The organism is Phreatobacter sp. (assembly GCF_022843985.1).
Taxonomy (GTDB): domain Bacteria; phylum Pseudomonadota; class Alphaproteobacteria; order Rhizobiales; family Phreatobacteraceae; genus Phreatobacter.
Genome location: NZ_JALHMP010000002.1, coordinates 1 through 230686, shown reverse-complemented (window position 1 = coordinate 230686; position 230686 = coordinate 1). Strand labels below are relative to the sequence as shown.

Below are 230686 nucleotides of genomic sequence, written 5' to 3'. Positions count from 1 at the left end.
CCTCAGAGCCGATAGAGGATCTGGTCGGTCCAGAAGCGCTCAAGACGCAGCAGCGACTTGTTGAGCGTCTTGAAGTCGTCGAGGGCGATGCCGCCGACCTGCTCGACCGTGCGCACATGCTTGGCGTAGAGCGCCTTCACGATCTCCGCGATCTCATGGCCCTTGGTGGTCAGGCTGATGCGCACCGAGCGGCGGTCGATGCGGGAACGCTGGTGGGACAGATAGCCCATCTCGACCAGCTTCTTGAGATTGTAGGACACGTTGGAGCCGAGATAGTAGCCCTTGGTGCGCAGTTCGCCGGCGGTCAGTTCACGGTCGCCGATATTGAACAGCAGGAGCGCCTGGACGGCATTGATGTCCGACCGGTTGCGACGGTCGAACTCGTCCTTGATGACATCCAGCAGGCGGCGATGGAGGCGCTCGATCAGCGTCAGCGCTTCCATGTAGACCGGCGTGATGGCCTCGAAACGCTCGAGACGTTCGGGTGAAATCGGCGGCGACGCGATGTCGCGCGTCTTGGTCATCGTGCTCATGGGACGCCTCTTGTCCTGGTTGATGCCGGGGCGTTTTTTGACCCTCGGCCGAGCGGCCCTGTTCACCGCTCGTGTGCCAACAAACTAGACCGGCGAATTTTAAAAGCCCCCGAACAAACAGCGTGAAGGCAGCTTAACCATTACTTCCTCAACAAGAGATTGCATTGATATATCAGCAATATCTCATTGTCTTTTCATCAACCTGACGGGCCGGAGGCAAGGTTCGGTAAAGGATCGGAATCACCGAATTCCGCTCCTTTCCCGGCCGGTGTTTACACACTGTTCAAATCGGCGAAAGCGGTCGTCAACCATTGTCGTGACGCGGCCTCCTTCAACTGCTGGCAATCGGGGCAACGTCCTGTTCAGCATAGGCCGATGACGCCGGGTCAAAGATCCGCAAGGACCTTCCCCGGCGGGATCACCGCGGCAGTGCCTTCCCTAAGGGAAGCCTTCGGTGCTCACCTGCCCCGCAGGAAGTTCACGATGCCGGAAAAGTCCGTGCCGGCCTCACCCTGAGCCGCATAGAGCCCGTAGAGCGCGGCGGCCTCGGCGCCGAGCGGGGTCACCGCCCCGGCCGAACGGGCGGCATCCTGGGCGAGCTTGAGGTCCTTCAGCATCATGGCCGCGGTAAAGCCGGCGGCATAGTCGCGGTTGGCCGGCGAGGTCGGCACCGGCCCCGGAACCGGGCAATAGGTCGTCAGCGACCAGGACTGCCCGGAGGATTTTGAGGCGATGTCGAAGAGCTTCTGCGCGTCGAGACCGAGCTTCTCGGCCAGCACGAAGGCCTCGGAGGTGGCGATCATGGTGATGCCGAGGATCATGTTGTTGCAGATCTTGGCGGCCTGGCCGTTACCCGGCCCGCCGGCATGGACGATGGTCTTGCCCATGGCCTCGAGGAAGGGCTTGGCCGCGGCGAAGGCTGCATCCTCGCCGCCGCACATGAAGGTCAGCGTGCCGGCGCTGGCGCCGCCGACCCCGCCGGACACCGGCGCATCGATCATCTGAAGACCACGCGCCGCGGCCGCCTTCGCCACGATACGGGCGGTGTCGACGTCGATGGTGGAGGAATCGATCAGCAGGGCGCCGGCCCTGGCGCCGGCGATGATGCCGGCCTCGCCGCCATAGAGCGCGTTCACCTCGCGGCCCGAGGGCAGCATGGTGACAACGACGTCGGCCGCCGCGACCGCCTCCGCGATGGATCCGGCACCGACGCCGCCGGCCGCGACGTGCCGGTCGATGGCGATCGGGCTGACATCGGTGCCGACGACCCTATGGCCCGCCTTGACGAGGTTGGCGGCCATGGGGCCGCCCATATTGCCGAGGCCGATGAAGGCGATGGTGCTCATGAAATCCTCCCGCGTCGTGTTTTCGGGCCCGGACCGAAGCCGGGCTTCTTATTCCTCGAAGGCGTCGTCGGCCTGGCGGGCGGCCATCATCGCCGCCACCGTGTAGAACAGCAGCAGGACCGCATCGGCGATCGTCGCCGGAAGGGAGCGCGCCGCGATCTGGACCCAGCCCTGCATGCCCGCCAGCATGGCCAGGTCGATGCCGATGGCGACCGCCGTCGCCAGGATCCAGACAACGCCGCCCCAGGCCGAGGTGAGCCAGAGGCCGACCCCTGCCACCAGTTCGATGACCGCAAAGAAGATGATGGAGGCCTGCATGCCGGGGGGCATGTCCTCGAAGCCGATGCCGTCGGCGTTCGGGCCGCCGCAGATGACCATCCACTGCGTCAGGCCACGGCCGATGACGAGGATCGCAAGGGCGCGCATGAAGATTCGATAGATCCGGCTCCAGTCGATCCCATGCTCCTCGGCGTCGGCCTGGATCGGCGCATCGCTGGCGGGGCGGAACTTGGGGGCGCTCATCGCGGGGCCACGGGCGGAACGAGCTCGCCCCCGTCGAGGGGCGAGAAATGGGCGGCGACCATGGCGGGGGTGACCGCGGCGAGGGTCGCGGGCCGCCAGTGCGGCGCATTGTCCTTGTCGATGATGACGGCGCGGACACCCTCGTAGAAATCGTGGCCGTGGCAGATGCGCGAGACGATGCGAAACTCGGTCTTCATCGCCTCCTCGAACTCCATGGTCCGGCCGGCGCGGACCTGCGCGAGGGCGATCTTCATGGAGGTCGGCGATTTGGTCTGCATCGTCGCCAGAGTCTGGCCGCTCCAGTCGTCGCCGGCCGCAGCGGCCGCGGCGAGGGCGTCCATCACCGCCTCGACCGTGTCGAAGCGGAAACAGGCATCGATTGCGCTGCGGCGGGCAGTGACGCTCGCCGGCTGGGTCGCGACGTCGGCGAAGCCTTCGAGGACTTGGTCGACCGTCTCACGGCCGCAGAGCGCATCCTTGGCCTCGGTGAAGCGCTCCGAGGCCATGGCGTGGGTGGCAAGGCCTGTGGACAGCGCATCACCCTGTTTCATCCGTTCGCCGGTCAGGGCGAAGAAGGCGCCGATCTCACCGGGGATGCGCGGCAGGAAATAGGTGCCGCCGACATCGGGGAAGAAGCCGATGCCGACCTCGGGCATGGCGAAGACGAATTTCTCGCCGGCGACGACATGGCTGCCGTTGATGGAGACGCCGACCCCGCCCCCCATGACGATGCCGTCGATGAGGGACACATAGGGCTTTGGATAGCGCTTGATGAGGATGTTGAGCTCGTATTCCTCGCGCCAGAAGGCCAGCGCCTCCTCGTGCCGGCCGGCCTTGCCGAGATCGTGCAGCACGCGGATGTCGCCGCCGGCGCAGAAGGCGCGTCCGCCGGCGCCAGTCACCACCACCCGCGTCACGGCGGGATCGACGGCAAAGGCATCAAGCGCCCGCCGCATGTCGCGCACCATGGTCAGGGTCAGCGCATTCAGCGCCTTCGGCCGGTTCAGGGTCAGGAGCCCCGCCGAGCCGCGGCGCTCGATGAGGATTTCCGGCTCGGCATCGTCGTGAATCGGTGCGCTCATGACCTGTCTGTTATCACGCGCCGAGCAGGTCACGCGAGACGATGACGCGCATGATCTCGTTGGTGCCCTCGAGGATCTGATGGACGCGCACGTCGCGCAGCACCCGCTCGATCGGGTGGTCATTGAGATAGCCGTAGCCGCCATGCAGCTGCAGGCAGCCGTTGACCACCTCGAAGCCGACATCGGTGGCGAAGCGCTTGGCCATGGCGGCGAGCGTGGTGGCCCGCGGGTCCTTGTCGCCGACCGCGACGGCGGCGCGGCGCACCATGAGGCGCGCCGCCTCCAGTTCGGTCGCATAGTCGGCGATGCGGAAACGCAGCGCCTGGAAATCCTTGATCGCCTGCCCGAACTGCTTGCGGTCGCCCACATAGCCAATGGTTCGGTCGAGGCAGAACTGGGCGCCGCCGAGGGAGCACGCGGCGATGTTGAGGCGGCCGCCGTCGAGGCCGGCCATGGCGATGCGGAAGCCCTGGCCCTCCTCGCCCACCATGTTCTCGGCGGGAATGCGGACATTGTCGAAATCGACCACGGCGGTCGGCTGGCTCTTCCAGCCGAGCTTCTTCTCCTGGGCCCCGAAGCTGAGGCCGGGCGTGTCCTTGTCCACGACGAAGCAGGAAATGCCGCGGGCCCCCTCCCCGCCGGTGCGCGCCATGACGACATAGATGTCGGAGCGGCCGCCGCCTGAAATGAAGGCCTTGGCGCCGTTGATGACCCAGGAATTGCCGTTCCGGACGGCGCGGGTGCGCAGAGAGGCCGCATCCGATCCCGCGCCCGCCTCGGTGAGGCAATAGCTGGAAAAGGTCTTCATGGCGCAGAGATCGGGGACGTAGCGCCGCCTGAGATCGTCGTGGCCATAAGCGTCGATCATCCAGGCCGCCATGTTGTGGATCGAGATATAGGCGGTGGTCGAGACGCAGCCCTGGGCGAGTTCCTCGAAGATCAAAGCCGCGTCGAGGCGGGTCAAACCGGAACCGCCGACATCCTCGCGGACATAGATGCCGCCGAAGCCGAGCGCAGCGGCGGCCCGCAGGGTCTCTTCGGGAAACACGGAACCGGCGTCCCAGTCGCGCGCATGGGGCGCCATTTCGGCGCTCGCGAAATCGCGCGCCATCTGACGGAAAGCTTCCTGATCTTCGGAGAGGGAGAAATCCATCGGCGGGGGAACCCGGAGAGACCGCGACACCACGCGGTTATGGGGCATGGCGGCTCCGGGTCAATTCGGCCGCCCGGGGGAGCCTGACGGATCGCTCATTGCGTAAGGAGTAGCCCCCTCTGGAGGGCTGTTCCGAATAATTCCAGAGTGATATTCATATGTCTTCAGCGGTCGATCAACGCCGCGGAGAACGGCCATGACCCTTCGCGCCTTCCACAAGCCCGCCAGCGATGGCGCCCCATCGGCCGCGCAACGGCTCGACCTCACCACGCGGCTGCGGCGCAACCGCAAGACCGAATGGTCGCGGCGGCTGGTCCGCGAGAATGTCCTGACCACCAACGACCTCATCTGGCCGATCTTCCTCGTCGACGGCACCGAGCCCCGCACGCCCGTCGCCACCATGCCCGGCGTCGACCGTGTCTCGATCGACGAGGCGGTGCGCGAGGCCGAGAAGGCGGCCCGGCTCGGCATTCCGGCTCTCGCTCCATTCCCCTATGTCGACCCGGCCCTGCGCGATCCCGTGGGAACCGAGGCGGAAAACCATCGCAACCTGATGTGCCGCGCCATCCGCGCCATCAAGGCGGCGGTGCCCGAGATCGGCCTGATCACCGATGCGGCGCTCGATCCCTACACCTCGCACGGCCATGACGGCGTGCTGACCGAATGCGGCCGGGTCCTCAACGACGAGACGGTCTCCATCCTGTGCAAGCAGGCGGTCGCCCTCGCGGAAGCGGGCTCCGACTGTATCGCCCCCTCCGACATGATGGACGGCCGGATCGGGGCGATCCGCGCGGCGCTCGACGCGCGCGGGTTCACCGAAGTTCAGATCATGAGCTATGCGGCGAAATATGCATCGGCCTTCTACGGTCCGTTCCGCGACGCCATCGGCACCAAGAAGACGCTGATCGGCGACAAGCGTACCTATCAGATGGATCCGGCCAATTCGGACGAGGCACTGCGCGAGGTCGAGATCGATCTGGCGGAAGGCGCCGACATGGTCATGGTCAAGCCGGGCCTGCCCTATCTCGACATCTGCAGGCGCGTGAAGGACACGTTCGGCGTGCCGACCTTCGCCTATCAGGTGTCAGGCGAATACGCGATGATCGAGATGGCCGCCCGCGCCGGCGCCATCGATGGTGAGCGCGCCATGCTCGAAAGCCTCATCGCCTTCAAGCGTGCCGGCTGCGACGGCATCCTCACCTATTTCGCGCCGCGGGTGGCCGGGTTGCTCAGCGCGGCGGCGTGAGGAACGGCCTGGTCATCACGGCGGTCGTCCTGACGGCCGGTGCCTGCGCCCCCGTCGTGGCGCCCGACCAGCTGGCGCTCTGCCGCGAGGTCCTGCCAGCCCTGCATGATCCCGGTACGCTGATCCGCGAAAGCCGCCATGGCCCGGCCCCGGCAGGATCGGGGGTGCGCATCGACTATCTCGCGGAACGGCAGGGATTGCCGCGCTCGGCGCATTTTGCAACCTGCCGCTTCGAGGGGCTGGACCGGCGCGGCCGGCCCGATCTCGCGGAGCTCTCTACCGAGCGCGGCCCTTTTCCCGGGGCGCGCTTCGTCATCCTGAAGCGCTGGTGGCTGGATCAGGTGCCGTCGCCTCCCCGTTCCGCCGGCACAGTGCGGTCAGGCCTCGCGGAACGCGCCGCGGCAGGATAAGACCGTCGACATGACAGCTGCGCCGGACGCCCTTCCCCCGACCTTGACCTATGCCGACATCCTGGCAGCCCGCGCGGTGCTGGCCGGCCAGGTGATGCGGACACCGATGCTGCCGGCACCGCCGCTCTCGGCCATCACCGGCGCCGAGGTCTTCGTCAAATACGAGAACCTGCAGGTCACCAATTCCTTCAAGGAGCGAGGTGCGCTGGTGAAGCTCGCCTCGCTCGACGCCGATGAGCGCCGCCGTGGCGTCATCGCCATGTCGGCTGGCAACCATGCCCAGGCCGTGGCGCTCCACGCCAGCCGGCTCGGCATTCCCGCCACCATCGTCATGCCGGTGACGACCCCCTTCGTGAAGGTCGCCGCGACGCGCTCGCACGGCGCCACGGTGGTGCTCGACGGCGAGACCCTGGCGGAATCGCAGGTCCGCGCCGAGGCGATCCAGGCGGCGGAGAACCGCGTCTGGGTGCATCCCTATGACGACGCGGCCGTCATGGCGGGACAGGGGACGATCGCCTGCGAGATGCTGGAGGACGTGCCGGATCTCGACATGCTGGTCATTCCCATCGGCGGCGGCGGGCTGATCGGCGGCAATGCGGTGGCCGCCAAGGCGATCCGCCCCGGCATCTCGATCATCGGCGTCGAGGCCGGGCTCTACCCGTCGATGTGGAATGCGATCCGCGGCGAGAACCGACCGGTCGGCGGGCCGACCCTTGCCGAAGGCATCGCTGTGAAGATCGTCGGGCGCTCGACCCTGCCGGTGGTGCGCGACCTCGTCGACGACATCGTGCTCGCCAGCGAAAGCGAGCTGGAACGCGCCGTCAATCTCTACCTGACCCGGCAAAAGACCATCGCCGAGGGGGCCGGTGCGGCCGGGCTGGCCGCCATGCTGGCCGCGCCAGAGCGCTTCCGCGGCGCCCGGGTCGGCCTGATCCTGTGCGGCGGCAACATCGACCCGCGCATCCTCGCCTCGATCATGGTGCGCGAACTGGAACGCGAAGGCCGCATCGTCTCGGTCCGCATCACCATCCCCGACCGCCCCGGCGTCCTCGGCATGGTGGCGACGCGCCTCGGCAGCCTCGGTGCCAACATCCTCGGTGTCGAACATCGCCGCCTCTTCCTCGACACCCCGGCCAAGGGCACCAAGCTCGATGTGACGCTGGAGGTTCGCGACGGCGCACATCTCCACGAGATCCTCGCAGCCCTGGAGGCCGATGGCCTGCCGGCGGCCCGGATCGAGACGGGCGGCGGCCAGCTCGGCTGATCCGCCGGGCATGGCGAGCCTTGTCAGGCGGGCCCTCGATGCCCGGTCCCGGCGACGTGATGGGCCGGAGACTTGCCGTCGCTCCCGCGGTGCCTATCGTAGGAAGGACCGGCCACGAATCTGGAAAGAGCGTCGCTCCCTTGACGCAGCAACCGCGCGACACGCCCCAGTTCTACCTGACGGCCCCGACGCCGTGCCCCTATCTGCCCGGCCAGTCGGAGCGGAAGGTGTTCACCCATCTGGTCGGGCCCAAGGCGCCGCAGCTCAATGACATCCTGACCCAGGGCGGTTTCCGTCGCTCGCAGTCCATCGCCTACCGGCCGGCCTGCGAGACCTGCCGGGCCTGTATCTCGGTGCGCGTGCCGGTGGCCGATTTCCGCCCCGGCCGGTCGTTCCGGAAGGTCATGCTGCGCAACAGCGATCTCGTCGGCGAGATGCGGCCGGCCATCCCGACCTCGGAGCAATATTCGACCTTCCGCGCCTATCTCGACGCCCGCCACCGCGCCGGCGGGATGGCCGACATGACGGTGCTCGACTATGCGATGATGGTGGAGGACAGCCACGTGAAGACGCGGCTGGTGGAATATCGCAGGCGCGATGCCGACACCGCCATCAACGGGCGGTCGAAGGGCGACCTCGTGGCCTGCGTGCTGACCGACATTCTCGGTGACGGGTTGTCGCTGGTCTATTCGTTCTACGAGCCCGACCAGGCCGACCGTTCGCTCGGCACCCTGGTGATCCTGGACCATATCGCCCGGGCCAAGACCATGGGGCTGCCCTATGTCTATCTCGGCTATTGGGTCGAGGGCTCGCCGAAGATGGACTACAAGGCGCGGTTCCTGCCCCAGGAGCGGCTGCAGCCGGAGGGCTGGGTGCGGGTGGAGACGGCGGGCGGCTGACCCGGGCAGCCCCGGTCTCGTCATATGCGTGTCAGGCAAGGCGACTAGCCGGAGAGTCCTGATCTCTCTCGCCCGGTCTCAGCCATGCCCACCCGTCGCCTCGTCCTCGCCGGACTTGCCAGCCTTCCTTTCGCCTCTGTCGCCGCGGCCTTCCCGGAGCGGCCGCTGCGGCTGATCGTGCCTTTCGCGCCGGGCGGCTCGACGGATGTGGCGGCGCGGCTTCTCGCCGAGGCACTTGGCCCGCTGGTCGGCCAGTCCGTCATCGTCGAGAACCGCGCCGGCGCCAACGGTGCCGTGGCCTCGGAAGCGGTGATCCGCTCCGAACCGGACGGCCACGTGCTGCTGGTCGCCTCGGCCTCGACCCATGGCGTGAACCCGGCCGTCGCACGCCGGCTCGGCTTCGATCCCATCGCCGATTTCGCGCCGGTGACCATGATCGGCACCACGCCGCTGGTGCTGGTGACGGCGCCGGGCTTTGGCGCTACCACGCTGGCCGAGTTCATCGCACGGCTGCGCCGTGAGCCGGGCAAGCACAGCTACGCCTCGGCCGGCGCCGGATCGATCACCCACCTGGCCGGTGAGCTGTTCAAGCTGAAGGCCGAACTTTCCGACGTCGTCCACGTTCCCTATCGGGGCGGTGGTCCGGCCATGCAGGCGGTGCTCACCGGCGAGGTGGCCTTCACCATCGAAAGCCTCGCCTCGGCGGCCTCGCTGATCGAGGGCAAGCGGGTGCTGGCGCTCGCCGTCGGCTCCCCGGCGCGCCAGACGGTGCTGCCGGGCGTGCCGACCTTTGCGGAAGCGGGCCTGCCCGGCGTCGAACTTGCGACCTGGAACATGCTGCTGGCACCCAGGGCGACCCCGCCGGAGCGGGTCGCCCTGATCGGACGGGCAGCGCGGGAGGCTCTCGCCACCGAGGCGCTGCGGGCGCGGCTCGCCGCGGCCGGCACGACGGCCATCGCGGATGCCTCATCCGAGCAGACCGGTCGCTACCTCGCCGCACAGATCGAGAGTTTCCGCGCCGTGGTCAAGGCGGCGCAGATCGCCCTGGCGGACTGAGACCTCACCCGAACCTGTTGGTCTTTGGGAAGCCCTTGGGCGGCAGCTTGCCGGCCTCGGCGCGGTTGCCGATCCATTCGAAGAGGTCGGCCTGCGCCACGGTCCAGGTGCGGTCGGAGGAATCCTTCCAGGTCAGGCCTTCGGCGAGGGTGAAGGTCTTCAGGTCGACCATGCCGCCCTCCTTGTATTTCTGCAGGCGGACGCCCTTGCCACGGGCCATTTCCGGCACCTGGCTGAGCGGGAAGACGAGGAGCTTGCGGTTGAGCCCGACGATGGCGACGTGGTCGCCCTCGACGAAGCGCACGGCGGCGAGTTCGTCCGGCGTGTCGACGCCCATGACGCCCTTGCCCTTGCGGGTGTTGGCGACCAGCTCGTCCTCGGCGACGACGAAGCCGCGGCCATCGCGGGAGGCGAGCAGGACCTTGCGGCCGCCGCGATAGGGCACGACCTCGACGATGTCGTGCTCCTGTTCGAGGTCGAACATCAGCCGCATCGGCTCGCCGGCGCCACGGCCGCCGGGGAGCTTTGACCCCTCCAGCGTGAAGACCTTGCCGTTGGTGGCGAAGACCAGGAGCTTCGACGTCGTCTCGGCGAAGAAGGAGAGCTTCAGCCGGTCGTCGGTCTTGAAGGTGAGGGTCGCGAGATCCTGGACATGGCCTTTGAGGGCGCGGATCCAGCCCTTCTCGGAGACGACGACGGTGATCGGCTCGCGCTCGACCAGGGCTTCGGCGAAGGCGTCGACATCGACCTCGCCCGCTTCGCCGAAGGTGGTGCGGCGCTTGCCGAGCGGCGTTTCCTTGGAGAACTGCTTCCTGACATTGCCGATCTCCCAGGAGACCGTCTTCCACTGCAGCGCCTCGGAGGCGAGCAGCTTCTCGATGCCTTCCTTCTCCTTCGTCAGCTCCGCATGCTCGTTGCGCAGCTCGATCTCCTCGAGCTTGGCCAGCGAGCGCAGGCGCATGTTGAGGATGGCTTCGACCTGCACCTCGGTGAGGTCGAAGCGGGCGACCAGGGCCTTCTTCGGCTCATCCGCCGTGCGGATGATGTGGATGACCTCGTCGATGTTGAGATAGGCGATCAGGAGGCCGGCCAGCACCTCGAGGCGCTTGTCGATGGCGGCGAGGCGGTGCTGCGAGCGGCGGATCAGCACCTCGCGGCGGTGGTCGAGCCATTCGCGCAGCACCTCCTTGAGGCCGACGACCTTCGGCACCTTGCCCTTCATCAGGACGTTCATGTTGAGCGGGATGCGGCTTTCCAGCTCGGTCAGCTTGAACAGGCTCTCCATGAGGATGCCGGCGTCGACATTGCGCGATTTCGGCTCGAAGACGAGGCGGATGTCCTCGGCGCTCTCGTCGCGCATGTCGGCAACGAGGGGCAGTTTCCGCTCGTTGATGAGTTCGGCGATCTTCTCGATCAGGCGGCCCTTGGTGACGCCGAAGGGGATCTCGGTGACGACGACGAGATAGGTGCCGCGGCCGGTATCCTCCTGGTGCCAGCGGGCGCGCGTGCGGAAGGCACCGCGGCCGGTCTCATAGGCGTCCTCGATGGCGGCGCGGCCCTCGATGATGATGCCGCCGGTGGGGAAATCGGGGCCCGGCACATGGGCGATGAGGTCGCGCGTCGTGCAGTCGGGATGGGCGATGATGTGCAGCGCCGCATCGCAGATCTCGGCGGCATTGTGCGGCGGGATGGAGGTCGCCATGCCCACCGCGATGCCCTGGCTGCCGTTGGCGAGGAGATTGGGGAAGGCGCCGGGGAGGACGACGGGCTCCTCGTCCTCCTCGTTGTAGGTCTTGCGGAAGTCGACCGCGTCCTCGTCGATACCGTCGAGGAGGAGGCGCGCGACCTCGGTCATGCGCGCCTCGGTGTAGCGGTAGGCGGCGGCGTTGTCGCCGTCGATATTGCCGAAATTGCCCTGGCCGTCGACGAGCGGGTAGCGCTGCGAGAAGTCCTGGGCGAGGCGCACCAGCGCGTCATAGACCGACTGGTCGCCGTGCGGGTGGAACTTGCCGATGACGTCGCCGACGATGCGGGCGCATTTCTTGAAGGCCGTGCCGGGGTCGAGCTTCAGAAGCCGCATGGCGTGGAGGATGCGGCGGTGAACCGGCTTCAGCCCGTCGCGGGCGTCGGGCAGCGCCCGGCCCATGATGGTGGAGAGGGCATAGGCGAGATAGCGCTCCTCCAGCGCATCGCGCAGGTTGATCGTTTCGATACCGTCGTCGGAGCCTGACGGCGGATTTATGCGCTCGCCCATGGGTCAGGCCTCGCGAATCGGAATGAGGGACATGAACCCTCGATAAGCGGGGCGGAAGGTGCGAACAAGCGGGGAACGGCCGGACGGCTGTGGTCAGCGGGAAGCGCGTGTCAGAATGTCACCACAACCGACGCTGCGCTGGTGCTCGCCGTGGAACACCGCCTCGATGTTGTTGCCGTCCGGGTCGATGAGGAAGGCGGCGTAGTAGCCGGGGTGATAGGTGCGCAGGCCCGGCGGGCCATTGTCGCGCCCGCCGGCGGCAAGGCCCGCCCGATGGAAGGCCTCGACCATGGCGCGGTCCTTCGCCTGGAAGGCGAGGTGGTGGCGGCCGGTCAGCATCCCCTGCGCCGCCGGACTGTCACGGGAGGAGATGAAGAGTTCGTCGGCCCAGAAATAACTGGCTTCCTCGCCGCCAATCGGAATGTCGAGCACGCCGAAGACAGCGCCGTAGAAGCGGCGGGAGGCGGCGAGATCGGCGACGACCAGCTGGACGTGGTCGATGAGGCGGCCGCGGTGCAATGCGTTGGCTTCCATGGGATGTCTCCGTCAAACTGTCGCGAGGTGCAGGCAGATAGGGAACCGATACAACGCCCCGGCGTTGCCTGGCGCTGGCAGTCAACGCCATCGGCATGCCAAACCATGGCGGCAGGCTCCCTATGACCGCCTCACCGGAGCCGACACATGCGCCGCATCCTCGCCGCAACCCTCGTCGCCATCGTGGCCCTGCCCCTGGTCCTTCCCGTCCTGCCGGCCTTCGCCCAGTCACCGGATCTGATCTTCCGCCGCTCGACGGTGTTCCGCCTGCTCTCCCCCAACGACAAGCTTGCCACCTACGGCATCGACGACCCGCAGGTGGAGGGCGTCGCCTGTCATTTCACCGTGCCGGAAAAGGGCGGGTGGGCCGGCGCCTTCGGCCTCGCCGAGGAATTCTCCGAGGCCTCCCTCGCCTGCCGGCAGATCGGCCCGATCCGCATCACCGGCCGCTCCAGCCAGGGCGACGTGGTGTTCCGCGAGGGCCGGTCCTTCTTCTTCAAGCGCGTGCAGATCGTGCGCGGCTGCGACGCCCGCCGCAACGTGCTGGTCTACATGATCTATTCGGACAAGCTGATCGACGGCTCGCCGCAGAACTCGACCTCCACCGTGCCGATCATGCCCTGGGGCCAGCAGACCGAGGTGGTCCGCTGTGGCGACTTCATCAGTTAGACCGGACGCAGTGCGGTGCTTGACGTCGGCGCGCGCTTCTGCGCTATCTCTGCCGCATGAACGGTTCGATCATCCTCATCGGGATTATTTGCGGCTGAGCGTCTTCGCTGGCCGGTCGCCGTTTTTTGCCATCATCCCCAAGCGCAAAAGATCACTGACACGGCCAGCGGCGGACGCCGTCGTGCGGAGACGGCTATGGCGATCAGGCTCTACAACACGCTGACGCGGTCGAAGGACGAGTTCGTCCCGATCGATCGGACGAACGTCCGCATGTATGTCTGCGGCCCCACGGTCTATGACGACGCCCATATCGGCAATGCGCGGCCGGTGATCGTCTTCGACCTGCTGTTCCGCCTGCTCCGCCATGTCTATGGCGAGGGTGCGGTAACCTATGCCCGCAACATCACCGACCTCGACGACAAGATCAACAAGCGTGCCCACGAGCGCGGCATCACGATCCGCGAACTGACCGAGGGCACGGCCGCCCGCTTCCACGCCGCGATCGACGCGCTGGGCAACCTGCGGCCGACCGTCGAGCCGCGGGCGACCGAGCATATCGCGGAGATGAAGGCGCTCTGCGAGAAGCTGGTGGCGGCCGGCCACGCCTATGTCGCCGAAGATCATGTGCTGTTCTCGGTGCCCTCCATGCCGAACTACGGCGGGCTGTCGAAGCGGCCGCTGGACGACATGATCGCCGGCGCGCGCGTGGATGTGGCGCCCTACAAGCGCTCGGAAATGGACTTCGTGCTGTGGAAGCCCTCGCGCGAGGCGCACGAGCCGGGCTGGGAGAGCCCCTGCGGTATCGCGCAGCCCGGCCGTCCCGGCTGGCATATCGAGTGCTCGGCCATGAGCTGGAAGCACCTCGGCGAGACCTTTGACATCCATGGCGGCGGCATCGACCTCGTCTTCCCCCACCACGAGAACGAGGTGGCGCAGTCCACCTGCGCCTTCGGGCACGGGGTGATGGCCAATGTCTGGATGCACAACGGCTTCCTGCAGGTCGAGGGCGAGAAGATGTCCAAGAGCCTGGGGAATTTTGTGACGATCCAGGAATTGCTGGAGACCGACAAGTTTGGCGGGCGCAGTTGGGCTGGCGACGTGCTTCGTCTGACAATGCTGAAGACCCACTATCGGCAGCCTATCGACTGGACAGTCCGTAGCCTTGAGGAATCAAGCATCCGTCTTCAGCGCTGGCTGTCCGTTGTTTCGGAGACATTCGGCGCCGAGGCGAAAACCGAGGATTTCTGGTCAACGCTTCCGTTATGGCTGAAGAGCCTACCGGGGGAAAAGGACGTCCTAACCGAGGCTCTCTCAGATGATCTCAATACACCCATCACTATGTCGCTGATTGACGGTACCGTAGGTGACTGGCGATCGGCTCGGACCAGCGCTAGCAAGACCGTCCGGGCAAAATTTGTTGCCTACTATCTCTATTTTCTCGGCCTCGCGGGACCTCGATCATTTGACGTTTCCAATCAGGCATCGGTGGAAGACCTCATCGCCGCGCGCCTCGCCGCCCGCAAGGCGAAGAACTTCGCCGAGAGCGATCGCATCCGCGACGAGCTCGCCGACATGGGCATCCAGCTCAAGGACGGGAAGGACCCGGCCACCGGCGAGCCGGTGACGACCTGGGAGGTGATGCGATGATCGCCGCGAGCGAGATGGCTGCACCGGCGAAGTGCGTCCTTCGAGGCTCGGCTGTCGCCTCGCGCCTCAGGATGAGGGGCGTGTGTGACCTGCACAACGGTGGCCCGAATAGAGACCCGGCGCGGCGCCGACGTTGCCTTGCGTCGCGTGCCACACACCGCCCTCCTCATCCTGCGGAGCTAGCGGCAGCGAGCCTCGAAGGACGAACTTCATTCCTGCAGGTTTGCCAGAGGAGCCTGTCGCCATGACCACACCCTTCACCGGCGGCTGCCAGTGCGGCGCCGTGCGCTTTTCCTGCGAGAGCCTAGGGCGCGCCTCGATCTGCCATTGCCGCATGTGCCAGAAGGCCTTCGGCGGCTATTTCGGGCCGCTGGTGACCGGGCGCGGCGTTGTCTGGACACGCGGCGCACCGGCCTATTTCCAGAGTTCCAACAAGGTTCGGCGCGGCTTCTGCCGCGATTGTGGCACGCCGCTGACCTTCGAGCCGGCGGGCGGTGCGGTTGACCTCGCCATCGGCGCCTTCGACCATCCGAAGGAGCTGATCCCGGTGATCCAGCTTGCAAGCGACATGCAGCTGCCGTCCTTCGACAGCCTGCATGCGCTGCCGACCGTAACGGTCGCGGGGGACGCGGCCTTTGCCGCGCATTGTGCCGGCATCGTCTCCCACCAGCACCCCGATCACGATACCGACCACTGGCCGCCGTGAGCGACGACCGGCCCAACGCCAATGACGACACAGCCCGGGCGCTGAAACGCATCACCTTCTGGGTGGCCTTGAAATTCCTGGTTCTCATCGCGCTGACGCTCGGCGTCCTGCGGTGGAAGGGCCTGATCTAGAGACAGTGACATGACCGCCTCGACCGAACGCCTCTATCTCTTCGACACGACGCTGCGCGACGGCGCGCAGACCACTGGCGTCGACTTCACGCTCGACGACAAGCTGAAGATCGCCGCGATCCTCGACGATCTCGGCATCGACTACGTCGAGGGCGGCTATCCCGGCGCGAATGCCACTGACACCGCCCTGTTCGGCGAGGATCGGCGGCTGAAGGCGACGTTCACCGCCTTTGGCATGACCAAGCGGGCCGGCCGCTCGGCAGCCAACGATCCCGGCGTCGCGGCGCTGCTCGACGCCAAGGCCAAGGCCATCTGTTTCGTCGCCAAGGCCTGGGACTATCACGTCCATGTCGCGCTCGGCTGTACGCTGGAGGAGAACCTCGAGGGCATCCGGGATTCCGTTGCCGCCGCGAACGCCCGCGGCTTCGAGGTGCTGGTCGATTGCGAGCACTTTTTCGACGGCTACAAGGCCAATCCCGACTATGCTTTGGCCTGCGCCCGCGATGCCTATGCCTCGGGCGCGCGCTGGGTGGTGCTCTGCGACACCAATGGCGGCACCCTGCCGGAGGAGGTCGAGGCGATCGTGCAGGAGGTGGCGGCTGTGGTGCCGGGTGGCCATCTCGGAATCCATGCCCACAACGACACCGAACAGGCGGTGGCGAACACGCTGGCGGCGGTGCGCGCCGGCTGCCGGCAGATCCAGGGAACATTAAACGGCCTCGGCGAGCGTTGCGGCAATGCCAACCTCACCTCGCTCATTCCGACCCTGCTACTGAAGCCGGCCTATGCCGACCGCTTCGCCATCGGCGTCAGCCGGGAGAAGCTCACCCAACTCACCAAGGTCTCGCGCCAGCTGGACGAGCTCATCAACCGGCCGCCGAACCGCCATGCGCCTTATGTGGGCGCCTCGGCCTTCGCCACGAAAGCCGGCATCCACGCCTCGGCGGTGCTGAAGGAGCCGGAGACCTATGAGCACGTGCCGCCGGAAACGGTGGGCAACCGCCGGCAGGTCCTCGTGTCGGAACAGGCCGGCAAGTCCAACGTGCTGGCCGAGCTCGAGCGCGTCGGGCTGACCGTGGCCAAGGACGATCCGCGCGTCGCGCGCATCCTCGACGAGGTCAAGGAGCGCGAGAGCCTCGGCTATGCCTATGAGGGGGCGGATGCCTCCTTCTTCCTGCTCGCCAAGCGCGTCATGGGCGAGGTGCCGGCCTTCTTCACGGTGGAGCGCTTCAAGGTGAATGTCGAACGGCGCTACAACGCCGTCGGCGACCTCGTCACCTTCTCGGAGGCGACCGTGAAGGTGAAGGTGGGCGACGAGGTGATGATCTCGGCAGCCGAGGGCAACGGCCCGGTCAATGCGCTGGACGCGGCGCTGCGCAAGGATCTCGGCCGCTACCAGCGCTTCATCGAGGACCTGGAGCTGGTCGACTTCCGCGTCCGCATCCTCAACGGCGGCACAGGGGCCGTGACGCGCGTGCTCATCGAGAGCCGCGACGGCAGCGGCGACACCTGGACCACGGTGGGGGTCTCGGCCAACATCATCGACGCCAGCTTCCAGGCCCTGACGGATTCCATCACCTACAAGCTGGTGAAGGAGGGGGTGGGGGTGTGAGAGCCCTAGATGCTTCCGTCGATGTCCATGCGCTGATGCAGGATGCGGATCACCACGACCGTCTCCGGCAGCAGGCGGTAAATCACGATATGCGACCCCGCCGACAGGATCCGCAGCCCCGGCGCAACCGCCTCGGCTGACCGCCCCATTTCGGGGAAGCGCAGAAGCCGCTCGATGGCCGCCTGAAGCATCCGCAGATAGACCACCGCTCGGTCGGTGCCCCAGGTATCGGCCGAATAGTCGAAGATGTCGGACAGATCCTGCTCAGCCGCCGGGTTGAGCGCCAGCTTCATCCGTATCCGGCCAGCTTGCCAGCGAGAAACGTCTCGAAGTCGAACGCGCGCGCCTCTCCGCTGGCCTCGCCTTCGGCCACCGCCGCACGCAGCGCGGCAAGCTTCGCCTCATGATCCTCAAGCAGCCGAAGTCCCGCCCGGATGACCTCGCTGGCCGAGCCATAGCGCCCCTCAGCCACCCGCTGGTCGATGAAGCTGGTGAAGTGATCGCCGAGGCTGACCGAGGTGTTCTTGGGCATAAACTAACGATACCAAAAAATGGTATCGACCTCAACGCCTCACATCTTCTCGATGACCACCGTGTCGTGCTCGGCCGCCAGCGCTTCCTGCGGCAGGTCCGCCACCTGGTCGCGGATCGTCGGGATGATGTCCCGTATCTCGTCGATAATCGTGTACTTGACCGCGAGGCCGGGCCGGATGAAGCCCTCTGCCTTCATATGGTCGAGGAGGACGCGCAGAGGATCCCAGAAGCCGCCGACATTGGCGATGATGACCGGCTTGGCGTGGCGGCCGAGCTGCGCCCAGGTCAGTTGCTCGATCAGTTCCTCGAGGGTGCCGATGCCGCCGGGCAGCGCCACGAAGGCGTCGGCCTCGGTGAACATCCGCATCTTGCGGCTGTGCATGTCGGGTACGGTGACCAGGTCGATGACGGCGTCGAGGGGCATTTCCTTGCGCTTGAGGAAATCGGGGATGATGCCGAGTACATTGCCGCCGCCGTCGACCACGGATTTCGCCAGCGTGCCCATCAGGCCGATGCCGCCGCCGCCATAGACCAGGCGAATGCCGGCCTTGGCCATCGCGGCGCCAAGTTCGCGCGCCGCCTTCTCGTGGACGACGTCATGGCCGGAACCGGAACCGCAATAGACACAGATGGACTTGATCGTCGCCATGGTGGCCTCGTGAGCGGGATTTCGGCTGCGGGGGCGCAGACCGCGAGTCGCGGACGAGACCATAGCAGGGCGCGCGGGCCGAGGTCAGCCATGCGCATTCGCACGGCGCCGGGGCTTCACCGGAACGGAAAGGCGATTATATCGATTCCAGGGAGAATGCCCTCTCCCCTAGGACAAGATCATCGTGACTTCTCCCCACGCGCCGCACGCGCCCGCGGCCGGGCCAAGGCCCGTCTCCGCCGAGGGCGGCGCGCTGACCCGCACGATCCTGCATCTGTGGCCTTTCATCTGGCCGCATGAACGGGCCGACCTGAAGACACGCGTCGCCTGGGCCATGGCCCTTCTGGTCATCGCCAAGGTGGTGACCATGGTGGTGCCCTTCACCTTCAAATGGGCCACCGACGCCCTCGCCGCACCACAGGCGGCCGATGCCGGCTGGTGGGCGGCCGTGCTTGCCGCTCCGCTCGCCTTCACCCTGGCCTACGGCATCTCGCGCATCCTGATGGCCGTGGTCACGCAGATGCGCGACGGCCTGTTCGCCAAGGTATCCATGCATGCGGTGCGACGCCTCGCGCTGCTGACCTTCGAGCACATGCACAAGCTCTCGCTGCGCTTTCACCTGGAGCGCAAGACCGGCGGGCTCACGCGCGTGCTCGAGCGCGGCCGAAACGCGATCGAGACCATCGTCAGGATGATCATCCTGCAACTGATGCCGACCATCCTGGAGCTGGCGATGATCGTCGGGATCCTCCTGTGGATGTTCGACTGGCGCTATGTGGTGGTCATCCTGGTGACCGTCGCGGCCTATCTGGCCTTCACCTACTACGCCACGGAATGGCGCATCGCCATCCGCCGCGACATGAACGAGAGCGATACCAACGCCAACGTCAAGGCCATCGACTCGCTGCTGAATTTCGAGACGGTCAAGTATTTCTCGGCCGAGGCACGCGAAAAGGCCCGCTACGACGTCTCCATGGCGCAATATGAAACCGCCTCGACCAAGGCGCTGACCTCGCTCGCCGTGCTGAATGCAGGACAGGCGGCAATCTTCACCGCCGGCATGACGGTGGCCATGGTGCTCTGCGCGATCGACATCACCCGCGGGCGGAACACGGTCGGCGACTTCGTCATGATCAACGCCATGATGATTCAGCTCTATCAGCCGCTGAATTTCATGGGCATGGTCTATCGCGAGATCAAGCAGGCGGTGACCGACATCGAGGCGATGTTCGCCATCCTCGGCCGCAATCCGGAGATCATCGACCGTCCGGGCGCGCCGGACCTGAAGGTTGACGGCGGCACGATCCGCTTCGAGGACGTGACCTTCGCCTATGATCCGGCGCGACCCATCCTCAAGGGCGTGTCCTTCGAGGTGCCGGCGGGCAAATCCATTGCTATCGTCGGTCCGTCAGGGGCCGGCAAGTCGACCATCTCGCGCCTGCTGTTCCGCTTCTACGACATCAGCGGTGGGCGCATCACCGTCGACGGCCAGGACATCCGCGAGGTGACGCAGGCCTCGCTGCGCCAGGCCATCGGTATGGTTCCGCAGGACACGGTGCTGTTCAACGACACGATCCGCTACAATATCCGCTATGGCCGCTGGGAGGCAACCGACGCCGAGGTGGAGGAAGCGGCGGGCCTCGCCCAGATCCACGATTTCATCGCGCGCAGCCCGGACGGCTATGCGACCGAGGTCGGCGAACGCGGCCTGAAGCTCTCGGGCGGCGAGAAGCAGCGGGTCGCCATCGCCCGCGCCATCCTCAAATCGCCGCCCATCCTGGTCCTGGACGAAGCGACATCGGCGCTCGACAGTCATACCGAACGGGAGATCCAGGAAGCCCTCGACCGCATCGCCCGCGACCGCACCGCCATCGTCATCGCCCACCGGCTTTCGACCGTGGTCAATGCCGACGAGATCATCGTTCTCGACGACGGCAGGGTGGCCGAGCGCGGCACGCATGGAGAACTGCTTGCCAAGGGCGGCCTCTATGCCGGATTGTGGAACCGTCAGCGCGAAGCGGCCGAGGCCGAGGAAAAGATCGCAGGCCTCGATCGCGGCACGCCCGCCCGGTCCCAGGAAGCGGTCTCGGATTCGTCCGCCGAACGCGCCGCCACCTTCGTCAAGCCGCCAAAGGAGGCGGCGGAGTAACGGCACCATGGTCGAGACACGCGAGCGACCCCTGTCGTTGTCCTACCGCCGGCCTGCGGACCGTTCGGAGAAGAACGTGCTGCGGGGGGTGCTGGACGGCTTGCGCCACGATCCCCAGTCCGACCTTGCCGAAGTGGGTTCGGGGTTCGGGCTCGGGCTCATCTCGCTCCTGTTCATCGGCCCGGTGGCGCTACTCGCGGCCTGGGGCCTGCAATTCGTCACCGGCATGTCCTTCGGCACCGACCAGACCTGGCTGCTCGCGGCGCTCTTCTGGCTCGGTGGCTGGGGCGGCATGAGTGCTCTGCGGGTCGTCGCGCGCCGTGGCCGGACGACCGCGCTGCGGCGGGCCCTCCTCGCCGACATTGCCGAGGGTGACGTGCAGGAGGAGAGCTGGCGCTTCGTGGAGGCGATCGGCTTCCAGGAGGCCGAGACGATGCCGCTCGTCTATCTCGTCCTGGCCGATAACGGTTCGGTCGTCGCCTTCGAGGAAACGCGGCTCACGGGCCGCGAGCGCGGCCCTGGCGAGGGATTCGTCTCGGTGGCGCCGTCCGACGCGGTGCTGGTACGCGGCGCACGCTCGGGCGTCCTCATCAGCGAGAATTATTCCGGCCCCGCCCTGCCGCTGCTCGACGTGCATCCGCTGAAGCTCGCGCGCGAGGACAGGCCGGCCCACGGCAGCCTCGTCGACCGCCCGTGGCTGGCTGCGGCGGCATCGATGTCGGGTCGCCCGTCGATCGGCTAGCCAGTCGGGCGCGCCGTGCCGATCCATCGCATCAGCAAGCTCCGCGCACACACTTGAATCGTGATCACCGCGTCACTGGCCTGCGCCGATTGGCTCCGGATCTCCCGCGACGCCACGATCACGACGGCCGCGCTCGACAGCCTGGTCCGTCTACACGACATCGTCGAACCAGGCAGCAAAAGCTGGCACTTCAAGAACCGCGCCTGAACCAGCCAGCGACACCCTGCCACCTGGAAACGAGGCCACCCTGGCTGCGCAACCCCGGCCGGCGATGACAGGGCGGCCTTACACATCCTCCCCCTGCACAGGGTCGTGCATAGGAGGCGAATAAGGAGCGGCGACTGAGCGCGGCTTGCAGTCCACAGAAAGTTAATGTGTTTTTGCTCAGATCCATCTGACACTCTCCCCCGGGGATTCTCGCCGATGACCAACCTGTTCAGCACGAGCTGCCCCGGTGCCGGCGTCCGGCGGATCGCCGTTGCCGCCCGGCTTGCAAGCGCGGCTGCGCTGCTGGCAGCAGCGGCGTGGGTGGCGAACCCGGTAGCCGTTGAGGCCGCGCCGGAGCAGCATCGGCTGCGTGTCGTGGGTGGCCTTGCGGGCGTCACCCAGCATGTCCGCTTCGAGGTCCCGTTCTGGACGCGGGAACTGGAGCAATTGTCGGGCGGGCGGCTGACGGCAACCGTCCATCCCTTCGACCGCAGCGGTCTGCGCGGCCAGGACATGCTCCAGCTCATACGCCTCGGCGTGGTGCCGTTCGGCACCGCCTTGCTATCCCTTGTTTCGGGGGACGAGCCGGAACTCAATGCGGTGGACCTGCCAGGGCTCAACCCGGACCTTGCCACGCTCAAACGCACTGTCGACGCCTACCGGCCCCATCTCGCGCGCATACTGCACGAGCGCTACGATGTGGAATTGCTGGGGATATACACCTATCCGGCGCAGGTCATCTATTGCCGGAGGCCCTTTGCCGGCCTCGCTGACCTCGCCGGCCGGCGTGTGCGCACCTCGTCGGTCAGCCAATCGGAAATGTTCGAACGTCTCGGTGCGACCCCCGTGATCGTTCCCTTTCACGAGATGGTGGGGTCCATCTCCCGCGGCATGGTCGATTGCGCCGTGACGGGGACGCTCAGCGGCAATGAAATCGGGCTGTCGGAAGTCACCACCCACATGCATGCCATGGCGATCAGTTGGGGGCTGTCGTTTTTCGGGGCGAATTCAGCAGCCTGGGGCTCGATACCGCCGGACTTGCAGGACGTGATGCGCCGGGGCATCGCAGGGCTGGAGGAACGAATCTGGGCGGCTGCCAATCAAGACACGGACAACGGCATTGCATGCAATGCCGGCCGAATGGATTGTCCGTCGGGGCGCGCCGCCCGGCTGACCATCGTTCCCGTCACGCCCGAGGATGACGCGGTTCGCCAGCGGATCGTGAAGGAGGCGGTGCTGCCGCGCTGGATCGAGCGTTGCGGCCCGGATTGTGCCGATGTCTGGGACCGGACGCTGGCCCCGGTCCACGGCATTTTCCTTGGCAAGCGACCCATCACCGAGGGGGCGGGAAGCCCTGCCGTCCAGCCCGTGAGCCGGTGATACAACCATGACCGAGGTGGAGCGCTCCGTCGGCAAAGGTGGGCACACTCCTTGGTGGCGCTCGGTGGCGGTCATTCCCGTTGTCGGGGCGGCCACTCTCATCTGCGCGGCCGTATGGGGCGCAGTAGCCTTCTCCGAACAGCAGCGGACACGCTCGCTGCAAAGCGCCGATCGCGCAGTCGAGCAACTTGCCGCCACAGCCGAGGCCGTGGTCAATCGCCAATTGCTCCAGGTCGACGGCGCGCTGGCCTCCGTCCAGATGTTGCTCAACAGCCCTGCCGATGTCGGGGCGGCGGAATTTGACGAAAGGGGGGCCAAACGCAGCTTGCGGTTCTTCAGTTTCCAGGCCTTCGCCTTTCGTGACCTGTTCCTGATCGAGCAGCATGGACGGATTCGCGCAGCTGCCCGTCGCCTGCCGACGAACCGGCTCTTCCTGGCTAACCCGGAGGCGGTCCTGCGGCTGTCCGCAGCCGGCGCTGGCGCTGGAGCCCTTGTCGGCCCGCAGTTCAATCCCGCAACCGGCGACTGGGTCGTCTATGTGGTTCGGCGCTCCAAAGTGGCAGGCCTCCCCGAAGCCTATGTCGCGGCCGAAGTTCCGACAGCCCTGATCACGACGCCCCTGTCAACCTTCGCAGACCGCGCCGGGCTGGTGGTGAAGCTCGAGCGCGGCGACGGAACCGTTCTCGCCCAACTTCCACAGCGCGACGATGTCATTGGAAAGAATTCTGCCGAAGTGCTCGGTCTCGATCGCTCTGCGCGCGAGGCTGATAGCTCCATGGCGGGCCCTGATCCCGCGCCGATCACCGCAGTGAAAACCACGCTCTACTCCGATCTTTTGGTCCGGGTGTCTCTCGACCGCGACGCTGCGCTGGCCGACTGGAAGCGCGATCGCACCCATCTTGTCTGGATTGTTTTCAGCGGGTGTCTCGTCCTCTTGCTGCTTGCCGGCCTGGTATCCTTCGGCATGCACCGAGAGTTACGTCTTGGCTCTGAGAGCCGGCGGGCCAGGGCCATGCTTGAAGACGCGGTCGACGCCATGTCGGACGGCTTCGTGATGTGGGACGATCAGGATCGCCTCGTAACCTGCAATGCGACCTATCGCGACCTATATCGCTTGAGCTCTCCCTTCATCTTCCCGGGTGCGCTTTTCGCCGACGTCATGCGCGGCGGCGCACGCGCGGGCCAGTACCCGCAGGCCGGCGACGACACCGAGCGTTTCGTAGACGAAGTGATTGCCTGGCGTCGATCCGCCAGAGGCTCGTTCGAGCGCCTGCTGCCGGACGGCCGCTGGCTGCGGATCACCGAACGCAAGACCGCGAGCGGCGGATATGTCGGCATCAGGACCGACATTACGGCTTTCAAGAAAGCTCTCAACGACCTTGCCGACGCGAACCGGAGGATCGGCATCATGCTTGCCGAACGGGAGACACGGACGAAGCTGTTCGACGCCGCCCTCAACAACATGACGCAAGGTCTGCTGATGGTTGATGAAGGTGGCCGCATCATCGTCGCGAATGGCCGCTTCCGCGAACTGTTCGACATCGACCATGCGCTTGATCTGGAGACCATGACTCTCCACGACGTCTTTGTTCTCGTGAAGGCCACAAAAGGACCGTTCGCAGTCACGGCGGATTCCATCGTCGCCTGGCAATTGACCGTAGCGCGGGCTCATGGTGTCAGCGACCAGGTGATCGAAGGCGAAATGGACCGTGCCCTTACGGTCATGCAGCGGCCGATGCCTGCCGGTGGCTTTGTCGCAACCTACGAGGATGTCACAGACCGGCAACGTGCAGAAAAGCGGATACGGCATCTTGCGCACCATGATCCCCTCACGACGCTGCAAAACAGGACCGTCTTCAGACGCGAACTCGAAGCGGCCCTCCTGGCCGAGCGCCCGCCCGGAGTGGGTGTGGCGCTGCTCTATCTGGACCTCGACCGCTTCAAGGAGGTCAATGACACTCTCGGACACCCGGTCGGGGATGCCCTGCTGGTTGCGGTAGCCGCGCGGCTCAAGAACTGCCTCAGGCGAGGCGATGCTATCGCGCGCCTTGGCGGGGACGAATTTGCGGTTGTCCTGACCGCGCCTTCGGCGTTGCAGGTGGCGGAAACCCTGGGGGCCCGCTTCATCAGGGTCATCCGCGAGGAGTTCTCTGTCGAAGGACATCGGATTTCTGTCGGTGCCAGCGTTGGCATCGCCATCGCGGAGGTTCACGATGCCGATCCCGACCTGCTTCTGAAGCAAGCCGATCTGGCCCTCTACGAGGCCAAGGCACAGGGACGCAACCAGGTATGCGTGTTCCGATCCGAGATGTCGGAAAAGCTGGAGGAACGCCTGCGTCTTGAGGGAGACCTCAGACGTGGGCTGGAGCGTGGCGAGTTCGACATCGACTACCAGCCCATTTTCGAGCTCGGCTCGGGCCGCGTCACCGGCCATGAGGCGCTGATCCGCTGGAACCATCCGGAAAGGGGGCGCATCCCGCCGGCGACCTTCGTGCCGTTGGCGGAAGGCAACGGGCTGATCAACGACATCGGGGCCTGGTGCCTGGGGCGTGCCTGCGCCGACATGGCCGCGTTCCCGGACGAACCACGGATCGCTGTCAATGTCTCTCCCGTGCAACTCAAGAGCGAAACGCTCGCCGATGCCGTGCGCGAGGCATTGGCGCGCTCGGGCATGCCGCCGGGACGGCTGGAACTGGAGATCACCGAAACCGCCCTTCTCGACGAGGACCCCCGCATCGAACGCAACCTTTTTGCCCTGCGGGCGCTGGGCGTGAGGATCGCGCTCGACGATTTCGGCGTCGGCTTCTCTTCCCTCAACCACATCCGCCGTTTTCCGTTCGACAAGATCAAGATCGACAAGCTCTTTATCCGGGAAGCGACAGAGAAGCAGGACAGCCGCGCGATCGTCCGGTCCATCGTGAATCTGGCCCAGCAACTGTCGATGACGACGACGGCCGAGGGGATTGAAACCGAGGCGCAGTTGCGGCTCGTCGAGGAACTCGGCTGCACGGAAGGGCAGGGTTACCTTCTGGGCCGGCCCGCTTCCGTGACCGCAAACCTGCTGCGGACCATCGAGGGGCGCTCTCAGAGGACAAACGATTTGCGTCCCGGACACGAGGCGACAGCCTTGCGGGCATGAGAAGCCCGCCCATCTTCCGCTGCTTCAGTACCTCTCCTGCGATCAGCCGCCCGGACGTGATGATGTCTGGTCGCGAGCTCAACGCCGCGGTCGCGGCTTCTCAGGAAGCCTCGGGATCGAGGGCCCGGCGTGCCAGGGCCACGGCCTCTGCCAGCACGGCCTGATCCCCCACATGGTTGGCGAGGATCAGCACCAGCCGGGCGTTGAAGGCGACGCTGGCGCTCTCCGAAAGGGGCCTGTGGGCATCGGCCAGAATGCGCAGGGCGGCATCGGGGTCGGCGAAACGGTTGTCGGTCACCAGCGGCGTTGCGGATCGGCCCTCATGCTGAGATTCAGCCTGTTCAGACGCTGATTCCGATGCAGCGCGATCGGCCAAGTCCTTGTGAAGGAATCCCTTTGCGCGCCGTATCGCATCTTCGACCTTCGCGGCATCGGGGCTGCGCCAGCGTGCCGCCAGATGTCCGTCGGGGCGCAGCAGGAAGCCCGCACCCGGTGTGGCGTCGAAGCGCCGGGCGAAGAGTCCGTCGGCATCGTGCAGGTCCGGTCCGATCGTCAGGAGGTCACAGCCGGGAACCGCAATGCCGGGCCCTCCCATCGTGATCAGGGTAAAGCGGCCCGCGGCGAGCGCGGTGAGGTGGGTTTGCCGGCCGTCGGGACGCATGAGCGGCAGATCGGGAACGGGGGCGCCGAGGCGGGCCGTGCCGGCCCAGACATCCTCGTCCGGTGTCGAAAGCGCGCTGGCATAAGTCGTCGGGGTGGAGAGTCGACCGGAATTGACCAGGCGCCGCGCGAAAGCCGCCCGGGCAGCCAGCGCCAGTGCGGCATCGCGGATGGTCCGCTCGCCCGGCGACGGCGGCGCGATGAAATCGGTGGCGCGCGTCGAGTTCAGGATGTTCTCGTCAGCCGCGGCGCCGCGCTCGGCGTCATAGGTGGCCAGCAGGCCAGGTCCCGCCTCGCCGCGCAGAACCAGCGCCAGCTTCCACGCGAGGTTCTCGGCGTCCTGAATCCCGGAATTGGCACCCCGGGCTCCGAAGGGCGACACCTGGTGGGCCGCATCGCCGGCGAAGATCACCCGGCCATGGATGAAACGGGCGAGCCGGCGGCACTGGAAGGTGTAGACCGACACCCATTCGAGCGTGAAGGCATCGTGGCCGAGCATGCGGCGAATGCGCGGGATGACATTTTCCGGCCGCTTCTCCAGCTCGGCATCGGCATCGCGACCGAGTTGCAGGTCGATGCGCCAGACATCGTCCGGCTGCTTGTGCAGCAGGGCCGACTGTCCCGCATGAAAGGGCGGCTGGAACCAGAACCAGCGTTCCGTCGGAAAGTCCGCCGTCATCTTCACATCGGCGATGAGGAACCGGTCGTCGAAGACCTCGCCGGCAAAGTCGAGCCCCATCATGGAGCGGATCGGCGAGCGAGAACCGTCGCAGGCGATCACCCAGTCGGCGGCGATGCGGTAAGGGCCGTCCGGCGTCCCGACGGTCAGGATGGCGCCATCGCCCTGCGGGGCGATGGCGTCGACACGATTCAGCCAGCGCAGGTCGATGAGGTCGGCGAATTGCAGGGCGCGCGCCACCAGCGCTGCCTCGACATGGAATTGCTGGATATTGATGAAGGCAGGACGGCGATGGCCGGTCTCCGGCAGCAGGTCGAAATCGTAGAGTTCGCGCTCGCCCAGGAAGACGCGGCCGCGCTGCCACGTCACGCCCTTGGCAACCAGCGCCTCACCGATCCCCAGCCGGTCGAAGATCTCCAGCGTCCGCTTGGCAAAGCAGATGGCACGGCTGCCCTCGCCGATGCGGTCGGCATCATCGAGGACGACGCTGGCCCTGCCGGCGAGAGCGAGATCGATGGCCAGCGACAGGCCAACGGGTCCGGCGCCGACGATGACGACGGGATGGCGCGCGGGTATTGCGGCGGACTGATCCGGATGGCGCCGATAGGCGAAGCGAAGCGGCAAAGCGTCCGGTGCGGCAATCAGCATGGCGGGCCTCCCGAATGGTTTCTTCTGAAACCGTTTCCGCCTGTTCTGACCGAGGCAGGGGCCCCCGTCCACTCCGCCGCTCAGCCGCTCAGCTGCCGGTCCGCATGACGGCGCTTGCCGTCTTGAAGATGGCACTGGCGATGCGGAAGGCCGAGAAGAAGAAGATCACAGCAAGGACGAATTCCAGGATGCGGCTGCGGCGCCACAAATGCGCGTAGAAGGCGAGCGACACGAAGGGCCAGCGGCTCCGGTAGGGAGCAAGGCCCCGCATCCACGGCCGCAGGAGCATCTGGCGCGCCGGCACGCTGAGTTCGTCGGCCACCCAGCGCGGCCAGAAGGACAGGAGCCAGGCGGTCGCACCGATCAGCGCGAGCCAGACGAGACCGTTGAGAACGAGATCCATGAGGCACTTTCTCGGGTTCGGCGGCGATGCGGGTCGAGACGGCCCGGTGCGCGCCCGGGAGGTCAGCCGCCGCTGGGAGCGGCCGGCGTATCGGCGCGGGGGGCGTAGAGTGGGCCGATGACGCGGATGTTGCGGCGGTCCGGCTCAGGGTCGCCGGTCGACGGGGTCGGCAGCTGAAGGCCCTCCGGCGTCGTGCCGCGGATCTCCAGCGGTTCGGGCTCGGCGGGTGCGCGGATGGTGCCGTCGAGACCGATGGTGGGGCGGGGCGTACCGTCGCGGCCACGCGCCCGGTCGAGCCGCTCCAGCCGCTCGGCCTCGCGCCGGGCGCGCTGCTCCGAGGCGATCTCCTCGCGCACCGCCTGCCGCTGCTCGGCAGGCATGGAGAGAAGGCGCGCCTGCTCGGCGGAGATCACCTGGTCGCCGGAGCGCAGGGTCGGATCGGCGCGGTTGGAGAAGGCCTGCGCCCAGGAGCCGTTGCGCGGCCGGCAGGTGCAGGCGGCGTCGAAGCGCTGGCGGAAGCGCAGCGCATTGGGCAGCGCCGTGTAGGGAGCGCCGTCCATCGACACGGCATTCTCGATCTGGTCGTCGCGCATGCGGTAGAGCGCGACCTCGGCGCCGGGGCACTGCATCTGGCAGAGCTCCTCCTGACCGAGTTGCACCCCCGGCCGCGGCGAGGAGGTCATGGGGAAGAAGGCGCCGTCGCAGAGCCGGACGCAGACGGCGCGGTGGCCGACATTGCGCGGGCGGGCATCGCCGTCGCCGGGGCGCAACTGCTCTTCGGGCACGGGCGCGACATCGTCGAAGCGGGGGTCGCGCCGGGCACCGAAGAGGTGCTCGATGAAATTGCCGAAGCCGGGACGCTGCGGCTCCGCGCCTTCGCGATAGGCGGTCTGGGGACGCGAATCCGGCGTGCGGTACTCGCGATGGAAATCCCGGTCCGGCGTCCCACCGAAGCCGAAGAAGCCCGGACGCGGCGGGGCGGCGGCCTCACGCGTCAGGCCGCCGCCGCGGCAGCCATTGGCATCGAAGGCGGCGACGAGTTGGGCCCGCTGCTGGGCCCGCTGGGCGGTCTCCATCCCGCCTCCCCCCGCCTGGGCCTCAAGCTGGGCGAGATTGGCCTGCATCTGGCGGCGGCGGGCATCGAGAGCCGCGCACTGGGCGCCCTGGAAGAAACCACCGCAGCCGGCGGCCTGATAGGCGCGGGTGACATTGGCAATCTCCGCCCGCTGGCTGCGGGCCGCCGCGGCGAAACGGCGATTGACCGCGCCGCCGGCAGGGGCGCGGTCGAGCTGGGCGATCCGGGCGCGAATCTGGCCGCAAACCGCCTGGGCCTGTGCGAAGGCCGGCGATGGCTGCGCCATCTCGGCGGCGATGGCCAATGCCACCCCCGCCAAAGCCAGCCCTACCGCCCGCCTGGGCCCCCGACGAACCTGCACGTGTCCCCCTTCGGACTGTTCCAGCATCTCATGCGCCGGTGGGATGTAGCCGCAAAACTATTTCAATTTCGTGGTCTTCGCCAGAACGCGCGCCGCTGCAGTCCAGCGTCCCTGCCGCGCCATTGCCGAACGGCGAGCCCTGCGCCCAAATAGCTCCATGCCGCCATGGTTCCGAAAGGACCCGCCGATGACGTCGATCTTCCACCGCAGCCTCGCCCACGATTACCCCGTCGCCGTTTCAGGCGCGGGCCTCGTCATCCGCGATGCCGCGGGCCGTGCCTATCTCGACGCCTCGGGCGGGGCAGCGGTCTCCTGCCTGGGCCATTCCCATCCCGATGTGCTGGCCGCCATGCATGCCCAGCTCGACAGCCTCGCCTATGCCCATACGAGCTTCTTCACGACCGCGGTTGCCGAGGAACTGGCGGCCACCCTCGTCGCCGATGCACCGGCTGGCATGGGCCATGTCTATTTCCTCTCCGGCGGCTCGGAGGCGATCGAGACGGCGCTGAAGATGGCGCGGCAATATTTCGTCGAGATCGGCCAGCCGCAGCGCCGGCATTTCATCGGCCGGCGGCAGAGCTATCACGGCAACACGCTGGGGGCGCTCGCCATCGGCCACAATGCGGCGCGGCGGGTGCAATATGCGCCGCTGCTGATCGAGGCGCACCACGTCTCGCCAGCCTATGACTATCGCGGCCGGTCACCCGGCGAGACGCCGGAGGCCTATGGCGCCCGCCTCGCCGCCGAACTGGCGGGAGAGATCGACCGGCTCGGGCCGGACAGTGTCATCGCCTTCGTTGCCGAGACTGTGGGCGGGGCGACCTGCGGCGCCATCACCGCCCCGCCTGGCTATTTCTGCGCCGTCCGCGAAATCTGCGACCGGCACGGCATCCTCCTGATCCTCGACGAGGTCATGTGCGGCATGGGCCGCACCGGCACGCTGCATGCCTGCGAACAGGAAGGCGTCGCCCCCGATCTGATGACCATCGCCAAGGGGCTCGGCGGCGGCTTCGCCCCGATCGGCGCGGTGCTGGTGGCCGACCGGGTCTTCGCGGCCTTCGACCGCGGCTCGAAACTGTTCCAGCACGGCCACACCTATCTCGGCCACGCCCTCGCCTGCGCGGCGGGCCTGGCCGTGCAGAAGGTCATCAAGCGCGACGGGCTCCTCGCCAATGTGCAGGCGCAGGGCGCGCATCTGACGCGCCGCCTGGGCGAGCGCTTCGGCAACCACCACCATGTCGGCGACATCCGCGGCCGCGGTCTCTTTCAGGCCGTCGAACTGGTCGCTGACCGCGACAGCAAGGCAAGCTTCGATCCGGCCCTGAAGCTTCATGCGCGCATCAAGGCCGAGGCCATGGCGCGCGGGTTGATGGTCTATCCCTCCGGCGGGACGGCCGACGGGACGCGCGGCGACCACGTTCTGCTCGCCCCGCCCTTCATCGCCACCGCCGCCGACATCGACGCCATCGTCGAGCGCCTCGGCGAGGCGGTGGACGCGGCGATCGACGCCGCGGCGTGAGGCGCGGATGGCGCCGGGACATCGGCGCGGCGACGGTGGCAGGAGGCCCTCGGTGTCAGATGCGCCGGCGCGGTTTCAGCCATCTCGATTCTTGACACCGGTCGGGAGGAGCCGCTAGGAACGCGGCTCTTCGCCAGTCGATGGCGAGGTCGCGCAGCTCAGCGGGAGAGCACTCCCTTCACACGGGAGTTCCGATCCTTTAGAGATCAATGTGTTAGAAGTTTCTGCGTGGTTCAAGTGAACCATTCGGGCGATTAGCTCAGCGGGAGAGCGTCCCCTTCACACGGGGAAGGTCGCAGGTTCAATCCCTGCATCGCCCACCATTTTCCCCGCATTTATCTTCCTTCTGCGCGCTTGATCGGGACACAGTTCTCCTGGAGCCGGTTGAACCAGCCCTTCGCAACAAAACTGGTCCGCCTGATCAAGACCGACCGCCCATCATTTGGCGTTGAACGACTGCCGGAAGGGCAGCATCTGGGCCCCACGCGGACATTGAGAATGTCCGCTCTTGGCTCCGGCGGATTCGTCAGAAATCAAGACAACCGGCCGCCGGCAAAACGGGGGCGCTTCAACATGGCAAGGGGCGCTTGATCTCTTGACGATCAGAAGCTTCCGAAGACGGTCCCAAGGATGATCACCGCAATCAGAGCCACGGTTGGCACGATGACGGCGACCACGGCGATGTCGCCGTAGGCTTCCCGGTGCGTCAAACCGCAGATGGTCAGCAGGGTGACGACTGCACCATTGTGGGGAAGAGCATCGAGGCTCCCGGTGGCGAGGCTGGTGACCCTGTGCATCAGGTCAGGTGAAACACCTGCCGCAAGCCCCATTTCGCGGTAAGCGTGGCCAAGGCTTTCGAGCGCGATGCTCATGCCTCCCGATGCCGACCCCGTCAGGCCGGCGAGAAGGCTGGTTCCGAGGGCCAGCGACACCAGCGGGCTTCCTCCGCCCAGATCGAGCAGGCCATCGCGGACCCCGGAAAACGCCGCCAGGGAGGCGATGACGGCGCCGAACCCCACAAGGCTCGCCGTGTTGAAGATCGGTTTCAGCGAATCTGCCGCGCCGTTCTCCAGGGTCTCGGTGAGCGTCTCCGCCAGGTTGCGCCAATGGATGGCGACAAGCACCAGGCACGACAAGACGAGCGCCGCGATGATCGACCACAGCCCCCGCACGGCCGCGAGGTCGGTGGAGCCGTATTTCGGGAGGGCCAGGTAGGTGGCGTCGAGACCCGGGATCAGCCAGAAGGCAAAAGCTGCATTGAGCGCCAGGACGCTGGCCAGGGGCAAAAGGGAGACGAGCAGCGTGGGTCGGGCGACCGCGTCTTCCATATCAGGGCGCGGGGCCGGGGCATTCTCCGGCTCAGGCCCGAGACTGCGCGCCCGGCGCTCGAGCCACAACCAACCGAGGCTCAGCATGATCAGGCTGGCGACGATGCCGAGCCCGGGCGCGGCGAAGGCCGTTGTGTGGAAATAGGGCATCGGAATGGCGTTCTGGATGGCCGGCGTTCCCGGAAGCGCCGTCATGGTGAAGGTGAAGGCCCCCAGCGCGATGGTGGCGGGAATGAGAACCCGCGGCAGGCGCGCATCAGCGAAAAGGACTGAAGCGATGGGCCAGACCGCGAAGGCGACGACGAACAGGGAGACGCCGCCATAGGTCAACAGGGCACAGGACATCACCACGGCGAGAATGGCGTGCCGCGCGCCGAAGCGTGCCCGCAGGGACTCGGCCAGAACGTTCGCGCTGCCGCTCACCTCCATCAGTTTCCCGAAGACGGCCCCGAGAAGGAACAGCGGGAAATAGAGAATGATGAAACGACCGGCCGCGGGCATGAAGACCTGCGTGAAGGTTGCGAGGAGCGGACCGCCTTCCGCGACCAATACGGCGAGAACTGCCAGTGCGGGCGCAGTCAGGAGCAAGCTGGCGCCGCGATAGGTCAGGATGACCAGGGCCGCGAGGGCGGCGAGCACGACAAGGATGCCGGTCATGATCTCACGCCGCGTGAATGGGAGGCTGCGCCGATGTCTCTGGCCTTGGATTGGACGGGGACTACCGCCATGCCGATGACCTCAGGAGAATGACGACGATCGTGGCGGGCACCACAATCCTGAGAAGCCACAGCCAGATCCACCCCACTCCAGTCATGCCGAGATCGGCGTTCGTGAGCGCCACCACAGGTTTGAGACGCCATCCGACGAAGACGGCGCAGACAAGCCCAGCCAGCGGCAGCAGGATGTTGGACGTCGTCTGATCGACAAGGTCCAGAAGCGGCAGCCCGCCGATCGACCAGTGCCGCAGAAGACCATAGCTGAGCGCGGACGGGAGCCCTGCCAGGAAGACCGCCAGACTCACGATCGTGACCGCGCGGGCGCGCGAAAGCTGCCAGCGGTGAACCAGGACCGAGACGGGCACCTCCAGCAGAGACATCATGGAGGTCAGCGCCGCAGCCGCCAGCAGCAGGAAGAAGACGAGGCCGATCACGATGCCTCCCGTCATCTGGGCGAAGACCTGTGGCAGCGTGATGAAGGCGAGCTTGGGGCCTGCAGCCGGGTCACCACCGAAGGCGAAGACGGCCGGAAAGATGGCGAGCCCCGCCACGATGGCGAAGGCCGTGTCGCCGGCCGCAACGGCCAGAGCGGCGCGAGGAATGCTGGTACGCCGATCGAGATAGCCCGCATAGGTGATGAAGACGGCCATGCCGACGCCGAGCGAGAAGAAGGCCTGGCCCAGGGCATTGAGATAGACTGCCGGACGCGACAGGGCGCTCCAGTCCGGGGACAGGATGAAGGCGACGCCGCGCATTCCGCCCGGCAGCGTCACCGCAAAGGCCGCGAGCAGAACCACGATCACAGCCAAAAGGGGCATCAGCCAGCGGTTCAACCGCTCGATGCCGTCCTTGATACCACCGCTGACAACCAGCGCCGCTGCGGCCAGCATGGCCGCCTGCCAGAGGACCGGCTCCATCCCATGGCCGATGAACCCTTCGAAATAAGCGGCATAACCGGCGGCATCGGCTTGCCAAAGCCCCCCTGTTGCTGCGCCGAAGACATAGCGCAGCGCCCAGCCGGCGATCACGGCATAATAGCTCAGGATCAGTCCCGCCGCGACGACGCCGGCCCAACCGGCGTGGCGCCACAACGGGCCTGCGCCGGGCTGGAAGGCGGTGACGGCATCGGCGCTGGCCCTGCGCCCCAGCGCCAGTTCTGCAATCATCAACGGCAGGCCGATGAGCGCGACACATGCGAGGTAGACGAGCAGGAAAGCGGCGCCGCCATTCTCGCCAGTGACATAGGCGAAACGCCAGATGTTGCCGAGCCCGACAGCCGCGCCGATCGTGGCGACGATGAACCCGGCGGTGGATCCCCAATGCTCCCTCATAGGACTCCCGTGCTCCTGCCTGTGGAACTCGGAAAAGCGTCTGCCGGAGGTTCCCCGTCTCCTGACAAGGCTGTCATGGCGTATCATGCTCCCTGCGCAAGAGAGGCAGGCGGCCGAAGAGAATGAGCCCGAGCGCGATCCAGAAGAGCGTGATCAAGGCGGTGAACAAGAGGATGGGCCAGGGGCCGAAGGCCGCGATGAGCGGCATGGCGGCGGCCGTAAACAGCCCGCCGCCGACGATCGGCTCGAACAGCAATTGCTTGGCACCGAAACTGGCGAGAGCGGGGCTCCTGTTCTGGGGATCGCTCATCGACAGGAGCATGAGCCCCGTCGCCGTCATGCCGAGGCTCTGTCCGAGATCGGCAATGGCGCGCTCAAACCACCATTCGCGCATCAGGACGGGCGCCAGAAGCGCGAAGCAGGCAACGCACCAGACGATGCCGGCAACGGCCAGCAAGGCGAAGGGGACGAGATGTGTACCGATCGCCGCGAGCGAGAGGGTCGCTACGGCGCACAGGATCAGGAAGTCCAGGGCAAGCCCCTTCAATGCCCGCACCATCCGTCGGTCCACCAGATCCTGCCAACCACAGGCGGTCAAGCCTCGCTGAACGATGACACCGCCGATCATGGCGAAGGGAAAGAGCGGCATATGGCTCAGGATCCCCGGAGCGCCAGGCGGAATGACCAGTTGCTCCGTGGCCGTCAGGGCCGCGAGGATGATCCAGCCGACACCGATGGATGCGGCGACGACCACCGCCGCCAGCGATAGCGGCGCTATGACGTCATCCAGGGATCGCGCCGGCGGTGACGATGGTCCCTCGCCAGCGCCGGATTCCGGCAGGACAGCCCTTCCGGTCGGGTCGATGATCCCCCGCCGCGCCGCCCAGTTGACGAGGGCGACCCCGATCAAGACGGCGGCGATGACACCGACCGTGGCGAGACCAAGGGCGAGGTCCTTCCCCTCTGGAAAGCCGACCGCGTGGAAGGTCGCGGCCAGGCCCCCCGCCGTCCCGTGGCCGCCTTCGAAGCCGATCTCGATGAGCGCACCCGCGACCGGAGGCAGTCCATAGACCGGCGTGAGGATGGTGATAGCGAGGACAAGGCCGACCACATATTGCCCCCAGGCGAGTGTCTGGCCGAATGCAACCTGTGGCCCGGCAATGCGCCAGATCTCGGCCGGCCCGGGAATGCGCTCTCCGAGAAACAGGGCCGCGAAGACAACCGAGATGGCAAGCCCAGGAACCTGTTTCATCACGTCCCGGGCATCGTTCGGGATCAGGCCGGCCACCAGCACATGACCCTCGCCCCCTGCAGCCGACATAGCGGCGCCGAGCACTTCCGGTCCGAAAAGGAGACCGACCAGCCCCCCGACCAGCGACGCTGGCAGGAACAGCCGGGCCAGCCAGGACCAGGTGAGGCGCAGGGCGACACCAATCCCAAGCAGCAGCACGGCTATCGCCAAGGCGCTGATCATGGCGCTCATCGACGTCACTCCTTGCGGGACAGGACGAGCCGTCTGGAACCGGCTGTACGCCGGACCACCACGTCAGCCCTCATCGGCCTGATCCGGTGGCGGAACAACCAGCACGTCGATCGTGGCGGACCGCAGAACAGCCTCCGCGACGCTTCCGAGCAGAAGCCGCGCAAGACCGGACTGGCCGCGCGTACCGATGACAATCAGGTCGGCTTCGGCCTTGACCGACGCTTGCAGGATCGCCACTCCGGGCTTGCCCTCCGCCATGCGCGCGATGCAGTGCCGCGGGCTGAGCGGCAAGGCGCCGGCAAAGGCGTGCAGGTCCTCCGTTGCGGCGGCTTCCCGCTTCTCAATATGGAAATTGATTTCGTGAGGGGGCGTGGTCGCCCGCATCATGAGCGCCACCTCCGGGATATCGATCGCCTGGAACAAGGTCAGTTCGGCGCCCGATGCCATACCCAGCCTTTTCAGGGCAGCAGCAGCATCGACCGACGGCTGCGACAAGTCCGAAGCCGCAAGCACCCGGCGGTAGGGTCCCAGAGGACTGGCATTGGCCATCAGGACTGGCACCGCGCTATGGCGAATGACGCGATCCGCCGTCGTCCCCACGAAAGCGTCGCGCAGGATCTGGCGCCGATGAGGACCGATCACCAGCAAATCGGCCTTCTGGGACCTGGCAGTGGCCGCGATGCCCTCGAAGGGATCAGCCAAAACCAGACGATAGTCACAGGGAAGACCATCGACATGGCGGATGGTCTGGGACAGTTCTGCAAGCGCCTTTTCCGCGGCGGCCCGGTCGAGGGAGACGAGATATTCAGGCCGATCGCTGTCCACGACGTGCAGGATGGAGATCAGTGCGCCGGTTTGGCGCGCCAGCAGGGTGGCGCGGCGCAGCGCCCTGTCCGAACGGGTCGAGAAATCGGTCGCGACCATTATCTGTTTCATTACAATCACTCCTTCATCCCGACAGTCACAATCAAGTCTGCACCGCATTCAGTAAGCCCCTGCGAGCGACGCCCCGCACACCAGTGCAGAGGTTGCCGGCTCGTCGGTCGCGCCGGGACCTTGGCGCGTGGTCCGGCAGTCCGGGCATCGGTAGCGATCCGGCGGCAGGACGCTGTATTCATCCGGCGATCTCGCGACCCTCTGTGTCGATCGCCGGAATATCCGTCCTGGCCTCCTGCCGGCTTCCACACAGGAGTTCCACCGCCCGGTCCGCGGCGTCCTGGAACGGCTCAAGGACCATGTCGGCGCCGGCCGACAACAAGGCCTCAACTTCGGTCGACACGTGAGAAGCTACAGCGATGCGGCCACGATATCCGGCCGCGCGCGTCAGTTGCAGAATGGTCGTGCCGGTGTTTTCGTGACTGAGCCCGGTGACATGCTGTGGGACAGTCGAGACAATCCATCCCTTCGGCGGCAGGGGAAGCTCGGCCAAAAAATCCGCGTCCGTAGCATCACCGAAATGCGCCTCCAGTCCCAGGTCGCGCCAGCGGCGGACCGCCAGCGGATTGAAGTCCACACCCAAGACCCTGATGCCTCTCTTCTGGAGGCGAAGGCCGATGGCGGTGCCGAACCGCCCCAGCCCAAAGACGACGACATCAGGGGACGACTGGGCATCGGCGACGGGCGTCGCGCGCGTCTCGCGCGGAGATCCGGTCCGCTCGAACAGCCCCAGCAAAGGTTCGCAAATTGCGTAAAGCCGGTGCGAGTAAGTGATCATGTAGGTCGAGGCGGCAATCGTCACGAGGCCGACGAGGGTGACGAGGCCAAGAGCGTCCTTCGACACATGCCCGAGGCTCACGCCCATGGCGACGAAGATCAGGGAAAACTCGCTGATCTGGGCCACCGTCAGTCCGGCCAGAAAACCGGTCCGCTTGCGATAGCCCATGGCCCCCATGATGACGAGGACGACGAGCGGGTTGCCAATCAGCACGAACAGCGAGAACACGACTGCAGCGGTGACATGCGCTCCGAGGAGCGACAGATCGAGCGTAGCGCCGAGGGCGATGAAAAAGAACAGCAGAAGAAAATCGCGAAGCGGCGCCAGCCGTGCGGCGATGGTCTCCCGATAGGGCGTCGACGCAAGCGAGATCCCGGCCAACAGGCCGCCGACTTCCTTCCCCAGGCCGACGAGATCACCGAGAGCCGCGAACATTGTCGCCTGGGCAATCGCAAACACCACCAGGAGTTCCGGCGAACGGGCCAGCCGCTCAGTCAGTGGCGAGGCCACGTAACGGACGAAGGCGACGACGAGGCCCAACATGGCCAGTCCCGAGGCCAGCACCAGAGGGACCGAGCCGCCGCCATGTCCGTCGGACTGGGCACCGATGCCGATCGCTGAGAGGACAATCATCGCCAGCACGACGACGAGGTCCTGCACGATCAGGAAACCCAGCGCGATCTGACCGTGCAGGGAATCGATCTCGCGTTTGTCGGACAGCAGCTTGACGATGATGATCGTCGAGGAAAACGTCAGCGCGACGGCGACGTACAGGCTGGTCAGGTGGTCGAGCCCCAAGGCCAAGCCGATGAGATATCCGAAGATCGACGTGAACGCGACCTGCCCGAGCCCGGTCATCAGCGACACCGCGCCTAAGGAGCGGATAAGTTTCACGTCGAGTTTGATGCCAACGAGGAAGAGCAGAATGGCGATGCCAAGCTTAGCGAGCAGGTCGATCTGGGCGTTGGAGCGAACGACGTCCATGGCCGAGGGGCCGGCGAGGAGGCCGACCGCCAGGAAGCTCACGATGAGCGGTTGCCTGATCAGGATGCCGAGAAGCCCAATGGCGGCTGCCATTCCCAGCAGCAGTGCAACCTCGGCGAAGGGTGCCAGTGACGGCAAGGTCATTCGATCTCCTCAATGCGGCGTGCGCAGGGCACATCGTCGGTTCCGGCACGTGCCTGGGCGCACAAGCCTTCATGCACCCCCGATGTTTGCGGGACGATCGATCACGGCCGCATAAGGAAGACTGGCCGGCAATCCTCGTCCCAGGATTTCGGGCGTCATATCCGCCCCTTGCGACCACTAAACATTCGCCGGGCATGTCGAATTGACCTGAAACAACCGGGTTCTGCGACATTTCAACGCGAGCGGCAGACTCCATCCTGACCGGACGGGCTTGGGATGCGGCAAGCGATGCGTCCGCCGTCTTTGCGCGTTGCGCGGGCCGGGCGGCCTGCTCGGTAGCGGACCGGCAGGGGCGCGCGCGTTATAGTCAACCTGACGCCAGGGGCAGGTTGGGGCCGCCCGTTCCCTCTGGGATGGCCGGCTGGCGGCACGGCGAAAGCGCTCCGGCGCAGGAGGCAGGAATGAGTTGGTCCTTCACCATCGGACGGGTCTTCGGCACCGAGGTGCGCATTCACCTGACTTTCCTCCTGCTGGTCGCATGGTTCGCCCTGTCGGCCGGGATGCGGGACGGACAGGCGGGAGCGATCCAGGCCGCGGCCTTCGTGCTGGCGGTCTTCGCCTGCGTCCTCGCGCATGAGTTCGGCCACGTGCTGATGGCCCGCCGGTTCGGCATCGCCACGTCGGACGTCACGCTGCTGCCGATCGGCGGAGTGGCCAACATGGCACGGATGCCCGAAGACCCCGGCCAGGAACTGTGGATTGCCCTGGCGGGTCCCGCAGTCAATGTCGTGATCGCGTCGCTGCTCGTCGTCCTCGCGGGCGCTCAGTTCGATCCGGCCCAGGTCACGACCGCGGTCTCCGGGACGACTGCCGATTTCGCCACCCGCCTGGCGGCGGTCAATATCGTTCTCGTCGTCTTCAACCTCCTTCCCGCCTTCCCCATGGACGGCGGCCGCGTGTTGCGCGCCGTGCTGTCATGGTGGATGGGGCGACCGCAAGCGACCCGCATCGCAGCCGGCATCGGGCAGAGCCTCGCCTTCGTGCTCGGCTTCCTGGGCCTCTTCGGCAATCCGCTGCTCATCTTCATCGCCCTTTTCGTCTTCATGGCGGCGAGCCAGGAAGCCTATGCGGTGGAACTGGGAGACGCGACGAGCCGGGCCGGCGTCGGGCGCGCCACCATCACCTCCTTTTCCACGCTGAAGACAGACGCCCGGGTCGGCGACGCGGTCGATCTCCTCCTCTCCACCTCGCAGCGGGAATTTCCGGTGACCGACGGGGCCGGGCGGCTGCGCGGCGTTCTCACCCGGGACGGCATGATCCAGGCGCTGGCCACGTCCGGGCCGGACACCGCGGTCATCGATGTCATGGAGCGGGAGATCGCCACGGTTCACCAGCGCGCTCCCCTCTCCCAGGCGGTCACCGCGCTTGAGACATCCGGCCGATCGCTGGTCGGCGTCATCGACGACGATGAGCGTGTGGTCGGCCTCGTGACGATGGAAAACCTCGCCGAATACATGATGGTCGAGCGGGCGAGGCGCGAGCGGCCCGCGGCCTAGCCCTGCGGCTCACCGCTCCGATGCGCGGCGGCGGGTCATCCGGCCTGCCCTGGCCTTTGGCTTCGGCTGCGCCGCCGGCCTTTCTGTCAGGAAGGCGGCGATTTCCGGCCATGTGCGGGCGAGCACGTCTTTCCCCATGAACAGGCTGAGATGGCGCCCCGCGACCAGACGCACGGCAATCCGATCCGGCGGCGATGCGACCTGTGACGCCATGTCGAGAAGCTGCGGCGGACTGACGATCTCGTCGTCACGGGCCGCCACCAGCAGGAGCGGACAGGCGATGGCGCCGAGACCAATCTCCCGTCCCAAGGCCGGAAACGTGCCGCTCACCAGCCTGTTCTGGCGGAAGATCCAGTTCACCGTGTCGCGATAGAAGGCGCCGGGCAAATCGACGATCTCCGCATCCCATTCCTGGAATCGCGACCTGAGCCAGGCCGGAACGCGGCGCCGCTGCAAGACCGCCGCGAGCAGGCCGTCGTTGGTCATCGCACTCGGCCACAGATCCTGCATGATCCGGCCGCGCACCAGGCCGCCCCACTGATCGAGCATGAGGTCGACCGCCGCGGCCGGCGTGCGTTCCACCATATCGGTCAGAACACTGGGGGCTGCCGCCATGTCGATCGGCGCACCGACGAGCACGAGCCGCAAGATCTTCGCGGGAAAGCGTGCCGCGTAGATGGCGGCCAGCGTCCCGCCCTGGCAGAGGCCTGCCATGGCGACCGGGGCGCCACAATCATCGACGGCGACGTTGAGGTCGGCGAGTTGGGCGTCAATGGACTGGTGGCGGTGCGCCTCATCAGCGCTGCGCCATTCGGTGAGCCAGACCTGCCCGATGCCCGCGGCCAGCAGCGCCTTGATCACACTGTGGCCGGGCGCGAGGTCGGTGATGGTTGCGCCGTGCAGCGCATAGGGCGCCACGAGGATCATGCCGGGGCCGCCGGCTGTGCCGGCGAACTCCCGCAGGCGCATGGTCGGCAGTTCGCGGACGATGCTGCTGGTGGTCGACCACCGCCATGACGCCGGCGGCTTCGGTCTTTCGCCGAGGCCCGGCGTCAAGGAGGCCATGGAATCGAACGTCCGGTGCGCCGCCGCCAGCGAGGCATCGAAAAGCGCGAACCAGAACGGAAGCGGCATCACGCGTCTTGCCCCCTGACATAATCTCCCGGCGCAGCGGCGAGAATTGGGTAACCGGCAGCCGCATGGCCCATCGTCGGCGGCTGCTGCAGCACGGGCGAGGACCGGCGTTTCAGCCAGTCCTGCCAGGAGATCCACCAACTCCCCTCGCGAGGGTCATGCGCGGCGAGCCAGGCGTCAGGATCAAGATAGGAATGGCCGTCGTCGCGTGTGCCGATGCGGTGGACGCGGCCCGGAGTGTCCGGCGGCGACACGACACCCTGATTGTGCCCGCCACTGGTGAGGGCGAAGGTCACCTGCGTATCGAGGGACAGATGCAGCTTGTAGACCGCTCGCCATGGGGCGATGTGGTCCCATTCGGTACCGAGAACAAAGAGCGGCACGCGAATATCCTGGAGCGCAATCGTGCGGCCATCAACCTTGAAACGCCCTTCCGCGAGATCATTGGCGAGGTAGAGCGAACGGAGATACTGGGCGTGCATCCGGGCGGGCATCCGCGTGCCGTCGAGCGACCAGGCCATGATGTCGATCAGCCGCCGTCGTTCTCCCATCAAGTATTCGCGAACCATGCGGGACCAGATGAGATCATTGGCCCGCAGAAGGTTGAAGGTGCCCATCATGCGCGGGCCCTCCAGATAGCCGCGCTCATCCATCATGTCCTCGAGAAGGGCGAGTTGGCTGTCAGTGATGAAGAGCCGCAATTCACCGGCATCATGGAAGTCCGTCAGGGCGGCGAGCAGGGTCAGGCTGGCGAGGCGATGGTCGCCGTCCCGGGCCATGGCGGCCGCGGTGATGGCCATGAGGGTGCCGCCAAGGCAATAGCCGACGCCATGCACCCGGTCGGCACCGGTGATCGCTGTCGCAGCGTCGATGGCCGCCAGAGCCCCTTCGGTCCTGTACTGATCGAAGGCGACATCGCGGTCCGCCTCGGTCGGGTTCTTCCACGAGACGACGAAAACGGTGAAGCCCTGGTCGACCAGCGAACGGATCAGCGAATTCTCTGGCCGAAGGTCGAGGATGTAATACTTCATAATCCAGGCGGGCACGATCACCACCGGTTCTGCACGGACTTTCGGCGTCGTTGGTGCATACTGGATGATCTCGGCAAGCCGCGTACGGGCCACTACCTGGCCGGGCGTGACCGCGACCGTTTCCCCGACCCGGAAAGCTTCGACGCCGGTTGCGGGAGCGCCGGTCGCCGCGGTCTGCACGTCTTCCAGCCAGTGGCGAAAGCCTTCCACAAGCGATTGCCCGCCTGTCCTGATCGCCTTCTGCAGCACCTCCGGGTTGGTCGCCATGAAATTGGACGGCGACCAGAAATCGAGGATCTGGCGCGCGGCGAAGTCAACAATAGCCGCGTTCTGAGGGGAAACGCCGTGGACGCCGCTGGTCGCGGCATCCCACCAGGCCTCCGCAGCGAGGTGCGACCGGGCCAGTTGTCGGTAGGGCCACCCATGCCACGTGGCATCTCGGAAGCGCCGGTCGCTGTCACGGGCCGCCTGGCACAGCGGCCCGCAGGCGCCAAGGGGTCCGCCGTCCTCGGCCAGTTGCAGCACCTGTTCGAAGGCGAGCCCGGCAAGTTCCATCTGCCGGCCCGGCGAGGCCGCAAGATGAGAGAACCAGTCGCCCCAGGCGCCCATGAGCGCCAGCACCGACACGCCACCGGTCAACCGTCCGGCGAGGGCCCACAGTTTCCGGTCGAGAGGGTTGGTTGATGCCGCGCGCACCTCCGCCCCCGCTTCGTCGGCCGGCGCACCGGGGGATAAGCCGACCGATGGCCGGACTGCTGGCGTCCTTGCAGGCGATGCTGTCGATGCTTTCATCATCGCTCCCTTCAGGGGACCAAGACGCCTACCCCGTGGTCCGAACTGGGGTCACTTTGGCAGAGCGGGCGGGTTCGGGATTGACCTGGAACAAGGCCATACCGCGGCATTTCACCGCGATAGGCCTTTCCGTGCCGCGAGCGCGGGATTTTGACACGGAACAGCGACCTCATGGTCCGGACCCGGGAGCTTCGGCGGCGACAAGCTCCATGGCTGGCGTCCGCAGGCCAGGCAGTGGCCGTGAGGTCTTCGGACCCGGCGCACCAGGAGGAGAGACGGGCGACGATGTCCAGCCATGACGGCCTCAACAGGCTGAACAGTCCTCAAGCCCGCTGCGTCGGTGACTGCCTGGCCGCCCTCCAGGAAAGCCCCGGAGGCCTTGCCGCAGTCACGGCCGCACGGCGCCTCGCTCTTGTCGTCAGACTAGCGCTGTCCTCAGCGCCGAAAAAGCCGCAGCGAAATAGGTCAGGTTGCGAAGGGTCTGCCTTCGGGGTCCACTATTGCTTACGGTTTGGCGGCGCGAAGCTGACCTTGCCAACCGGTCGCTTTCTGGGGCCGCCAAACGGAAATCGGGAACGTCTGGCCCCGCGAGTCGAATGGAGCGGGCACGCCGGCAGGGAACCAATCGTCAGGCCCGACAGGTACCTTGGCTGACGATGCGACCTGCCTCCATCGACAAGATCCTGTCTGCGAATTCGGCGGCAAGTTCGGGTTGATGCAAGGTGCAGAGAATGCCGAGGCCGCGTGAACGGGCGAGGTCACGCATCAATCCGAGAACGAGGCGTGCCGCATCCGGATCGAGACTTGCGACAGGCTCATCGGCGAGCAGGATGCAGCTGTCCTGCATGAGCGCCCGTGCGATGGCCACCCGCTGCTGCTGGCCACCCGAGAGCGTATCGGCGCGCTGGTTCCGTTGAGCGGCAAGCCCCACCGATGCCAGCGCATCATCGGCCTTGGCCCTGAGGGCGGGCGGATAAAGTCCCAATGCAACCCGCCAGGCTGGAAGCGATGGCAGAGCCGCCGTCATGACGTTGGCACACGCCGATCGCCGCCTGACCAGGTTGAACTGTTGGAAGACGACACCGATCTGGCCGCGGGCTTGGCGCAGGGCGCGGCCCTTCAGTCCATCATAGGCGACCCGGTTGATCTGAATCGAACCCCTATCAGGTTCGGTCAGCCGGGCGATGCATCGAAAGAGCGTGGACTTGCCGGATCCGCTGGGGCCAAGTACGGCAACCACTTCTCCGGCAGCCACCTCCAGTGACGCATCGTCAAGCGCGACCAGGTGTCCGAAACGCTTGGAGAGCCCGGAGACTGCGAGAACCGTGGTCATGAAAGCCGCCGCCGGAGCCAAGCGCTCAACTGGTCGATGAGCGTGACCATCACGAGGATAACGAGAAGGATCGTCAAAACCCGATCGAAGAGAAGCAGGTCGACACTGTTCTTGAGCTCCTGGCCGATACCACCAGCGCCCACAATGCCCAGCACCGTCGAAGCGCGGACGTTGAACTCCCACATGTAGAGCAGGATCGAGGAGAGTTGCGGCAGCACATCCGGCAACTGCGCATGCAGGAACACGCTGAGCCGCCCTGCCCCGCTCATCCGAGCCGCCTCGACCGGGCCGATCTCGGTCGCCTCGATGGCTTCGGCCCAGAGCTTGGCGATCGATCCGGCTGTATGCAGCGCGATGCCGAGCACCCCGGCAAATGGCCCGAGCCCCACGGCGGCAACGAAGATGAGCGCGAAGACGAAGGAATCGATCCCGCGCAGAACATTCAGAAGCCATCGTGCCGGAAGGGCAACAAGCGGAGAGATGCCGGTATTGCGTGCCGCAAGCAGACAGACAGGGGCTGCGATGAGAGCGCCGAATGACACGCCGACCGTAGCCATCGCCACGGTCTCGAGGCCTCGGTAGACGAGAACGTCGAGTTCGCTCAGGTCGGGCGGCCAGGATCGGGCGATCCAGGTTCCAAGGCGGGGAAGGCCCTCCAGAAGCCGCGGGACGCTGACCTCGGCAACCGAAAGGCAAAGCGCATAGAAGGCGACCCCGCCGAGCAGGAGCAGGAAGAAGCCCAGCCGTCGCCCCGGTGCGGCCACCGGGGTCGATGGCTTGTCCGGCACCCCAGGATCCTTTGACGTCGGTTTCGTTCCGCCTCCCGGCGCGGCATGCGGGGAAAGCATCAGGTTTTCGGCTGCAGGCGGCCAACAGCAACACCCGCCGCTTCGATCAGCGCATAGGCCTTGTGATCCGCACTGACCCAGCCCGTGTAGCGAGGGGGCATGATACTGCGTGCATCACCTTCGGAGATCGCCGTGACAATCTCCCGGATCCGGTCCGTGATTGCCGGATCAAAGCCGGCGCGGACAACAAGCGGGTCGTTCGGCAAAGGCTCGGATGTCCAGACGATCTTCACCTCATCGCGCCTGACAAGGCCGCGATCGGCCATACCGTTGAAATTGCGATCGAAATCTGTGGCAAGATCGACATGGCCATTGGCAACCGCCGTTACATTGGCCGGATGGGAGGCGCCATCCCGGTACTGGAAGAAGGTCTTGGGATCGATCCCGCGCGTCCTGAAATAATGGGTCGGGATCAGCCAACCCGAGGTCGAGCCCACATCGGCGAAGGAGATCCGCAAGCCCTTGGCACCATCGGGCCAGGAGGAGATTGTGAGGCCCGGACGTGCGAGAATGATCGCATGATAGAAGGGATTGCCATCGTACTTGACGGTGGCGATGGCCTGCGCGCCGCCCTGATGATGGGCAAGGACGTAGCCCCAGGGCCCCATCCACGCAACATCTGCCTGCCCATTGGCCAGCGCGATCGCGATTCCCGCCCAGTCATTCGTGACGACGAGGTCATAAGGCCGACCGAGCCGCTCGGCCAGATGCCTGAAAAAGGGCTCAAAAGCCCTTCGCGTGTCCGAAGGCGTCGGCTGGAACGGACCGACGGCAAAGCGAAGCCGGGTGCCTTGAGCCCTGAGGTAGGCAGGCGATGCGACGATAGCGCCAGCAGTCGCAAATAGAGTACGGCGATTGAGCATGTCGGCGATCCATTGACTGTTTTGACGGGCCATCGATCGTCGAGCCAAGGCAACGACATCGAAGATCGCCGTCCGTCTTGGCAGACGTGAGATCCCATTCGGGAGTGCAGCTCGGATCGTTACGTCACGCGGGCTGGGTGGCTTATACTGAACCGCCCCCGGTTTGTCGGAGGCTCCAACTTCCAAGTAGGATGGAGCCCAATCGAATCTCCCTGACGCAACAACCAAGAGCAGAGCTGATGCGAGGGCACCGACCACCTTGGATTTTGTGGCTTTTTACTCCGTTTGCCTCATCTGCAAGACGATGGGCTATCGTGACCGTGCTCATTCTGGTTATTCTCGTAGTCGGTCTCAGTGGTAGACTTCCCTGACATACCAAAGGACGACTATCTTGGGTGAGGCTAACTTCGACCTCGATGCCCTCACGGGCTGGGCAATGACCGCGGTCCTGCTGATCGGGTTGGTTGTGATCGCGTGGTACCGTCGTTGGCGGCGTGATCCACCAGCCTTTCGCGAACAGATCGGACGGATGCCCCCTGGCAAAACCATTCCCGGATCTTCAACCCATCCGCGGCCCAATGGCAGGATATAGCTCCCAACCGTCCGATGACGCAGGGTCAGACGCCGGCATTCGCTAGTTTTGCCGCGGAACGGATGACAAGCCCGAGGAATGCCATTCCGACTGCAGTGTGAATCGCCAGCCAGAACCGGTATTCCAAAGGGGAGCCATGGCGTGACACGCGGATCGTCATCCAGACCTGCATCTCGGCATTCAGCACCGCGGTAACCACGACCCACGTGGATCGGCTCGCTCCGAAAATGCTGACGACCAGGACCAGAATTTGCGCAGTGACCGCTCGAACGCCGGCACTGGGGTCAAGAACATCGGCATTCATCAACGCATAGGTTGTACTGAATACCACCGCCATCAAGGCAGTCAGACCCAACAGCCTTGGCATCCGCCCTCCGCTGCAGCAGCCACTCAGCGTCCATACTCAATTCGGCCACAAACCGGATCGGCGTCGGACCTGCGCCGCGGCTGTCTACATGCTCTCCCCCATCGCCATACCCCCAGTTCAGGTTGGTCAGGACCGGTACGGATCTGACGCCAGTTGACGGGTCCTGCTCCTGTCACGTCGGTCTGGCCGCGTCGTCACCCCGTGATCACGGACCGCGACTCGCTGCGCAATCTCGCGCCACACCCGATCCCCCGCGCCACCTGCATTCTTCCCGAGCCCGTTGCCAAGCTGATATATCAGGTGTACCTCTCATATCAGGAGTGGATATGCTGACAGTGATCGGGGGAGTGCGGGACAGGGCGTCACGCGGCCGGACGGCGGCGACGACGGTCCATGGCCTGTTGCGCGACGATATCCTGTCGCTCCGTCTCGCACCGGGGTCTCAGCTCAACGAGAAGGATATCGCCGCCCAGCACGGCGTCAGCCGCACGCCGGTGCGCGAGGCCTTGCTGCGCCTGTCGGACGAGGGGCTGGTGGACATCGTCTCGAAGTCAGGGACCTATGTCTCGCGCATCCCGCTCGCCGACCTTCCCGAAGCGATCACCATCCGGCGGGTTCTGGAGCAGCATGCGGTACGCGCTGCCGTGGAGCGCGCGTCCCGAAGCCAGATCATCGAGCTCGGCGCCATCGTGGCCCGCACGGCGGAAGCAGCCGAAGCCGGCGATACCGAAGCCTTTCACCGGGCTGACGAGGCCTTTCACGAGGCGATTGCCGCTGCCGGCGGCCATCCCGGCGTCTGGTCGCTCGTCAGGCATGTGAAATTGCAGGTCGACCGGTTCCGACGCCTGACCCTGCCCCTCGCCGGACGGATGGCGCGGGTGGTCGCCGAGCACGACGCCGTGCTGAAGGCCATCGAACAACGCCGGCCGGACGCCGCCGCCGAAGCCATGGGCCGGCATCTCGACGGGCTCAAACTCGGCGCCGAGGATCTCGAGCGCTTCAATCCGGACTTTTTCCTGGAGGATACGGGGCGGCCCGACCTGAAGCGCGCCTGAGACATTCACACCGCGTGCACCCGCCAAGGGCGGCGCGGCAACAAGCGGCGGATCAACCGCCCAAACCATCACCACCACGGGTAGGGAGGACACCCCATGACCATCACACGCCGCAACGCCCTGATCGCGGGCGCCGGACTTGCAACGACAGCCATCGCCCCCTTCAGCGCCACGCCGCTGCGCGCCCAGCAGACGAAGCTGAAATGGGCCCATGTCTACGAGACCGCCGAGCCCTATCACACCGATGCGCTCTGGGCCGCCTCGGAGATCGCCAAGCGAACCAATGGCAAATACCAGATCGAGGTCTTCCCGGCTTCGCAGCTCGGCAACGAGAACCAGATCAACGAGGCGCTCGGCCTCGGAACGGTCGACATCATCTATACCGGCGTCGCCTTTGCCGGCTCAATCCACAGGCCGATCGCCATCACCAACGCGCCCTATGTGCTGCGCGACTTCAACCACTGGAGGGCCTACCGCGACTCGCCGCTGTTCCGGCAGATCGCCTCGGGCTACGAGGGCCGCACGCGACACAAGGTGACCGCCCTCACCTATTACGGCGAGCGCCATGTGACCGCCAACCGTGCGATCAACAAGCCCGAGGACATGCGCGGCATGAAGCTGCGCGTGCCGCCGGCGCCTCTCTTCCTGATGTTCACCAAGTCGGTGGGCGCCAACGCCACGCCGATCGCCTTCGCCGAAGTCTATCTGGCGCTGCAGCAGGGCACGGTCGACGGCCAGGAGAACCCGCTTCCCACGATCATGGCGAAGAAGTTCTACGAGGTGCAGAGCCACATCATGCTCACCGGCCACATCACGGAGTCGCTGCTGTCGATCGTCGGCAGCCACATCTGGGCCCGGCTGAACGACGCGGAGAAAAAGATCTTCTCGGACGTGTTGATGGAGGCCGCCTCGCGCGCGTCGAACCAGATCCGCGAGAGCGAGCAGAAGCTGGCGGAGGAATTCCGCAAGCTCGGCAAGACCGTCATCTCACCGGACCGCGCGGCGTTCCGGGCTGCGGCTGTGCCGCTGCACAACGATGCGGCCTCTGGCGCCGGCTGGTCGAAGGCCGAATACGACGCACTCCAGGGGCTCGCCTCCTCCAGCTGAGGCGGCCCCGCCGCCCGCTCCGCTCCGACACTGGGGACGGTGGTGCCTGCGCCGGCGCCACCGTCCCCTGCAGCGTCCCACACCGCCTGGCCGACAAGGTTCCCATGTCACCGCAGCCCCCGACCGCGCCCGGCGCCGATCATCTGATCGTCGTCGAAGACCCGGATGTGCAGATCGAGCACTATCCCGAGGACTGGATCGCCTTCGCCCTGTTCTGGTTGATGGCCTTCGTCGTCTTCCTCCAGTTCTTCTCCCGCTACATCCTCAACTCGTCCTTCGCATGGACGGAGGAGATCGCCCGCTACCTGCTGATGTGGGTGACCTTCGTCGGCTCGGCAGTGGCCATGCGCCGGCGCAGCCACATCGCCGTGGAGGTGCTGCATCAGTTCCTTCCGGCACCGGCCGTCCGCCTGCTCAACTTCCTGATCGACGTGATCGTGCTGGGCTTCGTCGCCCTGCTCGTCTGGTTCGCCTGGCAGGTGACCGAGCGCATGGAGATCCAGCGCATGACGGTCTTCGACCTGTCGATGAGCATCGTCTATGGCGGCATCCTCGTCGGCTGCCTGCTCATGCTCTGGCGTGCCGGCCAGATGTTCATCGCCAATGCCCGCCGTGGCTGGCGCCCGGACCCGGCCCGTCAGGGCCTCATCATCGATTGAGGGCTGAGCATGTTCTGGCTTTTCGGCATCTTCGTCATCCTTTTGCTCCTCGGTACGCCGATCTTCGTGGCACTCGCGGCGGGGTCACTCGCCTACATCAAGTTCGAGACGATGATCCCGGACTTCGTGGTGCTCCACCGCATGGCCGGCGGCGTCGATTCCTTCCCGCTGCTGGCCGTGCCCTTCTTCATCCTCGCCGGCAACCTGATGAACACCGCCGGCATCACCAACCGCATCTATGATTTCGCCGTCTCGGCGGTCGGCTGGATGAAAGGCGGCCTCGGCCACGTCAATGTCGTGGGCTCGGTGGTCTTCGCGGGCATGTCGGGAACGGCCGTGGCGGATGCCGGAGGCCTCGGCACGATCGAGATCAAGGCCATGCGCGACCATGGCTACAAGGACGAGTTCGCCGTCGGAATCACCGCGGCCTCCTCGACCATCGGGCCGATCATCCCCCCCTCGCTGCCGATGGTGATCTTCGGCGTCGTCGGCAATGTCTCCATCGGCCAGCTCTTCGCCGGCGGGCTCATTCCCGGAGTCCTCATGGCGGTGATCCTGATGTTCTACGTCACCTGGTATGCACGCCGGCACGGGATCGGCCGCGACCAGGTGTTCCGGATGAAGGCGCTGGGGCAGACCTTCGTCCGCGCGATCCCGGCGCTGTTCACACCGGCGCTGATCATCGGCGGGATGTCGCTGGGCATCTTCACGCCGACCGAGGCGGCGATCGCGGCCTGCGCCTGGGCGCTGCTGCTCGGGGCGCTGCTCTACCGGTCGCTGTCGCTCAAACAGTTCTACCGCATCACGGTGGAGACCATCGAGACCACGGCCAGCGTGCTCATCATCGTCGCCGCCGCGTCGCTGTTCGGTTGGGTGCTGACCACCACGCGCGTGACCGAGGCGATTGCCACAGGGTTGCTGTCGATCACCGACAACCCGCTGCTGATCATGCTGCTCATCAACCTCTTCCTGCTGGTGGTGGGCTGCTTCATGGAGACGATCGCGGTGATCTCCATTCTCGTGCCGATCTTGATGCCCATCATCCTGAAGGTCGGCATCGATCCCGTCCAGTTCGGCGTCGTGATGGTGCTGAATCTGATGATTGGCCTGATCACACCGCCCGTCGGGATGGTGCTCTTCGTCCTGTCGAAAGTGGCCAATATCTCCTTCGAACGCACCGTATCGGGCGTGACGCCCTTCCTGGTGCCGCTGCTGTTCGTGCTGGTGCTGATCTCGGTCTTCCCGTGGTTCACCACGGCGCTGCCGACGCTCTGGTACCGTTAAGCCGCGAGGCAACCGAAAGGAAAAGCCCGGCGCAGAGGCCGGGCGTCATGTCCGTGCGCGGGGAAGGGGCGCGAGCCCCTCACCCGTCGTTGGCGGCCGCAGGCCAGGTGGCGGGCGGGTCCTGCGGGCTGCGCCAGGACAGCATCAGACCATTGCCGACGGCCCAGGCGCGAAGGGCGGCGAGCAGCGCGTCGGGACGGCTCACGTCGGGCACCTCCTCCTCGATGAAGCGGTCGACCGCGGCCAGGAGGTCCGGCGGGATCTGCAGCTTGATGGTGGTCATGCGCGCATCCTCAAACGTGCTCTTGAGCGGCACGATGGCGACTTTCTCGTACAGGAATGGTTAACGGGCAAGCCCTGACGGCGATCAGGGTTGCCGGTTCCTTGTCCCTGTCGCAGCAAATGTCGCGATGTGGATCCCGGGGCCGCGTAGCGACGAGTCAGCTGCGGTCGCGGTCGAGCATCATCTCGGTGACATAGGCCGCCATGGCGCCATAGAGGGCATGGCCGATCGTGCTCATAATGGTGAGCTGGCCGCCCCAGGCAAGGAGCAGGAAGGGCAGGCCGGCGAGCGGGGCGAAGATGCCGAGCGCGATAAAGGTGGTGAAGGTGCCCCAGAGCCAGCCGTTCCAGCGCCGGCCCAGCGCAAGCCCGTTGCGGGTCAGGAGATAATAGCCGAGCGGATAGCCGACGACGCCAGTGATGTAGTGCAGCGCCTTGGCGGCGACGTCGGAGGGCTCGAAGCCGAGACGGGCCGCGAACAGCGCCTTGATCAGACCCGGCGGCTCCAGTGGCCCGCCGGCAACGATGGCGGTGGGGACATTGGCCCAGATATCCCACAGGCCGAGGCCGGCGAATCCGCCGACCATGAGGGCGAGCATTTCCCTGGGGCCCGGCAGGGCGATGCCGCCCAGACGGAACGGCTGGTTCGTGGTGGCATGAGCAGTGCCGGCGATCATGGCGGGGCCCCTCAGGTCATGATGCGGGGCGACCTCGCCCCCTGACTGACTCTTCGCCGGGCGCGCTGCGGCGTTACCTTTCGCTGGTCTCACCAGAGCGTGAAGGGGCCATGTCGCCGCGCTGGCGGCCGCGGTGTAACGCCCCGGTCGGTCACGGCGTAGTCCGCATTGCAGCAACCGACAGGCGAGCCCGACATGACCGCTCCGCTCAAGCGCCCGCGCGACGTGCGCCTTGATGCCTTCCGCGGCCTGTGCATGCTGATCATCTTCATCGCCCATATGCCGCAGAACCCCTGGCTCGCCTGGATCCCGGCGCGCTTCGGCTTTTCCTCGGCAACAGAGCTTTTCGTCTTCGGCTCCGGCTTCGCCAGCGCCATGGCCTTCGGGCGGACCTATGCCAGCGCCGGCTTCGTCCCGGCGACGCTGAAGATCATCCAGCGCATCTGGCAGCTCTACTGGGCCCATCTGGCGCTGTTCGTCGCGCTGGCCGGCGTCACCGTTCTTCTCGCTCCGGCCGACAGCCATGCCATGCGCGCCCTCGCCCATGTCTTCGCGGCGCCGGCCCAGGCGCTGGGCGGTCTCGTGACGCTGACCTATGTGCCGATGCTGCTCGACATCCTGCCGCTCTACATCGTCGTGCTGGCGCTGGTGCCGGTGATGATGGCGGCGCACCGGCTGCACCCCGTCGCCCCCGTCGCCCTCTCGGCGGCGCTCTACATCGCCGCCCTGGCCTTCGGCCTTGCCATGCCCGGACGCTCCGACAATGCCGGGACCTGGTTCTTCAACCCCTTCGCCTGGCAGGTGCTGTTCTTCGCCGGCTTCGCCATCGGCCTCGGCTGGTGGAAACCGCCAGCCCTGGCGCGGCCACCGCTGGTCGGACTGGCTGCGGCTATCGTCACGGTCTCGGTGCCGTTCAACTTCTGGATGATCACCGACGCCTTTCCCGTCTTTATCGACCTGCAGATGCTGGTGCTGCCAGCCAATAGCTGGACCAACATCCACCCGGTGCGCATCATCCACTTCCTGGCGCTGGCCTATCTCGTCCTGTCGCTGCTGGAAGGGGCGCGCTGGCTGCTGGAGACGCGCGCGGCGGCGGTCCTGACCCTCGTCGGCACCCAGTCGCTGCCGGCCTTCCTCGCCTGTACGGTGCTTGCCTGGATCGGTGGCATCGCGCTCGACATTGTGGGCGATGCGCCCGGACCGACGGCCCTGGTCAATCTCGCCGGCCTTGCAGGGATCGTCGCAGCAGCCTGGCTGGCGCGCCTGTTCAAGGCAGCACCATGGGCAAGTCCGGCAGCCGGGGCAAAGCCGGTGCCGCCCCTGTCCGCCCAGGACGCGTCCCGCGCCGCGTTGCAGGCCGAGGGAGCCTGAGCCGTCACAGTCGATAGGCCATCCTGAGGCCGCCCCAGTGGCGGCCGAAGATGCGGATCGGTGCGTCGATCTCCTTCATGTTGACCGTGACGCCGTTGCCCATGTCGCGAACATAGGACTGAACGAGGTAGGGGCGCGAGGAGCGGGCCGCCGACAGGCCAGCACGGTCGTCGAAGATGCGCTTGTTGCGGCAGTTGGCGGCGTTCCAGACCGGATCGCCGGGCTTCTGCGGATGGGCATAGATGCGGTTGTGGACCGGCAGATAGGCATTGCGGTCCACGGCAGCGCAGAAGGCCATCTGCCTGTCGACGGCAAGCCAGCGCTCCTGGATGGGCGGCAGGATCTCCTCGAAGACCTTGAGATAGCGGGTCGAGAACTGGATGGGATCGGTGCCGGGAATGCGCACATAGTTATTGTCGAAGGCATCGTCGCGCGACAGCCTTCCAGCCTCGATGGCCTGTTCCACCGCACGGGTGATCTCGGCAGCGGCCTTGACCACGTGATCGATGCGCAGGGCATCGGCCTCGCGCAGCGCGGCGATCGTCTTCGCCAGGGCGGCACGCCCGGCCTCGTCCGGCGCAATGAACTCGCAATGGGTGCCCAGCGCCGACCGGGCGACAACCCTGATGCGGAACGTGGAGATGTCGTTCACGGCGGCTGTCGCCATCGCGCCGACCGGCAGCCGGTCGACCTCGCCCGCCGCCAGCAGCATCCCGCCTTCGGAGAGGTCCATGGTCTTCGTGCGGATGGCGCCTGCGGGGCCATCGAGGCGGACGGCGCGTTCGACGGGAAGCCGGTCATGGCGACGCCGGTCGCCGACTTCCGACTGGCGCAGGAAGATGGTGAAGCGCGACCGCAGCTTCTCGGTCAGCAGCTTGGCCTGGCGGCCGGCCTCATCGGCTTCATCGGAGGTGGTCTCGGCCTGGACTGCTGCCTGATCGATGGCACCGGCGCCGGAAGCGACGTCGGCGATGAAGGCGGCGCTGTTGCCGGCCGAGCGCGAGAGTTCGCCGATGGTGGCGACCTGCTGTTCCACGGCCTCGGCGACAGAGGCGAAGACCGGGCGGATTGCATCGACGGCGCCGGCGATTTGCTGGACGGCGGTGATGGAGGCCTGTGAATCCGCCTGCAGCTTGGCGACGCGCCGCGAGATCTCGTCGATCGCCCGCTGCGTCTCGAGGCTGAGGCTCTTCACCTCGGTGGCAACCACCGCGAAACCCCTGCCGGCCTCGCCGGCGCGGGCCGCCTCGATCGTCGCATTGAGCGCGAGGAGGTTGGTCTGGCGGGCGATCTTGGCGATCAGGCCGACCACCTGATCAATCTCGCTTGATGAGGCTCTCAAGCCGTCGACGCTCGCCGAGGCGAGACCCGCCGCCTCGATGGCCTCCTGCGTGAAACGCGTCGCCTGACGCACGCGATCGCCGATCGCCGCGGCACTCTGCCCGAATTCCTCGGTGGCGGCAGCGAGTTGGCTCGAATTCTGCGAAGCGCCGGCGGCGAGTTGGTCAAGCGCGCGCGAGCGGTCACGAATGGCCGCCAGGGCCCGGCTCGCGGCAGCCGTGCCCTGATGGACATGGTCGGCGGAGTCCGAGACATCCGCGATCACCTTCAAGAGATCGGACTCGACAAGACCGATCGTGTCGCGAACCTGGATGATCTCGGCTTTCAGACGCGCGACTTCCGCGGCCGCCCCCTCTGGCTCGGCTGCAGGCCCCTGCGACAACGCCTCATCTGCCGGGTTGCGCGCCTTGCGCATGCGGCCAAAGTCCATCGGCGTTCCCTCTGGCTGCCCGTCAATTGGCGTCAATATGACGTAAATTGTCGCGCACGAGGGTAAACGGTCGCTTAAGCGTATCGATGAGCGGGACGCGGCCCGTTCTTAGACTTTCGTCGAATCCAGCAGGCGCGCGACGGTCGCTGGCAGACTGTCGTAATGGTCGATGATGACGTCGGGGCGGAGGCTTTCAAGCGGTACCGCGGTATAGCCGCCGGAATAGGCCACGACCGGTACGCCGGCGCCCTGGGCGGCGCGAATATCGGTGTCGGAATCGCCCACCATGATCGCGCGCGCAGGATCACCGCCGGCATCGCGGACGGTCAGCAGGATATGGCGGGGATCGGGCTTGCGGAGCGCATAGGTGTCGGCCCCGGCGACGAAGGCGAAGCGGCGCGTCATGTCCAGTTCGTAAAGGAGCTTCTTGGCCAGGCGTTCGATCTTGTTGGTGCAGACGGCAAGGATCATCCCCGCGTCGGCCAGCCGGTCGAGCGCATCGAGCATGCCGGGAAAGGGGCGGCTATCACGGGTGAGGCGCGTCTCGTAGACGGCGACGTAGCGGGCATAGACCGCCTCGATCTCGTCCTGGGTGCCGCCCCTGCCCTTCAGCTTCAGCGCCTTTTCCACCATCGGCTTCATGCCGTGGCCGATCAGCTTTTTCGCCGCCTCGAGATCGATGGGGTCGAGCCCCTCCTCCTCAAGCAGCCAGGAGAGCGTACCGATCAGGTCCGGATGGGTGTCGACGAGCGTGCCGTCGAGATCGAAGACGATGGTGGCAGCCGACATGCCTGTGCTCTCCATGAAGACCCGGCAGGTCATGCCGAATATCGGCGGGAATGTCACCAGACGTTTGGCTGCCGTGCCGCCCGTCGGGATGCGCCGCCTGCGGGCGGGTGCTAGAAAGCCCCCACGTCCCGCAACAAGCCCCGGAGGCTCCGATGAACGCGCCCCTGAAGACCACGCCCCTGCCGCTGAAGGACCCGACACTCCTGAAGTCGCAGTGCTACGTCAACGGCGAATGGGTCGGCACCCCCACGGACCCCGTCGTCAATCCGGCCACCGGCCAGACGATCGGCCACGTGCCGCGCTTCGGTGCGACGGAAGCCGCCGAGGCGGTCGCTCATGCTGACAAGGCTTTCAAGCTGTGGTCGAAAAGGACCGCCAAGGAGCGCTCGAATATCCTGCGCAAATGGTTCGACCTGATGATCGCCAACACGGACGATCTTGGCCTGATCATGACCGCCGAGCAGGGCAAGCCGCTGGCCGAGGCCAAGGGCGAGGTGGCCTATGCCGCCTCCTTCGTCGAGTTCTTCGCCGAGGAGGCGCGGCGCGTCTATGGCGACATCATTCCGCAACACCGGCCCGACCACCGCATCCTCGTGCACAAACAGGCCATCGGCGTCTGTGCCGCCATCACGCCCTGGAACTTCCCGGCGGCGATGATCACCCGTAAGTGCTCGCCGGCCATTGCGGTGGGCTGCACCATGGTGGTGAAGCCCGCCCCGGAAACGCCGCTTACGGCGCTGGCGTTGGCTGAGCTCGCCCATCGCGCCGGCATTCCGGCGGGAGTCATCAACATCATCACCGGCGACGCCGCTCCCATCGGCAAGGTCTGGTGCGAGCATCCGACGGTGCGCTTCATCGGCTTCACCGGTTCGACGCCGGTCGGCAAGCTGCTGATGGCGCAGGCCGCCTCCACCGTGAAGCGCGTCGGCCTCGAACTCGGCGGCAATGCGCCCTTCATCGTCTTCGACGATGCCGACGTTGATGCGGCCGTCGAGGGAGCGATGGTCTCGAAGTACCGGAACATGGGGCAGACCTGCGTCTGCGCCAACCGCATCTTCGTGCAGGAATCGGTGCATGACGAGTTCGTCGCCAAGTTCACTGCCAGGGTGAAGGCGCTCAAGGTCGGCAATGGCCTCGAAGCCGGCATCGACCAGGGCCCGCTGATCAAGCCAGCCGCCGTCGACAAGGTCGAGGCCCACGTCAAGGACGCGATCGCCAAGGGCGGCAAGGTCGAGACCGGCGGCAAGCGCTCTGCCCTCGGCCATACCTTCTACGAGCCGACGGTGATTTCCGGCGTCACCGTCGACATGCTCGTGACCAACGAGGAGACTTTCGGCCCACTCGCCCCGATCTACAAGTTCAAGACCGAGGACGAGGCGGTGGCATTGGCCAATGCCACGCAGTTCGGCCTGGCGAGCTATTTCTACGGCCGTGACATCGGCCGCATCTTCCGCGTCGCAGAGGCACTGGAATATGGCATGGTCGGCATCAATACCGGCCTTGTCGGCACCGATGTGGCGCCCTTCGGCGGCGTCAAGGAATCGGGCCTCGGCCGCGAGGGCTCGCATTACGGGCTCGACGAGTTCATCGAGATCAAGTTGATGATGCTCGGCGGCATCCAGTAAGCCTGTCAGGCGTTCCAGGGCGGCGCCGCGCCGTCCTGGTCATGCCGGTGCGCCTTCAGCGCGCCGCCACACTCACCGGCGCCAGCGATTTCAGGCCCCGCGCCGGCACGACGACAAGCTCGAGTTCGGCGCGCCCACCGCGGCCGATGGACAGGCGCTCGGGTTCCCCGATCACCGCGAACTGGCCCTGCAGCGTCGCCTGCTGGCGGGCCCATGTGCCGGCCAGCGCGACGATGAGGATATCGGCGCCCTGGTAGGCGCGGGGCACCTGCCGGAAGGCGAAGCCGCGGGGATCGGGCCCGATCACCATGACGTCGGCTCGGTCGCCGACCGCCAGGTCGACCTTGCCACCCTCGTTCCAGGTCAGGCCGATCACGACCGGCCCGGCGCCGCGCACCACGCCCTTGGCCGCAAGGGTGGACCGCAGCGCCGTCCAGTCGAAGGCGTCGATGGTCGGATCGGCCCTGACCGGTACGCCAAGGCGGGTCAGAAGGCCCGTGGCGCCCAGCCCGCCGACCACGAGAACAATGATCACGGCGAGACCGGCGCTCCATCCTGCCCAGGCCCTGGGAGAGGGACTGGCCGCGGGATTGGCGACCATCCAGGCCCCGAGCAGCGGGAAGATAAAGAACCAGCCCGGCATCGGCCAGTGTGGCAGGGCCCAGCCCGACCATAGCGACTGCAGCGTGAAGTAGAGGATGGTCGGGGCCGCCAGCGCCATCAGGAAGAGGCGGCGCGGATCCCGGAGGAGGCGCAGGTTCAGCGCGGCGATGGTGGCGAGCGGCACTGCGATCCAGGGAGCCAGCCAGACGAACTGGCCGGCGAGCATCTGCGCGAAGGCGGCGAGCGTCAGGCCCCGGCCGCCGCCCCGGCCGGCCTGGAAGCGCAGCGAAGCCCAGTCATTGGCGAGGTTCCAGACGATCACCGGCGAGATGGCGAGGGCCGCGAGAAGCGCGCCCACATAGGGGGCGGGATGGGCGAGCCAGCGACGGTGCTCGCTGGTGAGCAGGAAGAGCGCGAGCCCGCCGACGACGAAGAGTGCGGAATACTTGGATAGGCCGGCGAGGCCGAAGCAGAGCCCGGCCACGAGCCAGCACTTCCAGGCAGACGGGTTCTCGCCCGGGGCGGGAAAGAACAGTCGTGCCAGCGCCAGCACGCCGCCGGCCAGACAGAACAGCAGCGGCCCGTCCGGGACGATCCAGGTGCCGGGCGAGGCCAGGAAGAACAGCGAGGCGTTCAGCGCCAGCACGGCCCAGACACCCTCCCAACCGCCGAACAGGCGGCGCGTCAGGGCGAAGAGCAGGTAGGAGGTGCCGGCAAAGAGCAGGATGAATGGCAGGCGCACCGCCCATGTCGTCCCGAAGACGACCATGGACAGATTGGCGAGCCAGAGATGGAGCGGCGGATGATCGAAATAGGAGAGCGCCAGGCGCCGCGCCTGGCCCAGCGTGTAGCTCTCGTCGACGCCGAAGCCGAGCAGCCCGGCGAAGGCGATGCGCAGGACCGTGAAGCCGGCGATCACCACCAGCGCCGCCCGGGCGGGCTCCTCGGGCAGGAGGTGGAAGGGCTTGGCGCTCGTCGCGGCTGTCATGCCGGCGGATTAACCGATCAGGCGCGCTGGCGATAGCTCTGCACGGCATCGGCCACGGATTTCGCGCCGAAGAGCACGAAGGTCACCCCGACGAAGCGGGTGACGATCAACCCATGGGTCATGAAGAAGCGCCGCACCGCCGGCAGCCCGGCCACGGCGATCAGGATCACGTCGGCAAGGATGAAGCCGAGGAAAGCAACGAGCATGACCTGCGGCGCGAGGTCCCAGGTCAAAAGCCCGGAATAATGGCCGACCAGCACGGTGAACATCGCCACCGAGACGGGATAGGCCTTGGGATTGGTGACGCCGAAGACGAGGCCGGCAAGGAGTGGATGACGGCCGCCGACAACAGCCGTCCCGGCCGCCTCCCTCGCCATCAGCGCCCGGATGCCGAGCACGATGAGATAGGCGCCGCAGGCGAGGCCGAGGATCTCGAAGAGGAGCGGACCCATCTGGTTCACGCCGACGATGGCGGCAAGCGCCAGCGTGCCCCAGAGCAGGTCGCCGACGAGATGGCCGGTCACGAACCATGTTCCCGACATTCGCCCTTCCCTGGCCGCCAGAGCGAAGATCGCGAGGAAGGCCGGCCCGGGCGTGAGCACATAGATCATCGCGGCGGCGAGGGTGGCGAAGAACAGGCCGAAGGTCATGGCGGGGAGACTCGCGCGGCGGCAGATGTCTCCAGCGGAGCACAGCCGGGAGCAGGCCTCAAGGGAGAGCCCGCCGCCCTCCCTTGCGGAGAGCGGCGGGCTGCCTGCCGGGAACGGGTAAGATGCCACGCATGCCAATGCGTTGCTGCCGCGGACAGAAACCGGCAAAATCATCCGCGTCCATCATCCCCGTTATGGCCGGTTGCCACCCGGCAGGGGACCGCGTCAGTAGCGCCAGCCATCCACATGGACGCCGGGGGTGCCGAAGCTGAAGCCGATCCCGCCGCCACGGATGTAGGGCTCGTCGTAGTAGCCGTCCCGCCAGACCGGATCATAGGCCATGGGCCCGGCATAGGGCACGCGACGCTCGGCGCGCAGGGCACCGCCGCGAACGGGCTGCAGATAGGAAGCGCTGGCATAACCTCCGAGCGCGGGCAGGTAGCACCAGCCGTCACCGCAGCCGCGCACATTGACGACGGTGCCCTTCGGCAAAACGCCGATCACCGGGTGGCTCGTGCCCTGGCCGGCGCGCACGTTGAGATCGGTTTCCACCATGGCCGGCCTGGCGAGCGCGGGCGCAGCACCGAGGGCGGCGACCATGGCGGCGACAGTCAATGTCCTCTTCATCGCGATCTCCTTTTCTTAAGCCCCAGCCCCGAACCTCTTGGGAAACCAACCATGGCACCCCCGGACGGTTCCCGCGACAGTCTGGCGTGCTGCGCACCCCCCCTGACAGCCGGTCCGATCTGCCCTAATCACGAAGCGCGCAGAAGACCGAAGGATAGGTGATGATCGCAGTGATTTTCGAGGTCGTGCCGGCGGAGGGCGCTCTCCCCGGCTATCTGGAGCACGCGAAACGGCTCAGGCCGGAACTGGAGGCGATGGATGGCTTCATTTCTGTCGAGCGATTCCAGAGCTTGACCGACCCGGCCAAGCTTCTGTCGCTGTCGTTCTGGCGCGATGAGGCGGCGGTCAAGGCCTGGCGCAACCACGCCATGCACCGGGCGACGCAGACGGCAGGCCGGGACGGCATGTTCGCCGGGTACCGCCTGCGCGTCGCGGCAGTGATGCGCGACTACGGCATGACCGAGAACCGGGACCAGGCACCCGACGACAGCCGGGCGAGCCACCGCGCCTGAGCGCAGTGGCTGTCGGGAGCAGAACGATCAGTTCTGGAGCTTGATGTTGCCCTTTTCGATGATCGTCTTGAACTTGGCGATCTCGGTAGCGGACTTCTGACGCATTTCGGCGCCGGTGGAGGGAATGGCAGCGGCACCCATCTCCTCGAAGCGCTTCACGACGGCCGCGTCCTTCAGCGCCTCCATCTGCGCCTTCTCCAGCGCCTCGATGATCTCCTTCGGCGTGCCCTTGGGGGCGACGAAGCCGTTCCAAGAGGTGATGTCGAAGCCCGGGAGGGTGTCGTTGAGCGGCGGGATTTCGGGAGCGATTGCCACCCTGGTGGCCGAGGTGACAGCGATGCCGCGAATAGTGCCGGCCTTGTAGTGCGGGAAGGGCGAGGTGAAATTGTCGAAGGACAGCTTGACCTCGCCAGTGATCAGCCCCTGCACCAGCGCGGCCGAGGAACGGAACGGCACGTGGGTCATGCGCGTACCGGTGAGCTGCATGAACAGTTCAGCCGACAAGTGGATGGACGTGCCGATTCCGGAAGAGCCGAAGTTCTCCTTGCCTGGATTGGCCCTCAGATAGGCGATCAGCTCCGCCAGATTGTTGGCCGGGATCGAGGGGTGGATGCAGAGGAAGTTCGGCTGTGACGAGGACAGGCCGATGAACTCGAAATCGTCCATCGGCTTGAACGGCAGGCGATCGCCAAAGAGGTTAGGATTGATCCCGTGGGTGGAGATGGTCGTCATGCCTATCGTGTAGCCGTCGGGCTGCGCGCGTGCGATTGCCGCCACGCCGACATTGCCGCCGGCACCGGCGCGGTTCTCGATGATGAAGCTCTGCCCGAACCTCTGAGTGAGCTTCTCGCAGACGATGCGGCCGATGACGTCCGTCGAACCACCGGCGCCGAAGGGCACGATGCAGGTCACGGGACGGGCCGGGTAGCTCTGCGCGAAGCCCTTGGTGCCGATGAAGGGGGTGGCGAGCGTTCCGGCCGCCAAGCCGAGCACGGTGCGCCTGTCGATAGACTTGGTCATGGTTCCTCCTGAGATGAATGCATGCGGGTTTGATCCCGTCTTGGCCGGGAGCCTAACACGGCTTCCCCTGTGCGCAACCGCCGAGGCAGCCGCGTCGGCGCGATGGCGAAAATGGTGGTCGGATTGAAGTGGGCGCCGCCTGGCAGCACGGGCCCGTCCTGCCCGGCACGCCTTAAGGCATGGCCTTCAACTGCCGCGGCAGCGCGGCGAGGTCGGCCTCGAGCTCTCCGATCCGGGCGCGCAGGGCCGATTCGGCTTCGGTCCGGTTGGCGAACTCGGCGCCGTCGACGACGAACTTCTCGCCGCGCAGGAAGCCGGACTTCTTCACCTTGACGCCATGGGTCTTGAGGTCGTCGAGAACCGTCTGGGCCGCGGTGATCTTGGCATTGACGGCGGCGTTGTGGTCAAGCGCCTGGGCGCGGTCCCGCTCGCGCTGGGCGCCGGCGAGCTTGGCGTTCCGGGCGTCGATACGGGCGCGGTAATCGGCAGCTTCCAGCCATTCGGTGCGCTGGCAGACGACGAGCAGGGAGGCCGTGGTGCCCGCGGCCCACCCGAGACCGAAGGCGCCCAGCACGGCTTCGGGCTCGCGGCGGCTGCCCGCCCGCACGACCTTCTGATGCTCGTGATAGGTCAGGCTCTTGTCGAGCGGCACGACCATCTTGATCTCCCACTGGTCCTCGTTCAGCGAGGCGATGAGCTGGTCGAGACGGCTGGTGATGGCGGGCACGTCCACGGTGACCGCCCCGAGGCTCCACTCCTTGTCGCCCTCTGTCTTGGTCCAGTTGGGAAACAGGTCGACGGTGAACTGCTTGGTCTCGATCCAGGGGATCATGGCGGCGGAACTCGTGGGCAGGGAGGGAGCGGAAACGGGGGCCGGTTTCACCACAGGTGGTGGCGCGACGGCGACCGGCGGGGGAGGAACGGGCGCGACGGGGGGCAGGTCGGGGGCGACGACACCCGTCATGGGCGACGGCAGCACGGCGACGGGTTCGGATGGCACCGGCGGGGGGGCGGCAGCGGGGGCGGCTGAGCCCAAGGGCGGAACCGGCCGATCGAGGCTGAGGCCTGCGAGCGCGGCGGAGAGTTCGTCGAGCTTCATCCGGTCGTCGGGTCCGAGCTCAACGGCCGGGGCGGTCGCGGGAGGCGCCGGCGGAGGCGAGTCCGTCGAGGTAGCGGGTCCAGGTCGCGTCGTGGTCTCGTCCGAGCTCATACAGGTAGTCCCATGAATAGATGCCGGAGGAATGCATGTCGTCGAAGGTCAGGCGGACGGCGTAATGCCCGACCCGATCGATGCCGATCAACTGGACGTCCTTCTTGCCCCCGACGAATTTGCGCTCAGACGGCGAATGCCCCTGCACCTCCGCAGACGGGCTCTCCACACGGAGATATTCGGCGTCGAGGGCGAAAATATGCCCGTCGTCGTAAGTGACTGTCAGCCGCCGGCGGTCGGCGGACAGCCTGAGTTCGGTCGGCCAGGCGTACTGCCGGCCGGTGGCGCTCTCGACGCTACTGATCTCCGTCATGGCGGAGCTCCTGTCTGAGACGTGACGCAGGACGGATCGGAGAGGTAGACTGTTCTTTCGCCCTCTTCAATCTCGCAGGAGGTGACGACGGCGCCGTCAACGCCTAAATAGACAAAAGAGGCGGTCGCCATCCTCCGGGACGCGACCGGGAGGTGCGTATGTTCGACCAAGCTGCGACGAGACCGCTGCCGATGATCGATCCCTATGGACGATCGATCGACTACCTGCGCGTCTCCGTGACCGACCGCTGCGATTTTCGCTGCGTGTATTGCATGTCGGAAAACATGGCCTTCCTGCCGAAGAAAGACCTGCTGACGCTCGAGGAGCTTGACCGTCTCTGCTCCGCCTTCATCGGCAAGGGTGTCCGCAAGCTGCGCCTGACCGGCGGCGAGCCGCTGGTCCGCAAGGATGTCATGACTCTGTTCCGGTCGCTGTCACGCCATCTCGATCATGGGACGCTGGACGAACTGACCCTGACCACCAACGGGTCACAGCTCGCCCGCCATGCCGCTGATCTCGCTGCCTGCGGTATCCGGCGCATCAACGTCTCGCTGGACACGCTGGACACGGCGAAGTTCCGCGAGATCACCCGCTGGGGCGACCTTGACGCGGTCGTCAAGGGAATCGACGCGGCGCTTGCCGCCGGCATCCACGTCAAGATCAACGCCGTGGCGCTGCGCGGTGTCAACGAGGCCGAGATCGAAGACCTGGTGGCCTGGGCCCACGGCAAGGGCATGGATATTTCCTTCATCGAGGTCATGCCGCTCGGCGACATCGAGCCCTCCCGCCTCGACCAGTACCTGCCGCTGTCGCTGCTGCGGGCGCGGCTCGGCGAACGGTGGACGCTGACCGAGAGCCCGCATCGGACCGGCGGACCGGCGCGCTATGTCGATGTTGCCGAAACCGGTGGGCGGGTGGGGTTCATCACGCCCATGACCCACAATTTCTGCGAGAGCTGCAACCGCGTGCGCATCACCTGCACCGGAACGCTCTACATGTGCCTCGGACAGGATGACGCGGCCGACCTGCGCGCGCCGCTCCGGGCGTCAGAGTCAAACGATCTGCTCAGCGAGGCCATCGATCGCGCCATCGCCCGCAAGCCCAAGGGTCATGATTTCGTGATCGATCGCCGCACCCGTCAGCCGGCCGTGTCGCGTCACATGAGCATGACGGGCGGATGAAAGATCGTTTCGTCTAGAACTTCCCCTCTGCAACATTATGCCAATACTTAAGACGATTGACACCCATGCAATTGACGCAACGGAATTTGCCACTTTTCAGTCGCAATTCTCTTGCTTAAGCCGCGCCAGACGGGCGGCTCGCTTTGGCGGATCAAACTGCGACGGACCCGACAGGCATCCCTGATCAACCGTCGTCCGTCGCCTTCGCGCGCAGTGGCGATTCTTTTCCAAAGGCGTCCGCGATGACCTCTGCATCCACGCCGCAGCCCGATCCCGCGACCGTGCGGGACGCGCTGCGCCGCATCACATCTTCCACCTTCGTTCCGGCCGGATCGGTGCCGGCGACGATCCTCACCCATGTCGTCGAGCGCACGCTTGCCGGCGACGAACGCACGATCAAGGCCTATACGATCGCCGTCGAGGGCCTCGGCCGGTCCCCGGATTTCAACCCGGACCGCGATTCGACCGTGCGCGTCGCAGCGATGAGGCTGCGCAATGCCCTCGACCTCTACTATGCCGGCCCGGGAGCGCGCGATCCGCTGCGGATCCGGATGGCGCCGGGCAGCTATCGGCCGACCTTCGAGCTGATGACGATGACCGCCGCCGGGGTTGATCCCACGGATCCACTCCGCCCCAATGTCGTGCCTGTCCCGGTCGCGCCTGTGGTGCGCCCGCGCCGCGCGGCCTTCGCGAACTCCGCCCGCTGGCTCATTGCCATCTCGGCGATCCTCGCTGTGGATGTCGTCCTGACCGTCGTGCTCATGGCGGCTCAGCTGCGCGGCGATGCGACTGGCTACGTGGCCTCGCTGACGATCGGGCACGAGCATGTTCGCGCTGCGGAGAAGATAGCGACGGCTGACCCGATTTTCGCGCAGATCCACGAGCGGGTGGAGCGCAGCTATCGTCAGACTGGAACCTGTCTGCGCCGAGGGAACGGCGGGCCCGGCCAGCCCGGCTTTGTCGTCCATGCAGGCCCCGGTTGAGTGCATCCATCGGCAGACGGCCGACGGCGGTAGCCTTCGCGGGGCTGATGCGACGAAGCGACGCTCGACCAACGGCCTGCCGGGCGGTAGCACGGTCGCAGGGACGAAACGACCGGAGCGCCGAAGCGTGGCCCATTACGACGTGATCGTCGCCGGCGTCGGCGCGATGGGATCCGCCGCGGCCTATCAGCTGGCCCGGCGGGGACGCTGCGTGCTCGGCCTTGAGCGTTTCGACATACCCCATGCCATGGGCTCGTCCCAAGGCATCAACCGCATCATCCGCCTCGCCTATTTTGAACACCCGCTCTATGTGCCGCTGCTGCGGCGGGCCTATGAGCTGTGGCGCGAGACGGAGGCGGCCTTCGGCGAGCAACTGCTCCATGTCACCGGAGGGCTCGACGCCGGCCCGGCCGATGGACGGATCGTCGCGGGATCGCTTGCGGCCTGCCGTGAGCACGACCTGCCCCACGAACTGATGGATGCGCGCGAGACCCGTCGCCGCTTTCCGGCCTATCGACTGGACGATGGGCATGTCGCCAATTTCCAGCCGGATGCCGGCTTCGTGATGAGCGAGCGCGCCATCGTCGCCCAGAGCACGATGGCGATGGCGGCGGGTGCCGACATCCGCGGGCGCGAGGCATTGACCGGCTGGGAACCCACAGCCGGTGGCGGGGTCAGGGTCACCACGACACGGGCGACCTATGAGGCCGAACGTCTGATCCTGTCGACAGGGGCCTGGATCGCCGACCATGCGCCCGGCCTTGCCCACCTCGCCGTGCCCGAGCGCCAGGTGCTGGGCTGGTTCCAGCCGCGCGATCCCGCCCCCTTCGCGCTCGGTGCCTTCCCGGTTTCGATCGTCGAGACGCGCTTCGGATCCTGCTACCAGTTCCCGGTCTTCCATGTTCCAGGCTTCAAGATCGGCCTCTACAACCACCGCCGGGAGACGGGCCATGCCGATACCCTGTCGCGGGAGCCGAACGCCCGGGACGAAGCGGCGCTGCGCGAAGTCATGCGCGACGTCTTCCCCGCAGCGGACGGGCCGACCCTGGCGCTGCGCTGCTGCCTGTTCACCAACATGCCCGACGAGCATTTCGTCATCGACATGCTGCCCGGCCTGCCGCAGGTCGTTGTCGCCTCCCCCTGCTCCGGCCATGGATTCAAATTCGCCAGCGTCATCGGCGAGATCCTCGCCGACCTGACCACAAGGGGCAGCAGCCGACACGATCTCTCGCTCTTCCGTCTCGACCGCTTTGCCCAGGCGGGAGCACTCCCGTGACTTCCCTCACCGCTCCTGCGGTCGCCAGCGGCGCCAACCGGCGCGGCATTATCGCCATGTGCACCGCCATGGCCTGTTTCATGACCAATGACACGCTGGTCAAGGTGGTCGCGGAGGACCTGCCCTCCGGCCAGATGATCGCCATCCGCGGCGCCTTCGCGACCGTGATGGTCTTCACCTGGCTGGTGATCGCCGGCCATGCCCGTCAGATCGGCATGGCGGCATCGCCACTGGTGGCGACCCGCGCCGGACTCGAGGCGGTCGTCGCCTTCCTGTTCATCACCGCCATCGCGTCGATGCCGATCGCCGACATCACCGCCATCTTCCTGATCACGCCGCTCCTGATCACGGCCTTGTCCGGCCCCCTTCTAAAGGAGAAGGTCGGCTGGCGTCGCTGGTCGGCGGTCGCTGCCGGATTCCTCGGCATGCTGCTGGTGGTGAAGCCGGGCGGCGCCGGCTTCGTCGCCGGCTCGGCCACGGCCATGGCGCTGGCCAGCGTCGCCTTCTGCGCCATTCGCGACATGGTCACCCGCTTCATCGACCCGCGCATTCCAACCATCGTCATCACGCTGACAACCTGCGTCGCGGTGGCCCTGTTCGGAGCTGCGATGATCCCGTTCCAGACATGGGTCCCCCCGAGCCTGACCCACGTCGGGCTGCTTTTCGCGGCGGCAACCGTCGTCGTTGTTGGCAATCACGCCATGATCCTCGCCTTCCGTGGGGTCGAAGTCTCGCTCGTCTCGCCATTCCGATACTCGGTCATGATATGGGCCATCGTCTCCGGCATCACCGTGTTCGGCGAATGGCCGGATGCGACCAGTTGGGGCGGCATCGCCCTGATCGTCGGTGCCGGCCTCTACACCCTGCATCGCGAGCGGGTCCGGCTGAGGATGAGAAGCTCCGAGGTGGAGGCGCGGACGACCCTCCCCTGATCTGGCGGCGTCGCCACGTTTTCAAAAGAATGGCGCCAGATGCGGGCAAATCCCGCTGTTCATTCCGCATGCCACTGTTGTCCCCGCCGCAGCCGTGGCATAGAGGAGGTGCGACATTTCGACGTCGTACCGGTCACCGCACAACAATTGCGGGGTCGGTCAGCGGGACAGGCATGGTGGGCGATCGAGGGACAATGCGGGCTGCGTCCATGACGCAGCGACCGGACATTGTCGGCAGACACGTTTCATGATGCTTCATGGCAGCGGGTCTTCCGCTCGCATGCGTGAGAGCGGGGTGCAAAGGCGTCCTCTCCTGCGGCCCCGCGAGGTGATGGCCTTCCAGGGGAGTCTACCCGGCATGCAGGGACTTCTGTCGATCAGCCGTGTCATCGACGCGGTGAACACCCATATCGGCAGGGCGGCCAGTTGGCTGATCCTCGTCGCCATTCTCATTTCGGCTGGCAACGCGATCATCCGAAAGGCGTTCTCGAGCTCCTCGAACGCCTGGCTGGAAGCGCAATGGTACCTGTTCGGTGCCGTCTTCATGCTCTGCGCGGCGTGGACGTTGCTGTCCAACGAGCACATCCGGATCGACATCGTCAGCAGCCGCTTCCCGAAGCGCGTGCGCAACTGGATCGAGGTGCTGGGCCACACCCTGTTCCTGATGCCGTTCTGTATCCTGCTGCTGCTGGACAGCTGGCCGTTCTTCCTCAAGTCCTACCTGCAGAACGAGCAGTCGATGAATGCCGGCGGCCTTGTCGTCTGGCCTGCCAAATTCCTGGTGTTGGCCGGCTTCGTGCTGCTGCTGTTCCAGGGCATCAGCGAGTTGATCAAGCGAATTGCCATCATGCGCGGTGACATCGAGGACGTCCACGGCGGTGGCCATAGCGAGATGGCCGAGGCGGAAGCCGCCCGCCTGCTCGAGGCCGCTAGGGCCCAGGGCCTGCTCGACGCCGCCAAGAAGTGATGCGCACCAGGAGACATTCAGTGACCATCCGCCGTTTCCTGTCGGGCGCGCTCGCCGCCGCCGCCCTCACCGTTCTCGCCCTGACATTCCTCACGGAACCGGCCCAGGCGGCCACCGGCAGCGGTGTGGGCGACTTCCTTCGCGCCAACATGGCGCCGGTGATGTTCGTCGTGCTGGTGATGTTCATGCTGCTGGGTTACCCGGTCGCCTTCGCGCTCGCCGCCAATGGCCTGTTCTTCGCCATCATCGGCATCGAACTCGGACTGTTCCAGCCGAACTTCCTGCAGGCGCTGCCTGAACGCATTTTCGGCACGATGAACAACGAGACGCTGCTGGCGATCCCGTTCTTCACCTTCATGGGGCTCATCCTCGAGCGCTCCGGCATGGCGGAGGACCTGCTCGACACGATCGGGCAACTCTTCGGAACGGTCCGAGGCGGCCTCGCCTATGCGGTCATTTTCGTGGGTGCTCTGCTTGCGGCGACCACCGGTGTGGTGGCGGCATCGGTGATCTCCATGGGGCTCATCTCACTGCCCATCATGCTGCGCTACGGTTATGATCGACGGCTGGCGAGCGGCGTCATCCTGGCCTCAGGGACGCTGGCGCAGATCATCCCGCCCTCGCTGGTGCTCATCGTCATGGCCGACCAGCTGGGCCGGTCCGTGGGCGACATGTACCAGGGCGCCTTCTTGCCCGGCCTGATTCTGACGCTCATGTATGCGGGCTGGGTTTTCATCGTCTCCATGATCAATCCGCAGGCCGTGCCCGGTCTGCCGAAGCAGGATGTCGGTTTTCTCGAGCCCGACGGTTCGCGCGGTGTGGCGCAGCTCGGCATCCTCACGCTGTTCTCGGGCCTCGTCGCCTATCACGTGATGAGCCAGACTAACGTGACGGGTTTGGCCGACTTCATCATCCTGACGATGTCGGTGACGGTCCTGGTGGCTTTCCTCTGTGCGCTGCTCAACTACCTGTTCGGCGCCAAGTACTGGTACGTGACGTTCATCGCATCGGTGGTCTTCGGCTTCGGCTGGTACTATCTGCGCGAAACGGCGCAGCCGCTGCTGGCCGTGAGTTCGGAAGCGATCGCCTTCGGCAGCCTCTATGCGCTCGTCGTCGGCCTCATGGAGCGCTTCACCGGCAGACGTCTCATCTCCAACATCGCCGAGCAGGTCACCTTCGTGATGGTGCCGCCGTTGGCCCTCATCTTCCTGGTGCTCGGGACGATCTTCATCGGTGTCGCCACGCCCACGGAAGGCGGCGCGATGGGAGCGGCCGGCGCACTCCTGCTGGCCGGCGTGAAGCGTTACCTGACCGGCGAGGAGCGCCGCTTCAATTTCGGCATCATCAAGCAGGCGACCGAGTCGACGGCGAAACTGTCGGCCTTCGTGCTCTTCATCCTGGTCGGCGCCCGCGTGTTCGGGCTCACGTTCTACGGCGTGAACGGTCACATCTGGGTCGAACACCTTCTGACCTCGCTGCCGGGTGGCCAGGTGGGCTTCCTCATCGTGGTCAACCTCGTCGTCTTCATCCTTGGCTTCTTCCTCGACTTTTTCGAACTGGCCTTCATCATCGTGCCTTTGATGGGACCAGCCGCCGAGAAACTGGGGATCGATCTGATCTGGTTCGGGGTGATCCTGTCCGTGAACATGCAGACCTCTTTCCTGACGCCGCCGTTCGGCTTCGCGCTGTTCTATCTGCGCTCGGTCGCGCCGAAGGATCCCTTTACCGACAAGGTCACGGGTAAACCCATGGAACCCGTCAAGACCCTGCAGATCTACCAGGGCGCGGTGCCATTCGTCTTCATCCAGTGCATCATGGTGACGCTGGTCATCGCCTTCCCGGGCCTCGTCATGCATTACAAGGGCACGGCGCCGACGGTGGACCCCTCCAAGGTGGAGATCCGCATCGAGTTGCCGGGCCTCGGCACCGGCCTGCCGAGCTTCGATGCGCCGGGCGGCTTGCCTGGGCTCGGAGGCCCGCCACCAGGCCTGGGCGGACCGCCACCAGGCCTGGGCGGACCGCCGCCTGGCCTTGGCGGACCGCCGCCCGGGCTGGAGCCACCGCCGGCGCCGCGCAACTGAGATGACCGGGCCGCGCCTGACCGTCGCGGCCCGTGTCTTTTCGGCCCTAGACGCTCCGCGAGCCGCCCTTTATCGATGAGGCACGGAGTGGTTCATGCAACCGACAGTGCCTCGCCTGTTTCAGTTCGCCATCATGGCGATGACCGTGGTTCTCGCGGGGTGTTCGACCCAGCCGCGGCTGCCGGCCGTTCCGCGGCACGAGACGGCCGAGGCGTCGTTCCTCGGTATTCCCGATGCGCGTTTCTCCCTCAGCGGGGACACTGCGGCCCTCACCGCCAGCTTTGCCGCATCCGAACAGCGGCGGCGCCTGTCGGGGGAAACCGGCACGGATCATCTGCTCGCCATTTCAGGCGGCGGCGAGAACGGCGCGTTCGGAGCGGGATTGCTCTACGGCTGGACGGAACGGGGCGACCGGCCGCAGTTCCGCCTGGTGACCGGCGTCTCCACCGGCGCCCTGACAGCGCCCTTCGCCTTCCTCGGAAGCCGCTACGACGCGCAGCTCAAGGCTGTCTATACGACCATCCAGCGCGACAACATCGCCCAGATCCTGCCGATCGTCACCATCCTCAACGGCGATTCCGTCGCCGACAGCCGGCCGCTTGCTGCGCTGATCGCTACCCATATCACGCCCGAGATGGTCGAGGAGATCGGCCGCGAGTACCGGAAGGGTCGCGTGCTGATGATCGGCACCACCAATCTCGACCTTGGCCAGCCGGTGGCGTGGAATATCGGCGCGATCGCTATCAGCAACCATCCGGGCAAGGTCCAGGCGATCCGTGACATCCTGCTCGCCTCGGCCTCCATCCCGGGGGCGTTTCCGCCCGTGATGATGGACGTCATGGTGGGCGCTACACGGCGCCAGGAAATGCATGTCGACGGCGGGGCAACGACCCAGGTGTTCCTCTACCCGAGCGATGCCCCGCTGCGGAATGCACCTGCCGTGGTGCGCCGCGTCCCACGGGTGGCCTGGATCATCCGCAACGGCCGGACACAGGAACTGAACGAGGAGGTCAAGCGCGGCCTGTTGCAGATTGCCGCGCGGTCCATCTCGACGATGATCACGTCGAACGCCATCGGCGACATTTACCGGATGTATTTGGTCACCCAGCGCGACCGGGTCGACTTCAATCTCGCCTATATTTCCAGGCGATTCACGGTGCCTTACGAGAAGCCCTTCGATCCCGTCTACATGAACGCGCTGTTCGAGTTCGGCCGCAACGAGATCCGCACCAACCAGCCCTGGCTGAAGCGCCCGCCCGGCTATCGTCCCTGAGGTCCGGGCAAGGACTTCGGTACGGTATCCCGATGATCCCATGAAAAACCCCGGTGGATTGCTCCGCCGGGGTTTTGTGTCACTCGCCTGGGCGAGATCAGCCGCGGGCGCGGGCCCGGATCATGAAGGTGTCATAGGTGTACTCGGCGACCTGCCACCACAGATACTGCTCACCACGGAAAGCGTTATGGTGATCGAGGACCTTCTTGAATTCAGCATTCTGGGCCGCGGTCTCGGCATTCACCTCGTTGGAGGCCCGGAAGGAAGCCTCCAGAATTTCAAGCGAGAAGGGCCGCAGCTGGGTGCCGTTGGCCACGAGCTGGCGCAGCGCTGCCGGATTCTGGGCATCGTACTTGGCCATCATCCAGGTGTTGGCCTGATGCGACGCGTTGAGCAGGATCGCCTTGTAGGACGCCGGGAGAGCGTTGTAGCGGGCGATATTGAACATGTTGTGGAGCATGGCTCCACCTTCCCACCAGCCGGGATAGTAGTAGAACGGCGCGACCCTGTTCAAAGTGAGCTTCTGGTCGTCATAGGGGCCGACCCACTCGGCCGCGTCGATCGTGCCCTTTTCCAGCGAGGGATAAATATCGCCGGCGGGGACCTGCTGGGGCACGACGCCGAGCTTCTGCATCGTGCGACCGGCAAAGCCGCCGATGCGCATCTTCAGGCCCTTCAGATCGTCGGCGGTGCGGATTTCCTTGCGAAACCAGCCGCCCATCTGGCAGCCCGTATTTCCCGCAGGGATCGCGTAGATGTTGTGCTTGGCATAGAAGGCGTTCATCAGCTCCATGCCGCCGCCGAGGAAATGCCAGGCGTTCTGCTGCCGCGAGTTGAGACCGAAGGGCACGGCGGTGCCGAAGGCGAAGGTCGGGTCGATACCGGTATAGTAGTAGGACGCCGTGTGGCAGGACTCGACCGTCCCGTCACGCACGGCCTGCATCGCCTGCAAACCCGGGACGATTTCGCCGGCGGCGAAGACCTGGATCTGGAACCTGTTGTCGGTCATTTCCGCAACGGCCTTCGCAAAGACCTCGGCGGCGCCGTAGATGGTGTCGAGCGACTTCGGGAAGGAGGAGGCGAGGCGCCATTTCACTTCCGGCGCGGTCTGGGCGATCGCCGGGGCGGCGACTGCGGATGCGGCGGCGGCGACCGACGCGGTCTTGATGAATGTGCGGCGCTCCATGAGCATGTTCTCCCTAAGGTCCCGCAGTGGAAAAAAACCGGCCCGTTCGCCGGACTCGTGGGGCGGACAAAACCACAATTCACCAACGCATGCCAGCTTTGCGGATTGGCGGTCTTCCGAATTTCACATGGCCAAGTGTTTGTACGTAATCGCGACTCGGCAGTGGGTTGGCGAACCGCAAGGCTTGACCTCACGTCCGCCACGGGGATGGTAGGCGTCCCTTCTTTCCAGCTATCGCAGCGGAGTTCACATCATGGCGAAAGTCGCGTTCCTCGGTCTCGGCGTCATGGGCTATCCCATGGCCGGCCACCTCAAGGCCAAGGGCGGCCATGCCCTGACCGTCTACAACCGCACGGCCGCCAAGGCCGATTCCTGGGTGGCGCAGCATGGTGGCAGAGCGGCGCGGACGCCGAAGGAGGCGGCTGCCGGTCAGGATTTCGTCTTCGCCTGCGTCGGCAATGACGATGACCTGCGGGCCGTCACCATCGGCCCGGACGGCGCGTTCCAGGCCATGGCGCCCGGCACGGTCTTCGTCGACAACACCACCGCGTCCGCCGATGTCGCGCGCGAGCTCCAGGCCAAGGCGAAGGCCCTCGGGATCGGCTTCGTCGACGCGCCTGTCTCGGGCGGCCAGGCCGGTGCCGAGAACGGCGTTCTCACGGTCATGTGCGGCGGCGAGGAGGCGGACTATGCCCGCGCCGAACCCGTGATCATGGCCTTTGCCCGCGCCGCCCGCCGGCTTGGCGGACCGGGGGCCGGCCAGCTCGCCAAGATGGTCAACCAGATCTGCATCGCCGGCCTCGTCCAGGGTCTTTCCGAGGGGCTGCATTTCGCTAGGAAAGCCGGTCTCGACATTGAGCAGCTCGTCGACGTCATTTCCAAGGGTGCCGCCGGGTCGTGGCAGATGGAGAACCGTCACAAGACAATGAACCAGGACAAGTTCGACTTCGGCTTTGCCGTGGACTGGATGCGCAAGGACCTGTCGATCTGCCTGGCGGAGGCCCGCCGGAACGGTGCGACTCTGCCGGTGACCGCGGTGGTTGACCAGTTCTATGGCGAGGTCCAGGCGATGGGCGGCGGCCGCTGGGACACGTCCAGCCTGTTCGCCCGCCTCGAGCGGAAGTGACGCCCCACCCCCCGGCACCGTTCCCCGGCCAACGGCCCTAAACCCGCGCCGCCACTGCCCGCCGCAGCGCCGGGACAATGTCGACCTCGAACCAGGGATGGCGCTTCAGCCATCCCGAATTGCGCCAGGAAGGGTGCGGCAGGACGAAGACGGCCGGGCTGGCGCGTGCCGCGAGAATGGTGCGCCAGGCGGCGACAGTCTCGGTCAGGGTCGCGCCGCGCAGATGCCCCAGGCCAAGCCGAGCGAGGTGATAGGCCTGCGCCGCAGCACCGATGGCAAGGATCAGGTCGACCTGCGGCATGGCCGCCATCACCCGGTCATGCCAGGCGTCACGGCATTCGCGGCGCGGCGGCAGGTCAGCTCCCTTGGCGTCGAGGCCGGGAAAGCAGAAGCCCATGGGAAGGATGGCGAGGCGGGAACGGTCGTAGAAGACGGCCTCGTCCAGCCCCATCCACGAGCGCAGCCTGTCGCCGGACGGGTCGGTGAAGGGCCGGCCCGAGGCATGGACGCGGGTGCCGGGGGCCTGGCCAGCGACCAGGATGCGCGCTGTGGCCGAAGGCCAGGCGACGGGTCGCGGGGCATGGGGAAGCGGCGCGCCACGGGGGGTGTCGGCGCAGATCCGGCAGGTGGATATAGCGCGCTCAAGGGCCGCGAGGGCGTCTGCGCCCTCACCTGCCATGCCGTCGCTGAGACGCCGCCCGGCGGTCAGGCTTCCGCCCTCAGGCCTTGGCGCTGGGACGGGCGGCCATAGCCGCATGCCAGCGCTTCAGGTCGACCAGTTCGTCCGGAACGGCGACGCGGGTCGGCTTGAGGAAATCGATCCCGATCATCGCGGTGATGTCGGCATTGGTGAAACGGTCGCAGCAGACGAAGTCGCGACCGGCGAGCTGTCTGTCGAGGAAGGCGAGTTCGTCGACGATGCGGGCCTTGTTGACCTCGCCCCATTCCTTCACCTGCGGCACTTCCATGGCGGCCATGGCGGGGTGCAGATGGCGGAAAGCCGAGGCGATCGTCGAGAGAAGATTCAGCTCGGCGCGACGCGACCACATCTCGATCTCACCGATTTCCCTGGGCGTCTGCCCGAAGAGGTTCGGCTCGGGATGGAGCGCCTCGATATAGCGGCAGATGGCGATGGATTCACACAGGATCGAACCGTCTTCCAGCTCGAGGGCGGGCGTTCGCTGGCGTGGATTGACGGCGGCGTAGCTCTCCGACTTCTGTTCCATCTTGCCGAGGTCGATGGTGACCTTGGGGATATCGAGGCCCTTTTCGGCGAGGAAGACGCGGACGCGGCGCGGATTGGGTGCAAGCGGGGTATCGTAGAGCTTCATCGCAGACGTCCTCGTGCGGCAGGCTTCCTATCGTGTAACTGCACATCATCGCTCGGGAAGGGTCAAGCCGGCGGGATGGAGGATGGGCTTCAGCGGCGCGGCCCGAACAGGGCGCGGCGGAGCGCTCCGACATTCTGCACCATGGCGGCGGGCATCGGCTCCTCGGCCATGGGAATGTCGATGGGAGCGACCACGGGCGGGCTGGCGATGGCTGGCAGTGCTTCCATCACGCGTTCGGCCGGGAAGGTCACGGTCACCTCGGTCCCGATGCGCACGGTCGACTTCAGCGTGAAGGTACCGCCATGCATGGAGACCAGGCCCTGGACGATGGGCAGTCCCAGGCCGGTGCCCTGTTCGGCATTCTTGATCGCATTGGAGCCCTGGCCGAAATTCGACAGGACGATTGGAATCTCGTCCTCGGGAATGCCGGGCCCCGTGTCTTTCACCGCGATATACTGTCCGCCCGATGCGGTCCAGCCGACCTTCAGGGTGATCTCGCCACCGACCGGGGTGAACTTGATAGCGTTGGACATCAGATTGAGCACGATCTGCCGGATCGAGCGCTCGTCCGCCCAGAGCTTCGGCATGTCGGTCTCGAAGCGCTCTATGATGGCGACGCCCTTGTTCTTGGCGCGCACCTTGAGCAGGTGATGGCAGTCCTCAACGACATAGGCGAGCGTCAAGGCCTCCTCGTTAAGGTCGTAGCGGCCCGCCTCGATGCGCGACAGGTCGAGGATCTCGTTGATCAGCGAGAGCAGATGCTGTCCCGAGGAATGGATGTCGCCGGCATACTCGGCATATTGAGGGGAGGAGTGGGGGCCGAACATCTCCCCCTTCATCACCTCCGAGAAGCCGAGGATAGCGTTCAGTGGTGTGCGCAGTTCGTGGCTCATCTGGGCAAGGAACTGCGACTTGGCGATATTGGCCATCTCGGCATTGCGCCGGGCCTCGTCGGAATTCGTCTTGGCGGTCTCCAACTCGCCGATCAGCGCGTCCTTCTCGGCCCGCGCCTCGATGGTGGCGAGGTTGGTCTGGTAGAGGCGCGCCGAGATGATGGCGAAGAAGACGAGCGTGCCGAGGGCCATGGCTCCGAGAACCGCGCCCTGCATGCCGTGGAGCAGCAGAAAATAAGCGATCACCGTGCCGGCGACGGGCAGCGAGGAGGCCAAGACGGCGGCCGGCAGGGTCGAGCCGATCATCGCCGAGACGGCGACGACGATGAGCATGCCGACGAGCAGGAAATTGCTCGCCTCGGCGACCTCGGTTCGCATGACGACGATGAAGGCAAGAACCCAGGCCAGTCCGAGCATCACCTCGGCGATGACGAAGCGCAGGCGCCAGGATCCGAGATCGGCCTTGTCTGGCGCGACCTTGAGGAAGGACCGCGCCATGAGCATGCAGAAGCCATGGGCAACGAGGATGACGAGACCCGCCGCGGCTCCTAGCGCCGGATTGGTGGCCCAGCCGGCAACCCAGCCGGTGGCGACGGCAATGAGAGCGACGGCGATGCCCGCCGAACGCTTGTTCTGCGCGAAGACGCGCATCAACTCATATTCGAACGAGCGCTTCGTGCCGGTGGTCGAGGTCAGCCGATCACGCGCATCGCGCACCTGACGGACGACGCGTTTGCGGCTCTGGGCGTGCTCACGCGCCTTTTCGGCCTGCCGGTCGGCCGGCCGTCCGTCTGCCGCCGTCACGCCCATCCCCGGGCACCTCTCCAACGCAACGCCACTCGGGTCGAAATGTGGCAGAGGTTGATTAACGGCGGGTCGATATCCATGGTAAACGAACCATGAACACGCCGCTTCATTCCTGATTCCCCGCCCTGGGCCCGCAATGCTGCGCTTTTCCCGGTTCCGCAGCCTGCGGCCAAATACCGGCTTTGTCTGGCTCGTCCTGGCCGTTGCGGCGGTGACCGCCTATGCGATCCACCATGCCCTGCAGGGACCCACGGCCGGCGGCAGCTTCGGCGGTTATGCGCGCATCGTCGATGGTGACAGCCTGGTCGTCGCCGGACTCGAGGTGAGGCTTTTTGGCATCGATGCGCCGGAGCTCTTCCAGCGCTGCACGCGCGACGGCCGGGAGGTGCGCTGCGGACGGGAATCCGCCCGTTCACTGATCGCCGTGGTCGCCGGCCAGCCCCTCGCCTGCGAGCGTCGAAACATCGACCAATATGGGCGGACCATCGCCGTGTGCCGGGTCGAGGATGTCGACCTCGGACGGGCACAGGTTCTCTCCGGCCATGCCGTCGCCTATGGCGCCTACTACCAGGACGAGGCCTCGGCCCGAACTGCACGTCGGGGCCTGTGGGCCGGCGAGTTCGTCCGCCCGCGCGAATGGCGCGACCGGCACCGGCCGGGGGTGATGCCCGAGAGCTGACGCCGCTGCTAAACGGTTCTGATCCTGTCAGTTTCGGCGTCGGATAACCTTGCGTTAACCATGATAGCAGACAGTGCGACGGCGAGCGATGCGTCTCGCCACTGGTTTCATGATGCCTCCGACGCCGCAAGATCTGCTCTGGCCCGTCATCATCGCGCTCTGCGTGTTCCTCGTCCTTGCCGGCCATGTCACGCTGGAAAGCGGGCTGGTGCGCGCCAAGCACAGCGTCAACGCCGCAGCCAAGCTCCTCGTTCAGGTCGGCATCACGGTCCTCATCGTCTGGGCGGCGGGGTATGGCATCATGAATGCCGGCGGCCCCCTGGCCGGCAATGGCCCATTCATGCCTTCAGACGGCGGCTCGGACCTCGTCTTCGCGCTCGCCATCGCCTGCGCCGCGGCGACGCTCCTGTCCGGACCGCTGGCAGAACGCACGACGCTGCGCGGCTATGCGGCGCTCGTGGCGGTGTTCAGCCTGGGCGTGCTGCCCCTCGTCATGCATTGGGCCTGGGCGCAGGGCGAGACCCCCGGCTGGCTCAAGGGCCTCGGCTTCATCGACCTCGCCGGCGGCGGGGTCATCCACGTCGCCGGAGGCACCGCCGCACTGGTGGCCGCCCATGCCGTCGGCGCACGGACCGGTCGCTTCAACGGAACCCGGCGCAGCCTCGTGGTGCAGAGCCAGAGCTTTCCCTTCGCCGCCCTCGGCGTGATGCTGCTGTGGCTCGGCTGGTTCGGCATCGCCATCGGCCAGGCGTTGGCCGCCGGCATCGCCATCGCTCCCGTCGTGATCAATTTGGTTCTCGCCGGTGCCGCGGCGATCACCGCGACCTTCCTCGCCAACCAGATCCGCCCCTCGCGCGTTACCGTCGTCCACATCATCCATGCGACGCTGGCCGGGGTCGTGGCGGCCTCGGCGGCGGCCCATCTGCTGCACCCGCTTGGCGCGATCGCGCTCGGGGCGGCAGGGGCGGCGCTGGCGATCGCGGGCGCGCGCGCGCTCGAGCAGCTTGAGATCGACGATGCCCTCGGCATCGCCTCTGCCCATCTCTTTCCGGGCATGCTCGGCGTCCTAGCGGTGGCCCTCTGCCTGCCCGAAACCTTGGTTCCGACCCTGATCCTGCAGGCCATCGGCCTCCTCGCCATCGTCGCATGGTCAGCGGCGGTCATGGGCGCCACCGCCTTCGGCCTGCAATTTGTCATCCGCCTGAGGGTCGGGCGCGAGGAAGAGCGCATCGGCCTGAACGTCACCGAGCATGCCATGACGACGGACGTTGCCATGCTGGTGAGCCAGCTCGGCGCCCTCAACCTGAATGCCGGCGCCTTCGCCTATCTGGAGGCCGATTCCGACGGCGAACTCGGCCAGATCGCCCGCGAATACAACCGCGCCGTCGACATCTTCCAGGCGCAGATCAAGGGCGTGAAGGAAAAGCTCTCGCTTGCCGAGGCGGCCGCCGAGCAGGCCAACGACCTCAATGCCCGGCTCGCCAGCGACGTCCAGGAGCGCGAGCACAAGCTCGATTCGGCGACGCGCGAGGTCGCCTTCCTGACCGACCAGGTCGCCCGCTCGCTGATCGCCGTCGAAAACCTCAAGGGCGTGCGCTCGGGACTGGTACGGCTGATCGGCCGGACCTTCCGCCAACCGATCGAACGGCTGCACCTGATGGCGCGGCGCGCCGCATCGAGCCGCCACCAGGACGATATCGATGCGCTGATCGATGCGGCGCGGGAGGAATCGGCCAGGCTCGCCCGCCGTCTTGCCGACGTGCTCGACTATGCACAAGCCTCCGCCATCGAGGCGCCGCCGGCCGGCGACCAGGCGCCGATCGAGAAGCTCATCGGCGAGGTCAACCTGCTCTGCCGGCCGCGGGCGGAATCCAAGGGCGTTAAGTTCCGGGTGGTCTGGACGCCGGAAGTCTCCACCATGTCCGCCAATGCGGCGGCACTGCGCAAGATCATGGGCGAACTCGTCAACAACGCCATCGCCACCACCCCGCGCGGCGGGATCGTCAATGTCTCCGTCAAACAGGGCCCCGCTGGCGAACTGGTGCTCGACGTGGTCGATTCCGGTGACGGCGTCTCACCGGGGCAACTGGCGCAGGCCCTCGATCCGCTGGCGGAAGGCGAGGGCGAAGGGGCCGAACTGGGCCTCGCCCTCGTCAAAAAGCTGATCGACCTGCATGGCGGTGCGCTGACCATCCGCTCCAAGCCCGGGGCCGGGACGCAGGTCCGCGCCACCATCCGGGCCGATCATCTCGGCAAGCCGATGGCGCGCGCCGGCTGACGGGCGGCCCGACCCGCCCCTCGACCTGACCGGCGGGATGCGGCATGGTCCGGCCTCCCGCGTTCCACCGATCGCATCGCCGAGCACCACCCGCTGAGCCATGGCCAATCATCTCTTCGATCTCGTCCGCCTCTTCGGCACCGATCCGACCAAGACCTTCATCGAGACCGAGGACGGGACGGTCTTCACCTATGAGGACCTGTTCGCCGCGACCGGCTGCTTCGCCCATGCGCTGGTGGCAGCAGGGGTGAAGCCCGGCGACCGGGTGGCGGTACAGGTCGAAAAATCGCCGGGCGCGATCTTCCTCTATCTCGCCTGTGTCAGGGCCGGGGCGGTGTTCCTGCCGCTCAACACGGGCTACACGCTCGCGGAGATCGAATATTTCCTCTCCGACGCCGAGCCGGCGATGGTGGTCTGTGATCCCTCCCGCCGCGAGGGGATCGCCGAAGTGGCGGCCCGCACCGGCGTGCCGGCCGTCGAAACGCTCGGCCGGGGGAAGGATGGTTCGCTGTGGCAGAAGGCGCTCGCCGCACAGCCGGTCTTCGACACGGTGGCGCGCGGCGCCGACGATCTCGCCGCCATCCTCTACACATCGGGGACGACGGGGCGCTCCAAGGGCGCCATGCTGACCCATGACAACCTCGCCTCCAACGCGCTGACGCTCAAGGACTACTGGCATTTCACGCGCGACGACGTGCTCCTGCACGCCCTGCCGATCTTCCACACCCACGGCCTTTTCGTTGCCACCAACACGATCCTGATGGCGGGGGCGACCATGCTGTTCCTGCCGAAGTTTGACGCCGACAAGGTGTTCGAACTGATGCCACGCGCCACGACCATGATGGGTGTCCCGACCTTCTATGTGCGCCTGGTGCAGGACAAGCGCCTCACCCCCGGCGCGACGCGCCACATGCGTCTGTTCATCTCGGGCTCGGCACCGCTGCTCGCCGAGACGCACCGCGCCTTCCGCGAGAAGACCGGCCAGGCGATCCTCGAGCGCTACGGCATGACCGAGACCAATATGAACACCTCCAATCCCTATGACGGCGAGCGGATCGCCGGCACGGTGGGTTTCCCGCTGCCAGGGGTCGAACTGCGTGTCACCGATCCGGAGACGGGCACGGAATTGGCCAAGGGCGAGATCGGCATGATCGAGGTGAAGGGGCCGAATGTCTTCAAGGGTTACTGGCGCATGCCGGAGAAGACCGAAGCCGAGTTTCGCGCGGACGGCTTTTTCATCACCGGCGACCTCGGCAAGATCGACGCCGACGGCTATGTCCATATCGTCGGGCGCGGCAAGGACCTCGTCATTTCCGGCGGCTACAACGTCTATCCGAAGGAAGTGGAGACGGAAATCGACGGCATGGCCGGCGTCTTCGAGAGTGCCGTGATCGGTGTTCCCCATCCTGATTTCGGCGAGGGCGTCACCGCCGTGGTCGTCCCCGTGCCCGGCGCGACGCTGGATGCGGGCGCCATCCTCCAGGCCCTCGAGGCCCGCCTTGCCAAGTTCAAGCTGCCGAAACAGGTCATCATCGTCGATGACCTCCCGCGCAACACCATGGGCAAGGTGCAGAAGAACGTCCTTCGCGAGACCTACAAGGGCCTCTACGGAGGCTGAGACTCAGCGGGCCGCATACCGCTGCAACACGCCATCCACGAAAACCCCCGCCGCGCCGAGATAGCCGGTGGGGTCGAGGAGCTCGGCGAGGCGCTCGCGGGACGCATGGGGCGCGATGGAGGCGTCCTCCGCCAGAACGTCGAGAAGCGCCCTGCCCTCGCCGTTCGCCTTGCGACAGGCCGCCTCGATCCGATCATGGGCGGCGAGACGGCCGAGCGTCGGCGCCAGCGCCATCTGCACGGCCTCGGCCATGAGCAGACCGCCCGTGGTGCCGAGATTGGCGCGCATGCGCTCAGGCTTCACCTCCATCCCCTCCAGCAGTTCCCCGAGGCGGGCAAGGACTCCGCCGGTGAGGCGGGCGAGTTCGGGCAGTGCCAGCCATTCGGACTGCCAGCCGCCGGCGAAGCGCTCGTGCTCGCCCGCGCCGCCAGCGGCGATGGTGGCAAGGAGTTGGGGCGCGAGGCCGGCCGCGCCGAGGATGGTGGCGGAGAGGGCAGGATTGCGCTTGTGCGGCATGGTGGAGGAGCCGCCGCGTCCCGGCGCGGCCGGCTCCAGCACCTCGCCGACCTCGGTCTGCATCATGAGGGCGACGTCACGGGCGACCTTGGCGCCCGTGGCGACCAGCCCCGCCATGAGGCTCGCGGCTTCCAGGATGCGGTCGCGCTGGCCGTGCCAGGGCGTGTCGGGCAACGATAGGTCGAGGCGCGCGGCGAGCAGGCGGGCGACCTCCGGCCCCTTGCCGCCGAGCGAGGCGAGTGTGCCCGCGGCACCGCCGAACTGCAGCGCGAGGATGCGCGGGCGCGCTTCGGCCAGCCGGTCGCGATGGCGCATCAGCGCATCGAGCGTTCCCGCCATCTTCAGGCCGAAGGTGATCGGCAGAGCCTGCTGCAACCAGGTGCGGCCGGCCATCGGCGTGTCGCGATGGGCCTTCGCGAGGGCTGCGGCGGCAGCCATGGCGCGGACGAGATCGGCCTCGATGACCTTGAAGGCCTCGCGCAATTGCAGCACCAGGCCGGTGTCCATCACGTCCTGGCTGGTGGCGCCGTAATGCACCCATTTGGCGGCTTCCGGATCGGATGCCGCCACTTTCGCGGTCGCCATCTTGACGAGAGGGATCGCCGTGTTGCCGGCGATTGCAGCCGCCTGCGCCAGTGCCGCCATGTCGACATCGAGCATCGTGCAGCCGGCATTGATCGGCACGACAGCCGAGGCGGGGATAACGCCAGCGTCTCCCTCCGCCACGGCCAGCGCGGCCTCGAAAGTCAGCATGGCGACGACGGCGGCCTCGTCCGACCAGACCGCCTCCATGGTCGGCGAACCGAAGAGGGGCGCGAGAAGCGGCGACGGCATGGCAACCTCATCCATTGCGGGCTCCAGCCTTAGCAGAGCTGGAGACCGTGAACCAAGGCGGATGCCGGCCACCGATGCAGGAACCATGGGGCGGGCTGGCGGGTTGTTGGTCACGGAACGCTATGGCCACAGGAGGGACGCATGTCCGGCGACACCAAAGCCCAAGAGCTGCAGGACCAGGGCACCCGCGAGTTCGAGGAGGCCATTTCCGGCAAGGGGCCGACAATGCCGAAGAATGCGATGAACAGGGCGGACGAAGACGCGCTCAATGAGGCGCTGGAAGAATCCTTTCCCGCGAGTGATCCGGCCAAGCCCTCAACACCAATGAGCAGCGTCGGCGCACCGAAGGGACGCAAATCCGTCGATGGGCCGCCCGCCGACTGAGGGGGTATGCCGCTTGACACCATCGCCCGCGTGTCACACTTGAGGCCTGTCAGCCGGCCGGACGGCCGCCGCCGCATCACCCGAAAGGGCGCGGGGGAGGAAAGTCCGGGCTCCACGGAAACACGGTGCCGGATAACGTCCGGCGGGGGCGACCCCAGGGACAGTGCCACAGAAAACAGACCGCCGGGGCTCGCCCCGGCAAGGGTGAAAAGGTGGGGTAAGAGCCCACCGCGCGACCGGCAACGGAAGCGGCACGGTAAACCCCACCGGGAGCAAAACCGAATAGGGACGACAGGGGGCAGCCCCGGGCGTGGATCCGCGCCGTCGTCCGGGTAGGTTGCCAGAGCGGCCGAGCAATCGGTCGCCTAGAGGAATGGTCGTCGCGCGGGAGCAATCCCGCCCCACAAAACCCGGCTTACAGGCCGACTGACATGTTGAGAGGCCCCTGGCGCGACAGCGTCCGGGGCCTCGCCATGTCGGGCATTGCGGCAGGCATGTGACAGGAGCCCGCCGGTCTCGACATCGCGCTGAAACACGCCGGCCGCCTTGTCTTGGCGAAACGGCCATGCCCGTGACACTGTCACCGGGCCGCATCGCCGTTCGTCCGTTCGCGCAGGAGCCACGTCATGGGTTGGGCCATTCTCGGCATCGTCGCCGCCGCCGCCATCTACGCCGTCTTCGTCTATAACGGCCTCGTCGGGCTCAGACAGCGGGTCAACCAGGCCTTTGCCGATATCGACGTGCAGTTGAAGCAGCGCCACGACCTCGTCCCGAACCTGGTTGAAACGGTCAAGGGCTACGCGGCCCACGAGAAATCGACGCTGGATGCGGTGATCGCCGCGCGCAACGCGGCGCAGGGCGCTCATGGTCCGGCGGCTCAGGCCGCCGCCGAGCAGCAGCTCTCGGGAGCCGTCGGCCGCCTCCTCGCGCTCGGCGAGGCCTATCCCGATCTCAAGGCCAGCGCCAATTTCCAGCAGCTTCAGGTCGATCTCGGCAATGTCGAGGACAAGCTCGCCGCCGCTCGCCGCTTCTTCAACAATGCCGTGAGCGAGTTCAACGCCTCCATCCAGGCCTTCCCGGCCGTGCTCTTCGCGGCCTCGATGGGCTTCACGTCGCGCGAGTTCTTCGACGTCGGGCCGGAGGCGCGGGCCCAGATCGAGACCGCCCCGACGGTGAAATTCTGACCCCGGGATCGCGATGATCGGCGCGGCCTACGGGCTCTACGGCCATATCCGCAACAACAGGATCCGGTCCGGCTTCCTCATCGCCGGCCTGTTCCTGCTCGCCTATGTGATGACCTTCGGCATCATCCTGATCGGCTATGGCATGTCCGGCGCGCCGCTCGGGCGGCACCTGGTCGGAGAGGCCGGCCGCGTCTTCCTCACCGCCCTGCCCTTCGTCACCGCGGCGACGGCGCTGTGGGTGTTCATCGGCTTCCGGTTCAACGTGGCGCTGATCGGCCGCATGACAGGGGCGCAGACGATCACCCCGGCTGACGACCCCAAGCTCTACCGGATGCTGGAGAACCTGTGCATCTCGCGCGGCATGCCGACGCCGAAACTGGCGATCCTGGAGAGCGAGGCGCTCAATGCCTTCGCCTCCGGCGTCAACGAGAAGCAGTTCACCGTGACGGTGACGCGCGGGCTCCTCAACCAGCTCGACGACAAGGAGGTCGAGGCCGTCCTCGCCCATGAACTGACCCATATCCGCAACGGCGACGTCCGGCTGATGATCATCGCCGTCGTCATCTCCGGGGTCGTTTCGCTGGTCGGCGAACTGGTGTTCCGGGCCTTCCTGCGCGGCGGCATCCGGTCGTCGTCGAACAGCGACCGCAAGGGCGGCGGCACCATCGTCGTCGTGCTGATCGGCGTCGCCCTGGTCGTCGTCTCGTGGATCCTGGCGATCGTGGTCAGGCTGTCCCTGTCGCGCTCGCGCGAATATCTCGCCGATGCCGGCGCCGTCGAACTCACCAAGGACCCCGACGCGATGATCTCGGCGCTACTCAAGATCTCCGGCCGGGCCGATATTGACGGCGTGCCCTCCGGCGTCATGGATATGTGTTTCGAGAACGATCCGGATGATTTCGCCGACCTGTTCTCGACCCATCCCTCGATCACCAAGAGGGTCCAGGCCCTGGTCGAGCTGGCTGGCGGACGGATGCCCGACATGCCGCCTCACCCGCCCGCCATGCCGCAGCGACAGGATCTGCCCTCCATGGTCCAGGCGAGCCGATCCTGGGGTGCGCCGCGCTGACAGCCCGCCCCCAGACTTTACCCGGCTGCGGAGCGAAGGCTGCGGACGACCGGCGACCGCCACGACTCCCCATTTGATTTGACATCAAATGAGATTGACGGCGACCGTTCAGTTTGATATCGAATTATATAGTTCGACATCAAACAATAGGAGCTTCGCATGAACCGCCGCCTGTTCCTTCTCTCCTCCGCCGCCACCGGCCTCGTCGCCGCCACCGGTGCTACCGCCTTCGCCCTGACCCGGACCCCGACGGCGGCGCTGCTGCCCTGGGCCGAAGCCGCCACGACCAGGCAGGACCCCCGTCGCTTCGTCATCGGCCATGCGATCCTCGCGCCCAACCCGCACAACCGTCAGCCGTGGATCGTGGAATTGACCGGCCCGACGTCGATGACCCTCTATTGCGACCTCGACCGCCGGCTGCCCGAGACCGACCCGTTCGACCGGCAGATCCTCATCGGCCTCGGCTGCTTCTGCGAGCTTGCGCGCATCGCCGCCACAGGCATCGGCTACCGGCTCGATGTCACGCCCTTTCCGGACGGCGCGGCACGGCCGCGCCTCGATCGCCGGCCGGTGGCCCATCTGACGCTGGTGCAGGATCAGGCCGCGTCGCCCGATCCGCTGTTCGCGCATGTGGCGGCGCGCCGGTCGACGAAACGACCCTATGACATGGCCCGGCCCGTTCCCGCAGCCGCCCTGTCCGCGCTCGCCGCGCTGTCCTCGCCCGGCCTTGAGGTCGCAACCATCACGGAGGCGCGGATGACCGCGCGGCTGCGCGCCCTCACCTGGGCGGCGTGGGATGTCGAGAGCCGCACCGCGCGCACGCACAAGGAGAGCGTCGACCTGATGCGCATCGGCCGCCGTGAGATCGAGGCCAGTCCCGACGGGATTTCGCTCGGTGGTGCCTTTCTCGAAGGACTGTCCCTCGTTGGCCAGTTGTCCCGCGCGCAGCTGGCAGACCCTGCCTCCAGCGCATTCCGGCAGGGCCAGGACATGTACCGCGCCATGCTGGCGGCGACGCCGGCCTATCTCACCGTCACGGCTGATGACGACGGCCGCGGCGGCGAATTCGCGGCAGGACGCGCCTATATGAGGGCCAACCTGACGGCGACGGCGCTCGGACTGTCCATGCAGCCGGTGAGCCAGGCGCTGCAGGAATTCCCGGAGATGGACGCGACCCGCGCGGAACTCGACCAGCTCCTCGGCACCGGGCGGCCCAAGCGACTGCACATGCTGGCGCGATTGGGCTACGGTCCAGCCGTACCGCAGACGCCACGCTGGCCTGCGGCCTCGCGAATCAGGACCGCATGACCCGACAAGCCCCCGCCAGCGACGCCGACCTCCTGTTCCGCGTGTTCAACGAGGTCGGCATCATCGCGCAGCTGTCGAGCACCGCCTTCGAGCGCGTCATGCCGGAGGGGATGACGCTCGCCCAGTTCTCCATTCTCAACCACTTCGTCAGGCTCGGCGGTCGCAAGCGCCCCTCGGACCTCGCCAGCGCCTTCCAGGTCACGCGGGCGACCATGACCTCGACGTTGCAGCGGCTCGAACCGAAGGGCCTGGTCGAGATCGTCGCGGACGAGAGCGACGGGCGCAGCCGTCTGGTCGCGATCACCGATGCCGGCCGCGCCATGCATGCGGACTGCCTTCAGCGGCTCGGCCCCTTGCTCGCCGACATCCTGGCGCAGGTCGGGCGCGGGCCCTTCGCCGCCGCCCTCGCGCCGCTGGCCGAGATCCGCGAGAAGCTCGACCGGATGAGGGACTGAGAGCCGTCAGCCGACAAGGCCGTGCGCCCTGAATGCCATCCATCAGCCAAATGCATTGGCCCACACGTGTCGTTGTGTGAGACGGATGACCGGCCACCCGAGCCAAGGTCCATGCCTTCCTCTCCCTCCCCCCGCATCCTCCTCGGGCTAGGCCTCGGCTTCGTCGGTGTCGTGATCTTCGGCGCGACACTGCCGATGACACGGCTTGCCGTCGCCGCGCTTGACCCCTGGTTCGTCACCTTCGGACGCGCCGCCGGCGCCGGTATTCTCGCGGCCGCGATCCTTGCCATCCTGCGGCGCCCGCTACCTGACCGGCGGGACCTGCCGCTCTACGGCATCGCCATGGCCGGCCTCATCGCCGGCTTTCCCGGCTTGACGGCGCTGGCCATGGTCACGGTGCCGGCCAGCCACGGCGGCGTGGTGCTCGGCGTCCTTCCGCTGGCGACCGCCGTCGCTGCGGCTCTCGTCTCCGGGGAGAGGCCCTCCCTCGGCTTCTGGCTGATGGGGATCGTCGGGGCGGGACTCGTCTGCGTCTTTGCCCTGCGGCAGGCCGGCGGGCTGCATCTGTCGGCCGGCGACGTCTTTCTCCTCCTTGCCGTGGCAGCTGCCGCGCTCGGCTATACGGTCAGTGCCATGCTCACCCGCAGCAGGCCGGGCTGGGAGGTCGTTTCCTGGATGCTGGTTCTGTCTCTCCCGGCGACGATTCCCGCGGCATGGTGGTTTGCGCCGGCTGATCCGGGCGCGGTCCCCGCCTCCGCCTGGTGGAGCTTCGCCTATGTGGCCCTGTTCAGCCAGTATATCGGCTTCTTCTTCTGGAATGCCGGCCTGGCGCTGGGTGGCATCGCCCGCGTCGGGCAGGTGCAACTGCTTCAAACCTTCGTGACGCTCGCCGTCGCGGCAGCCGCCAACGGTGAGGCGGTGGGGCCAGAAACCATCATCTTCGCGCTGGCCGTGGCCGTCGTCGTGCTGGTGGGAAGCCGCATGCGTTCGGGATGAGTTTTCCTGCCGGGTGGCATCGACCGCCCCGCTCGGGTTAGACTTCCTCTGATGCGTACCGGCCTGCCGCTGATGTCCATTGCCGCCGTCGCCGTGGTTCTAACCGCGATGCCGGCCCATGCCCAGCTCGACCTGACGCCACCCGGGGTCTCTCAGCCGCCAGCCGGACAGCAGGCCCCGCGCCCGGCCCGCCCGGTCGTGCGGGCACCCCGGACGGCCCCGGTTCCGGAACCGCGACCGGCTGATGCCGGCGACGGGGAACCGGTGGCGGCGCCGGAACTCGCAACGGTTCCGTCGGTCGCCCCGGCCCCTGCCCCTGTTGCTCCGCCGGTGCCGCCCGTGACCGCGTCACCGGTCCGTCCCGAGCCGACGGCAGGCCAGGCCACGCCGGGTCTGATCGACGATGCATTCCGCGAGACCGAGGCCGCGAGCCGACGGGCGCCGGCCATTCCCGATAGCCATCCCGCCGTAATCAATGCCCAAATGCCGCCGACGGGAGCTGGAGGTGCAACGCGCGCTCCCGCCACATCCCCGCGGCCCGCCGAGCCCACCGCCGTCGACACGGCCACCGACCTGCCGCAGCTTGAGGCCCCCTTCGCCGAGGCGCCGCCGCGGCGCTTCGAGGGCCGAGCCTTTTCCGACACCCGCTACCTCGTCGGACGGCGGGCACACTACCCGACCGTGCGCCGGCTCGCCGCAGCCCTGCGCGTACCGATCGACCTCGCCGACGCGGTGGTCATGGTGGAAAGCGCCTATGATCCGCATGCCGTCGGCCTCGTCGACGATATCGGCCTCATGCAGGTGCGCCCGGCCATCGCGCGGCAACTGGGATTCGACGGCACGATCCAGGACCTGTTCGACCCGGAAACCAACGTCCGCCTCGGCATGACCTATCTCGCCGGCGCCTGGGAAAGGTCCGGCGGCAACCTCTGCCAGGCCCTGATGAAGTACCGCGCCGGCTGGGACGAAACGGAGATGAGCGCCCTGTCGCTCGAATATTGCCGACGTGCCGTGGTGCATCTCACCGCCATCGGATCGCCGCTGGCACGCGGCATCACCGTGCCGACCGGTGCGGAAACACCGCCTCCCGGCCAGCGCTCGACCAGCCGCTTCAACTGGCGGGACCACGAAAAGCGCATCGAGCAGATCGAGCAGCGCTTCGGCGGGCAGAACTTCGGCATCATAGCTCGTGAGCCGCAGCGGCCATAGACGCGGCGGCCATGGCGGTTCTAGGCTCCCGCAACGTCAAAGGAGGAGCCTTGCATGTCCGTGACCACAGATGTCGAACAGGTCGTTGCCGACATCATGCGCTGGGCCTCGATCGAGAGTCCGACCTATGATGCCGCGGCCGTCAACCGCATGATGGACGAAGGGGCGCGTGACCTCGGCGTCATGGGCTTCGACATCGACAGGCTACCGGGCACACAGGGTTTCGGCGACATCGTCATCGGCCGCCTGGCAGGGACCGAGCCGGGACCCGGCCTCCTCATCCTCGCCCATGTCGACACCGTCCACGCCGTGGGAACGCTCGCCGGTCCGCTGCCCATCCGCCGCGAGGGCGACCGGCTCTACGGGCCGGGCGTCACCGACATGAAGGGCGGCACGGTGCTGGCGCTCCACGTCCTCGGCAAGCTGATCCGCCAGAAGGGGGGGCGCCTGCGCCGCAGCGTCACCGTCGTTCTCATTCCCGACGAGGAGGTGGGGTCGCCGTCTTCGCGAATGACCATCGAGGCGGAGGCCGCGAAGGCGGCTCATGTCCTGGTCCCCGAGCCCGGGCGCGACCATTTCGTCACGTCAGGCCGCCACGCCGTCGTGCGCTACATGGTCCATGTCCACGGTCGCCCCTCCCATGCCGGCGCCGCCATCAGCCGCGGCGTGTCCTCGATTCGGGCCATGGCGCGGATCATCGAGACCATCGAGGACTGGTCGGACTACGAGCGCGGCCAGACCTTTGCGGTCGGGCGTGTCAATTCCGGCACCTGGGTCAACGTCGTGCCGGTGCTGTGCTCGGCGGAGGTCCTGTGCGTGGCGGCAACGCCGGAGGACCTCGCCGACATCGACGTGCGTCTGCGCACGCTGCGGCCGCCCTTCCCCAACACCCGCATCACCATCGAGCCCGGACCTGTGCGCCCGCTCTTTCTCGCCGGCGAAGGCACGATGGCGCTCTACGCCAAGGCCAAGGCGATCGCCGACCGGCACGGCTACCCGATCGACCACATGCAGTCCGGCGGCGGCTCGGACGGCAATTTCACCGGGGCGATGGGCGTGCCGACGCTCGACGGCCTCGGCGTGTGGGGCGGAGGCATCCATACCAAGGAAGAATATTGCGACATTCGCTCGATCCTGCCGCGGGGAACCATCCTCGGCGGGCTGATCGAGGACATCGCCGGCTGAGCCGGCTGTTCGGGAGGAGACGGCCATGACGATGATGGCACCGCTGGCGGACTCGGACCTGTCGGCCGAGGCGGCGGCGGTCTTCGCCGACATCCGGGCGACACGGCAGACCGAATTCGTCAACAATTTCTGGCGCGTTCTCGCCCATGACCCGGTCGCACTGAAGCGGACATGGGAGAGCATCCGGCAGGTGATGGCGCCGGGGGCGCTCGATCCGCTGACCAAGGAGCTCATCTACGTCGCCGTCTCCATGGCCAATTCCTGCGAATACTGCATCCGCTCGCACGGCGCGGCGGCACGCGCCAAGGGCATGAGCGATGCCCAGTTCATGGAGCTTGTCGCGGTTGTCGCCATGGCCGCCGAGACGAACCGCCTGGCGACCGCCCTCCAGGTGCCGGTCGACGACGCCTTCAAACAGGTGTGATGAGCCCAGGCCTGCCGCGGGCCCTCCGGGGCCTTTCCGATGTCGCCATGGCGCCCCATTTCATGAGATTATGTCCGGATGCAATTCCGCCGAAACATGGCGGGCGTTCATGACTTGGCCGAACGGAGATGTGACATGACCGATGACCGCTCTGCCGAAGCCGATGCCATTGGCGCCCGCAGGCTCCCGCCCCCCTTCTCTTCCGGATATTCCACCAGGATCTCGATGATGACGAATCGGATCGGCAACCGCCTCGCTGCGGCCAGCCTCGCCCTCGCCCTCGGCACCGGCCTTGCTCTCAGCCCCGGCGCCACGCCGCGCGCCGAGGCCCGCCAGGCGATCGACCTGTCGGACCTCGCCGAACGGGTCATGGATGCGGTCGTCAACATCTCGACCTCAAGCCGGGTCGACGCAGCGCCAGGCCAGCGTCCCGGCCAGCCCGGCCGCCGTCCTGGCCCCCCCGGGGCCCCCGGGGGCCCCGGCACGGGACCCGGCGCGCCTTTCGACGAGCTGTTCGAGGAATTCTTCCGTCGCCGCGGCGAAAACCCGCCGGGCGGCCCCAACGGACAGCAGACGCCGCAGCGCCGCCAGTCATCCCTCGGTTCGGGCTTTGTGATCGATTCCAGCGGCATCGTCATCACTAACAACCATGTCATCGACAATGCCGACGAAATCACGGTGATCTTCAACGACGGCACGCGCTTGAAAGCGGAACTCGTCGGCCGCGACCGCGAGATCGACGTCGCGGTGCTGCGGGTGCAGCCGACGCGCCCGCTCAAGGCGGTCAACATGGCCGATTCCGACCGGATCCGGATCGGTGAGGCGGTCATGGCGATCGGCAATCCGCTCGGCCTCGGCGGCACGGTGACCGCCGGCATCGTCTCGGCCAAGAACCGCGACATCCAGTCCGGGCCCTTCGACAACTACATCCAGACCGATGCGGCCATCAACCGCGGCAATTCCGGCGGTCCGCTCTTCAACATGGCCGGCGACGTCATCGGCATCAACACCGCCATCTTCTCGCAGACCGGCGGCAATATCGGCATTGCCTTCGCCATCCCGTCCAATACGGCGAGGCCGATCATCGCGCAGCTGCGCGAATTCGGCGAGACGCGGCGCGGCTGGCTCGGCGTGCGCATTCAGGAGGTGACGGACGAGATCGCAGAGAGCCTCAACCTCGGCGCGCGCCGCGGTGCCCTGATTGCCGGCGTCGAGCCGAATGGCCCGGCCGGCCCCGGCGGCATCAAGACCGGCGACGTCATCGTCAAGTTCGACGGCCGCGAGGTGCGTAATTCGCGCGAGCTGCCGCGCATCGTCTCGGAGACGGCCGTCGGCAAGGCCGTGCCGGTCATCGTCATGCGCGGTGGCAAGGAGGAGACGCTGACGGTCACGCTCGGGCGTCGCGAAGGCAATATCCAGCAGGCCTCGACCGGCCAGCAACCTCAGGGACAGGCACCGCGCCCGGCCAATCCGACCGTGTCGGCGCTTGGCCTTCAGCTCTCGGGGCTGACCCAGGAAATGCGCCAGCGCTTCCGGGTCCGTGATGACGTGCGCGGCGTGGTGGTGACCCAGGTCGACCCCAATTCGCGTGCTGCCGAGCGCGCGATCCAGGCCGGCAACGTCATCCTCGAAGTGCAGAACGAACCGGTCAACTCTCCGGCGGACGTGACGCGACGGATCGAGGCTCTGCGTGCCGAAGGGCGCAACTCGGCCCTGTTCCTCGTGGCCAATGCAGAGGGGGATCGCCGCTTCGTGGCGCTGACACTGCGCTGATCTCAGGCGATGCCGGCAGGCCGCACGGCTGGCCGGTTCACAGGACGAAGTCGGTGCGGCGATAGCCCTGCATGAAGAGCAGCGCCGTCAGGTCGCCATGGTCGATGCGCACCGCGGCGGCCTCGGCCACTTTTGGCTTGGCGTGATAGGCGATGCCGATGCCGGCCTCGCCGAGCATGGCGAGATCGTTGGCACCGTCGCCGACCGCCATGGTCTGTCCGGGCGACAGGCCGAAGCGGCTGCGCAGTTCCACCAGCGTCTCGCGTTTCGCCTCGCGGCCGAGGATCGGCTCGCGCACGGTGCCCGCAAACAGGCCGTTCTCCACCTCAAGGAGATTGGCCCGGTCCTCGTGGAAGCCGATCATCGCGCCGATCCGCGCAGTGAAGAGCGTGAACCCCCCGGAAACGAGGGCCGTGTAGCCGCCGCGGGCCCGCATGGTGCGCACCAGTTCCGGGCCGCCGCCAGTCAGGGTGATGCGCCGCGCGACGACATCGTCGACCACCGTCGCCGATAGCCCCCTGAGCAGAGCGACGCGCTCGCGCAGCGCCGGCTCGAAGGCGATCTCGCCGCGCATGGCCCGCTCGGTGATGGCCGAGACATGGTCCTTGAGTCCGACGAGATCTGCCAGTTCATCGATGCATTCCTGGCCGATCATGGTCGAATCCATATCGGCAAGGAACAGCCGCTTGGCCCGGCCGGCGACCGGCTGCACGACGACGTCGAGGGCAAGGCCGGCAAGCGCGCCGCGCAGGTCGTCGGCAAGCAGGCGGTTGTCGGCATTCCCCCCAGGTGCGAAAGGAATGTCGGCGGCGACGCCCGCGTCGAGAATCGCCGGGTTACCGGCGCCCGGCAGCCGCGCCGCCGCGGCGGCGATGACGTCGGCGGTCAGAACCGGATTGTGCGGATGGGCGATGAGGGTCGCGACGTGGGTCAAGATGAGGTTTCCCGCAAGGGCCACAGGCCGAGGGCCGTCCTCATCGCAGGTCCGACGGCGAGCGGCAAGTCGGCACTGGCTCTCGACCTCGCCCGCCGCTTCGGCGGCGTCGTCATCAATGCCGATTCCATGCAGGTCTATCACGACCTCGCCATCATCACCGCTCGCCCCTCCGCGGCCGAGACCGGGCTCGCCCCGCACCGGCTCTACGGCACGGTGGAAGCCGCCGAAACCTTCTCGGCGGGACGCTGGGTCGCGGCGGCGGGAACCGAGATCGCGGCGGCGCTGGCGGCGGGCGCCCTGCCGATCCTTGTCGGTGGCACCGGCCTCTATTTCAAGGCGCTGACCACGGGCCTCTCGGCCATTCCCCAGGTCTCTCCCGCCGTGCGCGAGCGCGTTCGGCTAGAGGCTGCGCGCCACTCGCCGGCCGACCTGCACGCCTACCTCGCCGCGCGCGATCCGGCGACAGCGGCGCGGCTGCGGCCGAGCGATCCCCAGCGCATCCTCAGGGCCATCGAGGTGCTGGAGGCCACGGGACGGCCGCTCCTCCATTGGCAGGAGGCCGGGCGGGAGGCCGCCGTACTGGCCGGTTACGACCTTGCGACGGTGTTCCTGACCGTCGAGCGGGAGCTGCTGCGGGCGCGGATCGACCGGCGGTTCGAGGCAATGATGGCGTCAGGGGCGCTGGCCGAGGTGGAGGCGCTTGCCATGCGGCGGCTCGATCCGACACTGCCCGCCATGCGGGCCCATGGGGTGCCGGGGCTTGTCGCGCATCTGGCGGGCGATCTCTCCCTCGCCGAGGCCGTTGCGCGCGGCCAGCGCGACACGCGCGCCTATGCGAAACGCCAGGAGACCTGGTTCCGCCACCAGATGCCGGAGGCCCTCTGGCTCACGCCTGCGGCGGCAGAACAGGCGCTTGCCGTCTGGCTCGACGCGGCGCGCGCGGGGCCGTTCCCTGCCGGGTCGACGGCGTGAAGGGAGGCGGGTCCGCCGAGGGCTGCAGCGGGACAACGCTGCCATGGTCGAGAACGTGGATATCGCCGAGCCCCTCATCGAGCGCGACCCGGTCACGACCCGCGGCCTTGGCCCGGTAGAGCGCGGCATCGGCGCGGCTCAGCAGACGATCCATGGTTTCGCGGCCGTCCCAGGCGGCGACGCCGAACGAGCCGGTGAAGCGGATATCACCGTCCGGGTGATCGACGCTGGCGCCGGCGAGCAGCTCGCGCATGCGGCAGGCGACACCGACGCCTTCCGCCGCTCCAATATGGGGCAGGACGACGACGAATTCCTCGCCGCCCAGACGGCCAACCATATCCACATCCTCGCGCAGACCGTGGGTGAGCAGGTCGACGGTGCGCCGCAGAACGGCGTCGCCGCCGGCATGGCCGAAGCGATCGTTGATATGCTTGAAATGGTCGAGGTCCATGGTGACGATCGACACGGGATGGGCGTAGCGGGCGGATCGCGCCATGGCGTCGCGCAGGCCCTGTGTGATGGCCCGACGGTTCAGCGCTCCGGTCAGGCTGTCGCGCGTGGCGAGGTGGCTGAGTTCATCCTCGAGGGCCTGACGGCGCAGAATCTCGGCCTTCAGCGCCGCGTTTGCCCGGGCATATTCGGCCTGGGACTGCCGCATGGCATCCTCGGCCTGTTTGCGCTCGGTGATGTCGGCCTGGGTTACCATGAAGCCGTCGCCGAAGGGCACGCAGGCGATCTCGAGCCAGCGCTCCGCATCGGCGCAGGGATAGCGGGTGACGAGTTGCAGCGGCTCTCGCGTCAAGGCGACGTCGACATAGCGCCGCCACAGGCCGCTCTCCACGAGCCAGGGGCAAAGGGTCAGAACCGAGGATTGGTGGAGCATGGCCTCGACGGTCACGCCGCTCCATTCGGCGGCACGGCGGTTGACCGAGACGAACTCCCCGTCGACAGGGATTCCGGCATCGTCGCGGACAAGATGCACCGCCACGATCGCATCGAGCGAGGCGTCGAGCACGGCCGCCAACAAGTCGTCCCGGAACTGCCGTGGCTTGGCAATGATGACGATGACCGGCTCGCCATCCGCATCGCGGCACGGCAGGACCAGCCGCTCCCACAGATGAACCTGCCCGGACAAGGCGCTGCGGTGAAGGGTCAGCAGCGGTTGGTCGCTCTCCAGAACGCGGGCGTTGCACTCGCGGAAGAAGGCACCGACCGACTCGCGGATTCTGGAACTGGCCTGACCCGTCATGTCGGTGCCGACCCGGTCGACGAGCGAACGACCGTAATGGCTGTAGACCATGTCGCCATTGCCTGCCGGACGGAAGACGATCATGTCGTCGGCGATGTCCCCCATCGTCGCCGGATCGAATTCGCGGAACGGCACGGCCCGGTTGTCGGCGCGCAGCGCCAGCCAGGTGCCGTAGAGCTGACGGATCGCATGGGCGTGAGCGCGCCACTCGATCCCCTTGTGGAACATCTCGCGATACATGGGGGTCCTGTCCTGACGACAGTCTGTCATCGGGCGCTTTAAAGGGAGGTAAAGCTCACCCAGCGGCACCGCGGCAGGGTCACGCAGAGGGAGTAGCGCCGAATTGGCTGAAACTCGGCACGTCGAGCGGACGCCCGTCCCGATCAGCCATGGCGACGAAATCGCGGGCAAGGATTTCCGCGAACGTGCCGGAATCGCGGATCACCATCTGACGGCCGCGGTCAGTGACGAAGAGCACGAAGCCGGCGCCAACCTGGAGGCGCAGGAAGTCGATGAGGAGCGAGGAGGCCTTCCAGAGAAAGGGGCGCGCCGGATCGACGAAGACGAAGATCACCTTCTCGTGGGGGCCGCGGTGGAAATAGGCGCCGCAATCGAGGGGGTGGGGAATTCGGTTGCGGTCGGGGGCATTGGCGAGGCGCGCGGTGAGATAGGCGCAGGCATAGGCGGAGCATGCCCCGGGCCGCTCGGGACGGCCGTGAATGGAGCAGCCACCATCAGCGATATGGTTGCACGGACGGTAGGCCGGCTTGGTCAGCGCCTCGATCTGCGGCAGCGAACAGCAATAGGTGCAGGTGCGGCAGTGGGAGAGGCGCTCGCCCGCGTCCTTGCGCCGCTTGGCCTGCCCCATCTCAGCCCCGCTGGCCTTCCTTGACGGCAGCGAGCAGGGCCTTCTGGATCGGCTCGTTGCCGGCGCAGATCGTGCCGTTCAGCATCATGTTGTCATGCCCGTCGCAATCGGTGACGAAACCGCCGGCCTCGCGGATCAGGACGATCCCGGCCGCCATGTCCCAGGGATGAACACCGCGCTCCCAGAAGCCGTCGAAACGGCCGGCCGCGACATAGGCGAGATCAAGGGCGCAGGCGCCCATGCGACGGATGCCGGCAAAGCGCGACTGCACCACCTTCAACTCGTTGCGGAACTGCACATGGTCGCCACGGGCGATATGCGGGATGCCCCCGCCGACGACACTGGCTTCCGGCTTGGTGCGGGCGGAGACGCGAAGGCGGCGGTCGTTGAGGAAGGCGCCGGTGCCGCGCTCGGCGACGTAGAGTTCGTCATTGGCGGGGTTGTAGACGACGCCGGCGACGGGCACGCCGTTGCGCTCAAGGCCGATGGATACGGCGAATTGCGGAATGCCGTGCAGGAAGTTGGTGGTGCCGTCGAGCGGGTCGACGATCCAGGTATGGGTGGAATCGGTCCCCTCGATCTTGCCACCCTCCTCGCCGATGAATCCGTAGCCCGGGCGGGCCTTCATGAGCTCGGCCATGACGATCTGCTCGGCCTTGCGGTCGGCGGCGGAAACGAAATCGGCCGGCCCCTTCAGCGAGACCTGCAGATGCTCGACCTCGCCGAAGTCGCGCTTGAGGCTGCGGCCGGCCTTGAGGGCGGCGCCGACCATGACGTTGAGAAGGGCGGAACGGAGCATATCGATCTTTCGGCTGGCTTTCCGGGGGTCATGCCCGCGCGTGGCGTCACGGTCAAGCGCCGCGCGCCTGCGACCTCACCGCAGCCATTCACGCGCGCCACGTTCGGCAGCGTCGCGCTGGACAGGATCCATGGTCTTGACGAATTCCTGGAGCCAGTTGTCGGGCGCGCCGAGCATATGGGCGGTCATGTGCCACTGGGCCGCTTTCTGCGCATCCGGGCGTGTCCCGCGGCCGGCGGCGAGCAGGCGGGCATAGCGGTTCATGGCGAGCGGGTTGCCGCGCAGCGCCGCCTTGCGGAACAGCGCCGCGGCGCGCGCCTCGTCCCGCGGCAGGCCCTGCCCGTTGAACACCATGACGGCGAAATCGATCTGCGCCTCGATGAGATCCTGTGCCGCAGCGCGGCCCATATAGGTCGCGGCGCGCGGCAGGTCGACGGGCACGCCGTTACCGTCCTTGAGCAGGACGGCGAAGGCGTACTGGGCATCGGCACTGCCGAGATCGGCGGCCATCTGGAACCATCGCGCGGCCGCGGCGGGATCGCGCGGGCCGCCATCGCCGGCAAGCGCAAGCAGGCCGAGATTGTAGGCAGCCGCGATATGGCCGAGACTGGCCGCTCGCTCGAAGAAGGGCCGCGCGAGGGCCGGGTCGCGGGCCTGGCCGGCACGGCCGTCCATATGCATCATGCCCAGTGCGAAAACGGCGTTGCGGTCGCCGCGCTCGGCGGCGAGGCGGTACCAGCCGAGCGCCCGCTCCTCGTTCTGCGGAATGCCGATGCCGGCCGCGTGGAGCTCGGCCAGCAACGTCATCGAGACGGGATCGGCGAGGGCCTCGACCCGTTCCGTTGCCTCGCGGAAAGCGGTGAGATAGTGGCCGCGCTGGTAGGCGGCATAGGCCGAGTCGGCGCTGGGGGGCTCCGCCCGCGGCGCCGGATTTGCGGGTGGAGTGGAGGCAGGCACCGCCGGGCGGGACGCCGGCCGCGTCTGCGCCATGGCGGGAGCTGCCGCCGCCAGCCACACAAGAAGGGCGGCGAGAGCCCCGCGCGTCATGCGGCCGCCCCCGCACGCGCCAGGGCCAAGGCCTCGGCAACGGCGGCCGCCGGCCCGGCGGGATGATCCCAGACAGGCCCGGCGAGGGCGACGAAATCGGCACGCACCCGGGCGAGGGCCTCGGTTCCGGCGAGATCGGGAGCGAACCCGACGACGGGCACCTGGAACACCTCGGCCCACCAGGCGACCCGCTCGACCACGGCATGGAAGGGCGGCAGGACCCCGTCCTTCTCGGCATAACGGGAGGATTGTGGCTCGCCAAACATCACGTAATCGGCGCCAGCCTCGCCAGCCGCCATGGCGTCATCCTTCGACTTGAGGCCGCCGACACCGACCATGCGCTGCGGGGAGAGCCTCGCGACCGCCTCGGCGACGGCCTCGGCTTGATAGAGGAGGTGCATGCCGTCGGCGCCACCGCGCGTCACCGCTTCGGCCGGCGCCTCGGCCATGAAGGCAGCGCCGCCCTTCTGGGCGACGGGCGTGAGGACTTTGATGCGGTTGACCAGCGTGCGCTCGTCGCAGGCGGCGAAACGGCCGATCACAGCGGCGACCGGGCCGACCGCGAGGGCCTTGGCCAGAACCGACGCGAAGTCCTCCGGATCGTCCAGGACAGGCGTCACCAGAACGAGCTGGGTCTCGACGGGGTCGGGAGTTCTGCTGTCGCGCATCGAGCGGCACCCTAGCGGGGAAAGCGGCGAAAAAACGGAAGAATGCAAACCGACGCGGGATCGACATCGTTTGGAAATATCGAGGCGCCAGCCTTGCTTCCATGCGGCCATCGCGTCAGGAAATCAACCGACGCGGCGGGACGCCCGCCCGCCTATCCTTTGCCGCCGCCACATCAGGATCACCATGATGCGCTCTTCCTCGCCCCTCCGGCTTTCGGCCATCTTCCTGCTCGCGATGGGATCGACCGCCCTCGCGGGCCCGGCCGACGACCTGTCGCGTGCGGCGCTCGCGGCGTTTCCGTCGTTGCAGATGGGCGGCGGTGCCGTGGGCGAGGCGCGCGACGAGGGCGGCAACGCAGTGCTCGCCAATGTCACGTTCTCCTCGACTGGCGCGACGCCGGTCGGTGTCCGGATCGGCCGCGCCACGATCACCGGCGCGGCGGGTGCCGACGGCGCCCTCGCCAATGCCCGGGTCCTGATCGAGGATGTCGAGGGCACCGGCGCCGACGGCCAGGGCTACAGGCTGGCGCGGGTGGAACTGCAGGGCACCCAGGGATCACTCGCCGCCGTCATGGGCAGCCTCGCGACGCTCTCGCCGCTGCTGCAGCCGGTCAACGAGGCGACGGCCACCGGCTATTCGGCGCAGGCCATCGGGGCGCGCGGGCTGGTCGTCTCCCAGACGCCCCAGGGCCGCCCGCAGACGGCACGCTACGGCGACATCACCATCAACGGCTACCAGCGCGGCCGCATCAGCGAAATGGTCGTCAGCGGCACGCAGATCACTCCGTCTGACGGCCAGCCGGGCCCCGGCGCCACCGCCGGCCGCATCCGGCTGACGGGCCTCGATTCCGTCGCCTCGGTTCGCGCATCCGGTCCGGTCGGCACCTGGCTGGAGAGCGGAACGGTCGAGCAGATCACCATCGCCTCGCCCCGGCCCGGAGCACCCGCTTTCACCATCACCGGCATCAGCATGGGGAAGGTCTCCATCCGCCCCGGCGACCAGTCCATCGCCGCGCTGACCCAGAGCATGCAGGCTCTCGGTCCCGCCCAGGACGAGGCATCGCGTCGCCGCCAGGCGGGCCTGCTGGTGGAATTCATGGAACGCTTCGACATGGAGCGGTTCGAGGTCGCCGGCATGGCCGGAGAAACACCGGAAGGCCTGCCGTTCCGGCTGGGACGCTTCAGCCTGTCTGGCCTCGCCCAGGGCAAGCTCGCGGCGTTGACCGTTTCCGGGGTCGCCGTGTCCGCCCGGGACGGCAATGACACGACGATCGGCCGGTTCTCGGTCGAAGGCATCGATGCTTCGGGCCTTCTCGCCCTCGGCAAAGACTTTTCCGGCAGCCGGTTCAACCCGGGCCAGAGCGTGCCACCGGCGGCCTATCCCCACGTCGCCCGCATCCTCTTCGAGGACATCGACGTCAAGCAGCGCGCCAACGGCCAGCAACTTGCCAAGGTCGGCCGTTTCGAGATCGAGGGTGGCCCGCGCGTCGGCATGATGCCCTCGCGCCTGCGAGCGAAGCTGGCCGGCTTCGTCGCCCCGCTCACCAATGCGCGGCAGCGCGCACAGTTCGCCCCGCTCGGCCTGACCGAGAGCATCAGCCTGGGGGCGGAACTGGAGATCGAATATGTCGAGGCCGCGAAGGAATTGCGCATGCGCACCTTCAACGTCGAGGTCGACGATGTCGGATCGCTGGACCTGGTGATGACAGTGGGCGGCCTCGATCGCGCCCAGATCGAGGCGCTGCCCGGCAGCGCCGCCGTTCTGGGCCTGTCGGCGAAGGCCGGAGGGATCACGCTCACCTATACCGAAGACGGCGGCGTCGCCAGTTTCATCAGCCATCTCGCCGCCCAGACCGGCATGAGCGAGGACGACCTGAAGGAGCAGATCAAGGGCCAGGCCGGGGCGCTGGTCGGCCAGTTCATCCAGGACCGTACCGTCGCGGAGCAGATCGTCGAGGCCTTCGGCGAGTTCCTCGACGATCCGACCTCGCTGGCGGTGACACTGACGCCGAAGGGCGACATCCCCCTGGCTGCCCTTGCCGTGGCGCTGCGCGGCTCGCCCTTCGCCGCCATGCCCATGTTCAACATCACCGTGAAGGCGAACGAATAGGGGCATCCCTGCGAGAGGCGCCTCAGCCGGACATGCCGGAACCGCAGGGGACCCAACGACAACGGGGAGGCTCGCGCCTCCCCGCTCCGCATCCAGGCAATGGTGGCGCTCAGGCGACCTTCGGGTTGAGCTCACCCTTGGCGTAGCGCTTCGCCATGTCGGCGAGAGTGGCGACGCGCTTGATCTTCGAGGCTTGGCCGGCGGTGTTGAACTCCTGCAGGCGCTGCTTGCACAGGGCCGTCATCGCCTCCATGGCCGGCTTCAGATACTTGCGCGGGTCGAACTCGCCGGGATTCTCCGACAGGACCTTGCGGATCTGGCCGGTCATGGCCATGCGGTTGTCGGTGTCGATATTGATCTTGCGCACGCCGTGCTTGATGCCGCGCTGGATCTCCTCCACCGGAACGCCCCAGGTCGGCTTCATCTGGCCGCCATACCTGTTGATGATGTCCTGCAGTTCCTGCGGCACCGACGAGGAGCCGTGCATGACGAGGTGGGTGTTCGGCAGCTTCTGGTGGATCTCCTCGATGACGTTCATCGCGAGGACCTTGCCGTCGGGCTTGCGCGTGAACTTGTAGGCGCCGTGAGAGGTGCCCATGGCGATGGCGAGGGCGTCGACCTTCGTCTCCTGGACGAATTTCACGGCCTCGTCCGGATTGGTGAGCAACTGGTCGTGGGAGAGCTTGCCCTCGGCGCCATGGCCGTCCTCGGCCTCGCCCATGCCGCTTTCGAGCGAACCGAGCACGCCGAGTTCGCCCTCCACCGAGATCCCGCCGAGATGGGCCATCTCGGTGACCTTCTTCGTCACGGCGACATTGTAGTCCCAGTCACCGGGGGTCTTGCCATCGGCCTTCAGCGAGCCGTCCATCATGACGGAGGTGAAACCGGCCTGGATCGCGGTCATGCAGGTGGCCGGCTCGTTGCCGTGGTCGAGATGCACACAGACCGGGATATGCGGATAGATCTCGGTGACGGCGTCCATCATGTGCTTCAGCATGATGTCATTGGCGTAGGAGCGCGCGCCGCGGGACGCCTGGATGATGACCGGTGCATCGACCGAATCGGCCGCCACCATGATCGCCAGCGCCTGCTCCATGTTGTTGATGTTGAAGGCGGGCACGCCATAGTCATTCTCGGCGGCATGGTCGAGAAGCTGGCGGAGAGTGATGCGGGCCATGAGCGGTTTCCATCCTGACGTTCTTGAACGAAGGCCAGCGACCCTCTAGCGCAAGGAAGCGGCCAAAAAAAGCCGTCCCTTCACATGTTCAGCGCCCCGCTCCAAAAGGTCGCGGCAGGGGCAGTGGCGCGGTGCGCGGTGGGGTGGCGCGCGGTTCCACCGTCTCGCGCCGGGCGGCGGCCTCGGCAGCGGCCCGTTCAGCGATGAGCGCATTGGCGCGCTCCAGCACCAGCTGCTGCACGACAGGGCTGGTCGCCAGCATGGCGTGGTTCACCAGGAAGGCGCCGGCCTGCCAGGCGTCGATGTTCTCGGCCCCCTCGACCTTCGGAAAACCGGGGCTGTAATAGTTGATGCAGCGCGGCACCGGACAGGGGGGCGAGCCGAAGGCGGCGTCGATGGTGATCACCAGAGGCGCGGGTCTGCCGGCCTCGACCAGTTCGCGCGCCCGCCGGAGTGCCGTGGTCCCGCCCATGGAATGGCCAATGATCAGCACCGGCTCGCGCTGGGCGGAGCGGGTCATCAGGTGGGTATCGACGACGGCGCTGTAGCCCATCCGCTCCAGCATGGGGGCGAGGGCGGAGACACCGACGTAGCTCTGGTGGACATAGATGAAGAGGCCGTCGAGCAACAGGGCCGACGCGCGGGTGTCATCGGTGCGCGCCGGGCCGAGCATGGCCAGCAGGGCCATGACCACCATCAGGGCGCGGCACCGGGGCTTTGTCATCGATCGTGTCTCTCGCAAGCCCCCTGCCCGCATCCCACGACGATCCTGCCATCAGGTCCTCAGCACATCGACACCTGGCAGGGGCTTGCCCTCCAGCCATTCAAGGAAGGCGCCGCCGGCGGTCGAGACATAGGTGAAGCGCTCCGCTGCGCCCGCCTGGTTGAGGGCCGCGACCGTGTCGCCCCCCCCCGCGACCGAAACGAGATGGCCGGCCTGGGTCAGTTCGGCGGCCGCCTCGGCGACGGAAACAGTGCCGTTGTCGAAGGGCTCCAGCTCGAAGGCACCGAAGGGGCCGTTCCAGACCAGGGTCTTGGCGCGGCCGAGGACGGAGACGACGTGCTCGACCGATTTCGGCCCGATGTCGAGGATCATCTCGTCGGTCGCGACGTCGTCGATGCCGCAGACGCGGTGCGGCGCATGGGCCTTGAAGTCCTTGGCGCAGACGACATCGACGGGCAGGACGATGCGGCAGCCGTTCTGCGCCGCCTCGGCGACGATGGCGCGGGCGGTGTCGACGAGGTCGTGCTCGCACAGCGACTTGCCGACAGGCTTGCCTTCGGCGGCGAGGAAGGTGTTGGCCATGCCGCCGCCGATGACGAGGAAGTCCACCTTCTTCGACAGGTTGCCGAGGAGGTCGAGCTTGGTGGAGACCTTGGCGCCGCCGACGACGGCGACCACGGGACGTTCGGGCTTCTCCAGCGCCCGGGTCAGGGCGTCGAGTTCGGCCTGCATGGTCCGGCCGGCATAGGCCGGCAGGACATGGCCGAGGCCCTCGGTCGAGGCATGGGCACGGTGGGCGGCGGAGAAGGCGTCGGCGACGAAGATGTCGCCATTGGCGGCCAGCGCCTTGACGAAATCGGGCTCGTTCTTCTCCTCGCCCTTGTGAAAGCGGGTGTTCTCCAGCACCAGGATCTCGCCCGGCTTGATGGCGTCGACGGCCCTGGCCGCGACGTCGCCGATGCAGTCGGCGGCGAAGGCGACGGGGCGCTTCAGGACATCGGCGAGGGCCGGGACAACGGCCTTGAGAGACTGGGAGGGATCGACGCCCTTCGGACGGCCGAAATGGGCGAGGATGATGACCTTTCCGCCGCAGTCGGCGATGTCGGTCAGCGTCGGCACGATGCGCTCAAGACGCGTCAGGTCCGAGACCTTGCCATCCTCCATGGGTACGTTGAGGTCGACGCGGACGAGAACGCGCTTTCCGGCAAGATCGGCATCATCGAGGGTGCGGAAGCTGGACATGGAGTCACTCGGAAAGGAATGAGGGCCGCCCGCCGGTGGCGGACGGCCCGATGGTTGGGCTCAGATCAGCTTCGCCATGGCGACGGCGGTGTCGCTCATGCGGTTCGAGAAGCCCCACTCGTTGTCGTACCAGGACAGCACGCGGACGAACTTCTCATCCATGACCTTGGTCTGGTCGAGGGCGAAGATCGACGAATGCGGGTCGTGGTTCATGTCGATGGAGACGTTGGGCTGGTCGGTGTAGCCGAGGATGCCCTTCAGCGGGCCGCGCTTCGCCGCCTTCAGGATGGCCTCGTTGACCTTCTCGACGGTGGTCTTGCGCTTGGCGAGGAACTTGAAGTCCACCACCGAGACGTTCGGCGTCGGCACGCGGATCGAGGTGCCGTCGAGGCGGCCCTTGAGCTCGGGGATGACGAGGCCGATGGCCTTGGCCGCGCCCGTCGAGGTCGGGATCATCGACAGCGCCGCGGCACGGGCGCGGTAGAGGTCCTTGTGCATCGTGTCGAGCGTCGGCTGGTCGCCGGTATAGGCATGGATCGTCGTCATGAAGCCCTTGTCGATTCCGCAGGCCTTGTGCAGCACGGCGACGACGGGGGCGAGGCAGTTGGTGGTGCAGGAGGCGTTGGAGACGACGAGATGGTCCTTTGTCAGGGCCTCGTGGTTGACGCCGTAGACGACGGTGAGGTCGGCGCCGTCGCAGGGGGCGGAGACGAGCACGCGCTTGGCGCCGGCCTTGAGATGGGCGGCGGCCTTGTCGCGGGTGGTGAAGATGCCGGTGCATTCCATCGCCACGTCAACGTTCAGCGACTTGTGCGGCAGCTCGGCCGGATCCTTGATCGCCGTCACCTTGATGCGCTTGCCGGCGACGATGAGGGTGTCACCATCCACCGAGACCTCGGCCGGAAAGCGGCCGTGGACCGAATCGAAGCGCAGCAGGTGGGCGTTCGTCTCCACGGGGCCGAGGTCGTTGATGCCGACCACCTCGATGTCCTTGCGCTTGCCCTCGACGATGGCGCGCAGGACGTTGCGGCCGATCCGGCCGAAACCGTTGATGAAGACGCGGGTGGTCATGGAATTCCTCTCCTTCATGCGGCCCGCCTCATCCCGAGCGAACCGTTCAGCGGGCGGCGCCGCGATCTGGCGCCCAATCACGTCAATCCCAAGGCAGATCAGCCGATCCGCGCCAGAACCGCGTCGGTGGCGGCCTCCGGCGTGATGCCGAAATGCTTGTAGAGTTCCTTGTAGGGCGCCGAGGCCCCGAAGCCGGTCATGCCGATGAAGAGACCATCATGGCCAATCACGGCATCCCAGCCCATGCGCACGCCCGCCTCGATGGCGACCTTGACCGGCGCATCGCCGATCACCGCCTGGCGGATATCGGCTGGCTGTTCGAGGAACAGGTCGAGCGAGGGAACCGAGACGACCCGGGCGATGATGCCCTTGTCGGCCAGTGCCTTCCTCGCAGCGACGGCGACCTCGACCTCTGAGCCCGTGGCGAAGAGGGTCACCCGCGCCTTGCCGCCCTCGGCCTTGACCAGTTCATAGGCGCCGGCGGCGGAGCGGTTGACCTTCGCGTCGGTGCGCAGCTGCGGCAGGTTCTGGCGGGTGAGCGCCAGGGTCGTCGGACCATCGATCCGGCTCAGCGCCAGTTCCCAGCACTCGGCCACCTCGACGGCGTCGCAGGGGCGGAAGACCCGCATGTTGGGCATGGCGCGCAGCGCGGCCACATGCTCGACCGGCTGGTGGGTGGGGCCGTCCTCGCCGAGACCGATGGAATCATGCGTCATGACATAGACGACGCCGGTGCCCATGAGCGCCGAGAGGCGCATGGCCGGACGGCAATAGTCGGTGAAGACGAGGAAGGTCGCCCCGTTCGGCGCGAAGCCGCCATGCAGGGCGATGCCGTTCATGGCGGCGGCCATGCCGTGCTCGCGGATGCCGTAATGAATATAGCGGCCCTTGGGGTTCTTCGCCGAGAAGGCGACGGCCGACTTGGCCTTGGTATTGTTGGAGCCGGTCAGGTCGGCCGAGCCCGCAAGGAATTCCGGCATGGCCGGCACGATCGCCTCGATGGCCAGTTCCGAGGATTTGCGCGTGGCGATGTGCTGGGGGGCGGCGAGAAGCGCTTTCTTGTGGGCGGCGAGCGCCTTGGCGAGCCGGGCCGGCCGCTCGTGGGCGAGGCGGCGGTTGAACTCGGCCTGCTTTCTCGGCGGCAGCGTGCCGAACAGCGATTCCCAAGTCTTGCGGGCGCTGGCGCCGCGGGCGCCGATCTTGCGCCAGGCTTCCAGAACGTCCGGGGCGATGGCGAAGGGCTCCGGCGCAATGCCGAGCTTCTCCTTGGCGCCCTTCAGCTCCTCGGCCCCGAGCGGCTCGCCATGGGCCTTGGAGGTGCCCGCCTTCTTCGGCGCGCCATAGCCGATCACCGTCTTGCAGGCGATGAGCGAGGGCTTGCCGGACTTGCGGGCGCGCTCGATGGCGGCGCCGATCGCCTCGGGGTCATGGCCATCGACGCGCTCGGCACGCCAGCCGGCGGCCTGGAAGCGCTTCAGCTGGTCGACCGAATCGGCGATCGACAGCGGGCCGTCGATGGAGATGTCATTGTCGTCGAAGAGCACGATGAGCTTGTTCAGCTTCCAGTGGCCCGCCATTGCAATGGCTTCCTGGCTGACGCCCTCCATCAGGTCGCCGTCGGAGGCGATGACATAGGTGTAGTGGTCGACGGCCTTCTTGCCGAATTCGGCGGCGAGCATCTTCTCCGCCAGGGCCATGCCGACGGCGGTGGCGATTCCCTGGCCGAGCGGGCCGGTGGTGGTCTCGACCCCCTTGGTGATGAAATTCTCCGGATGGCCGGGGGTCTTGGAACCGAGTTGGCGGAAATTCTTGATCTCGTCGAGCGTCATCTCCGGCGCGCCGGTCAGATAGAGCAGCGCGTAGACGAGCATGGAGCCGTGGCCGGCGGAGAGCACGAAGCGGTCGCGATCGGGCCAGGCCGGCTGGGCGGCATCAAACTTGAGGAATCGCGAGAACAGCACCGTGGCGATATCGGCAGTGCCCATCGGCATGCCGGGATGACCCGACTTGGCTTTTTCCACCGCATCCATCGCGAGTGTGCGGATCGCATTGGCCAGTTTGTCGTGCTGGGCCCGCGGCAGGATCTCGGTGGACATCGGAGCGGCTCCTTGCAGCGCCGCCTCGGCGGAAAACGGCGCGCATTCCCTGGAAAAACACCCGGAGAGCATCCACCGGGCTGTCGGGCCGGTGTCCTACCAGTGACGGCCCCCGAGTCAATGGCTCCATCGACAGGACCGGCCTGCCAGGGGCCGAAACTGCATTCCGACGAGCCAGCGGCAGCCCCGACGGGGCTAAGCCATGGCCGGGTGCGACAATCGCGACAGCGGCGTTGACGCTGTTCGACCGCCTCGCGTAGGTTCCGTGCCGTTCCACCTGCGGCATGTGCCGCGACGGGCGGACCCTCTCACACTGGCAGGATCGAGCTTGGGATCCACGACAGGCCCATCGCGCCTTGAAACGGCGGCCTCCCGCTTGAAGACGGCGCTGGGGGCGCTGGAGACGGCCGTCGCGCGCAAGCTGGAGAACGACCGCCAGCAGGTCGTTCTCCACAAGCAGATGGAGGCGCTCCAGGCAGACCGGTCCCGACTCGCGGAGGACCTCGACCGCTCCGCCGACCGTGTCGCCGGCCTCGAATCCGTCAACCGCGAAGTCGCCCGCCGTCTCGATCTGACCATGGACACCATCCGCGGCGTCCTCGCCCGCTACGAGAGTTGACCCGCGATGGCGCACGTCTCCGTCACGATCAACGGCCGGTCTTTCCGCATGGCCTGCGACGACGGGCAGGAAGACCATCTCCTGCGCCTGGCGGCGGAGGTGAACGGCAAGGTCGACCAGCTGAAAGGCGCCTTCGGCGAGATCGGCGACACCCGGCTCACCGTCATGGCGGCGATCATGGTGGCCGACGAACTGGCCGACACGCGCCGGCGCCTGAAGGCGGCAGAGACCGAACTCAACGCCTTGCGCGAGGCCCGCGCGGTCAGCGTCGAGCGCGCCGACCAGCGCGAGGTACATCTCGCCCATACGCTGGATGACGCAGCCGCCGCGATCGAGCGGCTGACGGCCCAGCTCACCGGACTGTCGAAGCCGGTCTCCTGACGCCGAGGCCGGATGAAACGGCGGATGCAAGGCGACGCCGCGGCTCTTCGACATGTTGCGTGGACTCGTCTCGGTGTCTAAACCCATCACCAGTTCTCTTCACCATCTGTCCGACGCCATGAACCGTCCACCGCCCTCCGACCAGCCGGTGCCTGCGCCTCTGGACCCCGACCTGGGACTGGACATGGTCGCCGCGCCTCCCGAGCAGCGCCGGGTCCGGTGGGGCGACGTCATCGCCATTCCCGAACCGGGAACCGGGGCGGAGCCCCGGATCGAGGCACGGGTGCGGATGTATCCAGACAAGTCGCGCTTCTTCGTGTCCTATCCCTCGGGCAAGGAAGAGGTCCTGTCGGCGGCCCAATTCGTCGCGCTGGTTCTCGAACTGAAACGCTCGCATCGCTTCACCTTCGACCGCAAACGGGGCTGAGCCCGCGTGGCGCTTGTCGTGCGGGGGCATTTCCTGTATTGCCGCGCCATTCGGCAGATCGAATTCCGGTCGGACCTGCCGGCAGCGCATGGTGGATGACCTCCACCCGGGACTGGGCCGAGCGCCCGCGCCCGCCTCGCGTCCTCGCCGTGGCCCCCGACGGGCTGCCGCCTCAGGACGGGGTTCGCCGCCGGTTCCGTCGCGATCCGCCCGACATATCCATGCCGCCTTCCGCCTGGGTTGCGCCCGCGAGCCGTCATCGGCCGCGTCCGGATGCGATTCAAGCCCCTCATCCGGCCCATGTGGAGCCGGCGGCCTTCTGCAACCCCGGCGCATCAACGGGCTGACCTAAGGACGATCAACGTATGGCAAGCGCCAACAGCATGAACCCCTCCCGCGACGATTTCGCCGCGCTCCTGACCGAGAGCTTCGGTACGACCGAGATGAACGAAGGTTCCGTCGTGAAGGGAACCGTGGTCGGGATCGAGAAGGATCTCGCCATCATCGACGTCGGTCTGAAGACCGAGGGCCGCGTGGCCCTGAAGGAATTCAGCGGCCCCGGCCGTGAAGGCGACATCAAGATCGGCGATATCGTCGAGGTCTATCTCGAGCGTATCGAGAATGCGCTCGGCGAGGCCGTCATCTCGCGCGACAAGGCGCGCCGCGAGGAAAGCTGGGTCAAGCTCGAGAAGGCATTCAACGCCAACGAGAAGGTCACCGGCACGATCTTCAACACCGTCAAGGGCGGCTACACGGTCGATCTCGATGGCGCCGTGGCCTTCCTGCCGCGCAGCCAGGTGGACATCCGCCCGATCCGCGACGTCGGCCCGCTGATGAACTCGCCGCAGCCGTTCCAGATCCTGAAGATGGACCGTCGCCGTGGCAACATCGTCGTGTCGCGTCGGACCGTCCTCGAAGAGACGCGCGCCGAGCAGCGTCACGAGCTGGTGCAGAACCTCGAAGAGGGTCAGGTCATCGACGGCGTGGTGAAGAACATCACCGATTACGGCGCCTTCGTCGACCTCGGCGGCATCGACGGCCTGCTGCATGTCACCGACATCGCCTGGCGCCGCGTCAACCACCCGTCAGAGGTGCTGACGATCGGCCAGACCGTGAAGGTCAAGATCGTCAAGATCAACCACGAGACGCACCGCATCTCGCTGGGCATGAAGCAGCTCCTGGACGACCCGTGGCAGGGCATCGAGGCCAAATACCCGATCAATGCCAAGTTCAAGGGCCGCGTCACCAACATCACCGACTACGGCGCCTTCGTGGAGCTGGAGCCGGGCATCGAAGGCCTGATCCACGTCTCGGAAATGAGCTGGACCAAGAAGAACGTCCATCCGGGCAAGATCGTCTCGACCTCGCAGGAAGTCGAAGTGTCGGTGCTCGAGGTCGACAGCTCCAAGCGGCGCATCTCGCTCGGCCTCAAGCAGACCCTGCAGAACCCGTGGGAAGCCTTCATCGAGAAGTACCCGATCGGCACCGTCGTCGAGGGCGAGGTCAAGAACAAGACCGAGTTTGGCCTGTTCCTGGGCCTCGAGGGCGATGTGGACGGCATGGTCCACCTGTCCGACCTCGACTGGAACCGTCCGGGCGAGCAGGTCATCGAGGAGTTCAAGAAGGGCGACATCATCCGCGCCCAGGTCCTCGACGTCGACGTGGAGAAGGAGCGCATCTCGCTCGGCCTCAAGCAGGTCGGCGGCGATCCCTTCGCTGATGCCGGCGAGATCCGCAAGGGTCAGATCGTGACCTGCGAAGTGGTCGAGGTGAAGGAAGGCGGCATCGACGTGAAGCTCGTCGGCACCGACCTCACCGCCTTCGTGAAGCGCAACGAACTGGCCCGCGACCGTGCCGACCAGCGTCCCGAGCGCTTCGCCGCCGGCGAGAAGCTCGACGCCCGCGTCACCATGTTCGACCGCAAGGCCCGCAAGGTCCAGGTGTCGATCAAGGCGCTGGAAGTGGCCGAGGAGAAGGAAGCCATGGCCCAGTTCGGCTCGGCCGACTCGGGCGCTTCGCTCGGCGACATCCTCGGCGCCGCCCTCAAGGCGCGCACCGGCGACAAGAAGTGAGGACGGCCGCTGGCGGGATGACCCGCCGGCCCTGCCTCCCGACGACAGACGGCCGCCCTCCCGGGGCGGCCGTTTTCATGTGGGAGGTCCGGTGGCGCGAGGCTCAGAGGCTCGCCATCAGCCGCGTGACGCGGTGGGAATAGGCGGTGCGCGTGCAGGCCGCGCCAAGGCCGCGGTTGTGCAGCGCCGCGGCACCCGCCGCCGAGCCGCAGCGCTGATAGGCCACCGCCAGATGCCGCATGCCCCATTCGAGGCCCGCGCCGCAGGAGTTCAACGCCGAAACCGGGCCTCTATAGCCGAGGCCGCGTGCCGTCGCCGGCTTGATCTGCAGGGGGCCGAGCTCGCCGGCCCGGCCGCGGGCCTGGCAGCGCATGTTGCTCTCGATCCGGGCGACCGCGAGGGCGAGACCGGACGGAACGCCGTGGCGGACGGCGACCTCGGTGATGCGGCTGCGGATGGAGCTCATTTCCGCAGGCCCCTCGCCCGATGCCGGTGACGGGGCCGCAGCCCGGCCGGCGGCATAGAGCGTCGCCCAGGTGGCATTGGCGCCGTCGGCGTCCTGGGCCATGGCGGAGGCCGTCATGATCAGCGATGTCGCGCCAGCAATGGCTGCTCGACCAATGGATAAACGATGCGCTTTCGCGCTTGAATGGATCATGATTTTTAATGTCCTGAGTAAGATCAGCCGTCCTGATGCAACAGGTCGCGACTATCGGAAACTCATCCCGCACTGTCTTCGCTGTTCTATGACAACGAAACATTCAGGCCTCTGGGATGAGCCTGGGCATATCGTTTATAGACATGACTGTGCTGCATCGCAATAAACTTGTGTTTCAGTTTCTGTCAGACCCCTTCGAACGGGTTGCAGCCCCGCCCTGCCGCGGCTAATCGGTGGGCCTGGACAGGAGAGCCTCATGGCGACGTTGAAGGTTGCGATCGTTCCGGTCACGCCGTTCGAGCAGAACTGCTCGATCGTCTGGGACGCCGATACGATGAAGGCGGCCATCGTCGATCCCGGCGGCGACCTGCCGCGGATCCAGGGCGCCATTGCCGATCTCAAGGTCAGCCCGGAGAAGATCCTGCTGACCCACGGCCATATCGACCATGCCGGCGGGGCGGCCGAACTGGCGGAACTCCTGTCGATCCCGATCGAGGGTCCGCACCGGGACGACGCGCCGCTGCTGGCCAACCTGACGGCCCAGGCAGCACGTTTCGGCCTGCCCGACGTGCGCCCGGTCACGCCAACGCGATGGCTGAAAGAGGGAGACACCGTCACCGTCGGTGGGGTAACTTTCGCCGTCCTGCACGTGCCGGGCCATGCGCCCGGTCATGTCGTCTTCGTCCATGCGCCTTCCGAGTTCGCGCTGGTCGGAGACACGGTGTTCCAGGGCTCTGTCGGGCGGACCGACCTTCCCGGCGGCGACCACGACCTGCTGATCCGCGGCATCAAGGAGAAGATCCTGCCGCTCGGCGACGGGTTCACCGTGCTGCCCGGCCATGGCCCGGCCACGACGCTGGAGCGCGAGCGCAAGACCAATCCCTTCCTGCAATAGAATGGCCTTTTCATGGCACATCGCCCTGGCAAGACCTACATGCAGCTGGTCATTCTGCACGGGTCGTAAGGATTTCTTCCGAAGTCCGGCGCCATATGCCCGGCTCATGACCTCATGGAAGTGCCTGGATCTGCGCGCGGCGAACTGTGCGCTGGAACGCGTGGCGGTACGCTCTTGATCAAGACAATCATGGATTTCCTGCGCGACCGGATCGGCTTGAAGAAGATCGTCCTCGCCGTTGCCATCGCCATGCTGGCCACGGCGGGCTATGTGCTCTTCACCAAGCTGCGGGTCATCGAATGGACGAAGGTGTGGGAGGCGATCGGGCAGATCGGGCCCTCGACCCTGCTGCTGGCCGGCTTCTTCGCCGCCGCCGCCTACACGACGCTGACCGTTTATGACTATTTCGCCACCCGGACGATCGGTCGCGACGACATCCCCTATCCCGCCTGCGCCATCGGGTCCTTCACCAGCTATTCGATCGCTCACAATCTCGGCGCCACCGTCTTTACGGCCGCGGTGGTGCGCTACCTCGTCTACGCCCGCTACAAGGTCACCGGTCCGCAGGTGGTGAAGATATGCTTCATCGCCGGCCTGACCTTCTGGCTCGGCAATGCCACGGTGCTCGGCCTCGGTTTCGTGCTGGAGCCCTGGGTGGTGACACCGGTCGTCGCACCGTTCGGCATCGGCGGCGATACCGTCCGGATCGTTGGCGTCGTCATCCTCCTCGTCCTGCTCGGCTGGCTCTTCTTCGTCTCCGTCCCGCGCCAGTTCGGCGCCGGCGCGTGGGTGGTCAAGCTGCCCAGCGCAAAGCTCACCGGCCTGCAGATGGTCATCGGTATCGTCGACCTCGCCTGCACGGCGATGATCCTCCATGTCCTGCTGAGCGCCATGCCGCATGCGCCGCCAGTGCCCTTTGTCGCGGTTGCCGTGATCTTCTGCACGGCCATGCTGCTCGGTTTCGCCACCCATGCGCCGGGTGCGGCAGGCGCCTTCGAGGCGACGCTGCTGGTGGCGCTGCCACCGCTCGGCTTCACCGCCGAGGCCGTCGTCGCGGCCTTCATCCTGTTCCGGCTCTATTATTTCATCGTCCCCTTCATCCTGGCACTGCTGATCATCGCCATCCGGGAGGTGGCGAGTGGCCATACCTCGCTCGACAACCTCAAGGACAGCATGGCCGTGATCCGCCAGGCCGAAGCGAGCCAGGAGGCGGCGAAGGCGGCCAAGCCTGGGCGGGCGGGATAGTCGTTTACGCGCCCCGCAGCGGCGGCTAGAAGCCGGAGCGGGCAGCCCGCGGGAGCCTCGCCATGGTTCGTATCCTCGTCTTCTCGGGCTCGGTCCGGTCCGGGTCGTTCAACACGCGCCTGGCCGCCGCGGCGGCGGCCGAACTCGCCCGTCTCGATGCCGATGTGTCGCTGATCTCGCTCGCCGACTATGCCCTGCCGCTCTATGACGGCGACCTGGAGGCTGAGGCAGGCATTCCCGAGGCCGCGCTCAAGCTGAAGCGCCAGTTCTGTGCCCACCGGGGCATTTTCATCGCCGGCCCGGAATACAATGCCGGCATGACGCCGCTGCTCAAGAACGCCGTCGACTGGGTCAGCCGGGTGAGGGAGGCGGGGGAAAAGCCGCTCGCCGCCTATCAGGGCCGCGTCTTCGCCCTCGGCTCGGCCTCACCAGGCGGCTATGGCGGTTTCCGCGCCCAGATGGCGACGCGCCAGGTGCTGGAGATCGGCTGCGGGGCGCTCGTCATCCCCGAGAGCTGTGCCGTCGCATCGGCCCACCAGGCCTTTGACGCGGACGGCAACCTGACGGACGCACGCAACCGCGGGTTCCTTGCAGCCTGCTGCGCATCGCTCGTCGACAAAGCCCGGAGCCTGACCTGATGTCGTCTTTCCCTCTCCCCGATCCCCGCGAGAAGCTCTTCGTCGCGCTTGACCTGCCGAGCCTGGGCGAGGCCGAGCGGCTCGTCTCGCTGCTGGGCGACACGGTGACGCATTACAAGATCGGCTACAGGCTCGGCTATTCGGACGGCATCGGCTTCGGCCGCGAACTGGCCGCCGCCGGCAAGACCATCTTCTTCGATCTCAAGCTGCATGACATCGACAACACGGTCCGCGAGGGGGTCGAGGCCATCGCGCGCACGGGCGCGCATTACCTCACAGTCCACGCCTATCCGCAGACGATGCGCGCGGCCGTGCAGGGGCGCGCGGGGTCGGGCCTGAAGATCCTCGCCGTGACCATCCTGACATCGTGGAATGACCTCGACTGCGCCGAGGCGGGCTATGCCGGGACGGTGGCCACCCTGGTGCCGGCGAAGGCGCAGCAGGCTGCGGCGATCGGCATCGACGGGATCGTCTGTTCAGCCCAGGAAACCGCCCTTTTGAGAGCCATCGGAATCCCGCCCAGCGTCGAACTGGTCACCCCCGGAATTCGGCCCGCCGGGGTCGATGGCGGCGACCAGAAGCGGGTTGTCACGCCGGATGCCGCGATCGCCGGCGGCGCCGACCGTCTCGTGGTCGGGCGTCCCATCACGGCGGCCGCCGACCCGGTCGCGGCGGCACGCGAAATCGTGAAGGCCATCGATGGGGCACAGCGAACATTGCATGGTAAGGTTTGACGCCTCATATGAAGAGGCAGCGCGCATTCAACCGAGCCTCCCACCCCTCCGCGCGGGAGCCAGATGAAAGGCGATGTCCATGAACCGACCTGACGAGAAGCGTCGTTTCGGACCCGTTGCCAGCCTGATCATCGCGCTCGCAGGCGTTACCGGAGGCCTCGTCCTGGCGGCCTACAGCTTCATTCAGCTGCGCACCGCCTGGCTGGACGGTTACTTCGCCCTCGGCACCCGCACGCGGCCGGCCATCGACCTCGATTACGACAGCGAGCCGCTGAGCTTTATCCTGGCCATGGCGGCGCTCTATCCGACGGCCATCGTCTGCGGGTTCGGAATCGCGATCGTCAGCGGCATCGCCTTGTACCGTCAGCGCCGGGGTGCCCGCTCGCGCCAGCGTTCGCGGTGATTCCGCACCCGGCCGCAGGCGGGCCTCCCTTCATCGGCGACATCGCGTCCGCCCATGGGCGCTTGCACTCCGGCTTGGGCGAGGCTACCTGAGCCGCGATGTTCTGATCGACCTGTGGCCACCGGGAGCCGCGCGACATGCCGCTTGAGACCGATGCCGTGCTCGACCGCCGTCTGCTCCGCCGCAAGGTCACATTTTGGCGGGCACTCAGCGTCCTCGCCGTCATCGTGGGTGTCACCGTCGCCGGGATCGCCAGCGCCCAACGCTTCGGCTGGGTTGCACCGCTCGAACATGTGGCCCGCGTCGAAGTCCGCGGCGTCATCGCCCAGAATGCCAATCTCGTCCGCACCATCGAGGCGCTTGGCCGCAACCGGAACGTCCGGGCGGTGATCGTGACGATCGATTCGCCGGGCGGCACAGTGGCCGGGTCAGAGGCCCTCTACACGGCGATCCGATCGGTCGCCGCCGTCAAGCCGACGGTCGCGGTGGTTGAGGGAACGGCGGCTTCCGGTGGCTATATCGCGGCCATCGGCGCCGACCATATCGTAACGCGCGAAACCTCGATCGCCGGCTCCATCGGGGTCGTGGCCCAGTTTCCGAACGTCGTGAGACTGCTCGATACGCTCGGCGTGCGGGTCGAAGCCATCCGGTCATCGCCGCTGAAGGCCATGCCGAGCGGCGTCGAGCCGACCAGCCCCGAGGCCATTGCCGCCCTGCGCGAGATCATCACCGACAGCTATGACTGGTTCCAGCGCATCGTGAAAGAACGCCGGGGCCTGACAGACGACCAGCTTCGCCTCGTCGCCGACGGCCGGGTCTTCGTCGGCCGCAGGGCGCGCGATCTGCGGCTGATCGACCAGATCGGCGGCGAAAGGGAAGCACGGGCCTGGCTGGCGACCCGCGGTGTCCCGACATCGGTCCGCGTCCAGCTGCACCGGCCCGCGGCGGCCACCGACCTGTCCTGGTTGCGCTCGGTATCGGGCAGCCTGGCCGAAGCCGTCGGTCTCACCGAATGGGCCGACCGAATCCGCAGCTCGGCACTGGCCGTGCAGATCGAGCGCTCCTCGCTTGACGGCCTGCTGGCGCTCTGGCAGCCTCCAACCCCATGACAGATTTCGCGAAATTCAATCGGGAGCGGCCCTCGGGGCTGCGGGCACCATGATCAAATCCGAACTTGTGCAGAAGATCGCCGAGCAGAACCCCCAGCTGTACCAGCGCGACGTCGAAAACATCGTCAATGCCATCCTCGACGAGATCGTCGGGGCCCTCGCCCGTGGTGACCGGGTCGAATTGCGCGGTTTTGGGGCCTTTTCCGTCAAGGCGCGCAGCGCCCGCGTCGGCAGGAACCCGCGCACCGGCGAGCATGTCGAGGTCGAGGACAAGGTCGTGCCGTTCTTCAAGACCGGCAAGGAAATGCGCGAGCGTCTGAACAAGGGCGCCTGATCATGCTGCGCCGTATCGTCAACTGGCTGCTGCTCGCGCCGATAGCGATCCTGGCGGTGGTCCTCGCCGTCGCCAACCGGGAACCGGTGACGCTGTCGCTCGATCCCTTCGCCCGCGGAGCCGCGGCGTTTTCCTTTTCCGTGCCGCTTTTCGCCGTTGTCATCCTGTCGATGATCCTCGGCGTGGCGATCGGTGGCGCGACGGTCTGGTGGAAACAGGGACGCTACCGCAAGCGCTGTCGCACCGCCGAGCACGATCTCGCGGCGGCCCGCAACGAGATCGACCGGCTGCGCGCCGATCTCGGCCGCGCCGAGGCGGCCCCCGGCAACGCCCTCGCGCTGATGAACCGTCCGGCGGCCTGATCCCCCGATGCGTATTGTTTCCGCCGCCGAGATTGCCGCAGCCCTTTCCTATCCGGCGCTGGTCGACGCCCTGGCCGATGCGTTCCGCTCCGACATCACCGTGCCTCTGCGCCACCATCATCCGATCCGCCAGGCCGAGGGCGTGCCGGAGGCCATGCTGCTGCTGATGCCCGCCTGGACTCCGCCGGGTGCCGGCGCCTTCGTCGGCACCAAGCTGGTTTCGGTCTATCCCGGCAACGGCGCGCGCGGCTTGCCGTCAATCTATGGCAGCTACGTGCTCTGCAACGGCGAAACCGGCGCCCCACTGGCCATCCTCGACGGCACCATGCTCACCGTCTGGCGCACCGCCTGCGCCAGCGCGCTGGCCTCGCGCTATCTCTCCCGCAAGGATGCCTCGCACATGGTGATGGTGGGAGCCGGAGCCCTCGCCCCCCATCTCATCCGGGCCCATGCCGCCATCCGGCCCATCCGCCATGTCACGCTGTGGAACCGCTCGCGCGAGAAGGCCACGGCGCTGGCGGAAGGGCTCGGCCGCACCGTGCCCGGGGTCGGCATTGCCGTCGCCAGCGACCTGCAGGCGGCGGTGGAGGCGGCCGATATCGTCACTTGCGCCACCATCTCCTCCAATCCGATCGTTTCGGGGGACTGGCTGAAGCCCGGGGCTCATCTCGATCTCGTCGGTGGCTACACCCCTGCCATGCGCGAGACTGACGATGCTGCCGTCCGGCGCGCAAGTCTCTTCGTCGATACGCGCACCGGCGGGCTGAAGGAGGCCGGCGATATCGTCGACCCCATCAAGCGGGGCGTCATTTCCACAAGCGACGTCAAGGCCGACCTGTTCGACCTCGCGCGCGGCGTTCATCCCGGCCGGACATCGGCAGAGGAGATCACCCTATTCAAGTCAGTGGGCACGGCGCTCGAAGATCTGGCCGCCGCCATGCTGGTGTGGCGCTCGCTGCCCGTCTAAGAACAGCGGGCCATGTCCCTTCTCGTCAAGATCTGCGGCATTACGACGCCGACCGCCATCGACGCCGCCGTCACGGCCGGCGCCGACATGATCGGCCTTGTCTTTTTCGCCAGGAGCCCGCGCCATGTGTCGCTGGAGACAGCGCGGGCGCTGTCCGCCCATGCCGCCGGGCGCGCGCGTATCGTCGCACTGACGGTCGATGCCGACGACGACTTTCTCGCGACCCTCGCCGCCACCCTGAAGCCGGACATCGTCCAGCTCCACGGCGAAGAGAGCCCGGCGCGGGTCGCCGCCATCCGATCGGCCCTGACGATCCCCGTGATGAAGGCCGTCGGGGTGGCCGAGGCGGCGGACCTCGCGGCCATCGATGCCTATGCGCAGGTCAGCGACCTGCTGCTGGTTGACGCCAAGCCGCCCCGGACAGCACAGGCCCTGCCGGGCGGCAACGGGCTGACATTCGACTGGCGGCTGGTGGCCGGCCTTGACCCCGGCCGCCCTGTCATGCTTTCCGGTGGCCTGCATCCCGGCAATGTGGCGGAGGCCATCAGGCTGACCCGATTGGCCGGTGTCGACGTATCTTCAGGCGTGGAAAGCACGCCGGGTCACAAGGACCCGGACAGGATCAGGGCCTTCGTGGCCGCCGCCCGCGCTGCGCAGGGCGAAGGAGAACGGGTATGAACGCTCCGCTGAAGCCCAATTCGTTCCGGTCGGGACCGGACGAGAACGGCCGGTTCGGCATCTATGGCGGCCGCTTCGTCGCCGAAACGCTGATGCCGAACATCCTGGAGCTGGAAGCGGCCTATCGCGAGGCGCGGAAGGACCCGGCCTATCTGGCGGAGATGGAGGGCCACCGGACCCACTTCATCGGCCGCCCGAGCCCGCTCTACTTCGCCGAGCGCCTGACCAACCATTTCGGCGGCGCCAAGATCTACCTGAAGCGCGAGGAGCTGAACCATACCGGCTCGCACAAGGTGAACAATGTCCTCGGCCAGATCCTGCTCGCCCGCCGCATGGGCAAGAAGCGGATCATCGCCGAGACGGGCGCCGGCCAGCACGGGGTCGCGACCGCAACGCTCTGCGCCCGGTTCGGCCTCGAATGCATCGTCTACATGGGTGCCGTCGACGTTGCCCGTCAGGCACCCAACGTGTTCCGCATGAAGATGCTGGGCGCGACCGTCGTGCCCGTCCAGTCGGGGGCCAAGACCCTCAAGGACGCCATGAACGAGGCGCTGCGGGACTGGGTCACCAATGTCGATACCACGTTCTATTGCATCGGCACCGTCGCCGGCCCGCACCCCTACCCCGCCATGGTGCGCGACTTCCAGTCGGTCATCGGCGAGGAGACGCGCGAGCAGATGCTGGAGCGCGAGGGGCGCCTGCCCGACAGCCTGATCGCCTGCGTCGGCGGCGGTTCCAATGCCATCGGCCTGTTCCACCCCTTCCTCGACGAGCCGTCGGTGGAGATCTACGGCGTGGAGGCGGCCGGCCACGGCCTCGACAACCTGCATGCCGCGTCCATCTCCGGCGGCAAGCCGGGCGTCCTCCATGGCAATCGTACCTATCTGCTGATGGATGCCGACGGCCAGATCCAGGAGGGCCATTCGATCTCCGCCGGCCTCGATTACCCGGGCATCGGCCCCGAACATTCCTGGCTCAACGATATCGGCCGGGTGACCTATCTGTCGGCAACGGACGACGAGGCCCTCGAGGCCTTCCAGTTGATGTCGAAGGTCGAGGGCATCATCCCGGCGCTGGAATGCGCCCATGCCCTGGCCAAGGTCGGCGAACTGGCGCCGACCAAGCCGAAGGACCACATCATGGTCATGAATCTCTCCGGCCGCGGCGACAAGGACGTGCCCCAGGTCGCCGAACTCCTGGGGACCCAGCTGTGATCACCCGCCTCGACGCCCGCTTCGCCGATCTCGCCGCCAGGGGCCGCGCCGGTCTCGTCACCTATGTCATGGCCGGCGATCCCGACCGCGAGACGGCGCGCGCCATCCTCAAGGGCCTGCCGGCGGCCGGCGCCGACGTCATCGAGTTCGGCATGCCCTTCACCGATCCGATGGCCGACGGGCCGTCGATCCAGGCGGCCGGCCTCAGGGCGCTCGCGGGGGGACAGACGCTGAGGAAGACCCTGGAGGACATCGCCTGGTTCCGCCAGAGCGACGCGGCGACGCCGATCGTCCTGATGGGCTACTACAACCCGATCTACATCTATGGCGTCGACGCCTTCCTTGCCGATGCCAAGGCGGCCGGCGTCGACGGGCTCATCGTCGTCGACCTGCCGCCGGAAGAAGATTCGGAGCTTTGCCTGCCGGCGCTGAAAGCCGGCCTCAACTTTATCCGCCTGGCGACGCCGACCACCGACGACAAGCGCCTGCCGACCGTGCTCGGCAACACCTCGGGCTTCGTCTACTACGTTTCGATCACCGGCATCACCGGCGCCGCGACGCCGGACTTCGGCAAGACCGCCGAGGCGGTGGCGCGGATCAAGCGGCATACGGACCTGCCGGTCGCCGTCGGCTTCGGCGTGAAGAATGCCGAACATGCCGGCGCGGTCGCGCGCGGCGCCGATGCTGTCGTGGTCGGCTCAGCCCTGATCGAGGTGCTCAAGGGCTCGCTCGACGCGGAAGGCCGGGCGACGGCCGGATCGGTCGCCGCCGTCACCGGGCTCGTCAGTTCCATCGCATCCGGCGTCCGCGAGGCGCGCAAGGCTGCCGAATAAGCGCCGTCTTTCGGCGCCATAGGCTCGGTCCGGAATCCTCATTTTTCGTCAGGACGACAGTCATGAACTGGATCACCGACGTTCTGCCCCCGAAGATCCGCTCGTTTCTGAAGCGGGACACGCCGGAGAACCTGTGGATCAAATGCCCGGAGACCGGGCAGATGGTGTTCCACAAGGATCTCGAGAGCAATCTCTTCGTCATCCCCGGCTCGGGCGTGCACATGCGCATGGGCTCGACCGCCAGGCTGCGGTCGGTCTTCGACAACGGCACCTGGTTCGACGTCCAGTTGCCCGAAGCCCCCCTCGATCCCCTGAAATTCCGCGACGAGAAGCGCTATGTCGACCGGCTGAAGGATGCGCGTGCCAAGACCGGCATGGCCGATGCGATCAAGGTCGGCTACGGAAAACTCGAAGGCCTCGCTGTCACGGTCTGCGTGCAGGACATGGACTTCATGGCCGGCTCGCTCGGCACCGCGGCCGGGGAAGCCATCGTCAAGGGCATGATGACCGCGGTCGAGAAGAAGACGCCCTTCATCATCTTCACCGCCTCCGGCGGCGCCCGCATGCAGGAGGGCATCCTGTCGCTGATGCAGATGCCGCGCACCACCGTGGCAGTCCAGGCGCTGCGCGATGCCCGACTGCCCTATATCGTGGTCCTGACCAACCCGACGACCGGCGGTGTCACCGCGAGCTATGCGATGCTCGGCGACGTCCACATCGCCGAACCGGGCGCACTGATCGGCTTCGCCGGGCCGCGGGTGATCGAGCAGACCATCCGCGAGAAGCTGCCGGAAGGCTTCCAGCGGGCGGAATATCTGAAGGATCATGGCATGGTGGACCTCGTCGTGCACCGCCACGACCTCAGGGCGACGCTGGCGCGCCTCTGCCGGGTTCTCACCAAGGCGCCGGCGCCGAGCGAAGGCACGCCGTCCCCGGAACCGGCGGCGCAACCGCCCGCTGTCGCGGCAACCTGACGCGGTCGGCACCGGCTCGCGATCTGCTTTCTTACACGCGTCCAGCATCTCCTGCCGGCAGACCGCCGCCCTCCGCAAGTTCCTCACCATGACGGTTGCCGAAGCCCCCATCGCCGCCATTCTCGACCGGCTGGCGAAGCTGCATCCCAAGCTGATCGATCTGTCGCTGGACCGGATGGTCGGGGCGCTGGCGCGGCTCGGCAACCCGCATCTCGCCCTGCCGCCGGTGATCCATGTCGCCGGCACCAATGGCAAGGGTTCGACCTCGGCCTTCGCCCGCGCCTTCCTCGAGGCCTCGGGACGCACCGTCCATGTCTATACATCGCCTCATCTCGTGAAGTTCAACGAACGCTTCCGGCTCGGCGCCCCCGGCGGCGGCCGGCTGGTCGAGGATGCGGCGCTCGCCAAGATCCTGCTCGAAGTGGAACGCGCCAACGAGGGGCAGCCGATCACCCAGTTCGAGATCACCACCATTGCCGGCCTGATGCTCTTTGCCCGGCATCCGGCCGATGCGGTGATCCTCGAAGTCGGCATGGGCGGACGTTTCGACGCGACCAACGTCGTGCCGCGGCCAGCGGTCAGCATCATCACGCCGGTATCGATGGATCATGCGGACTATCTCGGCGACACGATCCCGAAGATCGCCGCCGAGAAGGCCGGCATCCTGAAGCGCGGTCGGCCGGCCGTCATCTCGCTGCAGACGCCGGAGGCCATGGCGGTGATCGAAGCGGCGGCGGAGGCCATGCGTTCGCGCCTTTTCGTCTCCGGTCTCGACTGGTTCGCAAGGGCTGAGAACGGCCGCTTCGTCTTCCAGGACGAGGACGGACTGATCGACGCGCCGCCGCCGCGGCTGGCCGGGGCACACCAGTTCGAGAATGCCGGCGCCGCGCTGGCCGCGGTCAAGACGGCGGGCTTTTCGATGTCACCGGCCGCCGTCGAACGCGGCTTGCAGGCCGTCGCCTGGCCGGGACGGCTGCAGAGGCTGACCGGGCACGTTCTCGCGGCGCTTCCGACCGGCGCCGAGCTCTGGCTCGACGGCGGCCACAATCCCGGCGGCGGCGCGGTCCTGGCCGAGGCGGTAAGAACCATGCAGGCCCGCCAGCCGAAGCCGCTGGTGATGATCGCCGGCATGATCTCGACCAAGGACCCGCGCGGCTTCCTCGACCATTTCCGCGCCCTGGCGCCGCAGGTGCTGACAGTGCCCTTCGGCTATCCGGCGGCACTGCCGGCGGCAAGCCTCGCCGACGCCGCGCGCTCGGCCGGCCTCGCGGCCACCGCCTGCGACAGCCTTGATGCGGCGCTCGCGGCCGTCGCGACCGAGCCCGGCGGCCTGCCGCCGCGGGTTCTCATCACCGGCAGCCTCTATCTGGCCGGCGAGGTGCTGGCGAAGGACGGCTGGGTGCCGGCCTGAGGACAGGCATCCTCCCATGCCCAAATGTCAGCCTAAACGGCTGGCAGCGGCCGTGATCCAGCCCCAGATCCGGCGGCGCAGTGCGATCCACCAAGGGTCTGCCGGCGGCAGGTCGGGCCTTCCCAGGCTCGGCGCCGCAGGGGGCCCCGGCCGCGCCACCACGCCGATCAGGACATCGCCATCGGTCACATAGAGGTCGCCGCCGCCATTGCGGCCGGAGAGGGTCGGACCGGAGCCGGGCACGAAATAATCCGAGACCAGCCGCCCGGCGCGGGTGAGGCTCTGCATCAGCACGGCGCGCTCGCTGTCGACGTCCGGCGCAATATGGTGGGTGACCTGGCCGGTAAGGTGGCTGAAGCCGACGCCGCGATCGAAGCTCGCCGCCCCGAGGAAAAGCGGACGTCCGTCGGCGGTCGTGTCGAGGGCCTTCCAGAAGCGGACATGATGGCGCCGGTCTGCCGAGGCACCCACTGGCTTCTCGAAGGCGAGATCCTGCATGCGGCCCTCGAAGTAAAGCGGCGACACCGGCGCGTCCGGGTAGGGCCGGTCGAGGAGGACGGACAGGCCGATGCCGAGGCTCGAGCGCAGGGTGAGAGGATCGGCCGGGCGCCACCCGGCCGCCTGCATGGCGCCGGTCACATCCGCGAGGTCACCGACCAACCCGACATTGATCGGATCGCCGGGAATGCCGCTGGCGGTCGCCGTCAGCATCGGCCGGCGGGCGAGGCCGGGGTGATGTTCGTGCCGCCACCACAGCTCCGGCGCCAGGAGATAGGCGATTGCGAGATAGGCGGCGATAAGACCCGCCGCGGCAGCCAGAAGGTGGCGCCCCCGGCGCGCTCGAAAACCAGGTGTCATCGCCTGGAGTTTAGCCGCGGCGGCCCAGGCTCGCCACGGGCGGGGAATCCTGCTGTTGTCGGCCCATGATCCGCCAGCCCGACAGGACCCGCCCGCATCCGCTGACGCCGCCGCCCGGGCGCGCCGGAGCAATGGTTCTGGCGGCAGCGATCCTGCCGGCGATCGTCGCCCTGGCCGGCCCATTGCTCCTCGCCGGGCCGGTGCGGGCTGAAGCCCCGCGCTTCACCACAGCGGAGTTCGGCTGGCTGGACCGGCTCTGCCGCATGACCGGCGCCGCCGCGCCCTCGCCGGCAGCGCTTGCCATCGCCGGGACTGCGGCGCGCGAACACGACGCCTTCGGCGGTCATGTCATCGGGCCCGGCGGCACCATGATCCGCTTCGGCGCCGTGGAGGCGGATGTGGTCCGCGACGAGGCCGCCGGGCGCGGCGTGCCCTGGCGTCAGGTCATGCGCTACTGGGAAACGCTCGGCCCGCTCACCGAGGGCCCGCTGCAGGCGCGGCGGATCCAGCGCCTCACGGAAGATTCGGGCGCCACCGGCGCCGGCGACCTCGTACCGCTGGCCGATCTCCTCGCGCGCCTGCGCGGCACCAGCCTGCCCGAGCCCGAGCGGGACGCCCTGGTCCAGGCGGCGCTGCGTGCCGCAGCGGTGGATATTCCCTGGTCGGCAGCCTTCGTCTCGCATGTGGTGGTGACGGCGGGTGTCTCCCGCGTCCGTTTCCAGGCCTCCATGGCCCATTTCGACTTTGTCGCTGAGGCGGCGCGGCGCAGCCGGGACGAGGCACAGGGCCTGTCACCGGGCGCCTTCTACCGGGCCTGCGACCCCCGCGCGACCCCGCTCCGGCCGGGTGACCTCCTCTGCCTGCACCGGCACGACCCGGCCGCTGTCGGCGACGGCTACGCGGCCCTGGTGCCGGCCCTGGCCATGGGCGTGCGCCCGGTCTGGAACCTTCATTGCGATGTCGTGGTAGCGGCGGACCGGCGCCGGCGCCTCGCCACCCTGATCGGCGGCAATGTCCTGCAGTCGGTGGCGCGACGCGACCTGCGCATCGACAGGCGCGGCATTCTCGCCCGCCCGCGGCACGTCCGATCCTGCCCGCAGGAGGGGCGGATTGGGCCGCTGTGCCAGCCGGAGGCGGCGCCGTGGTTCGTCGTGCTACAGGCGACAGACCCGGCTGATCCCTAGATCCAGCCTGCACACAAGGCAGGGCTGCCCAGAAGATGGGCGCGACCGCGCAGCCGGCTCTCTGCTATTGTGCGGCGCAACAGAGGAGTCGCGATGTCCGAGACCGTGATGCGCCACCGTCCGCACGAGGATGCCATCGCCCTCATCCTCGGCACGCTGTTTGTCGCCCTCGGGGTCGCTTTCTACGCCAAGGCCTCGCTGCTCACGGGCAGCACGGTCGGCATCGCGCTGCTGATCAGCTATGCGACTCCGCTGAACTTTTCCGCCCTGTTCCTGCTGGTCAACCTGCCGTTCTTCGTCTTGTCGCTGCTGCGCCTGGGCTGGGCCTTCACCGCCAAGACGCTGGCGGCCGTGGTGCTGGTGTCGATCTTCTCCAAGCTGATGCCGTTGTGGCTGGAGATCGGCCATCTCAATCCCGTCTATGCCGCCATCGTCGGCGGCGGACTCTTCGGGATCGGGCTGCTGATCCTGTTCCGTCACGGCATGAGCCTCGGCGGTGTCAGCATCCTCGCCTATTATCTCCAGGAGAAGCACGGCATCCGTGCCGGCTATTTCCAGCTCGCCGTGGACATGCTGGTGATGCTGGCGGCCACCGCGGTGGTCAGCCTCGACCTCGTCGCCCTTTCGGTGGCGGGCGTCACGGTCCTATGCGTCGTCGTCGGAATGAACCACCGTCCCGGACGCTATGCCGGCATCAGCTGAGCGCGGTCAATAGGTATCACGGCGGCGGATCAGAGCGACCGCAGCAAAGGCGCCAACCGCGCCGAAGACCGACAGCGCCACCATCGGGACCGGGCTCATCGTCGTGCCGACCAGCGTGCCTGCGATCTGCGCCGCGATGGCGCCAAGCCCCATTTGCGCGAAACCGACAATGCCGGAGGCCGAGCCCGCAGCTTCCGGCCGGACACTGACCGCCCCGGCGATAGAGCCAGGCAATTGCAGCCCATTGGCAAAGGCGATGGCCGCCTGCGGCAGGAACAGCCAGGCCGGATGCACCATCCAGCCGGCCAGGGCGATGGCGAGTTGCACGAGCGCCATCAGCACCATCATAACGCTGCCCCACCGGATCAGCCGGTCGGAGCCGAGCCGTGCCGCATAGCGGCCGCAGATGGCGTTGCCGAGCATGTAGCCGCAGGCGTTCACCATGAACCATAGGCCGTAGACGGTGGAGGACTGGCCCATCAGCGTCACGGTGATGTGCGGTGCACCGCCGACGAAGGAAAAGAAGGTTATCGAGGATAGCGCCCCGATCAGCAGATAGCCGACGAAGACGCGGTTGCGGCAGAGAGCGCCGGCATCCCTGACGAGCTGACCGAAGCTCGGCGAGGAGACCACGGCGCGGGTTTCCGGCAGCCGTAAGACGGCGAGGACGAGGGTGACGACGGCGATCACAGCGGTGGCGGCGAAGACCCAGCGCCAGCCGATCGTCTCTTCCATCAGCCCGCCGATCGAGGGCGAGACCATCGGGGCGACAACCATCGCCATCGTCACCCAGCCGATCATCGAGGCCGCGCGGTCCTTGTCAAAGACGTCGCGGATGATGGCGCGGCCGATGACCTGGCCGGCGGAGGCGCCGAAGCTCTGCAGGACGCGGGCGACGATCAGCATGGCGGCGCTGGCGGCGAGCGCGGCGAACAGGCTCATGGCCGCTGTGGCGACGAGCGCCCCGATGATCACGGGCCGGCGGCCATAGCGGTCCGACAGCGGCCCAAGGAAGAGCTGCGCCACGGCCATGCCGGCGAGATAGAGCGTGATGGTGAGCTGGATCGTGCCCGCATCGGTCTCGAAATAGCGCGCCAGCCCGGGAACGGCCGGCAGCGGCAGATTCAGCGCCATGGGTCCGATCGCGGCGAAGACAACGAGCAGCGGCACGAGGGCGCGCGGCGCGAGGCGAGGATCTGACATGTGGGGTCTCGACCGTGGATCCCGATGTCGCCCGGTTGGCAGTCCAGCGTCAACCCGCGGGAATGAAGGGCCCCCCTGTTTCCGGCCCGCGATCGAGGCCCCTGGCGCCTGCCTCCGATGCGTCGCGGCGGCTGACCCCGGTCTTACCAACGCTATAGAAGCGATGGGTGTGCCGGTCCTGCCGCCCATGGGCGCGGCGGGAGCGAATTCGAGAGGCCGGGAGAACGGAGAGGTGACGCCGTGACCACCGTCAGGATCGAGACCGACCGCCTCGTTCTCACCACCATCGGCGAGGCCGATTTCGCCGACCTCTGCCGGCTCAATGCCCACCCGGATGTCGGCGGCAAGCTGAAACATGGCGTGCTGACCGGGGTCGAGACTCGCGCCCAGCTCGACGGCTACCGCGCCACCTGGGAGCGGGCCGGCTATGGGGTCTTCGCTATCCGCCGCCGGCAGGACGATGCCTTCGTCGGCATTATCGGGCTGTGGGACCATGACGAAGGCGTCGGAGTGGCCTTGCGCTATGCCGTCATGCCGGACCATCGCGGCCACCGCTACACGAAGGAGGCAACAAAAAGTATTCTCCACTTCGCTGCCAGGCAGGACATTCACCCCGTCATGGCAGTGACGAGCGAAACCAACCTTGTTTCTCAACGGATTCTGGTCGATCTCGGTTTCGCGCTGCGCGAAATCCGGGACACCGGCCATGCGCGCCTCGTCGTCTATCAGCAGTCCACCGGGAGACCCGCATGACCGTCCAAGCTGCGGTGACGTCCCGCCTACTCATGCCGGGATTCGCTCTGGCGGCGGGGGTGGGAGTCGCGGCTGTCGTCGCCGAGCCCCTTTTGCGGCAGGCGACCGGCGGACGACTGGCGCTGCCTGTCATGGTGCTCGCTCTGGTTATCGGCATGGCTCTCTATCCGCTGGCGGCGCGGCCCCTTTTCGCGCCGGGGCTGACCTTCGCGGTGAAGAAGCTGCTGCGCTTGGCCATAGCCCTGCTCGGGCTGCGCATCGCCTTCGGCGACATCATCGGCCTTGGCGTCGGCACGCTGGTGCTGGTCGTCGGATCCATGGCGCTGACCATCGCCAGCGGCATCTGGCTGGCACGCCGGTTGGGTCTCCATGACGGCTACGGGGCGCTGGCGGGCGCTGCGACTGCGGTCTGCGGCGCCTCCGCGACACTGGCCACGACAACGGTCCTGCCGAACTATCCGGCCAAGGCCGCCGATACCGCCTTCACCGTCGTCGCCGCCAATGCGGTGTCGACGCTGGTGATGCTGACCTATCCACCGCTGGCCCTCCTCCTGGGCTTCGATGCGACACAGACGGGCATCCTCCTCGGCGCCACCATCCATGACATGGCCCAGGTCGTCGGTGCCGGTTATGCGATTTCCGAGCCGGTCGGCAACTCGGCGGTGGTGGTGAAGCTGTTCCGGGTTTTCCTGCTGCTTCCCGTCGTCCTCGCCATCGGCTGGTGGTTCATGCGGCAGGGCCGGGAGGCGGGCGAAGCCAGCGTGCCTGTGCCGGTCTTCGCGCTCGTCTTCCTGGCGCTGGTGGTGGTCAATTCGGTGCTGCCAGCGGTGCCCGCCCTGGCCGCGCCCTATGCTGCGGTGAAGCCTTGGCTTGTCACGCTGTCCAATGCGGGCCTGCTGATCGCCATCGCGGCGCTCGGCCTCGGCACCTCGGTCATGGCGATCCTGTCGATCGGCTGGCGGCATGTGGCGGTGTTCTTCGGCGCCACCGGGGTGATCCTGGCGCTGGTGACGGCAGGCCTGTTCGTGATTTGAGCGCAGGCCCGGCCCGAGACCGGGCGGCGCAGCGCGGCAGTCCCGCCGGCGGGGCCCTTGCCCATGGCACCGGCGGCGTTTACGCGAAGGATTGACCGCATTCCGCTCCGCCCGGCAAAGGATCCTCCATGAGCGTCGCCAACGGCCGCAGCCTTCTCGCCATTCCCGGCCCGACGAACATCCCCGACCGCGTGCTGCAGGCGATGATGCGCCCGGCTGAGGAAATCTATTCGGGGCCGATGGTGGCCCTCACCGACAGCCTGCTCGCGGATCTGCAACGCGTCTTCGCCACCCAGGCGCGCACCTATATCTACGCCGCCAATGGCCACGGCGGCTGGGAAGCGGCGATCAGTAACGTTCTGTCGCGCGGCGACAAGGTTCTGGTGCTGTCGAGCGGGCGTTTTGCCATCGGCTGGGGCCAGATGGCGGCCTTCATGGGCGCCGATGTCGAGGTGCTGGAAGGCTCCTGGCGGGCCGCCATCGATCCGGCCACCGTCGAGGCGCGGCTCAGGCTCGACCGCGACCATGCGATCAAGGCGATCCTGATGGTACAGGTCGACACCGCCTCCGGGGTCGCCAACGACGTCCAGGCGGTGCGCCAGGCAATCGATGCGGCCGGCCATCCCGCGCTCTTCATGGTCGATGGCGTGGCCTCGCTCGCCTGCATGAATTTCGAGATGGACGCCTGGGGTGTCGACGTCGCCATGTCCGCCTCCCAGAAGGGCCTGATGACGCCGCCGGGTCTCGCCTTCGTCGCGGCCAACGACAAGGCGCACAAGGCCCACGCGACCGCCGACATGAAGACGCTCTACTGGGACTGGACTGCTCGCCAGGGGGCCGAGCACTACATGAAATATTGCGGCACGCCGCCGGAGCACCTGCTCTTCGCGCTGCGCGCCGCCCTCGACATGATCATGGAGGAGGGCCTTCCCGCCGTGTGGCGCCGCCATGCGCTGCTCGCCGAAGCGACCCATGCCGCCATCGGCAAATGGGCCGAGGGGCAGTTCCTGTCCTGCAACGTGATCGAGCCAGCCCATCGCGCGCCGTCGGTCACGCCGGTCCTCGTCCAGGGCGCCGATGCCGCGGCGATCTCGACCTATGCCCAGACCATCTGCGGCGTGGCGCTCGGCTCGGCGATCGGCGACCTTTCGGGACGCGCCTTCCGCATCGCCCATATGGGCCATGTCAATGCGCCGATGGTGCTCGGCACGCTCTCGGCGATCGAGATGGCGATGAAGGCGCTCGACATCCCCCATGGCGAGGGTGGTGTCGCCGCCGCCGTGTCCAGCCTCGCCAAGGGCGCCGGCCTGCCGGGACAGCCTGCCGGCACGGGACTGGCCTCCTCCCCCCTCGTCGCGACACCTGTCTGAGGAGTGTACCCGGGCAACCGAGTGGCGCCTGGGCCCAGTCCCCCTGCCGTCAGCCCACCTTTACAACGAGCTTGCCGAAATTCCGGCCCTTAAGAAGGCCGATGAAGGCCTCCGGCGCCTTGTCGAGCCCGTCGACGATGTCCTCGCGGTACCTGACCTTGCCCTCGCCGATCCACCGGCTCATGTCGGTGAAGAAGGCCTTGGACTGGTCGGCAAAGTCGCGGACGATGAAACCGCGGAAATTCAGCCGCTTGGTCAGCACGTCGCGCATCAGCAGCGGCAGGCGGTCCGGACCGTCGGGCAGCGATGTGGCGTTGTACTGGGCGATGAGACCGCAGACGGGGATGCGGGCGAAGAAATTCAACAGCGGGAAGACGGCGTCGAAGACGTGCCCGCCGACATTCTCGAAATAGACGTCGATCCCGTCCGGGCAGGCCGCCTTGAGGTCGGCGACGAAAGTCGGCGAGCGGTGGTCGAGGGCGACGTCGAAACCGAACTCCTCGGTCAGGGCGCGAACCTTGTCGGCCCCGCCGGCAATGCCGACGGCGCGGGCGCCCTTGATCCTGGCGATCTGGCCGACGGCGGAGCCGACGGGGCCGGTGGCCGCGGCAACGACAACGGTCTCGCCGCGCTTCGGCTGGCCGATGGTCAGGAGGCCGGTATAGGCGGTCATGCCGGGCATCCCGAGAACGCCGACGGCGGTGGAGATGGGCGCGGCGGTCGGATCGACCTTGCGCAGGTCCTTGGCGTCGGCGATCGCATGGCTCTGCCAGCCGGAATGGGAGAGGACGATGTCGCCCGGACGAAAACGGTCGCTGTTGGACGTCACGATCTCGGCGACCGTGCCGCCCTCCATCACGCCGCCGATCGGGACCGGCGCGGCATAGGATTTTCCGTCGTTCATGCGGCCCCGCATGTAGGGGTCGAGCGACAAGTACCGAATCTTCAGGAGGACCTGGTCCGGCCCAGTGGCCGCAAGCGGCGTGTCGACGATGGAGAAGTTAGCAGCGATCGGCTCGCCGTGCGGGCGGCTGGCGAGCAGGATCTGGCGGCTGGTCGTCGACATGTTTGGCCTCCTCACGGAAGCGCCGGCGGGCGGCGCCTGGGCACGTATCACTAGTGGCCCCGGCCGATGGCCGCAATCTCCGCCCGGATCGCAGCAGCGATGCCATGCGGGAGATCGCCGCATGGCATCTCCCGCATTCCCGCCTAGAGTGGCGCCATGAATGGCGCCCTCAAGACGGACGAGCCTGGGCCGCCAGCCACGCCCCCCGCCATCAACCCGCTGGCCTTCTTTCCGCTCGCCCGCGGCTTCTGGCGCGGCAGGACGGCCCTTCTGGCCTGGAGCCTGTGCGCGGGGCTCCTGGGACTGGTGATCGTCAATGTCGTCGTGCAGGTCCTGATCACCCGCTGGCATGCCTCCTTCTTCAACGCCCTCGAACAGCGCCATGCCGATCGCCTGATCGCGGGGATCAGCCAACTCGCTGTGCTCGCCCTTTCCGCGGCGATCGTCGCCGCCCTCATCGTCTGGCTGCGCATGCGGTTGCAGATCGCCTGGCGCGGCTGGTTGTCGGACAAATTGATCCGCAAATGGCTGCGCCGGGAACGCTTCGCCCACCTGGCCAAGGTGGCCCCGCAGATCGATGCGCCCGAATTCCGGATCGCCCAGGACGTCCAGGTGGCGGTCGAGCCGCTCGTCGAATTCGCCGTCGGTCTGGCCAATTCGCTGCTGTCGGCGACGGCTTTCATCGTCATCCTGTGGACCGTCGGCGGGTCGATCTCCCTGCCCATCGCCGGAGGGATCGTCATTCCCGGTTTCATGGTCTGGGTGGCCGTCGCCTATGCGGTCCTCTCCTCAGGCATGATCGCCGTTCTCGGCCGACCGCTGATCCACGCCATCGAGCGCAAGAATGCCGCCGAGGCGGCCCTGCGCGCCTCCATGGTCGGGATACGCGAGGACGCACCGGCCATCGTCCGGGCTGCAGAGGAAGCCCCCAAGCAGAGGCTCCTGGTCGGACTGATGCAAGGGGTGGTCACGACGTGGTACGTGATCGCTGCGCTGCTCGCCAAGCTGACGATCCTGATCAACGCCAATGTCACGCTGATGCCGGCGGTGCCGCTGCTTGCCTGCGCGCCACTCTATCTCAGCAGCAGCATGTCGCTGGGGTCGATGATGCAGATCGCCGCCGCCTTCGTGCAGACCCAGTTCGCCTTCAACTGGTTCTTCGACAATTTCATTCGCATTGCCGACTGGGAGGCCTCGGCGCGCCGCGTGGTCGGGCTGACGACCGCCTTCGCCGCGAGCGACCAGCGTGGCGGCAAATTGTCGCCCGATCCATGGTGAGCTCCACCAACTGACGGACGCCCGGCTGACACATTGGGATACTTTTTCTCAATTCAGAGTTTTTGAAGCGAATTTTCCGCAAGTCTTCGTACTATTGACCATCCGATAGACCTATTTTTCACTGACGGGCTTGACGGGTGCGGAAACTTCGCCCATCTTCCCGATCACCATCGTCGTGACTGCGCTGCGCCGCCTTTGTGAGTAACCAGGCGTCGACAACCGGAGATCCGGTGCGACAAATTCGTCTGGGCCGCCCGGCGCGCGGTTCGTGACTTTGAACTGGAGGACGCGAAAGCGCGTTTCCGGTAGCCTTGAGAGACTTTTTTTCTTGAACAATCGAACCTTTTCGGACCTCGGCCTTGCCGAGCCTCTTCTGCGTTCCCTCCATGATGCAGGCTACGCCACCCCCACGCCGATCCAGGCCAAGGCGATCCCGCATCTTCTGGACGATCACGACCTGATCGGCATCGCCCAGACCGGGACCGGCAAGACCGCGGCCTTCGCGCTGCCGATCCTCCAGCACCTGGCGGAGGACCTCGTCCGCCCGCCGGCCAAGGGTGTACGCGCACTGGTGCTCGCCCCGACGCGCGAACTCGCGCTGCAGATCTTCGAGAGCGTCACGCGCATGTCGAAGAACCTGAAGCTGCGCCATGCGGTGATCTTCGGCGGCGTCGGGCAGAAGCCGCAGGTCGATGCCCTCGCCCGCGGCATCGACATTCTCGTCGCCACCCCCGGCCGCCTCATCGACCTGATGAACCAGGGCCTCGTCCGGCTCGACACGGTGACCCATCTCGTTCTCGACGAGGCGGACCGCATGCTCGATATGGGCTTCATCCGCGACGTGAAGAAGATCATCGCCAAGCTGCCCGACCAGCGCCAGTCCATGCTGTTCTCGGCGACCATGCCGGCGGAGGTCGCCAAGCTCGCCCGCGACATGCTCTGGGAGCCGATGCGCGTCGAGGTGACGCCCGAGACCGTGACGGTCGAGGCCATCGAACAGCACGTCTACCATGTCGGCACCTCCGACAAGCGCAACCTTCTCGAGAAGCTCCTAACCGACCCGGCGCTCGCCCGAGTCGTGGTGTTCACGCGGACCAAGCACGGCGCCAATCGCCTCGCCGGCCAATTGGAGAAGTCGGGCTTCTCGGCCGACGCCATCCACGGCAACAAGAGCCAGAATGCCCGCCAGCGGGCGCTGGCTGCCTTCAAGACCGGTGAGTGCCGCATTCTGGTGGCGACCGACCTCTTCGCCCGCGGCATCGACGTGGCCGAGGTCACCCATGTCATCAATTTCGACCTGCCGAACGAGCCGGAGAGCTATGTTCACCGCATCGGCCGCACCGGCCGGGCCGGGCGGACGGGCATCGCCCTCGCCTTCTGCGATCCGAGCGAGCGTGGCCATCTGGCCGCCATCGAGAAACTGACCCGCGTGCGCCTTGCCGTCGTCGGGTCCCCCATCCAGGCCTCGGCCCGTGGCGACACCCGCCCGCCGTCGGCGCCTGCCAGGCGTCCGCAGCCCCGGCGAAGGGCTGCCTGACAAATCCCTCAACCGCCAAACATCGAGGAGCATTCCATGGCGACCGGGACCGTTAAGTGGTTTAACCCCCAGAAGGGCTACGGCTTCATCCAGCCGTCCGACGGTGGCAAGGACATTTTCGTCCACATCTCCGCCGTCCAGCGCGCCGGTCTGAACGACCTGCGTGAGGGCGAGCAGGTGTCGTACGAACTGGCCACCGACCGCCGCACCGGCAAGCAGTCGGCCGACCAGCTGAAGCTCGCCTGACATTCGCCGCCCGGCGAAGGGCTGGCCGCGAGGCCCAGCCGCTTGGACGTCAATCGTGGTGCCGTGCGCGGCGCCGCGCAACCTTCATGCTTGTCCGGCTGCCTCCTAGTGGAGCGTAGCGGTAGCGATCGCCAGACCGGCGCCGATCTGTTCGAGGACGATGATGTCCGGATCCTCGCCATCGCGCCCAGGCGATACCGACAGGACCAGGACGCTTGGCCGCCGCGTCGAAACGAATTTCGCCACGGCATGCGCCTGCTGATAGGTGTCGAGGTAGTGAACGTCTTCCGCCACCATCCGTGAGCCCTGCTGCACGAAGGGAACGACGGCGTAACGGGTCGTAGCGCCTGCCCGCTGCGGTGGCTGTTCCGCGACGGAATTCGCACTGTGGGCCATGGGGCGCCTCCCCTATCCGGTGATTCCTTATTCTCGCATGGCGGCTGTTCTTTGGGGATCGGGCTTAGCCCCGACCTGCGCCGACCGCGTGGCGGTCGCGCGGCGGGAACCCGGGATGCGTCCCGGGTCCCCTTGCAGGATCTCGCCGCAAGCGCTCGACCGCTTGCAGTGCCCATCAGCACTTGAGGAAGGTCTTCTCGACGATGACCTTGCCGGCGACGCTCACCGTCACCCGCACGCCCGTCGGAATCCCCCAGGTCGTGCAGATATCGAGACAGGCTTGAGCGGCGGTGCCGTTCGGAATGATCGAGGGGATCGGCAGACAGAACTTGCCGATACCGAGAGGCAAGTTGAGGCAGATCCTGCCGTTGTCGACCGTCACGCTGATGCACTGCGCTGCAATGCGGATATGGCCGTCATCGATCGGATTGATGATGCGGACCCTTTCGTCGAGTATCTTCTGGTCGTAGAGGCTCCGTGCAGCCTCGAGGACCGAAGTGATCGCCTTCTCGTCGAACTCGTGAAACGTCGCCATCTCGTCACTCCCTAGGGTTGACCGCAATGCGTGACGGCCTTGGGCCGGCAACGTGCGGCCCTGCATCCATAGAGGGATCTCTGATTTATTTCTACTTAGGGTTGTATGCAAGGTTTCTGTAATGACTTAAGGTGGCAGGATCCAGCGTCTCGGCCGCCTGCGTTCCGCATCATCTCAGGAATGGCGGCGCGCACTCCGTCGCACCTGCGGAGTGGTGCGGGCTTGAGGACGTTCATCCTCCGCCCGCCCGTCGTCACATGACGTGACGCTGCTGCCACTCGCGCATCGCCGCCGCATCGCGGGGGGTGATGTCCGGGAAGTCGCGCGCAGCGACCGCGGGATCGAAATATTTCCACGAGCGGGCGCATTTGACGCCTTCGGCCTTGGCAGGGACCACCGCGACACCCTTGGTGTCGTCGGCGCGGAAGGCGTCGGCCGGCCCCTCCCCGGCGACGATCCGGGCGGCCGAGGTGATCGCCACTTCAGCAAGGTCGAGGCCGTCGAGGGCCACCATGAGGTCGGGGTCGGCCACATAGACGGTCGGGGCCGCCTCCAGCGAAGAGCCGAGACGCTTGCCGGCCCGCTCCAGTTCCAGCGCGCCGGTGACGACGCGGCGAACCCTGCGGATCTTCTCCCACTTCGCGTCCAGCGCATTGTCTGTCCAGCCGCCGTCGGCCGCGTAGAAGCCGGCGAGGTGCACCGACCCGTCGCGGCCGTAGCGATCCCACCAGGCCTCCTCGGCCGTGAAGGAGAGGATCGGTGCGAGCCAGGTCGCGACCGCCCGGAAAAGCTCCTCGATGACCGCCAGCGTCGCCTTGCGCTCCGTCGACGACAGCGGATCGCAATAGAGCCGGTCCTTGCGGATGTCGAAATAGAAGGCCGAGAGATCGACATTCATGAACTGCGTCAGCAGCGCGAAGACCTTCTTGTAGTCGTAGTTGCGATAGGCCTCGTGGATCTGCGGCGACAGTTCGGCAAGCCGGTGGAGCATGAGGCGCTCCAGTTCCGGCAGGGCCGCCATGGCCGGCAACGGCGTTCCGTCGTGATGAGCGAGCGCGCCCAGCATCCAGCGGATGGTGTTGCGCAGCTTGCGGTAGGCGTCGGAGGTCGTCTGCAGGATCTCCTTGCCGATCCTGAGATCGTCGGAATAGTCGGAGGCGGCCACCCACAGGCGCAGGATGTCGGCGCCCGACTGCTTGATGACGTCCTGCGGGGCGACGGTGTTGCCGAGCGACTTCGACATCTTGCGGCCCTCGCCGTCGAGGACGAAGCCGTGGGTCAGGACCACGTCATAGGGCGCCCGGCCACGGGTGCCGCAGCTTTCCAGCAGCGAGGAGTGGAACCAGCCGCGATGCTGGTCGGAGCCTTCGAGATACATCACGGTGTCGGCGCCGCCGTCCACCTTGCGCTTCAGGCCCTCGAAATTCGGGAAGTCCTGCGGGCTTTCCAGGGTGAAGGCATGGGTCGAGCCGGAATCGAACCAGACGTCGAGGACGTCATCGACCTTGTCGTAATCGTCGGCGGAATGATCAGGGCCGAGGAAGCGCTCTTTTGCGCCCTGCTTGAACCAGGCGTCGGCGCCCTCCTGGCGGAAGGCCTCGGCGATGCGCAGGTTGACCGCCTCGTCCTTCAGCACGTCGCCGGTCTCGCGATGGACGAAGACGGCGATGGGCACGCCCCAGGCCCGCTGGCGGGAGACGACCCAGTCGGGCCGGTTCTCGATCATGCCGCGGATGCGGTTCTCGCCCGATTCCGGCACCCACTGCGTCTCGCCGATGGCCTTCAGCGCGCGCTGGCGCAAGGTCGTGCCATCCGCGTAAGGCTTGTCCATGGCGATGAACCACTGGGGCGTGTTGCGGAAGATGACCGGCTTCTTGGAGCGCCAGGAATGGGGATACTGGTGCTTGAGGCGACCGCGGGCGACGAGGTTGCCGGCGGCGGAGAGGGCCTCGATCACGGCCGGGTTTGCGTCACCTTTGTCGCCCTTGTCAGTGATGACCTGGCGGCCCTCGAAGGCTGGCGCTTCCACAGTGAAGCGACCGTCGCCATCGACCGTATAGGGGATGCGGGTCTCGATGCCGCGCTCGGCGAGGACGCGGCCGTTCGCCATCCAGATGTCGAAGTCCTCGCGGCCGTGGCCGGGCGCGGTGTGGACGAAGCCGGTGCCGGCGTCGTCGGTCACATGGTCGCCGTCAAGCATCGGCACGTCAAAGCCGTAGCCGAGATTGGCGAGGGGATGGGCACAGGTGATGCCGGCGAGTTCAGCAGAGGAGACCTCCGCCACGAGTTCGAAACCCTCGACCTTGGCCTGCTTGAACACGCTCTCGGCCAGCGACCTCGCGAGAAGGTAGGTGTTGCCGACACGCGCCCAGTTATCAGCCGGTGCCGCCATGACGCGGTAGAGTCCATAGGCGATGCGGCTGGAATAGGAGATCGCCCGGTTGCCGGGGATGGTCCAGGGCGTCGTCGTCCAGATGACGACCGCCGAGTTCCGGAGAAGGGCAAGCCTGTCGCGCGCGGCCTGGTCGGGAGCCGGGAGGGATAGCGCACGCACCGGGAACGCCGCCCAGATCATGTCGCTCTGGTAGTCATGATACTCGACCTCGGCCTCGGCCAGGGCGGTCTTCTCCACCACCGACCACATGACCGGCTTCGAGCCGCGATAGAGCTGGCCGGATTCGGCGAACTTCAGGATCTCCGCGGCAATCTGCGCCTCGGCATGGAATGTCATGGTCTGGTAGGGATTGGCCCAGTCGCCGACGACGCCGAGGCGCTTGAACTCCTCGCGCTGGATGGTGAGCCAGTGGGTGGCGAAGGCGCGGCATTCCTGACGGAACTCGACGACCGGCACCTCGTCCTTGTTCTTGCCCTTGGCCCGGTATTCCTCCTCGATCTTCCATTCGATCGGCAGTCCGTGGCAGTCCCAGCCGGGCACGTAGTCGCTGTCGAAGCCGAGCATCTGCTGCGACTTCGTCACCATGTCCTTGAGGATCTTGTTGAGGGCGTGACCGATGTGGAGATGGCCGTTGGCATAGGGCGGGCCATCATGGAGCACGAAGCGGTCGCGGCCGCGGGCGGCGCGGCGCAGGCGGCCATAGAGGTCCATCTCCTCCCAGGCCTTGAGGATCTGCGGCTCCTTCTCCGGCAGGCCGGCGCGCATTGGAAACGGCGTCTCCGGCAGCAGCAGGGTCTTGGAGTAGTCGAAGGCATCGGACGCGGCTTCGGCGGAGGTCTTGGACGTGTCGGACATGGGATGATCGGCCGGGAATGGCGGCAGCGGGCCGCAGGTATCGGATCGGGTGAGAACTCAGACCCCGGACCTCCGAACGCGCGCGAGTCGGCCGCGCGGCCTTCAGGAGGCCGGGCCGGTAATTCGCGAGGCGGAACGGGCGACGATGCGCATGGCCGTGTCTTAAGGGGAAGGCGGGCGGAAAGGCAAGCGCGGAGCGGGCCTATGGGCCGGAGAGCTGAGCCGCGAGGCCTTCCGGCACATCTTTCTCCGACGCCTGGCGTCGGCCACGCGACATGGGGACCGCAGTGGCGAAGATCTAAGAATTTCGCTATGTCAAGATGCGCGCCAGCGTTGTGTCGCGTCGTCCTTTTCCTTCCAGCCAAGCGGCGCTGGTTGGAACCGACTGCGGTGTTCGCCCCACACTGCTCGCATTCGCCAAGAGCCCTCCGAGACCTGCCATGTTGCGCCTCCTCGCCGCCTGCGGACTGCTCCTTGCCACCTGCCATCCCGGGATGGCGGCAGCGCGCATCGTTGCCCTCAACTCAGATATGGTCGGGACCTGGGGCCATGATCCGCGGTCCTGCACCGTGGAAACCGACAACGGTCGCGTCGAGGTGAAGCCGCTCGAAGTCATCTTCTTCGCGGCATCATGCAATCTGAGTGGACTCAGGCAGGGACCGGTCGACGCGCTCAGCGCCAACGGCCGCTGCTATGGCGAAGGCGGCAGCTTCTCCGAACGGATCAGCCTGCGCTTCCGCCAGATCAGCCAAACGCGCCTCGAAATCACCTTCGAGGGCATGTCACACGTCTACCAGCGCTGCGAGCGCGCGTTGCCCGTGCGGTGACGTCCCGGCGGAACCGACGCGCCGCTCGACAGCCAGCACAGGACGATGGTCACCGACCGGGGCGTCATCACCGCACAACTGCTACAGGAGCTCCCGGCCTTCATCGCCAAATCGTCGAGGAAGGCCGCCAAGAGCGCCGCGTCTGAGGCGTTCGGCCCGAAACGGAAGACGCCCGGCCGGGGCCGGGCGTCCCGCATGGTCGCGCGGCGTGGGTGCGGCGGTTACTCCGCCGCCTCCTTGAAGGGTTCGGGCGGGGTCCAGCGCAGGATCGGCGTGCGGGCCGCCCGCGTCTCGTCGAGGCGCCGGCGGGGCGCATGATAGGGCGCGCCCTTGAAACGGTCGACATCGCCGCGCTTGGCGGCAAATGCGAGGTCGCGCAGTGCGGCGATGAAGAGATCGAGCGAGGCTTTCGATTCGCTCTCCGTCGGCTCGATGAGCATGGCACCGTGCACGACCAGCGGGAAATACATGGTCATCGGGTGATAGCCCTCGTCGATCATCGCCTTGGCGAAATCGAGGGTCGAGACGCCGGTGTTCTTCAGCCAGTCGTCGTCGAACAGCGCCTCGTGCATGCAGGGCTGGTTGCCGAAGGGCAGGCTCATGAGATCGGCGAGCGAGGCGCGGATATAGTTGGCGTTGAGGACGGCGTCCTCGGACGCCAGCCGCATGCCGTCGGCGCCATGGCTCAGCATATAGGCGAGGGCGCGCACGAACATGCCCATCTGGCCGTGGAAGGCGGACATGCGGCCGAAGGGCTGCTCGCCCTTGTCGAGCTTGCCGCCCTCCTCGACCAGGGCATAGCCCTTGCCGACGCGGATGAAGGGATAGGGCACGAAGGCCGCGAGGCGCTCGGAGAGCACCACCGGGCCCGAGCCCGGCCCGCCGCCGCCATGGGGCGTCGAGAAGGTCTTGTGCAGGTTGATGTGCATGGCGTCGACGCCGAGATCACCGGGCCGCGCCTTGCCGACGATGGCGTTGAAATTGGCACCGTCGCAGTAGAAATAGGCCCCCGCCTTATGGATCGCCGCGGCGATCTCGACGATCTCCTTCTCGAAGATGCCGCAGGTGTTGGGGTTGGTCAGCATGATCGCCGCCACGTCCGGCCCGAGAGCGGCCTTGACGTCGGAGACATGCACCGTGCCGTCGGCATTGGCGGGCACCGAGCGCACCTCGAAGCCGATGAGGGCGGCGGTGGCCGGGTTGGTGCCATGGGCGGATTCCGGCACCAGCACGATCTTGCGGTGCCCCTCGCCCTTGGCCTCCAGCGCCGCCTTGATTGCCATCATGCCGCAGAGCTCGCCATGGGCGCCCGCCTTCGGGCTCATGGCGACGGCAGGCATGCCGGTCAGTTCCTTGAGATAGTGTGCGAGCGTGTCGATCAGCTTCAGTGCCCCCTGCACGGTGGAGGCCGGCTGCAGCGGGTGGACGTCGCCGAAGCCGGGCAGGCGCGCCATCTTCTCGTTCAGGCGGGCATTGTGCTTCATCGTGCAGGAGCCGAGCGGGAAAAGCCCGGTGTCGATGCCGTAGTTCTTCTGGCTGAGGCGCACATAGTGGCGCATGACCTCGGGCTCGGTCAGCCCGGGCAGGCCGATGGCCTCGTTGCGGGCAAGCTTGCCGATGCGAGCCTTCACCTTCTTGGGCGCGGGGATGTCGACGCCGGAGACCTCGGGACGGCCGATCTCGAAGATCAGCGCTTCCTCGATCTGCAGGGCCTTGTTGCCGGTGAAGGTCGGGTGGGCTGCGGCGGTTCCGGTCTCGCCGGCGGAGGTCGGACGACCCTGGTTGTTCATGGACATCGATCCGCTCCTCAGATGCTGGCGCCGAGCGCCGCCACGAAGGCTGCGCGGTCGTCATCGGTGTTCACTTCGGTGTTGGCGACGAGGATCACATCCTTCAGCGCCTTGTGCTTCGGCCAGAGGCGGGCGGCCGGCACGCCGGCCAGGACGCCGTTCTTCGCCATCTTCTCGACGATCTTCGCCGCATCGCCGGGCACGCGGATGGCGAACTCGTTGAAGAAGCTCTTGTTGAGCACCGTCACGCCGTCGACATCGGCGAGCCGGTCAGCGAGGTCGCAGGCATTGGCATGGTTGACGGCGGCCAGCCGGCGCAGGCCGGACTCACCCAGAAGCGACATGTGGATGGTGAAGGCGAGGCACATCAGACCGGAATTGGTGCAGATGTTGGACGTCGCCTTCTCGCGGCGGATGTGCTGCTCGCGGGTGGACAGCGTCAGCACGAACCCGCGGCGCCCCTCGGCGTCCACCGTCTCGCCGCAGAGGCGGCCCGGCATCTGGCGGACGTATTTCTGCTTTGTGGCGAAGAGGCCGACATAGGGCCCGCCGAAGCTGAGGCCAACGCCGATGGACTGGCCCTCGGCCACCACGATGTCGGCGCCCATGGCGCCGGGGGGCGTCACGGCCCCGAGCGAGACCACCTCGGTGACGACAGCAATCAGCAAGGCACCGGCGTCCTGCGCCTTCTTCGCGATGGCGGTGAGGTCGTGGAGGTTGCCGAAGACGTCCGGCGTCTGGATGACGATGCAGGAGGTCTCGGCATCGATGGCGGCGGCGACCGCCTTGAGGTCGGCGCCGGCATCGTTCGGATTGGGCGCCAGAGAGACGACCTCGTCGGAGGCCATGCGCGACAGCGTCTCGATCGTGTCGCGGTAATGGGGGTGCAGGTTGCCGGCGAGGATGGCCTTGCGCCGCTTGGTGACGCGATGGGCCATCAGCACGGCCTCGGCGGCGCCGGTTGAACCGTCATACATGGAGGCGTTGGCCACCTCCATGCCGGTGAGGAGCGCCACCTGGGTCTGGAATTCGAACAGATACTGAAGCGTACCCTGGGCGATTTCCGGCTGATAGGGCGTGTAGCTCGTCAGGAATTCCGAGCGCTGGATCAGGTGGTCGACCGAAGCCGGCACATGATGCTTATAGGCCCCTGCCCCGACGAAGAACGGCACTTCCGAGGCCGAGATGTTCTCCGCTGCCATGGCGCCGAGAATGCGCTCGACCTCCAACTCGCCCTTGGCATGGGGAAGGTTCACCGGCCCCTTGAGCAGCTTGGATTTAGGAACATTGGCGAAGAGATCGTCGACGGCGGCGACGCCGATCTTCGCCAGCATGTCGGTGCGGTCTTGGGGCGTCAGCGGCAGATAGCGCATGGTGGGCTCCACTGACCCTCTGCCCTTGCGGGAGAGGGTGCCCGCGTCAGCGGGCGTGTAAGGGATCGTGGGCGGATGTGAGGCTCGCCGGGACGCCTGGCCCCGGACACTTGTGTACGGAACGGAGAGCGTTTCGGCTCACAGAGTGTCGAGAAAGGCCTTGTAGGCGGCTTCATCCATGAGCTCGTCGAGCTCGGCGGGGTTGGCGATCTTCACCTTGAAGAACCAGCCCTTGCCGGCCGGATCGTCGTTGACGGTGGCAGGGGCACCCTCAAGGTCGGGATTGGCTGCGGTCACCTCGCCGGAGACCGGCGAATAGATATCGGAAGCCGCCTTGACGCTCTCGACCACGGCGGCGCTGTCGCCCTTCTTGACGGCCTTGCCGGCGGCAGGAAGCTCGACGAAGACCACGTCGCCGAGCTGCTCCTGGGCGTAGTGGGAGATGCCGACGGTGCCGGTGTCGCCGTCGATGCGGATGTACTCGTGATCTTTGGTATATTTGACGGTGGCCATGACGGGTCCCCTGAAGGCTTGTCGTTGAAGTCTCAGCCGCGGAAATAGCGGTGCGGCGCGAAAGGCATGGTGACGACCTTCGCCGGCAGGTCCTTGCCGCGGACCTCGAGCAGGACCGGTGTTCCCGGCTCGGCGAAGCGGCGGTTCACGTAGCCCATGGCGAGCGGGCCGTTGATGGTCGGGCCGAAGCCGCCGGAGGTGACGGTGCCGATCGGCTGGCCGTCGGCGGATTTCACCACCGTGCCCTCGCGCGCGGGCGCGCGCCCGTCGGGGAGAATGCCCACCCTGAGGCGCGGCGCGCCGTCGGCGAGGTCCTTCTGGATACGCCCCGCACCGAGGAATCCGCCCTCGATGCGCCGGCGCTTCTGGATCGACCAGGTCAAGCCCGCCTCGACCGGCGAGGTCGTGGTGTCGATGTCGTGGCCATAGAGGCATAGGCCGGCCTCAAGCCGCAGCGAGTCGCGGGCGCCGAGACCGATCGGCTTGACGCGCGCGTCCGCCAGCAGCTTCTGCGTCAGGGCGACCGCATCGGCGCTCTTCACCGAGATCTCGACGCCGTCCTCGCCCGTGTAGCCGGTGCGCGAGACATGGGCCCAGATGCCGTCGATGGCGAGGTCGAGCGAGGTCATGAACTTGAGGCCGGCCAGGTCCGGCGCGAGTGTCGCGACGGCCGCCACCGCCGCCGGACCCTGTACCGCGATCAGCGCGAGATCCTCGGCGATCTTCAGGGTGACGCCAGCCGGCAAATGCGCCTTCAGATGCGCGTAGTCGGCGTCCTTGCAGGCAGCATTGACCACCAGATAGATCCAGTGCTCGTGGCCGGGATGGCCGAGGCGGGTGACCATCAGGTCGTCGAGAATGCCGCCCTCGGCATTGGTGAACTGCGAATAGCGCTGCTGGCCGGGCTTCAGGCCCAGCACATCGGCGGGGACGAGCTTCTCAAGCGCGGCCGCCGCCGTCTCGTATTGCCCATCAGCGGGGATGAGGAAGCACTGGCCCATATGGCTGACGTCGAACAGGCCGGCATGCTCACGCGTCCAGTTATGCTCCGCCATCACCCCGGTCGGATACTGAACCGGCATGTCGTAGCCGGCAAAGGGCACCATTTTGGCGCCCAGTTCACCATGCAGGGCATGCAGAGGGGTCTTCAGCAACGGTCCGGTCTGGGTCTCACCCATCGATCCTGCACTCCGGCGCGCGGACGGATCCGGTGTCAGCCGAACTTGTCCGAAATGCGGGCTTGTCGCCCGCTCGCGCCCCTCTGTCGCAGGACCTGAGAGATTCACCGCTGCTCGATCTGAGCGCGCCTCCGCAAGCGGAAGCAACACGGCTTACTCCGTCGGTGGGCCGGGATTGGACCTCCGGCCACTTTCCAGAATGTCATTCCACCGGCGGTCCTTTTTGCCTGAGAGGTTCCGGGGCCGTTGCTCCTTCGGCGCCGGGGGATCCCATCAACATGAAGACCACCCGGACTCTCCCGCCGGGTTCATATGACACGCACTCGCAATGGCCGTTGCCCACAACGAAGTCAAGGCCAGCTTTGAGGCAAGCTGACTGCAGACCAGGCAATGCTTGGCCCGGCCCGGGCTGCTGCCTGCGGCGTGATGCCTCAGCGCTCCGCCGTGCGGGCACGGCCGCGGCGCGGCCGCTCCTGCTGCGTGGCCTGATTGTCGAAGCCGACGAAGACAATGTAGGTCGCGAGTTCGCCCGGCTCTGGCAGCGGGAAGGATACCTGGTCCTCGACCTGCGTGAAGGCGACGTTCGGCGAACCGGCGGGAATGTCGATCGGCACCTGGTAGAGCCGCGACCAGACGGGCGTCGACAAGCCTCTGGTCACGGCGATGCGGATCGGCAACGTCACACGGCCGCCGTCGCCCTTGGGGCCGACCAGCACGCGGCCCTCGATGCCGACCCGGATCGTCATGGTCTGGCCGTCGATGCGGCACTCACGGGCGAGGTCCGTAATGGTGCCCTGATAGCGCAGTTCCGTCGGTCCCTCGCCACCCTGGCGCCACACGGCCGAACCGTCGCGGATCTCGACACGCGGGCAGAGATTGGCGTGGAGCGTCTGCTGCCCCTCGGGCACGGGCTGGCCGAAAAGGGCGTTATGGACGGGCGAGCCGACCCCCGGCGCCGGCTGGGCCGCGGGCTGGGTGGTCTGCTGCTGGCCACCGAACAGGTTGCCGCCGGTGGTGCCGCATGCACCGAGCGCCAGGCCCGCCGCCAGAACAGCCGTCACTTTCCAGATCCGCACGCTGCTACCCTCAATTTGCCGTCACGATCGGCGCTTATAGCAAGAGCCTTCGGGCGGAACAAAGGCCATCCTGCTGCCGTCCACCGGCAGTAAAGCGCCCCACGCGCGCCGGCGGCGATGGACAAACCCCGTGATTTTCATGAGAAGGACGCCTCACGCTCTTCATGCTGGCGCCGATCACGGCTCCGGCCGCTTGCCCAGGACCGCCCGCATGACCTCTTCCCTTCTCGCCTCCCTGCGTCCGGAAGCCTCCGGTGCCCCTGCCAGCGGCATCGTCGAACTGTCGAAATATGCCCGCACCGCCGGCGACGTGATCCAGCTCTGGGTCGGCGAGGGCGACATGCCGACACCCTCCTTCATCTACGAGGCGGCGACGCGGTCGCTTGCGGCCGGCGAGACGACCTACACCTGGCAACGCGGCATTCCCGAACTCCGGCAGGCGATCGCCACCTATGCCTCCGATCTCTATGGCCGCACCTTGTCGGCCGAGCGCTTCTTTGTCTGCGGCTCCGGCATGCAGGCGATCCAGATCGCCATGACGCTGGTCGCCGGCCCGGGTGACGAGATCATCATCCCCTCCCCCACCTGGCCCAACGCGCCGGCAGCGGCTGGTCTGCGCGGCGCGACGCCCGTCTTCGTGGAACTCGACCACGGCAATCGCGGCTGGCAGATCGACCTCGAAAAGCTGGAAGCGGCGATCACGCCGAAGACCAAGGCGATGTTCATCAACACGCCGTCCAATCCGACCGGCTGGACGGCGACCAAGGAGGAACTGGCGGCGATCCTGGCGATGGCCCGCCGCCACGGCCTGTGGATCGTTGCCGACGAGATCTACACGCGCTTCGTGTGGACCGATGGCGCACCGCACCGGGCACCGTCCTTCCACGACGTGCGCGAGGACGGCGACCGCATCGTCTGGGTCAATACCTTCTCGAAGAACTGGGCCATGACCGGCTGGCGCACGGGCTGGGTGGAAGCCGATCCCGCGCTCGGCGACGTCATTGAGAACCTCATCCAGTATTCGACCTCGGGATCGCCTGTTTTCATCCAGCGGGCGTGCATCGTCGCGCTCGAACGCGGCGAAAGCTTCCTCGCCCACCAGGTCGCCAAGGCGCGCAAGGCTCGCGATATCGTCTCGGAAGCGATCGAAGCGACAGGCCGCTGCCGCTTTTCGCGGCCCGAAGGCGCGTTCTATCTGTTTTTCGGCATCGACGGCGTCACCGATTCCAATGCCGCTGCGATGAAGCTCGTCGACATCGCCAAGGTTGGTCTAGCACCGGGCAGCGCCTTCGGCCCCGGTGGCGAGGGCCATCTCCGGCTGTGCTACCTGCGCTCGCCGGAACAGATCGCCCTCGCCGCGGAGCGCCTGAGACTGGCGATCCCGCAACTCTAGCGTTGGACCTCCACCCGACATCGAAGCCCGTTGCGCTCCGCATTTCTCCGTAGCATGGTTTACGGATGAGGCGGGATGTCGCAGGGTGCGGCGTTGCCGTGCCCCGCTGTCGGGAGGGTCGAATCCAACGGACTGTCCCACCATTGCCGCATGCCGCTGACGCCATCCTGTCAGATGTCCTCGACATGGCGGGTGAAGCCATCATCGTGCTCGACGACCGCGCCCGCTTGTCAGCCTTCAGCCGGGCCAGCGAAAAGCTCTTCGGCTGGAGCGCGGCTGAAGTCGTCGGGCAGCCCTTCGCCATGCTTATCGCCGGGGAAGAGGGCATGAACAGGCAGCGACTGGACCAGCTTGGCTCCGGATCTCATGGGCTGGTCGGGCGCCACAAGGCCGGCCATTCCTTTGCTCTCACGCTCGACCTCGCCGCGCGGGAGAACCCGGCGGGCCGGCATTTCATCGCGGCACTGCGGACATGGCCGGCACGGCCGGTGGACCCGGAGCGGCTGGCGCGGCTCGAATACGAGAACACCCATCTCGCCCGTCTCGCCGTCGTCGAGGCGATGGGACCGGCCCTGGCCCACGAACTCAGCCAGCCGTTGACTGCGGTGGCGCTATATCTGCAGGCCGCGGAAGCCATGCTCGGCCCGCAGGATGCCGCCGGCGCCATGGTCGGCAAGGCGCGCCGGGAGGCCGAGCGTGCCGGCCGGATCATCCGGGCCCTGCGACGGTTCGTGGAAAACAGACTCCCGGAATCCGTGCCGGTGGTGCTCGATCCGCTGGTGGACGAGGCGATCGACCTCGCTCTCCTCGGGCGCAACCCACGGCCCGCCATCGCGCGGGACAGGGCCGAAAGCGAGCTTACGGTCATGGCTGACCCGGTCCTGGTGCAGCAGATCATCGTCAATGTGGTGCGCAACGCGATGGATGCCGTCGAGGGGCTGGCGGAGGCTCGCCTGTGGATCGCGACGCGCCGCGTTGACGGCCGGGTCCATCTCTCGATCCGCGACAGCGGACCCGGCTTTCCTGCCGCCGTCATGGCTGAACTGTTCGCGCCGCTGCAGACGTCGAAGCCGGGCGGCCTCGGTCTCGGCCTCGCCCTGTCGCGATCCATCGCCGAACAGCTCGGCGGATCCATCAGCGTCGACCCCGGCGGGGGAGGCCAGGGCGCGACCGTGTCGGTGGTTCTGCCCCTTGCCCGTCAAACCTCGCCAGAAGCCGTTCAGCGGAGCGCATAAGCATGCCCCAGGCCGATGAGATCTTCGTGGTCGACGACGATGCCGCCGTTCGCGAGGCGCTCACCGTCCTCCTCACCATGGAGGGTTTCGATGTGACCTGTTTCGCCGACGGGAACGCTCTCGTCACCGCCGTCCGCAGCCATGTGCCGGCCTGCGTCATCCTCGATGTCAACATCCCCGGTCCTTCCGGGCTTGACGTGCTGAAGCGTCTGAAGGCCGATGCCTGTCCGGCGGCGGTCTTCGCCATGTCGGGGCAGGCGAATATCCCCATGGCGGTCGACGCGATCCGCAATGGTGCCATCGATTTCTTCGAAAAGCCCTTCGATGCCGGGCGGATCGTTGGCTGCGTTCGCGAAGCCATCGCCGATGCTGGCCGACATCCGCGCGTGACGGGGCACCTCGCATCGCACTTTCCCGGCATGGAACTCCTGACGCCGCGGGAACGCCAGGTGCTTGAGCAGATCGCCGGCGGATCCTCCAACAAGGAAGCCGGCCGCGCCCTCGGCATTAGCCCGCGGACCGTCGAGGTTCATCGCGCCAGGATCATGGAGAAGATTGGCGCACGCAATGCAGCCAATCTCGTGCGGATCGTGCTGACCGAGCATTGAAAGCGGCGGAGTTTCAGCCGCGGCTGACGGCGGCCTGCTCGAACGTCGCCATGCCCTGGTGAACCGCCAGCGCATTCTTCACCAGGCCGCAGGCGAGCGCCGCGCCGGAGGCCTCACCGAGCCGCATGCCGAGATCAAGAAGCGGCCGCTTGCCGATCTTCTCCAGCACCCGGCCATGGGCCGGCTCGGCCGAGCGATGGGCGGCGAGGCAATGGTCGAGGCTCGAGGGATCGACGGCGTGCAGCACGGCTGCGGCAGCGGTCACGACATAGCCGTCGAGCAGAACAGGAATGCGCTGCAGGCGGGCGGCAAGGATGGCGCCGGCAATGGCAGCGATCTCCCGGCCGCCGACACGGCGCAGGACCTCCAGCGGATCTTGGCCCGGTCCGCCGGCGCGGGCGACTGCACGGGCGACGACATCGGCCTTGCGCTTCACGCCCTCGGCGTCGACGCCCGTCCCCGGGCCGACCCAGTCGCGGGCCTCGCCGCCATAGAGGCCGTGATAGACGGCCGCGGCGATGGTGGTGTTGCCGATGCCCATCTCGCCGAGGCAGAGAAGATCGGCGCCGACGATGGCCTCCATGCCGAAGGCGATGGTCGCGGCGCAACCCGGCTCGTCCAGCGCATCGGCGGTGGTGATGTCAGGGGTCGGAACGTCAATGGCAAGGTCGAAGACCTTGAGGCCGATGTCATTGGCGACGCAGAGCTGGTTGATGGCGGCCCCGCCGGCGGCGAAATTCTCCAGCATCTGGCGGTTGACCGCATCGGGGAAGGCCGAGACCCCCTGCCCCGTCACGCCATGAGAGGTCGCGAAGATGGCCACGAGGGGCCGGTCGACGCGCGGCTTGCCGTTGCCGCTCCAGGCGGCGACCCATTCGACGATGTCCTCGAGCCGGCCGAGGGATCCCGCCGGCTTGGTGAGTTCGCCGTCACGCACCCGCACCTCGGCCACGGCAGCGGCATCCGGCCCCGGCATGCGGGTGAGGAGATCGCGAATGTCCTCGAAGGGCAGGCCGGAAGGGTTGGGGGGCGGCAGGACCATGAGGCGCTTTCTGACTCGGGGGGTGTCGCGGGAGGCGAGCGGTAGCAGCATCGGCCATGGCGGCACAAGGCGGACTGGCGGAGCGGCGCGGCTCTGGCTATGCCATTCGCCATGGACAATCCAGCCCTCTGGCGCGACACGATCGTCGCGCTCCGTTTCTTCTCGCGCCTGCCCCTGCCGGTCCTGCCCGGGGAGGCGGATCCCCATGGCCTGCCGGACTTTACCCGCCTGATCCGCGTCGTGCCTCTGGTCGGAATGGTGCTGGGCGGGCTCGCCGGCGCGGTGCTGATCGCCGCCGGTCTGGTCTGGCAGCCGCTGATCGCTGCGCTTCTCTGCGTCGGGGCGGCGGCCGTGATGACCGGCGCCTTCCACGAGGACGGGCTGGCCGATTCGGCTGACAGCCTCGGCGGCATGAGCCGCGAGCGGCGGCTGGACATCATGAAGGACAGCCGCATCGGCACATTCGGCGCCACGGCCCTGATCATCGGGCTCGGCCTGCGCGTCGCCGCCCTCGCCGGGCTCGCCGCCGGTGTCGGCGTGGGACGGACGGCCCTCGCCCTCGCCGCAGCCGGGGCCGTCTCGCGGACGGTCGCGCTCGGCCTTCAGGTGCGCCTGCCGCCGGCCCGCGTCGAGGGCGCCGCCTATGCCACCGGCCAGCCGCGCAACGAGGACTGGTACCGGGCTCTGGCACTGGCGGGCGTCATCGCCCTTCTCGCCGTTCCAGCGGGCGGCCTGTTCGGGACGATCTGCGCATTCGCCATCGCTGGTCTCGTCCTCGTACTGGCTATCCGCTTCGCCGTTTCCCATGTTGGCGGCCAGACCGGCGACATGACCGGCGCGACGCAACAGGTCATCGAGATCGCCATGCTTCTGACCCTGCTGGCTTTTGCCGCGCCATGAACGCCTTCAAGCCGCCGCCCGCCATCGAGAGCCCCTGCATCAGGCTTTGCCGCCTCGATCCGGTCCATGGCCTTTGCGAGGGCTGCGGCCGCACCGCCGCCGAGATCGGCGGCTGGCTCGCCATGAGCGGTGAGCAGCGCCGCGCCGTGATGGCCGACCTGCCCCGCCGCCTGAGCGCCCTGGAGCGGCGGGCATGACATCGCGCATGGTGCTCTGGATCCTGCTCGGCAGCGTGGTGCTGCTGGTGGTCGTCGCCGCGGTGCGATCCGGCGGCCTCGCCACCGGCAATCTCGATGCTGGCGACTGGGGCGCTCTGGTCGGCCTCCTGATGCTGGCCACGCTCAGCGGTGCCAGCGTCATGGGCCTGTTCCGTGGCCGGGCGGGTGACGCGCTGCAGGCGGTGATCGCCTGGCTCGCCATCTTCGCCTTCCTGGGAGTGATCTACACCTATCGCTACGAGTTCGAGGCGGTGGGCCGGCGGGTCCTCGCCAATCTCGTTCCCGGCATGGGCGCTGAGGGCGTCACCGGCACGCGCGAGGTGACGGTGCCGCGTGGTGGCGGCGGCACATATGTGGTGCGCGTCACGCTGAACGGATCGCGGGCGACGCCCATGCTGGTCGATACCGGCGCCTCGGCCCTGGTCCTTACCGAGGCCGATGCGCGCCGCGCCGGCATCCGGGTCGAGGACCTGTCCTTCAACGTACCCGTCCAGACCGCCAACGGACAGTCGCTCACCGCCGCCACCATGGTGGAGATGGTCGCGATCGGCCCGATCGTCGAGCGCAACGTGCGGGCGCTGGTGGCCCGGCCGGGTGCCCTGACGACGAGCCTGCTCGGCCACACATTCCTCGACCGGCTCGAAAGCTACGAGGTGCGCGGCGGGCGCATGGTGCTGCGTGGTCGCAGTTGAGGCCTCTTGCCAGGGCCGCCGCAGCGGCGTCATTGTCCGCCCGAACATGAGGTCACGATGAGCCACATCTCGCGCCGCGACACCCTGACAGCCGGCATCGGGGCTGGGCTTGCCGCCCTCGGTGGCACCGCTTCACAGGCGCAGGTCGCCGCCGGCACGCCCATCGTGACGCTGCTGCTCGTCAACGACATCTACAAGATGGGCGAGGAGGGCGGACGTGGCGGCTTCGCCCGGCTGAACGCCATCGTCAAGTCGGAACGGGCGCGGGGCGTGCCGCTGCTCTATGTCCATGCCGGCGACATGTTCTCGCCCTCGCTGATGTCCGGCTTCGACCAGGGCGCGCATACGGTCGAGCTCTGCAACATCGCCCCGCCCGACCTCTTCGTTCCCGGCAACCACGAGTTCGACTTCGGCCCCGAGGCCTATGCCAGGCGGCGCCAGGAAGCGCGCTTCCCCTGGTATGCCTCCAACATGCGGGCCGCCGACGGGTCGATCCTGCCGGGGCACGAGGACGGACGCATCTTCGACTTCGGGGTGGTGAAACTCGGCGTGTTCGGCATTGCGCTGCCCAACACGCCGGAAGTGTCCTCCACCGGCGACATCCGCTTCCTGCCGACCATGGAGACCGTGCGGCGCGAGGCGGAGCGCCTTCGACGCGAGGGCGCGGACCTCATCGTCTGCTGCACCCATACCGACCGCCGCGAGGATGACGCGATCGTCCGCTCCCGGCTCGTCGACGTGCTGCTGACCGGCCACGACCATGACCTCGCCATCACCTATGACGGGCGCACCGTCATGATCGAGAGTTCGGAGGAGGGCTACTACGTTACCGCCGTCGACCTGACGCTGACGAAGGTGACGGCGGAGGGCGTGACGCGCACCGCCTTCACTCCCGCCTTCCGCGTCAATGACAGCCGCGGCGTGACGCCCGATCCCACAACGCTGGCGCGGGTCAGGCAATATGAGCAGGTCCTGTCGGAGGAACTCGACGTCGAGATCGCCACGATTACAGGGGAACTCGATACGCGAACGGCCTCGGTGCGCTCGGGCGAACAGCCGATAGGCAATCTCGTGGCCGACGCCATGCGGCGGGCGACGGGCGCCGATGTCGGACTGACCAATGGCGGCGCCATCCGTGGCAACCGGATCTATCCGGCCGGACATCGCTTCACGCGGCGCGATGCGCTGAGCGAACTGCCTTTCGGCAACCGCACCGTCGTCGCCAAGGTGTCCGGCGCGGACCTGCGCCAGGCGCTGGAAAACGGTGTCAGCCAGGTGGAGCAGCGCGCCGGACGCTTCCCCCATGTCGCCAACCTGACGGTCGAAGTCGATGCGAGGCGGCCGCCCGGCGGCCGCGTCGTCTCCGTGCAGGTGGCGGGGCAGCCGCTGGACGACGACCGCATCTACACCGTCGCGACCAACGACTTCATGCTGCGCGGCGGCGACGGCTATACGATGCTCGGCCTCAGGGCGCCCGACAAGGACGTCCAGGGAAAGCTGGTCGCCTCCGACCTGATGACGCATCTACGGGCGCTGGGCACCATCACGCCGCGCCTCGAAGGACGCATCATCCTGCGCTAGGGCGGTCTGCGGGCTGTGACGATGCGACAGTCCCTGCAACCGCCGCCAAGCCTGGTGATGACCCAGTCAGCGGCGTGACCGGGGGCCAGCGCCGCGCTCTATCTCCCATGGGTCGCTCAACATGCCGGTTGCTCTTACCCGCCGCGACACCCTCGCTCTCGCCGCGATACTGCCAGCCGCGCCCTCCCGCGCCACAGCGCCGGAGCGTCCGGATCTCCGCGACCTCTTCCTCCAGAACGGGGTGAGCGGGACCTTTGCCCTGCTCGGCGCGTCGCATGAGGAGACCGTGCTCGCCGATGCTGCACGGGCCACACGCCGCTTCGTGCCTGCCTCGACGTTCAAGATCCCCAACAGTCTCATTGCTTTCGAGACGGGCGCCGTGGCCGACCCCGATGCCGTCCAGCCCTATGGCGGCGGTCGCATCCGCAACCCTGCCTGGGCGCGGGACATGTCGCTGCGCGACGCCATGGCGATCTCCAACGTGCCGGTCTTCCAGGGACTCGCCCGGCGGGTCGGCCTGGGGCGCTACCGGGACTGGCTGGCGAGGCTCGACTACGGCAGCCGCGACCCCGGCATGGTCGTGGACCGCTTCTGGCTCGACGGCCCGCTGGCCATCAGTGCCATCGAGGAAGCAAGGTTCAACCTGCGTCTGGCGCAGACGGTCCTGCCGGCCTCGACGCGCGCCCAGACACTCGTTCACGACATCGTCCGGCTGGAAAGCGCCGGCGGCGCGACCCTCTATGGCAAGACCGGCTGGTTCGTGCGGCGCGGCCAGACGTCGATCGGCTGGTGGACCGGATGGGTCGAGCGCGGCAGCCGCATCCATGCCTTCACACTCAACATGGACATGCCGCATAGCGCCATGGCGCCGAAGCGGCTGGAGATCGGACGCGCCGCGCTGAAGCTGCTTCGCGTCTACGGCTGAAGCCGCCGTCAGCCGAGGCCGCGGGTGACGAGATCCCAGGAGAAGCGCAGGCAGACAATGAGCAGGAAGATGCCGAAGGACAGTTCCAGCTTGCGCTTGGGCAGGGAATGGGCGAGGCGCGCGCCGAGCGGGGCTGTCCACATCGAGGTGGGGATGAAGAGCAGGAAGCCGATCAGCGAGACATAGCCCAGCGCGAAGGGAAACTGGATTGCCGCGACGGCAGGAAATTCCGCAGCCTTCGGCCAGCCGGCATAGATATAGCCGAGGGCGCCGGGGATGGAGATGAGCACGCCGAGACCCGAGGACGTGGCGACGGCATTATGGATCGAACGGCCATAGGCCATCATGACGAGATTGCCGAGCTGGCCGCCGCCAATGCCCATCAGGCTCGACAGCACGCCGATGACGCCGCCCGAGGCGATCATGCCGACGCGACCGGGCATGCCGGTGCCGAAGTTCAGCTCCTTGCCGGTGAGCAGGCGCCAGGCCGACAGGCCGGCGACGAAGACGAAGACGGCCTTGAAGACCGCCGGCGGCGCATAGCGCGCCAGCAGCGAACCGATGATGACACCAATGACCACCGGAATGGCCCAGGCGCGCAGGATCTCCATATCCACGGCGCCCTTGGCTTTGTGCGCCTGGAACGAACGGATGGAGGTCGGGATGATGATGGCGAGGGAGGTGCCCACGGCCAGCGCCATGCGCAGTTCCAGCGGCACGCCGACGACACCGAACAGTTCGTAGAGCACCGGCACGATGACCGCGCCGCCGCCGACGCCGAAGACACCCGCGAGGATGCCGGTGATCGCACCGGCCGCCAGCAGCCCGATGGCGAGAATGGCCAGTTGATCGAAGGGAACGCCGAAGAACATGGGGGACATCCGCGCCGCAGGAAGCGCGCGACTTACTCCCTCTCAGCCCGGCGCGGCAAGTCGCAGACGCGCGCGGCGGCTGTGCGAGCCGGGGCATCGGTGTGACAGCCCCTGCGACTGGCACCCTTTCGGGGCAATGAGGGCCGCCACGGGCGACGTCCGCCGGCAATGACGCGGCACGACCGGGACGTCACGGCGGACGGCACTTCCGGCACGGCTGCTGCAACGGGAGGCCGGCGGCGCAGGCACCACCGAGCGCGACGCGTCGGCCGCCAGCGCCTTGAACCTTCTTCGCCGGACCCGCGACCCAAGCCCATTGGATCCGCGACCAGGGTCCATTTCGCACTCAGATCGAAGGAGATTTCCATGTCAAACACCCGCTTCAAGGCCGTGGCCCTCGCCGCCGTACTCACCCTCAGCCTTGGCTCCTCTCTTTCCGGCGCCATGGCGCAATCCGCCGGCGGCGGCGGCAGCGCGGGCGATGGCGGCGGCGGGTCGATGGGCTACGATGCGCCGTCCGTGACCCATGCGGCCGTTCCCGGAACGACGATCCCCCGCCCGGGCCAGGTGCGCGAGCAGAACACCCTCTGCGGCTTCGAACTGCTGCGCGGCCATTACTGCGAGCGCCGGGTCGCGCGCTGACCCCGCCGCCCCATGACGGGGCGGCACCCTGCGCCGCCCCGTCATGTTCCACGCCGTCAGGCGGCCATCTCGCATCCGGTCGGGCGGTTGATGACAAGGTCGAGGGCCTCGCGCAGCACCCGCGCATCGGCACCCGGCTTCACGGCCTCGACCGACAGATGGCGCCGGAACTGGCGGGCACCGGGAACAGCCTGGAACAGGCCGAGGATGTGGCGGGTCATGGCAGACAGCCGAACGCCTTCCGCCAGCCGCGCTTCCAAATAGGGGATGAAGGCTTCCAGGGCCTCGGCCAGCCCGGCGACCGGCGGCGTCGCATCGAACAGGACAGGGTCGACCTCGCGCAGCAGGGCCGGCGACTGATAGGCGGCACGGCCAAGCATGACGCCGTCGAGCCGGACTCCGTGGCGCCCGGCGAGCAGGCTCTGCGCGTCGGCGAGGCTGCCGATCCCGCCATTGATGGCGATGGGGACGTGCGGCAGGCGCGCCTTGAGGCGAAACACCCGGTCGTAGTCGAGAGGGGGGATCTCGCGATTCTCCCGAGGCGACAGACCCTGCAGCCAGGCCTTGCGGGCATGGACGATCAGCGCATCGGCCCCGGCGGCGGCGACGGCATCGGCAAAGGCATCGAGACTCGCCTCGGGGTCCTGGTCGTCAATGCCGATGCGGCACTTGACCGTGACCGGAACCGCGACGGCCGCCTTCATGGCGGCGACGGCCCGCGCCACCTGGTCCGGAACCGCCATCAGGCAGGCGCCGAACTGGCCGCCCTGGACGCGGTCCGACGGGCAGCCGCAATTGAGATTGATCTCGTCATAACCATAGGCCTCACCGATCCGCGCCGCCTCGGCCAGCGCATCGGCATCGGCACCGCCCAGTTGCAGCGCCACGGGATGTTCGGCTGTATCAAAGCCCAGCAGCCGTTCGCGATCGCCATGGATCACCGCATTGGCGGTGACCATCTCGGTGTAGAGCAGGGCGTGGCGCGAGAGGATTCGGTGGAAGAACCGGCAGTGCCGGTCCGTCCAGTCCATCATGGGCGCAACCGAAAACCGCCACCGGCTCTGATCGGGCTTAAACTCAGCGTTCATGCGGGCTTCCGTCAATTCGCCAGGACATCGCTCTGGACGTTAGCTTCAACATTTAGCACTTTTCCTAAGCCCGGCGGATTCAACGATGTCTTTGCGTCTGGCCGATCGACGGCGGTCGGGAGGTTGTGCGGGACAAGGGGCAGAGCAACGAATCCACGCGCGGGTCGTGTCCTTGGACATGGTGCAGCTTCGCGAAGCCACCACGACGCCGGCTTTGGCCGGGCTGGTCAGGCCGCCATGTCCGCGCCATCACCCTTCAGTTGGCCGAGGTGGTCGTCATCGGCCTGATGGTGCTTACCATCCCCGCCGCCATCGGCCGCCTTCGAGCACGTCCGCTACGCGGGTGGCCGCGATCCGGTCTCAAACTGAACGAAAGCGGCGGGACAGGTCCGTCCGCCACGTTGAAAAACGTCACAGGTGGGCTTGGGCGAGGCCGTTTAGCGGCCGCACAACCGACACCTCCCGGGGTCGAAAAAGCTGGCACCAAGGCCACAATCAGGCGACTTGACCGACAATGGGAAGCCCATTTTGGAGAATGTCGGCCGGCGACGCTCGACGTGGTCGCCTTGGCGTCGCGAAGGCGCAAACACTTCGCCACTTTGGCGGATTTCCGGCGCTTTCCGGTGGCGGAACTCCCGCTCCCGCCTTACATCGACCAGAGTTCGCGGCCTCGGAGCAAAAGGACTTGACCGGATGACTCTTCTTTTCTTCGCTTTCGGTCTCGTGCTGCTCGTCCTGGGTGCCAGGTTTCTGGTGCAGGGGGCGTCGCGGCTAGCGCTGGCCGTCGGCCTGTCACCGCTGGTGGTCGGCCTTACCGTGGTCGCCTTCGGCACCTCCGCACCGGAAATGGCGGTTTCGGTCGGCGCGGTCTGGGGCGGCGACAACAATATCGCGATCGGCAATGTGATCGGCAGCAACATATTCAACGTGCTGTTCATCCTCGGCTGCTCGGCACTGATCGCACCGTTGGTCGTGAACCGCCAGATCATCCGCCAGGAGGTGCCGATCATGATCGGCCTTACCGTCCTGTTGCTGGTCATGCTGCACGACCTGTCGATCAGCATGATCGAGGGTGGCTTTTTGTTCCTGCTGCTGATCCTCTACACGGTCTTTCTGGTGGTGCAGTCGCGCCGAGCCAACCAGGTGGCAGACAATGGCGCAAGCTTGGAAGAGCTGGACCTGAGCGGAGCCAGGTGGGCCGATTCACGTCTGATGCAGGCTGCGCTGATCGCTGGCGGGCTCGTGCTGCTGGTGGTCGGATCGCGGTTGCTGGTCGACGCATCGGTCGCCCTTGCCAAGGCGCTTGGGATCAGCGATCTGGTTGTAGGGCTGACGATCGTGGCAGCGGGCACATCGCTGCCTGAAGTGGCGACCTCAATCACCGCAGCGCTGAAGGGCGAACGCGACATCGCGGTCGGCAATGTTGTCGGCAGCAACGTCTTCAACATCCTTGGCGTGCTGGGCCTGTCGGGTCTGGTCGCCGGAACTGGCGGGATCATCGTCGCGCCTTCGATATTGGCCTTCGACGCCTGGGTCATGCTGGCTGCCGCCATTGCCTGCATTCCGATCTTCATGACTGGTCGCGAGATCGCGCGCTGGGAGGGGGCCGTATTCCTGGCCTATTACGTCTTCTACGTGGCCTACCTGATCATGGCGGCCGAACAGCATGCGGCACTGGCGACCTTTACCTTCGCAATGATCTGGTTCGTTGCCCCGTTGACCCTGATAACGGCGATCGCGGTCTACCTCAGGCCGGGCCGGGCCGGCCAGTCCTGACCGGGTCAGGCCGGATCGCGGTCAGGCGACGGCAACAGACAGGATCGCGCCGTCACGACCATCAGACGGGTGGCTGTGACGTCGCGATCGAGAACCAAATTCTCGCATGCGTTCAGATCGTCGCCAATCTCCGCGGTGGGCGCGGCCAGTGGCTGACGATGTCCACCAACTCCCGGGACATCACCCCCGAATGGCCCCCATGAGCGGGCGCAGGTAGTCAACCGATCCAACCTCGACAACGTCCAGAAAGTCTCTCGCGGCCTGGGACAATGCCCGCTGCCGTGCGGTGACGATCGAAAACCCTGCATCAATGGCGGGACGGAACGGCAGGACCACGACACCGCGGCCAATGAAGGCCCGCGCCGTATAGGCTTCGACGAGGGCAATACCGACCCCTTCGCTGGCAAGGGCGCAGGCGATGGCGGAGAGCGGTGTCTCCACCGTGGATCGAATGGATATGCCGGCCAAGGCCACCTCGATGATGTGCCGCTGATAGCTGCCCCGCCCCAACAGGATGACATCTTCGCCTGCGAGATCGGAAGCACGAATCTCGGCCAATCGGGCGAGGCGGCGGTCCGTCGGGACGACGGCAACGATCGGGGCCATCATCGGCGCCATGACGAGCGAAGAGCGTTCGGCCGGTACGGCTACGAAGCCGAAGTCGAACTGGCCGCCGGCGACACGGTCGAGGACCAGATGCGAGGGAATGCCGTCGATCTGGACCGCCAGGCCCGGCCGTGTCGCGCGGAAGCGGGCCATCAGGAACGGCAGAAATCCCAAGGCCAGCGCCGGCAGGGCAGCCACCCGCAACGATCCTGCCCTTGCCGACCTCAGATCCGCGGCGAAGGCCTTCACATGTTCGAGGCCGAGATAGGACCGTTCGACCTCGGCGAGAAGGGCAACCGCCTCGGGGGTCGGGCTCAACTGGTTCCCCCTGCGCTCGAACAGACGGATCTTCAGATTGTATTCGAGGTCGCGGATCAGGCGGCTGACGGCGGGCTGGGTGACATGGAGCACCTCGGCCCCTGCCGTCATGCCGCCTGTCATCATGACAGCGCGGAAAGCCTCCAGCTGACGATCGAACACGCTCCATCTCCATCACATTCGGACATGCTTGGTCCGAAATTTTGAATTTGATATTATTGAAGGAATGCAACCACCCTCGCAATCACCAAGGCAAACCCGCCTTCGGGGGTTGAGGAGGGATCCATGCAATCGAGGTTTCTGCTGGCGCTCGGCGCAACGGCCGCGATGCTTTTTTCAGCAGGCGTCGGACATGCCCAGGAAACGCTTGTCGTGGCCGGATCGGGGGGCTCGATCGAGAAGGTTCTGCGCGAGCGGGTCATCGCGCCTTTCGAGCGGGCCCACAATGTGCGCGTCGTCTATGTCGCCGGGAACTCCACCGACACCCTGGCCAAGCTCCAGGCCCAGAGGGGCAATCCGGAGATCGATGTCGCGATCATCGACGACGGTCCGATGATGCGGGCCGTGTCTCTCGGATTCTGTGCGCCGCTCGAGGGCGTCGACCAGTCGAGGCTCCACGATGTGGCAAGGCTGCCGGGCGGCCGTGCCTCCGGCATGGGGCTGATCGCGACAGGCCTGATGTACAATACGAGGGTCTTCAGGGAGAACGGCTGGGCGGCGCCCACCTCCTGGAATGACCTGATGGATCCCAAATACCGGGGCCGGGTCGTCATGCCGCCGCTGAACAACGGCTATGGCCTGCTCACGGTGGTCATGCTGGCGCGGCTGCACGGTGGTGGCGAGAGCAACATCAACCCTGGCTTCGATGTCATGCGCCGACATGTCGGCCCCAACATCCTCGCCTACGAGCCGTCTCCGGCCAAACATGCCGAACTGTTCCAGACAGGCCAGGCGATCTTCGGCGTCTGGGGCACGGCGCGGGTCCAGCCCTTGATCGATGCCGGCGTTCCCGTCGAATTCGTCTATCCGAAGGAGGGCTCGCCGGTGGTCATGATGGCGATCTGTCCGGTGGCCAAGCGGCAGATATGGCCAAAGGCCCATGCCTTCGTCCAGACGATCCTCTCGGCGGAAACGCAATCGCTCCTCGCCAATGAGGCAGGCCTTGCGCCGGTCAACAAGGACGCGACCGTCGCCCGCCCGGGAATCATGCCGGTGGGCGAACTGGCGGCCCGCCTCGTTGCAGCGGACTGGACCATCATCAATCCCGTGCGTGATGACTGGAATCGCCGCTGGGTTCGCGAGATCGAACGCTGATCCGGGGCCCGGCCTTGCCCGGGAGCCCCACTCGCAGAGGCAGGGCGCGCATCGGCGCGCCCCGGTGACCTGGAGGGCGTGATGCCCTATCTCGCGATCGAAAACATCCGGAAAGCCTATGGTCCCGCTGTCGCGGTCGATCACCTCGACCTCGGCGTCGAGAAGGGCGAATTCATTTCGCTGCTCGGTCCTTCGGGCTGCGGCAAGACCACCACGCTGCAGATGATCGCGGGCTTCGTCGAGCCGACCCAAGGCGCCATCGCGCTCGATGGGATCGATCTGTCGCAGCTAGCGCCGGAGAAGCGCGGCCTCGGCATCGTCTTCCAGAGCTATGCGCTGTTCCCGCACATGACGGTGGCGGCCAATGTCGCTTTCGGCCTGGAAATGCGCAGGGTCGGCAAAGCCGAGATCCGGCAGCGGGTCGAGCAGGCTCTGGCAATGGTCGGGCTCGCCGACAAGGGGGGCCGCTATCCCCGCCAGATGTCGGGTGGCCAGCAGCAGCGTGTCGCACTGGCGCGGGCGCTGGTCATCCGGCCCGCGATCCTCTTGCTCGATGAACCTCTCTCCAACCTCGATGCCAAGCTGCGAGAGGAGATGCAACTGGAACTGCGGCAGATCCAGCGGCAGTCCGGCACCACGACGGTTCTGGTCACCCACGATCAGCAAGAGGCCCTGGCCCTGTCCGACCGGATCGTGGTGATGAACCAGGGCAGGGTCGAGCAGATCGGTTCGCCATTCGACGTCTACGAGCGCCCAGGCTCGGCCTTCGTCGCAACTTTCCTCGGCAGGACCAACACGTTCAGCGCCGAGCCGACCCCGCAGGGGCTTGCGGTGGCGGGCCATGTCATGATGCCGGGCGAGCGGCCGGCGACCATCTCCATCCGGCCGGAAAAGGTCGATTTCACCACCGAAGGCGACGGATTGCCCGGGCGGGTGCTGACCCGGGTCTTCCAGGGCAACCACTGGCTGCTCCACGTGCAGACGCCGGGCGGCCTGTGCCTGGTCATCCGCCCGAACGACGGCCGGCCTGTACCGGGCGAGGGCGAGGCGGTCGTCCTCGTGTTCCGCGCCGGCGACGCCTCGCTGTCCTTGGCAGGGTCCAGCCCATGAATGCCCAAGCTCGCCAAGGCTGGCTCCTGGTCGCACCCGCGACCCTGCTCTTCGTTGGTATCTTGGCGACGCCTCTCGCCATGACGCTGCTGTTGTCCTTCAACGGCTGGAGCAGCACCCAAGGCATCGTCCCGACCCTGACGGTCCAGAACTATGCCGAGATCCTGTCGGACAGCTTCTTCGCGGAGATCTTTCTCAGGACGCTGCGCATCGCCCTCTGGGTGACGCTGATCTGCGTGCTCATCGGTGCGCCCGAGGCCTACATCCTGCGCCGGATGCGGGAGCCGTGGCGCTCGTCTTTCATCCTCGTCGTCATCGGCCCCCTGCTGGTCTCGGTGGTCGCCAGGACGCTTGGCTGGGCGCTGCTCCTCGGCGGCAACGGGCTCATTCCGCTGGCGCTTCATCGGGTGGGACTGACGTCCAGTCCGGTCTCGCTGATGTTCACCGAGACCGGCGTCGTCATCGCGCTGGTCCATGTTCTCGTGCCCTTCATGGTTCTCTCCGTCTGGGCCTCCCTCGCGCGGATGGATCCGGCGACCGAACGCGCCGCGCAGTCGCTGGGTGCATCGCAGATCACGATTTTCCTGCGCATCGTGCTGCCGCAGGCCATGCCGGGCATCCTGTCCGGCGGCATCATCGTCTTCTCGCTGGCGGCGAGCGCCTTCGCGACCCCGGCGATCATCGGGGGAAGGCGGCTGAAGGTGGCCTCGACCCTCGCCTATGACGAGTTTCTCAGTACGCTGAACTGGCCGCTCGGCGCGGCCATCGCCGTGCTGCTGCTGGTGGGCATCGTCGCCATCGTCGTGGGCTGGAACCGGTTCATCGAACGCCGTTACTCCCAGGTCTTCGCGTCATGAGGAACGGTCCCCTCGCCCTGGTTTTCCACGCCGCCTTCGTAGTCTTTCTGCTGGCGCCGATGGTTCTGGTCTGCCTGGTGGCTTTCACGCCGGAGGGCTTTCTCTCGATCCCGACCACCCGCTTTTCCCTGCGCTGGTTCGAGCGCGTCGGCCAATATCCGGACTTCATCGCAGCCTTCCGCACCAGCCTTCTTGTGGCGACAGCCGCGTCCCTGATCGCTGTCCTGTTCGCCGTGCCGGCCGCGCTGGCGATCGCCCGTTATCGGTTCACCGGGCGCGAGGCGCTGAACGCCTTCTTCATGGCGCCGCTGATGATCCCGCACCTCGTGCTCGGCATCGCCTTCCTCAGGTTCTACTCGCTGCTGGGGATTTCCGGCACGATGGCGGGGTTGATCATCGGTCATGTCGTGGTGGTGTTTCCCTTCGCGATGCGCATGGTGCTCGCTGCCGCGACAGGCATGGACAAGCGGATCGAGGACGCCGCAACCGCCCTTGGCGCCGACAGGATCACCACCTACCGGCGGATCGTCATCCCGCTGATCGTTCCGGGCATGGCCAGTGGCTTTGCCCTGGCCTTCATCCAGAGTTTCGACGAGGTCACGATGACCGTCTTCATCGCCTCAGCCACCACCACCACGCTGCCCGTGCGCATGTTCACCTATATCCAGGACTCGATCGACCCACTCATCTGCGCCGTATCGGCGCTGCTGATCCTCTTCACCGTGCTGGCCATGCTGGTGATCGACCGGCTTTACGGCCTCCAGCGGCTGTTCATCGGCGAGGACAAGTCATGAGCCCGGCGCCCGAGCGACCGGGCAACGATTGCGACGTGGCGGTGATCGGCGGCGGCGTCGTCGGCTTGTCGCTTGCCTATGGGCTGGCAAAGACCGGCCTGACCGTGACGATCCTCGACGAGGGTGATGTCGCGCACCGGGCCTCCCGAGGCAATTTCGGTCTCGTCTGGGTCCAGGGAAAGGGTCTCGACAATCCGGACTACGCCAGTTGGAGCCTTGCTTCCGCACGAGCCTGGCCTGTCTTCGCTGACGAGATCGAGGCCGCCACCGAGACGCCGCTGTCCTATGAGCAACGGGGCGGGCTCATGGCCTCGCTGACCGAGCAGGATCTCGACGCGCGCTGCAACGACCTGCGGCGCCTGCACAATCGCGGGCGGGATTGCGCGGATTTCGAGCGCCTCGATGCCGGCGGGATGAAGCGCCTCTTGCCGGCCATCGGCCCCGACGTCGTCGGAGGCACCTTTTGTCCGCACGATGGTCACGTCAATGCCCTCCGGCTCTTCAACGCGCTCCATGCCGCCGCTGCGAGCCTTGGCGCCATCTACCGGCCGAACGCGACCGTCGAGGCGATCAATTGTCGCCTGGACGGGTTCAGCATCACCGGCGCAGCCGGCGAGATAAGGGCCGGGAAGGTCGTGCTGGCCGCCGGGCTCGGCAATGCCCGCCTCGGCCCGATGGTCGGGATCCACGCCCCCGTCCGGCCACAGCGGGGGCAAATCCTCGTCACCGAAAAGCTCGCGCACTTTCTGGACTACCCGCTCGGCACCATCCGGCAGACCGACGAGGGGGGTGTCATGATCGGCGACAGCAAGGAGGAGGTCGGCTTCGACAACGGCACCCGGCACGACGTTCTGGCCGGCATTGCCGCCAATGCGATCCGCATTTTTCCGCTTCTGGCTCAGGCCCAGGTGGTGCGGAGCTGGGGGGCGCTGCGGGTCATGACCCCGGACGGCTATCCCATCTATGACCGCTCGGTCACGCATCCCGGCGCCTATCTTGTCACCTGCCACAGCGGCGTGACGCTGGCAGCCGTCCATGCTTCGCATGTCGCCGGCATGATCGCCTCGGGTGACTGGTTGCCTGACCTCACACCCTTCGCTGCGGGGAGGTTCGCGGATGTTCCGCCGCCTGGTTGAGCCTGCCGGCCATGTCACGGTCACGATCGACGGCCGACCGTTCAGCGTCGCGGCCGGCGAAACGCTGTCGACAGCGATGCTGCTGGCCGGCTTTGCCGGATTGCGTCGCTCGGCGCGCCTCGGTCGGGAGCGCGGACCGTTCTGCGGCATGGGCGTCTGCTTCGACTGTCTGGTGACCATCGATGGGGCGGCGAACCGCCAGGCCTGCCTCGTCCGTGTCAGGGATGGCATGGCGGTCCAGACCGGCACACGCTTGGCGGCTCTGGCAGACACGGTTCCGGAATGAGCATGATGCCCTTTGATCTGGTGATCGTCGGCGCCGGACCCGCCGGGCTGCGCGCCGCCGTGGAGGCGGCGGCTGGCGGGCTGTCGGTGATGCTGGTCGACGAGGGCCGGGAACCGGGCGGCCAGATTTATCGCGGATCCGAGAGTGGCGCCTTCGCCGGAACGGCCAAGCTCGGCCCCGATTATGCCGCGGGTGCAGTCCTGGCGGCAGCGTTCCGCGCCTCGGGGGTGCAGGCGCTCTTCGGCGCGACCGTCATCCAGATCGAGCGGGAGGCGGATGGCTCGTTCTGCGTCAGTGTCGCAACCGGCCATGACAAGGCGGTCGTCATCAGGGCGAAGGTGGTCATCGCGGCAACGGGAGCCCAGGAGCGACCGTTCCCCATCGACGGCTGGACATTGCCGGGTGTCATGACCGCAGGCGCCGCCCAGACCATGCTGAAGGCCGACGGGGTTGTGCCGGACGGGCCGGTGGTGCTCGCCGGCACCGGTCCCCTGCTCTACCTGCTGGCAGCGCAATATGCAGCGCTGGGCGTCGCCATCGACACGCTGCTGGATACGGCAGCCCCCGGGAACTGGCGGCGGGCTTTGCGCCATGTCCCCGGCTTCCTGGCCAGCCGCTACGCCTTCAAGGGGCTCGGCCTCCTCTGCAAGGCGCTTGCGGCGACGCGCATCATTCGCGGCGTGGAGGCGGTCGCCGCGATCGGGGACACGCGCCTGTCGGCTGTCGCCTACCGCAAGGGCGCCACGGAAAGAACAATCCCCGCGCATGTTCTGCTGCTGCACCATGGCGTGGTCCCGCAGATCAATCTGACATGGTCCGCTGGCGCCCAGCACCGTTGGAACGCGGCGCGGCTGGCTTTCGAGCCGGTTCGTGATGCGAGCGGCCAGACCGATGTGCCCGGTCTGTTCATTGCCGGCGATTCCGGCGGGATCGGTGGCGCCCAGGCCGCCGAGGCCGAAGGGGCGCTCGCGGCGTTCGGCGTCTTGCGCATGCTGCGGGGAACAGCGGGAGATGACGATCGGACAGAAAGGCAATGGCGACGTCGTCTCGCCGTCAGCTTGCGCGGCCGCGCCTTCCTCGACGCGCTCTATGCACCGCGACAGTCGCATCTCAGCCCGCCCGACGACGTGATCGTCTGTCGTTGCGAAGAGGTGACGGCGGGGGACATCCGCAAGGCTGTTCGCCGCGGGGCAATGGGGCCGAATCAGGTCAAGGCCTTCACGCGGGCAGGCATGGGGCCATGCCAATCGCGGATGTGCGGACTGACCACCGTCGCGATCATTGCCGCGGAGACGGGACAGTCGCCCAGCGACATCGGACACATGCGCCTTCGCGCGCCGGTCAAGCCAGTAACCGTGGCGCAGATCGCGTCCTTGTCGGACACCGGTGAGCGTTCCGCGGTCGACTAGGCTACGGCCCGACCGTTCCACGCACCCTGCCGGAGCAACGTGACCAGACGGCCAGGTTGGCCCGGCCACGTGCCCGGCCGATATCGTGCTGCGGATGTGAGCCTCACCCTAACGGGCAAGAGTAATCCACAAGGGATGGAGCGGGTGACCAAGGATTCCGGGCCCTGGCAAGCTTCCTTGATAGCCGCGGTGCGCATCCCCTCGCCGGGCCTGGAAACACCGGGGAATGAGACCGGCACGAGCCGAACCCTGCCGGAAAAGCTCCCGCATTCCCCACTCATGCCGGTGTCTGTCGCATCGATTACCACCTGCCCCGTGCACGCTCCCAGGGCTGCCCGGGCTTGCGGGTAAAGAGTAATAGTATAACATTTTTCACATGACGGTCTTGCTCCACTCAAGATTGTCTGCTCATGTGTATGCGTCTTTCGGTGCTCCCCCCCTGCAGGGGAGTGAAACGGGAATGTGGTGCGGACCTTCGCGTCCAAAGCCACGGCTGCCCCCGCAACTGTAAGCGGCGAGTGCTCCTCGCATATCCACTGGCCTTCGGGCCGGGAAGGGTGATCGAGCGCGTCGACCCGCGAGCCAGGAGACCGGCCGAGGACGTGTGCAACCCTGTTCCGGCGGTGGGCCGGAAGGAGAAATCGATGTCTATTCTTGTCTGCGGGCGCCGGCCGGCTGCCCCGCTCATTGCTTTTTTGTGTGCCTTTTCGTCTCCCGCCGCTGCGCAAGACCGAACGACGCCGCCGACCATCCTCGATGAGATCGTGGTCACCTCGACAGGCCGACCCGAGCCGCGCAGCCGCACCACCGGCACCGTCCAGGTGATCGACAGCGAAGCCATCAGCCGGTCGAACGCCCGCTCAGTGACCGAACTCCTCTCGGACAACGCCGTCGGCTTCTTCTCCGAATGGACGCCCGGCCAGACCTCCATCAACATCCGCGGCGGGGCCTCGGACGGTCAGGGTAAGGATTTCCGCAGTCAGGTGCTCGTCCTGATCAACGGCCGTCGCGCCGGCACCGCCAACATCTCGAAGCTTTCGCCGGCCGATGTCGAGCGGATCGAGGTGATCCGCGGGCCAGCCTCGGTGATCTACGGGTCGGGCGCCATGGGCGGCGTCATCAACATCATCCTGCGCAACGGCCGCAACACCTCCGGCAGCGCCGCCGAGATCCAGGGCGGCTCATGGGGCCTCGTGCAGGGGCGCGCCCACACGGCCGGCCAGCATGGCACGATGGACTATTATATCGGCCTCTCCGGCGGGAGGCGCGACAGCTATTCGTCGGGCGCCGGAGGCGGCCTGATGGGCAACACCCAATGGCAGCGCCTCGGCGTTACCGGCGCCTTCGGCCACCAGTTGAACGACCTCAACCGCATCGACATCACGGTTCGCTCCGACGGCATTTACAATGCCGGTTTCCGCGGGTCGTCGTGGAGCACGTTCAACCGCGACCAGCGCACCAACGCGTCGTTCGACTTCGTCTATACAGGCCGGGCGGCAACCGATTTCGCCAGATGGACCTCGCACAGCTACCTCGTCGAGGACCAGGACATCTTCCGCTGGGCCTCGCGCGGCGGCGGCACGCGGCTCGACATCAACCGCCGCCACCTGACCATCATGGGGACGAAGTTCGAGCCCATCTTCACCCTGTTCCCCGGCAATGAACTGCTGCTTGGCGTCAATCTGGAGCGCAGCTGGCTGCGGTCCGCCCGTTACCGGGAAGCGATCAATCCGCCCTACACCATGGCCCAGGTCGCACCGCAGGATGCGAACCAGACCGAATCGCTGATGGCCTTCTATGCCGAGAGCAGCCAGCGGCTCTTCGACGACCGGCTGGTGCTGCGGGCAGGCCTTCGCCACACCCGGGGCTCCACCAGCTTCGACCCGACACCCAACCTTGCCAACCAGCAGACCGGCTCGCGGCCCTACACATCCACCACCTACACCGTCGGCGGGACTGTCAGGGCCACCGAGCACCTGAGCTTCCGCACTGGCCTGTCGACCGGTTTCCGCGCACCGACTGCGACGGAACTCGCCGGCAATTACACGGTCCTTGCCGGCGGCCTGGTCTTCGGCAATTCCAATCTTCGGCCCGAAACGAGCCGCCAGTACGAGATCGGAACCACCTTCGCCTGGAACGGTCTCAGCATCGACGCCGCCCTGTTCCAGAACACGATCTCGCAGCGGATCATCTCGCAGCGGCGGGCGGGGGCGCTCAACGTCTCCGATTTCGTCAACAATCCCGGTGACATCGTCATCCGCGGTCTGGAACTCCAGGCGAACCTCGACGTCATGCGCGCCTTCGTGGCACAGCCCGGCGGCTGGCATTGGTCGATCTTCGCCAATGGCGGCTACAATTTCGATATGAGGGACTTCGGCGCCGCCCCCACCGCCAATTCCCGTCAGGTCCAGCGGGCCTACAAATTCCAGGCGGCGATCGGCACCCGCTTCGGCCAGAGGACCGGGGCCGCCATTCCCTGGACCTTCTCTGTGACCGGCATCCTGCGCGGACCGATCTGGTACGACACCGAGGAGGCGCTGCTGATCCCGGCAGGCGAGCCGTCCAGCACCTTCATCCATCAGAAGCCCAGCTATTGGGTCTGGAACGCCAGGCTGGAGGGCGAATTGCGCAAGGGCCTGACCGCCTATGTCGCGGTGAACAACATCTTCAACGTCAACCAGCACGCCTTGTTCATCGCGCTCGACCAGCAGCCCTTCCTTGGCAACCCCGCGGTCGCCAATACCAACGGCATCGGCAACATGGGAAATTCCATGCCGGGCCGGGAAATCGTCTTCGGCCTCAAGGCGGCATTCTGAGCGCCATGACAAGCCGCCGCGGATTTGTCATGGCTCTCGGCGCGGCGGGGATGACCCTCGCCGCGCCTGTCGCCGCATCGGAGGAGATCGTCGACGCGCTCGGACGACGGATCGTACTCCCCACCCCGCCGCGGCGGATCGTTCCCATCTTCGCCTCCAACACCGAACTGGTGGTTGCGGCCGGTCTCACCGACCGGATCGTCGGCGTCGAAGCCTATACCCGGTTTCCGCCGGCCATTGCGGGCCTGCCGCAGGTCGGCGGAAGGCTTGGCTTTTCCGTGGACCGCATTGCCGGCCTGCGGCCGGACCTCGTCATCGTCACGCCGGCGCGGCAGGCCGTCCACCAACTGGTTGACCCGCTGGAGCGCCTGGGCATTCCGGTCATGGTGCTGACCCACCCCACCCTCGCCGCGGTGCTTGCCAATCTGCGCCTCGTCGCCCGCGCCGGCGGTGTCCCCGAGGCGGGCGAGACCATGGCACGGCACCTCGAGAGGCGTCTGGCCGCAGTGGCCGCCCGGACCGCCTCGCGGCCTCGCCCGAGGGCTCTGATGATCACCGGCCGGGTTTCTACAGGCCTGCTGCTCGTCGCCAGGCCGGACAGCTATACGGCCGATGCGGCGCGCGCCGCCGGCACGCGGGACGCCCTGGAAGGCCGACGGCTCCTGCCGCAGGTCTCCCCCGAAGCCATCCTTCGCGCCGATCCTGACTGCATCCTCTTCGCCGGCACCGAAGCGGCGATGCGGGACCTCTTCGACGCCCCGGCCTGGGCAGGCCTTGCGGCACGCCGGACCGGACGGCTCTTCGCCGTCAACCGTGCCGCGTTCCTCATTCCCGGCCCGCGGGTCGTCGACGGCATCGAAGCTCTCGCCACGCGACTCGGCGACGTCGCCTGGGAGCGGCCGGCATGAATGCGGCGATCACACCCCCCCGGGACGGCTTCACCATCCGGCTCGCGATGTTGCTGGGCCTCGGTCTGGCATTGGCCGTCTGTGTGGGGCTCGCGGCCGGCCATGACTGGGCCTCGCCGGCCCGTCTGCTGGCAGCGCTGACCGGGGATGGTTCCCTCGACAGCCGCCTCATCACCGACTGGCGCCTGCCGCGCGTGCTGGCGGCTGCCTTTGTCGGGGCATTGCTCGGCATCGGTGGCTGCCTGTTCCAGGGCCTGTTCCGCAACCCCCTGGCCGAGCCCTATCTCCTGGGATCGGCGGGCGGCGCCGCGGTCGGGGCGACTGTCGCCCTGCTCGTGCCGCTCGGCATGCCACAAGCCGTGACCCTCCCGGTGCTCGCCTTCTGCGGCGCCTGGAGCGCCACCGTCATGGTTCTGCTCATCGGCCGCGTCTCCGGGGTCGTCGATGCCGCCGGCCTGCTGCTGGCCGGGGTCGCCGTCGCGGCGATCCTCGGGGCGCTGCGCTCCTTCCTCATGCTCGCCCTCTCCGACGAGAGCATCAGCCTCCAGGTCGTGCTGAGCTGGATGCTCGGCGGCATCCAGACGCCGGGGACAGCCGGGCTCGCAGCCCTCGCCGTTCTGACCGGAGCATGCCTCCTTCTGGCGCTGACCACCGCGCGCGGGCTGGATCTCCTCGGCCTCGGCGAGGACATGGCACGCAGCTTTGGTCTCGATGTGAAGGGCTTCATCGCGGTGACGATCCTCGTCGGATCCGCAGTGGTTGCCGTCGCCGTCGCCTTCGGTGGACTGGTCGCCTTCATCGGCCTTGCGGCGCCGCATCTCGGCCGCAGCCTCGTCGGGCCGCGGCATCGCCCCCTGATCCTCGCCTCGGCGCTGATCGGGGCCATCGCGGTCGTGCTGGCAGACGCTCTCGCCCGGGCAGCCCTGCCACCGGCGGAAATCCCGCTCGGGCTCATCACGGCCCTCGCCGGCGGCCCCTTCTTTCTGGTTCTGCTCGCCCGGCGGCTGCGGCCATGACCGGTCTCGTGGTCCACAAGCTGACGGTCATGCGGGCCGGCCGCCCGATCCTCGACGACGTCAGCTTCACCTGCCCCGGCCAAGGGCTCGTCGGTCTTCTCGGTCCAAACGGGGCAGGCAAATCGACGCTGGCCCGCCTCCTGGCCGGCCAGCCCGAAGCCCATGCCGGCGCGATCCGGATCGGCGAGGAGGACGTGACTGCGCTGGCTGCGGCGCGCCGCGCGGCGATGATCGGCTACATGCCGCAGGCCTTCACGCCCCACTGGGACATCAGCCCCCGCATGCTGGTGGAGATGGGCGCAGCGCGCCGGCCCGACCTGCCCCCGGGAATCGTGCGATCGGCGCTGTCGGAGGCTGGCCTCGACGGCCATGGCGACCGCCTCTGGTCGACCCTCTCCGGCGGCGAGAAGGCCCGCGCCCTGTTCGCCGCGGTCACTGTCGCCGACCCGGCCGTCCTCGTCGTCGACGAGCCCGGTGCCAGCCTCGACATCGGCCACCGTATCCGGCTCATGGGCCGGCTGGCGGCGCGTGGCCGCACGCGCCTCGTCGTCGCCGTGCTGCACGATATCGAGCTCGCGACCGCCTGGTGCGACCGGCTTTTGGTGATGGATGAAGGCCGCCTCGTCGCGGTTGACACTGCCGGTGCCGTGGTGCGTTCGGGCGTCCTCGCCACGGTGTTCGGCGTCGCCTTCGAGACGATGGTGTCCGGCGGCGTCACCATCGCCCGCCCTGTCTGCGGGAGGGACTGATGCGCATCGACCTGGCCGGCTGGACGCGCGAAGCCACAGCGATGGACCATCGCGACTTTCTCGCCATTTTCGAGGAGGCGGACAGACTCGGCTTCGACGGGGTCTGGTTCAACGAGTTCCGGTTTCACCAGCCGCGCATTGCCTATCCCTCGCCGCATCTGCTGGCCGCCGCGATCTTTGCCCGCACCGAACGGTTGCGGGTCGGCACATCGGTGCTGGTTTTGCCGCTGCACCATCCGCTGACCCTCGCCGAGGAGATCGGCCAACTCGACCTGCAGAGCGGCGGCCGCCTCGACATCGGGATCGGACGCGGCACCGATCCTGCCACTTTCGCAACGCTGGGCATTCCCCATGAGGAGGCCCGCGCCCGGTTCGAGCAGGCCTATTGCCTGCTGCGCCAGGCGCTCACCACAGGCGGCGTCCCCACGGCACGAGGACCCTGGCATTACGGGGAGGCGATGATCGGCCCGCGGCCAGTGCAGGTGCCTCACCCGCCCATCTATGTCGCGGGATCGACGCCGGAAACCCTGGGCTTCGCCCTTGCCGAAGGCTTGCCGCTTCTGCTGAGCCTCGAGCCCCCGGAAGACCGCCAGCTCGCCATCTATCTCGCCCTGGCCGAGACCCGGGCGATCGCGCCGAGGCTCGCCTCGTCCTCGCTGTCGCGCTATGTCGTCATCGGCCGCACAGTGGCCGAGGCGGCCGGCCAGCTCGATCCGCTGCTGGCAGGACTGGAGGCGCGCCGTCGCCATTTCGCAACGCTGCAGGGACGCGCCAGTCCCCCGGTTGGTCGCGCGCAGCTTTTGGCTGAACGCTTCATCTGGGGCGATCCCGATCAATGCCACCGGCAATTGGCCGCGTTGGCACGGCGGCGCGGGATCGACCAGATCCGCTGCGTCTTCAATGGCAACGGCGTTGTCGGCACTGAGCCCGCGCTCCAGGCCATGCGCTTGTTCGCCCGCGAGGTGATCCCTGCCTTTCGGCAGGCGGCGCACTGACGCTCGTCTGCTGCGGACGCGCCTTTTCATGAATACCGATTCCGGAAGCCGCGTCATGCTGGGTCTCGATCCCGACTGCGGTCATGTCATCCGGATCGCACCGGCATCGCAGGCGTCGGCGAGACCCGTCAGGGTGGTGAAGCGGTAGTCCGGCTCGGTGAAGGCGGCATCGATCGTCCCGCCCGAATCGGCTTGCCGGCCCGGCGCTCGATCCAGCAGACCTTTTGGCCGCGTTGCCGGGCCACGGCGATGTCGTGGTACTGGCTCTGTGCAACGTGCATCACGTCATGCAGGCCATGACCGGCACGCCCCAACCGTTCCGGCGTGACGGTGAAGCAGGCGTCGAAGGGCTCGTGCCGCGTGCGGGCGAAATGGTCAAGTGCCCAGCGCTGGGCGTTGTCATGGCCACCTTCGTCGCGGCATGCCCTCTCACAGGCCTCGCTGACGGTGGGACGGCCCCATGGCGCCGGTGCGATCCTCTCAGCCGTCACAATCCGGCGCAGCACCCACTTGTCGAGCGCCATAAACACGATTCACTGATGTATATTGCCCTGGAAACGTGCCCGATTCGAAAGGGCCCGTCGCTTGTATGGCAATCGCGATACCGGATGAATGACGATGGCGCTCGAGAAAGCTTCCGTCTCCATGGCGCGGTCGTCCCATCCGCGCGCCAGCGACGGAGACGCGAACGCGGTGAGGCAGCGCCACGCCATTCGCATCGTCGGATCCGGCGCGGGGCCCATGGTGTTCGCCCATGGTTTCGGCTGTGACCAGAACATGTGGAAGGCCTTGGTGCCCGCCTTTCAGGACGACTTTCGGCTGATCCTCTTCGACCACGTCGGCGCCGGCAGATCGGACCTCGCTGCATTCGACCCAGCACGCTATGCGACGCTCGACGGCTATGCCGAGGACGTGGTGTCGATCTGTGAGGCTCTGGATCTCCGCGACGTCGTGTTCGTCGGCCATTCGGTCAGCGCCAGCATTGGAATCCGCGCCGCGCTTCTCCGCCCCGAGCGCTTCTCGGACCTGATCCTCATCGGGCCGTCCCCATGCTATCTCGACGATGGCGACTACCGTGGCGGTTTCTCGGTGGATGCGCTGGAGGAGATGCTCGACCTGCTGTCGAGCAACTTCCTTGGCTGGTCGAGCACGATGGCGCCTGCGATCATGGGCAATCCCGATCGTCCGGACCTTGCAGCCGAACTTGAGGAGAGCTTCTGCCGGACCGATCCCGCTATCGCCGCCCATTTCGCGCGTGTCACCTTTTTCTCGGATACGCGGGATGACCTGCCCCGCATGGGCAAGCCGGCGCTCGTCCTGCAATGCTCGCAGGACGTGATCGCGTCGGAGGTTGTCGGCCGATACGTCGCCGACAACCTGCCTCAGGCACAGTTCGTCCAGCTCGCGGCGACGGGACATTGTCCGCATGTCAGCCATCCCGAAGAGGTCGTCGCGCAGATGCGTCGCTATCTGAGCGATGCCCATGGACGGGTCTGACCGGTCGTTCGCCGACAACTTCTTCGATCAGGCTCCCGCCGGTCTTCTGTCGACCGATGTCGAAGGCGTGGTCCGCGTTGCCAACAGTACATTGCTCGGCTGGATCGGCCGGACCGCCGAGGATGTGGTCGGGCAGCTCCGCTTCTCCGACTTTCTTTCGGTCGCGGGCCGGACGTTCTTCGAGACCCATCTCTCCCCGATGCTCCGGCTCGACAGGGGTTTCCGGGAGGTTGCCCTGACACTGATGGGTCCGGACAACACGCGCCTCGATGTTCTGGTCACGGCGGCCGCCGATGCCGACGCGATCCAGTTCGTCGTGTTCGAGGCGCGGCAGCGGCGCGTCTACGAGCGGGAACTCGCCGCCTTGAGGGAGGTGGCGGAGACCCGCAGTTCGTGGCTGCGACAGGTCGAGGGCCTCGCCTCCATCGGGGCCTGGTCGATCGACCTCGACACGAAGGAGATGACGTGGTCGGATCAGGTCTTCATCCTGCATGACCTGCCGATCGGTGCCCTGCCGACCACCGGCGAGGCGTTGCTGTTCTACCTCGAGGAGGACAGGGAGCGTGTGCGCCGTCACCTCGCGCAAACGCGCGCGACGGGCCTGCCCTTTCGCTTTGATGCCGGGCTGGTCACCGCCAAGGGCCGGCTCAGATATGTGCGTGCGACGGGCGAACTCGAGCGCTGGGGCGGACGGCCCAAGCGGCTTGTGGGCGTCGTCCAGGACGTCACCGAGCAGCATGAAGCCGAGCTTCAGCTGTGGCGCAGTGCCCATATCGACGGGCTGTCCGGCATCCCCAATCGCACGCTATTCCAGAAGCGGCTGCGTGAGATGATCGGCGCGGCCGGAGCAACCGGCAGCGTCGCGCTTCTGCTGCTCGATCTCGACGGCTTCAAGGAGGTGAACGATACGCGCGGTCACGATGCGGGCGACGAGGTGCTGCGGTCGGTGGCGGGACGGCTGAGAGCCCTGTTCCCCGAACTGGACTGCGCGCGCCTCGGCGGCGACGAGTTCGCGATCCTGCTCGCCAACACGGAGGATCGATCGGCAGTCGAGGCGCGGGCCGAGGCCATCCTCAACGCCGTCCGACGCGGGGTGCCGTTCTGCGGAGACTGGCTCTATGTCTCGGGGTCGATCGGCATCGCCTACTACCCGTTCGATGCAGCGACGGCCGAGGATCTTCTCCGCTTTGCTGACCTTGCCCTCTATGCGGCCAAGCGTTCAGGCCGGGCGCGAACGAGCAGCTACAGCCCAAATATCGGCGCTCAGTTCACCGCGCGGCGCGGGGCCATCGAGATGGTTCGCGAAGCCGGCCTTGCCGGCGGCATCGTCCCCGCCTTCCAACCCTGTCTCGACCTCGCCGACGGGCGTGAACTCGGATGCGAGGCCTTGGTGCGGCTGCGCACCGGTGGCGGCGAATTGGTGGGCCCCTCGGCATTCTGGGCGGCGATGTCCGATCCCGAGAGCCTGCGCATTATCGACGAGCGCATGCTGATCCTGGTGACGGAACAGATGGCCATTTGGCGCCAGGCCGGGAAAGACCCCGGGATCGTCGCATTGAACGCGTCCGAACATACGTTCAACGGTGGCGACTATGCCCGGACCGTGCTTGACCGGCTGGAGCAGCTCGCCCTGCCGCCGTCCTCATTGCGGATCGAGGTGACCGAGACGGTGTTCCTGGGCGAGAACTCGCAGGCCGTCGAGGCGGCGATCGCCGAACTCGCGCGCGCGGGAGTGTCGATCGCGCTCGACGATTTCGGCACCGGCCACGCATCACTCATCCACCTGCGCGACTATCCGATCGACTGGATCAAGATCGACCGGTCCTTCGTCAGCGGCATGTCGCTCGTCGGCCGCAGCGGGACAATCGTCAAGGCGATGATCGATCTCGCCCATGCCCTCGACATCAAGGTGGTCGCCGAGGGGATCGAAACCGAAGATCAGCGGGACTTCCTGCGGGGGGCTGGCTGCGATGCGGGCCAGGGTTTCCTGTTCTCGGCCGGGACGCCCGTGGCAGCATCGACGGGCGGGCGTCCTCGGCCGGCATGAGCGCGGCTGCTGCGGCAGGCGCTCTACTCGCCCGCCGGAGCGGCCTCGACCCGGGCCACCGCCGCAGCCCCTTCACCGGACCGCCTGGTGCGGAACATGCGCAGAACGAGGACGAAGAAGACGGGCACGAACAGAACCGCGAGCACCGTGCCGGCGACCACCCCGCCGATCACACCGACGCCGATCGCATTCTGGGCGCCCGAACCTGCACCGCTGGCGATGGCCAGCGGCACGACACCGAGGGTGAAGGCGAGCGAGGTCATGATGATTGGCCGCAGCCGCTGGCGCGCCGCCTCCTCCGCGGCATCGACGAGCGACAGGCCACGGTTATAGCCCTCGCGGGCAAACTCCACGATGAGGATGGCGTTCTTGGCGGTCAGACCGATCGTGGCCAACAGGCCGACCTGGAAGTAGACGTCATTGGACATGCCGCCATACAGAGAGGCGAGCACGGCCCCCAGCACGCCGAGCGGGACCGCCAGCAAGACGGCGGTCGGGATCGACCAGCTCTCGTAGAGTGCCGCCAGGCAGAGGAAGACCACCAGAAGCGACAGCAGGTAGAGCGCCAGGGCCTGGCCGGAGGATTGCCGCTCCTGGAACGAGATGCCGCTCCACTCGAAGCCGAAGCCGCCGGGCAGTTGCGCCACAAGCCGTTCCATCTCGTCCATGGCCTGGCCGGTGGTGTAGCCGGGCGCCGGCAAGCCCTGGATCTCCCGCGACGCAATCCCGTTGAACCGTTCGAGACGGGGCGAACCGAATTCCCATTCGGTGCGGCCGAAGGCGGAGAACGGCACCATCTGCCCCTGCGCGTTGCGCACGAACCATTTGTCGAGATCGCCGGGGACCATGCGGGCATCCGGCTGCCCCTGCATGAAGACGCGCTTGACCCGCCCGCGGTCGAGGAAGTCGTTGACATAGGTCGCGCCCCAGGCGGTGGCCAGGGTGGAGTTCACCTCGGTGACTGACAGGCCGAGGGCGCTGGCACGTTCCCAATCCACGATGAGGCGGAACTGTGCCTCGTCGTTCAGACCATTGGCGCGCACGCGCGACAGGACCGGGCTCGCCGCGGCGAGCCGCAGCAACTGATCGCGCGCGGCCATCAGCGCGCCGTGGCCGAGACCGCCGCGATCGAGAAGCTGCAGGGCGAAGCCGGAGGCATTGCCCAGCTCGCGGACGGCTGGCGGCGCCGAGGCGGTGATCAGGGCGTCCTGGTAGCGCGCGAAGCGCGCGTTGACCCGCTCCGTCAGGGCCTGGACGCTGTTCTGCTGGCCGGGCCGCACGTCCCAGTCACGCAGCGTGATGAAACCGAGCCCCGAATTCTGCCCGCGGCCGCCGAAGCTGAACCCGTTGATGGCGAAGAAATTGTCGACAACGGCGCTCTCTTCCTCACGGAGATAGCGACCCAGATCGTCCAGCGCGCGCTGGGTGCGGTCAGCGGTTGCACCGGGTGGCGTGGTCACCTGCGCGAAGGCGATACCCTGGTCCTCATTCGGCAGGAACCCGCCGGGCAGCCGCAGGAAGCTGTAGCCGAGGGCGCCCAGCAAGGCGACGTAGATCACCAGCATCCGCGCCGGCCGGCGCATGCTGGCGCGAACGCCGCCGACATAGCCGCGGGTGATGCGGTCGAAGCCACGGTTGAACCAGCCGTAGACGCCGCGCGTGCCCTGGCCCGGCTTGTGCGGCCGCAGCAAGGAGACGCAGAGGACCGGCGTGAAGAAGATCGCCACGAGGACCGACAAGGTCATGGCCGTGGCGATGGTTACGGAGAACTGCCGGTAGATGACGCCCACCGATCCACCGAAGAAGGCCATCGGCAGGAAAACCGCCGACAGCACCAGGCCGATGCCCACGAGGGCGCCGGTGATCTGGTCCATCGACTTCCGCGTGGCTTCCAGCGGAGAGAGATGTTCCTCCGCCATGACGCGCTCGACATTCTCGACGACGACGATGGCGTCATCGACCAGCAGGCCGATGGCCAGCACGAGCCCGAACATCGTCAGGGTGTTGACGCTGAAACCCAGCGCCTGCAGCACCGCGAAGGTGCCCAGAAGGACCACAGGGATCGCCATGGTCGGGATAAGGGTCGCGCGGAAGTTCTGCAGGAATATGAACATCACGACGAAGACCAGGGCCACCGCCTCCAGCAAGGTCAGGATGACGCTCTTGATGGAGCGCTGCACGAAAGGGGTAGTGTCCTGGAGATAGGCGACCTCCAGACCCGGCGGGAAGCTCGGTCGGAGCCGGTCGATGGTGGCGCGGACCGCCGCGGCCGTATCGAGCGCATTGGCGCCGCTGGCGAGGCGGATGCCGATGCCGCTGGAGGGCTTTCCATCCAACTGGGTGGTGATGGAGTAGTTCTCGCCGCCGATCTCGACGCGCGCTACGTCGCGCAGGCGCACCTGCGATCCGTCGGGGCGGACGCGCATGAGGATGGCCCCGAACTCCTCCACGGTCTGCAGATAGGAAGGTCCGACGATGGTGGCGTTGAGCTGCTGGCCGGGCACCGCAGGGAGCCCGCCCATCTCGCCGCTGGAGACCTGCACGTTCTGCGCCCGCACCGCTGCCGCGACATCCGAGGGCGTCAGCCCGAAATTGATCAGTCTGGCGGGGTCGAGCCAGATGCGCATGGCGAACTGCGCCCCGAAGACCTGGTAATCGCCGACGCCGGGAGTCCGGCTGATCGGATCCTGCACATTGGCAACAAGGAAATCGGAAATGTCCGTGCGTTCCATCCGGCCGTCGGTCGATATGAACCCGACCACGAGCAGGAAATTGCCGGAGGATTTGACGACGCGCAGGCCCTGCTGCTGCACCGTCAGCGGCAGACGGGGAACCGCAAGTTGCACGCGGTTCTGGACCTGCACCTGGGCCGTATCGGCATTGGTGCCGGGCGCGAAGGTCAGCTGGATACGGGCCGCGCCATCCTTGGAGGTCTGTGAATCGAAGTAGAGCAGGTTGTCGATGCCGCTCAACTGCTGCTCGATGACCTGCACCACAGTGGTCTGGACGGTCTCCGCGGAGGCACCGGGGAACACCACATTGATGGAGATGGCGGGCGGCGCAATGGCCGGGTACTGCGCCACCGCCATGTTGCGCAGGGCCAGCAGGCCGGCGATCATGATGGCGATCGCGATGACCCAGGCGAAGACCGGCCGGTCGATGAAGAAGCGAGCCATGGGCGGGCTATGTCCCGGCCGGGGCGGCGGGGCGCTCGGTGGCCTGGACGCGGGTACCCTGGCGGATGCGCTGTAGCCCCTCGAAGACCACTCGTTCGCCCGCCGTCACACCATCCGTCACCAGCCAGTCGTTGCCGACGGTCCGGCTGGCGCGCAACACGCGCTGTTCGACGACCCCTTCGGTGTTGACCACGAAGGCCATGGGCTCACCGCGCGGCGTCCGTAGCACGGCCCGCTGCGGGACGAGGATGGCGCGGTCGGTCACCCCCTCCTCGACGCGGGCGCGGACGAACATGCCGGGCAGCAGAAGCTGGTCGGGATTGGGGAACACTGCCCGCACCGTGACCGAGCCGGTGCCCTGATCGACGATCACCTCGGAGAACTGGACCTCGCCGGCATGGGGATATTCGGAGCCGTCCTCGAGGAGCAGCCGCGCCGTCGCGCGGTCTGCCGAGTCGCGGCGCAGAACGCCGCTGGCAACGTCGCGCCGCTGCTGCAGCAGGACGGCGCTGGGCTGCGTCAGGTCGACATAGATCGGATCGAGCTGGGTGACCGTCACGAGCGCGGTGGTCTGGTTGGCCGTGACGAGCGCGCCGGGCGTGACGCTGGCGCGACCGGTGCGGCCGTCGATCGGCGAGGCGACGCGGGTGTAGCTGAGGTCGATGCGGGCGGTCTCAAGGGCGGCCCGGGCCGAGATGATGTCGGCCCGGGTCTGGCGCAGCGTCGCTTCGGCATTTTCGAGGGTCTGCTCGCTCACGACCTGCGCCCGCGCCAGCGTGCGCAAGCGATTGGCGGTACTGGACGCGGCCTGCTCGGCGGCCTCGATGCGGGAGAGCGCCGCCTCGGCACGCCGCACGGCAGCCTCGAACGGCGCCGGATCGATCTGGAACAGCGACTGGCCCGCCTTCACCGCTTCCCCCTCGGCGAAATGGCGTTCGCGGAGAAGACCGCCCACCTGCGGACGGACCTCTGCAGCCCGATAGGGCGCGGTGCGACCGGGCATCACCGATGTCACGGGAATCTCGCGGCGCTCCAGTGTCACCACCGTCACAGCCACAGGGGCCGGAACCGCAGGGTTGGCGGCGGCGCGCGTCGGTTGGTCGTTACAGCCGGACGAGACCATCAGGATCGCGCCGAGCGCCAGGATCCCCAGCGGTCGCCCTGGAGGAGCCAGGCGGGGCACATGGCCCTGCAGCTTTGCTCCGGATACTCGTGCCATGAAGCCTCGTTCGCAGACAGATGGGTTTGACCGTGCGGGGGATACTGGGAAGTTTCCCCCAAGCGTCAACCCGTTTCCGAGGCTTGATGCCCGGAAACTGCGACGGCCGCCCGGGCTTGACGCGGAATTGAGCAGGGACGGACTGCGTGGACGTTCTACAGCAGCCGGTTGCCTCGCCGCCGGGCATGTCGAAAAGGCCGGAGGCGGCCCAGCCCAAAGGCCTGTTCCGCGCTGCGGAGCGCCAACATCCATCGGCTGGTGCATCTGCGTGAGATCTGGACGTGGATTGCCACCCGGGACCAAGCCGCTTCCCGATCACGATCTTTTGCACTGCGCGATCTCGGCTTCGGGAACGAACGCGCGCGCGTCATGACCTCCCACGCATCCAGCGCATGCCAGACGTGCAAGAGCCACCAGATCAGCCGACGCAGTCAAATTTCTTATTTTTATCAGAGACTTGATGCCTTCAACCGCACGTGCACATTGCGCCAACTTTCAGAGCATTACGCAAAGTCATTTTTAATCAAATGCCCGTCTTTTATGGCGCTCGCTGCAAAGACGCGGCGTAGTCGCAACGGCGCGACATCAAGCACCAGAATGCAGCAATCGCTGCATGCATTGGTGCGCTCACTCCACAAAAGCAGAAGCCAGCAGTCATGCAAACTCTTATTCGCAATCTGCCCATCGCCCCCAAGATCTTCACGGCCATCGTTCTTCTCCTTGCGACGTCTGTGACTGTGGCGCTGCTCGCATTCTGGAACTTCGCCGCCATGAATTCGGCGACCCGCGAAGTCGCGGCATCTGCCACGCGGGTCGAGGCGGGTGGGCGGGCAACGGCAAACCTGCTGTCCTATGCGCGCGCCGTCGAGTTTCTGCCGATCGAGATGCCCGTTTCACAGCGGGAAACGTTCGAGAACTGGACGAACGACGAATATCGGCGATTCCTCGTCCGGGTCACCCAACTCGAGCAGACGTCGCGCACGACCGTGGGGCGTGAGGATGTTGAAAAAATGCGCCGGCTGGCCGCGCAGCATCTAGCGGAGGCGTCGAAGATCCGGACAATGTCGCGCGACGGGGCCTATGACGAGGCCGGCAAGCTCGCCTTCACGGCCGCGCCGATCATCGCCCAGATCCGCGACGTCCTTCGCGGCATTGAACAGCGTGCCTCGGCGCGTCAACAGGAGGCGGTCAAGGCGGCCGATTCCGCCTATTCGCAGGCGACATGGATGATGATGGCAGCTTTGGCGATCGGCGGCGCGCTGAGCCTGGCGCTCACGGCCTGGCTCGTCATCGGCTTCATCACGCGACCGCTCGGTGCCATGACCAGCGCCATGCTGAAGGTTGCCGACGGTGATGTGACTACCGCCGTCCCGGCGCTCGGACAGCGCGACGAAATCGGCAAGCTCGCCGGCGCGCTCGAGACCTTCAAGGCCAACCTCATCGAGAGCCGCCGTCTGGAAGCCGAACAGGCAAAGGAGCGGGCCGCCAAGGAGCGTCGTGCGAATGTTGTTGCCGCCGCGGTGTCCGAGTTTGAAAAGTCGGTCAGCGAAATCGTCTCGACCGTCACCTCGGCTTCGGCCGAACTTGAGGCCGCGGCCGGCACCTTGACGGGCACCGCCGAGGCGACGCAGGCGAAATCGGGTATGGTGGCAGCAGCCTCGGAACAGGCCTCCGGCAATGTCCAGGCGGTGGCGGCCGCCACCGACGAAATGACCTCCTCCATCCACGAGATCGCCCGCCAGGTCCTGCAATCGACCGAAAAAGCGAATGCCGCCGTCGCCGAGGCGAAGGCAACTGATGCGAAGGTCTCGGCCCTCCTGGATGCTGCCGGGCGCATCGGCGAGGTGGTGAAGCTGATCACGGCGGTGGCTGAGCAGACCAACCTGCTCGCGCTCAACGCAACGATCGAGGCGGCACGCGCCGGAGAGGCCGGCAAGGGTTTCGCGGTCGTCGCGTCGGAAGTGAAGGCCCTGGCCGGGCAAACCGCAAAAGCCACCGACGCGATCGGCGCAGAGATATCTGCCATCCAGTCGGCGACGCGCGAAGCGGCCGCCTCGATCCGGTCCATCGGCACAACGATTGTCGAGGTCGCCGACACCGCGACGGCCATTGCGGCAGCGGTGGAGGAACAGGGCGTCGCGACCCAGGAGATCGCACGCAATGTCCAGGAAGCCGCCAAGGGCACCGTCGAGGTTGCCTCCTCCATCGTGGAGGTGAACCAGGGCGCCGTCGAGACCGGCTCGGCCTCCGCCCAGGTGCTGTCGGCATCCCAGGAACTGTCACAGCAGGGCAGCCGTCTGAAGACCCAGGTCGACTCGTTCCTCGCGACGGTGCGGGCAGCCTGACGTTCTTTTGGTCACCACCTCTTGCAGTCGGCCGCCGGGCCCCGGACAGGGCCCGGCCGGCTTGTCGCCTTCTTCGCCGGCCACAACCAGGGGCGACTTGTGCGACGGCGCGAAAGCTGCACGACAGCACCTATCCCCCTCGCCGTCGCCATATCCCGCGCCGCGCCCCAGCGACGAAGACGCCGGTGGGTGGAGATCCGGCTATGCGTCGGGCGAAGGTTCGGCACCTTGTTCTGGCGGGCGCTCCCGCCTGACAGCCCACTTCAGCGACGCATCGCCTGTCGACCGGTCGGTGACGGCCATGCTCGCCGTCCTGCGCCCGCCGGATAACCTTCATCGCCCGATCGCGCAGGAGAAGGAGGTGCGTCGTCCCCGGCGGCCGGCCGCAGATTCCGGTCAGACCCGCTCGGCCGTGGCGGCATTAACGCGCTCGGCATGAATGGCGAGAATTTCCGGCCAGACCGAGATCATGGCATCGACACATGCGGGATCGAAATGACGGCCGCGCTCGGCGAGAATATAGGCGCGCGCCTGTTCCGTCGGCCAGGCCGCCTTGTAGGGGCGTACCGAGGTGAGGGCATCGAACACATCGGCGAGCGCAGTGATCCGCCCGGCGATCGGGATCGCATCACCCGCGAGACGGAATGGATAACCGGAGCCGTCATAGCGCTCATGATGCGAGATGGCGATCTCGCCGGCGAGCCGGATGAGTTCCGACGACGAGCGCTCGAGGATCTCGCCGCCCTGCTGGGCATGTTTCTGCATCTCATGCCGCTCGTCCGGGGTGAGCGGTCCCGGTTTCAGAAGAATGGAATCGGGAATGCCGATCTTGCCGATGTCATGCATGGGGGCGGCGATCCGCAACCGCTCGCAGAATGCATCGTCCAGGCCCATGGCCCGCGCGATCTTCTCGGAATAACGCGACATCCGCTCAAGATGCTCGCCGGTCTCGGGATCGCGCAACTCCGCAGCGCGGGCGAGACGCGTGACGATTTCGGCCTCGCGGCCCCGCGCCACAGCCAGGGCCTTTTCCACCTCCAGCGACAACCACGCCGCCTGATCCTTCAGCTTCATCTGCACATCGGCGAGATGCATGAGGTTGCGGACGCGGGCCTTGAACTCGGCCGGATCGATCGGCTTGTGGATGAAGTCCGTCGCACCGGCCTGGAGGGCTTCCAGCCGGACTGACCGCTGATCCGTGGTCGTCACCATGATGATCGGCGTGTCCTGGAAACGGTCCCGGTCGCGCACCGCACGGATGAAATCGATCCCGTCGAGATCGGGCATCATATAGTCGACGAGGATGAGCGAGGGTCCGAGATCATCGATCCGCGCCAGGGCCTCGACCGGGCTCTTGAACGTCGTCGCCCCGACGATGCCGCAGGCATTCACGAGAGATTTGATGACGAGGAGATTGGTCTCCGCATCGTCAACAATCATCACAGTCATCGGCCCATCCATCCTTGCAGTCGATGATGCCTCGCGTGTTTCCAGCGGACAAGAGCCAAAAAACGCCTGCGGTGAACGAAGAGTTCACGGCTCCCTCCAGCGAATCCGGCGGCGCGGAGAAGGATTCGTTAGCTTCATCTCCAGAACCGGAATATTCCGGGCTGATTTTTACGCATCGGAAGCGTGGGTATGACAGCTTCGATCTTCCGGAAGATACAGGGTCCGTTCGGTGCTTCAGTCCCAGGTCAGCGCTCAAAAATCAGTTCGCCGCATCATCCTTCTCGCAACGGCCCTCGGGTTCGCGGTGATCGGCATGATCTGGGCCGCTACGGAAATGGACATCCGGCAGGAGCGCACCTTTGCCGAGCGAAAGGCCGTCCAGAGCGCGGAAAACTATGCCCGGCTGTTCGATGAGCATATCCGCCAGGCGATCAACGAGACCGACAACACGATCAAGTTCATCCGCCACGATTACCTGCGTGAGGCGGGCAATTTCGATCTGCAGGCCTGGGTCCGGAACCAATACAGCTTCAAGGACCTCGCGCTGCAATTCACGATCATCGGCGCCGACGGGCGCATGGAAACGACAACCACGGCAGGGGCCACGCCGCGCGTCGATCTCAGCGACCGCGAGCATTTCCGGGTCCATGTCGCCAGCACCATTGACTCGCTCTTCATCAGCCGGCCGGTTCTCGGCCGGGCCTCGGGCCGCTGGTCGATCCAGTTGACACGGCGGATCACGGATGAGGCCGGCCAGTTCCGAGGGGTCATCGTGGCCTCGCTAGACCCCTACTATCTCTCGCGATTCTATGAATCGATCGACCTCGGCAAGGGGGGTGGCATCACGGTGGTCGGCCGCGACCAGGTCGTCCGGGCCATGGCCGGTCTGTCCCAGCAGACTCTCGGAAGCCGCTACGCCGACGAGCCGTCGCTCACACGGGCGCTGCGCGACAGCTTCTTTGTCAGCATGGGCGAGAGACAGGAAACCGGGCGCGCCACCGCCTATCGGGCGATCACCGACTGGCCTCTTGTCGTCGCCGTCCGTGTCGATGACAGCGACGCACGCCAGAGGCGGATCACCGCCGCCGCGCAGACGCGCCTCATCTCGACGGCCCTGTCCATCGTCGTCCTGGCGGCGATCCTTCTCGGCATCGCCTACTGGCGGCGTTTCGGGGAAGCGCTGACGGCTCTCACCAAGAGCCGGGCGGCCGCCAAGGCGGCGACGCACGAACTCGATCTGACGCTGAACAACATGACCCAGGGCATCCTGATGGTCGACGGCAACGGCCAGGTCGCCGTGATCAACCAGAACGCACTGAACCTTCTGGGCCTGCCTGCGAGCTTCACCCGCGAGGGGTTCCTGCTGGCGGATCTTCTGGAGCACGAAGGCAAAACGGGCGACCGTATCGTTTCCGACGTCCATGGCGGATCACCGCCCGAGTCTGACGACCTGTCCGTCCGTGAATGCCAATGCGCAGGAGGAAAGGTTCTCGAGATCTGCACACGGCATCTCCCCGGCGGCGGCTTCGTGCAGACCTATACCGATATCACCGAGCGCAAGCGCTCCGAACAGGCGCTGCGGGATGCGCGCGACATTGCCGAGAAAGCATCGCAGGTTCGCACCGCCTTCCTCGCAACCATGAGCCATGAAATCCGTACGCCCCTGAACGGCATCATCGGCATGTCCTCGATCCTGGAAGCGACGCAACTGTCGCCCGACCAGCGCGGCTACCTGAAGACCATCCATGAGTGCGGCGAGGCTCTGCTCGACATCGTCAACGACGTGCTCGACTACGCCAAGCTCGATTCCGGCGCCGTCGTGCTGGAGCAGATGGCGGTCGAAGTCCGCGGCCTCGCAACCTCGGTGAAGGAGATGCTGGGTCCCCGGGCGCTGGAGAAGAACCTCCGCTTTGATCTCGTGGTGGCCGACGACGTGCCCACGTGGATCGAGACGGACGGGACGCGCATCCGACAGGTTCTCATCAATCTGGTCGCCAACGCCCTGAAATTCACGCTCTCGGGCGGTGTCGTCGTCTCGGTGGCGACACGCAGCCTTTCGGGAGGGCGGCCGGGTCTGCGCTTCTCCGTCATCGATTCCGGCATCGGCATCGCCGACGAATCCCGCACACGCCTCTTCAAGGAGTTCTCGCAGGTCGACGCCTCGATCACCCGCCGCTTCGGTGGAACGGGCCTGGGCCTGGCCATCTGCAAGCGCATCGTCCAGGCCCTCGGCGGCGAGATCGGTGTCGACAGCACCCTGGGCAAGGGCTCGACCTTCTGGTTCGATGTCCCGGCCCGCGCAGTCGCCGTTGTGCTGTCCGAACCGACACGGAGCTCGCGGACCCAGCTTCCGGCCCGGCTCAGCGTCCTTCTTGTCGAGGACAATCCCGTCAACCAGCAAGTCGCAACCCTGCTCCTCACGGCCATGGGCCACGTGGTGACGGTCGCCGAACACGGCCGGGTGGCTTTGGATCTTGCCGCTGACCAGGCCTTCGACGTGATCCTGATGGACATGCAAATGCCCGTCATGGACGGGACGCAGACGGCGCGCGCCTTGCGCAGCGGCACCGGACCGAACCGCCAGACCGCCATCATAGGCCTCACCGCCAATGCCTTCGCCTCAGACCGGCAAGCCTGCCTCGATGCTGGCATGGACGATTTCCTCGCCAAGCCCGTGACCCGGGAGAAGCTGGATGCGACCCTAGCGGAACTGGCGAAAAATCCCCCGTCCATCGCATCCAAGACGGCGCCAAAGGGCAATGTCGATCAGGCGTTCCGCAGCGCGCTCTTTGATGAGATCGGGCCCGACGCCTCCGTCATGCTGCTCAAGACCTTCATCGCCGAGGCGCAGCGCCTGCTCTGCGAAATCCAGGCCGCGGCCACGGCGGGCGATAGTGTCCCTGTCGCCGGCCTGCTGCACCAGTTGAAAGGCGCGGCTGCCAATCTGGGCCATCTCGGCATCGTCGCCCTTGCTGAAACGCCCGCAGGAGATTTCGCCGACAGCGCGACGTTGCAGAGCTTCGCAACGCGGCTGGAGGCCTATCTGGCGGCGGAGAAGCTCGATCTGCGCGCTGCCGCCTGAGGCCTCCGGGCGTTGCCGCCCGTCCGGCGGGAATGGCCGCAGGACGGGAGCCTTTCGAGACTGGCGGTGCAGCCCGCCATGCGTGGCGCCCTCCCCCATCGCGGCTCTTTCGATCACAACCCCGGCGCGAGGGCATGCGTCGCAGAGTGCATGCTCATACGGCGTGAGGAGGCCTGTTCCCAGGGCAGACCCGCACCACCTTGTCGCGGATGATCGACAGATCCTTGATGTTTTTCTCGATCACCAAGAGTGCATCCAGGCGATCATCGACGTTGCTATCCAGATCGATGATCGACTGCGCAAGCATATGGTAGGATTTTGCCATCATCGTCAGCACTTCGAGGATTTCGATCTTCGCGTTGGTGCCCTCATCCTCGAGGACGTGCGTGCGCATCTTGACGACGTTGAAATCTCGACCGCCCGACTGGTCAGTATTGATCATGACATTGATCCTGCTCCGGGTGCATGCACAGGCCTTCATCAGCGCAGAACACAGGCTGAGCTAGGGTGGCGGAGAAACCCCGCGGGTCGGCCTTTGCGAAAGACCGACCCGCCAGGGGACGGTGGTGATCAGGCCGCCCTGACGTTGGCGAGGAACTGCCTCACCTCAGCCGAGAGGCGCTCGGCCTGACGGGCGAGATCGGCCGAGGCGCTGAGCACCTGGGAGGCACCGTGGCCGGTCTCGGCTGCGGCCTGGGCGACGGAGGTGATCGCCGAGGAAACCTCGTTGGTGCCGGTCGAGGCCTGGCCGACCGAGTTGACGATCTCCCGCGTCGCGGCGCCCTGCTGCTCCACTGCCGAGGCGATCGATGAGGTCGCCTCGTCAATCGACCGAATGCTACCCGTGATACCGGCAATGGCATCGACCGCCCTCTTGGTCGTTTCCTGGATGGAGACGATCTGCGAACCGATCTCGCTGGTGGCCTTCGCCGTCTGCTCGGCGAGGCCCTTGACCTCCTGGGCGACGACGGCGAAGCCCTTGCCGGCCTCGCCGGCGCGGGCGGCCTCGATGGTGGCGTTGAGGGCCAGAAGATTGGTCTGGCTGGCAATGTTCGAGATCATCTCGACGATGGCGCCGATGCGGGCGGCGCCCTGCGACAGTTCGGAGACGATGCCGCCCGTCGAATCCGCTTCCTTGACGGCGCCACGGGCAAGCCCGGCCGAATGCTGCACCTGGCGGCCGATCTCCTGCACCGAAGCGCCGAGTTCCTCCGCAGAACCCGCCACCGCCGTGACGTTGGCACCGGCCTCTTCGGCGGCGCTGGCGACCGAGGTCGACTGGGCCGAGGCTTCCTGGGCGGAGGCGGTGAGCTGCGTGGCGGTGGCCTGCATCTCGGTGGCCGCCGCCGACACCATGTCGACGATGCCGCCGACGGAGGCTTCGAAGCGGTCAGCCATCTCGCGCATCATCGCCTTCTGCTGTTGCTCCTGCTGGGCTTTGGATGCTTCCTGCTCGGCACGCAGGCGCGCAGTCTCAAGACCGCTGGCCCGGAAAACTTCGGCGGAGCGGGCGATGTCGCCGACCTCGTCCTTGCGCTCGGCACCGGCGATCTTGACATCGAAATTGCCCGCCGCGAGGGCCGTCAATGTCTCGTTGATGGCGCGGATCGGCCGGGCGATGCCGAACTGGCCGATGACCATCGCCAACCCCGTGCCGAGGAGCACCGCGACCACGACGAGTGAGACGATCAATCGCGCCTGGCTGTCCTTCTCGGCCTGCAATTCCTTCGCCATTGTCTGGCTGCGGTTGACGAGCAGGGTGACCAGTTCCTGGGCGCGCTTGCGGGCCTCGGCGATCAAGGGCTCGCTGACCCTTGTCAGTTCTTCCAGCCGCGCGCTCTGTTCGGCGGTCGCCTTGCCCTGGATCGAGAGGCCGAAAGCCAGGGTCCGGTTGGTGCCGGAGATGGCCTGGTCCGCCGCCTGTTCCGTTCGGCGCAGCACCTCCTGCACCTGAGGATACGCATAGCCTCGGATATGGTCGAACTCGCGCTGCACTTCGGTAATGAGCGGACGGACAAGCTCAGCGGAGCGCCTGAACGATTCCCCATCCGCTTGGCTCGCGGCGACCATCTCGTAGCGGTTGATCAGGACGAGGGCGAGATTTGCACGCGCTGCGGCAACCGCCCGCGCGCCCGCCTCGGATGACTCCTGCGCCTCCCGCGCGACATGCGACAGGGACGAAAACGCCATCCACCCGAGGGCGCAGATCAATGCATTGAGAAAGATGACCACCGCCAGAATTTTCGGGGTGGTGCGGAATCGGCCGAGGATCGCCATGCGTTTTCTCCTGAGGATGCTCGCACAACATCCCGGAGTATAATCGTTAAAAACATATTAAAAATGCGCATTTCCGACCATTCCCCCACGTTAACTTTGCTTATATGTCATATTTTCGCAAATTACGATCCTGTGAAATTGATATAGAACGTGCGAAAATCGAATTTAAACTGTTTTCATCGATATCTCTCTTTAAGAAAATACGAATATTAGCGGTTCTTATATGAGAACAGCATTCGCCATCTTGCTGCACTCGTGCCGAGCACAGGGACATTGCAGGCTGCAGCCCATCAGGCGCCGATTTCGTCCAGTCACCGTGCCCATTCTCGCAAGGCGACGGTCAGGACATTGTTGGGGGAGCGGCAATGAGCGTTGCCATCGCGGTCACGCGAGGGGAGTAGCCCGCGGGCACCCCTCCCTGACCTGGTCGCACAGCCATCCGATCCGGGGATCTCCCTGATGCCGCCTGTGCCAGAAGACCGATACGGGAAACCGCCGGATCTCAATGGGAGGAAAAGCCGTCGCGAGCCGGAAATGCTCGGCGAAAGCGTCCGCGACAGAAGCGGGAATCGTCGTGATCATGCCTGTCTCGGCAACGATGATCAACGCGGTCAGGATGGACGGCACGCCCACCTTGATGTCACGGCGCAAGCCGCGCATTTCCAAGGTCTCGTCGACGATGCCGGTCATCGTGCCGCGAAACGACACCAGCACATGCCCGGCAGAGCAATAGTCCTCGATGGAGAGGCGCTGCGCGTTCTGCAGCGTCTCCGGCCGGCCGACGACGCGATATTCCTCGTCATACATCTTTTCCGCCAGGGCGGCCTGAGGCGGGTTCCAGATGGTGCCCACCGCGATATCGATCTCGCCCTCCATCAGCGCGTCGACGGCCGCCTGACGATCGAAGGGCTGAACCGACAGTTTCAGCCCCGGCGCCTTCCGCGAGAGCAGCGAGACGAGGCGAGGGAGAATGACAACCTGTTCGGCGTCAAAGGCGGCGATCCGGATCAGGCCCTGGGCCTCGGCGGGATCGAAACGCCGCGGCAGGACGACCGCCGCCCGCAGGGAGTCGACCGCCTGCGCGACCGCGGGCTCGATCCCGAGCGCCAGAGCGGTCGGCTCCATGCCATGCGACCGCCGCAGAAACAGTTCATCCTCAAAAATCTCGCGCAGGCGCTTGAGGGCCTGACTGATCGCCGGTTGCGTGAGTCCAAGCTCCCGCGCGACCTCTGACGACTTGCGATGACGCATCAATCCGAGAAAGACGAGCAGAAGCGTGACGTCGATGCGCCTCAGCAAATTGCGCCGATCCCCTGATGCCTTTGCCGACAAGCCCCTGATCCTTTTCTATTTATTGCTTATACGACTGTCTCAATTTCTTGTTTATCACCATCAATAAGAGTTCCCGTAAAAACACGAGTTATATTATTATGTATGCGCCTCCATTCACTGCCGTACGTCATCGTATTTTACGCGAAAAATCAGTAAATTTCGCATTTTTCCCGCCGCAAACCTTTCGATTCGCAAACACAAACTCTCCTACCGGAACCGATTGCTATTTTCTACGTTGTCACGCAGTCATTGTTCGAAATTCGGATATAAATTATATTTATATCAGCGTTAATACATGGCCTCTTTTCAAGGCTGCGCGTCCGGACTCAGGAACAAGGCACGAGGGGCGGATTTCCATGGCGGACGGGCCTTGACGCGGCAGATGACCCTCGGCCGCAGCTTCATTCGCTGCGCGGTCGCCGCGTCCGCCTCCTGTCCTGTCAGGTGATCCGGACGAGATATCCGAGGGGCTGTGGGGAAACGAGACTCGTGACGGCTTCAATGCGATAGACGGCGCGATCCAGCGACAGCGCGAGATGCTCACGCAATGCGGCTGCTGCTGCCTCCGCATGTCCGGCCACGAGGCGCGCCAGCACCTCGCGATGTTCGGGCAGGAACGGTTCGGTCGGAAAGATCCGCGGTGCGGTCATGTAGAGGAAGCTGTGGGCGCTAAGCAGTGATTGGTAGAGCCCGATCGCCTCCATCATCGTGCGGTTGCCGCAATGACCGATGAGATTGACGTGGAGTTCGTGCTCCAGACGGTCGAGATCGGCGCCATCGAGACATTCGGCGCGGGCTATCGATGCGTCGAGGCTGGCGAGCAGTGATTCAGCCAGTCCGGGCGGAAGCCGCGGCGCGGCGTTGATCAGGGCCTGAGGCTCGAGGGTCCTGCGCATCTCGTAGAGATCGGCCACATAATCGCGCCCGAGACCCGGGACGAACCAGCGCGACCGGTCGTCCTTCTTGACGATCCCGCGCTGCTGGAGCCGGCCAAGGACCTCCCGCGCCACGGTCCGCGAGACGCCATAATGCTCGGCGAGGTCGGCCTCGACGACCCGCCAGGTCCCGAATGACATTCGCGCCACGAGGTTCGGCTCGACTTCACGGTAGATGCGGGCCCAACTCGCCTCGGCCGAGACGCGCGGCAGATCACGGTCTGCGGGGGAGATCGGGTCCGATGCCGGCTGACCCTCCAGCGGCCTGACGACATAGGCCAGTCCGCGTGGCGCGAGCCACCCCGCCTCCTTCAGTTCATCGAGGGCGCGACGCACCGGTCCCCGGCTTGTCCCGAACTCGCGCGCCACCGCAGCCGTGCGGAATAGGGTACCGGCGGGAATCGCGCCGGAAGCCAGCCGCTGCGACAACACCGAAACCAGCTGTTCGAAGATCCGCGGCGCCTTGCCCTGCGGTGCATCCTGCTCCTGCACCTGGCCGTCTCCCCTCCCCGTCGCGTGACAATGGCCACGTTCGACCGCATTTGCCCGGGGACACTAGCGCGACACGCAGCCGCAGAAACAGGGGTTGCCCGTCCTCTCCAAATGTCTAGTGTATACACTAATCAAAAAATGACATTCGGGGATGCGGTGGGGATGGTGCTAGGGCGACTTGCCGGCAAGACGGTTCTGGTCACGGGTGCGGGCCAGGGAATAGGCCGCGCCATCGCGCTCGCCTGCGAGCGGGATGGTGCCCAGGTTCTCGCGACGAGCCGGACGCTGTCGAAGCTCGAGGATCTGCCGCGTCTCTCCTCCCGGATCCGCACCGCCGCCCTCGACGTCACCGACGCATCTGCCGTCGCATCCGTCGTGGCCACGGCAGGGCCTGTCGATGCGCTGGTCCACGCGGCCGGATGGGTGCATGCCGGAACGATCCTCGACTGCTCCCCCGAAGACTGGGCCCGCAGCCTCGACCAGAACGTCACGTCCGCCTATCGGGTCATGCGGGAAGTGCTCCCCGGCATGCTGCAGCGGGGGCGCGGCACCATCGTCAACGTCGCCTCCGTCGCGTCCAGCCTGACCGGCGTCGCCAACCGTGCCGCCTATGGCGCCAGCAAGGCCGCGCTGATCGGTCTCAGCAAGGCCGTCGCGCGCGATTTCATCGGCCGCGGCATCCGATGCAACGTGCTGTGCCCGGGCACGACCGACACACCCTCGCTCGCCGAGCGCATCGCGACGACCGGCGATGCCGCGACAGCCCGCCAGGCGATGATCGCCCGTCATCCCATCGGTCGCCTCGCGACGGTCGACGAAATGGCGGCTGCGGCCGTGTTCCTCGTCAGCGACGAAAGCGCCTTCATGACAGGGCAGTTGCTGGTCATCGACGGGGGGCAGACGCTGTGACGGCAGAGGCGCTCCACAGGTCACCAACAGCCGACACTGCCGGATCGGCCCGGGCTGCGCCGGAGTCCCTGGCGTCCTTCTGCCGGCAGGTTCTTGCCGCGGCCGGTGCGGACACGGACACGGCCGCCGCCGCGACACGGGCCATGATGCACGGCTCGCTGCTCGGCATCGACAGCCACGGCGTCAGGCTCACCAGCCATTACGTGAAGGCCATCGAGGGCGGGCGGGTCAATGGCCGTCCGAGCCTCGCGGTTACCCAGACCGCACCCGCCGCCGCGATTCTGGACGGCGATAACGGCCATGGCGCGCTCGTGACTTTCGCCGCCATGGACAAGGCCTGCGAACTCGCCCGCATCAACGGCATCGGCGCCGTGACCATCCGCCGGTCGTCGCATTTTGGCGCTGCGGGCGCCTATGCGCTGGCGGCCGCGGAGGCGGGCCTGATCGGGCTCACGGTCTGCAACTCCGACAGTTTCATGCGGCTGCACGGCGGCGCCGAGCGTTTCCATGGCACCAATCCGATCGCCGCCGCTGTGCCACTGGCCGGCGAACGCCCCTGGCTTCTCGACATGGCGACCAGCGCCATCCCCTATAACCGCGTCCTGCTCTACCGCAGCCTCGGGCTACCCCTGCCCGAGGGCGTGGCGTCCGACGGTGACGGGATCGACGTCAATGACCCGCACGGGGTGGAAATGCTGGCGCCGCTCGGCGCCGCCTTCGGCCACAAGGGTGCCGGGCTCGCAGGGCTGGTGGAGATCCTGTCGGCAGTGCTCACCGGCATGAAGCTCTCCTTCGACATCGCCCCGATGGGCGGGCCGGACTTCACCGCTCCGCGCGGCATGGGCGCCTTCGTCCTCGCCGTCGCGCCGGAAGCCTTCATCCCCCGTCCAGAATTCGACGCGGCCATGCGCCGCTATGTCGACCGGTTGAGAACGTCGCGGACCGTTGCGCAGGGCGCGGTGCTCGCGCCCGGCGACCGGGAATGGGGGGAAGCCGCCCTGCGGCAGAAGAACGGAATCCCGGTGGATCCGGTGACGATCGAAGACTTCACCGCATTGGCTGGGCGCTTCGGCATCACCCTGCCGGGCTTCGATCGGAAGGCATGACGCAGCAGCCATCACGACCGTCCGCCCGAGGACGGCAAGACAGGGAGACGAAACGATGAAGACGGGACTTAAGGCCATGGCCGGCCTCCTCGCCGGCGCTGCATTCTCGCTCGCCATGCAGGCACCGGCGGCCGCGCAGCAGTTCACACTGCGCTTGAACCACGTGCTCGCTCCGACAGAACCCTTCCATGAAGGCTTCCAGCTCTGGGCGCGACGGGTCGAAGAGCGCACCCGTGGCGCCCTGCGCATGCAGGTCTTCCACTCGGCGCAGCTGGGCGTCGAGGAGGACATCATCGAGCAGATGCGCCAGGGCGCGAATATCGCCCAGAACACCGATGCCGCACGCCTCGGGACCTATGTCCGCGGCATCGCGGTGATGAACGGCCCCTATTTCGCCGAAACGCTCGACGAGGTGGCGAAGCTCAGGGAATCGCCGACCATCAAGCGCTTCGTCGACGAGCTCGCGACCCAGCACGGGCTGCGCGTCGTCTGCTTCGACTGGGTGCAGGGGATGCGCCATTTCTATACCAACAAGCCCGTTCGCAAGCCGGAAGACCTCGCGGGCCTGCGCATCCGCACGCCCCCGGCGCCGATCTGGCAGGAATCGATCCGTGCCCTCGGCGCATCGCCGGTCGCCATGGCCTTCGGCGACATGTATCCCGCCCTGCAACAGCGGGCGATCGACGGGGTCGAGCTGGTCCACAACAACATTCCCGGTCGCCGCTTCTGGGAGGTGCTGAACCACGCCAACGAAACGTCGCACATCCTTCTGATCAACTTCCAGGTCGTCGGAGCACAGTTCTTCAACCGTCTGCCGGCTGAGCTGCAGACGGCCCTCGTGGAGGAGTGCCAGAAGGCCGGTCGCGAAACCTCGGAGAAGATCCTCGCCTCCGAGGCGCAGGTGCGCCAGACCCTGCGCGAGCGCGGGATGACGCTGGTCACCGACGTCGATCTCGCGGCCTTCCGCCGGGCGGGCGAGCGCGCCTATCAGGCGCTCAACCTGCTGGAAGTGCGCGACGCCGTTCATCGTGAGATCGGCAAGCAGCGCTGACCACACAGCCAGCACGGGGAAACGACCATGCGATCCTTCCATCGCCATCTCGGCCGGGTCGAGGCCGTGATCGCCGGAAGCTTCCTCGTGCTGATGGTGGTGCTCATCTTCGCGGGCGGCGTCGGCCGGCTGGCCGGCTATCCGCTGAACTGGTCGGGCGACATGGCCACGGCGCTTTTCGCCTGGGCCTGTTTCCTGAGCGCCGACATCGCCTGGCGCAACAATGCCCTGATGTCGGTCGGGCTGCTGCTCGACCGACTGTCGCCCTCGGCACGGCGCGCCATGGTGATCGTCAATCACCTGATCGTGCTGGCGTTCCTAGCCTTCATCGTGGTGGCGGGGCTGTGGCTGGCCTGGATCAGCCGTGCCCGAACCTTCCAGGGGCTTCCGAACGTCAGCTATTCCATCGTCACGCTCAGCCTGCCGGTCGGCTGCGCCCTGATGTTCCTGACCTCGGTGCTCAAGCTGCGCGACCTGATCGGCCCCCCTCCCCAACCCGCCGCTGAGCAGTGAGGCCGGGCGATGCTGACCGTCTTCATCGTCTTCGTCGTGCTCACGCTCATCGGCGTGCCCGTCGCCTTCGCGCTCGGCATCTCGGGCGCCATCTTCTTTGTTCTGAACCCTGACATCCCCTTCACCGTCCCGGTCCAGCTGACGGTCTCGCAGACACAGAATTTTGCCCTGCTCGCGATCCCGCTCTTCATCATGGCGGGCAATTTCCTCAACCAGGCTGCCATCACCGAACGGATGATCCAGCTCGCCACCGTCCTGGTCGGGCGGCTGAAGGGCGGTCTCGCCCAGGTCGACCTCGCCCTCTCCGGCCTGATGGGCGGCGTCTCCGGATCGGCGATCGCCGACGCCGCCATGTCGGCGCGGATGCTTGGCCCCAACATGATCCGCCGGGGCATGTCGAAGGGCTTCGTCGCAGGCATCATCTCCTTCTCGTCTCTGCTGACGCCGGTGATCCCGCCCGGAATCGGTATGATCCTCTACGGCACCGTGGGTCAGGTCTCCATCGGCCGGCTTTTCGCCGCCGGCTTCGTGCCGGCTTTCCTGCTGTGGGCGGCCATGGCGGCGGTCATCTGGGTGGTGGCGCGCCGGCGGGGCTATGACGCCGAACTGTCCAAGCGGCCGACGATTGGCCAGATCGCCAGCGCGTTCCGCGCCAGCATCTGGGCGATCCTCTTCCCGGTCTTCCTCCTCCTCGGCCTGCGCTGGGGCGTCTTCACGCCATCCGAGGTCGGCGCCTTCGCCGTGGTCTATGCCGTCGGCGTCGGCGTTTTCGCCCACCGCGCGCTCACGCGTGCCGGCTTCATCGAAGGGCTGGAGATGAGCCTGAGGGATGTCGGCGCGGTCATGTTCCTGCTCTCGCTCGCCGCCATCTTCAGCTATGGGATCGTCTACGAGCAGGTGCCGGACACGATCTCGCGCTGGGTGCTGGGGATCAGCCGCGACCTTGAGACGGTCATGGTCATCATCGTCCTGCTCGTCGTCGTGGCGGGTTTCGTCATCGACGGGGCGATCCTGATCGTCATGCTCACACCGATCTTCCTGCCGCTGATCCTGAGCCTGGGCGGCGATCCCGTCCATTTCGGCATCGTCTTCATCATCGCGGCGACGATCGGGAATTTCACGCCGCCGGTCGGCGCCGCGATGTTCGCCGTCTGCACCATCCTGAAAGTGTCGATTGCGGAATATACCCGCGAATCCCTGCCCTTTTTCGCCGCGGTCTGCGGCATTACCCTGCTCCTGGTGTTCATGCCCGCCCTGGTGCTGTGGATTCCCAACATGATGTTCGCGCGGTGACCGTCAGGCTGTGGCGCCATGGCCATGCTTGGCTCTCCCATGTCAGCCGGCAATGACAGGCTGTGGCGCATGACCGCTCCAGCCCGGGCGCGCGGCCCATCTTTCCGACACAGTGACTGCTGCGAGAACCAAGGTGGAGCTGCCCCGCCCTACCGCTGTCCATGCCGGACAAGCCAAGCCCGCATCTCGGCGATCTCGCGCTCCTGCTCGCGAATGATGTCGGCAGCCCATTTGCGGACCTGTTCATCCTTGCCGTGTTCGAGCACGATCTTGGCCATGTCGATGGCGCCCTGATGGTGCGGGATCATACCGCGGACGAAATCGATATCGGCATGGCCCGAGAAGGGGATGTCCATGTCGCGATGCATCCGGTCGTTGGCGGCCTTGAAGGCGGCGACAGAGGGCGGGTCCCCTGCCGACGACGCGGACGGCGCAGCACCATGCTGATGTGGCGCGGGCACCGTCGTGCCGTGATGCTGGCCGTGGCCGTGGCCTTGGTGCTGGGCGCCCGCGAGGCTCATCGCCCCGAGGAGGGCGAAAGTGGCGACACTGGGGGCGATAACGGATCTCAACATGGCGGAATACCCTTTCGCGGCTGAAAATGCAGGAAAGTCACGGCGGAGGACCTAGAATCGCGCCTGGGCCGTCGCACCCTGCGGGGAGGTGATCTGGACTGCGCCGCGCGCGCCGGCGGGCACAGGAACCGGCGCGATTCCGACCAGACGCGAGCCACCGGCGGGCTGGAGCGGAAAGCGGATGGTCTGTCCGTTCACCACCAGAATGGCGTTGGCGCGGAAGCCGTCGGACGGGATCGGCCGGTCGTTGGCATCGCTCATGTGGACCACCACCTCGGTCGTGCCGGTCGTCACGAGTTCGGCATGATAGCGGGTGCCGGCATCAACGAGCTTGCCGCCGTTGGGGCCCGGGCGAGGCTCATGGGCCAGGGCCGCCCCGACGGTGAGCATCAAGGCCAGGGCGGCAGCGATCCATTGGGGCATGTGTCGTCTCCTCGGGTGGGCCTAGAAGGCCACGGGGGCCTGGTGGCGGGTTGCTGTCTCGTCCTTCGCGCTCCTGGCTTCGGCGACAAGCCGCTCCAGCGACGGACGACCGTAGCGCAGGAACAGGGTCGGGGTGAGAAGCGTGTCGAGCAGGGTGGCGCTGACGAGGCCGCCGAAGATGGTCACCGCCACGGGATGAAGGATCTCCTTGCCCGGTGCGGTCGGGTCGATCATCAGCGGGATCAAAGCGACACCGGCGGAGAGCGCCGTCATCAGGACGGGCGTCAGCCGTTCGAGGCTGCCGCGCACGATGAGGTCGCGTCCGAAGGGCATGCCCTCGTGGATCGCCAGGTTGATCGTGTGGCTGATCTTCAGGATGCCGTTCCGCGTGGCGATCCCGGTCAGGGTGATGAAGCCGATCATCGAAGCCACGGACAGTGGCTGGCCGGCGATCCACAGGGCCACCACCGAGCCGATCAGCGCCAGCGGGACGCTGGTCATGATGATGGCGACGAACACCACCGAGCGGTAGCGCGCGAAGAGAATGGCGAAGATCATCGCGAAGGAGACGAGCGAGAGCAGGCCGATGGTCCTCACCGAGTCTTCCTGCGCCTGGAACGTTCCTTCCAGACTGGCGAAGAAGCCGGGAGGAAGAGTTGTAGCGGCAATGGCCTCGCGCACCCTCGCGATCACGACGGCCATGTCGGCACCTCCGTCGGCATTGGCGAGGACCACCACCCGGCGACGCCCGTTCTCGCGCAGGATCTGGTTCGGACCGTCGGTTTCCACGACATCGGCAAACTGGCGGACCGGAACCCAGCCCGCCGGTGTCTGGATCAGCAGGTCGGCCAGGCCCTGGGTGGTACGCTCGACATCGTCGAGCCGCAGCACGACATCGAAGCGGCGGTTGCCGTCGACGATGCGCGACACTACGCGACCGTTGGAGAGACGCTCGAGCTGCTCGGTGACCGCTGCCGGCTGGATTCCGAACAGCGCCGCACGGCGGTAATCGACGATGATCTCAAGCTGCGGCACGCGCACCTGCCGTTCGACCTGGAGATCGACGATGCCGGGAATGGCGGCCAGTTTCTGCCTCATGTCCTCGGCCAGCGCGCGCAGGGTGTCGAGGTCCTCGCCAAAAATCTTCAGGGCGATCTGTGCCCGTACGCCGGACAGCATGTGGTCGAGCCGATGGGAGATCGGCTGGCCGATATTGGTCGCCACCGGCAGGACGGCGAGCCGGGAGCGGATATCCGCGATGATGACGTCCTTCGGCCGGCCGGGTTTCAGGGCGACCTCGACCTCCGACGCATGGACGCCCTCCGCATGCTCGTCGAGTTCGGCGCGCCCGGTGCGCCGCCCCACCCGCTCGACCTCCGGAACCTCGAGGATCAAGCGCTCGGCGATGAGGCCGACGCGATGGCTTTCGGCCAGCGATATGCCGGGGTTGAAGAGCATGTTGATGGTCAGCGTGCCCTCGTTGAAGGGCGGCAGGAACGCGCGCGGCAACTGGGACGCCAGGGCCCCGGCGCCGAGGACGGCCGCGAGGACGCTTGCGATCAGCAGGCGTGGCCGGCCGAAGGCCATGGCAAGCAGCGCCGCGTTGCCGGCCTTCAGGCGGCGGATCAGCCAGCTCTCGCGCGCATCGAGCCTGCGCATGCCGGGCAGGAGATAAAAGGCCATGACGGGCGTGAGGGTCACCGCGACGATCAGGCTGGACAGGATCGAGATGATGTAGGCCAGTCCGAGCGGCGCAAACAGCCGCCCCTCTATGCCGGTCAGCGCAAAGAGCGGAACGAAGACGAGGACGATGACCATGGTCGCGTAGACGATCCCGGACCGGACCTCCTGGCTCGCCGCGACGACCACGGCGAAAGCGGAGCGTGGATTCCCAGCCTCGCGATTCTCACGCAGCCGCCGCAGGATGTTCTCCATATCGACGACCGCATCGTCGACGAGTTCGCCGATGGCGATCGCGAGGCCCCCGAGGGTCATGGTGTTGATCGACAGACCCATCAGCTGGAAGACGATGGCGGTCATCAGGATGGAGACGGGAATGGCGGTGAGCGAGATGACCGTCGTCCGCACGTTCAACAGAAAGACGAAGAGGACGATGGCGACGACGATGATCGCCTCGACGAGGACCTTCATGACGTTGTCGATGGAGGTCTGGATGAAGGTCGCCTGGCGGAACAGCACCTGATCAGCCCGGATGCCGTTCGGCAGGGTCGCTGTGATCTCCCGAAGCGCCTGCTCGATGGTCGCGGTGAGGCGGATCGTATCGATGCCCGGCTGTTTCTCGATTGATACGATGACGGCCGGACGTCCCTGATAGCCCGCCTCGCCCCGCTTCACCCGTGCGGCATAGCCGACCTCGGCGACCTGGCCGAGCCGGACGGGCTGGCCGGAGACGCTCGCGACAACGACGCCCCGCAGATCCTCGAGGCTGCGGCTGCGCCCGATGTTGCGGATAAGGAACTCGCGGCCGTACTGGTCTGCGAAGCCGCCGCCGGTATTGGTCCCGAACTGGCCGAGCGCGCGCTCGACCTGTTCGAGGCCGATCCCGAAAGCGCGCATGGCGGCGGCATTCGGCGCGACGCGGAACTGCCGGACCTCGCCGCCGATGGGGATGACCTGGGCGACGCCGGGAATGGCGAGGAGCCGCGGCCGGACGGTGAAGTCGGCGAGTTCCCGCAGGTCCATCGGCGCGACAGTGTCCGGCCCGGTGACCGCCACGAGCATGATCTGACCCATGATCGAGTTGATCGGGCCCATCTGCGGCACGACGCCCGTCGGCAGTTGCGGCTGGATCAGCGACAGTCTCTCGGCGATCTGCTGTCGGTTGCGAAAGATCTCCGTTCCCCAGTCGAATTCGACATAGACGATGGACAGGCCGATCCCCGAGGTCGAGCGCACGCGCGAGACGCCCGGCAACCCGTTCATCTGCGTCTCGATCGGATAGGTGACGAGCTGCTCGACCTCGGGGGGAGCGAGACCGTCCGCCTCCGTCATGATCGTGACCGTCGGGCGGTTGAGGTCCGGGAACACGTCGACGGGGAGGCGCGACGCGGTGAAGGCGCCATAGATCACCAGCATCGCCGCGACGGCGAGGACGAAGAGCCGGTTTTTCAGGGACTGGGTGACGAGGGCGTTGAACATGGCGCGCCCTAGCGAACCTGGTTCAGGAGTTCGGCGCCCTGGACGACGATGCGCCGGCCAGGCTCGACCCCGGAGACGGCGAGAACCCGGTCGCCATCCAGCGGCTCGACGCGGATTTCGAGCGGCACGAAGCGCTCGGCATTGGTATGGGCATAGACGATGGACTGGCCGTTGGCGCCGCGCACGACAGCGGTGCGCGGCAGGGCGATGCCACGACGCTCCTCGGTGGAGCGCGCGAGGACGGTGAGCAACTGGCCGGGACGCAGGGCGCCCGCCTTACCCTCGATGCCGAACTGGATGGGGACGGCCTGATTGCGATCGGCGAGGCCGCTGCCGCGATAGACGAGGCTGAGCGCGCCGCCCTCCGCCAGCCGGCCGGAGGCCTCCGCGGCCAGGGCGCGCACTTCGAAGGAGAGCGCCTCGACCCACAGGGCGTCGGGATCGATGATGAGATAGATCGCCGTGCCGGGATCGGCGATCTGCCCGGCGATTGCCTGAACCGAAGCGACGACACCGCTGACGGGGGCGACGAGGCGCTCCGGTTCCCGCGGCGCGCGGTCGAGATTGGCACGGCGCAGGCGAAGACCCGCCAGTTCAAGCTCCGCATCCTCGATCTGGGCCCGCGCCACCACCGACTGGATCTGCCTCAACCGCTCCAGGCGCCGCTCCACGAGGGTCATCTGCTGTTCGAGTTCGCGCGCCTGCAATTGCTGCGTGGTGGCGTCGGTGGCGTTGATGGCCGGCTGGACGAGAGCGAGGACGTCACCGGCGGTGACGCGCGCACCGAGGCGCGGGAAGCCGCCTGGCGGCGGCGCGAGGCGACCGGCGACGGAAGCCTGGACATAGCCGGCGCGGTTCGGATCAGGAATGACGCGACCGGGCAGTTCGACGCTGCGCGGATAGGTGCGCTCCTCGGTGAAGAGCGTGCGGATCGCCAGGATGCGCTGCGTCGCCTTCGGCACGAAGAGTGCACCGTCGGGAAAGCGCTGGGCGATGTCGCGCGCGGCCACGGCGGCGGCTGGTCCCGGGGCGGCTCCGGATGGCGGAGCAGCCCGGGCGCCGTCCGAGGCAACCAGAGCGAAAGCAAGGAGAACGGCAGCGGCAGCAGGGCGGCGGCGCAGCAGAAGCGCCGCGCAGAAGCCGGTAGCAAAGGCGATGGCGAGGGCGCCGTAGACCGCCATGCCTCCTTCGGCGGCTCGGCTGCGCAGATCCGCCGCGAGTACCCCGTCGACGAAGGCGGCCCAGCGCCCAGCCGCAGGCGGCGACGCCGCCACGGGCGCGGGGATGGTCAGCGAGGCCGTGAGGACGTCGACCGTCCCCCTCGCCTGGACGGTGATCGCCAGAGCGTAGTCACCGGGCTGCGCGATCCAGGGCGCAGCCACGCCATAGGATCCGGTGCCGTCCGGCTCGGCCTTGACGGTGCCCTCCGGCCCATCGATCTCGATCGTGGCATCCTGTACCGGCTCATTGCCGCGGAATGTGTCGAGAAAGACCTGTAGCCGGCCGTCGCGGGCCACCAGGACGATCTCGAACTCCTCGGAAGAGGCATCGGCGCGCGGCGCGATGGTGGTGGAGACAGGCGGGGGCGGCGCCCCATGATCATGACCCTCGTGGGCCCGGGACGGCCCGGAGGGAACCATGACGGCCAGGCACAGGGCGGCGAGGATCAGGATCAGGAGAGAAACGCGGGTCGTCACGGCGGCTTTCATGCCGTCCGAATACCTGGCGGGCCGCCACCTCGCGTGACGCGATCGTTACAGAATGTATCAGGAGACCGGGCCGCCCTCGGGCAGTGCAACAGTGACGGCGAGGCCGCCCTCCGGCCGCGGCCCAAGGCTCAACGTACCACCATGGCCCTCGATGATCGCCTTGGCGATGGGCAAGCCGAGGCCGAACCCGCCGGTGCCCTGGTTGCGCGAGGGTTCGAGCCGCACGAAGGGCGACATGGCCCTGTCGACATCGCCCGGCGCGATGCCGGGACCATCGTCGAGGATCGAGACGACGAAGCAGTCGCCGTCTCGATTCACCGCCACGTCGACGGTTCCGGCATATTTGACGGCATTCTCAACCAGATTCCCGAGGGCACGTTTCAGCGCGAGATGCCGCCCGGCGATGACGGCCGCCGGCAAGCCGCCGAGGCCGATGGCGCGTCCGCGATCGGCGAATTCGTCGGTGATGGTCTGGAGGATCGCGACGACATCGACGCTGCGCATCTCCTCATCGGCCCGGTCGCCGCGCAGATAGGCGAGGGTCTGGTCAATCATCCGCTCCATGTCGTCGAGATCGGCGGCGATGGCGGTCCGCGTGCCGGGATCGGCAACATCCTCCACCCTGAACCGCAACCGGGTGATCGGCGTCTTGAGGTCGTGGGAAACGGCCGCAAGGGCCTGCGTCCGGTCGTCGATCAGGGAGGCGATCCGCCGCTGCATATCATTGAAGGCGGCGGCGAGGTCCCGCACCTCGCGGGGACCGGTCTCGGGCAGCGGTATCACCGATTTCGTGCGGTAGAAGCTCTTCGCCGCCTCGGCGAAGACGGACATCGGCCGGGTCAGCCAGCCGACAAGCAGGATCGATACGACGAGCGCGCCCAGCGCCATGAGCGAGGTGGAGAGCAGGGCGCCATGCGCGTGGGTGGATCGCACCGGCGGGGCGACCAGCCCGATATTGACCCAGCTCTGGTCGGGCAGGCGTATCGAGATCAGTGCCAGATGCGGATCGTCGGCGCCGCGGCGGTTGGCGCCGATGACGAGACCTTCCTCCGCGAGTTCGGGCAGGACTTCTCGCAGCCTCCGGCCGAGGCTCTCCCATCGGGCAGCATCGGCCCCCCCAGCGACGGCATGTTCGGCCCGGCTCCAGTGGGCATCGACGGTTCCGCCCGAGAGGTCGTGCGCCACCGCTTCGCGTTCCTCGGGCGGGACCCGCATCACCGCCCGCTTGATGGCGAGGAGGCGATCGGCGAGGCGGGCGTCACTGGACAGGGCGACCTCGCGGTCGAGGCTGATCTGGTAGGTCCAGAGGCTGACGATGTGGACGATGCCGATGCCCAGAAGGACGACGAGAACGGTCCTCGCCGTCAGGCTGTCGAAGCGCGCCAACAGGCGGCCGAGCCGGGATGGTGGCCGCGGCTCAGAAACGGGCGACATCGGATGTAAACATGTAGCCGGCGCCGCGGACGGTCTTGATGAGGTCGAGCGGTCCGCCGATCTTGCGGCGCAGACGGCTGACCTGGACGTCGATGGTGCGATCGAAGGCCTCGGCAATGCGGTTGCGCGCGGCATCCAGCAGGAAGTCGCGGGACAGGACCCGCTGCGGCGCCTCGAGAAAGGCGACGAGGAGATCGTACTCGCCGGTCGACAGATCAACGACGACGCCAGATGGATTGATCAGCTCCCGCTTCAGCGTATCCAGCCGCCATCCGTCGAAGCTGAAGCCACGTCCAGCACGGCCCGCGGGCGCCGCATCCCCGCGCGCGCGACGCAGCACGGCGTTGACCCGCGCGAGCAGTTCCCGGGGATTGAACGGCTTCGGCAGGTAGTCGTCGGCCCCCACCTCGAGCCCGATGATGCGGTCGATGTCGTCGCCCTTGGCGGTCAGCATCACGACCGGCACGGATGAGACCCTGCGGAGGCTGCGGCAGAGGTCGAGGCCGCTCGTCCCCGGCAACATGAGATCGAGGATGATGAGGTCGATCGGCAGCCGCCCGAGGACCTCCTGCATCTCCACGCCATTGCGGGCCGTGTGAACGCGAAAGCCGTGGCCACGCAGAAACTTGGCGACGAGCACGAGAATCTCGCCGTCGTCGTCGACGACGAGAAGGGTCGACGCCGCGCTGGCCGGTCCGCCGTTGATGTCCACGCGAGAGCAGGTCCTGTGATGGGTCGGTCCGCAATAGCCATGCAGCGTATCGCGGCTGTCTCGCCACTGTAACAGGTGATGACAGGTCTTGGCCGGCGGATGCGCTCTCCCCGCGCTGCCAGATCGATGTCAACCGCGGAAGCACGTCCAACCGTGTCGGCGGTTGCAGGCCGCGAACCGTGTTCCGGTCCAAGCCCAATCGCCTGGGTCCATGCTGCAATGCACAGGCAATTCTTCTCCGCGGGCGGGATCGTCCGAGCGGATTCTTCTCTCCGCAGAACCTTGGACACGCGCAGTTTTTCTTTCTTTTTCAACCCCTTGCCAATGCCGGATTTGGTCTTCTCTTAAGGGGCCATGTCGTTCGTCTGGCTGCTGCCCAAACCCGCGTTCCGCGCCGCCTTTCCGCCCCTCGCCGCCCGCCTTCTGGCGGCCGGGCTGGCAGGATGCGTCGCTGTCGGCGCCCTCGCCGGCTTCGGTTCGGGACGCCTGATCGCGCTGGGGGTGATCGGCATGCTGATGGGCCTCGCGCTCTATCACGCCGCTTTCGGTTTCAGCCATGGCTACAGGATGCTCTTCGCGCAGGGCCGCAGCGCCCATATCCGTGCGCAAATCCTCATGCTCGCGGCGGCGGTGCTGTTGTTTCTGCCGGCCCTCGCCATGGGCGAGGTCTTCGGCCAGCCGGTACGCGGTTTCACCTTCCCGCTCGGTGTGAGCATCGCGATCGGCGCCTTCGCCTTCGGCATCGGCATGCAGATTTCGGGCGGCTGCGTCTCCGGAACGCTCTACACGGCGGGGGGCGGCTCGGTGCGCATGTGGATCACACTGCTGTCAGCCGTCGCGGGCGCCACGCTCGCGGCCTTCTTCTTCCCGCTCTGGGAGGCGCTGCCGCAGTTGCCGGCCGTGTCGGTGCCTGCCGTCCTGGGGCTCTGGCCCGCTCTGGTACTTCACCTCGTCCTCTTCGCCGCGGCCTATGTGGGACTCGTCGCCATCGAGCGCCGCCGCACCGGCACCGTCGAGGCCATCGGCGGGCGCGGGAACTGGCTGACCGGTCCCTGGCCCTTCGCCTGGGCGGCTCTCGCCCTCGCCATCCTCAACTTCGCCACGCTGCTCGTTGCCGGCCGTCCCTGGGGCGTGACGCAGGCTTTCGCCCTCTGGGGGTCGAAGGCAATCGAGTCGACCGGATTGGCCGATCCCGTGTTCTGGGCCTTCTGGGAGGAACCGACGCGGGTCGAGGCGCTGCTACGGCCCCTCACCGCCGATGCGACGAGCGTCATGAATGTCGCGGTGATGGCCGGGGCTCTGGTCGCTGCCCTTCTCGCGGGCCGCTTCGCGCCATCGGTCCGCGTTCCGGCGGGAGCCGTCCTGGGCAGCGTCATCGGCGGCCTGCTGATCGGGGCCGGTGCCATCGTGGCGACAGGCTGCAATATCAGCGCCTTCTTCTCCGGCATCGCCTCCGGCAGCCTGCACGGCTGGCTCTGGATTGCCGCCGCACTGCCGGGAAACTGGCTCGGCCTGAAGCTGAGGCCCCTTTTCGGTCTTGATGGAGCCTTGTCCCGATGACCTTCTCGACACCTGCTGTCAGCGGCACAGCCCTCGCGCTCGTCCTGTCCATGGCACCTTGCTCTCCCTTGCGCGCCGAAGCCGTGACGGCACCGGCGATCGCGCTGTCCTGCGCCGGATGCCACGGGCCCCAGGGGGCCGGTGAAGGGTCCGTGCCGCGCATTGCCGGCTATGACCGGCAGGCCTTCGTCCAGACATGGTCCGCCTTCCGCGCGAATGAACGGCCGGCGACGATCATGAACCGGATCGCGCGTGGATTCACCGATGCCGAGGTGGCGCAGATGGCCGATTATTTCGCGTCCGTGCGCTGAGGGGGACGAACCATGACCAACCTGACCCGCCGCACCTTCGGCCTGGCCACGACCGCCGCCGGTCTCGCCCTCGCCGCCCCCTCGGTGCTCCATGCCCAGACCTCCGCCAGGCTGGTGGTGATCGGCGGCGGCTTCGGCGGCGCCTCCGCCGCCCGCTATGCGCGCATGGCGTTCCCCCGCCTCGCCGTGACGCTGATCGAGCCGCAGACCAGTTTCGTCACCTGCCCCTATGGCAACCTCCTGCTGGCGGGGGAGCGCACGCTGCCGCAGATCACCCACTCCTATGAGGGGCTGAAGGCGCGCGGCGTTCGCCTGGTTCACGACTGGGCCGAGGCGATCGATGCCACAGCCAGGACAGTGCGGCTGCGGAACGGGCAGAATGTTCCCTACGACAAGCTCATCCTCTCGCCGGGCATCGCCATCCGCTGGAACGCGATCGAGGGCTATGGCGAAGCGGCGGCCGAGACCTTCCCGCATGCGTGGATTCCCGGCACGGGGGCGCAGACCGCCCTGCTGCGCCGGCAACTCGAGGCTCTGCCGGACGGCGGTGTCGTCGGCTTTGCCATCCCCCCCAATCCGTTCCGCTGCCCGCCAGGCCCCTATGAGCGGATCAGCATGGTCGCCAGCTACCTGAAGGCTCACAAGCCGCGTGCCAAGATCCTGGCGCTCGACGCCAAGGACGCCTTCTCGAAGCAGGGGCTGTTCCAGGACGCGTGGAACGAGCTCTATCCGGGCATGATCGAATGGGTCCCGCTGAACAAGGACGGCAAGGTTACCCGGGTGGACGCGCGGGAGAAGCAGTTCGAGACCGAACTCGGATCGCGGCACAGGATCGACGTCGGCAATGTCATCCCGCCACAGTCGGCGGCGAAGATCGCCATCGACGCCGGCCTGACCAACGAGACCGGCTGGGTCCCGGTCAATCCGCTGACCTTCGAGGCCACGCGCGCGCGCGACATCCATGTGATCGGCGACGCCAATATCGGCCAACCCATGCCGAAATCGGGCTATATTGCCAATTCGACGTCGAAAGTGGCGGTGGCTGCGGCCGTCGCGGCGCTCGAGGGGCGGCCGGCGCCGGCACCGACCGTCTATTTCAACACCTGCTACAGCCATGTCGGCCCGGAATACGGGATCTCCGTGGTCGGCATCTTCCGGCCCGGCGAGACAGCTTTTGTCGAGACCGCCAATGCCGGCGGCGTCTCGCCGCGCGGGCCACTTGCCGAGCAGCGCGAGCATCGCCGGCTCGAGGCGCTTCATGCCGACGCCTGGTACGGCGCCATCACCAAGGATGCCTTCTCATGACACGGTGCGCCGCGGGCCTGGACCGGCGCAGCGTGCTCGGGGTCACACTCATGCTCGTCGCCATGCCGACATCGCGCGCCGGAGACGCCCTGCCGCCGGACGTGGCGGCCGCCATTCGCGAACAGGTCGGCGGTGCCGCCGCCACTGAAGGCGGGATCGCCCTGCGCGCGCCGGAGACGGCCGAGAACGGCGCCTTCGTTCCGGTGACAGTCTCCGTGCACTCCGCCATGGCCGGCGACGACCGCTGTCTTGCGATCCACCTGTTCGCCACGCGCAATCCAACCCCGGGCGTGGCGAGCTACCGCTTCGGCGCGGGTATTGCGCGTGCCGAGGTCAGCGTGCGGGTCCGGCTGGCCGAAGGCCAGATGCTGCTCGCCTATGCCGAAATGGCCGACGGCTCGGTGCGCCGTGCCGTCGCGCGTGTCGCCGTAACCACCGGCGGTTGTCTGACGTGAGGATGTCCCGATGACCACGCCCCGCATCAGGGTGCCGTCCAGTGTCAAGGCCGGCGAGCCTTTCGAGATCCGGACGCTGATCGACCATCCGATGGAAACGGGACTGCGGCATCAGACCGGCCAGACCGTCGCCCGCCGCATGATCACCCGCTTCGAGGCGCAGGCGGATGGGGCTCTTCTGTTCACCGCCGATTTCCGCAATGGGACTTCGGCCAATCCGTATGTCGCCTTCCACGCCCGGCTCGCGCAAACGACGACGATCAGCTTCCTGTGGCGGGAGGAGGATGGCAGGGAATATCGGGCGGCGCAGCAGGTGACCGTCAGTTGAAGCGTACCGTTTCGCGACTTTGCCGATGCTGACCAGCAGGGGTCATGGCGGTGTGGACCGCCAGAGCACATCAGGAGCCTCGGCGGCGGTGCCTCACCGCCGGCGTCTTTTCAAAGCCCCGATCGCCAGGTCCATCACGACCTTGGTCATGACGACGGCAAGCGCGAGACAGAACAGGGCTTTCGAGACAACCCCCATCGCGCCCTCGATCAGCAGCGCATGGACGACAGTTCCCACGACGATGACCACCGCCAGTCCCGTATGGCCGATGCGCCAGACGGCCGGCGACAGGCGCAGGCTTTTCCGGAACAGGGCCAGCAGGGCCGCCGCGAAGACCGCCCACATGGCGACGACGCCCCAGACGGAAAACGGCGTGGGTGATGCGAAAAGCAGCGCATCGATGACGTCCGGCGCGCTTGTCACCCAGAGCCCGCCGACATGGGCCATAACCAGCAAGACCAGGGCGATGCCGAACCACCGGTGCACTTGGCGTCCCGGGCGGCCGGGAAGACCGGGCAAATGTCCGCCAGCCAGCAGGGGCTGGATCAGCAAGAGCGCCATGGCCACGATGCCGGCAAAGCCGGCGCCGATATAGACGGGCTCGCGCCAGGCCAGCAAAGGGCTCCACGCGGCGATCGCGATCGGCACACACACGGCGACGGCCAGCGCCGCCCAGATCAGAACGGCACGGATGGACGGCACCAGGCTCAGACCGGCTGCAACACGAAATCGGCGCTCAAGCTCGTATCCCGCGCGCTGGCCATCACCGGACGCAAGAAGACGGTCCTGAAGCCCGCCCCCTCATAGGCGAGATGGCCGTGGGGCTGACCGAAGATGGGAACAATCTGCGGCATCTCCAGGCGGAAGCTACCGTCCGGGCCAGTCAGGGTCGCGCCATGGCTGTGCGGGTCGGATTCGCGCCCCTCCGTGGTGTGAGCCCAGATCTGGATGCGAATGCCCGGCAAAGGCGCGCCATCGCCGGCGCGGCGCACCGTGCCATTCATCCAGAAACCGCCGCCGCCGATACGGCTGACGATCGGCGCACCGGGAATGTAATTGTTCGCTCCACCGCGCATGGTCGGCGTCGGCGCCAGGCCCTGTGCCCGGGCCAGAAGCCCCGATGGCGGGGTCAGCAAGGCGGTGCCGGCGAGCGCCGTGCTTGTGGCGAGGAAGCGGCGGCGCGTGGATCGGTCGTTGGTCAACGCAGTGTCTCCTGTGTCCGGTTCCGGAGGCTGCGAGGTTCGGTTCGCCCGGCTCAGCCGCCGCCCTCACCCCTCCGCGATCAGTCTCCTTCGACCATAAGGAGGGCAGGACCGTGGTTCGGCAAGCCGATCGCGCGGATTTGACCAGTGGCAACTGACCGTTGGGCGCGGCGACCAGCAAGCGTCCGGACCGACCAAAGCCTAGCCCGCCCTCGCGTCTGCAGAGCGGCGACGAGATGACCAAAGGAGATCGGGGCTCGCCTGTCGCCGCGAGCCCCGGTCGATCCGGAGAGCCTACTGGGCCTGCATGCCCGCCTTGGCGGCAACGTCCTTCCAGAGGGCGATCTGGGCCGCGACCTTCCGCGTCATCTCCTCGGGCGTGCTGGCGCTGGGGTAGCCGCCGAGACTGGCGAGTCGCGCGCGAACCTCCGGCGATTCGACAGCCTGACGGATCGCCGTGTTGAGCCGGTCAACGATCGGGCGCGGAACATTGTTCGGCGCGGCGAAGCCGATCCAGGCCATCATCTCAAGGCCCGGCGAGACGCTTTCGGACAGGGTCGGGACGGTCGGCGTGGCCGGCCAGCGCTGCGGCCCGGTGACGGCGAGAGCCCGCAGCTTGCCACCCTCGATCGACGAGAGGACGGCTGCACCGGGAGCGATGATGAAGTCGACGCTGTTGCCAAGAACGCCGGTGATCGAGCCGGAATCGCCCCGATAGGGCACATGGACGAACTTCACGCCGAGCGAACTCGACATCAGCTCAAGGCCCATATGGTGACCCGTTCCGACGCCGGCCGTGCCCGCGGTCAGGACACCTGGCTTCGCCTTGGCTTCCGCAACGAGATCCTGGATCGTCTTGAAGCGGGAGGCCTCGTTGACGACGATGAAGAAGGGGAAGTCGGTGACCATCGAGAGGAACTGGAAATCGCCCACCGGATCGAAATTCAGCGTTCTGATCAGCGCCGGGGAAATTGCGTGGGCGGTTGTCAGGAGTACGATCGTGTAGCCGTCGGCGTCCGACCGGGCCACCGCCTGGGAGGCGATGTTGCCGCCGGCACCGGGACGCGGCTCGACGACGAGGGTCTGGCCCAGGGTCTTGCGCATCTCCTCGGCCATGATGCGGGCAACGATGTCGGCATTGCCGCCGGCGGCGAAGCCATGAAGGATGCGGATCGGACGGTTGGGAAAGTCATTGGCCATGGCGGGGGTCGCCAGAGCCACCAGGCCCATCAGCAGGGCGGCGAGATATCTGCGCATTGTGTCCTCCAGATCAGTTTTTGTCTTTGCGCGCCTCGGGGCGGCCTTGGAGCCGCCGCGAAACAGGTCGTGGCCTTTCAGGCCAATGGGGCAGGCACTGGGACGCCGAGCTTCTCGGCGAGTGCCGAGAGACGTGAGCGCGTCCCGTCGGCAACGGGCACACCGTCGGCGAGCCGGCGGAGCCGTTCGCCGTCACCGCGCTCTCCGGGCAGGAGAACTGTGCCACCAGCCGTGGGCTCCAGCGCCTTGATGGCGGCGGCCAGATCGCTCACGCCGGCGGGAAACTGGTCGGCCGCGCCGAAAGCGGAGGGGTCGAGTGCGACGACGATCCCGTTGCCGCCGGGCTCGGTCCCGTCGCGCAGGGCGAGCGCGATGAGCGGGTTGCCCACCAGCACGCTGGCCAGAATCTCGATCATCAGGGACAGGCCCGTGCCTTTCGGTCCGGCCATCGGCAAGACAGCCTTGACCTGCGCCGGATCGGTCGTCTCGCGGCCCTCTGCGTCGACCGCCCAGCCGAGCGGGATGGCGCGGCCGGCATCCTTCGCGGCTGTGATCTTGCCGGCAGCGACGGCCGCCGTCGACATGTCGAAGATCATCGGGTGCGCCGGATCGGCCGTCGGCACAGCAATGGCCAGGGGGTTGGTGGAAACGCCTTCGGAGCGGGACCCGTGATAGATCATCAACGGCTTCGATGCCGTCATGACCATGGCCGCGTAACCTGCCGCGGCGATCTTCTCGGCGTAGATGCCGATGGCGCCAGCATGGGTGATGCGCTTCACGACGCACCAGCCGACACCGTGATCGCGGGCCTGGGCGATGGCCTTGTCCCCAGCGGCGTTCATCGCCACGGCTCCCGGAGCCCGGTCGGCATCGAGAACGCTGACCGCCCCGCGTCCGGCGACCTGGCGGATGGATGCCGCGGGATTGATCAGTCCCAGTTCCACCATCTCGACATAGCGGGGGATCCGCAGAACGCCGTGGGACTCGACGCCGCGCAGATTGGCCCAGACCAGCATTTCCGCGGTCTGGGCGGCATGGTCGGGTGCAAAACCGCCGGCCTCGAGGAGCGCGCAGGCATAGCGCTCCAGCGTCGATGCCGCGATGCGCCTGGCCGCGGGCTTCGCCATTCTCAGGCTCCCAGGGGGCTCGGGATAAACTTGTCGAGCCAGCCCTTCAGAATAGCCTTGGTGCGCGGCGCATCCTGGGGCGACAGGGGGAAATGCGAGGTCCCCGTGACGATAAGGAGCTCTGCCGGCTGTCCCGCCTTCTCGTACATGCGCAGCGACTGTTCGGTCGGCGTAATGATATCGTTGGCGGTGTGGAAGAACAGGATCGGGCGGGGGGAGATGTCGCCGACCACATCGTCGGCGCGGAAATTGTACATGCTCCAGGCCGTCTCGACCGGAATCTCCATGATCGCCTTGGGCGAGAGGTTCTTGCGCAGATGTTCAGGGATGGGCACCGCGTCGAAGCGCGAGATCCACATGCTCTCGCCGGTCTCCTGCTTGTGGCGGCGGCCCTTTTCGAGAAGGCCGGTGAACTTGGCCCAGGCTTCGGGCGTCGGATGCTGGCCGCGGAACTTGCGCTCGCCGTCGCCCCAGCCGCAGGACGAGATCACGCAGGCGAAGCGGCTGTCGATGCCAGCGGCATAGACGGCGACAGCCGCGCCGAAGCTGTGTCCGAGGACGCCGATGCGGTCGGGATCGACCTCCTCGCGGGACTGCAGGAAGGTCAGGGCGTTCTTCGCATCGGCCACCTGATCAAAGCAGCGCACCTGGGCCCGCTCGCCTTCACTCTCGCCGCAGCAGCGGAAGTCGAAGCGCAGAGCCACATAGCCCATCTCCTCAAGCATGCGCGCCTGGATCTCGGCATGCGACTCGTCCTTGGAGCCGACGAAGCCGTGCAGGACGATGAAGGCCGGCAGCTTCTGGCCGGGCTTGCGTCCTGCCGGAACATGCAGGACGGCGGAGAGCTTCAAGCCATCCGACTGGAACGAGAGCTTTTCTTCCATGGGGCGATCCTCGGGCAATGCTTGGTTTTGGCGCTGATGGCGGCGGCGGGCGGTCGCCGTCAGCCGAGTTGCGCGAAGGGAAAATGGAACTCGCGCCATTCGAGGGGCGCCGGCGTGCCCCACACGTTCATCGCGCGAACGTTCCCCGGGCGCTCCAGATTGGTGATGACATTCGCCGTGAAATTGGCGTCGTCGGCGATCAGCGACATGCCGCTGGAACACTCGATCATCGCACCGGCGGGATCGATGTAATAGGAATAGACATTGTCGCCGGGACGATGGCGGCCTGGGCCCCACAGCATCTGCTTGTCGAAGCGGTCCAGCGTGTCGCCGAGGCGGATGAACTGGCTGGCGTCGAGGAACTCGAACGAGATGTGGTGCACGCCCGCCCCCCTGCCCTTCACGAGGCCGAGGATGTGGTGCTGGCGGTTGCCGCCATACATCCAGCTGAGGCTGTCGTTGACGAGCCGCTCGGACAGCCGCAGCCCGCCGATAATCTCAAGCTGCCGGCGCGTCGCGGCGGGATCGGGGGTCAGCAGGTTGATGTGGTCCATCCGGTTGGCGCTGACGCCATAGGTCGGATGACGGCGCGCCGCCAGATCATCGCGGATCGGGGTGTGGATCTCGAAGCGGAGCCCCTCGGGCGTGACGAAGGTGAAACCGGCCGCCATGCAGGACAGGCTCGGCTCGCGGCTGACGACGGTGCAGCCGGCGGCAGCGACATTGGCTTCGGCGGCGCGGACCGCATCGACGGTCAGCGCCTCGAGCCCGATGGTATGGGCGGAGTTTTCGGCGGCATGGACCAGCACGAGTTCGACTGCACGACCGTTTGAACTCAGCCAGGTCTGGCCGTCACCCTTGTGGGTGACCTTCAGACCGAGGATCTCGGTCGCCTCGCGGACGACGGCGTCGACCACGTTGGTATTGATCTTCATGTGGCCGATGGCGTGCACCAGGTGCGTCATTCGTGCGCCCTCCCGCTAGGTCTGCTGGCGATTTTGGTAGCGCAGTCCGCGGCCACGATCAATCCGTTTTCGACTGATGCTCACATTTTCGAAAATCAGTGGTGTCCCTGGGCTCGCGGCATCAAAGCGATCGCTTCGGCCGGATGATCGGGTTTAGCGCAAGTCTGCTCGTCCGCTCATTTTCGATATTCCAAGGGATTTGCGCTGTGCCCGCGAAGCTGCGATACAAGGAGTGGTCGCCGCATGCCGCATCGCCTCCGCGATGCCGTGCGGACCGCCGCTTGGCCCACGGAGCCGTTCGATGGCCGCGAAGACAGACATCAAGGGAACCGACGAGACGCGGGCGGGAGACGTTCTCCACCGCATGCGCCTCGACATCATCAGTTGCGCCCTGAAGCCGGGGACGCGCATGCGTTTCGAAACGCTGAAGGAACTGTACGCCGTCAGCTTCTCGACCTTGAGGGAGGCCCTGCAGCGCCTCGTCGCCGAGGGCCTGGTGATCAGCGAGGGGCAGCGCGGCTTCATGGTCGCGCCCCTCTATCTGTCCGATCTCCAGGATCTCACCGACGTCCGGGTGCTCGTCGACCAGGAATGTATCGGCCGCTCGATCCTTCACGGCGACGATGAATGGGAGGCGCAGATCATCGCTGCCTTCCATCGCATGGACCGCCTCAAGGCGCGGCTGAACGACCTCTATTTCATGTCGGACGAGTGGGCGGTGCTCCATGGCGATTTTCACCGCTCGCTGGTCAGTGCCTGCCGGTCGCCGACGCTGCTCGACTTTCGTGACAAGCTGTTCCAGCGGGCCCATCGCTATCGCCGCATGTCATGCCAGTTCCGGACAAAATGGCGACCGAAGGATGTCGAGCACCGCACCTTGATGGAGACGGTCATCGCGCGCGACGCGCCGGCCGCCAAGAACCTGATCGAGCGCCACATTCGCGAAACAACGGAAAACGTCATCCAGAATGCCGGCCAGTTCCTGAGCACGGAGCCTACCGCCTTTCCCGGGATCCTCAAGAGCATTGCTGCCGAATAGCGCGGAATGCGCCGACAGCGGCCCTGTCCGTGGCAGCGGGAACGTGGGGCGCGACCTCCTCCTGCAGGAGGAATGCCCGCCGCCTCCCGGCGAGGTGAGCCTTCCTAGCGGGACAGCGGCAGGGGCGGCGGCGGCGTGGTTGTACCCGGGCCGAGCGAGCGTTGCACCATGACACTGTCGGCCCAACGCCCGTAACGGTAGGCGACGCCGGGGAGATGGGCGACACGGACGAATCCGAACGACTCGTGCAAGCCGAGCGAGGCGGCATTGTCGGCATCGACATAACCGATCATCTGCCGGAAACCGGCAGCGGCGCAGGCATCGATCAACTCCTTCAGCAGCGCACGACCTATACCCCGCCCCAGATGGTCCTGGTGCACATAGATCGAGTGCTTGACAGTGTAGCGATAGGCCGGCCGCTTGCGGAACAGCACCACATAGGCATAGCCGACGACGCGGCCCTCGACGGTTGCCGCCAGATGCGGATAGCGCCGGGCCCGGAAATTCTTCCGCCGCTCGCGCAGGTCATCGGGCTCCGGCGTTTCCGCATCGTCGACGCCTTCCTCGACGCCACGGCGAATGTGATGCCGGTAGATCGCCAGCATGTCCTCGACGTCGGAATCGCGTGAGGGGCGTACGGTGATCGGGAGGAGCTCGGTCATGGTGTCCCGCCTATTCCGTCACGACATAGGTATGGAGGCGGATGCGCCCGGCCTCGTCGATCTCGCGATAGACGCCCTGGATCTCGACCTCGAACCCCGGAAAAGTGTTGAAACTGGCCTCGAACATCTTGAGATAGTCGATCATCGGCTGCGCCTTCTCGGTCAGGCGCTCGCCCGGCACCACGGTTGCGATACCGGGAGGATAAACCACGAAGGGCGTCGTCGCGATGCGTCCGGCGATCTGGTCGATCGGCAGGTAGTCGACATCGTTACGCACCAGGCACCGTGCGGCGTCATGCGGCGACATCGCCATCTCCGGCAGATGTTCGATCGAGAACTGCCGCGCCTGCAGGGCGCTGACATCAGCCTGGCGGAAGAAGCGGTGCATGTCGGCGCACAGTTCGCGCAGGCGCACGCCCGCGTAGCGCTGCGGCCGGCGGCGGAAGAATTCGGGGATGGCCTCCTCGATGGTGACGTTGTCGTCATGGAGCCTCTTGAAGGCGACGAGCCCGCTGACGAGGGTGCCCGCCTTGCTGGCCTCGACGCCCGGAGTCAGCAGGAAGAGCAGCGAGTTGAGATCGTTCTTCTCCGGGACGATGCGGTTCTCGCGCAGATACTGGGCGACGATCGGCGCGGGAATCCCGTGATCGGCATAGGCGCCGGTGGCGCGATCGAAGCCGGGCGTCAGAAGGGTCAGCTTGTTGGGATCGGTGATGGCGAAGCCGGGCGCCATGTCGGGAAAGCCGTGCCAGCCGGCCCCCGGCGCCAGTTCCCAGAATGACGGATCAGCGACGAGCTGGTCGGTGCTGACCGATTCCCAGGCAACATCGTGGAAGGCGCCCGGGCGGGCCGCGTCCGGAATCGTCACGCGGTCCGGGACGAAGGGCTCGAAGAACCAGCGCCGCTCCGGCCGCTGTTCCTTTTCCTCGAACTCGCGCCTGACGGCGCGGATCTTCTTGCGCAGTTCGATGCCGAGCCGGATGGTGTCGTCCCAGAGGACCACGCCGGACCGGCCCTTCATCATCTGAGCACCGACGTCGAGCGAGGCGAACAGCGGATAGAAGGGCGAGGTCGAGGCATGCTGCATGAAGCTCTCGTTGAAGCGACGATGCTCGACGCGCCGCTTCTGGCCCTTGATGTGGCGATCCTTCATGTGGATCTGCGAGGCCTGTGAAAAGCTCGCGAGCTGCTTGTGCGTCGACTGCGTGGCGATGATGCCCGGCGCCTCCGGCCCGAGTTCGCCGAGGCCCATGGCGAAGCGGCCGACATAGAGCGGGTGGAACTTCATGAAGCCCGCCCAGGCCTCGTCGAACAGGATGTAGTCGCAGAGGTGGCCGATGCGGTCGAGGATGATCTCGGCATTGTGGATCGTCCCGTCATAGGTGCATTGCTCGATGACGGCGACGCGGAACGGCCGCTGCCTCTTCCAGGCCTCCGGATCCTTGACCAGGGGGTGGGAGCGGATGCGTTCGCGCAACACGCTCTCGTCGAAAGCGCCGTGGCACATCGGGCCGATCAGGCCCCAGGCATTGCGGGCCGTCGGGACGTAGACGGGGATGCCGCCTGCCATCATCAGGGCGCCATGGTGGGCAGCCTTATGGTTGTTGCGATCGAAAAGGACGAGGTCGCCGTCGGTCACCAGCGCCCCGAGGGCGATCTTGTTGGAAGAGGAGGTGCCGTTCAGCACGAAATAGGTCTTCTCCGCACCGAAGATCTTGGCCGCCTCCTTCTGGGCATGCAGGGCGGGGCCCTCGTGGGTCAGGAGGTCGCCGAGATCGAGGACGGAATTGTCGAGGTCGTCGCGGAACACGGCCTCGCCCAGGTGCTCCATGAACACCCGGCCGATCGGGCTGCGGCTGTAGAAGACACCGCCATTGTGGCCCGGGCAGGTCCAGAGCTGGTTGCCCTCCTCGGCATAGTCGACGAGCTGGCCGAAGAAAGGCGTCTTCAGTGTCTCGGCATATTGCTTCAGTCGGCTGATCAGGTTCTTGGCGATGAAGGCCGGCGTTTCCTCCGAGAGGAAGACATAGCCGTCGATGAAGTCGAGGACCTCAACCGGCAGGTCCTCGAAGCGCTTGCGGCGGATCAGCAGGATGATGGGGAAGTCGAGGCCGCGCCGGCGCATGAGGTTGATCAGCGCCGAGGTACGGCCCTCGAGGCCCTTCTTGCCCCAGTCGACCACCATGCAGCCGATGGCCGCATCGGTCTGGACGGCAATCTCCGCATCCTCAAGCTTCGGCGCCTTGACCACCTCGAAGCCGGATTTCTCGATCTGGTCGACGATCTGGTGGAAACGCTGGCCCTCCAGATCCTCCTCGTCGAAGGCGGGAGTCGCGAAGAGGAAGTTGAAGCGCTTGAAATAGTCCATCGGGATCCTGCTCCGGTTCGGCCGATCTGTGTCGAAGCCTTTGGTGACATCAGGGTGACGCAGGCCGGCGACACGCGATACCACGCGCGCGCGGCCCTGTCCGCCGCCGGTGCGGGGAGCCGCCTATGCCAGTAGCGGCATGGACCGCCGCCTTCGCCGCAGGCCGGGAGACGAGGCCCGCCCTGGTGCTCGTCTCCGTCCCTGCGCGCCGGCTCGAACGCTCTACGCGCTACTCTTAGTCACCCACTGGTTACATACTTGATTGACGCTGGCCGAACCGGTGGCTATCGTCCTCGGCAAGAGATGCGCTTGACGCATCCGGCATTGGGAGGAAGACCGTGATCACCAAAAGGCTGGCGCTCGCCGCCCTTCTCGCAAGCGTCGCGGCGGCCCCGGCGGTCGCCCAGACCTATCCTTCGCGCCCCGTCACCATGGTGGTGCCCTTCGCGCCCGGCGGCCCGACGGACATCGTGGCCCGGCTGGTCGCGGAGCGCATGTCGCAGACGCTCGGCCAGCAGGTCGTTGTGGAAAATGTCGCCGGCGCCGCCGGCACGACCGGCGCCGCCCGCGTGGCCAGGGCCGAACCTGACGGCCACACCATCCTCATGGGGCCGATGAGCACCATGAGTTTCTCGCCAGCGCTCTACCCCAACCTCGCCTTCAACCCGCTGACTGATTTCGAGCCGGTGGGCATCGCTGCGTCCGCGCCGATCATGCTCGTCTCGGCCAAGAAGCTGCCGGCAACGACACTCGCCGAGTTCTCCGCCCATCTGAAGGCCAATGCCGCCACGGTGAACAACGGCAATGCCGGGGTCGGCTCGACCTCGCATCTCGCCTGCACCCTGCTCAACCAGCGCCTCGGCGTCACCCCGACTCTCGTGCCCTATCGCGGCACCGGCCCGGCCATCCAGGACCTCGTCGCCGGCAATGTCGGCTACATCTGCGACCAGGTGACGAGCCTGATGAGCCAGGTCCAGGGCGGCACGATCACACCGCTGGCCGTCCTCGCCCCCACGCGCTCGCCGGTCCTGCCGAATGTCCCGACGGCCGCCGAGGCTGGCATGGCCGGTGTCGACATGGTGGTCTGGAACGCCGTTTTCGCACCCAAGGGCACCCCGGCGCCGGTCATCGCCGCGCTCAACGCCGCCCTGCGCAGGGCGATCGATGATCCCACGGCCCGGGAACGCTTCCTGCAGCTCGGCGCCGAGGCTCCGGCGGAGGCGCAGCGGACGCCCGAAGCCCTGCGGGCCGTCCATGCTGGCGATGTCCAGAAGTGGGGCGACGTCATCCGCGCGGCGAATATCCGCATCCAGTAAGGGGCGGAGGATCGGTCGCAGTCGGACCTTGCCGGCCTTGCATTGGCCGGCGGGCATCGCTTGGGACGCATCCATCACACCGCGCGAACCCGGGAAGCGAAGGCATGCCGGGTCCACACGGTGCAGAGGCCAGCCTCAAAGGACGCAAACCCCTGATCCGGGGGAGCCCTTGCCGCCGGAGTTCGATCCCTCCATGCGCCTTTCTCTGTGCAACGAAGTGCTCCGCCCCTTTGATCTCGTCCGCCAATGCGCCTTCGCGAAGGCTGTCGGCTATGACGGGCTGGAGATCGCGCCCTTCACCCTGTCGGAGGCTCCCCATCAGCTGGCGGCCCCCGACATCGCGGCGACACGCCGCATTGTCCAGGACCATGGCCTCGCGGTGACAGGACTGCACTGGCTGCTGGTGACGCCGGAGGGGCTGTCGATCACCAGCCCCGACGCGGCCGTGCGCGGCCGGACCCGCGACGTCATCCTCGGCCTCCTTGACCTCGCGGCAGGGCTCGGCGCCCGCGTGATGGTCCATGGCTCACCTGTCCAGCGCCGCCCGGCGGAAGGCCAGTCCCAGGACGATGCCTGGGCACGGGCGCGCGATCTCCTGGCCGAGATCGCACCGGCGGCCTCAGCGCGCGGACTGACCTATTGCATCGAACCGCTCGCCCCGCCTGACAATATCTTCATCCAGACCGTCGCCGAAGCGGCCCGCATGGTCGCGGCGATCGGCCATCCCGCCCTGCGCACCATGATCGACACCTCGGCGACCTCCGCCCACGAGGCCGAGCCGGTCGCCGATCTCATCCGCCGCTGGGTGCCGACCGGGCTGATCGGCCATGTGCAGCTCAACGATGCCAACCGTCGCGGTCCGGGCGAAGGCAAGGATCGCTTCGCCGGCGCCCTGAAGGCGCTGCGCGACAGCGGTTATGACGGCGACATCGCCATCGAGCCCTTCATCTACGAACCGAACGGGCCCGCCTGCGCCGCGCGGGCCGCGGGCTATGTGCGCGGTGTCTGGGAGGGGCTGGACGCCGCGCCATGACGGGGTCGGCGCGGCGTGCCAGTGTCGGGATCCCGTCGAATCGGGCAAGGACCAGCGGATGCCCGATGGCAAGAGCGTGACTGACGAGATGATGGCGGCCAAGCCGGTGCGCAAGCGTGACAGCGCCGGCACGCGCGCGCGCATCCTCAACGTCGCCACCCGCGAATTTGCCAACAAGGGCTATGAGGGCGCCAAGACCGACGACATCGCCGACCGTGCGCGCATCAACAAGCGCATGATCTATCACTACTTTTCGTCGAAGGAGCAGCTCTATCTCTCGGTCCTCGAAGCCGCCTATGACCGGGCGCGGTCGGCGGAGCAGAAGCTGGAGCTTGAGCAGATCGCGCCGCTCGAGGCCCTGACCCGGTTCACGGAATTCACCTTCGACAGCTTCGTCCGCGACCGCACCTTCATCAACCTGCTGGCCACCGAGAACCGCCAGCGCGCCAAGGTGCTGAAGAAATCCGCACAGGTGAACACGATGAACTCGCCGGTGATCGATGCCATCGGCCGCATCATCGCCCGTGGCACAGCCGATGGTTCGATCCGGGACGGCCTCGATGCCCGCCAGCTTTGGATCACCATCATCGGCATCTGCTATTTCTTCTTCTCCAACATCTACACCCTGTCGGTGATTTTCGACGCCGACATGGAGGCGGCGGGGTCGATCGCCGAGCGGCGGGCCCACGTGGTCGAGTTCGTCCTCAGGGGCGTGAAGGCCTGAGGGGCCTCACACCACAGCCTTGTGCCGGGCGATGCAGGTCGCCAGCACCTCGTCCATCGGCCGCCGCCACCAGTCGAGCTCGGAGAAGATCTCGACCTCGGAGAAGCCGGAGAAGCCTTCGGCCTCTACCGCCCTGCGGATCTTTTTCAGCTCGATCACCCCGTCGCCCATCATGCCGCGGTCGGTAAGGAGATCACGGGTCGGCACCAGCCAGTCGCAGACGTGATAGGCGAGGAGCCGCTCCCGCCCGGCCCTCCGGATGTCCCGGAAGAGGTTCGGATCCCACCAGATGTGATAGACGTCGGCCGCCACGCCCAGTGCACCGGTCCGGCCGGGGTCCAGCCGGTCGCAGATGTCGAGGGCCTGTTCGAGCGTGTTCACGCAGGCCCGGTCGGCGGCATACATCGGATGCAGCGGCTCGATGGCGAGCGGCATGGCCGATGCCCTGGCATATTCGAGGAGTTCGGCGATGCCGTCCTCGACCTGGGCCCGCGCCGCGCCGAGATCATGCGAGACCGCCGAGCCTGGCCGCGAGAATTGCGGCAGGCCGCCGACCACCAGAACCAGACAGGCGGCCCCCAGAGCCGCGGCCTCATCGACGGCCCGGCGGTTGTCGTCGCGCGCCTCCTGCCGCCGTGCCGCATCGGCGGGGAACATGCCGCCGCGGCAATAACCGGAGAGCTTCAGGCCGTGGGCCCTGACCGCCTTGACCGCGGCATCGAGGCCCACCGTCGTCACCTGGTCACGCCAGGGCGCGATCGCCTGGATGCCATGGCGGGCGCAGGCCGCCATGATGGCGAGGAGGTCGCCCTGCTTCCTCACCGTCGCGGTGTTGATGGAGAGCAGGGAGTGATCGGTGGAGAAATCGCGCATGGAACGCCCCGGGGTGGGGCCGTCGCCCTCGTCGCGTCATGCCCGGGCTCGTCCCGGGCATCCACGACTTGAACACGGCATCACAGGAATTCGTGGATGCCCGGGACCAGCCCGGGCATGACGAGGAGGTCAGAGCCTTTTGTCCCGGCTCACGCCACGCCGCGCGTTGCCATCACCGCCGCCATACGCGCCGCGGCCAGGTCGGGGTCCCGCAGGATGCCGGCCTGGTCGGCGAGACGGAACAGCTCGGCAAGGTGCTGGGTCGAGCGGGTGCTCTCCTGGCCGCCCACCATGGTGAAATGGTCCTGGTGGCCGTTGAGATAGGCGACGAAGACGACGCCGGTCTTGTAGAAGCGCGTTGGCGCCTTGAAGATGTGACGTGACAGCGGCACCGTCGGTGCGAAAATGTCGTGGAAACTGGCGAGATCGCCATCGGCAAGCGCAGATAACGCCCCGGCGGCCGCAGGAGCGATAGCGTCGAAGATGCCGAGCAGGGCGTGGGAAAAGCCCATGTCGTCGCCGGCGATCAGTTCCGCATAGTTGAAGTCGTCGCCGGTATACATCTTCACCGCCGGGTTCAGCCGGCGGCGCATGGCGATCTCCTTGTCCTTGTCGAGCAGCGAGATCTTGACTCCGTCCACCTTGGTCGCATTGCGGTTGATGACGTCGACGGCGGTATCCATGGCGGCGTCGATATCAGCCGTACCCCAGTAGCCGGCCAGCGCCGGGTCGAACATGTCGCCGAGCCAGTGGATGATCACCGGCTGGGCCGATTGCGACAGGATCCGGTCATAGACGCGGCCGTAATCATCGGGGCTCTTCGCCACACGGGCGAGAGCCCGCGAGGCCATGAAGATGATCCGCCCGCCGAGCGCCTCGATGGCCTCGAACTGGGTCTCGTAGGCGCCGATGACGTCGTCGACCGAGCGTGCCGCGGCGGGATCGAGATGGTCGGTGCCGGCGCCTGAAAACACCACCGCCCCAGGCGTCGCCCTGGCCTGCCGCACCGAACGGCCGATGAGGTCGAGTGCGCCGGTCCAGTCGAGGCCCATGCCGCGCTGCGCGGTGTCCATGGCTTCAGCGACGCCGAGGCCGAGGCCCCAGAGATAGTCGCGATAGGCCATGGTGCGGTCCCAGTCGATGGCGTTGGTGAGCCAGGGATCGTTATCGGCGAGCGGGTCGGCGACCATGTGGGTCGCCGCCAGCGCCACGCGGTTGAGTGGCCGGGTGATCTTCGCGGGGAAATTCTTCGGCACCGAGAGCCGGTAGCTCTCGATGCCCCCGCCGGCGGTGGGCAGCCGCAGGCTGGCGGCGGTCTTCGGCTTGTCGAGCATGGTCGCCTCCCCCAATCACACGGTCAGTTTCGGAACGTCGATCCAACGGCGCTCCTTCCAGCTCTGCAGCGCGCATTCCACCAGCTGCACGCCCTTGGCGCCTTCCATCAGCGTGTAGGAATAGGGTGCGTCCTCGACCACGTGGCGGATGAACATCTCCCACTGGGTCTTGAAGCCGTTGTCGTAAACCTGATTGTCCGGCATCTTCTGCCAGGTGGAGCGGAAGTCGATGGTCTGCTTCTGGTCGGGATTCCACACCGGGCGCGGCGTGGCGTTGCGCGGCTGGATCATGCAGTCGTGGAGACCGGCCACCGCCGAGCCGAGCGTACCGTCAACATTGAAGGTGACGAGATCGTCGCGATAGACGCGGGTCACCCAGCTCATGTTCATGTGGGCGATGACGCCGCCCTCAAGTTCGAAGGTGGCATAGGCTGCGTCGTCGGCGGTCGCCTTGTAGGGCTTGCCGCCCTCGTCCCAGCGCTCGGGAATATGGGTGGCTCCGAGGCAGGAGACCGACTTCACCGCACCGAAGAGGTTGTCGAGCACGTAGCGCCAGTGGCAGACCATGTCGAGGATCATGCCGCCGCCGTCCTCGTTGCGGTAGTTCCACGAGGGTCGCTGGGCCGCCTGCCAGTCGCCCTCGAAGACCCAGTAGCCGAACTCGCCGCGCACCGAGAGCATCTTGCCGAAGAAGCCGCTGTCGCGCAGCGACTTCAGCTTCATCAGACCGGGGAGGAAGAGCTTGTCCTGCACCGTGCCGTTCTTGACGCCCTTGTCACGGGCGAGCTTCACGATGCGCAGCGCCTCGGGAAGGTTGGTCGAGATCGGCTTCTCGCAATAGATGTGCTTGCCGGCATGGATCGCCTGTTCCAGCAGGGTCGGACGCATCTGCGTCGTCGCCGCGTCGAAGAAGATCTGGTTCTGCGGATCGGCGATCGCCGCATCGAGATCGGTCGACCAGCGCTCGACGCCGTTGGCCTTGGCGAGTTGCGCCACCTTGTCGGCGTTCCGCCCGATGAGGATCGGGTCGAGCTGGACGCGGCTGCCGTCCGACATCAGCACGCCGCCCTGGGCGCGAATGGCGGCGACGGAGCGCACAAGATGCTGGTTGGTGCCCATGCGGCCGGTCACGCCGTGCATCACGACACCGAGGGTCCTGGTCATGCGGGTTGTCCTTCTGGGGAGAGCATCGAAAGAGGCAGGAGAGACGAAAGATCCGGCGCGGCGCCTGTGGCGAAGCCCGGACGGTCGAGGCTGGAGAGGTCGAGGGTGCCGCTGGCAACGGCGAGACGCACCCGGTCAGTCCGGTCGTAGAGGCCGGGATGGGCCGCGACGAAGCCATCCGCCTCCGCCTCGGGCGCCGGGCCGAAACCGTCGACGTAATGGTGGCCATTGCGTTCGACATGGGTGAGGCCGAGAGCCGCGACGAAAGCCGTGTCCTGCTGCACGGCAAGCCCCGGCTGGCAGGTCAGGTCCTCCGCCGAGACGAGGTAGAGCGGCTGGCCCGCCTCGGCATTCCAGACCGCGACGCGGGCAGCATTGAGCAGCGCCTTGTAGAAGCCCTTGCAGCACTTGGACGACACGCCGCGATAGCCGAGCGCCCTGGACCGCGGGAAGGCGTCGTAGCTGTCGTCCGCCTCGTCGATGATGACGCCGCGGGCGGCGACCGTCGCATCCAGCGGCTGTTCGAAGGTGACGCGCCGGTCGAAGGGCTGCTCGACGAAGAGGAGCCGCGGCATTAGGGCGGCGAGGCGTGGCTCCGCTTGCGTGCGGGCGAAGAGGTCGGCAAGCGCCTCGGGCGTATATTGCTCGTTGGCGTCGACGGTGACGCGATAGTCCGCGCAGCGCCGGTCAAGCAGTGCCGCGATCTCGACGAGCCGCCTGCAATCCGCCTCGGGCTCGCCGCCGAGCTTGAGCTTGAAGAAGCGCAGGGCGGCGGCATCGAGTTCGCCGGCGAGACTGTCAGGCCCCTCGATCCGGTCCATCAGACCGACCGTGTGGCGCAAGGCGATGCTGCGGCCGGGCGCAACGGCCGCCAGCCGCGCGTCGATGGCGGCCTGGCCGAGGTCCGGCGTCAGGCGGGCGTCGAGCCCGACCCCATTCGCGGCCAGCACCGGGACGAAGCTGCGGCCGAGCGCCCTGGACAGGCCGTCGAGCACGGCCTTGTCGACCTGCGACACCCCGAAGGAGGCCGAAAGCGGGGTGACATCCGCCGCGCGCGCCCAGGCGAGCTGGCGTTCCTGCAACGCGACATGATGGCCAAAGGCCGTGTCGGCGCGGCGCAGACCGCCAGCCTCGTGCACCGCATGGGCGAGGCTCGCCTTGAGGTCACGGACCGTGTCGTCCGGCGTCCGTTCAGACCGCTTGTCGAACCATTTCGGCGGCATGAGCTCGGCCGCCATGCCGGTCGCCCGGCCATGGCCCTCGACCTCCACGACCACACGCAGGAAAGCCTGGAAGGCGCCCTCCACGGTGACCGCACCGAAGCGGAACGGCCGGACGAAGGGCGTCCAGCGCTCGAAGGCCTCGACATCGTGCAAGCGGACGCGCGGCGCGTTCATCGCGCCCCCGATCCTGTCGTCACCCGAACCATAAGCGTCTCTCCCGTCGGCTCTCTGACGGAGCCGTAATTCACTCACTGGTTACTTACAAAGAGGGAGAGGGCGAAGTCAAGCGGATGCGGAGCAGACCCACAGGTCGCGGACCCGCCGGTGCGCGTGTAACGTTTCCCAGGCACCGGACGAAACAGTGCCAGCCGAGCGGGATCTTCACCCGGATCTCACAGAATCGGCGACATGGACCCGCGATGACCCTTTCCCATGGGCTTTTGCGGTAGAACGGAAGCCTGATGATCTCCCCTGACAGCCTCACCCTTTCTGCGAACGCCCCGCTCCTTGTCTTCGGCGGGCCCTATTCCAACCTCCAGGCGATGCAGGCCCTGCTCGCCGAAGCCGACCGCCGCGGCATTGCGGCGGAGAGGATCATCTGCACCGGCGATATCGTCGCCTATGGCGCCGATCCCTCCGCCTGTTGCGACCTGGCGATGGCCAGCGGCATGCATGTGCTAATGGGCAATTGCGAGCAGAACCTTGCGGCCGGCAGTGCCGATTGCGGGTGCGGCTTCGACGAGGGCACGGAATGCGACCGCTTGTCGAGCGCGTGGTATGCCTATGCGGACAGGCAGATTTCGCCCGCTCACCGGGCCTTCATGGCAGCCTGCCCGCAGCGCATCACCATCGACCTGCCGGACGGGCGCCGCCTCGCGGTGATCCATGGCGGCGCCGCGGATATCAGCCGCTTCCTCTTCGCCTCAACGGACGACACGGTTCTGGCGGACGAGATCGCGGCCACCGGTTGCCACGGTGTCGTCGCCGGCCATTGCGGCATCCCTTTCGTCCGCGATGTCGGGGCCGGTCTCTGGCTCAATGCCGGAGCCATCGGCATGCCCGCCCATGACGGCACCCCGCGCGTCTGGTTTTCCATCCTCACGCCTGAGCCCGACGGCCTCGGCGTCGAGATCCACCCGCTGACCTATGACCAGGCTGGCGCCGCCGCTGCGATGCGCGCGGCGCGGCTCCCCGAGGGCTATGCCGCCGCCCTGGAGACCGGTCTCTGGCCCTCGGAGGACGTCCTCCCCCCGGCTGAGAGAGCCAGCCGCGGCGTGGCGCTGCAGCCGGTCACCCGCTTCTGGCCAGCAGCGTCGGCGCGGCGACGGTCAGGCACCGGCTGAGCCGCACAGGGCGTAGCCGGCGCCGCCTGGTTCGGGACGCGAGGTCCTGCGGCCTATTCCGCCGCCTTGCGGACAAGCCCGTCGAGCAACGTCTCGGTGTTGCGGCGGGCCTCGGGCGGCACCACCACGCCGTGGCGCGCGAAGACCCGCTCGGCAATGTCCTCGCCGGTGCTGCGGGTGACCTGGATGCGGCCGCTCTCGTCCTCCCAGATCAGCACACGCATCGGAAGGTCGAGCGCGAGGGTCGGATTGGCCGCCATGCCCGGCGTGCCGGCGCGGGGATTGCCGAAGAGGACGACAGTGCGTGCGCGCAGTGTCAGGCCCGCCGCCTGGGCGGCAGCGGAATGGTCGACCTCGTTGAACACGATCCAGCCGGCCTCCCGCACGGCGGCGCCGAAGCGGTCGAGCGTGGCGCGCAGCGCGTGGGCACTCGGGCGCGTCACCATGCCGGCCTGCTGGGCCGATGCCGGGAGGGCGGTTGCGACGAGCGTGCAGGCCGCCGCCAGGGCGATAAGGACACGGCTCATGCTGCAAAACTCCGCGTCAGACGGACCAATGGGTGGGATCGGAACTGCATCTCGCTGCCTCCTGAAGGTTTCCGCGCAGTCCTTGAAACCGGTGACCCCGCATCGGCCGCGAGGATCGCCATCGACCCGGGCGGTTCAAGACCTGCACGCTATGTTCGGGGTGGGCGGTCCGATCGTTACGGCCTGCCGCGGGTCAAGCCCGCAGGTTGGCCCTGAGGCGTATGGTGGCGGAACGACGATCCTCGGAGTCTTGATGGCCGCTGCAGGGCTGCGCATGCTGACACCGGGGAATGACAGATCGCCCCCGACGCCGGCTTCAGGACCGTCGTCTGGCCGCATCTGCGTTTGGTCAACGCCCAGGGCACGAAACTGAGCGATGCGGTACTGCCCGATGTCATCCGGCAGCCGCGGCTTGAACAGTTCTATACGGAGAAGACCGCGGTCACGAAGGAGGCGATCGCCCGGGAGCTGGCGCAACGGCCGGCCGGAATGCCGACGCTGCGGATCACCAACTGACGCGGGCCTGGGCAGGGGGCGGTGCCGCCCCCCTGTGAATCGGCACGCAATATTGACCCCCTGAGCGAGGGGATAGGCGTTCAATTTTGACCCCTTTGGACCATGAGCTTCGCCGTTCATTTTTGAGCGGTGGAGGGGGGATGAAGGGCG

The 230686-nt window shown here is 66.9% G+C and carries 208 protein-coding genes, 1 tRNA gene, 1 other RNA gene, 2 pseudogenes and 2 riboswitches; of the genes and pseudogenes, 119 read left to right on the top strand and 93 right to left on the bottom strand.

Annotation, left to right across the window (positions count from 1 at the left end; translation table 11 throughout):
* Positions 1–2: 2 nt before the first annotated feature.
* The 5 genes from Q0C57_RS02335 to Q0C57_RS02315 all read right to left on the bottom strand — a co-directional run bounded on the left by Q0C57_RS02335 (position 3) and on the right by Q0C57_RS02315 (position 4636).
* Positions 3–533, bottom strand: a complete 531-nt coding sequence (locus tag Q0C57_RS02335; protein ID WP_296571493.1) for a winged helix DNA-binding protein — start codon at positions 531–533, stop codon at positions 3–5.
* Positions 534–991: 458 nt separating this feature from the next.
* A complete protein-coding gene (mmsB, locus tag Q0C57_RS02330; RefSeq protein WP_296571490.1) occupies positions 992–1879 on the bottom strand; it encodes a 3-hydroxyisobutyrate dehydrogenase in 888 nt (295 codons plus the stop codon).
* Positions 1880–1927: 48 nt separating this feature from the next.
* On the bottom strand, positions 1928–2401 hold the full coding sequence (locus tag Q0C57_RS02325) for a DUF6163 family protein (protein WP_296571488.1): 474 nt from the start codon (positions 2399–2401) through the stop codon (positions 1928–1930).
* Entirely contained in the window at positions 2398–3483 is a 1086-nt protein-coding gene (locus tag Q0C57_RS02320; protein WP_296571486.1) for an enoyl-CoA hydratase/isomerase family protein, read from the bottom strand. The genes Q0C57_RS02325 and Q0C57_RS02320 overlap by 4 nt, the downstream gene beginning before the upstream one ends.
* 13 nt (positions 3484–3496) lie before the next feature.
* Positions 3497–4636, bottom strand: coding sequence for an acyl-CoA dehydrogenase family protein (locus Q0C57_RS02315; protein WP_296571558.1), 1140 nt, complete (start codon positions 4634–4636; stop codon positions 3497–3499).
* A gap of 196 nt (positions 4637–4832) precedes the next feature.
* On the opposite strand from Q0C57_RS02315, the gene hemB reads away from it, so the two are divergent.
* The 5 genes from hemB (at position 4833) to Q0C57_RS02290 (ending at position 9511) form a co-directional block, all read left to right on the top strand.
* Positions 4833–5882: a porphobilinogen synthase gene (hemB, locus tag Q0C57_RS02310; RefSeq protein ID WP_296571483.1), complete on the top strand. Its 1050-nt coding sequence runs from the start codon at positions 4833–4835 to the stop codon at positions 5880–5882.
* A complete protein-coding gene (locus Q0C57_RS02305; protein ID WP_296571481.1) occupies positions 5879–6292 on the top strand; it encodes a hypothetical protein in 414 nt (137 codons plus the stop codon). Before hemB ends, Q0C57_RS02305 begins: the two co-directional genes overlap by 4 nt.
* Positions 6293–6302: 10 nt before the next feature.
* On the top strand, positions 6303–7556 hold the full coding sequence (locus tag Q0C57_RS02300; protein ID WP_296571478.1) for a threonine ammonia-lyase: 1254 nt from the start codon (positions 6303–6305) through the stop codon (positions 7554–7556).
* Between the two features lie 140 nt (positions 7557–7696).
* Positions 7697–8455 (top strand): arginyltransferase, encoded by a 759-nt coding sequence (locus tag Q0C57_RS02295; protein ID WP_296571475.1) that lies wholly within the window; start codon positions 7697–7699, stop codon positions 8453–8455.
* A gap of 84 nt (positions 8456–8539) precedes the next feature.
* Positions 8540–9511 carry a tripartite tricarboxylate transporter substrate-binding protein gene (locus Q0C57_RS02290; protein ID WP_296571472.1) on the top strand — a complete coding sequence of 324 codons (972 nt, stop codon included), beginning with the start codon at positions 8540–8542 and terminating at the stop codon, positions 9509–9511.
* 4 nt (positions 9512–9515) lie between these two features.
* On the opposite strand, the gene parC is transcribed toward Q0C57_RS02290, so the two are convergent.
* A complete protein-coding gene (gene parC, locus Q0C57_RS02285; protein ID WP_296571470.1) occupies positions 9516–11765 on the bottom strand; it encodes a DNA topoisomerase IV subunit A in 2250 nt (749 codons plus the stop codon).
* A gap of 93 nt (positions 11766–11858) precedes the next feature.
* On the bottom strand, positions 11859–12299 hold the full coding sequence (locus Q0C57_RS02280) for a VOC family protein (RefSeq protein ID WP_296571467.1): 441 nt from the start codon (positions 12297–12299) through the stop codon (positions 11859–11861).
* A 147-nt stretch (positions 12300–12446) separates the two neighbouring features.
* On the opposite strand from Q0C57_RS02280, the gene Q0C57_RS02275 reads away from it, so the two are divergent.
* The 5 genes from Q0C57_RS02275 to cimA all read left to right on the top strand — a co-directional run bounded on the left by Q0C57_RS02275 (position 12447) and on the right by cimA (position 17064).
* Complete coding sequence (locus Q0C57_RS02275; protein WP_296571465.1) at positions 12447–12968, top strand: CreA family protein; 522 nt, start codon at positions 12447–12449, stop codon at positions 12966–12968.
* A 195-nt stretch (positions 12969–13163) separates the two neighbouring features.
* The gene (gene cysS / locus Q0C57_RS02270; protein ID WP_296571463.1) at positions 13164–14615 is read left to right on the top strand and encodes a cysteine--tRNA ligase; all 1452 of its coding nucleotides are present in this window, start codon (positions 13164–13166) and stop codon (positions 14613–14615) included.
* Positions 14616–14859: 244 nt separating this feature from the next.
* Positions 14860–15321 (top strand): GFA family protein, encoded by a 462-nt coding sequence (locus Q0C57_RS02265; RefSeq protein WP_296571461.1) that lies wholly within the window; start codon positions 14860–14862, stop codon positions 15319–15321.
* Entirely contained in the window at positions 15318–15452 is a 135-nt protein-coding gene (locus tag Q0C57_RS02260) for a hypothetical protein (protein WP_296571457.1), read from the top strand. The genes Q0C57_RS02265 and Q0C57_RS02260 overlap by 4 nt, the downstream gene beginning before the upstream one ends.
* 10 nt (positions 15453–15462) lie before the next feature.
* Positions 15463–17064 (top strand): citramalate synthase, encoded by a 1602-nt coding sequence (cimA, locus tag Q0C57_RS02255; RefSeq protein ID WP_296571454.1) that lies wholly within the window; start codon positions 15463–15465, stop codon positions 17062–17064.
* A gap of 5 nt (positions 17065–17069) precedes the next feature.
* On the opposite strand, the gene Q0C57_RS02250 is transcribed toward cimA, so the two are convergent.
* From Q0C57_RS02250 to Q0C57_RS02240, 3 genes are read right to left on the bottom strand one after another with little or no spacing between them, the layout of a single operon-like run.
* Positions 17070–17357 (bottom strand): type II toxin-antitoxin system RelE/ParE family toxin, encoded by a 288-nt coding sequence (locus Q0C57_RS02250; RefSeq protein ID WP_296571451.1) that lies wholly within the window; start codon positions 17355–17357, stop codon positions 17070–17072.
* A complete protein-coding gene (locus Q0C57_RS02245; protein ID WP_296571448.1) occupies positions 17354–17596 on the bottom strand; it encodes a type II toxin-antitoxin system ParD family antitoxin in 243 nt (80 codons plus the stop codon). The genes Q0C57_RS02250 and Q0C57_RS02245 overlap by 4 nt, the downstream gene beginning before the upstream one ends.
* Positions 17597–17635: 39 nt before the next feature.
* The gene (locus Q0C57_RS02240) at positions 17636–18247 is read right to left on the bottom strand and encodes a TIGR00730 family Rossman fold protein (protein WP_296571445.1); all 612 of its coding nucleotides are present in this window, start codon (positions 18245–18247) and stop codon (positions 17636–17638) included.
* A 253-nt stretch (positions 18248–18500) separates the two neighbouring features.
* Between Q0C57_RS02240 and Q0C57_RS02235 the strand changes: the two genes are divergently transcribed.
* From Q0C57_RS02235 to Q0C57_RS02215, 5 genes are all read left to right on the top strand, one after another.
* The gene (locus tag Q0C57_RS02235; RefSeq protein WP_296571555.1) at positions 18501–20396 is read left to right on the top strand and encodes an ABC transporter ATP-binding protein/permease; all 1896 of its coding nucleotides are present in this window, start codon (positions 18501–18503) and stop codon (positions 20394–20396) included.
* Between the two features lie 7 nt (positions 20397–20403).
* Positions 20404–21138 (top strand): hypothetical protein, encoded by a 735-nt coding sequence (locus Q0C57_RS02230; RefSeq protein ID WP_296571442.1) that lies wholly within the window; start codon positions 20404–20406, stop codon positions 21136–21138.
* Positions 21139–21198: 60 nt separating this feature from the next.
* On the top strand, positions 21199–21345 hold the full coding sequence (locus Q0C57_RS02225; protein ID WP_296571438.1) for a hypothetical protein: 147 nt from the start codon (positions 21199–21201) through the stop codon (positions 21343–21345).
* A gap of 216 nt (positions 21346–21561) precedes the next feature.
* Positions 21562–22725, top strand: a complete 1164-nt coding sequence (locus Q0C57_RS02220; RefSeq protein ID WP_296571435.1) for a TRAP transporter substrate-binding protein — start codon at positions 21562–21564, stop codon at positions 22723–22725.
* 7 nt (positions 22726–22732) lie between these two features.
* Positions 22733–25864 (top strand): EAL domain-containing protein, encoded by a 3132-nt coding sequence (locus tag Q0C57_RS02215; protein ID WP_296571432.1) that lies wholly within the window; start codon positions 22733–22735, stop codon positions 25862–25864.
* 100 nt (positions 25865–25964) lie between these two features.
* Here the strand turns inward: Q0C57_RS02215 and Q0C57_RS02205 are convergent, their stop codons facing one another.
* The 3 genes from Q0C57_RS02205 to Q0C57_RS02195 all read right to left on the bottom strand — a co-directional run bounded on the left by Q0C57_RS02205 (position 25965) and on the right by Q0C57_RS02195 (position 29633).
* Positions 25965–27851, bottom strand: coding sequence for an FAD-dependent monooxygenase (locus Q0C57_RS02205; protein WP_366937794.1), 1887 nt, complete (start codon positions 27849–27851; stop codon positions 25965–25967).
* A gap of 88 nt (positions 27852–27939) precedes the next feature.
* Positions 27940–28254 (bottom strand): hypothetical protein, encoded by a 315-nt coding sequence (locus tag Q0C57_RS02200; RefSeq protein ID WP_296571429.1) that lies wholly within the window; start codon positions 28252–28254, stop codon positions 27940–27942.
* A gap of 62 nt (positions 28255–28316) precedes the next feature.
* Positions 28317–29633 (bottom strand): DUF2865 domain-containing protein, encoded by a 1317-nt coding sequence (locus Q0C57_RS02195; RefSeq protein ID WP_296571427.1) that lies wholly within the window; start codon positions 29631–29633, stop codon positions 28317–28319.
* Between the two features lie 244 nt (positions 29634–29877).
* Between Q0C57_RS02195 and Q0C57_RS02190 the strand changes: the two genes are divergently transcribed.
* Together Q0C57_RS02190 and Q0C57_RS02185 are read left to right on the top strand one after the other, a co-directional pair.
* Positions 29878–31209 carry an aspartate aminotransferase family protein gene (locus Q0C57_RS02190; protein WP_296571425.1) on the top strand — a complete coding sequence of 444 codons (1332 nt, stop codon included), beginning with the start codon at positions 29878–29880 and terminating at the stop codon, positions 31207–31209.
* Between the two features lie 248 nt (positions 31210–31457).
* Positions 31458–31532: transfer RNA gene (locus Q0C57_RS02185), tRNA-Val, on the top strand.
* A 279-nt stretch (positions 31533–31811) separates the two neighbouring features.
* On the opposite strand, the gene Q0C57_RS02180 is transcribed toward Q0C57_RS02185, so the two are convergent.
* The 5 genes from Q0C57_RS02180 to Q0C57_RS02160 form a co-directional block, all read right to left on the bottom strand.
* Complete coding sequence (locus tag Q0C57_RS02180) at positions 31812–33194, bottom strand: GntP family permease (protein ID WP_296571423.1); 1383 nt, start codon at positions 33192–33194, stop codon at positions 31812–31814.
* A gap of 61 nt (positions 33195–33255) precedes the next feature.
* Positions 33256–34584 (bottom strand): sodium-dependent transporter, encoded by a 1329-nt coding sequence (locus tag Q0C57_RS02175; protein ID WP_296571420.1) that lies wholly within the window; start codon positions 34582–34584, stop codon positions 33256–33258.
* Between the two features lie 73 nt (positions 34585–34657).
* Entirely contained in the window at positions 34658–36067 is a 1410-nt protein-coding gene (locus tag Q0C57_RS02170) for a sodium:glutamate symporter (protein WP_296571418.1), read from the bottom strand.
* A 63-nt stretch (positions 36068–36130) separates the two neighbouring features.
* A complete protein-coding gene (locus Q0C57_RS02165) occupies positions 36131–36991 on the bottom strand; it encodes a universal stress protein (protein ID WP_296571414.1) in 861 nt (286 codons plus the stop codon).
* A 190-nt stretch (positions 36992–37181) separates the two neighbouring features.
* Positions 37182–38909, bottom strand: coding sequence for a cation:proton antiporter (locus Q0C57_RS02160; RefSeq protein WP_296571411.1), 1728 nt, complete (start codon positions 38907–38909; stop codon positions 37182–37184).
* Between the two features lie 461 nt (positions 38910–39370).
* Between Q0C57_RS02160 and Q0C57_RS02155 the strand changes: the two genes are divergently transcribed.
* Positions 39371–40465: a site-2 protease family protein gene (locus Q0C57_RS02155; protein WP_296571408.1), complete on the top strand. Its 1095-nt coding sequence runs from the start codon at positions 39371–39373 to the stop codon at positions 40463–40465.
* A 9-nt stretch (positions 40466–40474) separates the two neighbouring features.
* Here the strand turns inward: Q0C57_RS02155 and Q0C57_RS02150 are convergent, their stop codons facing one another.
* From Q0C57_RS02150 to Q0C57_RS02125, 6 genes are all read right to left on the bottom strand, one after another.
* Positions 40475–41599 carry an alpha/beta fold hydrolase gene (locus tag Q0C57_RS02150; protein WP_296571403.1) on the bottom strand — a complete coding sequence of 375 codons (1125 nt, stop codon included), beginning with the start codon at positions 41597–41599 and terminating at the stop codon, positions 40475–40477.
* On the bottom strand, positions 41599–43326 hold the full coding sequence (locus tag Q0C57_RS02145) for an alpha/beta fold hydrolase (protein WP_296571400.1): 1728 nt from the start codon (positions 43324–43326) through the stop codon (positions 41599–41601). The genes Q0C57_RS02150 and Q0C57_RS02145 overlap by 1 nt, the downstream gene beginning before the upstream one ends.
* 724 nt (positions 43327–44050) lie before the next feature.
* On the bottom strand, positions 44051–44755 hold the full coding sequence (locus Q0C57_RS02140) for a phosphonate ABC transporter ATP-binding protein (protein ID WP_296571397.1): 705 nt from the start codon (positions 44753–44755) through the stop codon (positions 44051–44053).
* Positions 44752–45519 carry a phosphonate ABC transporter, permease protein PhnE gene (gene phnE / locus Q0C57_RS02135; RefSeq protein ID WP_296571394.1) on the bottom strand — a complete coding sequence of 256 codons (768 nt, stop codon included), beginning with the start codon at positions 45517–45519 and terminating at the stop codon, positions 44752–44754. Before phnE ends, Q0C57_RS02140 begins: the two co-directional genes overlap by 4 nt.
* Positions 45520–45602: 83 nt before the next feature.
* Positions 45603–46466, bottom strand: a complete 864-nt coding sequence (locus tag Q0C57_RS02130) for a phosphate/phosphite/phosphonate ABC transporter substrate-binding protein (protein WP_296571390.1) — start codon at positions 46464–46466, stop codon at positions 45603–45605.
* Positions 46467–47083: 617 nt separating this feature from the next.
* Complete coding sequence (locus Q0C57_RS02125) at positions 47084–47413, bottom strand: hypothetical protein (protein ID WP_296571388.1); 330 nt, start codon at positions 47411–47413, stop codon at positions 47084–47086.
* 338 nt (positions 47414–47751) lie between these two features.
* Here Q0C57_RS02125 and Q0C57_RS02120 point away from each other — a divergent pair, with 338 nt between their 5' ends.
* From Q0C57_RS02120 to Q0C57_RS02105, 4 genes are all read left to right on the top strand, one after another.
* Entirely contained in the window at positions 47752–48480 is a 729-nt protein-coding gene (locus Q0C57_RS02120; RefSeq protein WP_296571385.1) for a GntR family transcriptional regulator, read from the top strand.
* Positions 48481–48576: 96 nt separating this feature from the next.
* Positions 48577–49587: a sialic acid TRAP transporter substrate-binding protein SiaP gene (locus Q0C57_RS02115; protein WP_296571382.1), complete on the top strand. Its 1011-nt coding sequence runs from the start codon at positions 48577–48579 to the stop codon at positions 49585–49587.
* Between the two features lie 104 nt (positions 49588–49691).
* A complete protein-coding gene (locus Q0C57_RS02110) occupies positions 49692–50246 on the top strand; it encodes a TRAP transporter small permease (RefSeq protein ID WP_296571379.1) in 555 nt (184 codons plus the stop codon).
* Positions 50247–50255: 9 nt separating this feature from the next.
* Positions 50256–51530, top strand: a complete 1275-nt coding sequence (locus Q0C57_RS02105) for a TRAP transporter large permease (protein WP_296571376.1) — start codon at positions 50256–50258, stop codon at positions 51528–51530.
* Positions 51531–51609: 79 nt separating this feature from the next.
* Here the strand turns inward: Q0C57_RS02105 and Q0C57_RS02100 are convergent, their stop codons facing one another.
* The gene (locus Q0C57_RS02100) at positions 51610–51813 is read right to left on the bottom strand and encodes a hypothetical protein (protein WP_296571373.1); all 204 of its coding nucleotides are present in this window, start codon (positions 51811–51813) and stop codon (positions 51610–51612) included.
* 157 nt (positions 51814–51970) lie between these two features.
* Positions 51971–52489 carry a hypothetical protein gene (locus Q0C57_RS02095; RefSeq protein WP_296571370.1) on the bottom strand — a complete coding sequence of 173 codons (519 nt, stop codon included), beginning with the start codon at positions 52487–52489 and terminating at the stop codon, positions 51971–51973.
* A gap of 195 nt (positions 52490–52684) precedes the next feature.
* Here Q0C57_RS02095 and Q0C57_RS02090 point away from each other — a divergent pair, with 195 nt between their 5' ends.
* Positions 52685–53860 (top strand): OpgC family protein, encoded by a 1176-nt coding sequence (locus Q0C57_RS02090; protein ID WP_296571367.1) that lies wholly within the window; start codon positions 52685–52687, stop codon positions 53858–53860.
* A gap of 4 nt (positions 53861–53864) precedes the next feature.
* Here Q0C57_RS02090 and Q0C57_RS02085 read toward each other — a convergent pair whose 3' ends face one another.
* Positions 53865–55631, bottom strand: coding sequence for a methyl-accepting chemotaxis protein (locus tag Q0C57_RS02085; RefSeq protein ID WP_296571364.1), 1767 nt, complete (start codon positions 55629–55631; stop codon positions 53865–53867).
* A gap of 108 nt (positions 55632–55739) precedes the next feature.
* Positions 55740–56420 carry an HAD-IA family hydrolase gene (locus tag Q0C57_RS02080; RefSeq protein WP_296571361.1) on the bottom strand — a complete coding sequence of 227 codons (681 nt, stop codon included), beginning with the start codon at positions 56418–56420 and terminating at the stop codon, positions 55740–55742.
* A 152-nt stretch (positions 56421–56572) separates the two neighbouring features.
* Between Q0C57_RS02080 and Q0C57_RS02075 the strand changes: the two genes are divergently transcribed.
* The gene (locus tag Q0C57_RS02075; RefSeq protein ID WP_296571358.1) at positions 56573–58045 is read left to right on the top strand and encodes an NAD-dependent succinate-semialdehyde dehydrogenase; all 1473 of its coding nucleotides are present in this window, start codon (positions 56573–56575) and stop codon (positions 58043–58045) included.
* 55 nt (positions 58046–58100) lie between these two features.
* Here Q0C57_RS02075 and Q0C57_RS02070 read toward each other — a convergent pair whose 3' ends face one another.
* The 3 genes from Q0C57_RS02070 to Q0C57_RS02060 all read right to left on the bottom strand — a co-directional run bounded on the left by Q0C57_RS02070 (position 58101) and on the right by Q0C57_RS02060 (position 60913).
* Positions 58101–59636, bottom strand: coding sequence for a glycosyltransferase family 39 protein (locus Q0C57_RS02070; RefSeq protein WP_296571355.1), 1536 nt, complete (start codon positions 59634–59636; stop codon positions 58101–58103).
* A gap of 17 nt (positions 59637–59653) precedes the next feature.
* On the bottom strand, positions 59654–60286 hold the full coding sequence (locus Q0C57_RS02065) for a LysE family translocator (RefSeq protein ID WP_296571352.1): 633 nt from the start codon (positions 60284–60286) through the stop codon (positions 59654–59656).
* Positions 60287–60511: 225 nt separating this feature from the next.
* Complete coding sequence (locus Q0C57_RS02060) at positions 60512–60913, bottom strand: SH3 domain-containing protein (protein WP_296571349.1); 402 nt, start codon at positions 60911–60913, stop codon at positions 60512–60514.
* Positions 60914–61074: 161 nt separating this feature from the next.
* Between Q0C57_RS02060 and Q0C57_RS02055 the strand changes: the two genes are divergently transcribed.
* Positions 61075–61425, top strand: a complete 351-nt coding sequence (locus Q0C57_RS02055; RefSeq protein ID WP_296571346.1) for an antibiotic biosynthesis monooxygenase — start codon at positions 61075–61077, stop codon at positions 61423–61425.
* 27 nt (positions 61426–61452) lie between these two features.
* On the opposite strand, the gene Q0C57_RS02050 is transcribed toward Q0C57_RS02055, so the two are convergent.
* The 3 genes from Q0C57_RS02050 to Q0C57_RS02040 form a co-directional block, all read right to left on the bottom strand.
* Positions 61453–62445: a tripartite tricarboxylate transporter substrate binding protein gene (locus Q0C57_RS02050; RefSeq protein ID WP_296571343.1), complete on the bottom strand. Its 993-nt coding sequence runs from the start codon at positions 62443–62445 to the stop codon at positions 61453–61455.
* 172 nt (positions 62446–62617) lie between these two features.
* Positions 62618–63544 (bottom strand): hypothetical protein, encoded by a 927-nt coding sequence (locus Q0C57_RS02045; protein ID WP_296571340.1) that lies wholly within the window; start codon positions 63542–63544, stop codon positions 62618–62620.
* A gap of 19 nt (positions 63545–63563) precedes the next feature.
* Positions 63564–63968: a DUF971 domain-containing protein gene (locus tag Q0C57_RS02040; protein ID WP_296571337.1), complete on the bottom strand. Its 405-nt coding sequence runs from the start codon at positions 63966–63968 to the stop codon at positions 63564–63566.
* Between the two features lie 158 nt (positions 63969–64126).
* On the opposite strand from Q0C57_RS02040, the gene moaA reads away from it, so the two are divergent.
* From moaA to Q0C57_RS02005, 7 genes are all read left to right on the top strand, one after another.
* Positions 64127–65149, top strand: a complete 1023-nt coding sequence (gene moaA / locus Q0C57_RS02035; protein WP_296571334.1) for a GTP 3',8-cyclase MoaA — start codon at positions 64127–64129, stop codon at positions 65147–65149.
* A 242-nt stretch (positions 65150–65391) separates the two neighbouring features.
* On the top strand, positions 65392–66132 hold the full coding sequence (locus Q0C57_RS02030) for a hypothetical protein (RefSeq protein WP_296571331.1): 741 nt from the start codon (positions 65392–65394) through the stop codon (positions 66130–66132).
* 127 nt (positions 66133–66259) lie between these two features.
* On the top strand, positions 66260–67408 hold the full coding sequence (gene solA, locus Q0C57_RS02025; RefSeq protein WP_296571328.1) for an N-methyl-L-tryptophan oxidase: 1149 nt from the start codon (positions 66260–66262) through the stop codon (positions 67406–67408).
* The gene (locus Q0C57_RS02020; protein WP_296571323.1) at positions 67405–68340 is read left to right on the top strand and encodes a DMT family transporter; all 936 of its coding nucleotides are present in this window, start codon (positions 67405–67407) and stop codon (positions 68338–68340) included. Before solA ends, Q0C57_RS02020 begins: the two co-directional genes overlap by 4 nt.
* Positions 68341–68698: 358 nt before the next feature.
* On the top strand, positions 68699–69307 hold the full coding sequence (locus Q0C57_RS02015; protein ID WP_296571320.1) for a TRAP transporter small permease subunit: 609 nt from the start codon (positions 68699–68701) through the stop codon (positions 69305–69307).
* 125 nt (positions 69308–69432) lie between these two features.
* Positions 69433–71388, top strand: coding sequence for a TRAP transporter large permease subunit (locus Q0C57_RS02010; protein ID WP_296571549.1), 1956 nt, complete (start codon positions 69433–69435; stop codon positions 71386–71388).
* Positions 71389–71482: 94 nt separating this feature from the next.
* Positions 71483–72661, top strand: coding sequence for a patatin-like phospholipase family protein (locus Q0C57_RS02005; RefSeq protein WP_296571318.1), 1179 nt, complete (start codon positions 71483–71485; stop codon positions 72659–72661).
* Between the two features lie 97 nt (positions 72662–72758).
* On the opposite strand, the gene Q0C57_RS02000 is transcribed toward Q0C57_RS02005, so the two are convergent.
* Entirely contained in the window at positions 72759–73847 is a 1089-nt protein-coding gene (locus Q0C57_RS02000; RefSeq protein WP_296571315.1) for a TRAP transporter substrate-binding protein, read from the bottom strand.
* A 253-nt stretch (positions 73848–74100) separates the two neighbouring features.
* Between Q0C57_RS02000 and Q0C57_RS01995 the strand changes: the two genes are divergently transcribed.
* On the top strand, positions 74101–74973 hold the full coding sequence (locus tag Q0C57_RS01995) for an NAD(P)-dependent oxidoreductase (protein WP_296571313.1): 873 nt from the start codon (positions 74101–74103) through the stop codon (positions 74971–74973).
* Positions 74974–75010: 37 nt separating this feature from the next.
* Here the strand turns inward: Q0C57_RS01995 and Q0C57_RS01990 are convergent, their stop codons facing one another.
* From Q0C57_RS01990 to Q0C57_RS01980, 3 genes are all read right to left on the bottom strand, one after another.
* Entirely contained in the window at positions 75011–75652 is a 642-nt protein-coding gene (locus tag Q0C57_RS01990; protein ID WP_296571310.1) for a uracil-DNA glycosylase family protein, read from the bottom strand.
* Between the two features lie 40 nt (positions 75653–75692).
* Positions 75693–76304 carry a glutathione S-transferase family protein gene (locus tag Q0C57_RS01985; protein ID WP_296571306.1) on the bottom strand — a complete coding sequence of 204 codons (612 nt, stop codon included), beginning with the start codon at positions 76302–76304 and terminating at the stop codon, positions 75693–75695.
* Positions 76305–76393: 89 nt separating this feature from the next.
* Positions 76394–78001 carry an ATP-binding protein gene (locus tag Q0C57_RS01980; RefSeq protein ID WP_296571304.1) on the bottom strand — a complete coding sequence of 536 codons (1608 nt, stop codon included), beginning with the start codon at positions 77999–78001 and terminating at the stop codon, positions 76394–76396.
* A gap of 139 nt (positions 78002–78140) precedes the next feature.
* Here Q0C57_RS01980 and Q0C57_RS01975 point away from each other — a divergent pair, with 139 nt between their 5' ends.
* From Q0C57_RS01975 to Q0C57_RS01965, 3 genes are all read left to right on the top strand, one after another.
* Positions 78141–78683 (top strand): thermonuclease family protein, encoded by a 543-nt coding sequence (locus Q0C57_RS01975; protein WP_296571300.1) that lies wholly within the window; start codon positions 78141–78143, stop codon positions 78681–78683.
* A gap of 88 nt (positions 78684–78771) precedes the next feature.
* Positions 78772–80961, top strand: a complete 2190-nt coding sequence (locus Q0C57_RS01970) for an ATP-binding protein (RefSeq protein ID WP_296571297.1) — start codon at positions 78772–78774, stop codon at positions 80959–80961.
* Between the two features lie 100 nt (positions 80962–81061).
* Positions 81062–82579, top strand: coding sequence for a malonyl-CoA synthase (locus Q0C57_RS01965; protein WP_296571294.1), 1518 nt, complete (start codon positions 81062–81064; stop codon positions 82577–82579).
* Between the two features lie 3 nt (positions 82580–82582).
* Here the strand turns inward: Q0C57_RS01965 and Q0C57_RS01960 are convergent, their stop codons facing one another.
* Positions 82583–83929: a 3-carboxy-cis,cis-muconate cycloisomerase gene (locus Q0C57_RS01960; protein ID WP_296571291.1), complete on the bottom strand. Its 1347-nt coding sequence runs from the start codon at positions 83927–83929 to the stop codon at positions 82583–82585.
* A gap of 141 nt (positions 83930–84070) precedes the next feature.
* On the opposite strand from Q0C57_RS01960, the gene Q0C57_RS01955 reads away from it, so the two are divergent.
* The 11 genes from Q0C57_RS01955 (at position 84071) to Q0C57_RS01905 (ending at position 93916) form a co-directional block, all read left to right on the top strand.
* Positions 84071–84313, top strand: coding sequence for a hypothetical protein (locus Q0C57_RS01955; RefSeq protein WP_296571289.1), 243 nt, complete (start codon positions 84071–84073; stop codon positions 84311–84313).
* Positions 84314–84362: 49 nt separating this feature from the next.
* Positions 84363–84747: RNase P RNA component class A (gene rnpB / locus Q0C57_RS01950), an RNA gene on the top strand.
* A 192-nt stretch (positions 84748–84939) separates the two neighbouring features.
* Positions 84940–85497 carry a LemA family protein gene (locus tag Q0C57_RS01945; RefSeq protein ID WP_296571286.1) on the top strand — a complete coding sequence of 186 codons (558 nt, stop codon included), beginning with the start codon at positions 84940–84942 and terminating at the stop codon, positions 85495–85497.
* 13 nt (positions 85498–85510) lie between these two features.
* Entirely contained in the window at positions 85511–86566 is a 1056-nt protein-coding gene (locus tag Q0C57_RS01940) for a M48 family metallopeptidase (RefSeq protein WP_296571283.1), read from the top strand.
* 159 nt (positions 86567–86725) lie between these two features.
* A complete protein-coding gene (locus Q0C57_RS01935) occupies positions 86726–87874 on the top strand; it encodes a nitroreductase family protein (RefSeq protein ID WP_296571282.1) in 1149 nt (382 codons plus the stop codon).
* The gene (locus Q0C57_RS01930) at positions 87871–88329 is read left to right on the top strand and encodes a MarR family transcriptional regulator (protein ID WP_296571280.1); all 459 of its coding nucleotides are present in this window, start codon (positions 87871–87873) and stop codon (positions 88327–88329) included. The genes Q0C57_RS01935 and Q0C57_RS01930 overlap by 4 nt, the downstream gene beginning before the upstream one ends.
* 111 nt (positions 88330–88440) lie before the next feature.
* Positions 88441–89325 carry a DMT family transporter gene (locus Q0C57_RS01925; protein WP_296571278.1) on the top strand — a complete coding sequence of 295 codons (885 nt, stop codon included), beginning with the start codon at positions 88441–88443 and terminating at the stop codon, positions 89323–89325.
* A 339-nt stretch (positions 89326–89664) separates the two neighbouring features.
* Positions 89665–90534, top strand: a complete 870-nt coding sequence (locus Q0C57_RS01920; protein ID WP_296571276.1) for a lytic transglycosylase domain-containing protein — start codon at positions 89665–89667, stop codon at positions 90532–90534.
* 54 nt (positions 90535–90588) lie between these two features.
* Positions 90589–91719, top strand: coding sequence for a M20/M25/M40 family metallo-hydrolase (locus tag Q0C57_RS01915; RefSeq protein ID WP_296571274.1), 1131 nt, complete (start codon positions 90589–90591; stop codon positions 91717–91719).
* 25 nt (positions 91720–91744) lie between these two features.
* Positions 91745–92143: a carboxymuconolactone decarboxylase family protein gene (locus Q0C57_RS01910; protein WP_296571272.1), complete on the top strand. Its 399-nt coding sequence runs from the start codon at positions 91745–91747 to the stop codon at positions 92141–92143.
* Positions 92144–92371: 228 nt separating this feature from the next.
* Positions 92372–93916, top strand: a complete 1545-nt coding sequence (locus Q0C57_RS01905) for a Do family serine endopeptidase (RefSeq protein ID WP_296571546.1) — start codon at positions 92372–92374, stop codon at positions 93914–93916.
* 37 nt (positions 93917–93953) lie between these two features.
* Here the strand turns inward: Q0C57_RS01905 and serB are convergent, their stop codons facing one another.
* The gene (gene serB, locus Q0C57_RS01900; RefSeq protein WP_296571269.1) at positions 93954–94850 is read right to left on the bottom strand and encodes a phosphoserine phosphatase SerB; all 897 of its coding nucleotides are present in this window, start codon (positions 94848–94850) and stop codon (positions 93954–93956) included.
* On the opposite strand from serB, the gene miaA reads away from it, so the two are divergent.
* Complete coding sequence (gene miaA / locus Q0C57_RS01895; protein ID WP_296571266.1) at positions 94842–95825, top strand: tRNA (adenosine(37)-N6)-dimethylallyltransferase MiaA; 984 nt, start codon at positions 94842–94844, stop codon at positions 95823–95825. The genes serB and miaA overlap by 9 nt on opposite strands.
* Here the strand turns inward: miaA and Q0C57_RS01890 are convergent.
* The 5 genes from Q0C57_RS01890 to Q0C57_RS01870 form a co-directional block, all read right to left on the bottom strand.
* Positions 95740–97314, bottom strand: a complete 1575-nt coding sequence (locus tag Q0C57_RS01890; RefSeq protein ID WP_296571262.1) for a sensor domain-containing diguanylate cyclase — start codon at positions 97312–97314, stop codon at positions 95740–95742. The two genes, miaA and Q0C57_RS01890, sit on opposite strands and share 86 nt — an antisense overlap.
* A gap of 79 nt (positions 97315–97393) precedes the next feature.
* A complete protein-coding gene (locus tag Q0C57_RS01885; protein ID WP_296571259.1) occupies positions 97394–97942 on the bottom strand; it encodes a hypothetical protein in 549 nt (182 codons plus the stop codon).
* A gap of 1 nt (position 97943) precedes the next feature.
* The gene (locus Q0C57_RS01880) at positions 97944–98741 is read right to left on the bottom strand and encodes an inositol monophosphatase family protein (protein WP_296571257.1); all 798 of its coding nucleotides are present in this window, start codon (positions 98739–98741) and stop codon (positions 97944–97946) included.
* A gap of 75 nt (positions 98742–98816) precedes the next feature.
* Positions 98817–99788, bottom strand: coding sequence for a tetratricopeptide repeat protein (locus tag Q0C57_RS01875; protein ID WP_296571254.1), 972 nt, complete (start codon positions 99786–99788; stop codon positions 98817–98819).
* The gene (locus tag Q0C57_RS01870; protein WP_296571251.1) at positions 99785–100456 is read right to left on the bottom strand and encodes a thiamine phosphate synthase; all 672 of its coding nucleotides are present in this window, start codon (positions 100454–100456) and stop codon (positions 99785–99787) included. The genes Q0C57_RS01875 and Q0C57_RS01870 overlap by 4 nt, the downstream gene beginning before the upstream one ends.
* Positions 100457–100640: 184 nt before the next feature.
* Here Q0C57_RS01870 and Q0C57_RS01865 point away from each other — a divergent pair, with 184 nt between their 5' ends.
* Positions 100641–102566 carry a hypothetical protein gene (locus Q0C57_RS01865; RefSeq protein WP_296571249.1) on the top strand — a complete coding sequence of 642 codons (1926 nt, stop codon included), beginning with the start codon at positions 100641–100643 and terminating at the stop codon, positions 102564–102566.
* Between the two features lie 109 nt (positions 102567–102675).
* Here the strand turns inward: Q0C57_RS01865 and fba are convergent, their stop codons facing one another.
* From fba to tkt, 5 genes are all read right to left on the bottom strand, one after another.
* Complete coding sequence (gene fba, locus Q0C57_RS01860; RefSeq protein WP_296571245.1) at positions 102676–103743, bottom strand: class II fructose-bisphosphate aldolase; 1068 nt, start codon at positions 103741–103743, stop codon at positions 102676–102678.
* Between the two features lie 88 nt (positions 103744–103831).
* Entirely contained in the window at positions 103832–104467 is a 636-nt protein-coding gene (locus Q0C57_RS01855) for an alpha/beta fold hydrolase (protein WP_296571241.1), read from the bottom strand.
* A 51-nt stretch (positions 104468–104518) separates the two neighbouring features.
* Entirely contained in the window at positions 104519–105709 is a 1191-nt protein-coding gene (locus Q0C57_RS01850; protein ID WP_296571239.1) for a phosphoglycerate kinase, read from the bottom strand.
* A 60-nt stretch (positions 105710–105769) separates the two neighbouring features.
* Positions 105770–106780 (bottom strand): type I glyceraldehyde-3-phosphate dehydrogenase, encoded by a 1011-nt coding sequence (gene gap / locus Q0C57_RS01845; RefSeq protein ID WP_296571237.1) that lies wholly within the window; start codon positions 106778–106780, stop codon positions 105770–105772.
* Positions 106781–106878: 98 nt separating this feature from the next.
* Positions 106879–108876: a transketolase gene (tkt, locus tag Q0C57_RS01840; protein ID WP_296571232.1), complete on the bottom strand. Its 1998-nt coding sequence runs from the start codon at positions 108874–108876 to the stop codon at positions 106879–106881.
* Positions 108877–109204: 328 nt separating this feature from the next.
* Between tkt and Q0C57_RS01835 the strand changes: the two genes are divergently transcribed.
* The 4 genes from Q0C57_RS01835 to rpsA all read left to right on the top strand — a co-directional run bounded on the left by Q0C57_RS01835 (position 109205) and on the right by rpsA (position 112375).
* Positions 109205–109495 (top strand): DUF4164 domain-containing protein, encoded by a 291-nt coding sequence (locus Q0C57_RS01835; protein ID WP_296571229.1) that lies wholly within the window; start codon positions 109205–109207, stop codon positions 109493–109495.
* Positions 109496–109501: 6 nt separating this feature from the next.
* A complete protein-coding gene (locus tag Q0C57_RS01830; RefSeq protein ID WP_296571226.1) occupies positions 109502–109876 on the top strand; it encodes a cell division protein ZapA in 375 nt (124 codons plus the stop codon).
* Positions 109877–110060: 184 nt separating this feature from the next.
* Entirely contained in the window at positions 110061–110303 is a 243-nt protein-coding gene (locus Q0C57_RS01825) for a hypothetical protein (RefSeq protein ID WP_296571224.1), read from the top strand.
* A 365-nt stretch (positions 110304–110668) separates the two neighbouring features.
* Entirely contained in the window at positions 110669–112375 is a 1707-nt protein-coding gene (gene rpsA, locus Q0C57_RS01820) for a 30S ribosomal protein S1 (protein WP_296571222.1), read from the top strand.
* A 103-nt stretch (positions 112376–112478) separates the two neighbouring features.
* Here rpsA and Q0C57_RS01815 read toward each other — a convergent pair whose 3' ends face one another.
* A complete protein-coding gene (locus tag Q0C57_RS01815) occupies positions 112479–112943 on the bottom strand; it encodes a transglycosylase SLT domain-containing protein (protein ID WP_296571219.1) in 465 nt (154 codons plus the stop codon).
* Between the two features lie 346 nt (positions 112944–113289).
* Between Q0C57_RS01815 and Q0C57_RS01810 the strand changes: the two genes are divergently transcribed.
* The 14 genes from Q0C57_RS01810 to Q0C57_RS01745 all read left to right on the top strand — a co-directional run bounded on the left by Q0C57_RS01810 (position 113290) and on the right by Q0C57_RS01745 (position 124830).
* Positions 113290–113928, top strand: a complete 639-nt coding sequence (locus tag Q0C57_RS01810; protein WP_296571217.1) for an MBL fold metallo-hydrolase — start codon at positions 113290–113292, stop codon at positions 113926–113928.
* Positions 113929–114102: 174 nt separating this feature from the next.
* Positions 114103–115173 (top strand): YbhN family protein, encoded by a 1071-nt coding sequence (locus Q0C57_RS01805; RefSeq protein ID WP_296571214.1) that lies wholly within the window; start codon positions 114103–114105, stop codon positions 115171–115173.
* 62 nt (positions 115174–115235) lie between these two features.
* Positions 115236–115811 (top strand): NAD(P)H-dependent oxidoreductase, encoded by a 576-nt coding sequence (locus Q0C57_RS01800; RefSeq protein WP_296571211.1) that lies wholly within the window; start codon positions 115236–115238, stop codon positions 115809–115811.
* A complete protein-coding gene (pyrF, locus tag Q0C57_RS01795) occupies positions 115811–116545 on the top strand; it encodes an orotidine-5'-phosphate decarboxylase (protein WP_296571209.1) in 735 nt (244 codons plus the stop codon). The genes Q0C57_RS01800 and pyrF overlap by 1 nt, the downstream gene beginning before the upstream one ends.
* A gap of 79 nt (positions 116546–116624) precedes the next feature.
* Positions 116625–116948 (top strand): hypothetical protein, encoded by a 324-nt coding sequence (locus Q0C57_RS01790; protein WP_296571207.1) that lies wholly within the window; start codon positions 116625–116627, stop codon positions 116946–116948.
* 137 nt (positions 116949–117085) lie between these two features.
* A complete protein-coding gene (gene sppA, locus Q0C57_RS01785) occupies positions 117086–118057 on the top strand; it encodes a signal peptide peptidase SppA (protein WP_296571204.1) in 972 nt (323 codons plus the stop codon).
* Positions 118058–118106: 49 nt separating this feature from the next.
* Positions 118107–118391 (top strand): integration host factor subunit beta, encoded by a 285-nt coding sequence (locus Q0C57_RS01780; protein WP_106747557.1) that lies wholly within the window; start codon positions 118107–118109, stop codon positions 118389–118391.
* A gap of 2 nt (positions 118392–118393) precedes the next feature.
* The gene (locus Q0C57_RS01775) at positions 118394–118753 is read left to right on the top strand and encodes a LapA family protein (RefSeq protein WP_296571193.1); all 360 of its coding nucleotides are present in this window, start codon (positions 118394–118396) and stop codon (positions 118751–118753) included.
* A 7-nt stretch (positions 118754–118760) separates the two neighbouring features.
* Positions 118761–119720, top strand: a complete 960-nt coding sequence (locus tag Q0C57_RS01770; protein WP_296571190.1) for an ornithine cyclodeaminase family protein — start codon at positions 118761–118763, stop codon at positions 119718–119720.
* A 12-nt stretch (positions 119721–119732) separates the two neighbouring features.
* Positions 119733–120398 (top strand): phosphoribosylanthranilate isomerase, encoded by a 666-nt coding sequence (locus tag Q0C57_RS01765; protein WP_296571187.1) that lies wholly within the window; start codon positions 119733–119735, stop codon positions 120396–120398.
* Positions 120395–121612, top strand: a complete 1218-nt coding sequence (gene trpB, locus Q0C57_RS01760; protein WP_296571185.1) for a tryptophan synthase subunit beta — start codon at positions 120395–120397, stop codon at positions 121610–121612. The genes Q0C57_RS01765 and trpB overlap by 4 nt, the downstream gene beginning before the upstream one ends.
* The gene (trpA, locus tag Q0C57_RS01755; protein WP_296571180.1) at positions 121609–122445 is read left to right on the top strand and encodes a tryptophan synthase subunit alpha; all 837 of its coding nucleotides are present in this window, start codon (positions 121609–121611) and stop codon (positions 122443–122445) included. Before trpB ends, trpA begins: the two co-directional genes overlap by 4 nt.
* 62 nt (positions 122446–122507) lie before the next feature.
* A complete protein-coding gene (gene accD, locus Q0C57_RS01750; RefSeq protein WP_296571176.1) occupies positions 122508–123419 on the top strand; it encodes an acetyl-CoA carboxylase, carboxyltransferase subunit beta in 912 nt (303 codons plus the stop codon).
* An 88-nt stretch (positions 123420–123507) separates the two neighbouring features.
* Entirely contained in the window at positions 123508–124830 is a 1323-nt protein-coding gene (locus Q0C57_RS01745) for a folylpolyglutamate synthase/dihydrofolate synthase family protein (RefSeq protein WP_296571173.1), read from the top strand.
* Between the two features lie 27 nt (positions 124831–124857).
* On the opposite strand, the gene Q0C57_RS01740 is transcribed toward Q0C57_RS01745, so the two are convergent.
* On the bottom strand, positions 124858–125688 hold the full coding sequence (locus tag Q0C57_RS01740; RefSeq protein ID WP_296571171.1) for an LssY C-terminal domain-containing protein: 831 nt from the start codon (positions 125686–125688) through the stop codon (positions 124858–124860).
* 65 nt (positions 125689–125753) lie between these two features.
* On the opposite strand from Q0C57_RS01740, the gene Q0C57_RS01735 reads away from it, so the two are divergent.
* Both Q0C57_RS01735 and Q0C57_RS01730 read left to right on the top strand, forming a co-directional pair.
* Positions 125754–126872 carry a DUF2272 domain-containing protein gene (locus Q0C57_RS01735; RefSeq protein ID WP_296571170.1) on the top strand — a complete coding sequence of 373 codons (1119 nt, stop codon included), beginning with the start codon at positions 125754–125756 and terminating at the stop codon, positions 126870–126872.
* Positions 126873–126965: 93 nt separating this feature from the next.
* Entirely contained in the window at positions 126966–127574 is a 609-nt protein-coding gene (locus Q0C57_RS01730) for a YitT family protein (RefSeq protein ID WP_296571168.1), read from the top strand.
* Between the two features lie 6 nt (positions 127575–127580).
* Here Q0C57_RS01730 and Q0C57_RS01725 read toward each other — a convergent pair whose 3' ends face one another.
* On the bottom strand, positions 127581–128777 hold the full coding sequence (locus tag Q0C57_RS01725) for a multidrug effflux MFS transporter (RefSeq protein WP_296571166.1): 1197 nt from the start codon (positions 128775–128777) through the stop codon (positions 127581–127583).
* A 240-nt stretch (positions 128778–129017) separates the two neighbouring features.
* On the opposite strand from Q0C57_RS01725, the gene Q0C57_RS01720 reads away from it, so the two are divergent.
* The 3 genes from Q0C57_RS01720 (at position 129018) to Q0C57_RS01710 (ending at position 131934) form a co-directional block, all read left to right on the top strand.
* The gene (locus tag Q0C57_RS01720; protein ID WP_296571164.1) at positions 129018–129530 is read left to right on the top strand and encodes a GNAT family N-acetyltransferase; all 513 of its coding nucleotides are present in this window, start codon (positions 129018–129020) and stop codon (positions 129528–129530) included.
* Positions 129527–130564: a putative sulfate exporter family transporter gene (locus tag Q0C57_RS01715; protein ID WP_296571160.1), complete on the top strand. Its 1038-nt coding sequence runs from the start codon at positions 129527–129529 to the stop codon at positions 130562–130564. The genes Q0C57_RS01720 and Q0C57_RS01715 overlap by 4 nt, the downstream gene beginning before the upstream one ends.
* Before the next feature lie 128 nt (positions 130565–130692).
* Positions 130693–131934, top strand: a complete 1242-nt coding sequence (locus Q0C57_RS01710) for an aminotransferase class V-fold PLP-dependent enzyme (RefSeq protein ID WP_296571158.1) — start codon at positions 130693–130695, stop codon at positions 131932–131934.
* A gap of 49 nt (positions 131935–131983) precedes the next feature.
* Here the strand turns inward: Q0C57_RS01710 and Q0C57_RS01705 are convergent, their stop codons facing one another.
* Positions 131984–133000 (bottom strand): NADP-dependent oxidoreductase, encoded by a 1017-nt coding sequence (locus Q0C57_RS01705; protein ID WP_296571155.1) that lies wholly within the window; start codon positions 132998–133000, stop codon positions 131984–131986.
* A 156-nt stretch (positions 133001–133156) separates the two neighbouring features.
* On the opposite strand from Q0C57_RS01705, the gene Q0C57_RS01700 reads away from it, so the two are divergent.
* The 3 genes from Q0C57_RS01700 (at position 133157) to Q0C57_RS01690 (ending at position 136061) form a co-directional block, all read left to right on the top strand.
* A complete protein-coding gene (locus Q0C57_RS01700) occupies positions 133157–134278 on the top strand; it encodes an SbmA/BacA-like family transporter (RefSeq protein ID WP_296571152.1) in 1122 nt (373 codons plus the stop codon).
* A 328-nt stretch (positions 134279–134606) separates the two neighbouring features.
* On the top strand, positions 134607–135815 hold the full coding sequence (locus Q0C57_RS01695; protein WP_296571149.1) for a DEAD/DEAH box helicase: 1209 nt from the start codon (positions 134607–134609) through the stop codon (positions 135813–135815).
* Between the two features lie 36 nt (positions 135816–135851).
* A complete protein-coding gene (locus Q0C57_RS01690) occupies positions 135852–136061 on the top strand; it encodes a cold-shock protein (RefSeq protein ID WP_296571147.1) in 210 nt (69 codons plus the stop codon).
* Positions 136062–136166: 105 nt separating this feature from the next.
* Here Q0C57_RS01690 and Q0C57_RS01685 read toward each other — a convergent pair whose 3' ends face one another.
* The 3 genes from Q0C57_RS01685 to ileS all read right to left on the bottom strand — a co-directional run bounded on the left by Q0C57_RS01685 (position 136167) and on the right by ileS (position 140242).
* Positions 136167–136457, bottom strand: coding sequence for a hypothetical protein (locus Q0C57_RS01685; RefSeq protein WP_296571144.1), 291 nt, complete (start codon positions 136455–136457; stop codon positions 136167–136169).
* Between the two features lie 175 nt (positions 136458–136632).
* Positions 136633–136992: a hypothetical protein gene (locus tag Q0C57_RS01680; RefSeq protein WP_296571140.1), complete on the bottom strand. Its 360-nt coding sequence runs from the start codon at positions 136990–136992 to the stop codon at positions 136633–136635.
* Positions 136993–137245: 253 nt separating this feature from the next.
* Complete coding sequence (gene ileS / locus Q0C57_RS01675) at positions 137246–140242, bottom strand: isoleucine--tRNA ligase (protein WP_296571138.1); 2997 nt, start codon at positions 140240–140242, stop codon at positions 137246–137248.
* Positions 140243–140682: 440 nt separating this feature from the next.
* Here ileS and Q0C57_RS01670 point away from each other — a divergent pair, with 440 nt between their 5' ends.
* Positions 140683–141069, top strand: a complete 387-nt coding sequence (locus tag Q0C57_RS01670; RefSeq protein ID WP_296571135.1) for a hypothetical protein — start codon at positions 140683–140685, stop codon at positions 141067–141069.
* A gap of 221 nt (positions 141070–141290) precedes the next feature.
* Here the strand turns inward: Q0C57_RS01670 and gcvPB are convergent, their stop codons facing one another.
* The 5 genes from gcvPB to Q0C57_RS01645 form a co-directional block, all read right to left on the bottom strand.
* Positions 141291–142865 carry an aminomethyl-transferring glycine dehydrogenase subunit GcvPB gene (gene gcvPB / locus Q0C57_RS01665; protein WP_296571133.1) on the bottom strand — a complete coding sequence of 525 codons (1575 nt, stop codon included), beginning with the start codon at positions 142863–142865 and terminating at the stop codon, positions 141291–141293.
* 11 nt (positions 142866–142876) lie between these two features.
* On the bottom strand, positions 142877–144232 hold the full coding sequence (gene gcvPA, locus Q0C57_RS01660; protein WP_296571130.1) for an aminomethyl-transferring glycine dehydrogenase subunit GcvPA: 1356 nt from the start codon (positions 144230–144232) through the stop codon (positions 142877–142879).
* Between the two features lie 138 nt (positions 144233–144370).
* Positions 144371–144745, bottom strand: coding sequence for a glycine cleavage system protein GcvH (gene gcvH, locus Q0C57_RS01655; protein WP_296571128.1), 375 nt, complete (start codon positions 144743–144745; stop codon positions 144371–144373).
* A gap of 32 nt (positions 144746–144777) precedes the next feature.
* The gene (gene gcvT, locus Q0C57_RS01650) at positions 144778–145923 is read right to left on the bottom strand and encodes a glycine cleavage system aminomethyltransferase GcvT (protein WP_296571125.1); all 1146 of its coding nucleotides are present in this window, start codon (positions 145921–145923) and stop codon (positions 144778–144780) included.
* Between the two features lie 204 nt (positions 145924–146127).
* Positions 146128–146235, bottom strand: a riboswitch (glycine riboswitch).
* Positions 146236–146354: 119 nt separating this feature from the next.
* A complete protein-coding gene (locus tag Q0C57_RS01645; RefSeq protein WP_296571122.1) occupies positions 146355–146984 on the bottom strand; it encodes a hypothetical protein in 630 nt (209 codons plus the stop codon).
* Positions 146985–147210: 226 nt separating this feature from the next.
* Between Q0C57_RS01645 and Q0C57_RS01640 the strand changes: the two genes are divergently transcribed.
* The 3 genes from Q0C57_RS01640 to Q0C57_RS01630 all read left to right on the top strand — a co-directional run bounded on the left by Q0C57_RS01640 (position 147211) and on the right by Q0C57_RS01630 (position 150235).
* Complete coding sequence (locus Q0C57_RS01640) at positions 147211–148392, top strand: pyridoxal phosphate-dependent aminotransferase (protein WP_296571119.1); 1182 nt, start codon at positions 147211–147213, stop codon at positions 148390–148392.
* Between the two features lie 65 nt (positions 148393–148457).
* Positions 148458–149627, top strand: coding sequence for an ATP-binding protein (locus tag Q0C57_RS01635; protein WP_296571115.1), 1170 nt, complete (start codon positions 148458–148460; stop codon positions 149625–149627).
* 2 nt (positions 149628–149629) lie between these two features.
* Positions 149630–150235, top strand: coding sequence for a response regulator (locus tag Q0C57_RS01630; RefSeq protein WP_296571112.1), 606 nt, complete (start codon positions 149630–149632; stop codon positions 150233–150235).
* Positions 150236–150248: 13 nt separating this feature from the next.
* Here Q0C57_RS01630 and cobT read toward each other — a convergent pair whose 3' ends face one another.
* The gene (gene cobT / locus Q0C57_RS01625) at positions 150249–151277 is read right to left on the bottom strand and encodes a nicotinate-nucleotide--dimethylbenzimidazole phosphoribosyltransferase (protein ID WP_296571110.1); all 1029 of its coding nucleotides are present in this window, start codon (positions 151275–151277) and stop codon (positions 150249–150251) included.
* A 111-nt stretch (positions 151278–151388) separates the two neighbouring features.
* Here cobT and Q0C57_RS01620 point away from each other — a divergent pair, with 111 nt between their 5' ends.
* The 5 genes from Q0C57_RS01620 (at position 151389) to Q0C57_RS01600 (ending at position 155593) form a co-directional block, all read left to right on the top strand.
* A complete protein-coding gene (locus Q0C57_RS01620) occupies positions 151389–152177 on the top strand; it encodes an adenosylcobinamide-GDP ribazoletransferase (protein WP_296571108.1) in 789 nt (262 codons plus the stop codon).
* On the top strand, positions 152174–152374 hold the full coding sequence (locus tag Q0C57_RS01615) for a DUF1289 domain-containing protein (RefSeq protein WP_296571105.1): 201 nt from the start codon (positions 152174–152176) through the stop codon (positions 152372–152374). Before Q0C57_RS01620 ends, Q0C57_RS01615 begins: the two co-directional genes overlap by 4 nt.
* Positions 152371–153087 (top strand): TIGR02281 family clan AA aspartic protease, encoded by a 717-nt coding sequence (locus Q0C57_RS01610; protein WP_296571103.1) that lies wholly within the window; start codon positions 152371–152373, stop codon positions 153085–153087. The genes Q0C57_RS01615 and Q0C57_RS01610 overlap by 4 nt, the downstream gene beginning before the upstream one ends.
* A gap of 57 nt (positions 153088–153144) precedes the next feature.
* Positions 153145–154668 (top strand): bifunctional UDP-sugar hydrolase/5'-nucleotidase, encoded by a 1524-nt coding sequence (locus Q0C57_RS01605; protein WP_296571101.1) that lies wholly within the window; start codon positions 153145–153147, stop codon positions 154666–154668.
* Positions 154669–154789: 121 nt separating this feature from the next.
* Entirely contained in the window at positions 154790–155593 is an 804-nt protein-coding gene (locus tag Q0C57_RS01600; RefSeq protein WP_296571098.1) for a penicillin-binding transpeptidase domain-containing protein, read from the top strand.
* Between the two features lie 8 nt (positions 155594–155601).
* Here the strand turns inward: Q0C57_RS01600 and Q0C57_RS01595 are convergent, their stop codons facing one another.
* Entirely contained in the window at positions 155602–156465 is an 864-nt protein-coding gene (locus Q0C57_RS01595) for a sulfite exporter TauE/SafE family protein (protein WP_296571096.1), read from the bottom strand.
* 366 nt (positions 156466–156831) lie between these two features.
* On the opposite strand from Q0C57_RS01595, the gene Q0C57_RS01590 reads away from it, so the two are divergent.
* The gene (locus tag Q0C57_RS01590; RefSeq protein WP_296571093.1) at positions 156832–157107 is read left to right on the top strand and encodes a hypothetical protein; all 276 of its coding nucleotides are present in this window, start codon (positions 156832–156834) and stop codon (positions 157105–157107) included.
* Between the two features lie 56 nt (positions 157108–157163).
* Here the strand turns inward: Q0C57_RS01590 and dusA are convergent, their stop codons facing one another.
* Complete coding sequence (gene dusA, locus Q0C57_RS01585; RefSeq protein WP_296571090.1) at positions 157164–158195, bottom strand: tRNA dihydrouridine(20/20a) synthase DusA; 1032 nt, start codon at positions 158193–158195, stop codon at positions 157164–157166.
* Between the two features lie 693 nt (positions 158196–158888).
* On the opposite strand from dusA, the gene Q0C57_RS01580 reads away from it, so the two are divergent.
* Entirely contained in the window at positions 158889–159971 is a 1083-nt protein-coding gene (locus Q0C57_RS01580) for a calcium/sodium antiporter (protein ID WP_296571088.1), read from the top strand.
* A gap of 180 nt (positions 159972–160151) precedes the next feature.
* Here Q0C57_RS01580 and Q0C57_RS01575 read toward each other — a convergent pair whose 3' ends face one another.
* A complete protein-coding gene (locus Q0C57_RS01575) occupies positions 160152–161057 on the bottom strand; it encodes a LysR family transcriptional regulator (protein WP_296571086.1) in 906 nt (301 codons plus the stop codon).
* 123 nt (positions 161058–161180) lie between these two features.
* Between Q0C57_RS01575 and Q0C57_RS01570 the strand changes: the two genes are divergently transcribed.
* The 12 genes from Q0C57_RS01570 (at position 161181) to Q0C57_RS01515 (ending at position 174285) form a co-directional block, all read left to right on the top strand.
* Entirely contained in the window at positions 161181–162209 is a 1029-nt protein-coding gene (locus tag Q0C57_RS01570; protein ID WP_296571083.1) for an ABC transporter substrate-binding protein, read from the top strand.
* Positions 162210–162290: 81 nt separating this feature from the next.
* Entirely contained in the window at positions 162291–163319 is a 1029-nt protein-coding gene (locus tag Q0C57_RS01565; RefSeq protein WP_296571081.1) for an ABC transporter ATP-binding protein, read from the top strand.
* Complete coding sequence (locus tag Q0C57_RS01560; RefSeq protein WP_296571077.1) at positions 163316–164176, top strand: ABC transporter permease; 861 nt, start codon at positions 163316–163318, stop codon at positions 164174–164176. Before Q0C57_RS01565 ends, Q0C57_RS01560 begins: the two co-directional genes overlap by 4 nt.
* The gene (locus Q0C57_RS01555) at positions 164173–164970 is read left to right on the top strand and encodes an ABC transporter permease (RefSeq protein WP_296571075.1); all 798 of its coding nucleotides are present in this window, start codon (positions 164173–164175) and stop codon (positions 164968–164970) included. The genes Q0C57_RS01560 and Q0C57_RS01555 overlap by 4 nt, the downstream gene beginning before the upstream one ends.
* Complete coding sequence (locus Q0C57_RS01550) at positions 164967–166106, top strand: FAD-binding oxidoreductase (RefSeq protein ID WP_296571072.1); 1140 nt, start codon at positions 164967–164969, stop codon at positions 166104–166106. The genes Q0C57_RS01555 and Q0C57_RS01550 overlap by 4 nt, the downstream gene beginning before the upstream one ends.
* The gene (locus tag Q0C57_RS01545) at positions 166087–166392 is read left to right on the top strand and encodes a (2Fe-2S)-binding protein (protein WP_296571070.1); all 306 of its coding nucleotides are present in this window, start codon (positions 166087–166089) and stop codon (positions 166390–166392) included. Before Q0C57_RS01550 ends, Q0C57_RS01545 begins: the two co-directional genes overlap by 20 nt.
* A gap of 2 nt (positions 166393–166394) precedes the next feature.
* A complete protein-coding gene (locus tag Q0C57_RS01540; RefSeq protein WP_366937793.1) occupies positions 166395–167801 on the top strand; it encodes an NAD(P)/FAD-dependent oxidoreductase in 1407 nt (468 codons plus the stop codon).
* A 409-nt stretch (positions 167802–168210) separates the two neighbouring features.
* Positions 168211–168415, top strand: a riboswitch (cobalamin riboswitch).
* A 150-nt stretch (positions 168416–168565) separates the two neighbouring features.
* Positions 168566–170617, top strand: coding sequence for a TonB-dependent receptor (locus Q0C57_RS01535; RefSeq protein ID WP_296571065.1), 2052 nt, complete (start codon positions 168566–168568; stop codon positions 170615–170617).
* A gap of 29 nt (positions 170618–170646) precedes the next feature.
* Positions 170647–171525: an ABC transporter substrate-binding protein gene (locus tag Q0C57_RS01530; protein ID WP_296571062.1), complete on the top strand. Its 879-nt coding sequence runs from the start codon at positions 170647–170649 to the stop codon at positions 171523–171525.
* Positions 171522–172541 carry an iron ABC transporter permease gene (locus Q0C57_RS01525; RefSeq protein WP_296571060.1) on the top strand — a complete coding sequence of 340 codons (1020 nt, stop codon included), beginning with the start codon at positions 171522–171524 and terminating at the stop codon, positions 172539–172541. Before Q0C57_RS01530 ends, Q0C57_RS01525 begins: the two co-directional genes overlap by 4 nt.
* Positions 172538–173290 carry an ABC transporter ATP-binding protein gene (locus Q0C57_RS01520; RefSeq protein WP_296571057.1) on the top strand — a complete coding sequence of 251 codons (753 nt, stop codon included), beginning with the start codon at positions 172538–172540 and terminating at the stop codon, positions 173288–173290. The genes Q0C57_RS01525 and Q0C57_RS01520 overlap by 4 nt, the downstream gene beginning before the upstream one ends.
* Positions 173290–174285, top strand: a complete 996-nt coding sequence (locus Q0C57_RS01515) for an LLM class flavin-dependent oxidoreductase (RefSeq protein ID WP_296571055.1) — start codon at positions 173290–173292, stop codon at positions 174283–174285. Before Q0C57_RS01520 ends, Q0C57_RS01515 begins: the two co-directional genes overlap by 1 nt.
* An 81-nt stretch (positions 174286–174366) precedes the next feature.
* Here Q0C57_RS01515 and Q0C57_RS01510 read toward each other — a convergent pair.
* Positions 174367–174572: pseudogene (locus tag Q0C57_RS01510) on the bottom strand (hypothetical protein); the annotation flags it as partial.
* 358 nt (positions 174573–174930) lie between these two features.
* On the opposite strand from Q0C57_RS01510, the gene Q0C57_RS01505 reads away from it, so the two are divergent.
* From Q0C57_RS01505 to Q0C57_RS01500, 3 genes and pseudogenes are all read left to right on the top strand, one after another.
* Complete coding sequence (locus Q0C57_RS01505; protein WP_296571543.1) at positions 174931–175782, top strand: alpha/beta hydrolase; 852 nt, start codon at positions 174931–174933, stop codon at positions 175780–175782.
* Positions 175763–176059, top strand: a pseudogene (locus tag Q0C57_RS21105) (PAS domain-containing protein); the annotation flags it as partial. The gene Q0C57_RS01505 and the pseudogene Q0C57_RS21105, both read left to right, overlap by 20 nt.
* Before the next feature lie 39 nt (positions 176060–176098).
* Positions 176099–177829, top strand: a complete 1731-nt coding sequence (locus Q0C57_RS01500; protein WP_296571053.1) for an EAL domain-containing protein — start codon at positions 176099–176101, stop codon at positions 177827–177829.
* Positions 177830–177852: 23 nt separating this feature from the next.
* On the opposite strand, the gene Q0C57_RS01495 is transcribed toward Q0C57_RS01500, so the two are convergent.
* Together Q0C57_RS01495 and Q0C57_RS01490 are read right to left on the bottom strand one after the other, a co-directional pair.
* Positions 177853–181005, bottom strand: coding sequence for an efflux RND transporter permease subunit (locus Q0C57_RS01495; protein WP_296571050.1), 3153 nt, complete (start codon positions 181003–181005; stop codon positions 177853–177855).
* 7 nt (positions 181006–181012) lie between these two features.
* On the bottom strand, positions 181013–182224 hold the full coding sequence (locus Q0C57_RS01490) for an efflux RND transporter periplasmic adaptor subunit (protein ID WP_296571048.1): 1212 nt from the start codon (positions 182222–182224) through the stop codon (positions 181013–181015).
* A 656-nt stretch (positions 182225–182880) separates the two neighbouring features.
* Between Q0C57_RS01490 and Q0C57_RS01485 the strand changes: the two genes are divergently transcribed.
* Positions 182881–184569 (top strand): methyl-accepting chemotaxis protein, encoded by a 1689-nt coding sequence (locus tag Q0C57_RS01485; protein ID WP_296571047.1) that lies wholly within the window; start codon positions 182881–182883, stop codon positions 184567–184569.
* Between the two features lie 396 nt (positions 184570–184965).
* Here Q0C57_RS01485 and Q0C57_RS01480 read toward each other — a convergent pair whose 3' ends face one another.
* Positions 184966–186018, bottom strand: coding sequence for an HD domain-containing phosphohydrolase (locus tag Q0C57_RS01480; RefSeq protein ID WP_296571046.1), 1053 nt, complete (start codon positions 186016–186018; stop codon positions 184966–184968).
* Between the two features lie 229 nt (positions 186019–186247).
* Here Q0C57_RS01480 and Q0C57_RS01475 point away from each other — a divergent pair, with 229 nt between their 5' ends.
* A complete protein-coding gene (locus tag Q0C57_RS01475) occupies positions 186248–189100 on the top strand; it encodes an ATP-binding protein (RefSeq protein ID WP_296571044.1) in 2853 nt (950 codons plus the stop codon).
* A 154-nt stretch (positions 189101–189254) separates the two neighbouring features.
* Here Q0C57_RS01475 and Q0C57_RS01470 read toward each other — a convergent pair whose 3' ends face one another.
* From Q0C57_RS01470 to Q0C57_RS01455, 4 genes are all read right to left on the bottom strand, one after another.
* The gene (locus tag Q0C57_RS01470) at positions 189255–189542 is read right to left on the bottom strand and encodes a hypothetical protein (protein WP_296571042.1); all 288 of its coding nucleotides are present in this window, start codon (positions 189540–189542) and stop codon (positions 189255–189257) included.
* Positions 189543–189670: 128 nt separating this feature from the next.
* The gene (locus Q0C57_RS01465) at positions 189671–191377 is read right to left on the bottom strand and encodes a methyl-accepting chemotaxis protein (protein ID WP_296571038.1); all 1707 of its coding nucleotides are present in this window, start codon (positions 191375–191377) and stop codon (positions 189671–189673) included.
* Between the two features lie 384 nt (positions 191378–191761).
* Complete coding sequence (locus Q0C57_RS01460; protein WP_296571035.1) at positions 191762–192709, bottom strand: LysR family transcriptional regulator; 948 nt, start codon at positions 192707–192709, stop codon at positions 191762–191764.
* A gap of 440 nt (positions 192710–193149) precedes the next feature.
* On the bottom strand, positions 193150–194136 hold the full coding sequence (locus Q0C57_RS01455; RefSeq protein ID WP_296571034.1) for a GntR family transcriptional regulator: 987 nt from the start codon (positions 194134–194136) through the stop codon (positions 193150–193152).
* A gap of 162 nt (positions 194137–194298) precedes the next feature.
* Between Q0C57_RS01455 and Q0C57_RS01450 the strand changes: the two genes are divergently transcribed.
* From Q0C57_RS01450 to Q0C57_RS01430, 5 genes are all read left to right on the top strand, one after another.
* Positions 194299–195045 (top strand): SDR family oxidoreductase, encoded by a 747-nt coding sequence (locus Q0C57_RS01450; RefSeq protein ID WP_366937792.1) that lies wholly within the window; start codon positions 194299–194301, stop codon positions 195043–195045.
* A gap of 68 nt (positions 195046–195113) precedes the next feature.
* Positions 195114–196151: an Ldh family oxidoreductase gene (locus Q0C57_RS01445; RefSeq protein WP_296571538.1), complete on the top strand. Its 1038-nt coding sequence runs from the start codon at positions 195114–195116 to the stop codon at positions 196149–196151.
* 55 nt (positions 196152–196206) lie between these two features.
* Positions 196207–197202: a C4-dicarboxylate TRAP transporter substrate-binding protein gene (locus Q0C57_RS01440; RefSeq protein WP_296571031.1), complete on the top strand. Its 996-nt coding sequence runs from the start codon at positions 196207–196209 to the stop codon at positions 197200–197202.
* A 27-nt stretch (positions 197203–197229) separates the two neighbouring features.
* On the top strand, positions 197230–197715 hold the full coding sequence (locus Q0C57_RS01435; protein WP_296571029.1) for a TRAP transporter small permease: 486 nt from the start codon (positions 197230–197232) through the stop codon (positions 197713–197715).
* A 9-nt stretch (positions 197716–197724) separates the two neighbouring features.
* Entirely contained in the window at positions 197725–199008 is a 1284-nt protein-coding gene (locus Q0C57_RS01430; protein WP_296571026.1) for a TRAP transporter large permease subunit, read from the top strand.
* A 149-nt stretch (positions 199009–199157) separates the two neighbouring features.
* Here the strand turns inward: Q0C57_RS01430 and Q0C57_RS01425 are convergent, their stop codons facing one another.
* From Q0C57_RS01425 to Q0C57_RS01400, 6 genes are all read right to left on the bottom strand, one after another.
* Positions 199158–199583 (bottom strand): DUF305 domain-containing protein, encoded by a 426-nt coding sequence (locus tag Q0C57_RS01425; RefSeq protein ID WP_296571023.1) that lies wholly within the window; start codon positions 199581–199583, stop codon positions 199158–199160.
* A gap of 51 nt (positions 199584–199634) precedes the next feature.
* Positions 199635–200006, bottom strand: coding sequence for a hypothetical protein (locus Q0C57_RS01420; protein WP_296571019.1), 372 nt, complete (start codon positions 200004–200006; stop codon positions 199635–199637).
* 21 nt (positions 200007–200027) lie between these two features.
* Positions 200028–203165 carry an efflux RND transporter permease subunit gene (locus Q0C57_RS01415; protein WP_296571016.1) on the bottom strand — a complete coding sequence of 1046 codons (3138 nt, stop codon included), beginning with the start codon at positions 203163–203165 and terminating at the stop codon, positions 200028–200030.
* A gap of 8 nt (positions 203166–203173) precedes the next feature.
* A complete protein-coding gene (locus tag Q0C57_RS01410) occupies positions 203174–204862 on the bottom strand; it encodes an efflux RND transporter periplasmic adaptor subunit (RefSeq protein ID WP_366937791.1) in 1689 nt (562 codons plus the stop codon).
* Positions 204863–204931: 69 nt separating this feature from the next.
* A complete protein-coding gene (locus Q0C57_RS01405; protein WP_296571013.1) occupies positions 204932–206308 on the bottom strand; it encodes an ATP-binding protein in 1377 nt (458 codons plus the stop codon).
* Positions 206292–207020, bottom strand: a complete 729-nt coding sequence (locus Q0C57_RS01400) for a response regulator (protein WP_296571010.1) — start codon at positions 207018–207020, stop codon at positions 206292–206294. Before Q0C57_RS01400 ends, Q0C57_RS01405 begins: the two co-directional genes overlap by 17 nt.
* A gap of 354 nt (positions 207021–207374) precedes the next feature.
* On the opposite strand from Q0C57_RS01400, the gene Q0C57_RS01395 reads away from it, so the two are divergent.
* The 5 genes from Q0C57_RS01395 to Q0C57_RS01375 are packed head-to-tail and all read left to right on the top strand — an operon-like array spanning position 207375 to position 210979.
* Positions 207375–208580, top strand: a complete 1206-nt coding sequence (locus Q0C57_RS01395; RefSeq protein WP_296571007.1) for a YeeE/YedE family protein — start codon at positions 207375–207377, stop codon at positions 208578–208580.
* Positions 208577–208891, top strand: a complete 315-nt coding sequence (locus tag Q0C57_RS01390; protein WP_296571003.1) for a c-type cytochrome — start codon at positions 208577–208579, stop codon at positions 208889–208891. Before Q0C57_RS01395 ends, Q0C57_RS01390 begins: the two co-directional genes overlap by 4 nt.
* 12 nt (positions 208892–208903) lie before the next feature.
* Positions 208904–210196: an NAD(P)/FAD-dependent oxidoreductase gene (locus Q0C57_RS01385; RefSeq protein ID WP_296571001.1), complete on the top strand. Its 1293-nt coding sequence runs from the start codon at positions 208904–208906 to the stop codon at positions 210194–210196.
* Positions 210193–210651: a thiosulfate oxidation carrier protein SoxY gene (locus Q0C57_RS01380; protein ID WP_296570999.1), complete on the top strand. Its 459-nt coding sequence runs from the start codon at positions 210193–210195 to the stop codon at positions 210649–210651. The genes Q0C57_RS01385 and Q0C57_RS01380 overlap by 4 nt, the downstream gene beginning before the upstream one ends.
* A gap of 10 nt (positions 210652–210661) precedes the next feature.
* Positions 210662–210979 (top strand): thiosulfate oxidation carrier complex protein SoxZ, encoded by a 318-nt coding sequence (locus tag Q0C57_RS01375; RefSeq protein WP_296570994.1) that lies wholly within the window; start codon positions 210662–210664, stop codon positions 210977–210979.
* Between the two features lie 93 nt (positions 210980–211072).
* Here Q0C57_RS01375 and Q0C57_RS01370 read toward each other — a convergent pair whose 3' ends face one another.
* The 6 genes from Q0C57_RS01370 to Q0C57_RS01345 form a co-directional block, all read right to left on the bottom strand.
* A complete protein-coding gene (locus Q0C57_RS01370) occupies positions 211073–211681 on the bottom strand; it encodes a ferric reductase-like transmembrane domain-containing protein (protein WP_296570991.1) in 609 nt (202 codons plus the stop codon).
* A gap of 5 nt (positions 211682–211686) precedes the next feature.
* Positions 211687–212115 (bottom strand): twin-arginine translocation pathway signal, encoded by a 429-nt coding sequence (locus Q0C57_RS01365; protein ID WP_296571533.1) that lies wholly within the window; start codon positions 212113–212115, stop codon positions 211687–211689.
* Positions 212116–212475: 360 nt separating this feature from the next.
* The gene (locus Q0C57_RS01360; protein ID WP_296570988.1) at positions 212476–213438 is read right to left on the bottom strand and encodes a tripartite tricarboxylate transporter substrate binding protein; all 963 of its coding nucleotides are present in this window, start codon (positions 213436–213438) and stop codon (positions 212476–212478) included.
* A gap of 77 nt (positions 213439–213515) precedes the next feature.
* Complete coding sequence (locus tag Q0C57_RS01355; RefSeq protein WP_296570985.1) at positions 213516–214565, bottom strand: Ldh family oxidoreductase; 1050 nt, start codon at positions 214563–214565, stop codon at positions 213516–213518.
* Between the two features lie 2 nt (positions 214566–214567).
* Positions 214568–215449 (bottom strand): alpha/beta fold hydrolase, encoded by an 882-nt coding sequence (locus tag Q0C57_RS01350; protein WP_296570982.1) that lies wholly within the window; start codon positions 215447–215449, stop codon positions 214568–214570.
* Between the two features lie 59 nt (positions 215450–215508).
* Positions 215509–216414, bottom strand: coding sequence for a VOC family protein (locus Q0C57_RS01345; RefSeq protein WP_296570980.1), 906 nt, complete (start codon positions 216412–216414; stop codon positions 215509–215511).
* A gap of 301 nt (positions 216415–216715) precedes the next feature.
* On the opposite strand from Q0C57_RS01345, the gene Q0C57_RS01340 reads away from it, so the two are divergent.
* Entirely contained in the window at positions 216716–217453 is a 738-nt protein-coding gene (locus Q0C57_RS01340; RefSeq protein ID WP_296570977.1) for an FCD domain-containing protein, read from the top strand.
* A gap of 104 nt (positions 217454–217557) precedes the next feature.
* Here Q0C57_RS01340 and Q0C57_RS01335 read toward each other — a convergent pair whose 3' ends face one another.
* Both Q0C57_RS01335 and Q0C57_RS01330 read right to left on the bottom strand, forming a co-directional pair.
* Positions 217558–218115 (bottom strand): GNAT family N-acetyltransferase, encoded by a 558-nt coding sequence (locus Q0C57_RS01335; protein WP_296570974.1) that lies wholly within the window; start codon positions 218113–218115, stop codon positions 217558–217560.
* Positions 218116–218125: 10 nt separating this feature from the next.
* Positions 218126–220483 (bottom strand): Orn/Lys/Arg decarboxylase N-terminal domain-containing protein, encoded by a 2358-nt coding sequence (locus Q0C57_RS01330; protein ID WP_296570971.1) that lies wholly within the window; start codon positions 220481–220483, stop codon positions 218126–218128.
* Positions 220484–220821: 338 nt separating this feature from the next.
* Between Q0C57_RS01330 and Q0C57_RS01325 the strand changes: the two genes are divergently transcribed.
* The 3 genes from Q0C57_RS01325 (at position 220822) to Q0C57_RS01315 (ending at position 223556) form a co-directional block, all read left to right on the top strand.
* Positions 220822–221799: a tripartite tricarboxylate transporter substrate-binding protein gene (locus Q0C57_RS01325; RefSeq protein ID WP_296570967.1), complete on the top strand. Its 978-nt coding sequence runs from the start codon at positions 220822–220824 to the stop codon at positions 221797–221799.
* Between the two features lie 193 nt (positions 221800–221992).
* Positions 221993–222832: a sugar phosphate isomerase/epimerase gene (locus Q0C57_RS01320; RefSeq protein ID WP_296570964.1), complete on the top strand. Its 840-nt coding sequence runs from the start codon at positions 221993–221995 to the stop codon at positions 222830–222832.
* 58 nt (positions 222833–222890) lie between these two features.
* The gene (locus Q0C57_RS01315) at positions 222891–223556 is read left to right on the top strand and encodes a TetR/AcrR family transcriptional regulator (protein WP_296570961.1); all 666 of its coding nucleotides are present in this window, start codon (positions 222891–222893) and stop codon (positions 223554–223556) included.
* A gap of 6 nt (positions 223557–223562) precedes the next feature.
* Here Q0C57_RS01315 and Q0C57_RS01310 read toward each other — a convergent pair whose 3' ends face one another.
* The 4 genes from Q0C57_RS01310 to Q0C57_RS01295 form a co-directional block, all read right to left on the bottom strand.
* Positions 223563–224429, bottom strand: coding sequence for a sugar phosphate isomerase/epimerase (locus Q0C57_RS01310; RefSeq protein ID WP_296570958.1), 867 nt, complete (start codon positions 224427–224429; stop codon positions 223563–223565).
* Positions 224430–224578: 149 nt separating this feature from the next.
* Positions 224579–225763, bottom strand: a complete 1185-nt coding sequence (locus Q0C57_RS01305; protein ID WP_296570954.1) for a dihydrodipicolinate synthase family protein — start codon at positions 225761–225763, stop codon at positions 224579–224581.
* Positions 225764–225778: 15 nt separating this feature from the next.
* Positions 225779–226927, bottom strand: coding sequence for a Gfo/Idh/MocA family oxidoreductase (locus tag Q0C57_RS01300; protein ID WP_296570951.1), 1149 nt, complete (start codon positions 226925–226927; stop codon positions 225779–225781).
* Positions 226924–228324 (bottom strand): enolase, encoded by a 1401-nt coding sequence (locus Q0C57_RS01295; protein ID WP_296570949.1) that lies wholly within the window; start codon positions 228322–228324, stop codon positions 226924–226926. The genes Q0C57_RS01300 and Q0C57_RS01295 overlap by 4 nt, the downstream gene beginning before the upstream one ends.
* Before the next feature lie 287 nt (positions 228325–228611).
* Between Q0C57_RS01295 and Q0C57_RS01290 the strand changes: the two genes are divergently transcribed.
* The gene (locus Q0C57_RS01290) at positions 228612–229493 is read left to right on the top strand and encodes a metallophosphoesterase family protein (RefSeq protein ID WP_296570948.1); all 882 of its coding nucleotides are present in this window, start codon (positions 228612–228614) and stop codon (positions 229491–229493) included.
* A gap of 53 nt (positions 229494–229546) precedes the next feature.
* On the opposite strand, the gene Q0C57_RS01285 is transcribed toward Q0C57_RS01290, so the two are convergent.
* Positions 229547–230020: a DUF302 domain-containing protein gene (locus Q0C57_RS01285; RefSeq protein ID WP_296570946.1), complete on the bottom strand. Its 474-nt coding sequence runs from the start codon at positions 230018–230020 to the stop codon at positions 229547–229549.
* 345 nt (positions 230021–230365) lie between these two features.
* Here Q0C57_RS01285 and Q0C57_RS01280 point away from each other — a divergent pair, with 345 nt between their 5' ends.
* Positions 230366–230536, top strand: coding sequence for a hypothetical protein (locus Q0C57_RS01280; protein WP_296570944.1), 171 nt, complete (start codon positions 230366–230368; stop codon positions 230534–230536).
* Positions 230537–230686: the final 150 nt, after the last annotated feature.

Coding starts and splice junctions, on each gene's coding strand:
- Q0C57_RS01550 (WP_296571072.1), top strand. CDS start 164,967: ATGAGCCCGGCGCCCGAGCGACCGGGCAACGATTGCGACGTGGCGGTG.
- Q0C57_RS02245 (WP_296571448.1), bottom strand. CDS start 17,596: ATGCCCAAGAACACCTCGGTCAGCCTCGGCGATCACTTCACCAGCTTC.
- Q0C57_RS01570 (WP_296571083.1), top strand. CDS start 161,181: ATGCAATCGAGGTTTCTGCTGGCGCTCGGCGCAACGGCCGCGATGCTT.
- Q0C57_RS01955 (WP_296571289.1), top strand. CDS start 84,071: ATGTCCGGCGACACCAAAGCCCAAGAGCTGCAGGACCAGGGCACCCGC.
- Q0C57_RS02275 (WP_296571465.1), top strand. CDS start 12,447: ATGCGCCGCATCCTCGCCGCAACCCTCGTCGCCATCGTGGCCCTGCCC.
- sppA (WP_296571204.1), top strand. CDS start 117,086: ATGCCGCTTGAGACCGATGCCGTGCTCGACCGCCGTCTGCTCCGCCGC.
- Q0C57_RS01995 (WP_296571313.1), top strand. CDS start 74,101: ATGGCGAAAGTCGCGTTCCTCGGTCTCGGCGTCATGGGCTATCCCATG.
- Q0C57_RS01800 (WP_296571211.1), top strand. CDS start 115,236: ATGGTTCGTATCCTCGTCTTCTCGGGCTCGGTCCGGTCCGGGTCGTTC.
- Q0C57_RS01340 (WP_296570977.1), top strand. CDS start 216,716: ATGGCCGCGAAGACAGACATCAAGGGAACCGACGAGACGCGGGCGGGA.
- Q0C57_RS01435 (WP_296571029.1), top strand. CDS start 197,230: ATGCGATCCTTCCATCGCCATCTCGGCCGGGTCGAGGCCGTGATCGCC.
- Q0C57_RS01910 (WP_296571272.1), top strand. CDS start 91,745: ATGACGATGATGGCACCGCTGGCGGACTCGGACCTGTCGGCCGAGGCG.
- cysS (WP_296571463.1), top strand. CDS start 13,164: ATGGCGATCAGGCTCTACAACACGCTGACGCGGTCGAAGGACGAGTTC.
- Q0C57_RS01345 (WP_296570980.1), bottom strand. CDS start 216,414: ATGACGCACCTGGTGCACGCCATCGGCCACATGAAGATCAATACCAAC.
- Q0C57_RS02085 (WP_296571364.1), bottom strand. CDS start 55,631: ATGGACTTTGGCCGCATGCGCAAGGCGCGCAACCCGGCAGATGAGGCG.
- Q0C57_RS02015 (WP_296571320.1), top strand. CDS start 68,699: ATGCAGGGACTTCTGTCGATCAGCCGTGTCATCGACGCGGTGAACACC.
- Q0C57_RS01870 (WP_296571251.1), bottom strand. CDS start 100,456: ATGCGCGACAGCAGAACTCCCGACCCCGTCGAGACCCAGCTCGTTCTG.
- Q0C57_RS01480 (WP_296571046.1), bottom strand. CDS start 186,018: ATGACTGTGATGATTGTTGACGATGCGGAGACCAATCTCCTCGTCATC.
- Q0C57_RS01940 (WP_296571283.1), top strand. CDS start 85,511: ATGATCGGCGCGGCCTACGGGCTCTACGGCCATATCCGCAACAACAGG.
- Q0C57_RS01810 (WP_296571217.1), top strand. CDS start 113,290: ATGGCGACGTTGAAGGTTGCGATCGTTCCGGTCACGCCGTTCGAGCAG.
- Q0C57_RS01540 (WP_366937793.1), top strand. CDS start 166,395: ATGATGCCCTTTGATCTGGTGATCGTCGGCGCCGGACCCGCCGGGCTG.
- Q0C57_RS02290 (WP_296571472.1), top strand. CDS start 8,540: ATGCCCACCCGTCGCCTCGTCCTCGCCGGACTTGCCAGCCTTCCTTTC.
- Q0C57_RS02160 (WP_296571411.1), bottom strand. CDS start 38,909: ATGACCTTGCCGTCACTGGCACCCTTCGCCGAGGTTGCACTGCTGCTG.
- Q0C57_RS01285 (WP_296570946.1), bottom strand. CDS start 230,020: ATGAGCCGTGTCCTTATCGCCCTGGCGGCGGCCTGCACGCTCGTCGCA.
- Q0C57_RS02140 (WP_296571397.1), bottom strand. CDS start 44,755: ATGACCACGGTTCTCGCAGTCTCCGGGCTCTCCAAGCGTTTCGGACAC.
- Q0C57_RS01520 (WP_296571057.1), top strand. CDS start 172,538: ATGACCGGTCTCGTGGTCCACAAGCTGACGGTCATGCGGGCCGGCCGC.
- Q0C57_RS02215 (WP_296571432.1), top strand. CDS start 22,733: ATGACCGAGGTGGAGCGCTCCGTCGGCAAAGGTGGGCACACTCCTTGG.
- dusA (WP_296571090.1), bottom strand. CDS start 158,195: ATGAACGCTGAGTTTAAGCCCGATCAGAGCCGGTGGCGGTTTTCGGTT.
- Q0C57_RS02090 (WP_296571367.1), top strand. CDS start 52,685: ATGACCGCTCCGCTCAAGCGCCCGCGCGACGTGCGCCTTGATGCCTTC.
- Q0C57_RS01330 (WP_296570971.1), bottom strand. CDS start 220,483: ATGGACTATTTCAAGCGCTTCAACTTCCTCTTCGCGACTCCCGCCTTC.
- Q0C57_RS01600 (WP_296571098.1), top strand. CDS start 154,790: ATGCCGGTTGCTCTTACCCGCCGCGACACCCTCGCTCTCGCCGCGATA.
- Q0C57_RS01605 (WP_296571101.1), top strand. CDS start 153,145: ATGAGCCACATCTCGCGCCGCGACACCCTGACAGCCGGCATCGGGGCT.
- Q0C57_RS01360 (WP_296570988.1), bottom strand. CDS start 213,438: ATGCGCAGATATCTCGCCGCCCTGCTGATGGGCCTGGTGGCTCTGGCG.
- Q0C57_RS02200 (WP_296571429.1), bottom strand. CDS start 28,254: ATGGATCTCGTTCTCAACGGTCTCGTCTGGCTCGCGCTGATCGGTGCG.
- hemB (WP_296571483.1), top strand. CDS start 4,833: ATGACCCTTCGCGCCTTCCACAAGCCCGCCAGCGATGGCGCCCCATCG.
- Q0C57_RS01985 (WP_296571306.1), bottom strand. CDS start 76,304: ATGAAGCTCTACGATACCCCGCTTGCACCCAATCCGCGCCGCGTCCGC.
- Q0C57_RS01905 (WP_296571546.1), top strand. CDS start 92,372: ATGACGAATCGGATCGGCAACCGCCTCGCTGCGGCCAGCCTCGCCCTC.
- Q0C57_RS01335 (WP_296570974.1), bottom strand. CDS start 218,115: ATGACCGAGCTCCTCCCGATCACCGTACGCCCCTCACGCGATTCCGAC.
- tkt (WP_296571232.1), bottom strand. CDS start 108,876: ATGTCCACCGAGATCCTGCCGCGGGCCCAGCACGACAAACTGGCCAAT.
- Q0C57_RS01490 (WP_296571048.1), bottom strand. CDS start 182,224: ATGGCACGAGTATCCGGAGCAAAGCTGCAGGGCCATGTGCCCCGCCTG.
- Q0C57_RS01405 (WP_296571013.1), bottom strand. CDS start 206,308: ATGTCGCCCGTTTCTGAGCCGCGGCCACCATCCCGGCTCGGCCGCCTG.
- Q0C57_RS02005 (WP_296571318.1), top strand. CDS start 71,483: ATGCAACCGACAGTGCCTCGCCTGTTTCAGTTCGCCATCATGGCGATG.
- Q0C57_RS01960 (WP_296571291.1), bottom strand. CDS start 83,929: ATGCCGTCGCCGCTTCTCGCGCCCCTCTTCGGTTCGCCGACCATGGAG.
- gcvH (WP_296571128.1), bottom strand. CDS start 144,745: ATGGCCACCGTCAAATATACCAAAGATCACGAGTACATCCGCATCGAC.
- Q0C57_RS02180 (WP_296571423.1), bottom strand. CDS start 33,194: ATGACCGGCATCCTTGTCGTGCTCGCCGCCCTCGCGGCCCTGGTCATC.
- Q0C57_RS02080 (WP_296571361.1), bottom strand. CDS start 56,420: ATGTCGGCTGCCACCATCGTCTTCGATCTCGACGGCACGCTCGTCGAC.
- Q0C57_RS01715 (WP_296571160.1), top strand. CDS start 129,527: ATGACCGTCCAAGCTGCGGTGACGTCCCGCCTACTCATGCCGGGATTC.
- Q0C57_RS01565 (WP_296571081.1), top strand. CDS start 162,291: ATGCCCTATCTCGCGATCGAAAACATCCGGAAAGCCTATGGTCCCGCT.
- Q0C57_RS01880 (WP_296571257.1), bottom strand. CDS start 98,741: ATGCTCCGTTCCGCCCTTCTCAACGTCATGGTCGGCGCCGCCCTCAAG.
- Q0C57_RS02150 (WP_296571403.1), bottom strand. CDS start 41,599: ATGCCGCTTCCGTTCTGGTTCGCGCTTTTCGATGCCTCGCTGGCGGCG.
- Q0C57_RS02000 (WP_296571315.1), bottom strand. CDS start 73,847: ATGGAGCGCCGCACATTCATCAAGACCGCGTCGGTCGCCGCCGCCGCA.
- Q0C57_RS01915 (WP_296571274.1), top strand. CDS start 90,589: ATGTCCGTGACCACAGATGTCGAACAGGTCGTTGCCGACATCATGCGC.
- Q0C57_RS02070 (WP_296571355.1), bottom strand. CDS start 59,636: ATGACAGCCGCGACGAGCGCCAAGCCCTTCCACCTCCTGCCCGAGGAG.
- Q0C57_RS01690 (WP_296571147.1), top strand. CDS start 135,852: ATGGCGACCGGGACCGTTAAGTGGTTTAACCCCCAGAAGGGCTACGGC.
- Q0C57_RS01505 (WP_296571543.1), top strand. CDS start 174,931: ATGGCGCGGTCGTCCCATCCGCGCGCCAGCGACGGAGACGCGAACGCG.
- Q0C57_RS01420 (WP_296571019.1), bottom strand. CDS start 200,006: ATGCCCCAATGGATCGCTGCCGCCCTGGCCTTGATGCTCACCGTCGGG.
- Q0C57_RS01700 (WP_296571152.1), top strand. CDS start 133,157: ATGAATGGCGCCCTCAAGACGGACGAGCCTGGGCCGCCAGCCACGCCC.
- Q0C57_RS02055 (WP_296571346.1), top strand. CDS start 61,075: ATGATCGCAGTGATTTTCGAGGTCGTGCCGGCGGAGGGCGCTCTCCCC.
- Q0C57_RS01965 (WP_296571294.1), top strand. CDS start 81,062: ATGGCCAATCATCTCTTCGATCTCGTCCGCCTCTTCGGCACCGATCCG.
- Q0C57_RS01430 (WP_296571026.1), top strand. CDS start 197,725: ATGCTGACCGTCTTCATCGTCTTCGTCGTGCTCACGCTCATCGGCGTG.
- Q0C57_RS01710 (WP_296571158.1), top strand. CDS start 130,693: ATGAGCGTCGCCAACGGCCGCAGCCTTCTCGCCATTCCCGGCCCGACG.
- Q0C57_RS01595 (WP_296571096.1), bottom strand. CDS start 156,465: ATGTTCTTCGGCGTTCCCTTCGATCAACTGGCCATTCTCGCCATCGGG.
- Q0C57_RS01440 (WP_296571031.1), top strand. CDS start 196,207: ATGAAGACGGGACTTAAGGCCATGGCCGGCCTCCTCGCCGGCGCTGCA.
- Q0C57_RS01685 (WP_296571144.1), bottom strand. CDS start 136,457: ATGGCCCACAGTGCGAATTCCGTCGCGGAACAGCCACCGCAGCGGGCA.
- Q0C57_RS01740 (WP_296571171.1), bottom strand. CDS start 125,688: ATGACACCTGGTTTTCGAGCGCGCCGGGGGCGCCACCTTCTGGCTGCC.
- cobT (WP_296571110.1), bottom strand. CDS start 151,277: ATGGTCCTGCCGCCCCCCAACCCTTCCGGCCTGCCCTTCGAGGACATT.
- Q0C57_RS01775 (WP_296571193.1), top strand. CDS start 118,394: ATGCTGCGCCGTATCGTCAACTGGCTGCTGCTCGCGCCGATAGCGATC.
- Q0C57_RS01620 (WP_296571108.1), top strand. CDS start 151,389: ATGGACAATCCAGCCCTCTGGCGCGACACGATCGTCGCGCTCCGTTTC.
- Q0C57_RS01945 (WP_296571286.1), top strand. CDS start 84,940: ATGGGTTGGGCCATTCTCGGCATCGTCGCCGCCGCCGCCATCTACGCC.
- fba (WP_296571245.1), bottom strand. CDS start 103,743: ATGGCCCGCATCACTCTCCGCCAGCTTCTCGACCATGCCGCCGAGAAT.
- Q0C57_RS01770 (WP_296571190.1), top strand. CDS start 118,761: ATGCGTATTGTTTCCGCCGCCGAGATTGCCGCAGCCCTTTCCTATCCG.
- Q0C57_RS01385 (WP_296571001.1), top strand. CDS start 208,904: ATGACCAACCTGACCCGCCGCACCTTCGGCCTGGCCACGACCGCCGCC.
- Q0C57_RS02230 (WP_296571442.1), top strand. CDS start 20,404: ATGGTCGAGACACGCGAGCGACCCCTGTCGTTGTCCTACCGCCGGCCT.
- pyrF (WP_296571209.1), top strand. CDS start 115,811: ATGTCGTCTTTCCCTCTCCCCGATCCCCGCGAGAAGCTCTTCGTCGCG.
- Q0C57_RS01545 (WP_296571070.1), top strand. CDS start 166,087: ATGTTCCGCCGCCTGGTTGAGCCTGCCGGCCATGTCACGGTCACGATC.
- Q0C57_RS01630 (WP_296571112.1), top strand. CDS start 149,630: ATGCCCCAGGCCGATGAGATCTTCGTGGTCGACGACGATGCCGCCGTT.
- Q0C57_RS01890 (WP_296571262.1), bottom strand. CDS start 97,314: ATGTATCGCGAGATGTTCCACAAGGGGATCGAGTGGCGCGCTCACGCC.
- Q0C57_RS01925 (WP_296571278.1), top strand. CDS start 88,441: ATGCCTTCCTCTCCCTCCCCCCGCATCCTCCTCGGGCTAGGCCTCGGC.
- Q0C57_RS02325 (WP_296571488.1), bottom strand. CDS start 2,401: ATGAGCGCCCCCAAGTTCCGCCCCGCCAGCGATGCGCCGATCCAGGCC.
- Q0C57_RS01635 (WP_296571115.1), top strand. CDS start 148,458: ATGAGGCGGGATGTCGCAGGGTGCGGCGTTGCCGTGCCCCGCTGTCGG.
- Q0C57_RS01355 (WP_296570985.1), bottom strand. CDS start 214,565: ATGGCGAAGCCCGCGGCCAGGCGCATCGCGGCATCGACGCTGGAGCGC.
- gcvT (WP_296571125.1), bottom strand. CDS start 145,923: ATGGGTGAGACCCAGACCGGACCGTTGCTGAAGACCCCTCTGCATGCC.
- Q0C57_RS01970 (WP_296571297.1), top strand. CDS start 78,772: ATGCGTCTCGCCACTGGTTTCATGATGCCTCCGACGCCGCAAGATCTG.
- Q0C57_RS01395 (WP_296571007.1), top strand. CDS start 207,375: ATGTCGTTCGTCTGGCTGCTGCCCAAACCCGCGTTCCGCGCCGCCTTT.
- Q0C57_RS01470 (WP_296571042.1), bottom strand. CDS start 189,542: ATGATCAATACTGACCAGTCGGGCGGTCGAGATTTCAACGTCGTCAAG.
- Q0C57_RS02060 (WP_296571349.1), bottom strand. CDS start 60,913: ATGAAGAGGACATTGACTGTCGCCGCCATGGTCGCCGCCCTCGGTGCT.
- Q0C57_RS01935 (WP_296571282.1), top strand. CDS start 86,726: ATGAACCGCCGCCTGTTCCTTCTCTCCTCCGCCGCCACCGGCCTCGTC.
- Q0C57_RS01315 (WP_296570961.1), top strand. CDS start 222,891: ATGCCCGATGGCAAGAGCGTGACTGACGAGATGATGGCGGCCAAGCCG.
- gcvPB (WP_296571133.1), bottom strand. CDS start 142,865: ATGTCCATGAACAACCAGGGTCGTCCGACCTCCGCCGGCGAGACCGGA.
- Q0C57_RS01515 (WP_296571055.1), top strand. CDS start 173,290: ATGCGCATCGACCTGGCCGGCTGGACGCGCGAAGCCACAGCGATGGAC.
- Q0C57_RS01930 (WP_296571280.1), top strand. CDS start 87,871: ATGACCCGACAAGCCCCCGCCAGCGACGCCGACCTCCTGTTCCGCGTG.
- moaA (WP_296571334.1), top strand. CDS start 64,127: ATGTTCGACCAAGCTGCGACGAGACCGCTGCCGATGATCGATCCCTAT.
- Q0C57_RS02240 (WP_296571445.1), bottom strand. CDS start 18,247: ATGGCGACGATCAAGTCCATCTGTGTCTATTGCGGTTCCGGTTCCGGC.
- Q0C57_RS02095 (WP_296571370.1), bottom strand. CDS start 52,489: ATGATCGCCGGCACTGCTCATGCCACCACGAACCAGCCGTTCCGTCTG.
- Q0C57_RS01850 (WP_296571239.1), bottom strand. CDS start 105,709: ATGTCCAGCTTCCGCACCCTCGATGATGCCGATCTTGCCGGAAAGCGC.
- ileS (WP_296571138.1), bottom strand. CDS start 140,242: ATGTCCGACACGTCCAAGACCTCCGCCGAAGCCGCGTCCGATGCCTTC.
- Q0C57_RS01465 (WP_296571038.1), bottom strand. CDS start 191,377: ATGGCGATCCTCGGCCGATTCCGCACCACCCCGAAAATTCTGGCGGTG.
- Q0C57_RS01790 (WP_296571207.1), top strand. CDS start 116,625: ATGAACCGACCTGACGAGAAGCGTCGTTTCGGACCCGTTGCCAGCCTG.
- Q0C57_RS01525 (WP_296571060.1), top strand. CDS start 171,522: ATGAATGCGGCGATCACACCCCCCCGGGACGGCTTCACCATCCGGCTC.
- Q0C57_RS01830 (WP_296571226.1), top strand. CDS start 109,502: ATGGCGCACGTCTCCGTCACGATCAACGGCCGGTCTTTCCGCATGGCC.
- Q0C57_RS02315 (WP_296571558.1), bottom strand. CDS start 4,636: ATGGATTTCTCCCTCTCCGAAGATCAGGAAGCTTTCCGTCAGATGGCG.
- Q0C57_RS01725 (WP_296571166.1), bottom strand. CDS start 128,777: ATGTCAGATCCTCGCCTCGCGCCGCGCGCCCTCGTGCCGCTGCTCGTT.
- Q0C57_RS01780 (WP_106747557.1), top strand. CDS start 118,107: ATGATCAAATCCGAACTTGTGCAGAAGATCGCCGAGCAGAACCCCCAG.
- accD (WP_296571176.1), top strand. CDS start 122,508: ATGAACTGGATCACCGACGTTCTGCCCCCGAAGATCCGCTCGTTTCTG.
- Q0C57_RS01875 (WP_296571254.1), bottom strand. CDS start 99,788: ATGACGCGCGGGGCTCTCGCCGCCCTTCTTGTGTGGCTGGCGGCGGCA.
- Q0C57_RS01640 (WP_296571119.1), top strand. CDS start 147,211: ATGACCTCTTCCCTTCTCGCCTCCCTGCGTCCGGAAGCCTCCGGTGCC.
- Q0C57_RS01375 (WP_296570994.1), top strand. CDS start 210,662: ATGACCACGCCCCGCATCAGGGTGCCGTCCAGTGTCAAGGCCGGCGAG.
- Q0C57_RS02265 (WP_296571461.1), top strand. CDS start 14,860: ATGACCACACCCTTCACCGGCGGCTGCCAGTGCGGCGCCGTGCGCTTT.
- Q0C57_RS02300 (WP_296571478.1), top strand. CDS start 6,303: ATGACAGCTGCGCCGGACGCCCTTCCCCCGACCTTGACCTATGCCGAC.
- gcvPA (WP_296571130.1), bottom strand. CDS start 144,232: ATGCGCTATCTGCCGCTGACGCCCCAAGACCGCACCGACATGCTGGCG.
- Q0C57_RS01865 (WP_296571249.1), top strand. CDS start 100,641: ATGATGCGCTCTTCCTCGCCCCTCCGGCTTTCGGCCATCTTCCTGCTC.
- Q0C57_RS01580 (WP_296571088.1), top strand. CDS start 158,889: ATGACTCTTCTTTTCTTCGCTTTCGGTCTCGTGCTGCTCGTCCTGGGT.
- Q0C57_RS01990 (WP_296571310.1), bottom strand. CDS start 75,652: ATGGCAGGTGAGGGCGCAGACGCCCTCGCGGCCCTTGAGCGCGCTATA.
- Q0C57_RS01735 (WP_296571170.1), top strand. CDS start 125,754: ATGATCCGCCAGCCCGACAGGACCCGCCCGCATCCGCTGACGCCGCCG.
- Q0C57_RS01300 (WP_296570951.1), bottom strand. CDS start 226,927: ATGACCAGGACCCTCGGTGTCGTGATGCACGGCGTGACCGGCCGCATG.
- Q0C57_RS01610 (WP_296571103.1), top strand. CDS start 152,371: ATGACATCGCGCATGGTGCTCTGGATCCTGCTCGGCAGCGTGGTGCTG.
- Q0C57_RS02100 (WP_296571373.1), bottom strand. CDS start 51,813: ATGACCACCATCAAGCTGCAGATCCCGCCGGACCTCCTGGCCGCGGTC.
- Q0C57_RS01425 (WP_296571023.1), bottom strand. CDS start 199,583: ATGTTGAGATCCGTTATCGCCCCCAGTGTCGCCACTTTCGCCCTCCTC.
- Q0C57_RS02040 (WP_296571337.1), bottom strand. CDS start 63,968: ATGACGGAGATCAGTAGCGTCGAGAGCGCCACCGGCCGGCAGTACGCC.
- Q0C57_RS02120 (WP_296571385.1), top strand. CDS start 47,752: ATGCTGACAGTGATCGGGGGAGTGCGGGACAGGGCGTCACGCGGCCGG.
- Q0C57_RS01745 (WP_296571173.1), top strand. CDS start 123,508: ATGACGGTTGCCGAAGCCCCCATCGCCGCCATTCTCGACCGGCTGGCG.
- Q0C57_RS01305 (WP_296570954.1), bottom strand. CDS start 225,763: ATGCTCGACAAGCCGAAGACCGCCGCCAGCCTGCGGCTGCCCACCGCC.
- Q0C57_RS01670 (WP_296571135.1), top strand. CDS start 140,683: ATGTTGCGCCTCCTCGCCGCCTGCGGACTGCTCCTTGCCACCTGCCAT.
- Q0C57_RS02105 (WP_296571376.1), top strand. CDS start 50,256: ATGTTCTGGCTTTTCGGCATCTTCGTCATCCTTTTGCTCCTCGGTACG.
- Q0C57_RS01530 (WP_296571062.1), top strand. CDS start 170,647: ATGGCTCTCGGCGCGGCGGGGATGACCCTCGCCGCGCCTGTCGCCGCA.
- Q0C57_RS01825 (WP_296571224.1), top strand. CDS start 110,061: ATGGTCGCCGCGCCTCCCGAGCAGCGCCGGGTCCGGTGGGGCGACGTC.
- rpsA (WP_296571222.1), top strand. CDS start 110,669: ATGGCAAGCGCCAACAGCATGAACCCCTCCCGCGACGATTTCGCCGCG.
- Q0C57_RS01295 (WP_296570949.1), bottom strand. CDS start 228,324: ATGAACGCGCCGCGCGTCCGCTTGCACGATGTCGAGGCCTTCGAGCGC.
- Q0C57_RS02115 (WP_296571382.1), top strand. CDS start 48,577: ATGACCATCACACGCCGCAACGCCCTGATCGCGGGCGCCGGACTTGCA.
- Q0C57_RS01485 (WP_296571047.1), top strand. CDS start 182,881: ATGCAAACTCTTATTCGCAATCTGCCCATCGCCCCCAAGATCTTCACG.
- Q0C57_RS01680 (WP_296571140.1), bottom strand. CDS start 136,992: ATGGCGACGTTTCACGAGTTCGACGAGAAGGCGATCACTTCGGTCCTC.
- Q0C57_RS01885 (WP_296571259.1), bottom strand. CDS start 97,942: ATGGGGCAGGCCAAGCGGCGCAAGGACGCGGGCGAGCGCCTCTCCCAC.
- Q0C57_RS02050 (WP_296571343.1), bottom strand. CDS start 62,445: ATGACCAAGTCTATCGACAGGCGCACCGTGCTCGGCTTGGCGGCCGGA.
- Q0C57_RS02320 (WP_296571486.1), bottom strand. CDS start 3,483: ATGAGCGCACCGATTCACGACGATGCCGAGCCGGAAATCCTCATCGAG.
- Q0C57_RS01705 (WP_296571155.1), bottom strand. CDS start 133,000: ATGTCGACGACCAGCCGCCAGATCCTGCTCGCCAGCCGCCCGCACGGC.
- Q0C57_RS02250 (WP_296571451.1), bottom strand. CDS start 17,357: ATGAAGCTGGCGCTCAACCCGGCGGCTGAGCAGGATCTGTCCGACATC.
- Q0C57_RS01350 (WP_296570982.1), bottom strand. CDS start 215,449: ATGGAAGAAAAGCTCTCGTTCCAGTCGGATGGCTTGAAGCTCTCCGCC.
- Q0C57_RS01320 (WP_296570964.1), top strand. CDS start 221,993: ATGCGCCTTTCTCTGTGCAACGAAGTGCTCCGCCCCTTTGATCTCGTC.
- Q0C57_RS01495 (WP_296571050.1), bottom strand. CDS start 181,005: ATGGCTCGCTTCTTCATCGACCGGCCGGTCTTCGCCTGGGTCATCGCG.
- Q0C57_RS01290 (WP_296570948.1), top strand. CDS start 228,612: ATGATCTCCCCTGACAGCCTCACCCTTTCTGCGAACGCCCCGCTCCTT.
- Q0C57_RS01555 (WP_296571075.1), top strand. CDS start 164,173: ATGAGGAACGGTCCCCTCGCCCTGGTTTTCCACGCCGCCTTCGTAGTC.
- Q0C57_RS01855 (WP_296571241.1), bottom strand. CDS start 104,467: ATGACAAAGCCCCGGTGCCGCGCCCTGATGGTGGTCATGGCCCTGCTG.
- Q0C57_RS02205 (WP_366937794.1), bottom strand. CDS start 27,851: ATGCTGATTGCCGCACCGGACGCTTTGCCGCTTCGCTTCGCCTATCGG.
- Q0C57_RS01730 (WP_296571168.1), top strand. CDS start 126,966: ATGTCCGAGACCGTGATGCGCCACCGTCCGCACGAGGATGCCATCGCC.
- Q0C57_RS02220 (WP_296571435.1), top strand. CDS start 21,562: ATGACCAACCTGTTCAGCACGAGCTGCCCCGGTGCCGGCGTCCGGCGG.
- gap (WP_296571237.1), bottom strand. CDS start 106,780: ATGACCACCCGCGTCTTCATCAACGGTTTCGGCCGGATCGGCCGCAAC.
- Q0C57_RS01390 (WP_296571003.1), top strand. CDS start 208,577: ATGACCTTCTCGACACCTGCTGTCAGCGGCACAGCCCTCGCGCTCGTC.
- Q0C57_RS02030 (WP_296571331.1), top strand. CDS start 65,392: ATGACCTCTGCATCCACGCCGCAGCCCGATCCCGCGACCGTGCGGGAC.
- Q0C57_RS02045 (WP_296571340.1), bottom strand. CDS start 63,544: ATGAAGCTCGACGAACTCTCCGCCGCGCTCGCAGGCCTCAGCCTCGAT.
- Q0C57_RS02170 (WP_296571418.1), bottom strand. CDS start 36,067: ATGAGCGCCATGATCAGCGCCTTGGCGATAGCCGTGCTGCTGCTTGGG.
- trpB (WP_296571185.1), top strand. CDS start 120,395: ATGAACGCTCCGCTGAAGCCCAATTCGTTCCGGTCGGGACCGGACGAG.
- Q0C57_RS02165 (WP_296571414.1), bottom strand. CDS start 36,991: ATGGTCGCGACCGATTTCTCGACCCGTTCGGACAGGGCGCTGCGCCGC.
- mmsB (WP_296571490.1), bottom strand. CDS start 1,879: ATGAGCACCATCGCCTTCATCGGCCTCGGCAATATGGGCGGCCCCATG.
- Q0C57_RS01815 (WP_296571219.1), bottom strand. CDS start 112,943: ATGGCCCAGGACGCCGACGGCGCCAATGCCACCTGGGCGACGCTCTAT.
- cimA (WP_296571454.1), top strand. CDS start 15,463: ATGACCGCCTCGACCGAACGCCTCTATCTCTTCGACACGACGCTGCGC.
- Q0C57_RS01450 (WP_366937792.1), top strand. CDS start 194,299: ATGGTGCTAGGGCGACTTGCCGGCAAGACGGTTCTGGTCACGGGTGCG.
- Q0C57_RS01310 (WP_296570958.1), bottom strand. CDS start 224,429: ATGCGCGATTTCTCCACCGATCACTCCCTGCTCTCCATCAACACCGCG.
- Q0C57_RS02280 (WP_296571467.1), bottom strand. CDS start 12,299: ATGGAAGCCAACGCATTGCACCGCGGCCGCCTCATCGACCACGTCCAG.
- Q0C57_RS02075 (WP_296571358.1), top strand. CDS start 56,573: ATGAACGCGCCCCTGAAGACCACGCCCCTGCCGCTGAAGGACCCGACA.
- Q0C57_RS02175 (WP_296571420.1), bottom strand. CDS start 34,584: ATGAGGGAGCATTGGGGATCCACCGCCGGGTTCATCGTCGCCACGATC.
- Q0C57_RS02335 (WP_296571493.1), bottom strand. CDS start 533: ATGAGCACGATGACCAAGACGCGCGACATCGCGTCGCCGCCGATTTCA.
- Q0C57_RS02190 (WP_296571425.1), top strand. CDS start 29,878: ATGACGTCGATCTTCCACCGCAGCCTCGCCCACGATTACCCCGTCGCC.
- Q0C57_RS02110 (WP_296571379.1), top strand. CDS start 49,692: ATGTCACCGCAGCCCCCGACCGCGCCCGGCGCCGATCATCTGATCGTC.
- Q0C57_RS01560 (WP_296571077.1), top strand. CDS start 163,316: ATGAATGCCCAAGCTCGCCAAGGCTGGCTCCTGGTCGCACCCGCGACC.
- parC (WP_296571470.1), bottom strand. CDS start 11,765: ATGGGCGAGCGCATAAATCCGCCGTCAGGCTCCGACGACGGTATCGAA.
- Q0C57_RS02155 (WP_296571408.1), top strand. CDS start 39,371: ATGAGTTGGTCCTTCACCATCGGACGGGTCTTCGGCACCGAGGTGCGC.
- Q0C57_RS02130 (WP_296571390.1), bottom strand. CDS start 46,466: ATGCTCAATCGCCGTACTCTATTTGCGACTGCTGGCGCTATCGTCGCA.
- Q0C57_RS01590 (WP_296571093.1), top strand. CDS start 156,832: ATGTCAAACACCCGCTTCAAGGCCGTGGCCCTCGCCGCCGTACTCACC.
- Q0C57_RS01380 (WP_296570999.1), top strand. CDS start 210,193: ATGACACGGTGCGCCGCGGGCCTGGACCGGCGCAGCGTGCTCGGGGTC.
- Q0C57_RS01765 (WP_296571187.1), top strand. CDS start 119,733: ATGTCCCTTCTCGTCAAGATCTGCGGCATTACGACGCCGACCGCCATC.
- Q0C57_RS01975 (WP_296571300.1), top strand. CDS start 78,141: ATGCTGCGCTTTTCCCGGTTCCGCAGCCTGCGGCCAAATACCGGCTTT.
- Q0C57_RS02065 (WP_296571352.1), bottom strand. CDS start 60,286: ATGACCTTCGGCCTGTTCTTCGCCACCCTCGCCGCCGCGATGATCTAT.
- Q0C57_RS01415 (WP_296571016.1), bottom strand. CDS start 203,165: ATGTTCAACGCCCTCGTCACCCAGTCCCTGAAAAACCGGCTCTTCGTC.
- Q0C57_RS01615 (WP_296571105.1), top strand. CDS start 152,174: ATGAACGCCTTCAAGCCGCCGCCCGCCATCGAGAGCCCCTGCATCAGG.